Raw genomic sequence first — 200,598 nt, 5'->3', positions numbered from 1 at the left:
GCGGCGGCGAAGGCGGCGCGCGGGGACAGTCCGTGGCCGGAGGTGCGGTGGTGCACGGCCGCGCGCACCTGTTCCCACGGTTTCATGGCGGTCACGGGTGCGTCGGAACCGATGGCGAGGGAGATGCCCGCCGCCGCCATCGCCGAGAAGGGGTTGAGGCCCGCAGCGCGCTCGGCGCCGAGGCGCGTCGCGTACATCCCGTCGGGTCCGCCCCAGGCGGCGTCGAAGCCGGGCTGCACGGAGGCGATCACGCCGAGCGCGGCGAGCTGTTCGATCGCGGCGGCGTCGGTCATCTCCGCGTGCTCCACCCGGTGCCCGCGTGCGGCGATCGCCGGACCTCCGAGTTCGGCTGCGACACGGGCGAATCCGGCGACGACGGTATCCATGGCGGCGTCGCCGATGGCGTGGAAGCCTGCCTGGATGCCCGCCTCGGTGCACGCGTGGAGATGCGCGGTGACGGTGTCTTCGTCGAGGAAGCTCTTGCCGCAGCCCGCCGCGTCGGCGTAGGGCGCGCGCAGCAGTGCCGTGTGCGAGCCGAGTGAACCGTCGACGAACAGGTCGCCGCCGAGCGCGTGCACCCCGAGCTCGGCGATCAGGGCGCGCGCTTCGTCCGCGGTCCGCACGGCCTGACCCCAGTAGGCGCGCACGGCCACGCCGTGTTCGAACGCGAGCAGTTCGCGGATGTCGTCGCTGCCGGAGATATCGGGCCCCGCGCATTCGTGGACAGCGACGATGCCGTGTGCGGCCGCCGCGTCCAGAGCGGCCTTGCGCGCCGAATCTCGCTGGGCGCGAGTGAGTTCGGCGAGGGCGATCGTGCGAACCCGGTGGTGGGCGTCGGCACGCAGCAGTTCGCCGCGCTGATATCCGTCGCCGAGCTCGCCCGCCGCGTCGAGCAGCGCCGAGGACGCCACGGCCGAATGCGCGTCGACGCGCGCCAGGTAGACGAGCCTGCCCGCACCGGCGGCCTCGTCGAGTTCGGCGACCGTCGGCGGACGCTGTTCGGGCCAGGTGGTGTCGTCCCAACCCTCGCCGATGATCACCCCGTCCGGCTGATTCGCGGCGTGCGTACGGACCGTCTCGAGCAGTTCGGTCAGGGATCCGGCGCCACTCACGTCGAGCCCGGTCAGTTGCAGTCCCAGCGCGGTGACGTGCACATGCGGGTCGACGAACGCGGGCGCGACGAACGCACCGTCGAGGTCGACGATCTCCGCATCGGGATGCATCGCGCGTCCAGGCGCTTCAGCGCCCAGCCACACCACGGTGCCGTCGGTGACCGCCATCGCGGTCGCGTCCGGGGAACTGGAACTGTAGAAACGACCACCGATCAGCAACTGGGTACTCACGATGTCCCAGTCTGCCGTATCGGTGGATCGTCACCTCGGCAGGGACAGTCTCAGCCGGGCGGCGAGTGGGTCAGGTCGGCAGCGACAGCGCGGCGCGCACTTCGGCGTCGCCGAACCCGGCGGGACAGTGCCCACTCGCCTCTACGGCGATCAGTTCCAACCGCCACGCGGCGGTGGTGAAGTCCGACATCGACTGTCCGGCAGCGGCGCTCGCTCTACGCACCGCGTCGGCCAGTTCCTCGCTCACCGTAACGGTGATCTGCTCGGGGGCCATGTCGGTACTGTAGACCCTTCGCCGCCGAGCACGGGCATGTCGCTCAGAGCCTGGTCGAATTCAGGCGGGGCCGAGCGCGCGCGGGCCCGCGGTGTGACCGTCGTCGTACCACTGACCGACCACGGTGCCGTCCACCACATCGCCGTCGGCGTCGACCACCATCCCGCGATACGGCGAGGGCGCGAACGAGGGCAACGGACCGAAGCGCCGGGTACCGAGCTTCTCCAGCGCCGGTCGCAGCAGTGCCCTGGTCGGCGGGAACAGCGCGAGCAGGCCGACGAGTCCGGTGACCAGGCCGGGCACGAACAGCAGCACCGATCCGGTGGCGACGATCACGCCGTCGGCGACCGCGCTCTCGGCGGTCACCTCGCCGCGTGAGGCCCGCCGGAACCGGTCGAACACCCGCCTGCCCTGCCGTCCGAGCAGCACCAACCCCACGCCCGACACCGCGACCAGCGCGACCAGCGCCCAGCCGATGCCGATCAGCTGGGCGAGACCGACGAGGGCGGCGATCTCGACGACGAGGTAGAGGACGAACAGCAGGGCGGTCATGGCGATCCTTTCGGACGATCTATCCCGTCAACGCACGAGCACCCGATTTTTCTCCCGAGCGGGGGCGCGTGTTCAGCCACCGGGCCGGACGAGCCCGGTTTCGTAGGCCAGCACCACCGCCTGCACCCGGTCGCGCAAGCCGAGTTTGGTGAGCACCCGGCCGACATGTGTCTTCACCGTCGCCTCCGACAGGAACAGCGCCGCGGCGATCTCGGCATTCGAGCGGCCGACCGCGATCTGTTCGAGCACTTCACGTTCGCGGGCGGTGAGGACGTCGAGAATCTTCGGGTCGCGCAGACTCGTGGGGTCCTCGGCGACTAGCCGGTCCAGCAATCGCTTGGTGACCTTGGGCGACACCACCGCGTCACCGCCTGCGACGCTGCGGATGGCCGAGATGAGGTCCTCGGGCGGGGTGTCCTTGAGCAGGAATCCGCTCGCGCCGGCGCGCAGGGCACCGAGAGCGTGTTCGTCGAGGTCGAAGGTGGTCATCACGAGTACCCGCACACCCTCGCCCGCGGCCACGATCCGCGCGGTGGCGGTCACGCCGTCGACGACGGGCATCCGCACATCCATCAGCACCACATCGGGGCGCAGTTCGCTGGCCCGCCGCACGGCCTCGTCGCCGTTGCCCGCTTCGCCGATCACCTCGATGTCGGGGTGTGCGCCCAGTACCATTTTCAGGCCCATCCGCATGAGTTCCTGATCGTCCACCACGAGCACGCTGATCGGCATTGCCTCACCCTAATGCGCACGGCAGCGCAGCGTCCTTCGGTTATTTCGCGTAAGTCAGTCCGTTTCGGAGCGCAGCGGGAGGTCGGCCCGTACCCGCCAGCGGCCGTCGTCGAGTCTGCCCGCGCTCAGGGTGCCGCCGAGCACCGCGACTCGCTCGCGCATCCCGACCAGCCCCATCCCGGCACCGGGAATCTCGGCGCCGGGGCTCACCTGCGCGGGAACGCCGCCGCTGTCGGTGACCTCGACAAGGATGTCCTCGTCGCGCCGATGCACCCGGACCACGGCCTTCGGCTCTGTTCCCGCGTGGCGCAGGGTGTTGGTGAGCGATTCCTGCACGATGCGGTGCAGCCCGAGGCTCACCTCGGGGGCGATGTCGTCGAGTTCACCGGTCAGTTCGAGGTCGACGGCCAGACCCGCCTCGCGCATCATCTGGGCCAGCTTCGCGATACCCGCGCTGCCGTGTTGGGGCAGCAGTTCCGGGGCGTGCTCGGTGCGCAGCAGCGCGACGGTGCGGCGAAGCTCGCGCAGGGCCTCGCGCCCGGTTCCCGCGATGGTGGCAAGCGCGCGTTCGGCGGTTTCGGGGTCCTCGCGCAGGGCGTATTTGGCGCCGTCGGCCTGCACGATGATGACGCTCACCGCGTGCGCGACCACATCGTGGAGTTCGCGGGCGATGCGGGTGCGTTCGGCGGCGACCGCGTCGTGCGCGCGACGTTCCTTGTCGTAGTCGGCGACCGCGAGTCGGGCCGCGACCTCGGAGTCGTAGGCGTGCCGGGCGCCGTTGAACTCGGCCAGCGTCCAGCACAGCGCGTAGATGAGCCCGGCCATCGCCAGATCTCCACCCCGTGGCTGGTCGAGCAGCAGGACCGACAACGCCATGTCGAGCGCGAGGAAGGCGAGGAAGATGAGGCCCTCACGTCGGCCCACGTAGGCGACGAGCGTGTAGAGCATCACCCCGAGGCCGATCAAGGCGACGTGGTCGGCGGAGTGTTCATCGGTCAGGTAGCCGATCAGGGTGTTCAGCAGCGACAGCACCAGCAGCGCCGCCGAGACCGCCCGCGGGTACACCCGGCGCAGGATCAGCGGCAACGGCAGAATCACCGAGAAGAACAGATAGACGACCTTGTTGCGTTCGTCGCCCACCCCGAGGGCGTCGAGCAGCAGGAGCAATCCCGCGAGAATCGAGTCGGCGACGATGGGTCGTCCGCGTAGCCACAGGCTGAACCGGCGCACGGGGCCAGCGTAGCCCCGGCTGGCTTTCCGGCCGTGATCTTGATTGCCTGGACGCGTGCAACTCGGAGACTGGACGGTCCTACTGGTGGCCGCCGCGGCGGCGGGCTGGGTCGACGCCGTGGTCGGCGGCGGTGGGCTGATCATTCTGCCGACGCTGTTCCTCGTCGTCCCCGGCATCGCACCGCAGACCGCGCTCGGCACCAACAAGCTCGCCGCCCTGGCGGGTACCGCGACCGCGGTGGCGACCTTCGCGCGCAGGGTGCCGATGCAGTGGAAGGTCCTGCTGCCCGGTGCGGTGATCGCCGCGATCACCGCCGCGTGCGGCGCGGCGGCGGTCTCGCTGATCGACCGCGAGCTGTTCATCCCCCTGGTGATGGTGGTGCTCGTGGGCGTGGCGGTGTTCGTGACCTTGCGTCCCTCGGTCGGCCTGACGATGGCCACCCATCCGCCGACGCGGCGCAGGGTGATCCTGGTCGTCGGCCTCGCATCAGGCCTGATCGGCCTCTACGACGGACTGCTCGGACCGGGCACCGGCACCTTCTTGATCATCACCTTCGCGACGCTGCTCGGCACCGAGTTCGTGCGGGCGGCGGCGATGGCGAAAGTGATCAACTGTGGGTCGAACGTGGGTGCGCTGCTGTTCCTCGGCGCGACCGGCCACATCCTGTGGGGCCTGGGCGCGGGCATGGCGGTGGCCAATGTCATCGGTGCGCTGATCGGTTCGCGGATGGCATTGGCCAAGGGCGCCGAGTTCGTTCGGATCGTGTTGCTCGTCGTCGTGGTGGTGATGGTGATCCGCTTGGGGTGGCAGCAGTTCGGTTAGCGCACCGGCTCCGACGGCGCGGAGGCGGCCAGCCAGGGCTGCAGGACCCGCGAGGTGGTCTCGTGGATCTTGCGGTGCAGGCGTTCGCCGTCGTCGACGCCGTGCTGGGGCTGTTGGAACAGCACGGTCAGCGCCCCCGATACCGCGCCGACCACGGCGCCGACCAGCGCCGCGGCGCCGACCTCGTCGAGTTCGTGCGGGAACGCGAGGTGCAACTGATGGGCGATCTCGCGCTGCGCGACCAATTGCGCGTGCGCGGCACGACCACTCACCGAGGGGACAGTGCGCGAGACCCGCGCCCGCAGCGCGGCCACCCGCGAGCTGATGTCGTCGACGAGGCGTTCGCCGGGATTGTCGCCCGCGGCGCGCAGGGCCCGCAGCAACACCTCCACCGGTCGCTCACCGGGCCGACGCGTGGCGATGGCGGCGACCGCCGCGCGCACCCGTTCATCGCTCTCGGGGAAGAGCAGATCTTCTTTGCTCGCGAAGTAGTTGAAGAAGGTTCGGGTGCCGACCTCGGCCTCGGCCGCGATCTCGGCGACGGTCGTTTCCTCATACCCTCTGGCCTCGAACAATTCGACGGCGGCCACGAGGATCGCACGACGGGTTCGTTCCCTTTTTCGATCACGCAGGGCAGATGGCGGCACGGCGGGGACCCTACGGCATTTTCGGCGTCGCTCGCGGGATGACCGGAGTCCGCGCGTCACGACGACAACCGACATGACGGTGCGCCGGAAGCGGTTGCGGCGCACATGTGTCGGTGGCACCGGTTAGCGTAGGGGCGGTGAGGGATACCACGACTTCCAGAGATGTGGATGCGGAGTTCCGCGCGCTCGGGCTCACTACCCTGGCCGAAGCCGCGCTGTCGGCGGCCCGCGCGGCAGGGGCCGAGCATGCCGATCTACGCGTGCAACGCTTGGTGTCACAGTCGATCCGGTTGCGCGACGGTCGCGTCGAAGCCGTCACCGACGCCACCGAGCTGGGGCTGGCGGTGCGCGTGATCGTCGACGGCACCTGGGGTTTCGCTTCCCACGCCGCGCTCACGCCCGAGATCGCCGCCGAGGTCGCGCGCCGCGCGGTGACCGTGGCGAGGGCGCTGCGTTCGCTGAATCGGGAGCGCGTCGAACTGGCCGACGAGCCGCGCTATGACGACGTCTCATGGGTCTCGGCCTACGACCTCGACCCGTTCGCGGTGCCGACGGCCGACAAAGTGGCGCTGCTGCAGGACTATTCGGAACGCCTGTCGGCCGCCGATGGCGTCGACCATGTCACCGCCTCGGTCTTGCAGGTCAAGGAGCAGACGTTCTACGCCGACACCGCGGGTTCGTCGATCACCCAGCAGCGGGTGCGCCTGCACCCCCAGTTGGCCGCGGTCACCGTCGATTCCGCGTCCGGGGTGTTCGAGACGATGCGCACCCTGGCCGCGCCCGCGGGCCGCGGCTGGGAGTACGTCACCGGCGCCGACGGAACCTGGGACTGGACGAGCGAACTCGCCCAGATCCCCGGCTGGCTGGCCGAGAAGGTGAAGGCGCCCAGCGTTGTCGCGGGCCCCACCGATCTGGTGATCGACCCGACGAACCTGTGGCTGACGATCCACGAATCCATCGGCCATGCCACCGAATACGACCGCGCGATCGGCTACGAATCCGCGTACGCGGGGACCTCGTTCGCGACTCCCGATCAGCTCGGCACGCTGCGGTACGGCACGCCGATCATGCACGTCACCGGTGACCGCATCCAGGTCAACGGCTTGAGCACCGTCGGTTACGACGACGAGGGCGTGGCGGGCCAGCAGTGGGATCTGGTGCGTGACGGCATCCTGGTCGGCTACCAGCTCGACCGCGTGTTCGCCCCACGTCTCGGTCTCGACCGCTCCAACGGTTGCTCGTATGCCGATTCGCCGCACCATGTTCCGATCCAGCGGATGGCGAACGTGTCGTTGCAGCCCGATCCCGAACGTGACACCAGCACCGCCGAGTTGATCTCGCGGGTGCAGGACGGCATCTACATCATGGGCGACAAGTCGTGGTCGATCGATATGCAGCGCTACAACTTCCAGTTCACCGGTCAGCGATTCTTCCGCATTCGCAACGGCGAACTGGACGGGCAACTGCGCGATGTCGCCTACCAGGCGACGACCACCGATTTCTGGGGGTCGATGGAAGCGATCGGCGGACCGAGCACCTGGCAGCTCGGTGGCGCGTTCAACTGCGGTAAGGCACAGCCCGGTCAGGTGGCGGCGGTGAGCCACGGCTGCCCGTCGGTGCTGGTGCGCGGGGTCAACATTCTCAATACCCGGACGGAGGGCGGTCAGTGAACGAGGGTCTGTTCCCGGCGGGCGCGGTGGTCGAGCGTGCGCTGGCGGCATCGAAAGCCGACGAGGCGATCGTGATCGTCACCGACGCGCACGATGCGTCACTGCGGTGGGCCGGCAACTCGATGACCACTAATGGTTCGTCGATCTCGCGGGATTGGGCGGTGATCTCGGTGTTCCGTGACGGCCCGAACACCGCGCGGGTCGGCTCCATCAGCTCCACCAGTGTCGACCCCACCGAGATCGAGGCCGTGGTACGCGCCAGCGAGCAGGCCGCTCGCACGGCGGCCCCCGCCCGCGACGCGATGCCGCTGCTCGAACCCACCGACGACGACACCGCCACCTGGGATCAGGCGCCCGGCGCCACCGAGATCGCGGTGTTCACCGGGTTGGCGCGCGAGCTGTCCACCGGATTCGACGGCACCGATCGCCTCTACGGTTTCGCCCACCACCAGGTGCACACCACCTGGCTGGGCACCTCGACCGGTATCCGCCGACGGTTCAGTCAACCCACCGGTTCGGTGGAGATCAACGGCAAGCGGGGCGAGGGCAAGGAGCTGGCGAGCGCGTGGGTGGGTGTCGGCACCGCCGACTTCACCGACGTCGACACCCCGGGTCTGCTGGCCGAGCTGTCGCGGCGCCTCGACTGGTCCAAGCGCCGCATCGAGCTGCCCGCGGGCCGCTACGAGACCCTGTTGCCGCCGTCGTCGGTCGCCGATCTGATGATCTATCTGGCGTGGAGCATGGAGGGCCGTGGTGCGCACGAAGGCCACACCGCGTTCTCCCGCGCCGGTGGCACGCGTGTCGGTGAGCGGCTCAGCGACATCGCGCTGACCCTGTTCTCGGACCCGAATGCGAGCGGTCTCGAGTACCGGCCGTTCGTGGCGACGCCGTCGTCGTCGGAGTCGCTGTCGGTGTTCGACAACGGACTGTCCGCGCAGCGGGTGGACTGGATCAGTGACGGCGTCATCGAATCGCTGGTCTATCCGCGTGCGACGGCTGCCGAATTCTCCGCCCCCGCAACAGTTCCCGGGGAGAACCTGCTGCTCACCGGCGGCGGCGACGCGTCGCTGGACGACATGATCGCGCGCACCGAACGCGGTCTGCTGCTCACCTGCCTCTGGTACATCCGCGAGGTCGACCCCGCCACGCTGCTGCTCACGGGATTGACCCGTGACGGCGTCTACCTCGTCGAGGACGGCCAGGTGACCGGCGCGGTCAACAACTTCCGCTTCAACGAGAGTCCGCTCGACCTGCTGCGGCGGGTGTCGGAAGCGGGCGCCACCGAGATCACCCTCCCCCGGGAGTGGAAGGACTGGTTCACCCGCACCGCCATGCCCCCGCTGCGTATCCCCGATTTCCACATGTCGTCGGTGAGCCAGGCCACCTAGCGGGTGCGGGCGCGCATCGGGTCGACCGACTTCGCCGTGGTCGGCGCGTGAAAGCATGATCGGGTGACTGGTATCCGGATGTTCGCCACCGACCTCGACGGCACCTTGCTGCGCTCCGATCGCACCGTCTCGCCGCGTACCGCCGAGGCCATGGCCGGTGCGCAGGCAGCGGGCATCGAGGTGGTGTGGGCGACGGCGCGTGCCCGCCATTCGGTGCACGAGTTGGCGCAGTCGTGCGGTTTCCGCGGTAAAGCGGTGTGTGCCAACGGCGCTGTGCTGCTCGACCTCGCCGACGGCACACCGGAGATCCTCGACACCGTCTCGATCGACACCGGCGCGGCGGGTGCGGTGATGGCGCAGATCCGCGCGCTGATTCCCGGTGTCGTCTTCGCCAATGTGGCCGCCACCCGGTTCGTCGCCGAGCCCGCCTATGCCGCCCTGTGCAAGTTCACCGATCATCACCGGAATCCGCACGAGATGGAATTGTCGGACACCTTGCCGACGGGCGTCGACGCGATGGTGAAGATCGTCGCCCGTCATCCCGAGCTACCGGGCGCGCAGCTGTACCGCGAGGCGGTGGCGGCCGGGATCACCGGAGTGGAGTTGACCCACTCCGGTGCCGCCTATATGGAGATGGCCGCGGAGGGTGTGTCGAAGGCCAGCGCGCTGGCCCGATTGTGCGCGCTCGACGGCATCCACCTCTCGGAGGTCGCGGCCGCGGGGGACGCGCTCAACGATGTCGCCATGCTGACCTGGGCGGGTACCGCGCTGGTTCCGGCCAACGCGGTACCCGAGGTCATCGCGCTGGCCGACCGAGTGCTCCCGACCAACGACGAGGACGGTGTCGCCACCTATCTGGAGGAATTGGTGGGTTCGTCATCGCGCCACTCGGCTAGCTGACAGGTGTCGGCGCCCGACCCACGCTGAGGTGCAGGATCGTATCCGTCGCGTCCACGGTGTCGGTATCCAGCGGGAAGTATCCCTGCTCCTGGGTGACGTCGGTGCGGGTTCGTCCGGGTCCGATTTCGGCCGCCGGGACCAGACCCCACGTGTCGATGCGGTTCTGCAGCGTGTGTTCGAAAGTACCCGGCGCGGGTTCGGCGAGTTCGAGGCCGTCACTGCGTCCCAGGCTGCCGAGAATCACCCCGTAGTGCTCCCCCAGTAGCGATCCGACGATCGCCCCCGCACCGGACCAGACGAGCTCCATCGACCCCATCTGCATGACGCTGGTGTTGCGCCGCAGGTGCAGGTTGTGCGAGTACACCAGGGTCGGCCCACGGCGCGCTTCGATGGACCGGATGTCGAGCAGGTTCTGGGCCATGAGTGCGTCGCGGGAGGCGGCCAGGCTGTTCCATCGCACGCCGTCCTCGGTCGGCTGAGCCGCCTGCCGGTGATAGCGGAGCAAGCCGAGTCCGGCGGTGAGATGGACTTCCGCCCTTCGCCACTCGGCGAGCGACGTGGCGGCGATCCGCTCCGGCGCGCGCGTGTAGAGAAGGGTGAGCAGGTCGTCGGCGATCACCCGCAACCGCTCGGCCTCGGGGGTGGTACCGGGCGAGACGTTCGCGTCCAGGACCGCTTCGGCGCGGCTCCATCGCTCGTCGCTGCCGGCAGGTCCGCTGATGTCGAAGTCGAGCTCCAGGTAGTCGCGGGCGAATTCGAGATAGGTCCGTGGGCTGGGCGCACTCATCGTTTCCATCGCGGCGTCGAATCCGTAGAAGCCGACCTGCTCTTCGGCCGGGAGGCCCGCGTTGTGGTCGCGCAGCCAAGCGACCAGTTCCCGGTTGCCTGCGAGTTCGCCGAATTCGTGCGAAAAGCCTGTTCGCATCACCTCGTCGAAGGCACCGTGGCCGCCTCGAACGAACTCGTCCACGGCGAGCGCGGCAACCCGATCAGTTTCCAGAGCGATCGATCGGAACCCACTGGCCACCAACTCGACGAACAGTTCGTTGCGGACCGACGCGAAGCCGGGTTCCTTGTGCGTCGGTTCCCCGAGCGCCAGCAGTTCACAGGACGAGCGGACGAAGTCGCTGATTTTCTGACTCATATCTGTCAATCGTATCGTTGAAAGAACGGTTGAGACTTGATCAGGCACTCTTCGCACGCTATGTCGTAAAGTCTCAAAACAGTGAGAACCCTACGACCGTCCGACCTAGCCCGCGAGCACGCGATTTCGACCCAGGCAGTCCGCAACTACGAACAGGACGGCTGCCTCCCACCGGCCGAGCGCACCCCCACCGGCTATCGGATCTACACCGAACTGCACGCGACAGCGCTGCGCACCTACCTGACCCTGATCCCCGCCTACGGCCACGCGACCGCGGGCGACATCATGCGCGCCCTGCACGAGGCCGACCTCGACAAAGCCCTCACGATCATCGATCGCGGGCACAGCAGCCTCCTGAGAGACCGCGAGACCCTCACCTCGGTGCACCGAGCCGTCGATCACCTGATCGCCGAATCGAGCTCTGACACAACACATTCAGCGGGCACGAGAACCATCGGCGAACTCGCCCATCACCTCCGGGTCACCCCGGCCACCCTCCGAGCCTGGGAAGCGGCGGGCATCCTGTCCCCCGACCGCGATCCGGCCACCGGGTATCGCCGCTACGGCCCCACCGACCTCCGCGATGCCGAACTGGCGCACATCCTGCGCCGCGGCCACTACCGCCTCGACCACATCGCCACCGTCATCGGGCAGATCCGCGCCGCGGGCAGCACCGAAGCGTTGGCGAAAGCCCTCGCCGACTGGCGAGCCGGACTCACCGCCCAGGGCATCGCCATGCTCGACGCCGCCGCCGCGCTGAGCCGATATTCGGCCGTGCCGCGCCACTAGTACCGCGCCGCGCACCGATCGCGATCCACTCGGCGGGCGCACCGTCCCCGCCCCGGCGCGCCCGACTGACCTGTTCAGACCCGCTCGAGCACCGCCGACGCGCCGATGCCGCCTGCCGCGCAGATCCCCAGCAGTGCGGTCTCTTTCCCCGTGCGGGCCAGTTCGTTGGCCATGGTGGTGACCATGCGGGCACCGGTGGCGCCGAAGGGATGACCCAGCGAGATCGAGCCGCCGTGCACGTTCAGCTTGTCGATGTCGACGGAGCCGACGGGCTCGTCACGATCGAGACGGGCTTTGGCCCAGTCGGTGCTCTCGAGCATGCGCAGCACCGAAATAGTCTGCGCGGCAAAGGCTTCGTGGATATCGACGAGGTCGATGTCGGCCAGGGTCATGCCCGCTTTGTCGAGGGCGCGCGGCATCGAGATCGCGGGACCGATGAGGACCTGATCGGCGGGGTCGACGCTGACGAAACTCCAGGAGCGGAAGGCGGCCTGCGGGGTTAACCCGAGGGCGCGCGCCTTCTCCTCGCTCATCAGCAACACCGCCGACGCACCGTCGGTGAGCGGGCTGGCATTGCCCGCGGTGACCGTACCGTTCTTCTCGAACACCGGCTTCAGGGTGGCGAGCTTCTCGATACTGGTGTTCGCGCGGACGAGTCCGTCGACGTCGATCAGCGTGCCCGACGGGGTGGTGACCGGCACGACCTCGTCGTCGAAACGCCCCGAGGCGATCGCGGCCGCGGCACGCTGGTGCGATCGGGCGGCGAAAGCGTCCTGATCAGCGCGCGAGATCCCGTTGATGCGGGCCATCTTCTCCGCGGACTCGCCCATCACCTCGCCGGTGGTGCGCTCGGAGATCTTCGGCTGACGCGGCAGGATGTCGGTGAACGGCGCGAGCTGACGGACCACGTCGAGGTAGTCCATCGCCCTGGGCTTGCCCAGCGCCACCGGCGCGACCGCGTGCACGACCTTCTGCGGCAGCTTGATCTCGGCATTGCTGGTGGAGTCGCTACCGCCGGCGATCATGATGTCGTACTCGCCGCGCTCGATCGCCGCGGCCGCCGAGGTCACCGCCTGCAGACCGGACGCGCACGCGCGGGTGACCGTGTACCCCTCGCAACCGAAGTCCAGGTTCAGGTCCAGGGCGATCTCGCGCGCGATATTCGGCGCGTGACTGGGCAGGACCACCCCGCCCCAGACGATCGACTGGATCTCGCCGGGCGCGATCCCGGTCCGCTCGATCAACCCCTGGACGGCCGCACCGGCCAGGGCGATGCTGTCGAGGCGGGTGAAGTCGGTGAACGCGCGCACGAAGGGGGTGCGAGCACCCGCGACGACAACGGCGCGGCGGCGCTTCTCGGCCATGGGGATCCTCTCGAAGAGCGAGTGAACCCCCACGGTATCCGATACCGGCAGTACTAGGTACTGATTCCGGGAACGGGATCAGGCCGGAGTGATCTCGATGCCGATCGTGCCCGCTTTCCCGCGGCGCAGATTGCTGGCAAGGATCACCAGCGGGCCGGTCAGCCAGTACTTACGGCGCACCCCCGACCGCACCTGCTCGGTTTCGGCGGCGTCGAGCAGTCGGGCGGTCCCGGTGACGACGGCGCCGTGTGCGGCTCCGCGCGCGTTGCACGGTTGCAGCGTCACCTCCGGATTGCGCCGGATGCGCTTCACTTTCCAGCTGTCGGTGACCGTCCAGACATACAGCTTGTCCTCGCGGGCGACAGCCCACAGCGGCGTCCCGACCGGTGTGCCGTCTTTGCGGAAGGTGGTGAGGAGTACGTAATTCGCGGTCGCCAGTTCGCCGAGGCGGTTAGTCATGCCCGCAGCCTAATGGGCGCGGGGCCGGTCGAAAGATTATGGGCGCTCGCGCGAAAGTCTTCGTAGCCTCGCAAGCGAATCGACTCTCTGGCGAAAGGCCGACGATGACCGATACCGCGGTACCCCTGCTGTGGAGCGGAGACCTGCCGAGCACCCTCGAGTTCTACCGGGCGCTCGGCTACACCGTGACCTATGAGCAAACCCGCCCCTATGTCTACGGCGCGATCGAACACCATGGCTGTGCCCTGCATTTCGCGCCCGCGCCGAAGGGCATCGAGCTGCCGGTGGAGCACGCGGGCGCGCTGGTGATGGTCGACGACGTGGCCGCACGCCATGCCGAGTACACCGCCGCACTGCGCGCCCACTACGGCAGGATTCCGAGCAAGGGTCGCCCGCGGATCACCCGATTCCGTCCGGGTCAGTCCCGGTTCTCCCTGGTCGACCCGGTCGGCAACACCGTCCTCGTGATCCAGCGCGACAAGCCCATGGAACTCGAGTACGGCGGCTCGCGCGAGCTCGAAGGCCTGACCCGGGTTCTCGACAATGCCCGCATCCTGCGCGATTTCAAGAACGACGACCGCGCGGCCACCCGCGTTCTGGAGACCGGCTTGCGCCGGTTCCGCACCACCGCGACAGCGCTCGACCGTGCTCGCGCCTACACCGCCCTCGCCGAACTCGCCGTCGTCGCCGGGGACACCGAACGGCTCGCGCACTGGAAAGCCGAACTCGACACCGTCGAATTGACCGACGAGGAGCGCGCGGCGATCGCTGACTATCTGCTCACGGCCGCGCCTACCCCGACCGACTGAACCGGCCTGGTGTCCGGTCGGCCAGTAGGCTTCGACCATGCGCGGTCGATCGAAGGAACTCACCACCCGTCGGCGGCGGAACCGTTGTCTGGCAACAGCAGTCACGGTTGCCGCCGCCCTCGGGGTCGGCCCGGTGGGTACCGCACAGGCCGGTGCGCCGTCGTGCGCCGACGGCTGGCACGCCGAGGTGCTGGCGGCCGATCTCGGCGGCTTGGAGAATCTCGAAGACGACGGCCGCGGCGGCTTCTACCTCAGTGGCATCGTTCGCGGCGAGCTCCTGCACGTGGCCGCCGACGGGCAGGTCACCACCATCCGCACCGGCCTTGACAACCCCGCCGGGCTGCGGCTGATCGGCGAGGACCTCTATTTCGTCACCGGTGACGGCACCACACCGAACGGCGGCGGCACCCTGAGCCGACTCCACCTCGGCACCGGCGAAGTCACCGTCCTGCTTCCGAATCTGGTGCAGCCCAACGGATTGCTCCTGCTCCCCGATGGCGACCTGCTCATCTCCCAGCTCTCCGTCCCCTGGCCCCCGGTCGGCATCAGCCGCTACCGCCCCGCCACCGGCGAATTCACCCTCGCCTGGTCCCCCGTGCCCCGCCCCAACGGCCTCGCACTCGCACCCGACCACCAGGCAGTGATCACCGAGGACGTCGCGACCTCCCAACTCCTGCGAGTCCCCCTCGACGCCCCCGACCGCCCCACCCCCATCGCCACCGTGAACGACGGCCTGCTGCCCGCACTCGACGACCTCGATGTCACCGCCGCCGGTCTCGCCTTCGTCACCGGCGACTATTCCGGCAGCGTCTACCAGGTCGACCCGACGACAGGCACCTGGTGCACCCTCGCCACCGGCTGGACCACCCCGCGCGGCCCCCTCCCCACTCCGCCGCCCATCGGCCCCACCTCTGCCCGCCTCGCCCCCGACCCCACCACCGGAGCTTGGTCCCTCTACGTCACCAGCATCGACGGCACACTCCGCCGTCTCCGCCCGCCTGCCGCACTGGACCTCACTCCCTCCTCCCTCCACTGAACACCTCGACCGATGGCCGGTCAGCGGGGCCGCTCGGCCCGGAAACGGAACATGGCACGGCCGGATTCGACGTCGATACCCGTGAAGCCTGCCGATGCCAGTCGGTCGGCGAGGGTATCCGGCGGGACCGGCACACACATGTCACCCAGGTGCTGGAGCCGAAACAGCCGATTGTCGAGGCCGTCCGAGCCTGCGAAGACACCGCCCGGTCGCAATGCCCGCAGCGCTTCGGCGAATCGGGTGCGTAGACGCGCGGCCAGCACCGGGTCGATCTCCAGACCGGCGAGGGAGACCGTCCGGTCCGGCGGGCCGGTCGACGTCATCCCGATCGGCGCACCGCTGCCGACCGACCCACGAGCTCGCGTGGTCGCCGAGGCCCTGCTCGACAACCCCGGCGACGACGACCGCACCCTCGTAGATCGGGGTCCGCACGCCGCGGCCGGCTCCCGCACCCTGGCCCGCGCGTTCCGTGCCGAGACACCGGCATGACCTCCGCGCAGTGGCGGGCCCAGATCCGCCTGGCCGCCTCGCTGACGCCCCTGGCCGACGGTGTACCGGTGACCCGCATCGCCGCCCGGGTCGGCTACCGCAGTGCCAGCGCCTACGTAGCCGCGTTCCGCCGAGCGGTCGGCACCTCGCCGGGCCAGTACTTCGCCCGTTAGCCACTCGCTCGACAGGCTACCGAGAACCCGGATCGATCGGGGTTTCGCGCAGCGTGCGGCGAGCAGTGGCGTAATGCCGATCTTCGTGGTGCACTGGCGGATTCGGCTATCGGGAGGTCAGCGTGCGATCGGCACCGCAGTGGGCACAGCAGGACGGGTTCGGGATTCGGGTCGATTGGGGGCGGACCGGGGCGGCGGTGCTCGGACCGGGGGCCGGATGTCTGGTGGTGATCGATGTGTTGTCGTTCACGACGTCGGTGTCGGTGGCTACCGCGGCGGGTACCGCGGTGTTCCCGTATCGGTGGCGTGATGACTCGGCGCGGGTCTTCGCCGAGGAGAACGCCGCCGAACTGGCCGTCGGACGGCGGGAGGCCGGTCCGTGGTCGTTGTCGCCGGCGGCGATCCGGCGGGCACCGTTCACTTCCCGACTGGTATTGCCCTCGCCCAACGGCTCCACCATCGCCGCCGCGGTCGAGGGGACGCCGGTCGTCGCGGCGTGCCTGCGCAATGTCAGTGCGGTCGCCGACTGGCTCGTCGCCCACCATTGGGGCACTCCCGATCAACCGATCGCGATCATCGCCTCGGGCGAGCACTGGCCGGGCACCGATACCGTGCGACCGGCGCTCGAGGACTGGCTCGGCGCCGGTGCGCTCGCTGCCGCGCTGATCGATCGCGGCCTCACCACACCCTCACCCGAAGCACACACGGCGGCAAACGCATTCCAGGCGACAGCGGACGTCGGCGCCTCGATCGTCGACTGCGCGTCCGGCCGCGAACTCGCCGCGATCGGCTTCGCCGACGATGTGGCCATCGCGATCGAACGGGATGCCGACTCCACGGTTCCGGTGCTCACCGACAACGCCTTCGTCGACACCCGACGCGGATAGCCGGCCTGGAACCGCAGGTCAGTCCTGTGCGGTGAGGATCCGCGGGCCGTCGGCGGTGACGGCGATGGTGTGCTCGCTGTGCGCACAGCGAGAGCCGTCGGCGGAGCGGATGGTCCATCCGTCGGCGTCGGTGTAGACCTTCGCGGTGCTCGCCGCGAACCACGGCTCGATCGCCACGGTGAGGCCGGGCCGCAACCGGAACCCCCGGCCCGCCCTGCCGTCGTTGGCGATATGCGGATCCTCGTGCATGGTCCGCCCGAGTCCGTGCCCACCGAACTCGGTGTTGACCGGATATCCGTACCCGCGTGCGACATGCGCGATCGCGGCGGAGATGTCACCGATCCGGTTGTCCGGCTGCGCGGCCGCGATCCCGGCGGCCAGAGCTTCCTCGGTGGCCCGTACCAGGCGCTCGTCCGCGGGCGCCGGGGCCCCGACGATGAACGAGATCGCCGAGTCGGCGACCCACCCGTCGATCGACACGGCCAGATCAGCCGTCAGCAGGTCTCCGTCGCGCAGCACGTAGTCGTGCGGAAGTCCGTGCAGCACAGCATCGTTCACCGCCAGGCACACCGTATTGCGGAACGGCCCGCGCCCGAACGACGGCGAGTAGTCCCAGTAGCACGACACCGCGCCGCGCTCGCGAATCCGCTCCCGCACATACGCTTCCAGCTCGAGCAGGTTCACCCCGACCGCCGCACGGTCGCGCACTCCGGCCAGCACGTCGGCGACGAACCGGCCGGTCACCCGCATGCGCTCGATCTCCGCGGGCGATTTCAACTCCACCATCACGCCTCCAATTGGTATTTTCATACCGACACTAGCGGCGCCGGTATAAAAATACCAATCTCAGCGGTTCAGATTGCCCATGTCCACGGGGATCTGCGCCCCGGTGATCTGACTCGCCTCGTGCGAGCACAACCACGCCACGGTCGCCGCGATCTCCTCGGGCTGACAGATGTGGCTGGGGAGCGCGTTCATGAAGATAGGCGCGAGGGTGGCGCCGTACTCCTCGAACAGTGGCCCCATCTCGTTGATCTGCATGCCGGTCGCCACCCCCGCCGGGTGGATGGTGTTCACCCGGATCCGGTGTGCGCCGAGCTCGTTCGCCATCGTCTTGGCCAGCCCCGTGATCGCGTGCTTGGTCGCGACGTAGTGGCCGGTGAACGGAATGCCCTTGATGCCCGCCACCGAACTGGTGAACACCATCGCGCCGCCCTCGCCCTGCGCGATCAGGTGTGGCACAGCGGCTTTCGCGGTGTGAAACACGCCCGTGAGGTTGACGTCGATGGTCTCGCGCCACTGCTCGGCGGTGATCTCCCACGACATCGCCGCCGAACAGATCCCCGCGTTGGCCACCACCACATCGAGCCTGCCCAACTGCTCGATGCCCGCCGTCAGCGCCGCCGAGAGCGCGTCGAAATCGCGCACGTCGACCTTGCTCGCGACGATCTTGCCGCCTGCCGCTTCGACCAGCTTCACGGTCTCGGCCAGATCCGCCTCCGTCGCGCCCGCGTAGCTGGTGCTGGCGAACTCCGCGCACGCGTCGATCGCGATCACGTCGGCGCCTTCCTCGGCGAAACGCACCGCCTCCGCCCTGCCCTGCCCGCGTGCCGCTCCCGTGACGAAAGCGACCTTGCCCTCGAACCGTCGTGTCATTCCCATGCCTTTCGAGCCTCGATGTCCTCCCTTGACACCTACCACCGCCACCGCCCCGGGCGAGGCGAAACGGAGATCCCTACTCAACTTGGCCAACCTGTTCGCGAGGACATACCATCGGTCGCATGGTCCGTCTCCCGCTCAGCCCCGCGCAGGTCGAAGCGGGCCGCCGTCTCGGCCGCCGCCTTCGCACCGCACGCGGCGATCGCGACCTCGCCGAGGTTGCCCTGCGAGCTGGTATCTCCCCGGAGACGCTGCGCAAGATCGAGTCGGGCCGACTGCCCTCCCCGGCCTTCGGCACTGTCGTCGGCCTCGCCGAGGCCCTCTCGATCCCCCTGGCCGAACTGGCCGAGTCCTACCGCGACGAGCAGGTCGCCGAGTCCGCCTGACCGTCCCGCGTCGACCTCGACCGCCTACCGGCGGTTCATCGACTCCTCGTTGTCGTATCCCAGCGTCACATCGTGGGTGATCTCGCCGCGCGTCACCGAGACCTGGCTCGCGACGGGTGGGTATCCGCGCGCGACCACGGTGTACTCCCCTTCGGGCAGGTCAGGGACCAGATACCGGCCCTTCTCATCGGTGCGCGCCGTCGCCGCCGGATCGCCACCAGAGTCCAGCACGGTGATCTGTACGTCGGGGACGGGGCGCTCGCCGTCCACCCAGGCCGAGCCGAGCAGAATCGCCATCGGTTCGAGGTCGATATCGCGCTGTAGCGAACCCGTCTCCGGCACGGTCAGCGCGACCGCCGAGGGACGCATGTGGTCGGCCACCGCGACCAGGGTGTAGGTGCCGCTCACGACGTCGCGGCACACGTAGTTACCGTCTTCGCCGGTGATCGCCGCGCCCACCACCTCGCCCTCGGGGTCGGTGAGCGTGACCGTGGCGCCCCAGAGCGGTTCGCCGCGGCGCGCCGACCGCACGATCCCGGTGAGTTCGCCCGCGCCGGTCAGCATCAGGTCGACGTGCTGGGCGCGCTCGCCGATCGACACGCTCACCGCCTCGGGCTGATGGCCGGCCGCGGCGGCGATGAGCACATAGTTGCCCGGTCGCGGCGCCTCGATCACGTACGCGCCGTCGGCATCGCCGTTGCCGCGGGCCACCTGGCGCCCGTGCTGGTCGATCAGGGTGAGCGTGGCGGCGGGCACCGGACGCGCGTCGTCGCGGCGCAACAGTCCCGCGATCACCCGACCGCTCGAGACGGGGTGCAGTTTCCCGGCCATCTCGTGCGCGTCGTGCAGGCTCACATCGCGCAGCAGGGTGGCATCGTCGTGCTCTTCCGGTGCCGGATCCTCCTGCAGTGGAATCTCTTTCATGAACACCAGCACCAGGCAGGCCACCACCGCGAGGTCGGCGGCGAGCAGGAACACACTGTGCATCGAGTCGGTGAATCCCTCGAGGATCGGGATCCGCAACTCGTCGGGCAGGGTGGCGATGCCGCTGGTATTGCTCAACAGCCCCTCGAGCTGCGCCCCGTCGAATCCGGCGGGCAGGCTTCCACCGAAGGCTTCCAGGATCGAACCGGGCAGCCGGTCGAACAGCACCGTCAGGAACACCGCGACGCCCAGCGTCCCGCCGAGCTGACGGAAGAACGTGGCTGCCGCGGTCGACACGCCCATCTCGGTGCGCCCGACCGCGTTCTGCGCGGCGATGATCAGCGTCTGCATGCAGCAGCCGAGCCCGAAACCCATGATCGCGCTGAAGGCGAGCGGCTGCCACAGCGGACCGTTGTAGGTGACCCGCGCGAACAGCGCGCACCCGATCGCCAGGATCAGCGCGCCGAGCACCGGCAGTACTTTGTAGCGCCCGGTGGCTTTCGTGATCAGCCCGGATATCTGCGCGCCCACCATGATCCCGAGCACCAGCGGCAACATCAGCAGACCCGCCTCGGTCGGTGAGAAACCACGCACGACCTGGAGATACTGCGGCACCATCGTGATCGCGCCGAACATCGCGACACCGACGAGGAACCCACCGAGAATCGCGATGCTGAACGTGGAGCTGCGGAACAGCCGCAGCGGGATCAGCGCCGAGTCCTTCATCAGGAATTCGACCAGGACGAACAGCAGCAGACCGGCCACGCAGATGCCGTAGCAGAGTAGCGATTTCGGCTCGGTCCAGCCCCACACCCGACCCTGCTCGGCCACGATCAGCAGCGGCACCACACCCACGATGAGCGTGATCGCACCGAACCAGTCGATCCGGCTCTGCTGGCGCGTGTGCCCCACGTTGAGCACCTTCGCGACCACGAGGAACGCCAGCACCCCGACCGGCACGTTCACCAGGAACACCCAGCGCCAGCCCTCGATGCCGCCGAGACTCTCGTAATCGGACAGGAATCCGCCGACCACCGGGCCGAGCACCGTCGCGATGCCGAACACCATGAGGAAATACCCCTGGTAGCGGACCCGTTCACGCGGGGGCACGATGTCACCGACGATGGTGAACGCCAGCGACATCAACCCGCCCGCGCCCAAACCCTGGAAGGCGCGGCACCCGGCCAGCTGGTACATGGTGGTCGCGAAGCAGCAGGCCGCCGAACCGATCACGAACAGCGCTATCGCCAGCAGATAGAACGGTTTGCGCCCGTAGATGTCGGCGAGTTTGCCGTAGAGCGGCGTGGTGACGGTGGCGGTGATCAGGTATGCCGTTGTCGCCCATGCCTGTTCATCGAACCCGTCGAGACTGTTCGCGATGCGGACGATCGCGACGCTGACGATGTTCTGATCGAGCGCGGCGAGGAACACCCCCAATAGCAGGCCCGACAGAATGGTGAGTGTCTGGCGGTGCGTGAGGCGTGATTCGGCAACGACGGTATCGGTCATGGAAGAAGCCCTGGTTCTGATCGGCTGGCAAGTGGGGGTCGATCATTCGGCCCACACGAGGGCCGACAACCCCGCTGCGAGGAAAACATTGCGCCGCGGGTGGAACTCTTCATGCACTGGTGCGCCGAGCTTACCCACGTCTGATTTCCCGCCGTCACCGAGGGATCAAGTTATCGATCATTTCACCGGGAAACGAGAGCCCCCGGCGCTGGGAACTGTCAGTTCGGCGGACGCGAATTCAGCAGCCGAGTTCGGCGAGCGCGCACAGAGTTTCCGAACACCCCGCGTCGATTCGGAGGGTGGCCAGTTCGTCGCCGCGAGTGCGCCCGCGATTCACGATCACCACTGGCACACCGTTTTTCGCGGCTCTCCGCACGAACCGAAGACCCGACATCACCGTCAGCGAGGAACCGGCCACCAGTATCGCCCGCGCCTGTTCGACCATGTCGAAAGCGGCTTCCACCCGATCGGGCGGAACGTTCTCGCCGAAATACACGATGTCGGGTTTCAGCATTCCGCCACACGCCATGCAGTCGACCATCCGGAATCGGTCGGTATCGGTCACCACGGCGTCCGCGTCGGGCGCCACTTCGATACCTGTCGCCCCCGCCGAAACATTTTCCGCGAAACCAGGATTGGCGGCTTCGAGGTGCTGCGCGAGCGTCATTCGCGAGATCAGATTCGAACAATTCAGGCACCGCACTCGCGCGTAGGTTCCGTGCAGATCGATCACCCGCCGCGCCCCCGCCTTCGTGTGGAGCAGGTCCACGTTCTGGGTGATCACCCCCGACACCGCACCCGCCCGTTCCAGCCGCGCGAGGGCGCGATGACCGGGGTTGGGCCGAGCGGCGTCCATGCGCCGCCAGCCGATGTGGTTGCGTGCCCAATACCGTTGCCGGAAGACCGGGTCACCGACGAACTGCTGATAGGTCATCGGCGTGCGCGCCGGTGAGTCGGGGCCGCGGTAGTCGGGAATACCGCTGTCGGTGCTCAGGCCCGCTCCGGAGATCACTACGGTGCGGCGACCGCTCAGCAGCTCGGCCGCGCGTTCCACCGCGTCGGTGGTGTCGTCGTCCACCATGGGATCCACTCTACGAGCGGGGCGGCACCGTCTCGCGCGGGGGACGAACACGCCGGGCCGAGTTGCGTGCGGTGGGCGCGCGGCGACATGATTGTTCCTCCGCCCGGCATCGACCGCTGCAGAGGAAAACCTATGTCCGACACCGATGAGTACGACCGCACCGCGCTCAATGCCGCGGTCGACGGGACCATCGTCACCGTCCGCCGGATGTTCTATGTCCTGGGTGACGAGGTCGACCGCACCGAGGGTCCGATCGAATTCACCTTCCACAACGGTTCGACTCTGCTCTTCGACGCCGGTACCGACGGCGCGGAACTCCGCATCGGTGGCGCACCGTGGCGGGACCCGTTCGAGCCGCTGGTCGACCCGGTCAATATCGAATACGTCGCCAACTCCGGCAAGTACACCGCGTTCGACGTCACCGACGAGGCACCCTACGACGAGCTCACGGGCCGTCGCGTCGACGCGGTCTCGGTGGTGCCACTGGCCGACGGCCGCCCCCGCGCGGCAACCCTGTACCTGGGCACGGGCATGGTGAAGGCGGAGTCGATCGCCGACGAACTCATCGTGACCTTGATTTCCGCCTGAGCCTCCAGCCGGCGCCGGTGCTCCCGGCCGCCCGCTCGATCGTGCTGGGTTACCACCACGACGACCGGCGCCCTGTGCTCGAGGCCATCGTGACGGCGTTCACCGGACTTGTGGCTGCCTGACCGCCTCCGCGACGAACGACTCCGACAGCTCGTCGATGACATCGCCGCGGATCTGCCTGCGCTCGTTGGCGAGCGCGGTGGTCGTGCAGATGCCGAACGCGCCCTGCTCGTCGTAGAGCACCGCGGCACCCGCCGCGATCCCGTCGTCGCTGAGGTGGCTCTCCGCTTCGATACCCATCTCGCCGCCGACGGGCATGCGCGAGAACGTGATCGACACATCGGTGTTGATGAAACCGATTCCCTCGGTGCCCCAGTTGGTGACCAGGCTGGTCTGCTCGCCGGTCATCGCGGCATAGCAGAACGGGGACGACTCCTCCCCCGCGATCACGGGGATATTGCGTACCCACTTGCGTTTGCGGGTGTCGTTCTGATGTTCGGTCATATTCGCCGACCAGCCCTGCCCGTCACTGCCGAACAGGTGCATCACCTCGTCGATGGTGGCGAGCACGTTCGGCGGCGGCACCGGGCGAGCGCGGTCGTGGCGCCAGACCTCGCCCGGCGGCTGGGTCGAACGCTTCAGCAGCAGCGCGCTGCCGCGAGCGACGATCTCGCCGTCGGCGCGCGCGACGATCGTCGCCGAACGGACCCGGTTCCCGTCGCGCACCAGTTCGCTGGCGACTGTCAACGGCACGGCGGGCACCGCACGGTGCAGATCGATGGTCAGTCGCGCCGGGGCGAACCCCTCGGAGCAGTAGCGCGCTTCCACTTCGCGCGCCATCAACCCGCACACCGGTGGCCCGGACAGCGTGCTGGGCGACCACAGGCTCAGCGAGTACCGCATCGGCGTGTAGACGCCGTCCGCGTGCGTGAAATAGCCAGGGGAGGTACTCATCGTGCCCCTTTCCTCCGCGGGCGCCGGGCGGGATCGCGGCGGCACACCATGCCTCAGACTAGAACGTGTTGCAGTTTTGCGGCAAGTCCGGTCACTCCAGCTCACCCTCGGTTTCCAGGTAGACCTGGCGCAGCTTGTCCAGCGTTTCCTGTTCCGGGTGCTCCCACAGCTTGCGCTCGGCCGCTTCCAGGAGCCGTTCGGCGATGCCGTGCAGGGCCCAGGGGTTGGACTGCTCCATGAACTTGCGGTTCACATCGTCGAAAACGTAACTCTCGGAGAGCTTTTCGTACATCCAGTCGGCGACCACATTGGTGGTGGCGTCGTAGCCGAACAGGTAGTCGACCGTGGCGGCCATCTCGAAGGCGCCCTTGTAGCCGTGCCGACGCATCGCCTCGAGCCAGCGCGGGTTCACCACGCGGGCGCGGAAGACGCGGGCGGTCTCCTCCGAGAGCGTACGGGTGCGCACGGCGTCGGGGCGGGTGGAGTCGCCGATGTAGGCCTCGGGGTTCTTACCGGTCAACGCGCGGACGGTGGCGACCATGCCGCCGTGGTACTGGAAGTAGTCGTCGGAATCGGCGATGTCGTGTTCGCGGGTGTCGGTGTTCTTGGCGGCGACCGCGATGCGCTTGTAGGCGGTGCGCATATCGTCGGCAGCGGGGGCGCCGTCGAGGTCGCGGCCGTAGGCGTAGCCACCCCAGGTGGTGTAGACCTGCGCGAGGTCGTCGTCGGTGCGCCAGCTCTTGGAATCGATGAGCTGCAGCAGGCCCGCGCCGTAGGTGCCGGGCTTGGAACCGAAGATCCGGGTGGTGGCGCGGCGGGTGTCGCCGTGTTCGGCCAGATCCGACTGGGCGTGCGCGCGAATGTAATTCGACTCGGCGGGCTCGTCGAGGTCGGCGACGAGGCGGACCGCGTCGTCGAGCAGGGCCAGCACGTGCGGGAACGCGTCACGGAAGAAGCCGGAGATGCGGACGGTGACGTCGATGCGCGGGCGGGCGAGTTCGTCGAGCGAGATCACCTCGAGGGACGTGACGCGGCGGCTCGCCTCGTCCCACACCGGCCGAACACCGAGCAGAGCGAAGACTTCGGCGATGTCGTCGCCGGAGGTGCGCATCGCCGAGGTGCCCCACACCGACAGACCGACCGACTTCGGGTACTCGCCGTGGTCGGCCAGATACCGGGCGAGCAGCGATTCCGCCATCGCCTGACCGGTCTCCCAGGCCAGCCGCGAGGGCACGGCCTTGGGGTCGACGGAGTAGAAGTTACGGCCGGTGGGCAGCACATTGATCAGACCGCGCAGCGGCGACCCGCTGGGGCCCGCGGGAATGAAACCGCCGTTGAGGGCGTGCAGGACGCGGGCGATCTCGATGCGGGTTTCGCGCAGGCGCGGCACGACTTCGGTGGCCGCGAACCGCAGGACGGTCGTCACCGCGTCGAGGCGGGCGGCTTCGTCGGCCGCGTCGCTCACTCCCCCGGCGAGAATCGCGGTGGCGAAGTCCTTCACCAGGGTCTCGACCGCGTCCGCCGACCAGTCCGTCGCCTGCAGTGCGCCGAGGAGTTCGCGCGCGCGGGCTTCCACCACGTCGACGCGTTCACGCGATTCGTCCCCGGCTTCGCTCAGGCCCAGGGCTTCTCGCAGGCCGGGCACGTTCTGTTCCCCGCCCCACAGCTGGCGGGCACGCAGCATGGCCAGCACCAGGTCGAGTTCCATGTCGCCCTCGGGGGCCTGGCCGAGGATGTGCAGACCGTCGCGGATCTGGACATCCTTGATCTCGCACAGCCAGCCGTCGACATGCAGGAGCATGTCGTCGAAGACGTCTTCCTCGGGGCGTTCGGCGAGGCCGAGGTCGTGGTCCATCTTGGCCGCGCGCATCAGGGTCCAGATCTGCTGGCGGATGGCGGGCAGTTTGGCCGGGTCGAGGGCGGAGATGTTGGCGTGCTCGTCGAGCAACTGTTCCAGCCGGGAGATGTCGCCGTAGGTCTCGGCGCGCGCCATCGGCGGGATCAGGTGATCGACGAGGGTGGCGTGGGCACGGCGCTTGGCCTGGGTGCCCTCGCCGGGGTCGTTGACCAGGAAGGGGTAGATCAGCGGCAGATCGCCCAGCGCCGCGTCGGTGCCACAGGAGGCGGACATGCCGAGAGTCTTGCCGGGCAACCACTCCAGGTTGCCGTGCTTGCCCAGGTGCACCATCGCGTCGGCGCCGAAACCGTCGGGCGCGGACAACCAGCGGTAGGCGGCGAGATAGTGGTGGCTGGGCGGCAGGTCGGGGTCGTGGTAGATGGCCACGGGGTTCTCGCCGAACCCGCGAGGCGGCTGCACCATCAGCACCACATTGCCGAAACGCAGTGCGGCGATGACGATCTCGCCCTTGGGGTCGGCCGACCGATCGACATAGAGTTCGCCCGGCGGCGGCCCCCACGCCTCGACCACGGCCTCGCGCAGGTCCTCGGGCAGCGACTCGAACCAGCGGGTGTAGGTGGCGGCGCCGATGCGAATCGGATTGCCTTCCAGCTGTTCCGCGCTCAGCCACTCCGGATCCTGGCCGCCCGCGGCGATGAGCGCGTGGATCAGCGCGTCGCCGTCGCGTGCCACCAGGCCGGGGATCTCGTCGACATCGCCGAGATCGTAACCGGCGGTGCGCAATTCGGTGAGCAGGCGGATCGCGCTCGCGGGGGTGTCCAGGCCGACGGCATTGCCGATGCGGGCGTGCTTGGTGGGATAGGCCGAGAGCATGATCACGATCCGCTTGTCGGCGGCGGGAATGTGGCGCAGGCGGGCGTGGCGCACGGCGATCCCGGCCACGCGCGCGCAGCGTTCGGGATCGGGGACATAGGCGGACAGTCCGTCGGCGTCGAATTCCTTGAAGGAGAACGGCACCGTGATGATGCGCCCGTCGAATTCGGGCACCGCGACCTGCGTGGCCACATCGAGCGGCGACAGGCCGTCGTCGTTGGCCTCCCACTGCGCGCGGCCGCTGGTCAGGCACAGGCCCTGCAGGATCGGCACGTCGAGGGCGGCGAGCGCGGCGACGTCCCAGGCTTCGTCGTCACCACCGGCCGAGGCGGTCGCGGGCTTGCTGCCGCCCGCCGCGAGAACGGTCACCACGAGGGCGTCGGCACGGCCGAGCAGGGCGAGGAGTTCGGGTTCGGCGGTGCGCAGCGAGGCCGCGTACACCGGCAGCGGGCGTGCGCCTTTGGACTCGATCGCCTTGCACAGCGCCTCGATGTAGGCGGTGTTGCCCGCGAGGTGCTGGGCGCGGTAATAGACGACGGCCACCGTCGGGGCGTGTGGTTCGAGGATCCGCGGGGACCGGTCGAGTTCGCCCCAGGTGGGCAGTTGTGCGGGAGGTTCGAAGCCGTGGCCGGTCAGCAACACCGTGTCGGACAGGAAGTTGTGCAGCTGGAGCAGGTTCTCGGCCCCGCCCGCGGCGAGGTAGTTGTGCGCGTCGGCCGCGACGCCGACCGGCACGGTCGAGCATTCCATCAGCTCGGCGTCGGGCGCGATCTCGCCGCCGAGCGCCACCATCGGCACCCCGCTCGCCCTAATCGCGTCGAGGCCCTCTTCCCACGCGCGCTTGCCGCCGAGGATTCGCACGATCACCAGGTCCGCGCCGTCGAGCAGTTCCGGCAGATCCTCGACCAGCAGCCGGGCGGGATTGCCCCAGCGGTACTCGGCGCCGCTCGCGCGGGCACTCAGCAGGTCGGTGTCGGAGGTGGACAGCAGCAGGATCACAGGGTGAGACCTTCCTCGGGTTACGCGCCCATCGGGGTTGCGGTGCTCGCCGGAGAGGGTCTGGCTGTTCACAGTGGCGCGACCGCACCGGATTTCCACCGGTTTCCTCGACGCCCGCCGAGCAAGACGATGCTACTGGGCCCACCCCACCCACAACTTTCCAGGCCGCCCCCTGACGCTGGACGATTGATCAGCAGACGGTGGCGCGCGCATCGCCCGAGAGCGTTGCAGCGGCGTGATGGAGGCCGGTGTCAGTGAGTGGGTCGGCGGGTGGTGTCCTCGGCGGCGATCGCCGCCGCGACCCCCGTGCAGGCGCCTCGGATCAGGGCGCCGTAGTCGTCGTCCGGGAGGATGTCGAGGCGTTCGCGGGCCGCTTCGATGTGGCGGGTGGCGGCGGGGAACGCGCCGAGGCGGCGGAAGTTGTCGGCGAGGTTCAGGTGCAGCGAGGGGTAGAAGCCGGCGACCTGGAGGCCCGCGTGGTGGTCGTTCAGGCGGGTGTCGGTGAGGGTGTCGGCGGCATCGAGGGCGCGGACATCCCAGACGAGGGCTTCGGCCGGGTCGTCGTAGGTGTCGGCCAGGTAGTGGGCGAGGGTGCAACGGTGCAGGGGGTCACCGGCGGGGCCGATGTCGGCCCAGACCTCGAGCAGGCCGACACGGGCGCGATCGGGGTCGCCGGTGCGGAAGTCGCTGACGCCCTGGGTGATTCGGGTCATGATCGGGTCGGCGGTGGTCATCGGAACGTCTCCTCGGTGGGTTCGGGTTTGCGCGGCATGGCCAACGTCGACAGGTCTCCGTCGTCGGCGGAGCGGATCAGAACAGGCTGGTCGGGGGCGATGAGGTCGAGCATCACGTCGGGTCCGACGGCGGTGGCGACGGCCGGGTAGAGGGTGGTGACGGCGAAATGGATCGTCATGGCAGGGCCGGTGGCTGTCGCGTGCGGAATGGGCGGCACCGCGCCCGGTTCCGATGCCTCGCACGCAGCGGCCGCCGCGCTCGAACTCTCTTGCTCAACAAGGTCGCCCGCCGTGGCGGTGCCAGTCGGTAGGGTGTGCTCTTTCCGCAAGCTCGAGGACGTCACGGAGGCAGTGCCCGTGGCGGTCGTGTGCAGGACCACGGTGGGCGAGTCGAGGTCTTCCATGGCGTCGAGCAGTGCCGCACGAGCGAGCACGACTCGAGTTCGCACCGGGGCGAGCGCGGCCAGCATCGCGTGGTAGTCGGGGAAGTCGTGGGTCGATCGGCGGCAGTAGCGTCGGGTGTCGTCCGGCTGGGCGGCGTGGCCCGTCGTCGGCTCGCCGCCCCCTTCGGCGCGGTCTCGGTCGACTGAATCTGTTGTGGCCACGCGGAACTCGACACGATCGTGATGGGGGCAGATCGCGACAGCGTGCCGGCGACGCAACCAGGACGCGGTTGCACGGAGGTCGTCGGCGTCCACCGTCGCCTTCCAGACCGCAGGCCCGACCCGGGTGGGGCGGACGGTGCGGGTGGCCAGGCGGTAGCGGTCCGTCGCGGTGAGGATCAGCTGCTGACCGTCGGTCTCGAACAGAATCGTGTCGAGGACCGCCGACTCCGGATCGGCGACCGTGGCCGTCGCTACCTGGTCGATCGCCGACGCCAGCACCGGTCCGCTCACCCACACGTCGTCGCGCGTCCCGGGCGAACCTCTCCCGGGTCCTTGTGCGGTGCCGAGCGGCGATCGGGCACTGCCCCGGTCGTCGGTCGGCACCGAAACCTGGTCGCGATGCCCGTCCCCGCCCCCGGACGTCGATCCGTGGATGGCCAGGAGGGCGCCGAGGGCGGCCGCGGCGGCGGCGCGGACCTCGCCTTGATGCCGGTCCAGGTCGGCGAGATGCTCGTCGAGGAGGACCAGCGCACGGGCGGGGTCGGGTTCGGCCAGCAGGGCGGTCACGGCGGGCAGCGGCATGTCGATAGCGCGCAGGTGACGCAGCAGGCGGGCAGGAGGGGACTGCTCCGGGGCGTAGTAGCGGTAGCCGGTGACCTCGTCGACGACGACGGGGGCGAGGACGCCCGCGTCCGCGTAGAAGCGCAGGGCGCTGGTGCTCAGGCCGCAGGCGCGGGCGAAGGCTCCGATGGTGATCAGTTCGGTGTCGGGCACCGATTCATGATCGGGGTTCGAGTGACTCGAAGGTCAAGTCGTGTATCGGTCGGTGCCCGCGGCGACCATTTCCGGGGAGCCGGTGCCGAGATGGCGGTACACGTTCGCGATCACCAGTTGACCGAGCGCGTTGTTGCCGACGCCACCGATCACCGCACCGATACCCGCGGGGACGAGGGTGCCGAACAGCAGCAAGGTGCGTTTGACCAGGTAGTTGACGATGAATCGTTTGGCCGGGGAATCGGGCATGCGCGCCAGCACGGGAATGTGATCGGTGACTACCGAGAGCCACTGACCCTTCTTGTGGCCCGCGGTCTCGTCGAGCACCTTCGTGCCCGCCTCGCCGAGCACGACCTTCGACATCAGATGCGCCTGCCGTGAGTCGTCGGGATCCAGGCCGTACGCCGCGGCGGCGCCGACGGACAGCACCGACGACGCCTCGAGGAACACGACGGTGTCCACCCCGGTCGCCGCCAGACCGAGCACGGTGCCGACGCCGGGCACCGCGGCGGTGAGCCCCACGGCGACGCCGCTTGCCGTGACGACCAGCAGGTACTGACGCGACAGCCGCTGCACGATCTCGACCGGCGCTTCCTCCGGGTGGCGACTGCCCAGCCATCCGACATACCGATGCACCACGGGCGCCTGTGCCTGCGCGACTCTGTCGAGTGCGGGAACGACACGCTTGTCCACGAATTCACGCAGCATGTGGCGGCTCTCCTGTCAGTGCTCGGCTGGCGAAGGATCCGCCACTCACCCTAGGCGAATACCCCCGAACCGCCCCGTCACGCGAGTCGGCCTCGTCACATCGACGAAGCCCTGCCACGGCCGATCGACAGCGACGCTCAGCGGAGGGAACGTGGTTCGACCACGGTTGAGGTTCAAGGCATAGTCGGCGCGTCGTAGGCTGGCAACATCATGACCAGGAGTGCGCCCGATTCTTGTCCAGGGGTTCTGCGGTTGCATCAGGCTGCCGACGGGCCACTGGCGCGAATTCGTGTGCCGGGCGGACGATTGGAATCGGCGCAGTTGCAGGCGCTGGCCGATGCGGCACGCGATCTCGCCAACGGGAACCTCGAGCTGACCTCGCGGGGAAACATCCAGCTGCGCCAGGTCCGTGACGCCTCCGAACTCGCGCTGCGATTGGGTGCGGCGGGACTGCTGCCCAGCGAGACCCATGAACGGGTACGCAATATCGTGGCCTCGCCGCTGTCCGGCCGAGTCGGCGGGTTCGCCGACGTCCACGGGCTCGCGGTCGACCTCGACACGGGATTGCGCGGCGACCCGCTGCTGGCGGAGCTGCCGGGGCGAGTGCTGTTCACCCTCGACGACGGACGCGGCGATGTGAGCACGCTGCACGGCGACATCGGTATCCACGCGGTGGGCGAGAACGAATTCGCCCTGCTGCTGGCGGGCGCCGACACCGGACTTCGGATCACCGCGGGCGAGGCGGTCGAGGTGATGCTCGACGCGGCGCGCGGCTTCCTCGATCTGCGGGGAACCACCGATTCGGGACAGTGGCGACTGCACGAGATTCCGGGCGGGGTCGAATCGGTGGTCGAGACGCTGGACCGCTCCCCCGTCGGCGAACCTCTCGAACTCGGTGCGAGACACGACATTCCGATCGGCTGGCTCGACCAGGAGGACGGCCTCGTCACGCTCGGCGCCGGGGTACCGCTTGGCACCTTGTCGGCCAGAACCGCCGAATTCCTGGCCGCCGTCGAACGGCCCGTCTTCGTCACCCCGTGGCGCAGCCTGGTGATCACCGACCTCGACGAGGGACCCGCCGAAACCGTGGTGCGGGTGCTCGCGCCGATGGGGCTGATCTTCGACGCGAATTCCCCGTGGCTGCGGGTCAGCGCCTGCGCCGGACGCCCCGGCTGCGCGAAATCACGCACCGACGTCCGCGCCGACCTGGCCGCCGCCATCGAATCCGATCGCGTCCTGCCCGCCGCCGAGGCTTCCGAGCATCGGCCGCCCGCGCGGAACGAACTCGTCGCGGCCGAAGCCGTCACCGTGGCGGGTCGCCAGCACTGGTCCGGATGCGACCGTTGCTGCGGTCGCCCGCGCGGACCCGTGACCGATGTCGTCGCCACCGACCACGGGTATCGCATCGAGGTCGACGACGCGGCAACCGCTCCCTGAGCCGCTTCGGCGGCCGAGCGAAACTCGATCGACGATCCCGAAACCTCTCGTACCCTTGCCTTCTCGCTATGAGGGCTTCCCATGTCCAGCCTGCAGATAACGGCCGAGCGGCTCGCCGGCACCGAGTACGAGTGAGCCCACCGCGCTACGCGTGCGTATTCACCTCCACGAACGGATTTGCCACCGATGTGCGGCGCCGACCAGCCGAGCGCGTCCGCTCGGCTAACCCACGGTCGTGTCGCGGCGGGTGTGCAGCTCGAGCACGCAGCACTTCACGCCGCCGCCGCCCTTGCGCAGTTCGGACATGTCGACCGGGACCGGAACGAACCCGCGCTCGCGCAGCTGCGCGATGAGCCCGGTGGCGCCGGGGTCGAGGAAGACGTGTTCACCGTCGCTGAGTCCGTTCAAACCGAAGCAGAGCGCGTCGTTGTCGTCGGCGAGGATCGCGGCCGGGTAGAGCGCGGTGAGCACGTCGCGAGCGGCGGGGCTGAACGCGGCCGGGTAGTAGGCGACGGTGGTGTCGTCGAGAACCATCAGCGCGGTGTCGAGGTGATAGAAGCGCGGGTCGACCAGTTCGAGCGAGACCACCGGCATGTCGAAATACCGCTCCACCTCCGCGTGGGCGGACAACGAACAGCGGAACCCGACGCCGGCCAGAATCCGCTGCCCGGCGAACGCGAAGTCGCCCTCTCCCTCGTTGGTTTCGGCCGCGGCGGCCAGTGCGCGCAGTTCGCGGGCGGCGAACCACTGATGGAAGGCGGGGCCCTCGGCGGCGCGTTCGGGGTGGGCGAATCGTGCCGAGAGCGCGTGTCCACCGATCACGATGCCGCTGTTGGCGGCGAAGACCATATCCGGCAGGCCGGGTTCGCCGGGCACCGTTTCCACCGTGTGCCCGTGTGCTTCCAGCCTCGCGCGCAGGATCTCCCACTGGGCGAGTGCGCGGGCCCGGTCGACCGGGGCGGCCGGGTCCATCCACGGGTTGATCGCGTAGGTGACCTCGAAATGGTCGGGGCGGCACAGCACGTAGCGGCGCGGCGAGGCGATCCGCGCCGGCGCAGATACACGAAGGGGGCTAGCGGCGGTCATCAGGACTCCTGGTGGCTGCGCGGATGGTTTCTCCGACCGTAATCGCCGTTCCATTGCACGGGGAACACCGTTTTGTTGCGCATATCAGTGCGAGAATGGGGAATCATTGCGTGAGAAAGTGAAGGAGCGACGTGGACGATATCGATCGGCGGATTCTCGCGGAGCTGCTCGTCCACGCCCGCGCCTCGTTCCAGGAGATCGGTTCGGTGGTCGGCCTCTCGGCGCCCGCGGTGAAGCGACGGGTGGACAAGATGGTCGCGAGCGGGCAGATCACCGGATTCACCGCCCAGGTCAACCCGGCCGCGCTCGGCTGGAAGACCGAGGCGTATGTCGAGGTCTACTACCGCGACAACATCTCCCCGGCCGAGCTGCGCCGCACCCTCGAACCGATTCCACAGGTCGTCGGAGTGTGGACGATCGCGGGCGAGGCCGACGCGCTCGTGCACGTGATGGCCACCGATATGGCCGAGATCGAGGTGACGGTCGAACGGATCAGGGAGAACGCGCGCGTCGGGCGCACCCGCAGCTCGCTGGTGATGTCACGCATTCTCGAACGCCCCCGCACCTGAGCCGCCGGACACCACGTCAGACCTAGGTTCTAGGGTTACCGGCATGTCCGATGTGCGTGCCAGCTACCTCACCGACGGGGCCGAGATCTATCGGCGCTCGTTCGCGACGATCCGCGCCGAGGCCGATCTCGCCGGGTTCCCCGCCGATGTCGAGCGGGTAGCGGTGCGAATGATCCACGGCTGCGGGCAGGTCGACTTGGCCCCCGATATCGCCTACTCCCCCGGCGTGGTCGCCACCGCACGCGCCGCGCTGCACGCCGGTAAGCCGATCATCTGCGATGCCAATATGGTCGCCTCGGGGGTGACCCGCAAGCGCCTACCCGCCGACAACGCGGTGCTGTGCAACCTCACCGATCCTCGGGTGCCCGCCCTCGCCGCGCGACTGGACAACACCCGCTCGGTGGCGGCCCTGGAACTCCTGCGCGACCAGCTCGACGGTGCGGTGGTGGCCATCGGCAACGCACCGACCGCCCTGTTCCACCTGCTCGACATGCTCGACGCCGGTGCGCCGCGACCCGCCGCGATCATCGGCATTCCGGTCGGGTTCATCGGGGCCGCCGAATCCAAGCAGGCGCTGATCGACTTCGGCGGGATCGAATATCTGACCGTGCGCGGTAGGCGGGGCGGCAGCGCGATCACCGCATCGGCACTGAATGCGATTGCGAGCGAACAGGAGTGAGTGAGATCAGCACCGGCAAATTGTGGGGTATCGGCCTCGGACCCGGCGATCCCGAACTGGTGACGGTGAAGGCCGCCCGGCTCATCGCCGAAGCCGATGTGGTCGCGTTCCACAGCGCCAAGCACGGGCGCAGCATCTCCCGCGCCATCGCGGCGCCGTACCTGCGCGCGGGACAGATCGAGGAGCACCTCGTCTACCCGGTGACGGTGGAGACCACCGATCATCCCGGTGGGTATCAGGGCGCGATCGACGAGTTCTACGAGCAGGCGGCCGCGCGGCTGGCCGCCCACCTGGACGCGGGGCGCACCGTCGCGCTGCTCGCCGCCGGTGATCCGCTGTTCTACTCCTCCTATATGCACATGCACCGGCGGCTGGCCGACCGGTTCGATGCCGAGATCGTTCCCGGCATCACCTCGGTCAGCGCGGCGTCGGCGGCGCTGGGCACTCCCCTCGTGGAGGGCGAGCAGGTGCTCACGGTGCTGCCCGGCACCATGCCCGTCGACGAGCTGACCCAGCGCCTGCGCGAGACCGACGCCGCCGCGATCATGAAGCTGGGGCGCACGTTTCCCGGTGTGCGCCAGGCGCTGTCGGAGTCCGGTCGGCTGAAGGACGCGTACTACGTAGAACGCGCGAGCAGCACCCGTCAGCGGGTACTCGCCGCGGCCGACGTCGACGAGGCGGACGTGCCGTACTTCTCGATCACCCTCGTCCCCGGTCCCACACCCACCACGCCGATTCCCGCTCGCGGCGCGAATTCCCACGAGCGGCCCGCCGCCCACGATGCGGCCGTGGCGTCCAGTGGCGCGACGACCGCGCCCGATGTCGAACCCGGCGAAGTGGTGGTGGTCGGTCTCGGTCCTGGTGCCGCGGACTGGACGACGCCGCAGGTCAGCGCCGCGTTGGCCGCGGCGACAGACCTCGTCGGGTACACCACCTACATCAATCGGGTGCCCGAGCGGACCGGTCAGCGCAGGCACGCCAGCGACAACAAGGTCGAATCCGAGCGGGCCGCGATGGCGCTCGACCTCGCCAAGCGCGGCGCTCGCGTCGCTGTCGTCTCCTCCGGCGACCCCGGCGTGTTCGCCATGGCGGCGGCCGTGCTCGAGGTGTCGGCCGAGCCGCAGTTCAAGAACGTCCCCGTGCGGGTGCTGCCCGGACTGACAGCCGCCAACGCGGTGGCGAGCCGCGTCGGCGCCCCGCTCGGGCACGACTACGCGATGATCTCGCTGTCGGACCGGCTCAAGCCGTGGGATGTTGTCGCACAACGCCTTTCGGCGGTGGCCGCGGCCGACATGGCCATCGCGATCTACAACCCGGCCTCCTCGCAACGGCGCTGGCAGGTCGCCGCCATGCGTGAGGTGCTGCTCGAACATCGCCCACCGCAGACGCCGGTGGTCCTCGGCCGCGATGTCGGCGGGCCCACCGAATCGGTCCGGGTGACCACCCTGGGCGAACTCGAGCCGGACGAGGTGGACATGCGCACCTTGCTGATCATCGGATCGTCGACCACCACCACCTTCGACACGCCGGAGGGCACCCGCGTTTTCACCTCGCGCAGATACGGGTCGGTGGAGAGCCGATAGTCCGCAGCGGACATTCAGCAAACCGCACGGTCGGTACCTGCACCGAGCGGCCGTCGAATCCACACGGCGGTCGCTCCGGCGACCCCACGACCGACCGCAACCACCGCGATCCCCGGCGACCCGCGTGGTCCGCGCGGCCAGACGAGACGCACGTGCGATGGCACACTGGTTCCGCGGGCTTGCCCGCGTGCACAACAGTGTGACTGCTCGTTTCCTGGTTCGATTCCCCAACGCGTCCCCCGTGGACGATGAAAGGATTCACCACGATGAGAGTTCAGCACCACGCACAGAACGCCCTCGGTACCCGATTACGGCGCGGCGTGACGGTCGGCCTGATCGCCGCCGCCATGGCGGTTCCCGTCGCCGGGATCGCGTCGGCCCAGCCGGCCCCACCGGCCCCGCCCGCGGCACCCGCGGCACCCGCCGCTCCCGAAGCGCCGGCGGCACCCGCCGCTCCCGCGGCACCCGGCTTGCCCGGCCTGCCGAGTCTGCCCGGGCTTCCCCTCGCCGAGAACGCGACCAGCATCACTTTGACGGTCAACGGCTTGGACGGCGAGCCCATCGCGGTCGATGTCGACACCACGGCGACCGTCAAGGATCTGAAGGCCCTCATCCAGGAACAGACCGGCGTTCCGGCGGCCGAGCAGCAGCTCGTCACCGAGAGCGAGGTCAAGCTCGAGGACTCCAATACCCTGGCGTCCTACGAACTGGCCGACGGTGACGTCGTGAACCTCGCGTTGGCCTGAGCCTGACGGGTCGATCACCGCGGCGGTGGTGCTCAGCGCGCGAACACCACCGCCGCACCCCGGTCCGGCGAACACACCGCAACACCGGCACTATTGGTGGACCGCCGACTCAGGCGTAACATTCCACTTAGGAATGTAGTTCGAAGGGAGTTGACCGTTGACCGATATCGCGACACGACGCCGCCCGCTGAACTCCACCGCGGCCTCGCTACTCGGGTTCCTGCACGAGGGCCCGAAGTCGGGCTGGGATCTCGCCACACAGGCCCAGCAACGCATCGGCGACTTCTGGACTATCACGCAGAGCCAGGTCTACCGCGAACTGTCCACGATGGACGCCGCGGGCTTGGTGACCAAGGGCGAACGCGGCGCCAGGGAGCGCACGCCGTACCGGATCACCGATATCGGGCGCGACGCGTTCGCCGAGTGGATCGGGCGCGACCCGGGCGCCGAGACCATCCGGGTGCCGCTGCTGCTCACGCTGTCCTTCGGCGAGCACCTGGATCCGGCTCATCGCGATCGAATCATCGCCGCCAACAAGAACATTCATCAAGATCGCCTCGACCGCTACCTCGACGAGGACGAAACCGCCCTGGCGCCGCACCAGCGAGCGACCCTAGAGTTCGGCATCGCCTACGAGCGAGCGGTTCTGCACTGGTTCGACCAGTTGCCGACGATCTTCACACCGCCACAGCCCCACTGACCGAGTTCAGCGCACCCGGTGCGAGGCGGACTCGCGCAACCACTCGACAGCGTCGCCGACCTCGGCCACGGTGACCGCGCCCGTGGGCAGCGGCGGCCGGTCGACCATGATCACCGGTAGACCCGCGGTACGGGCGGCGAAGATCTTCGCCTCGGTCTGCTCACCGCCACTGTTCTTGGTGACCAGCACATCGATGCGATGGCGCGACATCAGCACGAGTTCTTCGTCGAAAGTGAACGGCCCACGCGCCAGCAGCAGTTTGGAGCGCGGCGGCAGCGGGACTTCGGGGGCGTCGATGGAGCGGATGACGAAGCCGTGCCCCGTGCACCCGACGAACGCGCCGACCCCCTGGCGGCCGATGGTCAGCAGCACCTGTTCGTCGCGGGCGGTCAGAGCCGCGGCCGCCGACGCGAGATCGGGCACTCTGGTCCACAGGTCGCCGCGCCGCTGCACCCACTCCGGGCGGCGCAGATGCAGCGCGGGGATGTCCAGGTCGGCCGCGGCCGTGGCCGCGTGCGCGCTCACCTTCGCGGCGAAGGGATGAGTGGCGTCCACGACAGCGTCGATCGCGTTCTCGCGTAGCCACATTCGGAGGCCCTCGACACCACCGAACCCACCCACGCGGACCGCTCCGACCGGCAGCCGCGGGTTGGCGACCCGACCCGCGAGGGAGGACACTATGTCGAGTCCACGCTCGCCGGACGCTCTGCGCGCCAACTCCCTGGCTTCACCGGTGCCGCCGAGGATCAGAACTCTCAGGACAACCCTCCGAAATCATCGGCACCAGCATCGCCATCGAACTTCGAGTACTTCATGTAACTCTCCATCGTGGAAAAACGAACCGGGGGGATTACCCGGAACGGCAACGACCCTACCCCCGAGCCCTCGGTTCTACACGTTCGGTCCGAAACTTTTCCGGCGCGCGGACCCTGCGACAACGGATTCATCGTGATCTGCGCGTGATCTGATCGTGATCGTAATTACGTGTCCACACTCCGGCGACCAGCGGGTTTTCGGACAATCCACTGGGCGACCGGCAGGTGCGGTCGCCAGGCCGTGAACCCGCCGAGCGGTTCGCCTCGATAGATCTGGAATTTGCGCAGGGTCCCGCCGAACCTGGCAGACCAGTCGAGCAGCAGCGCTTCCGATTCCGCGGTGACCGCGTTGGCGACGAGGCGGCCACCGGGGCGCAGGCGTTGCCAGCACCGCTCGAACATGCCGTCCTGGGTGAGGCCGCCACCGAGAAAGATGGCGTCGGGCGCCGTGATCGTTTCTTCGGCTAACTCTGAGCGCACTTCGCCGCGGATCGTTATTCCCGGCACCCCGAGCGCGTGGATATTGGTCGCGATTTGTTCGCGACGGGCGGGCAGTCGTTCGAACGTGACGGCGCGGCACAGCGGATGGGTGCGACACCATTCGATGGCGATGCTGCCCGAGCCACCGCCGATATCCCACAGCATTTCCCCCGGTGCCGGGGCGAGAGCGGTGACGGTGAGCGCGCGGACCTCGGCTTTGGTGAGCTGGCCGTCACCGGCGAAGGCGGTGTCGGCCAAGCCGGGCAGGCGCGTGTCGCGGCGTGTGTCGGGATCGGCACGGCAGTCGATGGCGACGATGTTGAGTGGGTCGCCACTGGGGTGCGGCCACGCGGCCGCGGGACCGGCGCGCAGGTGTTCGGCGGGGCCGCCGAGTTGTTCGAGGACGGTCACGGTCGAGGCGCCGAACCCGTTGTCGCGCAGCAATTCCGCGATTCTTCTCGGCGTGGTCTCGTCCTCGCTGAGAACGAGAATCCTCCGACCTTCGGATAATTCGGGCAGAACGGTGGGCAATGGCCGGGCAACCACGCTCACCACCGGAGTTTCGGCCAGTGGCCACCCGAGCCGGGCGCATGCCAGCGATGCCGAGGAGGGCTGCGGGAACACCCGCAGTGCCGCCGGGCCGAACCGGCGGGCCAGGGTGACGCCGATGCCGTAGAACATGGGATCACCGCTGGCCAGGACGCTGATGCGCCGATCGGCGTTGCGCGCGAACAACTCCGGCAGCGCGGGCAACAGGGGCGTCGGCCACGGCACGCGTTCGATATCGCTCGCCGGGAGCAGCGCCAGTTGACGCGGGGATCCGAACACCACGTCGCAGTCGCTGACCGCCTGTCGGGCCGTCTGCCCCAGCCCGGACCAGCCATCGGCGCCGATGCCTGCCACGATGATCGGCTCGCCGGTCCAGCCGGCGGCTTCCGTCTCGGTCACCGTGGCATCCGGCGCCAGACGGATTGCGGGATCAGGCCCATCACGAAGAATGCCAGCGACAGCCGACCGGGCACCACCACTCGGGTCGCGCCCTTGCCGAGGCCGCGGACGACGGCGTCGGCGACCTGGCCGGGGGTACTGGACATGGGGGCCGGGTCCATACCGGTGGTCATTCGGCCGATCACGAAGCCCGAGCGCACCAGCAGCAGCTGCACGCCGGTGCCGTGCAGGGCGTCGCCGAGGCCGCTGGCGAAGCCGTGCAGGCCCGCTTTGGCCGAACCGTAGACATAGTTCGCCCGGCGCACGCGGACGCCCGCGATGGAGCCGAAGACGACGATCTGCCCGGAGCCCTGCGTGCGCATCAGGTTAGCCAGGGTGGTCAGGACGCTGACCTGGGCGACGTAGTCGGTGTGCACGACGGCCACCGCGTGCGCCGGGTCGTGTTCGGCACGGTCCTGATCGCCGAGGACTCCGAACGCGAGCACCGCGGTCGCGATGCCACCGTGCTCGGCCGCGAGCTTGTCGAGCAGCGGCGCGTGGGTGGCCGTCTCGTCGGCGTCGAATTCCACGGTGTGTACGGCGGTCGCGCCCGCCGCGCGCACCTGCTCGGACTCGGCGTCCAACGCGTCGGCGCGACGGGCCGCCAGGATCACCACCCGTCCGGGTGCCAGCCTGGTCGCCACCTCGAGGCCGATCTCACTGCGCCCGCCCAGGACCAGGACCGGCCCGTCGTTCTGCTGCATTCCCATGGCGCCAGTCTGTCATCCGGCCGAGGTGGTCGGATTCGGCCCGCCCCGAAACCCGAGGGGGTCATCGCTGGTCGGCCCGGCTACCGTTTCCGGTATGCCGACCACCACCGCACAGCTGTCCCCCGCCGCACTCGAGTTCGTCACCGAGCGGCACCTGGCCACGCTCACCACGCTGCGCGCCAACGGCACCCCCCACGTGGTCGCGGTGGGATTCACCTGGGATCCCGAGAGCGGGATCGCCCGCGTGATCACCGACGGCGCGTCGGTGAAGGCGCGCAATGCCGCGCGCGGCGGCTACGCGGCGGTGAGCCAGGTCGAGGGGCCGCGCTGGCTCACCCTCGAAGGACCGGCGACGGTGCTCGACGACAGCGCCGACGTCGCCGAGGCCGTCCGCCGCTACACCGAGCGCTACCGGGTGCCGCGCGAGAATCCGACACGGGTCGTCGTCGCGATCCAGGTGCGCCGAGTGCTGTCGTCGAGCACGCTGAAATAGCCTGTGCCGCTTACAACACCGTCAGACCGTGCGGCCGGTTGTTCATCGACTCCCCACCGTTGTCGGTGACGACCACGATATCCTCGATCCGCGCGCCCCATTCGCCGCGGAAATAGATGCCGGGTTCGATGCTGAACGCCATGCCCGGTTCGAGCACCAGGTCGTTGCCCGCCACGATGTAGGGCTCCTCGTGCACCGACAGGCCGATGCCGTGGCCGGTGCGATGGATGAAAGCCTCGCCGAGGCCCGCGTCGGTGAGCACGGCGCGGGCGGCGGCGTCGATGGACTCCGCGCTCACCCCTGGCCGCACCGCCGCCACCGCGGCGGCCTGGGCGGCCTCGAGGACCGCCACCTGTTCGACGATCTGCGGGCTCGGGGTTCCGAGCACGTAGGTGCGGGTCGAGTCGGAGTAGTAGCCGGGCTCGACCGGGCCGCCGATATCGATGACGACCACGTCGCCCTGTTCGATGACGCGATCGGATACCTCGTGGTGCGGATCGGCGCCGTGCGGGCCACTGCCGACGATGACGAACGCCGCCTCGGTATGGCCTTCCTCGACGATCGCGGCGGTGATGTCGGCGCTCACCTCGGCCTCGGTGCGACCCGCCCGCAGGAATTCGCCCATCCGCGCGTGCACGCGGTCGATGGCAGCACCCGCTCGGCGCAGCGCGTCGATCTCGGCGTCGTCCTTGATCATTCGCGACTCACGCAGCACCGGTGTGGCCGAGGCGGGCAGCCCGGTGGTCGATTCGGCGAGCGGGATCAGGTGCAGGGCGGGCATGGCGTCGGCGACCGCGATACGGGAACCTGCATGCAGAATCGAGCGAACCAGTTGGTACGGATCGACGCCGTCGACCCAGTCCAGTACCCGCAAGCCGAGTTCGCCCGCCGCGGAATCACTGAGGGAGGCCAACTCGAGTTTCGGGATCACTACCGCCGGCGTCGAGCCGTCGGCCGGGATCACCAGGCAGGTGAGCCGCTCGTAGGAGTCCGCGGCCGAACCGATCAGGTAGCGCAGGTCGGGGCCCGGAGTGATCAGCAGGGCGTCCAGATGCGCCGCCCGCATCAACTCGACCGCCCGCTCCAGACGCTGACCGTAGACCTTCGCCGCGAACCTGGCATCCGTGTGCGCGCTCATAGGATCCGACGTTACCCGCCCCGAGCCGACGCCAGCCACCGAAGCCCGTCGGCACGGCCACGGGCACGGTGTCGGTGGCTCGGGGCACAATCAGCGGGTGACCGCTGACGAGAGCACCCGTGGACCCCTGTTGATCCTCGACGGCGCCAGCCTCTGGTTCCGCGCCTATTACGCCATCCCCGACAAGCTCAGGGGCGCGGACGGCCGCTCGGTGAACGCGTTGCGCGGATTCACCGACATGGTGGCCTCGCTGGTCACCAAGCATCGCCCGAGCAGGCTCGTCGTCGGTCTCGATCTCGATTGGCGCCCTCCGTTCCGGGTGGCCCTCGTGCCCTCGTACAAGGCGCATCGGCTCGACACGAGCACCAGTGCGGCACCCGGCGCCGAGGAGGTGCCCGACACCCTCACCCCGCAGGTCGAGATGATCCTCGAGGTGCTGGCCGCGGCGGGCATCGCCACCGGCGGCGCGGAAAGCCTGGAGGCCGACGATGTGCTCGGCACCCTCGCGAGCAGGGAGCGCACCGATCCGGTTGTCGTCGTCAGCGGTGACCGCGACCTGCTGCAGTTGGTGCGCGACGAGCCCGCCCCACCGGTCCGGGTGCTCTACGTCGGCCGTGGCCTGGCCAAGGCCGAACTGTTCGGCCCCGCGGAACTGTCAGCGAAATACGGTGTGCCCGAACAGAATGCGGGCCCGGCCTACGCCGACATGGCGACGCTGCGCGGCGATGCCTCCGACGGCCTGCCCGGCGTGGCGGGCATCGGCGACAAGTCCGCCGCCCAGCTGATCACGAAGTTCGGCTCGCTCGACGCGCTCATGGACGCCGTCGCCGATCCGGGTTCCGATATCGCCAAGGGTGTGCGCGCGAAACTCGTTGCCGCGCAGGACTATCTGAAGGTCGCCGCACCGGTGGTGCGGGTGGTCCGCGACGCCGATGTCATCCTGTCGCGTCCGGATGTGTTGCCCGCCACCCCCGTCGACCCCGACCGGCTGCTCGCGTTGGCTACCGAGTACAACGCCGAGAGCCCGATCACCCGGCTGGTCACCGCCTTGACCGCGGCACACGCCGACTGACCCGGCCGAGGCGAGCCGACGCTGCCCCGGTGAACGACACCGGGCCGCCCGCGTAGTCGCGGACGGCCCGGAAAACGTAGTGCGAGCGCCTAGTTGGGGCGGCCGACCTCGTAGGTGCCATCGTCCTTGGTGATCTTGACGGTGACCTTCTTCGCCTCACCGCTGACCTTCAGGTCGCAGGTGAAGGTCGCATCGACCTCGACGGCCTGACCGGACGGGCAGCTGACATCGGAGACGTCGGCGATGCCGTAGGAGTCCTTCAGCACGCGCGAGACACCGTCCTGCACGGCCACGTTGTCGAGTTCGTCGGAGGAGAACACGACCAGGAGCAGGCCGATGACCGCGGCGACCACGAGCACGCCCGCGATGATGAGCCCGATGATCAGACCTTTGCTCTTGCCGCCGGAGGACTGCTGCGGCTGCTGGCCCCACTGCTGCTGCGGTGCGGGCTGCTGGCCCCACTGCTGCTGCGGCGGGGGCTGCTGGCCCCACTGCTGCTGCGGGTTGGCGGCCTGGTTGTTCCAGTCCTGCGGAGGCGGCTGGGTCTGACCCCACTGCTGCTGCGGTCCGGTCGGTTGCTGCGGCGGCACGCCACCCTGCTGCGGCTGCTGACCCCACGGCTGCTGCGGCTGCTGGGGCTGCTGTCCCCAGTGCTGCTGCGGCTGCTGGTTCGGATCGCCCCACTGCTGGGTTGGCTGGGCGCCCTGTTGCGGCGGCTGCTGCGCGCCGCCCCAGTGCTGGGTGGGACCGGCGCCACCGGCCCCCTGCTGACCCCCCCAGTGCTGGGTGGGATCGTTATTCCCCTCCCCGGGGTTGTTCGGTCCGTAAGGGCCGCTCATCCACTCGCCTCCACTCGCATTATTAGTCCATACGGTAGCCCCCCGCGCCGGGCCTGCCGCATTCGCACGACATCCGCCTCACGGTCGGTACGCGAAGAAATCAAATCACAGACGTCCCGACTACGCGGCGTCCACCGCGACGACACCCCGCCGCACGGCGCGCACCGCCTTGGCCGCGGTGGACGCGACCTCGGGGTCGTCGGCGGTGTTGTGGATCTGATCGAGCAGGTCGATCACCTGCCTGCACCACCGCACGAAATCGCCCGCCGACATCGTGGTGCCCTGGTCGCCGCTGGCCAGCAACGCCTCGGCCAACGCGTCACCGCGCGCCCATTTGTACACCCCGGTGACGAACCCCAGATCGGGTTCGCGGGTGGGTGGAAGTTTGTGCCGCGCCTCGTCGGAGCGCAGGTCCGACCACACTTCGATGGTGGCCGCGATCGCCCGGCGGATCGGATCGGTCGGGCCCGCAGGCGTCAGCAGGCCGGTCTCCTGGCGCGATTCGTAGACCAGCGTCGATACCACCGCGGCGAGCTCGGCGGGCCCGAGTCCGCGCCACAGACCCTGACGCAAGGCCTCGGCGACCACGAGATCGCTTTCGGCATAGATCCGGGCCAGTCGTCTGCCGTCGGCGGTCACCTCACCGTGGGCGACGAACCCGCGTTCCTCGAGCAGTCCGACGATCCGGTCGAAGGTGCGCGCCAGCGAGTTCGTGGTCGCGGCAACCTTCTGGCGCATCGTCTCGGTCTCGCGGGCGAGCCGCGAATACCGCTCGCCGGTGCGGCTCAGTTGCTCGCGATCGGGACGATCGTGCGCGGGATGGGATCGCAGGCTGCGCCGCAGCGTCGAGAGTTGACGATCTTCGCCGCCGCGAACACGGTCGTTGCGCTTGCCCCTGCGCGGAGCCGAGATCCCGGTGCCGCGCAACGCCGAGGCCAGATCGCGGCGAATGCGCGCGGTGCGGTGGTCGACCCGGCGCGGCAGATCCATCCGCCCGAGCGCTTCGGCGGGCTCCGGGAAATCGGCCGCGGACACACGCCCGGCCCAGTGGTCCTCGGTCAGCACCAGCGGACGCGGGTCGCCGGGGGTCTGGTCGGGTTCGAGGATCACCGCGAGCCCGGAACGTTTGCCGACCGGGATCGACACCACGTCGCCGCGACGCAAGCCGATCAGCGCTTTCACCGCCGCGCCGCGTCGATCTGCTCGGCCCTGCTGCTGGATATCGCGCTCACGCTGCTTGATCCGGTCGCGCAGCGACAGGTACTCCATGAAATCGCCGCCGACGCCGCCGAGCTGACTCTCCAGCTTGCGCAGTGCGCCCTCGTTGCGTTCGATGCCACGGACGAGCCCCACCACCGACCGGTCGGCCTGGAACTGGGCGAACGACCGTTCGAGCAGGGTTCGAGCCTCCTGGGCGCCCATGCGGTCGATCAGGTTGATCGACATGTTGTAGCCGGGCCGGAACGAGCTGCGCAGCGGATAGGTGCGGGTGGAGGCGAGACCCGCGACCGCGCTGGTGTCGACCTCGGGCTGCCACAGCACCACCGCGTGACCCTCGACGTCGATGCCGCGCCTGCCCGCGCGACCGGTGAGCTGGGTGTATTCGCCGGGAGTGAGCTCGGCGTGGGTTTCACCGTTGAACTTCACCAGGCGCTCGAGGACCACGGTGCGGGCGGGCATATTGATGCCGAGCGCCAGGGTTTCGGTGGCGAACACCGCGCGCACCAGCCCCTTGACGAACAGTTCCTCGACGGTGTGCCGGAACGCGGGCAGCATGCCCGCGTGATGGGCGGCGAGGCCGCGGTGCAGCGCCTCGCGCCACTCCCAGAAGCCGAGTACCTCCAGATCGCCCTTGGGCAGATCGCCGGTGTGCTTCTCGATGATCTCGTCGATCTGCTCGGTCTCACCGCGCCGACTCAGATCGAGCCGGGCGCGCAGGCACTGGGCCAGCGCGCCGTCACAGCCCGCGCGGCTGAAGATGAACGTGATCGCGGGCAGCAGGTTTTCCTCGTCGAGGCGAGCGAGGACGTCCGGCCGGGGCAGCGGACGGAAGTTGCCACCGCGACCGCCACGACCGCGCGGCCCGCCGTAGCCGTGCATCCGGTCGGCGCTCTCGCGCTGACGGATGAACCGTACGAGGTCTTCGTCGACGACGACCTTGCGATCGCTGGACTTGGTGTCGAACAGGTCGAACATCCGCCGACCGACCATCACGTGCTGCCACAGCGGCACCGGCCTGGTCTCGTCGACCACCACCGCGGTGTCACCGCGCACGGTTTCCATCCACGCGCCGAATTCCTCGGCGTTGGACACCGTCGCCGACAGGCTCACCAGTCGCACATCCGGCGGCAGGTGCAGGATCACTTCCTCCCACACCGCGCCACGGAATCGGTCGGCCAGGTAGTGCACCTCGTCCATCACCACATAGGACAGTCCGTGCAGCGAGTCCGAGGACGCGTAGAGCATGTTGCGCAGCACCTCGGTGGTCATCACGACCACGGGCGCGCCGGGGTTGATCGACTGGTCACCGGTGAGCAGGCCGACACTGTCGCGGCCGTAGCGGGCGGTGAGATCGGCGAACTTCTGATTCGACAGCGCCTTGATCGGCGTGGTGTAGAAGCACTTTCCGCCCGAGGCGAGGGCCATGTGCACGGCGAACTCACCGACGATCGTCTTGCCCGCACCGGTGGGGGCGCACACGAGCACACTGTGCCCGTCTTCCAACGCCGCGCACGCGGTGCTCTGGAAGGGGTCCAGATCGAACGAGATTTCACCGGCGAATTTCGCCAGTTCGCTGGGCAGCCCCGGAGTGTCGGTCACCCCTCAGAGCGTATCGGAGTAGTCCGACACCGGGCGCGTGGTTTTCTCCGGCTCGCCCACCGGATCGGTGGCCGCCACCGGTTCGGGGTTCTCCAGCGGTGAGGCTTGTTCGTCGTCGAGCGGGCCCCAGCCCTCCTTCGCCTCCCGGCGGGCCTTGCGGGCGTCGCTGAACCGTGCGAACTGCACCGCGAACTCGAACAGCACGGTCAGCGCGATCGCCAGCGCGAGCATGGAGAACGGGTCCTGCGGGGTGACGATCGCGGCGAAGACGAACAGGCCGAAGATCATCCCGCGCCGCCAGGCCTTGAGCTTGGTGTAGGGCAGCACCCCGACCAGGTTCAGCCCGATGATGATCAACGGCGTCTCGAAACTGACGCCGAAGATGATCAGCAACTGGATGATGAACCCGAAGTATTGATTACCGCTGAGCGCGGTGATCTGGACGTTGTCGCCGATGGTCATCAGGAACGACAACGCGTGCGAGACAACCAGATAGGCCAGCACAGCGCCGGTCACGAACAGCACCGAACCCGTGACCACGAACCCGACCGCGTACCTGCGTTCCTTGGCATACAGCCCCGGGGTGATGAACGCCCACAGCTGATACAGCCAGAACGGCGTCGCGATCACCACACCGGCGGTGAACCCGACCTTCAACCGGAGCATGAACTGGTCGAAGGGTCCGGTAGCGAGCAATCGACAGGCGCCGTCGGGGGTCAGGCTCGCCCGCGCCGATGCGGGCAGCGCGCAGTAGGGGCCACGCAAGATTTCGCCCAGGCTCTCCATCCCGAAGAGCGTGTGCGCGTACCAGAAGAAGCCGATCAGGGTGGTCACCGCGATCGCGGCCAGCGCGAGCAGCAGCCGTGTACGCAGTTCCTGCAGGTGCTCGACCAACGACATGGTGCCGTCGGGATTCGTCCTGCGCTTGGTGCGCCGGGGATCGAACGGGATGCGCATGGTGGGTGGTGGCCTCTAACCCTCGGTTCGGCGGATGCTCGGCGGCAACTTGTGACCAGACAGCACTTCGCCCCGGGGCGGTGGCATCCGTCCCGGGGTGATGGCCGAGGTCAGAGGGTTTTGTGGCCCTGCTGCGGTTCGACGATCGGAGTCTGCGCCTGCGGGGCGGACGCGGACAACTGCTGCGGCGGTGCGGGGGTGGACGTGGTGGTCTGCGGTGCGTCGGACGTCGCCGACTCCGCCTGCATCTGTCCGACCTCGCTCTTGAAGATGCGCAGCGAGCGGCCCAGACCGCGTGCCGCGTCGGGAAGCCGCTTCGCGCCGAAGAGCAGAACGAACAGCAACGCGATGATCAGCAGGTGCGTCCAGCTGAACGTGCCCATTATCAGATACCTCCAAAGACTGTGGTGATTACCGATGCTACCTGTGTTCGGACCGTGGCGGACGCCCAGCTGCATCGGTGTTCGCCACGCGTTCAATCCGCGACAGCGACCGCCGCCCCGGTCAGCTCGGCGAGCAACCGGCTTCCGGTGAACCGTGCGGTATCGCCGGACTCGGCGATCCTGATCAGTTCCGTCAACTTCCGGTTGACCGGCGTGGGGTGTCCCACCATCTCGCCGAGGCGCACGATTTCCCCACACAGCCACGCGATTTCGGTGCGCCGGCCGAGTGCCAGGTCATCGGCCATCGACGAGCGCGCGAGCGGGTCGATGGCGAGCACCCGGCCGAACACCCGCCGGAAGACAGCGTCGGGAACACGCAGTAGATGCACCATCAACTCGGGCGGAACGGGAGTGAGCTGCGCGGGTCGAATTCGCGCAGTGTTCATCACGGCGAGGGCTTCGGACTGAGTGAGGGCGAGGCAGCGGCGGTAGTCGCGTTCGGCGAGCTCCTCGCGCAATGGCCTGCCCGACAGCGCGTTTATCGGGTTGTTCAGATTGAGCAGCAGTTTCGCCCATTGCACCGGACGCAGGTCGCGGTGGCGGCGCAGCGGCAGTCCCGCCGCCCGGAAACCGTCGGCGAAGCGGTCGACGACCTTGTCGTCCTGGATCGCGAGGTCGCCATCGCTGGCGCGGTGGAAGCACCCGCGACCGCTGTGCACCACGTTGAACATCACCATCCCGGCCAGGGCGGTGCTGGTCGGCAGGATCTCTCTGATCACGCCGGCGTTGCCGATGCCGTTCTGCAGGCTCACCACCGGCGTGCCGGGGCGTAATCGGCCCGCGACGGCACGGACGGCGGCGGCGGTGTCGGCCGATTTCACAGTCACCAGGACCAGGTCGGCCAACTCGGGTTCGTCCGGTTCGAGCGCGAGGCCGAACCGGTCGGGCGCGACCTCGGTCGATCCGCCGTCCAGATCGGTCAGGCGCAGGCCGTGCTCGGCGATGTCGTCGAGGATCCGCTGACGGCCGACGAAGATCACTTCCATGCCCGCGGCGGCCAGATGACCGCCGATGAACACCCCGACGCTGCCCGCACCGAGGACAAGTACTCGCTGACTCACGCGGGTTCGGTCTCCCCCACCAGTCCGGCGGCCGCGTAGGCGGCCAGGGCGGCGTCGGCGCGCGAGCGCACCGCCGTCACCAGTTCCGGTGGCCCGAGCACGGTGACGCCGGTACCGAAGCCGAGCAGCAGCCGGGCCATCCAGTCCGGCGAGGCGAAGCGCATACCCGCCTCGATGCTGCCGTCGGCGCGTGATTCGATGCGGTGCATCGGGTACTGGTCGAGCACCCACGCGTAATCGGCGCGGATCCGCAGCCGGGCCAGCGGCACGTCGGGGTCGTCCTGGAACAGGTCGAGTGCGGCCGCGTCGGTGGCGGCGTGGCTCGGCGGGTGGGCCGGTTCGTCGAGTTCGGTGGCGTCCTCGATCCGATCGAACCGGAACAGGCGAACGCCTTCGGCCTGCCTGCACCAGGCCTGCAGGTAGCTGTTGTTGTCGACCAGCACCACCCGAATCGGGTCGACGACGCGTTCGGACACCTCGTCGCGGCTGGCGGAGTAATAGACCAGGCGCAGGGCCCGCGCGTCGGCCAGCGCGGCGCGCACGGTCGCGACCACCGGCTTCTCGACGGGGACCTCGACCGGTTTGCCCGCGACCACCGCATCGGTGCTGGCGATCGCCGATTCGATCTTGGCGATGGCGGCGTGCGCGGCGGTCGGGTCGACCATGCCCGGCATCTCCACGATCGAGCGAAGGGCGACCAGCAGCGCGGTGGCCTCGGTGGAGGTCAACCGCAACGGCCGTTCGATCCCGGCCGAGAAGGTGACCTCGATGCTCTCCTCGGAGAACGACAGGTCGATCAGATCGCCGGGGCCGTAGCCCGGCAGACCGCACATCCACAGCTGGTTGAGGTCGCTCATCAGCTGTTTGGTGGTGACACCCAGTTCCGCGGCGGCCTCGGCCGCGCTGATACCCGGGTGCGCGAGCAAGTACGGCACCATGTTCAGCAGGCGCGAAAGTCGTAGGGAAAGGCGCGAACTCACGACGTGACCTCCGTGTGGTCGAGTACCGACCGTAGCCGGTCCATCACATCGGCGCGCAGTTCCGGTGGTTCGAGAACGAGGACGTCGGGACCGAGGCCGGTGATCAACCGGGCCACCCAGTCCCTGGATCGGACCGGTACCTCGAGCACCGAGCCGGGGCGACCGCCCAGATCGCGGGTCTCGACTTCGGTGCCGATGCGGCGCAATTCGCGCCCACGGCCCTTGGCGACCCACACGGTGGCCGACCCGGTGACGGGAGCGTCGCCGGTGACCCGGTCGACGATCGCGCGCAGATCGGTGTGCGCGGGCTTGTGCACCGCGTCGACCGGACCGTACGGCCGCACCTGGCCGCCGATCCGCGACAGCCGGAACGTGCGAACGGCGTCACGTTCGCGGTCGTGCCCGACGAGGTACCAGCGCCCGTGCCGAGTCACCACACCCCACGGTTCGACATCGCGGGTCACGAACGGATCGGTGACGGCACTGTGGTGGCCGAAACGCACCGCCTGTCCCGCATCGATCGCAGCGAGCAGTTCTCGCAGCACCGGCTCCGACCCGCGGGTGCGCGCGGGCACCGCGGGAACCGACACCCCGACGTTGTCGGTCTCGACGGTGACCCCGGCCGCGCGCAACTTCAACAGCGCGCCCTCGGCCGCCCCCGCCAGTTCCGGCGAGGCCCACATCTGCACCGCGACGGCGACCGCTGCGGCTTCCTCGCTGGACAGGTCGATATCGGGCAGCTCGTAGGCGTCCCGGTTGATCCGATACCCCTCGAGTGTCGAGAACCTTCCCACCGGACCGACTTCCAAGGGGATGCCCAGATCACGCAGTTCGTTCTTGTCGCGCTCGAACATCCGGCTGAACGCCTCGTCGGTCGCGGAGTCCTCGTAACCGGCCACACTGGCGCGAATACGTTCCGCGCTCAGGAACTGCCTGGTCGACAGCAGCGCGATGACCAGATTCATCAGCCGCTCGACCTTGGATATCGCCACCCGATAGAGGGTAATGGTCGCGCCCCCTCCCCCGCGCGTCGGCGCACAGTTGTGCCGCGGCCGGGGACCATGGACAGCGCCCCCATCGAAAGGACCCACGATGCTCGTCGCCTTCTCCGTAGCCCCCAGCGGTTCCGCCCACACCGACGGCTCGGTCGGCGAAGCTGTCGCCGCGGCCGTGCGCGTGGTCCGCGATTCCGGCCTCCCGAACCGCACCGACGCGATGTTCACCACCATCGAAGGCGAGTGGGACGAGGTGATGGCGGTGATCAAGGCCGCCACCGACGCCATCCTCGCCACCGCCCCGCGCTGCAGTCTGGTTCTCAAGGCCGACCTCCGCCCCGGCGTCACCGACGCTCTGAACACCAAGGTCGAAACCCTCGAGCGCCTACTCGCGGAGGGCTAGTTCCGGTTGGTGGATGCGAGAATGTGACGGTGGACCTACGTCTGACATGCCGTGCCGCGGGCATCGGCGTGGTGGCGCTCAGCGAGCACGTCGGTCGCGCTCGTCCTCATCGCGCCGTTCCCACGCTGTCCGCGCGGTTGGTCGTCAGCCTCGGCGCCCCGATCGAGGTCGACTACGACGGACGGACCCTCACCGCCCAGGCGGTGGTGGCCGGATTGATGCGGCCCGGGATCGCGACGCCGGTCACGACCCTGCTACCGCGACAACCGACGGCCTATGTCGAGTTGTCGGCCGCGGCCTTGCGCAGGCTGATCGGCATGCCGCTGAGCGAGGTGGACGCGGGCGGGGTGATCGCCGATGCTGTTGTGCCGTGGGTGAACTCGCTGTGCGAGGAGTTGGCGGACCGTCCGGTCGGTCACCGCGAGACACTGCTGCGAATCCGGCTCCTCGACCAGCTGTACCGGGCCGATCCCGACACCCGAGCCGACGACGCCTGCCGAGCGCTGGACCTGATCCGAGCCGGTAGCGGGACGGCTTCGATCGACGATCTCGCGCACGAGGTGCACCTGAGCCCCCGGCGATTGCGCCACGTGATGCGACGCTCCCTGGGGGTCACCCCGAAGTTCGCCTCGCGCGTCGCCCGTATGGAGTCCGCGGTGGGCCGTGCGGGTACAGGCGCTGCCACCTGGGCGCAAGTGGCAGCCGATTCGGGCTACCACGACCAGAGCCACCTCGTGCACGACTTCCGCGACCTCATGAACACCACGCCCACCGAGTGGCTCGACGAAGAGGGCCGAAATCTACAAGGCCGACAACGCCCCACTCGGTGAGCATGGAGGGATGAACAACCACCTGGTCCCCAAGCTGCTGGTCTCCGATGCGCAGGCAGCGATCACCTTCTACACCGAAGCCCTCGGAGCCGAGATGCGTCTTCGAGTCGCCGATGACCACGGCGTGGTGAACCATGCCGAACTCACGCTCGGCGCTGTCGTCTTCGCCTTGGCGCAGAGTGTCGAGGAGTGGCGGTGGTCCGATCCCCGATCGCTGGGCGGCTCGCCCGTCCTGCTCGAGCTCACCGTTGCCGACCCGGACGCCGTAGCGCACCGGATGGTGCGCTACGGCGCCGAGTTGGTGATCCCCGTCGAGAACCGCCCTTACGGCAAGCGCCAAGGCCGGGTGGAGGACCCGTTCGGCCATCTCTGGGTCATCAGCGGAGTACTCCGCTAGATCAGAGGAGGAAGCGGGCGATGGAATCAGCCACACACGCCGGGCGGGGGGCATTCTCGAGTTCGACGGTGACGTGGCGATGGATTTGGACGCCGCCGGGAACTTCGGTGACCTCGGTGAGGGTGAGGTGGGCGCGGATGCGGCTGTCGACGGGGACAGGCGTGAGGAAACGAACTCGGTCGAAGCCGTAGTTGATGCCGACCTTCGCAGCGCTGACGCTCATGATCTGTTGGGTCATCGGCACGATCAGCGACAGGGTTAGCAGCCCGTGGGCGATGGTGGTGCCATACGTGCCCGCGGCGGCGCGTTCGGCGTCGACATGGATCCACTGGTGGTCGCCGGTGGCCTCGGCGAACAGGTCGATGCGACGCTGGTCGACGGTGACCCACTCGCTGGGGCCCAGTTCGGTTCCGACCGCGGCGCGCACGGCGTCGAAATCGGCGAAATCCGTTGTCATGCCGCTCCTCCGAAACGTTGGCGCAGTTCGCGCTTGAGAACCTTGTGGGTGGGACCGAGCGGTAGCTCGGTCACGAATTCGACGCGGCGCGGGTACTTGTACTTCGCGACCTGCGCCTTGGCGAAGTCGATCACATCCTGCTCGGTCAGCGCGCCGTCCGGCACGACGACCGCCACGACCTCCTCACCGTAGTGCGGGTCGGGCACGCCGATCACCGCGACCTGCGCGATGTGCGGGTGCCGCATGAGGGCTGCTTCCACCTCGGTCGGATAGACGTTGAAGCCACCGCGCAGGATCATCTCCTTGATCCGGTCGACGATGCGCACCCGGCCGGTTTCGTCGCGGGTACCGAGATCGCCGGTCCGGAACCAGCCGTCGATCACGGCCGCCGCGGTCGCCTCCGGCCTGCCGGTGTAGCCGCTGAACACGTTGTGCCCGCGCACCACCACCTCCCCCACGGCGCCGATGGGCAGCAATTCGATGCGATCGGCGATCGCGGGATCGGCGATCTCCACGTCGACTCCCCACACCGGATGTCCCACAGTGCCCGCTTCGGTACCGAAGCACGGCTGGTTCACCGCGGCGGTCGGCGAGGTCTCCGACAGGCCGTATCCCTCGAGCACCGGCGCGTGGAAAACGCTCTCGAATTCCTCCAGCACGGCCACCGGCAGTGCGGCGCCACCGCTGATGCACAGTTTCAGCTCCGGCAATCGCGGTGCCGATGCCGCCGCCTCGATCAGCGACAGATACATGGTGGGCACACCGTGGAACAGGTTGACCCGCTCGGCCGCCATCAGCGAAATAGCCGCGACCGCATCGAATCTCGGCATCAGCACCAGGGTGCCGCCGACCCGCCAGTGCGAGTTCATCGACACCGTCTGCCCGAACACGTGGAACAGCGGCAGCGCGCCGAGTGCGATGTCGTCGCGGTGGATCTCATTGGCGTCGAACGTGTTCACCGTCGCGCACATCACCATATTGAGATGGCTGAGTTCGGCTCCCTTGGGCGTTCCGGTGGTGCCGCTGGTGTAGAAGACGACCGCGGTATCGAGGGGACCACGGGAGACGAAGTTCGGAATCGCCTCGCCGACCAGGTCTTCGGGCGCCACCACATCGATGCCCGCGTTGCGAGCGGCTTCGGTACCCGTGGCCGCGACCATCGGATGACAGATCAGCGACGAGGCGCCGCTGTCGCGCAGCACATACTCCATCTCCAGCGCGGTGAGCAGCAGATGCACGGGCACCACCGTCGCGCCCGCGGCCAGGATGGCGAAGTAGGCGCGCGGGAAGTCGGCGGTGTTCGGACACAACAGCCCGACCCGGTCACCGGGCTTCACTCCACGCGCGATCAGGGCGCCTGCTTGTTCGCGAGCCTGGCGCCACAGATCGGCGAAGGTGATGCGGGTGTCGCCTTCGATCAGGGCGAGGTGGTTCGGTCGACGACGGGCTGGTTCGGCGAGGATGCTCGCCAGCGACAGAGTGGCGTTCATGGTGTTCCTAGTGTTCGAAGCGATGGAGGTGGACAGCGAGGCCTTGTCCCACGCCGACGCACAGGGTGGCGATCGCGTGGCGCGCGTCGCGTTCGACGAGTTCGAGCGCCGCGGTGAGCGCCAGCCGCGCACCGCTGGCACCGAGCGGATGTCCGAGCGCGATCGCACCCCCGTTGGGATTGACGTGCTCGGCGTCGTCGGGCAGGCCGAGCCCGCGCAACACCGCGAGGGCCTGCGCGGCGAAGGCTTCGTTGAGCTCGATGACGTCGATCTCACCGATTCCCAAACCTGTTCGGGCGAGCAGCTTTTCGACGGCGGGTACCGGCCCGATACCCATGGTTCGCGGCGCGACACCGGCTGCGGCCACCGCCCCGACCCGTGCCAGCGGGGTGAGACCGTACCGACGAACAGCGTCCTCGGAGGCCAGGAGCAGAGCGGCGGCGCCGTCATTGATCCCTGAGGAATTGCCCGCGGTGATCGATCCGCCGGTCACCACCGCCCGCAACGCCGCCAGCGACTCCGCGCTGGTCTCGCGCGGATGTTCGTCCCGATCGACGAGCACCGGCTCACCGCGCCGCCGCGGCACCGGCACCCCGGCGATCTCGCGCGCCAGCCTGCCCCGGTCGATCGCCCGCGCCGCCCGCTGCTGCGAGCGCAACCCGAACGCGTCCTGATCGGCACGCGCGATGCCGTACTCGTCGGCGATGTTCTGGGCGGTTTCGGGCATCGTGTCCGTGCCGTGCGCCTCGCGCATCCGCGGATTCACGAACCGCCAGCCGATCGTGGTGTCGGCTATTTGCGCCGAACGGTCCCATGGCGCAAGACTTTTCGGTAGCACATACGGCGACCGGGTCATCGATTCCACCCCACCGGCGATCACCAGGTCCGCGTCACCGGACCGGATCGCCCTGGCCGCGGAGCCCACGGCGTCCAGACCCGACGAGCACAGCCGGTTGACGGTGATACCGGGCACGGTCACCGACAACCCGGCCAGCAGGGCCGCCATCCGCGCGACATTGCGATTGTCCTCGCCCGCCTGGTTCACACAGCCGAACACCACATCGTCGACGGCGCCGAAATCCACCCTCGGCAGGCGCGCTACCAGCGCCGCGATCGCGTGCGCGGCAAGGTCGTCGGGGCGCACGTCGGCCAACGCGCCCCCGTACCGGCCGAACGGCGTCCGCACGCCGTCGACCAGATACGCGGCGCCCGTCACAAGCCCATGTCCTTGGCGATGATCATCTTCATCACCTCGCTGGTGCCGCCGTAGATCCGGTTGACCCGGTTGTCGGCGTACAGGCGGGCCACCGGGTACTCGTTGATGTAGCCGTAGCCACCGTGCAACTGCAGGCAGCGGTCGATGACCCGCGAGGCCACCTCGGAGCAGAACAGTTTGGCCGAGGCCGCGTCGGCGGCGGTGAGCTCATCGCGGTCGAGCGCCTCCAGCGCCCGGTCGACGACCGCCTCGGCCGCGTCGACCTCGGCCTGACAGGCGGCCAGTTCGAACTTGGTGTTCTGGAACTGCGCGACCGGCTGACCGAAAACGTTGCGGCCCCTGGTGTATTCGAAGGTGAACCGGATCGCCGCCTTGGCCTGGGCGTAGGCGCCGAGCGCGATCGAGAGCCGTTCCTGGGGCAGGTTCTGACCCAGGTAGCTGAAACCCCGGTTCGCCTCGCCCAGCAGGTCCGAGACCGGGACCCGCACGTCGGTGAACGACAGCTCGGCCGTGTCGGACACCTTCAGACCCAGCTTGTCCAGCTTGCGGCCCACCGCGTATCCCGGCGAGTTCGTATCGACGACGAGCAGCGAGATCCCTTGCCGCCGATCGGTTTCCGAGACCGGGGCCGTCCGGGCGCACACGATCACCCGATCGGCGTGCACACCACCGGTGATGAACGTCTTGGAACCGTTGAGCACGTAATGCGTGCCGTCCTCGGAAAGCTGCGCGGTGGTCCGCATTCCGGCGAGGTCGGAGCCGGTGCCGGGCTCGGTCATCGCGATCGCGAACATGATCTCGCCCGAGACGAACCCCGGCAGCCAGCGCTGCTTCTGTTCTTCGGTCGCGAGATTCTTCAGATACGGCAGGCACAGGCCCACGTGCACGCCCGAACCACCGAAAGACACACCGGCGCGGGTGGTTTCCTCCAGCAGGATCGCCTGGAACTTGAACGACTCGATGCCGGCGCCACCGTATTCCTCCGGCACCTCGATCCCGAACACCCCGAGATCGGCCAGCTTGCCGTAGAACTCACGCGGCACGATGCCCGCCTCGTACCACTGGTCGTAGACCGGTGCGACCTGCGATTCGATGAACGCGCGCACGGTCTTGCGGAATGCCTCGTGCTCGTAGTTGAAAACTGTTCTCTGCATGATGGTTCTCCGAAATCTAGAGACGACGTCCGCCGTCGACATACACGGTCTGTCCGGTGACGAACCCGGCATTGTCGGAGGCGAGGAAGGCGACCACATTCGCGATGTCGGCAGGCAGGCCGACCCGGCGCAGCGGGGTGATCTCGGCGGTCTTCGCCTGCAACTCCTCGGCGCTCATGCCCCTGCGCGCCGCGGTGGCCGCGGTCATCTCGGTGGCGATGAAGCCGGGCGCCACGGCGTTGGCGCGAATCCCGAACGGGCCGAGTTCCATGGCCAGCGTGCGGGTCAGGCCCTGGATGCCGGCTTTCGCCGCCGCGTAGTTGGCCTGACCACGGGTGCCGAGCGCCGAGACGCTCGAGGTGTTGACGATGGCGCCGCCGCCGTTGTCCACCATGTGTTTCTGCGCGGCCTTGCAGCACAGGAACGCGCCGCGCAGGTGCACCGCCATGACGGTGTCCCAGTCCTCGACCGACATCTTGAACAGCAGGTTGTCGCGCAGTACTCCCGCGTTGTTCACGAGGACGTCGAGCGAGCCGAAGTCCGCCACGGTGCGCGCGACGGCGGCGGCTACCTGCGCCTCGTCGGCGACGTCGCAGCCGATGCCGATCGCGGTGCCGCCCGCCGCGTTGATCTGCCCGGCGGCCAGTACCGCGGCGTCGGCGTCGAGATCGACGACGGCCACGGCGAATCCGTCGTCGGCCAGGCGGGCAGCGGTCGCCGCGCCGATGCCGCGGGCCGCCCCGGTGACGAGGGCTGTTCGGTGGATCATGGGTCGTACTCCTGTGTCAGACAATGGCATTCACGCCGGTGAGGGCGCGCCCGATGAGCAGTTTCTGGATCTGGGTGGTGCCCTCGTAGAGGGTCAGCACGCGGGCGTCGCGCAGGTACTTGGCGACGGGGTATTCATCGATGTAGCCGTAGCCGCCGAACACCTGGATCGCGTTGTTGGCGGCCGAGACCGCCGCCTCGGAGGCGAACAACTTCGCCATCGACGCGGCGGTGCCGAAAGGTTCGCCGCGGTCGGCGAGATCGGCAGCACGCCAGGCGAGTAGCCGTGCGGCGTCGGTGTCGACGGCGATATCGGACAGAAGTTCCTGCACCAACTGGTAGCCGGCGATCGGCTTGCCGAACTGTTCACGCTCACCGGCGTAACGCACCGCGGCTTCGAGGCAGGCACGCGCCAACCCGACACACCCGGACGCGACCCCGATGCGGCCCTTGTCGAGCGCGGACATCGCGATCCGGAAGCCCTGCCCCTCCTCGCCGAGGCGCAGCGCGTCGGGCACCCGAACCCCGTCGAGGACGAGTTCGGCGGTGGCCTGGCCGCGCAGACCGAGCTTGCCCTTGATCTCGGTCCGGCCGAAACCCGGTGCGTCCGTGGGCACCACGAACGCCGTGACGCCCTTGGGCCCCGAACCGCCGGTCCGCGCGAAGACCAGCGCGTGATCGGCCCAGGTGCCGTTGGTGATGAAGATCTTGGTGCCGGACAGGACCCAGTCCGAACCGTCACGTGTCGCACGGGTGTCGAGGTTCGCCGCATCCGAACCGGTGCCGGGTTCGGTCAGCGCGAAACACCCGAGCTGCGCACCCGCGCAGATTCCCGGCAGGAACCGCTGCTTCTGCTCCTCGGTGCCGTACGCGGCGATCGACTTGCCGAACAGGCCGAGCGAGACCGACACGATGCCGCGCACCGCGCTGTCACCGCGCCCGAGCTCCTCGAGCAGCAGGCAGTAGTCGAAGGTGTCGCCGCCGGAGCCGCCGTATTCCTCGGCGATCCCGATCCCGAGGAAGCCCAGCGCACCGAGCTTGCCGACGATCGCCGGATCCACCGATTCGTCGCGATCCCACTGGGCGGCGTACGGCACGACTTCCTTGTCCACCCACGTACGGGCGAGTTCGCGCAGGTCGGACTGCGCGGGGGTGAGCTGGAAATCCACGGGACCACTCCTGAACCAAACGGCGTTAGGTTTACTCGGGCACCGTATCCTAACGCCGTTCGGTTAATCAAGGGTCGTTTTCGGCATCGGTGATACCGTTCGATTTCCCGACGAGAGATGGAGGAGCGCATGGCGAGGCCGCGCGTACCGCTGTTGAGCCGCGAGCGGATTCGCGACGCCGCGCTGGTCCTGATCGACCGCGACGGGCTCGCCGAGGTCTCCATGCGCAAGCTGGGCGCCGAACTCGGCGTGCAGGCCGCCTCGCTCTACGGCCACTACCCGAACAAGGACGAGCTGTTCGACGACATCGCCACCGGCATCATGAGCCTGGTCGACACCTCGACCTTCGACACGGTGAGCTGGGATCGAGCACTCGCTGACTGGGCACGCAGCTATCGCGCGGCACTGGCCACCCACCCGAATTTCGTGCCGTACCTGGCAACGGGCCCGGGGCGCCGCGCCGAGAATCTCCGCGCGGCCGACGCCGTGCACGGCGGTCTGGTCGGTGCGGGCTGGCCACCGCGCTACGCCACCATGATCGGCGCGGCCACCCGCTACCTGGTCATGGGTTCGACGGTCGGCTCGTTCGCCGGCGGGTTCGCCGACGACGTGCAGGTCTACCGCGACCGGTACCCGCACCTGAACCAGGCCCATCTGCTGCGCGCGATCGCCGACGAAATCGATGACGACAGTTTCGAATTGGCGCTCACCGCGTTCATCGCCGGGCTCAACGCCACGTACGCGACGGTCGTCACCGCGGACTGAGCCGCCCTACACACGAGGGAACCGGTGGCGCCTACGCAATCGCTCCCATGCGCCACCGGTTCCGTCGTGGTCCCCCCGTCTGAGGGGTTCGCCTACATCGAGGCGATCAGCCGGTCGACGCGCTCGTCGACCGATCGGAACGGATCCTTGCACAGCACCGTGCGCTGCGCCTGATCGTTCAGCTTGAGGTGCACCCAGTCGACGGTGAAATCGCGGCCCGCCTCCTGCGCGGCGGTGATGAAGTCACCGCGCAGCTTGGCCCGCGTGGTCTGCGGCGGGGTGTCCACCGCGGCGTCGACGGCGTCGTCCTCGGTGATCCGCTTGGCCAGACCCTTGCGCTGGAGCAGGTCGAACACACCGCGACCACGCTTGATGTCGTGATAGGCCAGATCCAGCTGGGCGATCTTGGGATCCGACATCTCCATGCTGTAGCGGTCCTGGTAGCGCTGGAACAGCTTGCGCTTGATCACCCAGTCGATCTCGGTGTCGACCTTGGCGAAGTCCTGCGCCTCGACCGCATCGAGGGTGCGACCCCACAGATCCACCACCGCGTCGACCTGCGGATCGCGGTCGCGGTTGCGCAGGTGCTCGACCGCGCGGGCGTAGTACTCGCGCTGGATCTCGAGGGCGCTGGCCTGACGCCCGCCGGCCAGGCGCACGGGACGACGGCCGGTGAGATCGTGGCTGACCTCGCGAATGGCGCGTATCGGGTTGTCGAGGGCGAAATCGCGGAACGACACCCCCGCCTCGATCATCTCCAGCACCAGCGAGGCCGTACCCACCTTGAGCATGGTGGTCGGTTCGGCCATGTTGGAGTCGCCGACGATCACATGCAGACGCCGGTACTTCTCGGCGTCGGCATGCGGCTCGTCGCGGGTATTGATGATCGGGCGCGAGCGAGTGGTCGCCGAGGAGACGCCCTCCCAGATGTGCTCGGCACGCTGCGACAGGCAGAACGTGGCCGCCTTGGGCGTCTGCAGTACCTTGCCCGCCCCGCAGATGAGCTGGCGGGTGACCAGGAACGGGAGCAACACATCGGAGATCCGGGAGAACTCGCCCGCGCGGACCACGAGGAAGTTCTCGTGGCAGCCGTAGGAGTTGCCCGCGGAGTCGGTGTTGTTCTTGAACAGGTAGATGTCGCCGCCGATGCCTTCCTCGGCGAGGCGCTGTTCGGCGTCTATGAGCAGGTCTTCCAATACCCGCTCGCCTGCCCGGTCGTGGGTGACCAACTGCACCAGGCTGTCGCATTCGGCGGTGGCGTACTCGGGATGCGATCCGACGTCGAGGTACAACCTGGCACCGTTGCGAAGGAAGACATTGGAGCTACGGCCCCAGGACACCACCCGGCGGAACAAGTACCGGGCTACCTCGTCGGGGGACAGCCGACGGTGACCGTGGAAGGTGCATGTCACACCGAACTCGGTCTCGATCCCCATGATTCGTCGCTGCACACTATCGACACTACAGCCATGACCAGTGCCCGCGCGGCGCTCCTGACATCCCATTCGCATACGTGTTCACAACGATTCGGACAGCGAACGACCGCCGCGCACACGACGAGATCGGGCCTGCGAACCGGAGTGATTCGCAGGCCCGATCATGATCGTGACGTGGGTTATTTCCCCGCGTCGTCGTCGGGTTCTGGCAGCTTCGCCTCTTTCACCGGCTTGGGCTTGGACTTGGACGCGGCGAGCGCCGCCTCCAAGGCCGGGCCCTGCAGCCTACGGAACGCCCGCCGCGGCCGCTGCTGCTCGAGCGTGGCCACCTCGAGGGAGGCCTCACCGAGCGGACGCTTGTCCTTGTCGGCTTCGGGCTGACCGGCCAGCAGTGCGCCGATCGCCACCTTCAACGCGTCGTCCAGGGACAGACCCGGCTTGTAGGTGGCTTTGAGCTGGGTCAGGATCGGCTCGGTGGTGCCGCCCATGACGACGTACTCGCGCTCGTCGACGATGGACCCGTCGAAGGTGATCCGGTACAGCACCGAGGTCGGCGACTGTTCGGGATACCCGACCTCGGCGACGCAGATCTCCACCTCGTAGGGCTTGAGCTGATCGGTGAAGATCGACCCGAGGGTCTGCGCGTACAGGTTGGCCAGCCCACGCCCGGTGACATCGCGCCGGTCGTACTGGTAACCCTTGAGGTCGGCCTGCAGGATGCCGCCGCGGCGCAGGGCCTCGAACTCGTTGTACTTTCCGACCGCGGAGAATCCGATGCGGTCGTAGAGCTCGCTGACCTTGTGCAACGTCGCCGAGGGGTTCTCGGCGACGAACAGCACGCCGTCGGCGTAGACCAGCACGATCACGCTGCGACCGCGACCGATGCCCTTACGGGCGAGCTCGGTCTTGTCGCGCATGATCTGCTCGGCCGAGGCGTAATACGGCAGCGTCATCGGACGGCGCCCCCTTCTTCCGCGGCTTCCCGGTCGGCGATCACACCGCGGGCGATCTCGGCGAGACGATCCTCACCGATCTCGTCCGCACCGTCGGCGTCGATCACCACCGCTGTCGGGAAGATCCCGCGCAGCATGTCGGGACCACCGGTGGCGGTGTCGTCGTCGGCGGCGTCGAACAGCGATTCCACCGCGATCCGCAGGGCCCGATCCTGATCGATGCCGCGCTGGTAGAGCTTCTTCAGCGACGACTTCGCGAACATCGAACCCGAGCCGACGGCGGTGTAGCCGAATCGCTCCTCGCTGCGCCCGCCGACCACGTCGTAGGACACGATGCGACCGGACCGGTCCGGGTCGAGGATCTGGTCGTCGAAACCGACCAGCAGCGGTATCGCGGCCAAACCCTGCATCGCGGCAGGCAGATTGTCGCGAACCATCTTCGACAGCTTGTTGGCTTTACCGTCGAAGGTGAGCGGCACGCCTTCGATCTTCTCGTAGTACTCCAGCTCCACCGCGAACAGCCGAACCATCTCGATCGCGATACCCGCGGTGCCCGCGATGCCCGCCGCCGAGAAGGTGTCGGTGATGTACACCTTCTCGGTGTCGCGGCTGGCGAGCAGGTTGCCCATGGTCGCCCTGCGGTCGCCCGCGATCAGCACGCCGCCACGGTAGGTGACCGCGACGATGGTGGTGCCGTGCGGCGCCAGGTCCTTCGTCGCGGTCAGATCCGAGGCCGGAAACCTGTTGGCGGGCAACAGGTCCGGAGCGTGCATGCGGAGATGTTCGGTGAACGAGGAGAGAGCCCGCCCCGCGTGGAGGCGCAAGGGGTCACCTGGGGTCACTGGCCGCCCTTCTGCACATATGCCCGCACGAAGTCTTCGGCGTTCTCTTCGAGCACGTCATCGATTTCATCGAGCAAGTCGTCGGTTTCCTCCGCGAGCTTTTCGCGGCGTTCCTGCCCTGCCGCGTCGACGCCCTCGGGGCCCTCGTCCTCGTCGCCACCCCCGGCGCGCTTGGTCTGCTCTTGTGCCATGGCAGCCGACCTCCTCTTCCTCATCACGATGATCGTGTGTGTCCCACAACCCTACCGAGCCGATCCGACAAGGTGGTCGATAGCGATCGTATTGTCGCGCGGTCGTGCCCCGCAACGCGTCAGTGGGTAAGCTGCTCGACCAGTTCCGCGGCGGTGCGCGAGGCGTCGAGCAGCTTTCCTACGTGCGCTTTCGTGCCCCGGCGGGGTTCCAGCGTCGGAATCCGCACCAGCGAATCACCGCCGAGATCGAAGATCACCGAATCCCAACTGGCGGCGGCGATATCGGCGCCGAATCGGCGTAGACACTCACCGCGGAAGTAGGCGCGGGTGTCGGTGGGCGGATTGGTCATCGCGTCGAGCACCTGCTGCTCGCTGACGAGCCGCTTCATCGACCCGCGCGCGACCAGCCGGTTGTAGAGCCCCTTGTCCAGGCGCACATCGGAGTACTGCAGATCCATCAGGTGCAGCTTCGGCGCGGCCCAGCCCAGCCCTTCCCTGGTGCGCATGCCCTCGAGCAGGCGAAGTTTGGCCGGCCAGTCGAGCAGGTGCGCGGCCTCCATCGGATCGCGCTCGAGCAGGTCGAGGACCATCGCCCAGTTGTCGAGGATGTCGAGCACGCGCGGGTCGTCGTTGCCTTCGCGGTGGACGAACTTGGCGGCCCGCTCGTGGTAGAGCCGTTGCAGCGCAAGGCCGGTCAGATCACGGCCGTCGGCGAGGGCGACGGTGGCGCGCAGCGTCGGGTCGTGACTGATCTGGTGCACGGCGGTGACCGGGCGGGCCAGCTGGAACTCCGAGAGGTCCTCGCCGCCCTCGATCATGTCGAGCACCAGCGCGGTGGTGCCGACCTTGAGGTAGGTCGACATCTCGGCGAGGTTGGCGTCGCCGATGATCACGTGCAGTCGCCGGTACTTGTCGGCGTCGGCGTGCGGCTCGTCGCGGGTGTTGATGATGCCGCGCTTGAGCGTGGTCTCGAGGCCGACCTCGACCTCGATGTAATCGGCGCGCTGGGACAGCTGGAAACCGGCGTGGTCGCCGGACTGGCCGATGCCGACCCGGCCCGCGCCACAGATCACCTGGCGGGAGACGAAGAACGGCGTCAGGCCCGCGATGATGTGGCTGAACGGGGTGTCGCGGCTCATCAGGTAGTTCTCGTGGGTGCCGTAGGAAGCGCCCTTGCCGTCGACGTTGTTCTTGTACAGCTGCAGCCGGGGCGCGCCTGGCACGCTCGAGGCATGCCGGGCGGCCGCCTCCATCACCCGCTCGCCCGCTTTGTCCCAGATGACCGCGTCGAGCGGATCCACGACCTCGGGTGCGGAGTACTCCGGGTGGGCGTGGTCGACGTAGAGCCGGGCGCCGTTGGTGAGGATCATGTTCGCCGCGCCGACCTCGTCGGCGTCGATGATCGGGGCGGGCCCGCTCATCCGGCTCAGATCGAATCCACGCGCGTCACGCAGCGGGGATTCCACCTCGTAGTCCCACCGGGTTCGCTTGGCTCGCGGCAATCCCGCGGCGGCGGCGTAGGCGAGAACGGCCTGCGTGGAGGTGAGGATCGGGTTGGCCGTCGGCTCCGTGGGGGTCGAGATGCCGTATTCGACCTCGATTCCGATGATGCGCTGCATGCAGACGAGCCTAGGCGACGGGCCCGACCCGCACCCGCATCTCCGCCCAGCGGGGCCGTGGGAGGCCGGGAACGTCCCCCAAGAGGGGGACCATGGAATCGTCCTCGTGAGCGATCCGCAGGGCCGGTGGTCGCGCTGATACTCGGTGCATGACCGACGCCGTCGCACCCGCCACCGAAGCGCCCGCCGCCCCCGGGCCCGCTCGCATGATCGCGCTGGATGTGCTGCGCGGCATCGCGATCCTGGGCACTCTCGGTACCAATATCTGGATCTTCACCGATTCGGCGGGCATGGTCGGCTACCTCGACGAGCTCGGCGCGACCCCCGAAAACGCCTGGATGTGGTCCGAACGGGTGCTCCAGCAGCTCGCGCAGGGCAAATTCCTCGGCCTGCTCACGGTGATGTTCGGGATCGGGCTCGCCATCCAGCAGGGGTCGGCGCAACGCGGCGGGCGACCGTGGCCCGGCAAATACCCTTACCGCGCGGGACTGCTGTTCCTCGACGGCCTGCTGAACTTTCTGTTCGTGGCAGAGTTCGACGTACTGATGGGCTACGCGCTGACCGGCCTGGTGGTCGCGTACATCCTCGCGACAAGCGAACGAGCACAACGCCGTTGGCTGATCATCGCCGCCTCGGTCCACGTGACGATGTTGACGTTGTTCGCAGCCGCCTTGACCTTCGCGTCACAACAGGAGAGCGCCGACTCCGCACCACTCGACCCGAATCCCTATGCGGACGGCTCCTTCTGGGATCTGGTGCTGTTCCGTATCGACCACGTCCTGATCTTCCGGCTCGAGACGATCTTCGTGTTCCCGATGTCGATCGCGCTGTTCCTGGTCGGCGCGCGGCTGTTCCGCGCGGGCGTCTTCCGGCCGGAGGGTGCGCGAATTCGCCGCGGGCTCATGGTGATCGGGTTCGGGATCGCCGCGCCGCTGGACCTGGGGGTCGGCATCCTGGGCGGTGGCGACTTCATCTTCTTCACGCGGTACGGGACGGCGCCGTTCGTCGCCCTCGCGATCTTGGCGGCGGTAGCCGAGTTCTACCTGCGCAGGCCCCGCGTCGGATTCGCGGGCACCCGCTTGAGCGAGGTCGGCCGCACCGCCCTCAGCTGCTACATCCTGCAGAACCTGATCGCCGGAATGCTGTGCTACGGCTGGGGTTTCGGCCTGGCGGCGCGGGTATCCGACTCGGCGAGAGTGCCGTTCACCGTGGCGATCTACCTGTTCGTCGCCACCGCGATCATCACCTTCGCCCACCTGTGGTTGCGCCGATTCGAGCGCGGACCCGTGGAGTGGCTGTGGAATCGAACCTATCGCGCGCTGACCGGTTGAGTCAGCGCAGGCGCTCGCCGGGCGGCGGGGCCGCGTCCGGCGCGATGAGCAGGTCGGCGATGAGCGAATCCCGTTGCAGCGGAACACCGAGACTGCGCGCATTGCCCTCGAACAGCGACAGCACCGACTCGGTCAGAATGCCCTGCACCTGCTCGGTGGTGAGGACCGGCTCCGATTCCGCGCGCCAACTCGCCACCACGCCGTCGACGAGCCCGACCATGCCGAATGCCATCGGCCGACCGCGCGCCGGGTCGATGCCGAACCGGGCCAGAGTGGCCGCGAAGATGTCGGCGAGCTGTCCGCCCACCGCGCGGCCCGCGCCGCTCAGACTCGGCGCGCCCTGCGGTGCCGCGTCGCCGAGGAAGCGGTGCAGATTCGGGTGGCGTTCGATCCAGCCGAGATAGGTGCCGATGGCGCCGCGAACGGCTTCTTTGAGCGTGCCCTCGGACTGCAGGGCGGGCAGCAGCTCCGCGAGCAGCAGTTCCAGGATCCGCTGCCGCGACAGCGCGTCGAGTTCGGCCCGGCCACCGACATGGCGGTAGACCACCGGTCGAGGCAGTGCGAGATGTTCGGCGATCAACTGCACCGAGATCTCGAGACCGTGTTCCTCGATCACCTCGATGGCGGCGTCGATCATCTCCGCGCGGCGGCGCTCTTTGTGGCCGTGCCAGCGGGTGGCGCGACCGTCGGCGGCGGTCTGCTCGGCGTGCGCGGATGGTGCAGTCACAGTGCCAACGATACCCGTGCGGATATTGACCGTGACATGGCGTTCCACTAACCTTGGTGATACACGCTGTAACACCTAGCGTGGCACGTTCCGCCGAGAGTGAGCCCCGCGATGCCCCACGCTACCGCCTCCCCGCGCGATTCCTTCGCCCAGCGCCTGCTGATCGGCTCGGTGCGAAAATCCTATGACCCGGTGGTCGATATCGACTGGGCCGAACCTCTCGACCCGGCGAAGCTGTTCCTGCCCCCGCGCGTCATCTCGCTCTACGGCACCGATCTGTGGGACGCGATGACACCTGACCAGCAGCGCGAGCTCTCCCGCCAGGAACTGGCCAATGTGCTCTCGGTCGGCATCTGGTTCGAGAACCTGCTCAATCGACTGCTGCTGCGCGAACTGCTCCGCGGCGACCCCACCTCCGCGACCTCGCACTACACGCTCACCGAGATGGCCGACGAGTGCAGGCACATGATGATGTTCGGCAAGCTCATCGAGCGCATCGAAGCCCGCCCGTACTGGCCGCGTCCGGCGGCGCGGCTCGCGATCACCGCACTGCCCGCCGTGCTGCACGGCCCGATGGTGTGGGTGGCGGCGCTGGTCGGTGAGGAGATCTTCGACGCGCTGCAGCGGCGGATGCTCGACGATCCGCAGTTGCAGCCGATCGTCGCGCGAGCCATGCGCGTCCACGTCACCGAGGAAGCCCGCCACATCGGCTTCGCCAGGGACGCGCTGGCTCGGCGAGTGCCCGCGATGTCGGCGGGAGAGCGGGCCTATATCCGCTTGTGCGTGGCGGTGGCCGGACCGCTGTTCGTCTCGCTGGTCACCAACCGGCATCTGTACATTCGCGCCGGACTCGACGGTCGACAGGCACGCAGAGCCGCACTGGGTAATCCGAGAGCGCGGGAATCCAGGGCGGCCGGGGCGGCGGAACTGGTGACGTTCCTGGGACAGCACGGGCTGATCGGATCGGTCGGACGTAGGCGGTGGCGGGCGGTGGGTCTGCTGTGAGCGTCGCTGTCATCGGCACCGAATCCGCGGCGATCGTGCGCGCGCTGCGGGCGGCAGGTATCGCCGAAGTGAGTGTCTACGAACCTGTTTCAGCGGGTGGTCCGTCGCGACCTCCGGTCGGCGGACAGCGCCGGACGCCGTGGACGTCACGGCACAGGTGGCCGTCTCGCGAGGATCGGCCGGTCCCCCGGCGCCTGGTCGATGTCAACGAACTCGTTTTCGACGAGAACGAGGACCACTGGCTGATCCACCTGGTCGGGGACGAGCCCGCCCACGCGAGGGTGGTGATCCTGACCGCCGACGCCACCGGACGACTCCGCACCGACTCCGCCCCTGAGACCGCAGACCGTCCCGTCGGCGCCCAGTCCGAGGGGGTCCGACTGCCGGTCACGGGACGCGAGGCCCGCACACTCGACGCGGCGTGGTCGCCCGCTCCGGTCACCTTTCGCGACATCGCGACCCATGGCTTTCCGAACCTGTTCTTCGCCGGCGGTACCGAACCCGCCGTCCAGGAACCGCTGGCCGCCCAGTCGGATCGAGTCGATCTCATCGCCACCTGGGTCCGCGCTCTTCAGCGGCAATCGGGCACCCGGATCGAAGTGCGGGCCAGCACCCAGCACGAATACCACCGTCGGCTCGACCCGACACCGAGCATGCGTCGCCATGGCCGCCCGAAACCCCACCATTTCGACATCACCGTCGCCGCCGACCGGCATCCGGATCACGACTACGCCGGACCGGCCGTCCTCGATCTGCCCGGAGCCGAATACTCCGTCCTCGCCACCCTCACCGGTCACCTCGACCCGATCGACGGCCGCTACCACTGGTACGGCCGCCTGGATCCCACCGAGACCGCCACCCTGCCCGAACCGACGCGCGCATCCGCCTTCCTCGTCCTGCCCGGCCGCGAACCCGCGGCGGCGCACCTCACCGAACGCGACCCGTGGGGCAATCTCCGCGTCACCGGCATCGGCACCCCGCCCTTCGCGCTCGAGGCATAGCAGCGACCCTCGCGCCATCCGTCGGTATGCTCGGTGACATGCAGGCACGGGCGATGGTGATGGCGTACGCGGTTCTCGCGTGCGTGCTGCCCGCCTTCGTGCTCATCTCCACGCCCGGCGGTGAGGCCACGCGCATGCTCGCGTTCGGCGCTGTCGCCGCCGCGATGGTGTGCGCGCTGGTCGCGGTCACCGGCCGCAGTCGGCTACCTGTTCGGGTCGCGTGCGCGGGCCCGCCGCGGTCGGCACAGCGCCGGTTGCGCGGTTCCTTTCTGCGCCAGAGCAATCCGGATGCCGCCGGTCGTCCACGTCTACGAGCACCGGGGATCGATCACCACTGACAGGTGCCGCGCCGTCGGCGCCGCCTGTCGGATTTCGTGATCCCACTCCCCTTTTCGTGCGTTCGCGCACGCTTCACGGACAGGTCGTCCCGTCATGCTCGATGTCGTCTATTTTCCCGTGTCCGCGGTCCTGTGGTGCTGGCACCAGCTCTTCGCGATTCCGCTCGGCCCGGCCAGTGGTCTCGCGTGGTTACTCGCCGTGGTCGCGCTGGTCGTCACCGTCCGCGCGCTACTCGTGCGCACCGCGCTCCGGCAAGCCCGGTCCCAGCAAGTCCTGCGTTCCGTCCAACCGCAGATGGACGCCATCCGCCGCACCCATCGCGACGACCCGCGCGCCCAAGCCGAGAAGATCCGGTTGCTCCATCGCGAACACGGCGTCAGCATGTTCGCCGGATTCGTCCCGCTGATCGCCCAGGGACTGGTCTTCCTCGGCCTGTTCCACGTGTTGCGCTCGTTCGATCGGACCGGCACCTACGCGGTCGGCCCGTTCAGTTCGACGGACAGCCCGCTTCCGGTCGAGGTCAACAGAGCCACCGCGAACTACCTGTTCGGCGCACCCGAGGTCCGCGCGTTCCTCGATGCCAGGCTGTTCGGCGCACCACTGTCGGCGACCCTCAGCGGTGCGGGTGAGGTTTTCGTCGCGGTGGCCGTCCTCGCCGTCCCGCTGGTGCTGATCGCCGCCCTCGCCACGCACTTCACGGCCCGGCTCACCCCGGCGGTCGGGGACAACAGCACGGCCGCGATCATGCGCAACCTGTCGCTGTGGGTGTTCCCGGCGGGTGCGCTGATCGGCGGTGCCATCCTGCCGGTCGTCGTGCTCACCTATTTCGCCACCAACGCCCTGTGGACCTGCGGCCAGCAGTATCTGATCCGGCGCACCCTCGCCGCCGAGGAATCCGCGAACAAGGCGCTGGTCACCGCGGCGGCCCGCGCCGCCGCGCCGCGACCGGGGGTGAAGCCACAGCGCCGGAAACGGTGAATCGCGGGATGGACACTCGCGGCGGTTACCCTCGGGCGGGTGTCAGCGAATCCGGAGGCCGAACTGCTCGCCGTCTACGATGCCGAGGGGCTGGTGATCGGCGAGGCCGATCGAGGCACCGTCTACCGCGAGGGACTCTGGCACGCCAGCGCGGGCGTGCTGGTCCGGTCTGCCGACGGCGACCGGGTGTATGTCCATCGGCGGACCGACACCAAACTCGTCTTCGCCGGCATGCACGACTGCCTCGCGGGCGGCGTGGTCGACGCGGGCGAGCACCCGTCCGACACCGCGATCCGCGAACTGCGCGAGGAACTGGGCATCGTTGTCCCCGCGGGCACGGTACTTCCGTTGCGCGCCACCGCGTCCTGGGACGGCGAGTGGGCGGGCCGCGCACTGCGCTGCCACCTGTTCGCGTACGAGTACCGCTACGACGGTCCGATCGTCCACCAGCCGTCCGAGATCGTGGACGGCTGGTGGTGGACCGATGCCGAACTGCGTGCGCACCTGCGTGATCCGGCGTGGCCCTTCGTTCCCGACACGCGAGTCGTCCTGGACGGCCTGCTCACCGGAGGCGACGGCCCCCGCCACTGACTCGGTAGACGACCACAGACCGAGCCCGCCGAACGGCAGGCCACCGGTCGCCGAGATCAGTCCAGCGTGCGCAGGGATTCCTCGTCGCGAGCCACCACCGCGCCACCGTCGGCGGTGAGCACGATCGGGCGCTGGATCAGCTTCGGATGCTGGGCCAGTGCGGTCAGCCACTGCTCCCGATCCGCCTCGGCGCGACCCCATTGCGCCATCCCGAGATCCTTGGCGATCTGCTCGCCGGTGCGCGTGATGTCCCACGGCTCGGCGCCGAGGCGCGCCAGCACCGCCCGCAACTCCTCGACCGTCGGCGGATCGTCGAGATAGCGGCGCACGGTGTACTCCACCCCGGCCGCGTCGAGGTGCGCGGTGGCATTGCGGCTCTTCGTGCAGCGCGGGTTGTGCCAGATCTCGGTCTGCCCAGATGTCATATCGGCAGCGTAGTCACGTGCCGTGCGGGCGCGGCCGCACGTGGCGATACTGGAAACCATGAGCGACACCGCATCCCCCGAGAACCCTTACGGCACACCGACGACCACCGGTCCTGAACCTCTCCGCTCCTATCAGAACAAGCTCAATACCCTCATCCGCAGCCTGCTGAAGGTGCCGGTACTGTCCGGCGTCGTCGGCAAGCGGCTGGCCACCCTGCACGTGGTCGGCCGCAAATCCGGGGCCGTCTACGACGTCCCGATCGCCTACACCGTGCACGACGGCGCCTTGCTGATCGGCACCGCGCTGCGCCCCTGGGTGAAGAATCTGCGGGGCGGCATACAAGTGCGGCTGTCGCGTGGCGGCGCGCCCGAAACCTTCACCGCCACTGTCTACACCGACGAGAGCGACGTCATCGAACTGTTCGCGGTGATCGCGCGCGACAACAAGCAGAACGCGAAATTCAACGGCATCGGCTATCTCGCCGACGGCGAACCGTCCAAGGCCGACATCTACCAGACCTGGCAGCAGGGTGGCGTGGTCATCGGACTGACCCCGCAGTGAGCGCGCAGCGCGGCTACTTACCGCCCTCGGTCGGGGTGACCTGAGCAGGCTGGTAACTCGCGCCGGTGACGTCGACGCCCGCGGCTTTCAACTGGTCGAGAGCCTTGGTGACGTACTCGGTGGAATAGGCGTCGGCGTCGGGGTCCTTGGTGAGAACCGTTGCGCCCTCGGCATTCTTGGTGTTCTTCGCGATCGAGACCGTGCGATCCCACGCGGTCTTGTCGATGGCGCCGATGCCCGCGGGTGCGGGCCAGATCAGCTTGTTCACCTCGTTGATCTGCCACTGCTGGTGTCCCGCGCCGAGCGTGGCGCCCGCGGCGACGGTGATGTCGCGACACTTGTCGAGGTTGTCACGGCAGAACGCCCAACCCTTCAGCGAGGCGACCAGGAACTTGACCGTCTGATCCTGGTACTCGCTGTCCCTCAGCTTCTCGGTGTTGGCCCACAGGGCGTCCTGCAGCATGGCTACACCCTCGTCGTTCCAGTCGATGGTGGTGAAATCGTCTGCGGTGTAGAGCTTTCCGGTGGCCGGGTTCTCGGTTTCGAGCAGCTGGGCGTACTCGTTGTAGGACATGGCCTGGGCGGCGGCGATGTCCTTGGCGAGGAAGGCGTTCATGTCGAACTGCTGCTGGACCAGTTTCACATCCTCGGCCGGATCGATGCCTGCCTTGGTCATCCCGGCGAAGAGCTCGAATTCGTTGCCGTAGCCCCAGTTTCCGACGGTCTTGCCGCGCAGCGCGGCGGGCCCGGCGATATTCTCGGACTTGAACGAGACCTGTTTGGTGCCCGATTTCTGGAAGACCTGCGCGATCTGGGTGATCCCGGCGCCCGCTTCCCGCGAGGCGAGGGCTTTGGGCACCCAGGCGACCGCGTAGTCGGCCTGACCCTGGGCCAGCACCGTCTGCGGGACGATGTCGGTGCCGCCGTCGAGGATCTCGACCGACAGGCCCTGTTCCTTGTAGAACCCCTGGTCGACGGCGGCCAGGTAGCCGGCGAACTGCCCCTGCTTGAACCATTGCAGCTGCAAGGTCACCTTGGTGAGGCCGTCGGCGGTGGTTTCGGAACCACTGTCGGTGGTACTGCAGCCGGTCAGCGCGGCGGCGGCCACGGCGGCCAGCGCCACCGCGGTACGCAACCGGAGTGCGGTCTTGCTCATGGACGGATCTCCCTCATCGGATCGTGGACAGCAGTGGGGTTCGGGGTCGGCGGGTGAGGTGTTCGAGCAGCAGGACGGCGGCCAGGAACACGAGGCCGACGCACATCGCACCGACGACGTAGGCCCACGCCCGCGGATAGGCGGTGTTGGCGGCGGCGGAGGTGATCCGGCTACCGAGCCCGTTCTGCAGGCCGCCGAAGTATTCGGCGATGATGGCCGCGATGACCGCGCCGGGCGCGGCGATCCGCAAACCCGTGAACAGGTGCGGCAGCGCGGCGGGCACCCGCACGGTGCGGGTGATCTGCCAGCCCGACGCGGCGTAGGAGCTCATCAGGTCGGCCTGCACCTTCGGCACCTGACGCAGCCCGCGCGCGGTGCTGACGAAGACCGGGAAGAACACCACGATGGTGACGACGAGCCGTCGCGGTGTCTCGGTGGTCGTGGAGTACATCGAGTTCAGCAGGGGTGCCAGCGCCACGATCGGCACCGCGGCGGCGGCTGCGGCCAACGGCGTGAGCAGCCCGTCGATCAGCTGGAAGCGCACCGCGAGGACGGCGGCGGCCAGGCCGAGGATCGTGCCCGCGACGAACCCGATCAGCGCGTTCGTGCCGGTGGCCAGAGAGGCATCCAGGATGCGGCCCGCGTTCTCGGCGAACTGTGCGGCGATCGCGCTGGGCGCGGGCAACAGGAACGACGGCACGCCCGCCACCACGGTGAGCACCTGCCACAGAGCCAGGACGACAACACCGACTACTAGTGGTGGCAGCCAGGTCTTCATCGCAGATCCTGTCCAACGACGGTCGTGTCGCCGCGCAGTGCCGCGCGCACCGCGGCGACAGCGGCGAAGAACTCACCGGACGCGCGAACATCGTTGCCCGCCTGTCGATCCCAGCCACCGGTGGACACGATGTCGCTGATCCGGCCTGGTCGTGCGGACAGCACAACCACCCGGTCCGACAGGTACACCGCCTCGGGAATCGAGTGGGTGACGAACACGACGGCGGCGCCGGTCTCCCCCGCGATGCGCAGCAGCTCGCCCTGCATGTGCTCTCTGGTCATCTCGTCGAGCGCGCCGAACGGTTCGTCCATCAGCAGCAGCGACGGTTTGCGGGCCAGCGCGCGGGCGATGGCGACGCGCTGCTGCATGCCGCCGGACAGTTCGGCCGGGTACCGGTCGGCGAATTCGCTGAGCCCGGCCATGGCGAGCAGTTCGGCACTGCGTGCCTTGCGTTGCGCTTTGACTACCCGGTGCAGTTCGAGGGGAAGTTCGACATTGGCTGCGACAGTGCGCCATTCCAGCAGGCCGGCCTGTTGGAACGCGATGCCGTAGTCCTGGTCGATCCGGGCCTGCCGCGCGGACTTGCCGTGCACGGTGACAGCGCCGCTGCTCGGCGTCTCGAGGTCGGCGATGATCCGCAGCAGGGTGGACTTACCGCAGCCCGAAGGCCCGATGAGCGAGACGAATTCGCCCGCCGTGACAGTGAGCGAGACATCGGACAGTGCTGTCACGGCACCCGCCGCGAAGGTCTTGCCGAGATCTGTCAGTTCGACCGCGGCAGCGACCGGCGACACCGGAGAGCCGGGATCGGAGCCCGAGGTAGTCATGGGTGCTTCACTCATCAGTCCTCGCTCGATGTGCTGGTGCCGGGCGGGTGGCTGTAGCGGCGCAGCGCCAGCTCCACCAGTCCGACCAGGGCGGTGAGGACGACGCCGAGCAGCGCGGCGGCCAGGACAGCGGCGTAGAGCCGGGCCGCATCGCCGGTGGCCTGCTGGGAGAACACGATGATCTGGCGCCCGATCCCGCCCGCGGTACCGGTCGAGATCTCGGCGACGACCGCGCCGATCACCGCCGCCGCGGCGGCCAGCCGTAGCGCCGGAATCAACGAGGGAACCGAGGCGGGAAACCGCAAGCGCGTCAACGTCGCCCACCAACCGGCCGAGCAGCTGCGCATCAATTCGACCGAAGCCGCCGACGGCGTCTGCAGCCCGCGCAGCATCCCGATAACGATCGGGAAGAAGGCGAGGTAGGCCGCGATCACCACGATGCTCATCCACGGCCGCCACGGCTCACCGCCGATGGACAGTTTGCCGCCCCATGCCACCACCAACGGCGCGAGCGCGATCAGCGGAACCGTCTGCGAGAGCACCACATACGGCAGCAGGCCGCGCTCGAGCCAGCCGAACCGCTGCATCGCGACCGCCAGTGCCACACCTACCACAGCACCGAGCAACAGCGCCAGCAACGACAGACCCAGCGTGAAAATCGCTGTGCGCAACAGTGTTTCGCCGACGGTGCCCTTGCCGTCCGGGTCGCCGAGCACGGTGAACACCGCCCAGACGTGGGGGAGCGCGCCGTCGCTGGTGCGAGGGAGTACGCGGGTGCCCGCGATGCTCACGCCGTCGGCGGGCACCAGCATCTTCACCAGCTCCCAGATCACCGCCACGAGGACGAACGCGCTCACCGCGTAGACCGCGCGCAGCAACCGGGTCCGACCAGGTGTGGATGCTCGGATCTTTTGTGGGACAACAGCTTTCGCCGGATCGATGGTCGCCGCGCTCACCGACGCACTCCCCCCGGCCATCGTCCGGCGATACCGTGCGCGCCGGTGTTCGACGCCCACACCGGCGTGCGATCGGCGATCACGACAGACCGGCCGCTTCTATCGCGGTGACCTGCTGATTCAGCCGCGGCAGCACCTGCTCGCCATAGGCCTCGAGCGTCGACGTTTTGGCGTCGTGCTGCAGATACACCGCGAATTGGCCGACGCCGAGCTTCTCGAGCTCCCACAACCGGGCGAGCTGCTCGTCGGGGGTCCCGATCAGGCAGAACCGGTCCACGATCTCGTCGGGTACGAATGCGGCCTGGGTATTGCCCGCGCGCCCGTGCTGGTTGTAGTCGTAGCCCTGCCTGCCCGCGATGTAGTCGGTCAGCGCCGCCGGAACATCGCCGCCCGTACCGTATTTCGCGACGATGTCGGCGACGTGGTTGCCGACCATGCCGCCGAACCAGCGACACTGGTCGCGGGCGTGTTCCAGTCCGGCCTGCGATCCATCGGTGACATAGGCGGGCGCGGCGACACAGATCTTCACCGACAGTGGATCTCGGCCTGCCGCCGCCGCCGCGGCACGCACCTTGCCGATGGTCCATGCGGTGATGTCGGGGTCGGCGAGTTGCAGGATGAACCCGTCGGCGACCTGACCGGTGAGCGCGAGGGCCTTCGGTCCGTATCCGGCCACCCACACCTCGAGCCGCGAATCGGCGGCCCACGGGAACCGCACCTCGAGGTCACCGACGCGGGCGCTGCGGCCGTTGCCGAGTTCCCTGATCACCTCGACCGATTCACGCAGGGTGGCCAACGTCGTCGGCTTGTCGCCGAGCGTGCGGACCGCCGAGTCGCCGCGCCCGATGCCGCAGATCGTGCGGTTGCCGTACATCTCGTTGAGCGTGGCGAAGACGGACGCGGTCACCGTCTGGTCCCGGGTGGCCGGATTGGTGACCATGGGACCGACGATCACCTTGCGGGTGGCGGCCAGGATCTGGCTGTAGATCACGTAGGGCTCCTGCCAGAGCAGGTGCGAGTCGAAGGTCCACACATGCGAGAACCCGTGAGTCTCGGCCACTCTGGCCAGTTCGATCACCCGCGACGAGGGTGGTGTGCACTGCAGGACGACTCCGATGTCCATCGGCACTCTCCGTTTCGGCAGTTGGTTTCTACAGAAGGTTCTGCGACAGGCCGCGACGGACGAACCGGCCGTGCCCGGCGCGACCGTGATAGGCGCCGTCGTCGACGATCACCCGGCCGCGGGACAGGACCGTGTCGACGTGTCCGTCGATCTCGAAGCCCTCCCACGCGGAGTGATCCATGTTCATGTGGTGGGTCTTGCCGAGCCCGATGCTGGTGTGACCGTGGGGGTCGTAGATCACCACATCGGCGTCGGCACCCGGGCTGATCACGCCCTTGCGGGGATACATGCCGAACATCCGGGCCGGGTTGGTGCAGCAGACCTCCACCCACCGTTCGAGCGAGATCCGCCCGTCCTTGACGCCCTGGAACAGCAGATCCATCCGGTGCTCGACCCCGCCGATCCCGTTCGGGATCTTGCTGAAATCGCCCACGCCGAGCTCTTTCTGGTCCTTCATGCAGAACGGGCAGTGGTCGGTGCTCACCGCGGTGACGTCACCGGTGCGGATGAACCGCCACAGCTCGTCCTGATGCCCCTCGGCGCGCGAGCGCAACGGCGTGGAGCAGACCCATTTGGCGCCCTCGAAACCCGGTGCGCCCAACTGTTCTTCGAGCGAGAGGTACAGGTACTGCGGACAGGTCTCGGCGAAGACGTTCTGGCCCTTGTCGCGCGCCGTCACGATCTGTTCCATCGCCTGCTTGGCCGATACGTGCACCACATACAGCGGGGCGCCGGTCAACTGCGCCAGCATGATCGCGCGATGGGTGGCTTCCTCTTCCATCTGCCACGGGCGGCTGGTGCCGTGGAAGTAGGGCGAGGTGTTCCCGCGGGCGAGAGCCTGTTCGACGAGAACGTCGATGGCGATGCCGTTCTCCGCGTGCATCATCATCAGCGCACCGAGGTCACCCGCGGTCTGCATGGCGCGCAGGATCTGGCCGTCGTCGGAGTAGAAGACGCCCGGGTAGGCCATGAACAGTTTGAAGCTGGTGACGCCTTCGTCGACGAGTTCGCTCATCCCTTTGAGGGATTCGTCGTTGACATCGCCGATGATCTGATGGAACCCGTAGTCGATCGCGCACTGTCCGGCGGCCTTGCCGTGCCATTCGGCGAGGGTGTCCTGCACCCGCTGGCCCGGTTTCTGCACGGCGAAGTCGACGATCGTGGTGGTGCCGCCCCAGGCCGCGGCCCTCGTCCCGGTTTCGAAGGTGTCGCTGGCCTCGGTGCCGCCGAACGGCAGCTGCATGTGCGTGTGCCCGTCGACGCCACCGGGGATCACGTACTTGCCGGTCGCGTCGATCACCGTCTCGGCGTCGGCCGCCGGATCGACGCCGAGCGCGGTCGAACCCGGTTGCAGGACAGCGACAATCGTCTCGTCTTCGATCAGCACGTCGAGCAGCTGGGACCCGGTGGCGCTCACCACCGTCCCGCCGTGGATGAAAGTGCGCATCAGGGGTTCACCAATGGTCCGTAGGCATCGGGGCGACGATCGCGATAGAACGCCCATCTCTCGCGAACGATCTTGATCAGATCCATATCGAGATCACGAACAACCAATTCCGGCGAAGTATCGGAGGCGACCTCGCCGACGAACTTCCCCTCGGGGTCGACGAAATAGCTCGTCCCGTAGAAGTCGTTGTCGCCGTATTCGCTCTCGATACCGACACGGTTGATCGCGCCGACGTAATACTCGTTGGCCACCGCCGACGCGGGCTGCTCGAGTTTCCACAGATAACTGGAAAGCCCTCGCGACGTCGCCGACGGATTGAACACGATTTCCGCGCCCGCGAGGCCGAGCGCCCGCCAGCCCTCCGGGAAATGGCGGTCGTAACAGATATAGACGCCGACCTTGCCGACCGCGGTGTCGAACACCGGCCACCCGAGGTTGCCCGGGCGGAAGTAGAACTTCTCCCAGAAGCCGGTCACCTGCGGTATGTGGTGTTTGCGGTATTTGCCCAGATAGGAACCATCGGCGTCGATCACCACCGCGGTGTTGTAGAGCAGCCCGTCCATCTCGCGCTCGTACACCGGCGCCACGATCACCAAGTTCAATTCGGCGGCCAGGGCGGCGATTCGATCGGTGGTCGGGCCCGGTACCGATTCGGCGTATTCGTAGAATTTGGCGTCCTGTAGCTGGCAGAAATACGGGCCGTAGAACAACTCCTGGAAGCAGATCACCTGCGCCCCCTGTGCCGCCGCCTCCCTGGCGTAGTCCTCGTGAACTTTGACCATTGATTCTTTGTCACCAGTCCAGCTGGTCTGGACGAGCGCCGCTCTGACGATTCCCATGCTTTGTTATACTGCACCTTCAACTGATTCTGTTGTGTTACAAGTCCGCGGAAACAGTTTCGGTGCCGTAAACGTTGGCGGTGCGCCCCGGATCGGCCGCGCGCGACCCGCAGAATGAGTCGATGACCGAAGCCTCGCCGACCGCACTGCCCGCGGACTTCGCCGGGGACCTCGACGAGCGAACGGCCGCCGGAATCGCCGCCGCCCTCGGCCGCCGCATCCGCTCCGGCGCGCTCGCACCGGGCACCCGCCTGCCCACCGTGCGTGCGGTGGCGCGCGAACTCCGGGTCTCCCCCGCCACCGTCAGTCAGGCGTGGCGGGCGCTGGCCGCGACCGGCGCGATCACCGCGCGCGGTCGGGCGGGCACCTTCGTCGGGGAGAAGCGGGAGACGCCGATCGGCCGGTATCAGCGCCTGCACTCGCCCTCCGACAGGGCCTTTCGTATCGACCTGTCGCGTGGCACCCCTGATCCGGCGCTGCTGCCCGACCTCGCCGCCGCGTTGCGCGCGCTCTCGCGCGATACCGCGCCGGGCGACCTGTCGGCCCACTATCTCGGCGAGGCGGTGCTGCCTGTGCTCGCCGACACGCTGCGCGCGGACTGGCCGTGGCCGTGCGAACGGCTGACCGTCTTCGACGGCGCCCTCGATGCCGTGGACCGACTGCTCGCCGCCCACGTGCGTTTCGGCGATCCGGTAATCGTCGAGGACCCGTGTTTCCCGCCGTTCCTCGATCTGCTCGCCCGCCTCGGCGCGCGCCCGGTCGCGGTCCGTCTCGACGAATCCGGTTTCCGGCCAGAGGAATTCGCCCGCGCCTTCGACGGCCCCGCACCGCGCGCGGTGATCCTGCAGCCGCGCGCCAACAACCCGACCGGCGCCTCCCTCGGCGCCGCCAGAGTGCGCGAGCTGACCGCTCTACTCGGCCCGCAGCAGGCGCTGATCATCGAGGACGACCACTCGGCGGGCATCGCCACCACCACGCTGCGTTCGCTCGCCGCGCACTTCCCCGATCGCGGTGTCTACATCCGCTCCTACTCCAAGTCCCACGGCGCCGATCTGCGGCTGGCCGTCGCGGGCGGGCCCGCGGCACTGCTCGATCCGGTGGTCGAACGCCGGATGCTCGGACCGGGGTGGTCCAGCCGATTACTCCAGCGCGTGCTGTCGACGATGCTCCAGGATCCCGATGCCCGCGCCACCGTCGAGAGTGCGCGACTCGAATACCGCAGGCGCGCTACCGATTTGCGTCGCGCGCTGGCCCGGCACGAGGTGATCGTGGCGGCGGGCGACGGCATCAATGTCTGGCTCCCGGTCTCCGACGAGAACGCCGCCATGATCAGCCTCGCCGCGGCGGGCATCAAGGCCGCGCCCGGCGGACCGTTCGAAGCGGGCGCGCGGCCCGCCACCGACCATCTGCGGCTGACGCTGGGCGGCCTCGACGACACCGACATCGCGTGGCTGGCCGCCGAACTCGCCGCCGCGGCCGCCGCCACCCCGACCTATCGGCGCATTCGCCGATCCTGACCCGTCATCGCGCACTACATCGTGCGGAGGTCGAGCCACAGCTGCGACCAGGGTCGAACCGGTTGTTCGCACCGCCAGATCGTCACGTCACGGGTGGCGCCCTCGTAGCCGAGCCGGGCGTCGGATCGCCCGATCGGCGTCACCGTCCCGAAGCTCTCGCGCAGTTCCTCGAGCTCGCCGCCGACGTAGAGAATCGTCGTCGCCGAGTCCGGCGGTGTGCCCAGGTAGCCGTATCCGCGACTCGGGCTGTACACCGCCGGCCAGCCGTACTGCGGCCGATAGGTGTCGAGAGCCCCTGCCTGCCAATAGGATTCGGCGACGATCACCACACGTGCCCGCTCATCCTCGGGCAGCGACCGGTAGGCGAGATCGGTCGACACGGCCAGGTCGGACCAACCGAACTTGCCGTGCAGCAGTAGATCCACCCCACCGGTACTCGGCGGGATCGAGGATTCCGGCTGCCACGGCAGCGACAACGCCGCGAGGACCACCGACAGCCCGATCACCGGAACCGCGGCGATCCGCTGCCAGGTAGCCCTGGCCTCGACCAGCCCGACAGCCCCGGCCGCCATCGCGACCGGATAGATGCCGACGGCGTAGTACGAGCGCCCGCCGGTCGCCACGAACGCGACCACGAGCAACACGACAACCAGACCGAAGAACCGGTAGGGCCGCAGCGATTCGGCGCGGAACAACCGCACCGTGCCGTAGACCAGCAGGATCGCGCCGAGCAGCCCGGCCGCGAGCAGGGCAAGGGGCACGAAGGCCAACCGGCCACCGATCGCCTCCTGCTCCGCACTCACCACCGCTCCCATCTCGAGCTGCGGCCACCCGTTCGCCGCCTGCCACAGCAGGCTGGGCACCGTCGCGACCGTGGTGATCGCGGCGCCGATCCACAGTGCGGGCCTGCGCAGCAGATCGCGGGGTCCACAGACGAGCACGCTGATCCCGACACAGATCCAGAAGAAGGGAATCAGCCATTTGACCTGCATGTCGATCGCGGTGACGACGCCGGCCATGATCAGCAGCACATCGGCGCGCGTCCGGACCCAGCGCACGAGCAGCCAGGTAATGAGCACCCACAGCGGCCCGTCGATCGCATTGGTGGAGAGCTGGCTGCCCTGCACGAACAGAAACGGTGACGTCGCGTAGGCGGCCGCGCTGATCAGCTGCGCGCCGCGGCCGCCGCCGAACTCCCGCGCGATCGCCGCGGCGAGCACGATGCCCGCCACCGTGACCAGCAGGGCCGGAACGCGCAGCGCCACCAGCGAACCGGGTGCGATCGAATCCATCAGCGCAGCTATCAGCGGCAGTAGCGGACCCTGGTCGGCGTAGCTGACGGCCAGGTGGTGCCCACCCGCCGCGAGAAAGTACAGCTCGTCACCGAAGAAGCCGTACTGCCCGAGCACGGCGAACAACCCGATCGCGGCCACCACCGCGATCGCGCCGACACCGAGCACCGCGAACGGCGGAACCTCGCGTGTCGCATCGGGTTCGGTCGATTCCGCCGTCGTTGTCATCGGTCGTCGTCCTTCCTCGTCACCGCGTCGTACATCCGGATGAGATGCGAGCGGTACCGGCGCACATCGAAATCGGGTTGCCGCACCGCCCGGTTCGCGATGCCGTCGATCGAGTCCCGGATCAGACGCGCGAGCACGGTTGGGTCGAAGTCGCCGAATTCGCCGGCGCGCTGCCCTTCTGCCAGTGCCGAGACCAGCGGCGCGATCATCTCCCGGTCGCCGTCGGGGGTGTCGAAGCGCAGCGAACCGTCCGGGCCGCGCAGGTTGACCACGATGTCGCCGACAGCGGCGACGTAGCTCTTGTTGTCGTCGATGAATTGCAGATTCGACGACAGGTAGGCGTGCAGGGCGGCGCGGTAGCCGTCGGCGATCGCCGCGGTGACGAACGGCGACATGAACTCGGCGCCGGAGACGAACAGCTGCGTCACGACCTGTGACATCAGCTCGTCCTTGCCGTCGAAATGGTAGGAGATCACGCCCTTGGAGATCCCCGCGTGCTCGGCGATCCGGGCCAGGGACGCGTTGTTGTACCCGACCTCGGAGATCACTTCGACGGTGGAGGCGATGATCTGCCGCCGTCGCGCCTCCTCGATGAACGAGCGCTGCTGTCCATCCGGCTTATTTTCTGGCCGCATGGTCAGAATTTAGCACGCACGGCCTGGAGCCGCGCCCTAGATGACGCCAGCCTGGGCCGATACGGCAGAATGAGGGGCTCCTCCCCCGGAAAGGCAGCAGTGGTGACGCTCGACATGGCACTCGGCGACGCAGTCGCGCGCAGTTCGACGCCGTAGCGACCGCCCGAGAATCGGCGTCGCGTCCGACGTCGGCGTAGTCGAGTCACCAGTACCGTCGATCACCGGGAGCAGCCCGTGTCCACCATCGCATGGACCGAAGACCACAGTCAGTACGCCGCCGTCTGGCATTCGGAGAACGGCGCGCCCGCACCGCGCCTCGTCACCACCGCCGACGACCGGCTCTCGGCCGATCACGCTTATCGCCGGATCAAGGCGGGTGAGGCGCTGTTGTGGCAGGGCGATTACAACAATGGTCGTCAACTGTTACAGGCGCTGGGCCGACGCGCCGATCGCAAGCCGGCGAAGAAGCCCGCTACCGGCGATCTCGGCGCGCTCTACGAGCACGAACGGATCAGAAGGCGGACGCGGGCGGGCATTCTCGGCAGTCTCCTGATCCGCCTCGGCCCGGGCTACGACCTCGATCTGCGCCGGGCTCCCGATGTGGCGGCGGCGTGTGCGGCGGCATACGGCCCGGCAGACGCCGAACGCGTGGTCACCTTCACCGAACTACTCGGCGTGGTGAGCGCGTATCGCTGGCAACAGCAGGGTGTCGACGTGCCCGCGCTCGGCGCGCGCGTGTACCCCGGCTACGGCGTATTCTCGCCCACCCGAAGCGAATACGTCGATCTCGTCGCCGACGCCCCACTCGATCCCGAGATCCGCACCGCGTTCGATCTCGGCACCGGCACCGGTGTACTGGCCGCGCTGCTCGCTTCCCGCGGCGTCCCCGAGATCGTGGCCACCGATGTCAACCCGCGGGCGTTGCGGTGCGCGAAGGACAACGCCGAACGGCTCGGCTTCGGCCGGATGATCGCCGTGACCGGGCCCGCCCTGTACCCGCCCGGCCGCGCCGATCTCGTGGTGTGCAATCCGCCCTGGCTGCCCGGCGTGCCGACCTCGGACCTGGAACGTGGTGTCTACGACCAGGATCAGTCGATGCTCACCGAGTTCGCCCGCGACCTGCGCGCGCACCTCACCCCCCACGGCGAGGGCTGGCTGGTGCTGTCCGACCTCGCCGTACTACTCGGCCTGCGCCCGGCCGACCACATTCCGCGCCTGCTCGACGACTCGGGTCTCTATGTGCTCGGAAAACTCACCACGCGTCCGCGTCATCCCCGCGCGACCGATCGCGACGACCCCCTCGCCGCGGCTCGCACCGCCGAGACGACCACGCTGTGGCGATTGCGGGCCCGCTAGCGAACTCCCGGTCGCCCGCCGATCGGCCCGGAAGCACAGAATCCTGTGACGATCACACGACGAGCGGACCGGATCCGGTGGTCTCTCCCCACGCGGGGCGGTGCGGCTGGCAGGATGCGCGGTACATCGTCCGGTAGCACCCGCTCTCGAGGAGATCCCGCCAAGGTGACCAGCATTTCGCAGGACCGACCCTTCATTCGCGCGCTCTTCGGTATCGGCATCGCCGCGGCCGCTCTGGTGGCACTGGCCCCCGCCGCGCAGACCGTACCGAATCATCAGGCCGTGATCCCCGGCTGCGCACCTGCCGCGGCGGGTCAGCCCAACGGCAAACAGTGGCCCACCGAACCGGCGCTCACCATCGACACCGCCGCGAGCCACACCGCCACCCTCGAGACCACCTGCGGCACCGTCACGATCGCGCTCGACGCCGCCGCCGCTCCGCGCACGGTGAACTCGTTCGCCTTCCTCGCGAGCGAGGGCTACTTCGACCACACCCGCTGCCACCGGCTCACCACCCAGGGCATCTTCGTGCTCCAGTGCGGCGACCCCACCGCCACCGGCATGGGCGGGCCCGGCTACAAGTTCAGCGACGAGAACCTCGCGGGCGCGGTCTACCCGGCGGGGACCGTCGCGATGGCCAACGCGGGCCCCGCCACCAACGGCAGCCAGTTCTTCCTGGTCTACCGCGACACCCAGTTGCCTCCGAACTACACGCCCTTCGGCACGATCACCGAGGGCCTGGACGCGCTGACCACTGTCGCGAACGCGGGCGTCGCGGGTGGCGGCGCGGACGGCACCCCCGTGGCCGACGTGGTCTTCAACGCCGTGACCACCACACAGGGCTGATCAACGACCGAGGGCCGCGTCTCCGGGTTCGGGAGACGCGGCCCTCGTCGTGGGGCTGGTCGATCAGCCGGCGCTGATCGAACTGAACAGGTTCTGGATGGTCTGCAGGATGATCTCGGTCAGCAATTCAGCGGCGGAACCGGCCATGTCAACGCTCCTCGTATGTCCTCATCAGGTGAAACGAACAAGTGAAGCGTGCCCTATTCACTTGTTGTCGCGCAGCGTTTCGGCGAAAAAAGTGAACAGAAACGCGAAAACCGCGCCCCACTGGGACGCGGCCTTCGCAGATCGTGACTACAGGTACTGACCCGTGTTGGACTCGGTGTCGATCGCCCGGCTGGCCGAGGCGTTCTTGCCCGTGACGAGCGTGCGGATGTAGACGATCCGCTCGCCCTTCTTGCCCGAGATCCGTGCCCAGTCGTCGGGATTGGTGGTGTTGGGCAGGTCCTCGTTCTCGGCGAACTCGTCGACGATCGAGTCGAACAGGTGCTGGATCCGCAGACCCGGGTTACCCGTGTCGAGCACCGACTTGATCGCGTACTTCTTCGCCCGGTCCACGATGTTCTGGATCATCGCGCCGGAGTTGAAGTCCTTGAAGTACAGGACCTCCTTGTCACCGTTGGCGTAGGTGACCTCCAGGAACCGGTTGTCGTCGCTCTCGGCGTACATCCGCTCGACGACCTTCTCGATCATCGCCTCGACGCACGCCTGCTTGTCGCCGTCGAACTCGCGCAGATCGCTCTCGTGCAGCGGCAGCGTCTCGGTGAGGTACTTCGAGAAGATGTCCTGCGCCGATTCCGCGTCGGGACGCTCGATCTTGATCTTCACATCGAGACGGCCCGGCCGCAGGATCGCGGGGTCGATCATGTCCTCGCGGTTGGACGCGCCGATCACGATGACGTTCTCGAGCCCCTCCACACCGTCGATCTCCGAAAGCAGCTGCGGCACAACGGTGGTCTCCACATCGGAGGAGACACCGGAACCGCGGGTGCGGAAGATCGAGTCCATCTCGTCGAAGAACACGATCACCGGGGTGCCCTCGGAGGCCTTCTCGCGCGCCCGCTGGAAGATGATGCGAATGTGGCGCTCGGTCTCGCCGACGAACTTGTTGAGCAGCTCGGGGCCCTTGATGTTGAGGAAGAACGACTTGGCTTCCTTGGCATCCTGACCACGCGATTCGGCGATCTTCTTGGCGAGGGAGTTGGCCACCGCCTTGGCGATCAGCGTCTTACCGCACCCGGGCGGACCGTAGAGCAGCACACCCTTGGGCGGGCGGAGCGCGTACTCGCGGAACAGATCCTTGTGCAGGAACGGCAGTTCCACCGCGTCGCGGATCTGCTCGATCTGACGGCCGAGACCACCGATGTCGGTGTAGTCGACGTCGGGAACCTCTTCCAGCACAAGGTCTTCGACCTCGGCCTTGGGAACCCGCTCGAACGCGAAGCCCGCTTTGGTATCGACCAGCAGCGAATCACCTGGCCGCAGTTTGCGAATCGGCGAATCGGGGTCGGCCATGTCGTCGTATTCGGCGATCTTGGACAGCGGACCCGACAGCCACACCACCCGCTCTTCGTCGGCGTGGCCGACCACGAGGGCGCGCCTGCCGTCGTCGAGAATCTCACGCAGCGTGCCGATTTCGCCGATGGCGTCGAAATTCCCGGCCTCGACGACGGTGAGCGCCTCGTTGAGGCGCACGGTCTGGCCGTATTCCAGTGCGTCAGCGTCGATGTTGGGCGAGCAGGTCAACCGCATCTTGCGTCCGGAGGTGAAGACGTCGACCGTCTGGTCCTCGTAAGCGTGGATGACGATGCCGTAGCCGCTCGGCGGCTGGCCGAGGCGATCGACTTCTTCCCGCAACGCGATCAGTTGCTGGCGCGCTTCTTTGAGCGTGTCCATCAACTTGCCGTTGCGGATGGTCAGCGAATCGATCCTGGCTTCCAATTCGCGTGCGCGATCCGGCGAATCGGCGAGTTGCCTGCGAAGAGCAGCCGACTCGGCGCGTACCGCCTCGAGCTCTCGCCAGGCCGCCGAATCCGAATTCTCGTTGGGGCTCATGATGCTGCTCCTCCCAGTCCCGGTCTATCAACGCTACCGGGCGCGGTCCGTTCTCGCTTTCCGACATGGTTTCGTCGTGATCACATCTTGTACGGTCGGTACGACATCAACCACACATTTGCACCTGTTAGGCTCCCCTAACACCCCGTACGGGGCACTCGCCATCGAGTCGAAAGGTTGCTGAACATGCTCCTTCCTCCCCGCACGATCCGTGTCGCCGTCGCCACCGCCGCAGCGGCGCTCGCCGTCACCGTCGGACTGACCGGTTGCGGCGACTCCGACGACTCCTCGACGAATGCCACCACGAGCAGTACCAGTATCGCCGCCGCTCCGTCCAGCGTTTCGGCAACTCCGGCACCTTCGGGTGACAACGCCGCCGCACCCACCGCCGATTCCCTGAAGGCGACGCTGCTCGAGTTCGCCGACCCCGCGGTATCCACCGACGACAAGGCGAAACTGATCGTCAACGGCGATTCGCACAAGTCCAACATCGATCAGATGAACGGCATGCTGGCCGGCTACACCCTGACTTTCGCCGTCGACAACGTCGCGACCAGTGGTGACACCGCCACCGCCGATGTGACGATCACCTCTCCCCACGGCACGGCCCCCGCGTTCCCGGTCACCTGGCAGAAGGAAGGCGGCACCTGGAAGCTGTCCGACGCCAGCGGCTGCTTGCTGCTCGGCTTCGCGCAGGCTCCCTGCACGCCCGCCTGATCGATCGGCACGACCGGATGACGGCGAAGCACCTCCGCGACAGAGCGGACGCCCTGCGAGCCGCGTAGGCCACCGAGATCACTCACGGTGAACGTCCCGTGGGTACGACTTCCGAGCGGAGCGACGTGCGGGCGCACGCTCGAGTAGTTCCACCCGGCGAACGGGTAGTTCCGCGCTGTGCCCGCGGGTGGTTTCCTGCGATCGTCTTGCCATGAGTGTTGTCCCCAGCGTCGCGGTGGTCGCCGCGAACACCCCGGCCGATCGTGATCGGTTCCTGGACCTGCTGCGCATTTCGTCGCTGGTGGTGGTCGTCGCGGGCCATTGCCTGATGCTGACCGTGACGGTGTCGGGCACCGAGGTGCATTTCGGCAACGTGCTCGCCGACCTGCCGATGCTGCAGCCGCTCACCTGGGTTCTGCAGGTACTTCCGCTGTTCTTCTTCGCGGGGGTCGCCGCGGGTGCGCGCGGCCTCGGGCCCGGGACATCGTGGGGCGCTTGGCTTTTCCGGCGCACCCAGCGGCTGGTGCGACCGCTCGGCTACTTCGTCGGCGCCTCGGCGATGCTGCTGGTGGTGGCCGATCTGGTGCTCGCGCCGGGATGGCAGCGTCCGCTCGCGGTGACGAGCGTGCAGCTGCTGTGGTTTCTCGGGATGTATCTGGCGGTACTGGCGTGTGTGCCGTTGCTCGCGGCGCGGGTCACCAGTGGTCGCCGGGTGTTCGCTGTGGTCGCGGTGATCGTGGTGCTCACGGCGGCCGTCGACGCGGTGCGGCTCACCGGTGGGCCGATGGAGCTCGGCTACCTGAATCTGATCGTCTGGCTGGTGCCCGCGGTGCTCGGGATCGGCTATCTGCGCGATCTCCTGTCCCGGCGGACCGCGGCGGTGCTGGCCTGCGCGGTGCTGGCAGCCGATGTGCTGCTGGTGGTGCTCGGACCGTACGAGACGAGCATGGTCACCGTGCCGGGCCAGCGACTGTCGAATCTGGCGCCGCCGTCACTGCTGCTGGCCGGGCACGCGGTGGTGCTGTGCTGCGCCGCCGTCGCGGTAGCGCCCTGGTTGCGCCGTCTCGCCGCACGCCCACGGGTCTGGTGGGCGACGGTCATCGGCAACACCGGGGCTATGACGCTCTATCTGTGGCACATGCCCGCCCTGCTCACCGTGCTCGTGCTCAGCCATCTCGCGGGCGTACACCGCACCGCGCCGACCGAGTCCGGGTTCTGGCTGCTCACGACGGTGCAGCTCGCCGCGACGGCCGCGCTCACCGGCGCCTTGTTCCTCGCCTTGCGCGGCCTGGAGAACACTCCCCTGCGCTGGTGGGACGGGCCGGTTGCCGTCGTGCGTGGTGTCCGCTCGGCCGCCACCGTGTTCGCCGTGATCGCGGCCGGGCTCGCGATCCTGCAGGCCACCCGATGGGGCCTCACCGTGGACGGTGGGATCTGGTTCGCAGGCGCGGCGGCGGCGTTGCTGGCCGCGCGCCTGCTCACCCGTGCGTGATCAGCCCTTGGACGGGCGCCGCTGCGGCTTGGGCGTGACAGTGCCCTCGGCCAGGCGGCGCGCGCTCACCAGGAACGCGGTATGGCCCTGCATGCGATGCTCAGGCCGCACGGCCAGACCGACGACGTGCCAGCCACGCACCATCGACTCCCACGAGCGCGGTTCGGTCCAGCATTCCTGCTCGCGCAGCGCCTCGACGACCTTGGACAGCTGGGTGACGGTGGCGACGTAGACCACGAGCACACCGCCGGGAACCAGCGCCTTCGACACCGCGGGCAGCGCGTCCCACGGCGCGAGCATGTCGAGCACCACACGGTCGACCTGCGGGCCCTCGTACTCGGCCACGTCGGCGATGGTGATCGACCAGTTCGACGGGCGCTCACCGAAGAAGGTCTCCACATTGCGCACGGCGTGTTCGGCGTGGTCGTCGCGGATCTCGTAAGAGATCACCTCGCCCTCTGGCCCGACCGCGCGCAACAGCGAGCAGGTCAGCGCACCCGAACCGGCGCCGGCTTCCAGCACTCGCGCACCCGGGAACACATCACCCTCGTGCACGATCTGAGCGGCGTCCTTGGGATAGATGACAGCGGCGCCGCGCGGCATCGACAGGACGTAGTCGGTGAGCAGCGGGCGAAGGGCCAGATAAGGGGTGCCGTTGACCGACTTCACGACGGTGCCCTCGTCGTTGCCGATGAGGTCGTCGTGCTTGATGCCGCCGCGATGGGTATGGAATTCCTTACCCTCTTCGAGCACCACCGTGAAGAGGCGGCCCTTGCCGTCGGTCAGCTGCACGCGGTCCCCGATAGCGAATGGGCCCGTTCGTCTGGCCGTCAATGTATCTCCGTTCTCCGTTGGAGTAACCAGCCTGCCAGGTCCGACGACCCCGACCCGAACAGGGTGACGGCTCCGAGCTACTTCGCGGCAGCCAGAACCCGCTGCTGCTCGCGTGCCGCCGCGTGAGTCTCGTCCTGGGTCTTGCCCCAGACCTCCGCGACGTAGCGTCCACCGGTCACCACGCAGACCCAGGCATTGGCATTGCTGTTGCCGTCGGTCAGGCAGGTAGCACCCGGGACGTCCGTGGGCGCGGGCGCGACGGACTCGGTCCACGCCGCGGCGATCGCGGCCGAGGTAGCGGCGGCTAGCCTCGCCGCACCGGCGTCGTCCCGCGTGCGGTAGACGGTGGTTGCCTTGTTCGCCATCGCGTCGACCCCGACCTCGCGGTACAGCGACACCGCCGCCTGCTGATCCTCGGCGAACAACAGGGCTCCGTGCTGTCGGTAGGCGCCCCGGCCGGAACTGTTGTCACCGACCGACAGCTCGAAGATCGCGTCCGGGTCGTAGGGCAGTGTCGCCAGCTCGCGCTCCGGGGTCGGGGTGAACGAATCCAGCAGTGGCCGTTGCTGTTCCAGCGCCTTGACGATCGTGCGTTCCATATCGGTCTCCGGATTGCAGCAGTCCGCGTTCCTCGGTGGCGGCGACCGCGAAATCGGCCGCCGCCGCCGTCGCGGTCGCCGCATCGCGAAACCGCATCACACCATGGGTGAGCCAGTCGGTGTCGGCGGTCCCGCTGCCACCGTTGGACGCTCGGAGACGAACCCGGTGATCAGACCGTGCCGGTCGGCAACGGCGGCGATCGCGTTGTGGTGCCCGGCCGAGACCTTCAATCGCGCGGAGTGGAGCACACTCGAGTTGCCGTGGCGGCGGTAGGCGGGGTCGATGTCGGTGGGCAGCGCCAACACCTCCGCGATCCGCAGGCCTTCGGCGAGTTTGCCCATGGCCAGCCGCTGCTCGTCGGTCGGCGCGGACGTCGACGTGGTCGGTGTTGCCGTTGTCGTCGACGCGGCCGCGGTGGCGCTGACCGGAACCCGGACCACCTTCCCCGGATCCTCGCACGCGCTCACCATGATCACCGCGGCCAGAACCGCCCCCACCCGGAACACCAGTTGCATGCCGCGATCCTGGCAGAACCAGCCCACCACCGCCGAATCCCGAGTCCGCCACCGCGCCTGCGCCGAATCGGGCAATCCTGTCAGTGGCTGCCGTTAACCTGCGAAATATGTCAGCGCCCTTGTCCGTGCCCCTCACCGATGACACCGCCGCCGCGCCGGTACATCGGTCGCGTCCGGCGTTGTCGCCCTCGCGGGCAAGCGATTTCAAGCAGTGCCCGCTGAAGTACCGGTTGCGGGCGATCGATCGGGTACCGGAACCGCCGTCGCGCGCGGCGGTGCGCGGGACCGTGGTGCACGCGGTTCTCGAGGATCTGTTCGGGTTGCCCGCGGCCGAGCGTCAGCCGGAGCGGGCCGCGGAGTTGGTTCCCGACGCGTGGGACCGGGTGCGCGCGGAGCGGGACGGGGTGGACGAGCTCGTCGCAGAAGGTGGGCCGCAGGCGCTGTTCGACGAGGTCCGCAAGCTGGTCGCGAGCTACTACGAGCTCGAGGACCCGCGGCGATTCGAACCACACGCGCTGGAGGAGCGGGTGGAGGTCGACCTCGACGGCGAGATTCCGCTGCGCGGTTTCGTCGACCGGATCGATGTGGCGCCCAACGGCCTGCTGCGGGTGGTCGACTACAAGACCGGTCGCTCGCCCGGACCGATGCACGAAGCGCGCGCGCTGTTCCAGCTCAAGTTCTACGCACTGATGATCCTGCGCACCCGCGACATCGTCCCGGCCCAACTGCGCCTGATCTACCTGGCCGACAAGAACATCCTCACCTACACGCCCGAGCGCGAGGAATTGGATCGCTTCCAGCGCATTCTCACCGCTCTCTGGCAAGCCATCATCGACGCGGGCAAGACCGGGGACTTCCCGCCCACGCGCAATTCGATGTGCAAGTTCTGCGACTTCAAACCCCTGTGCCCCGAGTACGGCGGCACCCCGCCGCCGTATCCGGGTTGGCCGGTCCAGACCCCGATCCCCGCCGACCTGGTGACTGAACGCCTCGCCTCCCCGAAGACGTGTGACCGCGATCGGCCGCATCGGCTCGGCCGTCCGGGTTAAGCTGCGAACACCCTATGCAACTCGTTGAATATGAGGTGAGCTGAAAGATGCATCCTTTCCGCGCGGCGGTCGAAGCACGAGACGTTGCTGCCATCGAGGCACTGCTGGCCGAGAATGTGGTCTTCACCAGCCCCGTCGCCTTCCAGCCGTATCCCGGCAAGGCCATCACCTCGGCTATCTTGCGCGCGGTGATCCGCGTGTTCGAGGACTTCCGCTACGTGCGTGAGATCGGCGAGGGGCGCGACCACGCCCTGGTATTCGAGGCGACCGTGGACGGCAAGCAACTCACCGGGTGCGATTTCGTCCACCTCGACGAGGACGGCAAGATCGACGAATTGATGGTGATGGTCCGGCCGCTGTCGGCCGCGAACGCCCTGGCCGCGCGAATGGGCGCGCAGTTCGAACAGATCAAGGTCGAGGCGACCGCGAGCAGCCGGGCCGATTCCTGAGGCTGCCCGAGGCCGGCACTCAGACCGCGAAGTCGCGGAACAGCAGCACCGAAAGACCCAGTCCGACGGCGAGATTCACGATCGCCGCCGAACCGAAGACCACGATCGGCCGCCAGCCGGCTTCGCGCAGCCCACGCAGCGAGAACTCCAGGCCGATGGAGACGAAGGCCAGGATCAGGAACCAGGTGCGCAGGTCGTTGATGATGGCCATGTGCGCGGCGCCGGTCAACTTGTCGACCGATTGCAGATACAGCGTGCCGATGATCGAGGCAGCGATGAACCCGAGCACGAATTTCGGGAACCTGGCCCAGAATTCGCCGACGCTCGGACGAGCGGCGCCCTCGGTGCGATCCACGCGGAACGCGAACCAGGCGGTGAGCGCGATCGCCACGAGACCGATGAGTGCGTTCTGAGTGGTCTTGACGATAGTCGCGATCTGCAACGACTGCTCACCCGCCAGCGCACCCGCGGCAGCCACCGCGGCCGTGGTGTCGATATTGCCACCGATCCACGCGCCTGCCACCGCATCGGAGAGCCCGAAAATATCAGCGAGCCAAGGCAACAGGAAGATCGACGGCAGCGCGAAGATGATCACCAGCGACGCCGCGTAGGCGATCTGCTCGCGCCGCGCCTGCACCGCCCCCGCCGCCGCGATGGCCGCGCTCACCCCACAGATCGACACCGCCGACGACAGCAACGCCCGCAGCTTGTCGTCGAGCCCGAGCACCCCGCCGAACCACCAGGTGAACCCGAAGACGATGGTGATCAACGCCAACGCCTGCACGATCGACGGAGCGGCGGCGGTCACCAGGATCTTCAGATTGATCGACGCGCCGAGCAGCACCACGCCGGTCTTGATGAAGAACTCGGTACGGAACCCGGCCGAAAGCCGTTCTCGCAGCCCCAGTTCGTTCAAGACCACATTGCCGAGCAAGCCGATCACGATCGCGTAGACCGGGTACTCGACCGTCTTCGCGACCCGCTTGAACGGCGTATCCGCCGCCCACTGCGGAACATGGGTGTCGAAGAACCGCGTCAACGCGCCCAGCACGAGCACGAGCGCGATCCCCGCCACGATATCGGCTACCGCGGGCCGCGAATTCCCCTGCAACGCCGCGGTTTCCGACGTCGTTCGTGTCTCCCCCATCACGGCACCAGCCGATCCGGGATCGCACCGACCAGCACAAGGCCGATCAGAACGAGCCCGACGACGGTAGCCAACCAGTCTTCGTTCCAGCTGAATGCGCTGCCCGGCCGCGGCTCGGGCTCTGTCTGCGACACGGTGACTCCTTGCGTTCCTGTCGAGAAACGCAAGGTAGCAACGGGATAGCGCGAATACACCGATTGCACTCGCGCTGAATCAATCGTCGAGATCGCGACGGAGGCGCCGCACGGAAGCTACCGCAGGCGGCGTTCCTCTTCGGCCTCCAGCCGGCGTCGCTCCTCTTCGCGCTCGACCTGCTCCTTCTCGATCTTTTCCTCGTGCTCGTCCTTGTTCGACATGTTCGCCCCGATCATGGATTGCCCGGACAAATCTGCCGTCCAGCCTACTCGCGGCGGAGTGCCCGGCCACGACGTCGACCCGGCACCGACGGCGGCCACCTGCCCCGATATTCCGGGTCTCGCGACAGCACCTCGCCACCCGTAAAATGCAGGTCGCGGGCCTACAGCGAATCCCGCACGGCGAGGAGAACTGATGAACCGCAGCCTGTCCCGGACCGTCGCAGCAGCCGGAATCGCACTGGCGATGGCAACCCTTCCAGCTGTCGCCTCCGCGAGCCCAGCCACCGCGCCGACCGTCGCTCAGCCCATCATCAACGGCGCACCGACACCACCGTTCGACCCGATCTGCCCGTTGTGTTTCGTGCGTGAGGCGCTCGAGAGTCTCTCGGCGCAGTAGGTTCAGGCACCGACAATACGAAACCCCTCACCGGAGTGAACACAGGTGAGGGGTTTCGGCGGTAACGGCTCAGAAGGCTCGGCAGGAGCGGATGTCGGTGGCGAGGATGGCCTTGGCGCCGAGATCCGCGAGGCGGTCCATCAGTTCGTTGCCCTGCTTGCGGGGAACGAGGGCGCGGACGGCGACCCAGTCGGGGTCGGTCAGCGGGGAGACGGTCGGTGACTCGAGACCCGGGGTGATGGCGACGGCCTGGTCGAACAGCGACTTGGGGCAGTCGTAGTCGAGCATCAGGTACTGCTGAGCGAAGACGACGCCCTGGATGCGATTGATGAGCTGGTTGCGGGCGCGGTCGTCGCGGTCGGAACCGGTGCGTTCGATCAAGACACCCTCGGAGTCGCACAAGGACTCGCCGAACGCGATCAGGTTGTGCTGACGCAGGGTGCGGCCGGAGCCGACCACGTCGGCGATGGCGTCGGCGACGCCGAGCTGGATCGAGATCTCGACCGCGCCGTCGAGGCGGATCACCTCGGCCTCGATGCCGAAGCGGGCGAGGTCGGCGCGCACCAGGTTCGGGTAGGAGGTGGCGATGCGCTTGCCCGCCAGATCCTCGACCTTCCAGTCCTCGCCGGCCGGGGCCGCGTAGCGGAAGCTGGAGCGGCCGAAACCGAGCGAGAGCCGCTCGCTGACCGGGGAGCCGGAGTCCAGGGCCAGGTCGCGACCGGTGATGCCGAGGTCGAGCTCGCCGGAGCCGACGTAGATGGCGATGTCCTTGGGACGCAGGAAGAAGAATTCGACCTGATTCGTGAGGTCGAGGACGGTGAGATCACGGGAATCGGTCCGCTTGCGGTATCCGGCCTCGCTCAGGATGGAGGTGGCGGATTCCGAGAGCGAGCCTTTGTTGGGAACGGCGACGCGCAACATGGGATGGGGTCCTTTCGGGGGGGAAGTGGAGGAAGTGTCGATCAGGACGGATCAAGCCGTCACAGATGTCGGTACACGTCCTCGAGCTTCAGCCCACGACCCAGCATCATCACCTGGACCCAGTACAGCAGCTGGGAGATCTCCTCGGCGAGCGCCTCATCACTCTCGTGCTCGGCGGCCAGCCAGATCTCGCCTGCCTCCTCCAGGACCTTCTTGCCCTGGAAATGAACGCCTGCGTCCAGCGCGGCCACGGTGCCGGACCCCTCGGGACGGGTCTGGGCACGCTCGGTCAGCTCGGCGAACAGGGATTCGAAGTTCTTCACGAGTAGAGATTGTTTCATACCCGACCCAGCGGTTTTCCCGGCGCACCGCGAGGTGCGGCACGCCGGGAAACGATCACACCGGTTCGGCGAGCAGTTGGCGCAGGTCGGCTACTGCCGTGCGGAGGTGGTCGGCGAAGGCGTACATCTGGTCGGCCACCGACTTCGGCGTGGCCAGGTAGATGTTCCACCGATCCGGCAGCAGCACGTAGGCGATGCCGATGCAACGCGGACTGGTCGAGCCGAAACCGAAGTAGCGGATGTACTTCGACGGCGCCGAGCTGGTCGAGAGGTAGTCGTCGCGCATGGTCGTCCAGCCGGGGCTGTCGAACAGCGCGATCCGCTCATCGGCGACCCCGAGCTGCTCGCCGCGACGACGCTGGATCCACTCCAGTTCCCAGAGGTGCTGCTCGGGCGCCTGCCCGGCCTGGCATTCCTTCGCCCGCGCGACGTGGGCGGACGCGGCGGTGCGCGCCGCGGCCAGCTTGGTCGCGGTGTCGGCCTCCGCGGACACCATCGCGTCGACGAACGACACCATCTCCGGGGTCACCACGCGCATGGCCTCGGTGCGACCGTTGCGGAACTGCCGGGTGGCGATGGATTCGTAGGTCGCGCCGGTCAGGCCCTTGCTGCGCCGGTGGGCGAGCTGGTAGCTGAGCTGAGCGAAGGCATCGGGTGAGATGCCCAGCTTCTTGGCCTCGCCGGTGCCGAAGTCGTCGAACGACACCAGCGAGGTGGCGGTGTCGGCGGCGAAGCGGGCGAAGTCGGCGCCCGCCGCGGCGATGTCGGCGCGGGCGGCCGAGTCGAGCACGAACTCGATCGGCTCCACCGAGGGCAGCCCCTGCGATTGCGCCCCGCTGGTCGCCGCGTGGTCCTGGGTGGTCCGCTCGAGCAGCGCGTCGACGAACGACAGCACGGTGGTGCCGTCGAGCCCACAGTGCTCGACGTTGATGCCGGCCTGGCCGTCGGCGAAGACGATGAACGACACCGACTTGTCGAAGTAGCGGTTGCCGCTGTCGCCGTGCAGGAGCTGATCGCTGGCGTGCAGTTCGTCGCGGGGCGCGAAGTCCTCCAGGCACACCGAGAACAGCGCCGTCTCCACCGCGTCGAACGCCACGACGTTGGCGGGCTCGGTGCGCAGCACTTCCCGGCTGCGCGCCCATGCCGCACGGGCTTTCGTGGTGAGATGCCCGACCGAGGTGTCGGTCGCGGCGGGCTTGGTGCCGCCCTTGATCACCGCGCGCAGCCCGTCGACCACGTCGTCGAACGCGTACGGCGCACCGTCGGGTCCGACGACATCCATCCGGAAGATGTTGCCGCGGTAGAAGACCGCGATATGGCGCGCGTCCGAGGGACCCGGCCATTCCGGGCTGTAGGGCTTGCGGACGCTGTCCTGGATCTCGCCCGGAATCCGGGTCTCGGAGAACAGGTACTTGTTCTGCCACATCGACAGCGCCTGGCCGCGCTGGGTCACCGGCGGGATCTTCTCCGCGTCCAGCGCCAGCTTGTAATCGACAGCCGCGCCGATGATCGCGGCTGCCCGCTCGGCCTGCCCGGCGACGGTCGACGCCGCGAGGGGGGTGTCGTCACGGAACAGGAACACGAAGTTGGCGTTGATCGCGATCCGGTCCCGACGGCCCAGATACCGTGACGGCCAGAATTCGTCGAGCCAGCTGCCGACGCCGGGGGTGGCGTCGTATTCGGCCAGTGCGGCATGCAGGGCGCGCCCCGCCCCACCGGGGCGCAGCAGCTCGGCTACCGCGCCCTCGGTGGTGGCGTATTCCTCGGCGCCGAGCAGTGGCTGACACCACTGCAGGAACCGCGCGCAACTGTCATCCAGTGTCGGCAGCGGTACCCGGGGCAGCGTGTCTTCGGCGGCGAACGTGGGTTGGTTCAATCCAAGTCCTCAGGTCTCGATGGGATGCGGGCGGGACAGGAACAGGTTGGCGTATAGCCAGCCTTCGGCTTCGTGGTCGGTGGTGTCGATTCCCTTGGCCGCCAACGCATCCAGCACCTGTTCGCGTTCCTGTGCCGAGGCGAACCTCCGCTGCTGGAACATACCGGGACGCTGCTCGCTGCGATACCCGAGCGCGGCCAGTTCCTCGGCGATGGGACCGAAATCGAACATCCGCAACACGAAATGTGCCATCCACGGTCGCTTGCGCGGATCGGCTTGGGCGACCCTGGACAGGGTTTTCTCGGTGATGTAGCCGACGCATCCGGTGGAGATCACCAGATCTGCGGAGGCCAGCACACGCCGCTGCGCCTCGGTGGGCTCGGCGGCCTCGAGGTCGGCGTGCACGTAGTCGTGCAGGAGTCCGGCGGCGTGGGCGTAGGTCAGCGCCGGGCGTGCGGCGTCCATCCCGATGAAGCGTACGTCGGGCATGAGATCGCCGCGCAACCGCTCCCGGTCCGCCGCGATCAGCCCGATCTTGTCGGTGTCGGCGTGATCGCGGTAGTGCCCGGCCAATTCGTCGACGGTGGTGTCGGCGCGCAGCAGTGCCGCGTTCACCCCGTAGGAGCACCCGAGGTCGAGCACGGTCGGAATCCGGTCCGGTCGTGCGGCCCGCAGCTGACGCAGCTGTTCGGCGAAGTGCGGCTTTGCCAGTTCCGGGATCCGGTAGTCCAGATCGTTCATCCGCTCGAAATATGCTCGCGGATCTGGACTTTCGTAGATGTCGTCGAAGGATGCTTTGCCGGTGGTGTGCAACGGAACGGACATGGGCGGTTCCTCTCAGTCGAGCAGTCGGTCACCTCGGACGGCGTCGGCCGCGGCGGCCACATGGTCGGGCAGGACACGGCCGAACAACTGTCTGGTGCGTTCGACCGTGCCGATCACCCCTGGTCGGTCCGTGTAGGCGAAAATCGCCGAATGTCGTTGTCCAGCACCGGCTACCTCGGTGACTCGATGCAGGGAGAAGCGGCCCTTGAACAGCTGCAGGTCGCCGGGGCGCAGTTCCAGCGAGCGGATGAGCCGAGCGCCGTCACCGGTGAGCACGGCGCGTACGTCGTCGAGATGCTCGGCGTATGGGTCACGGATATTGGGGCAGTACTCGAACACGCCGCCGGCTTCGGGCTTGCGCGTGAGCATGCTGACGGTGAATTCGTTGGTGTCGAAATGCCACGGATGCGACATCCCCGGCTCGACGACGTTCAGGCACAAACCGGCCAGCGGGTCGGCGAATTCGTGCAGATCGTCGAGTTCGAAGCAGTCGGCGACGAACCGCTGGAACACCGGATCGGTGTAGAGACGCTGGATCAGCGCCTCGGCGGGGATGCGGTCGCGAGCCACGAAGGCATTGCCGCGGTCGAGCACGATACGCGCCGGATGGTCGGCGGGCAGGTCGGCGTCGAGGGGAATGTTGTAGGCGTTGACCCGCTCCACTTTGTAGTGAGCGTGCGGTGCGATCGCCTCCCCCTCGGTGCGCAGCGTCTCCAGCAGCTGCGGCCGGATGAACTCACGCAGGACCGTGCAGCCGTCCTCGGCCAGCTCGGCACGAGCCGCCTCGATGGCCGCCTGCCTGCCCGAACCACCGAGATCGGTGAGTGGATACCGTGCGATGTCGACGATTTCGTCAAGCCCCCGCGTGCCCGTCATGTACTCAGTTTGCGGGAATATTCGGGCGCGCGCTCGCGGTTTCGACAAATCGGGCATATCCCGGGAAGATCACAATCGTGCGAATTCAACTGTGCGGCAACAGTTTTCGCAGATTCCACCCAGGTTTCGGTCTTATCACGGTAGGCTATTACGCCCTATCACGGTGAGCCCTCATCTTTTTCAGACGCAGGCGTCGAGTGCGGCGCGCAGATCCGCTACCGACAGGCCCACCAGCGACTCCCGAAATACCCGCCCCGGCGCCTCGGGAACCGCGATCTCGCACGGAATCACGATCAGACCGCAGCCCGCGCCCTGCGCGGCGAGCGAACCGGTCGGCGAATCCTCGATCGCGACACAGTCACTCGGGTCGACCCCCAGCAGTTGCGCGGCGCGGCGGTAGATGGCCGGATCGGGCTTGCCGTGCGCCACCTCGTCGCCGCAGACGGAGGTGTCGAAGTAGTCGCGGCCGAGAGTGTCGAGGCCGTATTCGGTGAGCGAGCGCTTGGTGTTGGTCACCAGCGCGCACCGCAAACCCGCCTCGCGCACCATCGCCAGCGCGTCCTTGGCGCCGGGACGCCACGGGATCGGGCCGAGCATCAACTCGGTCACCCGGCGCTCGAGGAACTCCCCCGCCTCGACGATCGTCTCCGGCGTCGGCACCACGCCGATACCGTCGAAGAGCATGCGCAGCGCGTTCGGACCGGAGGCGCCGATCAGGGCGTGGCGAACCTCGTCGGTCAGCTCACGGCCGTGCTCGCGGGCCAGTTCACGAACCCCTATGTCCCACAGCTTCTCCGAATCGAGCAGCGTGCCGTCCATGTCCCACAGCACCGCGGCCGGTCGCGCGCTCACCTGTTCACTCGCCTCGTTCTCATCACATGTCACCCGGTGACCGGCAGTCGCCGAGCCCCGTTCAGCGTAACGGGTTCGCCTCAGACGCCCGATCCGGCGATCTGCAGGTTGCCCGCGTCGCCCGCGACCTGGATCCAGCGGTTCTCCGAGGTCACGGTGCCATTGGCGAGCTGGTAGGTGAGGGTGACCACCGCGCGGTTGGGCCCGCTGGGGGTGATCGAGCCGACAGTCACCGACCGCACCGACGACCAGAACGCCGAGTACTGCCCGAACCCGCCGGTCTGCGCCTGGTACCCGGGAGCGAGCTGCGCCCACGCCCCGCCGATATTGCCGGGCAGCATGCCGTAGTACCCGGCGATGAACTGGTTGATCCGGTCCGGGGTGGGCGGGCCGAACGGTGTGGTGGTGATGGTCGTGCTGGTCGGTTTCGGCGTGGTTGGAGTGGGCTTTGCCGAGGTGCTGGTCGGGGTCGCACCGGTGGTCGTCGCGCCGCCGGGCACGGCGGCGGGCGGAGCCGACACGGTGATCGTTTCCTGCTCCGGCACGATGACGACGGTGCTCACCTTGCCGTCGACCATCGTCGTGACGGTGACCGGCGATGCCGGGGCCTGTGCCTGCTGATCGGGCTCGCCGCCCCGGTCTCGGGTGACCACCAGCACGACGAGCATGACCGTGAAGGCAGCGACAGCCGCGGCCAAGAGCAGCACGGCGCGACTGTTGTTCGCGCGGTCGGTGCGCGATGGTGGGACGGGGAACGCCGGATGCAGACCGGAACCGTCCGTCGGCCCGGCTGCCGCCTTGGCGCGCAACTGGGCCTGGGCACCGGCACGTTCGACACCGTCCGCGGCCGAGAACGCGGCGTCGCGCGGCCGAACGAGGCCGGGATCGCCTGCCGCTGCCTGCCGCACCGCGCCTGCCTGCCCGACCCCGCCTGCCGCCGCTCGGCCGATTGCTCCGTCCGGTCGGCCCGCCACGTCGGCGACCGCGCCCGATGCCGGGGTTCCGCTCACGTCCGATGCCTGCGGCGCACTCGAGGACGCACCGGTCGAATTTCGGCCCGAGATGGCCGAGCGGGCAGCCTTGGCCCTTGCGAGACCGCTGCCGAACAGCGCTGCCGCACCCGACTTCGCCGCCGCTCCCCCGTTCGCGGGGGCGCCGGGCTGCGGAATCAGGGTCGTCGCCGCCTCACCCACCGGCAGGATCTTCGTCGCGGAGGCAGGCAGTGCCGGAACCCGGCCCGCGGCAACGTCTTCCAGCGCGATGCGGGCCTGCGCCATCGTCGGCCGGTCATCAGCCGACGCGGTCAGCAGCCACATCAGGACCGGGGCCAGCGGGCCCGCGTTCTTCGGCTCGGGCACCACGCCGCGCGCGACGGCGTGCAGCACAGCCAGGGGGTTGTCGCCCTCACCGAACGGCGGAGCGCCTTCGGAGGCCGCGTACAGCGTCGAGCCGAGGGCGAACACATCGGCGGCGGGCTTCGGGCTGTCGCCGCGGGCGATCTCGGGCGCCAGGTAGGCAGGGGTGCCCGCGAGGAACCCCGTGGCGGTGACGGTGACGTCCCCGGTCGCGTGCGAGATCCCGAAGTCGGTGAGCTTGACCGTGCCGTCGTCGCCGACGAGCAGGTTGGCCGGTTTCACGTCGCGGTGCATGATCCCGGCGTCGTGGGCCGCCGACAGCGCCGCGGCGGCCTGGGCGCCGATCCCCGCCACCTCGATCGGGGGCAGCGTCACTCCGCCTGACAGCTTCGCCGCGAGGCTCGGCGCGTTCATGTACTCCATGACCAGCCACGGCTGGCCGTCCTCTTCGGCGACATCGAAGACGGTGATGGCGTTCGGGTGGTGCAGGCGGGCAGCGATCCGGCCCTCGCGCATCGCGCGCAGTTTGCCTTCCAGCGCTTGCGTACCGGTGAGACCGGGCGCGAGCAGAACCTGCTTCACCGCGACGGTGCGCCGCAGCCGGACGTCGGTGGCGCGCCACACGACCCCCATCGCGCCCGTGCCGATCGGGTCGGTGAGTCGATAGCGTCCCGCGATCAACCGATCCGATGTCATATCTGTGCCCCTCCTGCTTACCGCTGAGTCGTCTCGCCCTCCGCGCCACAGCGGGATGAAACTTTTCGAGAATTCTACGTGCTGAACTGCTTCGATCCTGTTGCGAGACAGCCCGGCCCGTGGACCCGGCGCCCCATCGTGACCATACTCACAAGCGCCACAACGACAAACGGACCGGCCCGCGGGACCGATCCGATCTGCCGACGCCTCTATCTCGTGCCTGCAGTGTGTCAGGCGTTGAAGTATTTCGCCTCCGGATGCAGCAGCACGAACGCGTCCGTCGACTGCTCGGGATGCAACTGCAGCTCTTCCGAGAGCGTCACCCCGACCCGGCCCGCGTCGAGCAGGTCGACCAGCTTGGCACGATCCTCCAGGTCAGGGCAGGCGCCGTAACCGAAGGAGTAGCGCGCCCCCCGGTAGCCGAGCTTGAAGTAGTCCTGCACGTCGGCGGGATCCTCGGCCGCCACGGACTTGCCGTCGACGGTCAGCTCTTCGCGCACCCGGCGATGCCAGTACTCGGCCAGCGCCTCGGTGAGCTGCACACCGACACCGTGCACCTCGAGGTAGTCGCGGTAGTTGTCGGCGGCGAACAGCGCGTTCGCGAAGTCGGCGATCGGCTGACCCATGGTGACCAGCTGGAACGGCAGCACATCGACCTGTCCGGTCTCACGGGCCTTCTCCCGCGAGCGGATGAAGTCCGAGATGCACAGGAACCGGTCGCGCTGCTGACGCGGGAACGTGAACCGATACCGTTGCGGCGCATCAGGATTCGGCTCGGTCAACACGATGACCTCGTCGCCCTCGGACACCGCGGGGAAGTACCCGTAGACCAGGGCCGCGTGCTGGAGCACTCCCTCGGTGGCGAGTCGCTCCAGCCAGGCACGCAACCGCGGACGACCCTCGGTCTCCACCAGGTCCTCATAGGTCGGCCCTTCGCCGGCCTTCTGACCACGCAGACCCCACTGGCCGAGGAACAGCGCCCGCTCGTCGAGCAGACCCGAATACTCCGCCAGCGGCAGACCCTTCACCACCCGTGTGCCCCAGAACGGCGGCGTCGGCACCGGCAGGTCCGCGGCGACGTCGGAACGCTCGGGCACCACGATCGGCACCTCGGCGGCCTTGCGCTCGGCCGCGATCCGCTTGGACCGTTCGTGGCGGGCCTTGCGCTCGGCGGCCTTCTCCTTGGCCGCGATCGCCGCGGGGCTGTCGGGATCGAGGCCACCGCCGCGCTTGACGGTCATGATCTCGTCCATCAACCGCAGGCCCTCGAACGCGTCGCGGGCGTAGTACACGTCGCCGTCGTAGACCTCGGTCAGGTCGTTCTCCACGTAGGAACGGGTCAGCGCGGCGCCACCGAGCAGCACCGGGAACTGTTCGGCGACACCCTTGGTGTTGAGTTCGCCGAGGTTCTCCTTCATCACCACCGTCGACTTCACCAACAGCCCGGACATGCCGATCACGTCGGCCTTCTTGTCCTGGGCGGCGTCGAGGATGGTCGCGATCGGCTGCTTGATGCCCAGGTTCACGACCTCGTAGCCGTTGTTGGACAAGATGATGTCGACCAGGTTCTTGCCGATGTCGTGGACATCGCCCTTCACCGTCGCCAGCACGATGCGGCCCTTGCCCGCGTCGTCGGTGGCTTCCATGTGCGGTTCCAGGTGCGCGACAGCGGTTTTCATCACCTCGGCCGACTGCAGCACGAACGGCAGCTGCATCTGCCCCGAACCGAACAGCTCACCGACGGTCTTCATGCCCGACAGCAGCGTCTCGTTGATGATCTGCAGCGGCGGCACCGTCTGCATCGCTTCGTCCAAATCATCGCCCAGACCGTTGCGCTCACCGTCGACGATGCGCCGCTCGAGACGCTCGAACAACGGCAGCAGGGCCATCTCCTCCGCACGCGAGGCCCGCGACGATGCCGTCGAAACACCCTCGAACAGCGCCATCAGCTTCTGCAGCGGGTCGTAGTCCTCGCCGCGGCGGTCATAGATCAGGTCGAGGGCGACCTGCTGGTGCTCCTCGGGGATCCGGCTCATCGGCAGGATCTTCGAGGCGTGCACGATCGCCGAGTCGAGACCCGCCTGCACACATTCGTGCATGAACACCGAGTTCAGCACCTGCCGGGCGGCCGGGTTCAGACCGAAGGAGATATTCGACAGACCAAGGGTGGTCTGCACCTGCGGGCGGCGGCGCTTGAGCTCGCGGATGGCCTTGATCGTCTCCTCACCATCCTTGCGCGACTCCTCCTGTCCGGTGCCGAGGGTGAAGGTCAGGGTGTCGATGATGATGTCGGACTCGGCCAGGCCCCAGTTGCCGGTGATGTCGTCGATGAGCCGCTCGGCGATCGCGACCTTGTGATCGGCGGTGCGCGCCTGACCCTCTTCGTCGATGGTCAACGCGACGACAGCGGCGCCGTGCTCGGAGACCAGGCGCATGATCTGCTGGAACCGCGAATCCGGGCCGGCGCCGTCCTCGTAGTTCACCGAGTTCACCGCGCACCGACCGCCCAGATGCTGCAGACCGGCCTGCAACACCGGCACTTCGGTGGAGTCGAGCATGATCGGCAACGTAGAGGCGGTCGCCAGCCGCGAGGCCAGCTCGTTCATGTCCTCGGCACCGTCACGGCCCACGTAGTCGACGCACAGGTCGAGCATGTGCGCGCCGTCGCGGGTCTGGTCCTTGGCGATCTCTAGGCAGCGCTGCCAGTCGGCGGCCAGCATCGCGTCACGGAAAGCCTTGGAGCCGTTGGCATTCGTGCGCTCACCGATCATCATGATCGACGCGTCCTGCTCGAACGGGACAGCGGTGTACATGCTCGACACGGCAGGCTCGTGCTCGGGGTGGCGACGATCGGCGATCGGCGGCAGCGTCTTCTCGACCTCGCGCACCGCCTCGGCGACCTGCCGGATGTGCTCGGGGGTGGTGCCACAGCAACCACCGACCAGCGACAACCCGAACTCGGAGACGAACCCGCTCAGCGCGACGGCGAGCTCTTCGGGGTCGAGCGGGTACTCCGCGCCGTTGGCCCCGAGCACCGGCAGACCGGCGTTCGGCATCACCGACACCGGGATGTTCGCGTGCCGCGACAGGTGCCGCAGGTGCTCGCTCATCTCCGCGGGCCCGGTCGCGCAGTTCAGACCGATCATGTCGATACCGAGGGGTTCCAGCGCGGTCAGCGCCGCGCCGATCTCACTGCCGACCAGCATCGTGCCGGTGGTCTCCACGGTGACGTGGGTGATGATCGGGATCCGGCGACCGGCGGCGATCATCGCCCGGCGGCTGCCGGTGATCGCGGCCTTGACCTGCAGCAGGTCCTGGCAGGTCTCGATGAGGATGGCGTCGGCGCCGCCGTCGAGCATGCCGAGCGCGGCCTCGGTGTAGGCATCACGCAGCGACACGAACGGCGCGTGACCCAGGGTCGGCAGCTTGGTTCCCGGGCCCATCGAGCCCAGGACATAACGCGCAGTACCGTCGGCCGAGGGACCCATCTCGTCGGCGACATCGCGGGCGATACGGGTGCCGCGCTCGGCCAGATCCCGAATCCGGTCCTGGATGTCGTAGTCGGCGAGGTTGGGCAGGTTGCAGCCGAAGGTGTTGGTCTCCACCGCGTCCGCGCCTGCGGCGAAGTAGGCGCGGTGGATCTCGGCGAGCACATCAGGGCGGGTGTCGTTGAGGATCTCGTTGCAACCCTCTAGGCCACGGAAGTCGTCGAGCGACAGATCCGCGGCCTGCAACATCGTGCCCATCGCGCCGTCGCCGATGACGACACGCCGCCGCAGCGTGTCGAGGAGCGTGGTATCGAACCCGGTGGGCAAGGACGCAGACATGATTCAAGACTAGAGGGCGCCCCCGACGAACAAGACCACTGTGGGTGAATCAAGTGGCCTGCGCCACTGTCCGCGGCGGAAACACGCAACACCGTCGGTCACCGCAAAACAATTCGCACGAGACACTAGGCTGACCGGGTGGATGCCAGTGAGACCCCCGAGACGGAACTGCCGACGTTGCGCAATCCCGTCATGGTTGCCGCCTTCGAGGGCTGGAACGACGCCGGCGATGCCGCCAGTGGCGCCATCGAGCATCTGGAGTTGATCTGGGATGCCGAGCCGCTGGCCGAGCTCGATTCCGAGGACTACTACGACTACCAGGTGAACCGGCCCACGGTCCGCCAGGTCGACGGCGTGACCAGGGAGATCCAGTGGCCCTCGACGATGCTGTCGGTGTGTTCCCCGCCCGGCAGCGACCGTGACGTGGTGCTGCTGCGCGGCATCGAACCGAATATGAAATGGCGCAGTTTCTGCGACGACCTGCTCGAGTTCATCGAGCAACTGGGTGTGGAGACCGTGGTCATCCTCGGCGCGCTGCTGGCCGATACCCCGCATACCCGGCCGGTGCCGGTGACCGGTTCGGCCTACAGTCCCGAGGCCGCCGAGCGGTTCAGTCTGGAACAGACCAGGTACGAGGGCCCGACCGGGATCACCGGTGTGTTGCAGGACCAGTGTGTGAAGGCCGGTGTGCCCGCGGTGTCGTTCTGGGCCGCGGTCCCGCACTACGTGTCGCAACCGCCGAACCCGAAGGCGACCATCGCGCTGCTGCATCGGGTCGAAGACGTCCTCGATATCGAGGTCCCGCTCGGCGAACTGCCGAAACAGGCCGAGGAGTGGGAAGCCGCGGTCAACGAGATGACCCTCGGCGACGAGGAGATCAGCGAGTACGTGCGCTCGCTCGAGGAGCGCGGCGACGCGGCGATCGACCTCAACGAGACCATGTCCAAGATCGACGGCGACGCCATCGCGGCGGAATTCGAGAAATACCTGCGCAGGCGCGGTCCGGGTAGCTTCGGCCTCTAGTCCCCGTACACCGGGATTTCGCCGGGCCCGCTGTTGTTCGTGATGGTCGGCCGTACCGAGGCCGCTGCCCGAATGGCCTACCTACCAGTGGAATCGGTGGTCGAGTATCCCCACGGCATCGAAATCCTCATTCCGGGCGGGCATTTCACCCTGACACCGCCTCGATAACGGCACCCGGCTCATAGCGGCGACACTCCCCGATCGACATCGACTGCGATATCGATCGGGTGCATGCCGCGACGGCAGCGCGGCGGATCGCCGAGGTGTCGGTTCTGCTTGCCGGGCATCTCGGCAGGCCTGCCCGGCCGCTACCGAGATGGCGGATCGGCGCATGCGTCGGATCCCATGGCTAACGCTCCAGGGTCAGTACCTGAGCGGCCGCCTCGTGCGCCAGCTTCGCGATCAGCAGGTCACGCGGAATCGTCTGGCCCGCAAGGTGATCGAGTGACGGCACCACCACGTGGTGGGCGTCGGCCCGCTTCAGTTCCTGGGTGAGTTCGGCGAACGCCGCACCGTCACCCGCGGGTGCTTCGTGGAACGTCGCGGCGAAACACATGCCCGCGGTGCGCGCGAGGCTGCGTAGCGCATCCTCCAATTGGTCGCTCTGGCCATCGGCCAAATCGTCCCGCAAGTATCCATAGATCAACGCTTCCACCCGAACCTCCGTTGGATTGGGATCGCTGTTCTGTTGTCGGACCTGTTGTTTACCGGTCCCCCCGCGTCGCGCGGTGCGCCACGCGGGGGTACTGCGTTGCCCTGCAAGCTCTCCTGCAAAGCGGGAACCCGGTTGTCATGCCGAGCACCTGCTTACATCATGAACACTCGCGGCCCCCGGCAGCAGATGTCAATCCGATGACATCTACATGCCCTATCCGGGACGCCGAACGTTAACTGGTGGAATACTACCGCCGTGACCGCAACTGATGATCGACCCGTATGGGCTGTTCGGATGCGCTCGGAACGTGACGCGAGGGGGTGGTCGCAAGGCGATGCCGTTCGCGCGATGCGTGCCAAGTCCTCCCACAACCTGCCGACGGACAGTACCTTGCTGCGCAACTGGCGCCGCTGGGAATCCGGGGAATCGCGACCTGACGAGTTCTACGCGCCGATCATCGCGGCCGCGTTCGACACCGTCCCCGCCGCGTTCTTCCCGAAGTCCCGTCCCAACCGCGATGACGAGCTGTTATCGGCAACCGGTATGGACACTTTGGAGTTCATCGGACGACTCAGGATGTCCGACGTCAACAGCGCCACACTGGACGCGGTGCGGATCACCGCCGAACGGTTGTGCTGTGAATACGCCTATGCCGACCCACATGCGCTGCACACCGAGGGGACCGCGTGGCTGCGCCGGATCACCTCGCTGCTCGACGGCAGACTGACGCTGAGCCAGCATCGAGAGATCCTCGTGCTGGCGGGCTGGGTGGCGTTGCTGGTCGGTTGCGTCGACTACGACCTCGGCCGCAGAGGCGGCGCCGAAGCCACCCGCCGGGCCGCCGATTCCCTCGGTCGGGAAGCGGGCAATCCGGAGATCGTCGGGTGGGCCGCGGAGATGTCAGCGTGGTTCGCGTTGACACAGGGCAACTTTCGTGGCGCGATCGATGTCTCGGAGAAGGCGATGGCCGGTACCACGTCGTCGAGTGTCGGGGTGCAGTTGGCCGCGCAGCGCGCCAAGGGCTGGGCTCGACTCGGTGACCGTCGCGCGATGCAGACCGCGCTCGACGAGGGCAAGGCGATTCTGTCGCGGATGGGTCACCCGGCCGATCTCGACAACCACTTCGTCGTCGACGCCACCAAATTCGACTTCTACGCGATGGACTGCTGCCGAGTGGCCGGCCAGGATCGACTGGCCGAACGCTACGCCCGGCAGGTGATCAGCGATTCGACCCGACCGGACGGTTCGGTCCGCAATCCCATGCGGGTCTCCGAGGCTCGGCTGACCCTGGCTGTCGTCGCGGTGCGCGACCGCGATCTCGAGCGCGCGGTCGAGGAGGGCGTCGCGGCGTTCTCCGCGGGTCGCAAGTCGCTGCCGTCGCTGGCGTGGATCGCGGGCGAGGCGGCCAGGGAGATCATCGAACGCTACCCAGGAGATCAGCGCACCCAATCGTTCCTCGAGCAGCTGCGATCGCTCAATGTCGGATGAGCTCGCCGGGCGATGCCACGCCGATCGGAGACGGGTCCGGCGGAGCACGGGAAGGCCACCACTAACCTGTCTACGGTGACCGACTCCGCCGACGGCCTGCCCAGCGCCGTACCCGCCCTGTGGGACGAACGTCTGCGGTTGTTCTCGTTCGCGACCGCCGAGAAGCGCGCCGACTACCTGCGGGTGCTGCGTGCCTTCGACAGCGCTCGTGCCGCCTACGTGGTGTTGTTGCACGCCGACGACGTCGCGGAGTGGATTTCCCGGGTCGAGGCGGGCGGCCGGGTCGAGGCGGCCGCGGGTGTCCCACTGCCCGCGGTCGAGATCGGCCCCCTGCTCGAGCAGTTGCATCGCTGGGGTGTGCTCGAACGCAGCTACGACGGCACCCGGGCGGCGACGCTGGCCGAGTACCGCAACCGGCACTACGTCTACCAGTTCGCGCAGGCCGGTTTCCAGGCCTACCGAGCGGTGGCCGGGGTGCTCGCGGCCCGCATGGAGGACGCGTCGCTGTCGCGGCTCGTGCTCCCCGAGTTGCTCGCCGACCTGCGCACGCTCGCCGCCGCCAACCGCGACGGCGATGCCGAGCGGGTCTACACCACCCTGCGCAGGCTCGACGCCGCGCTCACCGACATGGCCGCGCGGGCCGCGCATTTCTACCTGTCACTGGGCGATCTGGTACGCACGACCGAGATCACCCCGGAATCCTTTCTCGCGCACAAGGACGCGTTGCTGGCGCACATGCGGGAGTTCAGCATGGATCTGGCCCGGTTCGCGCCGCGGCTGGCCGCGGCGATCGGCGAGGTCGAGGAGACCGGAGTCGAGCAGTTGATCGGTCGCGCGGCCGGGTGTGACGAGCGGGTGTTGCTGAGCCTGGCCGAGCGCGAAGCGGATTGGCGTTCGCGGTGGGACGGGTTGCGCACCTGGTTCGTCGCCGCGGGCACCGAGTCGTCGGAAACGTGTGAGGCCGACCGGCTGCGCGAGGCGACGATGAGCGCGATCGCGGCGGTGCTGTCGCTGTTGCGCCGGGTCACCGAGACCCGCCGCGGCGGCATCAGTCGGGAATCGGCGTTGCGGCACCTGGCCGAATGGTTCGTCGCCACTCCCACCGCGGGCGGCGCGCACGCGCTCTACGATGCGGTGTTCGGGCTCGGCAAACCGCGCCATCTGTCGCTGGAACATCCCGATGCGGAGCTGATCCCGACCAGCCGTTCCTGGTGGGAAGCACCGCCGTTGGAGATCTCGCGAACCCTCGCCGAGACCGGGCGCGCACCCACCGCGGGCGCCCCCGCCCGGATCGCGCGCAACGACGCGGGCGTGCGGCGGCTGCGCGAGGCCCAACTGGCGGCGCAGCGGGACCGGGCCGCGGCCGCCGCCTCGCTGTCGAAGGGCAATGTGCACGAGCGGGTGCTCGATCAGCGTGAGACGGAGGTGCTCTTGCGCCTGCTCGACGCGGCTTCCACCGCCTGGGTGCCGGTGAGCGGAAACGTCGACGGCACCACAGGTTCCGACAACGGTGTGACGTTGACGGTGCGGCCGTGCGACGGGTCGACGGTGATCCGCACCGCGGTGGGGCTGCTGCATCTGAACAATCGCCGCCTCGAGGTGCGCAGCGGTTCGGCGCGACGGGGGGTCGCGCGATGAAGCGGCAACGGATCGACGCGCTGGCACTGGACAGCTATCAGCGGGCGGCGCGGGTGATGCTGGCCAATCACCTGGTCACCCGTGTATACCCGGATCGGATCGCGTTGCCGTTGATCCGCCGCTGGGCGACCGAACTCCGCGAGGACCTGGCCGAATTGTTCGGCTACCGGCTGGAAGTCACCGAGACCACGGCCCGGCTCTACCCGGTCCACGATCGGCTCGACGACGCCCGGCCCGCTCGCAGCGTCAACGACCGCGTCTTCGACCGCCGCCGCTATGCCTACCTGTCGTTGGCGCTGGCCGCCCTCGGCCGGGCGGGCGACCAGATCACCCTCTCGGAATTGGCCGAGCACGTCGCCGATTACGCGAGCCGGATCGAAGGCCTCGACCTGTCGACCGAGCGGGCCGCCGATCGCGATGCCTTCGTCGACGCCGTCGGCTGGCTCGGCGCACGTGGCGCGCTGACGTTGGCCGACGGCGACGCGGGGGGCTGGGCCAGCGACCCGGAGGCGGGCGAGGCGCTCTACGACATCGACCGACCGGTGGTGTTCGCCCTGTTCCGGCCGCCGCGAGCACTCCAACACCTGCACAGCGTGCGCGGTTTGCTGGCCGATGACGCCGACCAGGCATCGCCCGATCAGGCCCGCCGGGTTCGCCGGGCACTGGTCGAGCGCCCGGTCGTCTATCTCGACGAACTGTCGGACGCCGAGCGGGCGCTGCTGGGCCAGGACCGGCTGGTCGGCGAGGTCGAATACTGCACCGGCCTGCGGGCCGAACGCCGGGCCGAGGGTGTGGCGTTGATCGACACCTCGGGTCGACTGTCCGATACCCGCTTCCCCGGCACCGGCACCCTGGCACAGGTGGCGCTGCTGCTGATCGGTGAGATCGCCGACGCGGTTCTCGACATCGACAACCCGGTCGCCCGCCGTCCCGGCGCGCTCACCCCTGATGACGCGTTGCTCGAGCAACTCGATGCGTCCATCCCCACCGCGGGCGTGTTCGCTCCGCTCGCCGACGATATCGATATAACAACTGCCGCAACAGATTTCGACGACGAGGTGACCGATTCCCCCGAACCGGTCACCTATCCCTTCCTGGACGACGCCTGGGTGCGCGCCACGATCATCGCGCTCACCGATCGCTACGGCGCGACCTTCGCCGCGCAATGGCAGGCCGATGTCGGCGGGCTCACCACCGAGGTGCTCGCGCTGCTCGCCAAGCTGCGGCTGATCCGGCCGGTCGACGACGGGCTGCTGGTGTTGCCCGCACTGGCCAGATATCGGGGTGCGGTGGTCACCGTACGAGTGCGCAAGGCCGAGGAATTGTTCGTCACCGCCGCCGATACCGACGGCAGCACCGGAGAGGCAGGGGTCTGAGCATGTCACTCATTCACGGCGGAGTGCGGTTCGTCCCGACCCGGGCGGGCATCGTCAATCTGTGGGACTACCGCGACCAGGAGTTCAGTTTCGCCGACGGCCGTCTGGTGCTGCGCGGACCCAACGGTTCCGGTAAGACCAAGGCGCTGGAGGTGCTGTTCCCGTTCGTGCTGGACGGGCGGATCGAACCGCGCAGGCTGAACCCGTTCGCCGGTGAAGAACGCACGATGAAGTCGAATCTGCTGTACCGCAAGCAGGAATCGGCCTACTCGTATGTGTGGATGGAGTTCGCGCGCGGCAGCTGGGACGATCCCGAAACCGTCACCGTCGGCATCGGCATGCGTGCCACCCGCTCCTCGGACAAGGTGACCCGCTGGTACTTCGTCGCCGACGGCCGCGCCGGGGTGGACTTCTCCCTCATCGGCCCCGACGACCGTCCGCTCACCCGTAAACAACTGGCCGAGCAGATCGGCAGCGACGCCATCGTCGACCGTCCCGTCGAGTACCGCGCGGCGATCGACGCGCGAATGTTCGGGCTCGGCGTGCAGCGCTACGACCAGCTGATCAACCTGATCCTCACCCTACGAAGGCCCCAGCTCGCCAAGAACCTCGACCCGCGTGGGCTCTCCCAGGCCCTCACCGACGGCCTTCGCCCCCTCGACGAGCAGTTGATCCTCGACGCCGCTCGCTCGTTCAGCGATATGGAAGAGGTCGGCCGGACCCTCGACGGCCTCGTCCAGGCCGACACTGCCACCCGCCGTTTCGTCGACGTGTACCGCAAATACCTCGCGGTGCAGGCGAAAACCGATGTCGACCAGCTCCGTACCCGCCTCGATGCCGTCACCAACGCCTCCACCGCGCTCTTCGCCGCGACGGCCCTGCGCACCCGTCGCGAAACCGACCGCACCGAAGCCGAGACCAGAGCCGAAAACGCCGATCACGCCTACGAGCAGGCCATCGCCGACCGCGAGAACCTCCAACGCTCCAGCGCCTACGAGGGCAAACAGCAACTCGACGACTTGGCCGACGCCGTCCGCCGCCTCGAAACCTCCGCCGCGGCCCACCGCGACAAGTCCGCCGAGGCCGCGCATACCCTGCAACGCCGCGCCGAAGAAGCCTCCCGGGCCACCGAAGCGGTGCGCACCGCGGCAGCCGCCCTCGTCCGCGGCGAAGACGCGGTCCGCGCCGCCGCCGAAGAGGCAGGAATCGAATGGACTCCGCCCAGCGCCGAAGGCCGCGGCGACCAGTTCACCGCGGCTGTCCGCGGCCACGCCGAAGAGCGCGACGCCGATGTCCGCGCCGTTCGAAAGGCACTGGGCAAGTGGGAAACCGCTGCCGCGGACCGCACCCGTTCCGAACGCCTCGCCGAACGCGCGATCGAACTGCGTGACTCCGCCGCCGCGGAAGTAGCCCACGCCGAAGCGGCAGTTACGCTGGCTCGCAGCGAATCCGCGACTGCCCTGCGCACCTGGTGGAACACCAACACCGAGATTTTCGCACCGGTCGCCGAACTCGAAGGTGTGCCCTCGGAAAGCGCTGGTAGCGGGCCGGTCGACGCCGTGGCCGACCGAGGTCGTGCCGCGGGCTTGTTCGAGGCGCTCGACACCGCCTTGGCCGGTGCGGGAGTGGCCGATATTCGCTCGGCATCAGAGGTTTTGGCCGAGCGATGCGAGCCGTTGCAGGAACAGATTCGCACCCGCCGCCAGGAGGCTCGGTCCCGCACGAGCGCTGCGGCCGCCCGCCGCGACGCACTGGCTGCCGAACGAACACAGATCGCCGCCCAGCGCGACGACGCTCCCCCACCGCACCCCACCAGAACCGTTGTCCGAGAAGGACTTCCGGGTGCTCCACTCTGGCAGCTGGTGCGCTTCGCTGACTCGGTGTCCCCGCAGGATGCGGCTGCTATCGAAGCGGCGCTGCAGTCCGGCGGTCTGCTCGACAGCTGGATTTGCGGCCCCACCCTGCCCGCCGACATCTACTCCGACCACTTCCTGCTCCCCTTGCCGGTCGACCAGCGTCCACTCGGCCGTACGCTCGCCGATGTCCTTGTCGTCGAAGAGGATTCCGCCGCGCTCACGGTTCCCACCGAGACTGTCGCCGCCGTGCTGGCCTCCATCGCTGTCCACGACGCCGACCCGGACCCGACGACGCGCGCCACGGCGACCCCCGGCGCAGCGTGCACCGGGGCCACGCTCACCGCGCTGACCACGGCCGACACCCCGCACGTCGTGGTCGGCCTCACCGGATCCTTCCGACAGGGCGTTCTCGTCGGCCACCACCACAAGCCCGAGGCCGAGTTCATCGGGACGACCGCGCGAGCCCGCAGGCGTGAGTCCCGGCTCGCCGAGATCGAGGCGGCGATCGAAGCCGCCGCAGCCGAGCACGACGCCGCGCGAGCCGAAGATGCTTCGGCCACTGCGCAATTGGCCGCGTTGTCGGCGGCTGCCAAGGCTCTGCCGCGCCCGTCGGCGGTGACCTCCGCCTTGCGTGCCGTAGCCGAAACCGCCGGTCTGATGCGTTCGCGGGTGGAGGCCGCGACGCAGGCCGAGCGCGAACTCGACCAGGCCGTCGCCGAAGTCGCGGCCCTGGACAAGAAGGTTCGCGCCGCCGCCGCGGCACACCGAACCCCCCGCGAGGCGCGCGAACTCGACGCACTGGCCGCCGCTATCCGGCATTTCGAGAACACCGGCACCGGACTGCTCCGCCTTCGCGCCGAACACGAGCGGGAACGTGAACGCGAACGCGAGGGCGCCGACCGGCACGACGAAGCGCGGGCACTGGCCGAGGCGTTCGCCGAAGAGGCCGAGGCGGCCCGGCTCGGCTATACCGAACAGCAACGCAAACTCGAAACGCTGCGAGAGGCGTTGGGCGCCGGCGCCGCCGACATCGACCGCGACCTCGAGCTGGCCCGTGGCGCCATCGAGGCCGCCAAGGCCGAACAGCGGGCCGCGCGCAAGGCCGCCAATGCCGCCATCGAGGCGGTCGGCGACGCCGAGGCCGCCTATCGCACCGCCAACGAAGCGCTCGCCACCGCGCTCACCGAGGTACTCGGCGAGGTGCGTTCGCTGGCCCCCTATGCCCGCCCCGACCTGCTGAGCCTGCTCGGCGCCTCGGTCGAACACCGTTGGCCCAGCAGCGATGCCGCCTGGTCCACCCCGGAACAGCTGCAGTACCGCATCGTCGCCGCGGGCCCGGAAACCGACCCGGTGGTGCTGCCCGATGAGGTGGCGGGCCTGTTCGCCGACCTCGACACCGCCACCAGCCAGGTGCGCGCCACCGAGGCCGGTCGCAAGTCCACGCGGTCCGCGGTGACCAGCGCACTCCAGGAATTCGACGCCGCGCTCACCGCATCCGGTCGCGACTACCGTCTGAACTGGGACGCCGCCGACGGGCTCACCGTCGTCGCCGTCCACGACGAGAACGGTCAGGCCGCCCTCGCCGACTTCGCCGCCCGCATCGACGCCGCCCGCCGTGACCAGGAACTACTGCTCACCGACGCCGAACGCCGCATCCTCGAAGACGCGCTGCTCACGGGCCTGGCCCAGCAGATTCACGAACGCACCACCGACGCTCGCGAACTCATCTCCCGCATGGGCGCGGAGATGAAGCAGCGGCGGATGTCGTCGGGCAACACCATCGGCGTGCACTGGATCCTCGCCGACGGCCTGTCGGAGTCCGCGCGCTCGATATGCAAACTCCTCGACCGCGACACCACCGCCCTCAGTTCGGAAGACCTCGGCTCGGTCCGCGCCCATTTCGCGGCCGAGATCCGCGCCGCCCGCACCGCGCACCCGGAACGCTCGTACCCCGAAATCCTCGCCGCCACCCTCGATTACCGCACCTGGCGAGTCTTCTCCTTCACCCTCATCTCCGGCGACGGCACCGAGGACAAACTCACCGTCGCCCGCCACAGCGCCCTCTCCGGCGGCGAACAGTCGGTCTCGCTGCACCTTCCCCTCTTCGCCGCCGCCCACGTGATGCTCGACTCGGCCGATCCGCAGGCTCCCCGCCTGCTGGCCCTCGACGAAGCCTTCGCCGGCGTCGACGACAACGGTCGCAGCGAATTGCTCAGCCTCAGCGTGCAATTCGACCTCGACCTGTTCATGACCGGTTACGACCTGTGGATCACCTACGCCCACGTCCCCGGCTGCGCGCATTACGACCTGGCTCATTCCACCGCCGAAAATACTGTCAGCGCGACACTTCTCGTCTGGGACAGCGGTGAGCTCCTCGCCGAACACGACGGCGGCGACCTCACCACGGCACTGGGCTCTCCCAACCGCCGTCGCGTTCCCAACACCATCGAGGGCGGGTTGACGCTGGAGGGCATGCCCGGCGAACCGGCACCAGTGGGCTGAACTCGCGGGTCTCTGCGGCCCATCAACTGCCGGATGACGTTTCGTAGCACGTGGCGAGTGCGGCGGCACGCTTGCGCAGGGAGTCGCGCAACCACGGTGGAGCCAGCACCTCCGCGTCCGCGGCGAGCTGCCACATCGCCCATTCGGCATGTCTGGAATCCTGGAAGGTGACCTCCAGCCGCAGCACGCCGTCGTCGTCCGTCTCCTCGCTGTGGACAGCCAGCGCGGTGCCGACCAGTTCCTCGCGCCGGACCGGGTTCACCCGAACCTGCACGGTGACCAGGTCGCCACCGGCACGAAATTGCGCGCTGCGTTGCTGCCAGGCCTGATCCAGATCGACCCGGTCCGATCGCTGTGCGGGTTCGTCGAGCTCCTCGGCGGCCACGATCCGCGACAGTCGGTAAGTACGGTCGGCGCCGGATCTCGTCGCGAGCAAATAGCCTTGGCCTCGGACGGTGACCAGGCCGATCGGGTCGACCGTGCGCCATGCGGCGGCATTGCCGACGGCCGCGTAGTCGATGCGCAGCTTGTGTCCGGCGAGCACCGCGCGCCTGACCTCGGTCACGATGGTGTCGGACAGGTCCTCGGTGTCCAGCCGCCGCGACAGAAGATCGGTCTCCGGGTCGATGAGCAATCGCTCGGCCGCGTCGCTCGCGATCTCCCGATAGTTCTCGGGCAGCGCGTCGACCACCTTGAGCATGGCCGACGCGAGCGCCGAGCCGAGCCCGAATGCCTGTGCGCCACGCCGTGATCCAGCGATCAGCAACGCCAGCGCCTCGTCGTGATTCAGCCCGGTGAGCTCGGTCCGGAACCCGGGCAACAACGCGAAACCACCGTGCCTGCCGCGTTCGGCGTAGACAGGCACGCCGGCGGTGGACAGCGCCTCGATGTCGCGCAGCACGGTGCGGGTGGACACCTCCAGCTCGCGCGCGAGGGTTTCGGCCGACAGCCGACCGTGGCGACGCAGCAGGAGCACCAGGGAGACCAACCGGTCAGCTCGCATGGGAAAAACTATGCCAGGAATACACGACACAGGATGTCGTGTATTCCTGGCAGGTTCATCGGCATGACGAACACCGAGCACGCACCCCGCCCGACCCACACCGTCGTCAACCCCGACGGCCTGCACGATCCGATTCCCTTCGGCTACAGCCATACCGCCGTCGTCCCCGCGGGAACGGAGCTGATTCTCGTCTCGGGTCAGTACGGCTCCCGACCCGACGGCGCGGTCGTCTCCCCGGACTTCACCGACCAGGTCGACCAGACCTTCCGCAACATCGCCACCGCCCTGGCCGCCCACGGCCTCGACCTCGGCCACGTCGTCCAGCTTCGGACCTATGTCGTGAATCACGACGTCAGCAAACTCGGCCCCATCGCCGCCGCTGTCCAGGCGAACTGGGGCACGACCCCACCCACTCAGACCCTCATCGGCGTCGCGAGCCTCGCCACTCCCGATGTGCTGTTCGAGGTCGAAGCCCTCGCCGCCCGCCCCTGATCCGGCGCGGGTGCCGTAGCGCAGTGAGCGCGTGACACCTGCGGTCAGGAGCCGCCTCGTAGGCACGCGACCGCCTACGAGGCGCGGGTGACCGGTCGAGCCCGCTCGAGGACATCGTGGGTCTGGGCGAGCAAGTCGAGCAGGTCGAGATCCTCGGTCCGGTCGAAGGCCGCGGCCACCGCTTCCATGGCGGGCCCGTTGCCGAGCCACCCGACCAGTTCGTCGTACGCGACTCCAGTAGGAGTTGGCCAGAATCACCCTTGCCGAGTGTGCGGCAGACGACTTCCATATCAGGCATCCCCGGATCCACCGGTGCTGATTTCGGCAGGGCAAGAGCTCACGGCAGCAGCCGCAACGACTCAGGCGAGAGTGTCCTCGATGGTCGACGCGGTAAGAATCTGGTCGGCCCAGCGATGCAGTTCGCCGGGGCTCGCCGCCCTGACCTGACGAATGGTCGATTCGGACAGTTCACCGAACTTACGCCCGAGCAGTCGGATCAGAAGGTTGGCTTCACCCTTGGCTTCGCCTTCAGCGCGAAGCATCTCCCCGGTAGTCACAATGACCTCCTTCGCCCGCGGTTCGAGCCGCTCGATCAGCGGGTCGAAGTCCGACGGATCTGTTTCGCCGACAGTCATAATGTACGTCACCACAGCTTGCAGGTCACGGTCACCGTCCGGGCTTTCCGCCATGGCTGACAGGTCCGGAACCAGTGGCATCATCGTGATCCCCAGGTCTGTTCTGCCGGAGGCGTGGCGCTGAAGGAACAACATCACCCGGACCGCGGGCGTCAGTGGCCGCTTCTGTAGCTCGGCCAGGTCGACGCTCGCCATGTCGTCGAGAATGAACCGCATCCGCGGGACCACATCACCCAGTGAATCCAGCAGCGGCACGGAGGCGGCGAACAGTTGCGAAAGCTCCGTCGGTGCCGCCCATCGATGCCCGCGCGGACTCGCATGGATCACCACCGGAACGACGATCGGCAGTGTTCGCGTCTTGGGGTATGCGTCGACATAGCGGGTCCAGATGTTGACCATGTACTCCATCAGTCGCAGCGGCATCAGATGGTCGCTACTGCTCTGGTGTTCGATCAGCACGTAGATGATGGCGTCGTCGCCGTCGAGTTCGACCGAGAACGGCAGGTCGCTGTAACGCGACCGCAGTTGCGGTGAGACGTAACTACCCGGGAGCAAACGAAGGGTATTCCAGTTCGCCCGCTGCACAATGTGTTCGGGCAGGACAGCGCGTAATTCCGAGGCCGCGTTGACCGTTCGGCCGAGAATGTGGCGCGCGAAGGCGTCGTGCGGGTTCGAGGGTTGCTCGGCCATAGCCATAACCTACTCTGCGGGTGCGCGATGGTGGCCGGGTTACCCGGTCGGCAGGGCGGCGGTCAGGCGGTGCACGAGGGTGCGCATACTCGCGGCCAGTTCGGGCGAATTGTGTACGTGGAAGGGGACACCGAGAGTGGTCAGCTGGGTGGCGAGCCATGCGGGGTCGTCGTCTCGGGTGGCGGTGAGGCGGCACGTGGTGTCGCCGACGGCGTGCAGGGTGTTCGGTTCTTCGCCGAGGCGGCCCGCAATGCGGCCGTGTGGTGCTTCGATGGTGACGTCGACGTGGTATTCGGTTGTGGCCCAGTCGGTTCGGCGGCCTGCGACGTAGTCGGCCGGGTCGGCGGCGGGGAGGTCGCGGGGGGTGGTGCGGGCGCCGGTGGGGTGGGGGGTTTCGATGCGGTCGGCGCGGTAGCCGCGCCAGGCGTCGCGGTCGAGGTCGTAGGCGACGAGGTACCAGCGGCGGCCCGCTGCGACGACACCGGCGGGCTCGGTGTGGCGGCGGGATTCGGCGCCGGTGGCGTCACGGTAGGTGAAGCGCAGGCGTTCTCGGTTGGTGACAGCGGCGGCGAGGGTGGTGAGGACCTCGGGGTCGACGGTCGGGCCCTCGCCCGCGCGGACCGCGACCGCCGAACCGACCACGCGCACCCGTCTGCGCAGTTTCGTCGGCAGGACTTGCTCGAGCTTGGTCAAGGCCCGCACCGAGGCGTCCTCGATGCCCGCGACCGCTTGTCCCGCAGCGACTCTCAGCCCGACAGCCACCGCGACCGCCTCGTCCGCGTCGAGGATCAACGGCGGCAGCGCCGAACCCGCGGTGAGCCGGTACCCACCGGCGGCACCCATCGCCGCGACCACCGGGTACCCCAGCTCGCGCAGCCGGTCGACGTCGCGTCGCACGGTCCGGTCGGTGACGCCGAGCCGATCGGCCAGTTCGCTGCCCGGCCACTCCCGTGGCATCTGCAGCAGGGAGAGCAGGCGGGCGGCGGTGTCGGTCATGTTCTCGATTCTGCCGGATATCTAGGACCGAACCTGTCCTAGATGATTCGTAGCGTCGGAATCACACCGACAACGAGGAGTTCCGATGAGCACCATTCGCCCGTTCCGCATCGACATCCTTCAGTCCGAGATCGACGACCTGTACGACCGGCTGAGCAGGGCGCGCTGGGCGGCTCAACTGCCGGGCGAAGGCTGGGAGCGCGGCATCCCAGCCGAGTACCTGCGCGAGCTCGCCCAGTACTGGGTGCACGAATTCGATTGGCGGGCACAAGAAGCCGCGCTGAATGCGTTTCCCCAGTTCATCACCGAGATCGACGGCCTCGATGTCCATTTCGTGCACGTTCGCTCCCCCGAGCCCGACGCGGTGCCGCTGCTGCTGACCCACGGCTGGCCCAACTCCTTCGTCGAGTTCACCCGCACCATCGGCCCACTCACCGATCCGCGCGCCCATGGCCTCGACCCCGCGCTCGCCTTCGACGTGGTGATCCCGTCCGTCCCCGGCTTCGCCTTCTCGGCGGCGCCGCGCGAACCCGGAATGACCACCGCACGGGTCGCCGCGATGTGGGCCACTCTGATGGACCGCCTCGGCTATGACCGCTACGGCACGCAGGGCGGTGACCTCGGCGCCTACATCGCGCCGGAGATGGCGCTCGCCGCCCCGGAACACGTGATCGGCGTGCATCTCGACGGCGGGATCGGCATGCCGACCGAGGCCGACGTGCCCGCGATGTCGGCCGAGGATCGCGCGCAGTGGGCGGAAATGCAGCAGTGGATGACCGGCGGCGTCGACCACCACGCCCTGTTGCGGGCGGCGCCGCAAACCTTCGCCCTCGGCTGGAACGATTCGCCGGTCGCACTGCTGGCATGGATGATGCAGAAGTTCCAGGAGTTCGCCTACATGGCCGACCGCGCCGAAGACGTGATCGAACGCGACCACCTGCTGACCAACATCGCCCTGTACTGGTTCACCCAGACCACCGGCACCTCGTCCTGGCCGATGTACGACGGACTGCGCGACGGTGGCGGATTCAGTTGGCCCACCGACCAGAACCTGGTGCCGACCGGCGTCTACGGCGGCGGTTCACCGCTCATGCGCACACTCGCCGACCGGGGCAACAAGATCACCCACTGGCCGACGGGAAATCCGGGCAACCATTTCGTCGCGATGGAGGAACCCGTCGCCCACGTCGCCGACATCCGGACATTCTTCGGCGCGCTGCGCTGAACTGTTCCGCTCTAGCGTTGGCTCGCGTCCGGTACCCGAGGCGGACACGGTGTGCCGGGCGCGGTGACCAACTCGAAATGCCACCACTCGTTGTCGAAGGTGCGGCACAGCCCCCACCGATTGCCGTTGTTCTCGAGCCACTGCGCCCCCACCTGCGGGCCGACATCGACGGCGCGACCGGAGACATGGGTGGATTCCTCCGGCGGCAGCACCCAGCGGCGCGCTTCCTCGGGGCTGCCGTAAGTGGCGAGGCCGTCCTGCCAGAGCCATTGCTGCTGCTCGTAGGTGCGATGGCCGGAGGTGATCGACAGCGGCACATCCTCGGCATGGGCCTGCTTCTCGGCGAGGGTGTAGGCGGCGGCGAGCGGTGGGTCGAGGCCTTCGGTGCCCGCTGCCGATTGGAACTGTTCGCGCGGCTCGGGCTGGGCGCCGACGGTGCCGATGCCGACGGCGGTCACTGCGGCGGCGGCCGTCATCGTCACCAGGATCCGGTCGGCCGCGCGGCCGAGCACAGTCTTCATAGGCGGATTCTATCGACCCGACCGGTCGCCGAGACCGAGGCGCCACTGCTCGATCACCCGGCCGGTTTCGGTCTGCGGAGGTTCGTCGTAGAGCCATTCGCGGGCGAGCTGATGCCAGTTGGCGGTGGCGCGCAGCTGACCGAGGGTGGCGAAGGTGAACAGGTCGGCGCGGCGGGAGAACACGTGCTCGGGCGGCAACAGCTGTTTGTGCATGCCCTGGAAGTCCGACGAGCGCGGATCGATGGCGAGAAGCAGTGCGCCGGTCGCCAATTCGGGGGTGATCGTGACGGCCTCGTCGAGCAGGTGCCAGCCCGTGGCGGCCCAGACGTAGGCCAGACTCTCCTCCGCGGTGACCGCGGAATCGGGGTCGATGATCCCCCTACCCACCCACGCCGCGAACAGATCCTCGCCCCGGCCTTCCGCGGCTGCCCGCAGGACATCACGTTCGAATTCGACGTGGTCGGGGTCCATCTCCTTGTAGAGACCGAAGTCGACGAAGGCGAGCTTGCCGTCAGCGGCCAGCAGCACATTGCCCGGATGCGGATCGCCACAGAACTCGTTGTCGGCGAACAGGCCGGCGATATAGAAGCGATAGATCAGTTCACCGAGCCGGTCACGTTCGGCGGCGGGCAGGGTCTGGATATGCGAAAAGGGATGTCCCTCGACGAATTCGGTGACCAGCACATTGTGCGTACAGAATTCCTCGATGCTGTCGGGCACGGTGATGAAGGGATGGCCACGATAGCGCTGCGCGACCCGATGCTGAGTTCGAGCTTCGCGCTCGTAATCGAGCTCGCTGCGCAGATTGTTGGCGACCTCCTCCAGCACGCCCGTATCGGCCATGCTCGGCAGCGCCGTTCTCGCCATCTTGGCGAGGAACTCGAGATTGCTGATATCGGCGTGGACGGCGCGCTCCACCCCGGGATACTTCACCTTGACCGCGACGACGCGCCCGTCGTGCAGTCGCGCCCGGTGCACCTGGCCGATCGAGGCCGCCGCGATCGCTGTCTCACCGAACTCGGCGAAGGTCCGCGACAAGGGACCGAGGTCGTCCTCGATCACCTGCCGCATCGTCGAGAACGGCATCGCGGGCGCCCGGTCCTGCAGGGCCGCGAGCTGGGCACGGAACTGCTCTCGATGGGCTTCGGGCACGAAGTCGAGATCGAGCACCGACCCCATCTGCCCGAGCTTCATCGCCGAGCCCTTCATGCTCCCCAACACCGCGACGATCTGCTGCGCCTTCATCATCGCCGACCGCTCGGCCAGCACCTCCCGCGCCTCGTCGGTGCGGCCTATCATCGACAGCCGCCGCCCGACTTCCCGCATGGCCTGACCGGCGGCGAACTGCCCCAACTTCGCGCTGCGCGTCACCCGCCCCCTCGGCACTGAACCGCTCGCCAATCCGCACCCCTGTCCGCCGTATGTCGGGCGTCACATTACACCGGGTGACAGGCGCCGCCGGGCCCGCGAAACAGACGAAACCCCGGCACCCGCCGCAGCGGATACCGGGGTATCGGAGCCGGATGACTACACGCGTTCCTTGGAACGGGTGCGCACGCGCAGGGCGATGGGCTTGGAGGTCTCGGCGAAGAAGTCGTTGCCCTTGTCGTCGACGACGATGAACGCGGGGAAGTCTTCGACGTCGATCTTCCAGACGGCTTCCATGCCGAGTTCGGCGTATTCCAGGACCTCGACGTTCTTGATGCAGTCGAGGGCGAGGCGGGCGGCGGGGCCGCCGATGGAACCGAGGTAGAAGCCGCCGTGTTCGTGGCACGCCTTGGTGACCTGGGCCGAACGGTTGCCCTTGGCGAGCATGACCATGGAGCCGCCCGCGGCCTGGAACTGGTCGACGTAGAAGTCCATCCGACCGGCGGTGGTGGGGCCGAAGGAGCCCGAGGCATAGCCCTCGGGGGTCTTGGCCGGGCCCGCGTAGTAGACGGCCATGTCGCGCAGGTACTGCGGCATGGGTTCGCCCGCGTCGAGGCGTTCCTTGATCTTGGCGTGGGCGATGTCACGGGCCACGACCAAGGGACCGGTCAGCGAAAGACGGGTCTTCACCGGGTATTTCGACAACTCGGCGCGGATCTCGTCCATCGGGCGATTGAGATCGATCTTCACCACGTCGCCACCGAGGATGTCGGCGGTCTGCTCCGGAAGATACTGGGCCGGTTCGGTTTCCAGCTGCTCCAGGAAGATGCCGTCCTTGGTGATCTTGGCCAGCGCCTGGCGATCGGCCGAGCAGGACACGGCGATCGCGACGGGGCAGGACGCGCCGTGGCGGGGCAGGCGGACCACGCGCACGTCGTGGCAGAAGTACTTGCCGCCGAACTGCGCGCCGATGCCGAACTCCCGGGTGAGCTGGAAGACCTCTTCTTCGAGCTCGACGTCACGGAACGCGTGACCGGTGATCGAGCCCTCGGTGGGCAGGTTGTCCAGGTAGTGCGCCGAGGCGTATTTCGCTGTCTTCAAGGCGAATTCGGCGCTGGTACCGCCGATGACCACCGCGAGGTGGTACGGCGGGCAGGCCGCGGTGCCCAGCGAGCGGATCTTCTCGTCGAGGAACTCGAGCATGCGCTCGGGGTTCAGGACGGCCTTGGTCTCCTGGTACAGGAACGACTTGTTGGCCGAGCCGCCGCCCTTGGCCATGAACAGGAACTTGTACACCGGGTTGTCGGCGTCGCCCTCGGTCGAATACAGCTCGATCTGGGCGGGCAGGTTGGTGCCGGTGTTCTTCTCGTCCCACATGGTGATCGGGGCGAGCTGGGAGTAGCGCAGGTTCAGCTTGGTGTAGGCGTCGAAGATGCCGCGGCTGAGCCATTCGGCGTCATCGACACCGGTGAGCACGCCCTCGCTCTTCTTGCCCATCACGATCGCGGTGCCGGTGTCCTGGCACATCGGCAGCACGCCGCCTGCGGAGATGTTGAGGTTCTTGAGCAGGTCGAGCGCGACGAAACGGTCGTTGCCCGAGGACTCGGGGTCGTCGATGATCTTGCGCAGCTGGCGCAGGTGCGCGGGCCGCAGGTAGTGGCTGATGTCGTGGATCGCCGTCTCGGTCAGCAGCCGCAACGCCTCGGGCTCGACCTGCAAGAAGGTGCGCCCGTTGTGCTCGAAGGTACTGACCCCCTCGCTGGTGAGCAGGCGGTAGGGCGTCTCGTCGGCGCCGATCGGAAGCAGATCGGAATAGCGGAACTCCGGCGCGGTCACGGATCGCACTCCTTCGGGCAGGGCGGGCACCGCAACACTGCGGAGCACCAGGCAGGGCTGGTCACAAAGCAATCCGCAGCCTAACGACCACCCACACCCGCACGGCGGTTAGGCAACCCTATGTGAGGTTCCTAACTGACCCTAACTAATATCGAGGTTGCACGTTCAACCCAAACGGTGCTACCCATTCTCCCGGGCGGTGGCGGGAGTGCACCGTTCAATCCGAAGCCTGCACCTTCAGAATCTGGAGCTCGATCGTGACCGATCCACAGTGGCTCGATGATGTCGAAATGCGTGCCTGGCTGGGCTATGTCCGGACCCGCGACCTGATCGCCGCGGCGATCGGACGTGACGCAGGCAGGGCCGCCAACCTGAGCTATGTCGAGTATTCCGTCATGGTCTACCTAGCCGACGCACCGGGCCAGCGACTCACCTTCGCCGATCTGGCCTGCGCGCTCGAATGGTCGCAGAGCAGGCTCTCGCACCAGATCACCCGCATGCAGAAGCGCGGACTGGTCTCACGCGAGACGATGCCGCACGACCAGCGCCGCACCGTGGCCAAGCTGACCCCGACCGGCGGACAACTGCTCACCACGGCCGCGCCCGCGCACGTGCGCAGCGTGCGCAAACACATGATCGACGTGTTGGATCGCGACCAGCTCGCCACCCTCGCGGAGATCTACGACGTGCTCGTCGACCATCACCGCGGCGCGAAGGCCGACGACCCGGTCGGTCGCCTGCAAACCGCCGCGCCCGGCGAGGACTAGGACCCGGCGCTGCCGCCGCCCCCTCCGGAGGAATCGGGGCGGGTCTTGCCCAGACCACCGCGCGCGACAGTGCCGCCTTTGGTCGGTGCGCCGCGATCGAAGATCTCACCGCTGGTCGGGCGTAGGAAGCTGCCCGCCGCCAGCGCGACCGCGACGCCGATCGCCGGGTACACGAAGGTATCGGTGTGCTGGTACCAGAAGCGCGAGTACCTGGTGCCCGCGGTGTCGCACTGATCGTCGGCCACCCGGACGTTGGTCGTCGTGTCCACGCAGACCCCGACGGACGCCGGTTCGGCGGCGGCCGCGGTCGTGGTGGTCGTCCGGGAAGTCGTCGTCGGGGGCTTCGAGGTGGTCGTGAGCGTGGTCGACGCCGCGCGCGGTGCCGGTTTCGGGGTGGCGGTGCCACATCCGGCCGAGACCAGTGCCACCGCCACCACGGCGGGCAGCGTGTAGGACACGCTGCGCGACATCATGATTCGCCGACGCGAACCCTCGATATCCGAAACCACACTCACGAAATCCCCCTCCGGCGGTGCTGCCCAACCGCCGATACTAACGAGACGCGGCGCCGCTGACGACCGTTGCGTTAGTCGTGAAATCCCGGTTGCCGGAATCGTTTTGCCCCGAACCCACCCCCAACGCGCGCTCGAAACCGGCCGGGATCACGATGTCGTCGCGCGTCAGGTCGGTGATCGAGGTCTTGCGCAGACCCAACAGCGCGGAATCGATGCCGCCGCGCAGGACGTCGAGAACGTTCTCGACACCGGCCTGACCGTTGGCCGCCAGACCCCAGAGGTACGCGCGCCCGATCAGTACGGCACGCGCACCGAGCGCCACCGCCTTCACGACATCGCTGCCGCGCCGGATGCCGCCGTCGAGGAGCACCTCGATCTGGTCGCCCACCGCGTCGGCGAGCACCGGCAGCGCGCGGATGGCGGCGGGGGTGCCGTCGAGGTTGTTGCCGCCGTGGTTGGACACCGAGATGCCCGCGACGCCCGCGTCGACGGCGCGCAAGGCGTCGTCTACCCGCATCACGCCCTTGAGCAGCACCGGACCGTCCCATTGCGCGCAGATCCAGGCGACATCGTCCCAGTCGGGCGCCGGTGTCTGCATCCATTCGCCGTAGGCGCCGAAGAACCCGGGCGCCGCGCCGCCGCCGACCGCCATATTGGGTGCGGTGAGGTCGGGGATGCTGCCCGAGCGCAGGTAGGTCGCGAGCCAGCGCGGGCGCGCGAGGGTCTGCGGCGCGAATTTCATCATCGTGCGCAGGTTCAACGATTCCGGGATCACCGGGCTGCCCCAGTCGCGGCCGTGCGAGAACGACCAGTCCAGGGTGAGGATCAGGCCCACCGCGCCCGCCTTCTTCGCCCTGGCCATCCGCTCGAGGATCTGGTCTCTGTTGCCACACCAGTACAGCTGGAACAGGGTCGACGGGTTGGCGGCGATGACCTCCTCGACGGGCTTGCTCGCGAAAGAGCTGAGCCCCATGGCGATTCCGCGTGCCGCCGCGGCGCGCGCGACGGCGACCTCACCGTCGGGATGCACCGCCTGCACGCCGGTCGGCGAGATCAGCACCGGCATGGAGACCTGCTGGCCCAGCACCGTGGTCGATTGGTCGCGTTCGCCGATCGGGCCCGCGCAGTGCGGGGCGAAACCGAGTTCGGTGAACGCGGTCTGATTGTCTTCGATGGTCTGTCCGCGTTCCGAACCCGCGATCAGCGCGCCGTACACCGACTTCGGCAGGCGCTTGCGGGCGCGCCGTTGCGCCTCGGCAACGGTCTCGAACCAGGGATTCATCGGGGTCCTTCCTCATGATCCTGCGGCCACCATCGGCGCAGGTCTTCCAGCAATGCGGTCGTGGCGACCCGCAACAGATCGGCGCCTTCGTCGGCACTCGATCCGGTGGGGTCGCCGAGGATTCCATTGGGGCTGGCTGCCCGCACTCCGCCCGCGCGCAGCAGCGGCAGCAGTTCGGCCAGCGGGCGGCAGTCCCCCGGCTCGGCCAGTTCGGTGCGCACCAGCTCGGGACTCAGCGCGAGCTGGATCGAGGTTTCGGTGCGCCCGGCGTGCGGGTCGCCGCCGTAGCCGGGCGAGAACACCCGCACGTCGCGCGACTCCGACCGCAGCAAGGCGACGGCTCGGCGCAGCGTTTCCACATTGCCGCCATGCCCGTTGACCAGCACGATTCGTGAGAACGTGTCCGTCGCGGAGCGACACAGTTCGACGACGAGCAGTTCCAGCGCCGCCTGCCCGATCGACAAGGTGCCGGCGAACCCCGCGTGCTCGCCGCTTGCCCCGTAGGTCACGGCAGGCGCGATGAGCACGTCGGGACGCTCGGCGGCGGCTCGCAGGCACACCGCCGAGGCGATATCGCTGTCGGTCGACAGGGGCAGATGCGGGCCGTGCTGCTCGGTCGCACCGAGCGGAATGACCAGGATCACTCCCTCGGCGGCGCGCACACCTGCCTCGGGCGATGTGAGGTGCGCCACGAACATGGCGCCAACATTAACGTCAGTCACTGACATAATCAATAGCTCGTGCAGGTCGAAAGCTCGCCGAGTCCCTATCCTGTATCCATGTCCGCCCCGCCGCCGCGCGCACCGATGCCGATTCCGAAGCCGTCGGGGCACCGCGGGCGTCCGCCGCGCACCACCCGTCGCGAGCTGGAGGTGATCGCGATGAAGCTGTTCGCCGAACACGGGTTCGACGACGTCACCGTCGAACGCATCGCCGCCGAGGCCGGGGTGAGCGAGCGCACCTTCTTCCGCTACTTCCCCACCAAGGCCGAGGTGCTGTGGCACCAGTTCGACAACGAGGTCGACGACCTTCGCGCCGCGTTCGCCGCCGTCCCGGCCGACGAGCCGATGATGGCGGCGGTACGCCGAATCGTGGTGGCGGCCAACAGATATCGCGCCGAGGACATCCCCGAGTTGCGTACCAGGATGCGCCTGGTCTCCGGGGTCCCCGCACTCTCGGCGGGCGCGGGGGCGCACTACGACGCGTGGGAGCACGCCGTCGGCGAGTTCGCCGCGAGCCGCCTCGGGGCGGGCGCGGGCGACCTGATCCCCCTCGCCATCGGGCGCACTACCCTGGCCGCCGCGCGTGCCGCGTTCGACGCGTGGCTCGAGCGCGGTGATACCGATCTCACCGTGTATCTGGATCAGGCGCTGCGCGCACTGGAACGCGGGTTCGCCCCGGATTAGCCGGGCGCGCCACGTTTGGGCAGCACCAGGAAGGGGGTATGAGTAGGCTCAGGCTCAACGCGCACTGTGCGCACCGAAAACGTCCGTCGTCGAAAGGGGCAGGGGTTTCCATGTCCGAGGTGTCCACGAGTCTTTCGGCGGATTCGCTGCCGGCGCAACCGCTCGACAACCTGCTGCCGCAGTTGGTCGAGCATCTGCGGCAGAACCGCACCGGGCTGCGGGAAGAGTGGGCACGGCGTATCACCGAGGCCGAACTGCTGACCGCGATGACCCCGGAGGAGATCTTCTCCGAGGCGACGTCGATGTACGACAACTACGTCGAGGTGCTCGTCACCGGTAGCGTCGAGGCACTGCAGGCCTATGCCCGCGACCTGTCCGAGCGCATCATTCCGCGAGGCGTCGAGACCGACGAGGTCATCGGCATCGTGCTGCTGCTGCGCGATGTGCTGGCGCGCAGCCTCTTCGAGAAGTACCAGTCCAACTTCGAGCTGCTCAACCGCGTGCTCGACGCCTACGAACCAGCCGCCAACCGCATCGCCAACACCGTGGCCGTGTCGTTCGTGCAGGAGCGCGAGCGCGTCATCAGCCGCCAGCAAGAGGCCATCCGCGAGCTGTCCACCCCGGTGCTGCAGGTGCGCGAGCAGCTGCTCATCCTGCCGATCATCGGTGTGCTCGACTCCCAGCGTGCCCGCCAGCTCACCGAACAGCTGCTGCGCGCCATCCGCGCCAATCGCGCCAAGGTGGTCGTCATCGACATCACCGGTGTGCCCGCGATCGACTCCGTGGTGGCCAACCACCTCGTGCAGACCGTCGACGCGTCCGGCCTGATGGGCGCCAGCGTGATCATCACCGGCCTGTCCTCGGAGATCGCGCTGACCCTGGTCACCATCGGCCTCGATCTGTCCAAGATGAATGCCGTCGGCGACCTGCAGGGCGGTATCGAAGAGGCCGAGCGTCTACTCGGGTACGAGGTCTCCCGGGTCACCGAACGCTTGAGCGAGCGGGACGGGCGCTGACCAAGCCACCATGCCGGTACCTATTCTCAAGCAGGGCACGTACCTGATCGCGTCCGTGCAGTCGGCGTTGACCGATGCCGACACCGAGCGGTTACAGGACGACCTGATGAAGCAGGTCAGTCGCTACCGCGCGACCGGCATCATCGTCGACGTCACCGCCATCGACGTGATGGATTCCTTCGCCGCGCGCTCGTTGCGCACCATCGCGCACATGACCCAGTTGCGCGGCGCGGAAACCGTCATCGTCGGGTTGCAGCCCGAGGTGGCCTTCGCCATGGTGCAACTGGGCCTTACATTCGAAGACATGCACACCGCGCTGGATCTCGAGGAAGGCCTCTCCTGGCTGAATCGGCACCCGCGGCGACGAGACGGTCGCGACAGTGGCCGCTGAGCAGGTGGCGATCGCGGTCAAGGTGTCCGAGGACATCGTCACCGCCCGGCAGGCCGGGAGCGAGTTGGCCGGTGACCTCGGTTTCACCCTCACCGACCGCACGATGATCTCCACCGCCATCTCCGAGATCGCCCGCAACATCACCAGTTACGCGGGCAGCGGCGAGATCAGGTTGCTCATCGACTTGCGCGAGGGTCGCCGCGCGCTCGTCATCCAAGCCGAGGACCAGGGCCCCGGCATCCGTGACATTCCCCGCGCGCTGGAAGACGGCTATTCCACCGGCCGCGGACTCGGACTCGGGCTGCCCGGCGCGCGCAGACTGATGGACCGCCTCACCATCGATTCCGCCCCGGGCCGCGGGACGTTGATCGAGATGTGGAAGTGGGTACCCGACGTTGCATGAGGACGGGATCATCGGGCGCATGGAGTGGTCGACGGCCGGCCGGGCTCTGCCCGGCCAGGACGTCTCCGGCGACCGCGCGCTCGTGCTCGACACCGGCGCCGGCGTGCTGTTCGCGGTGCTCGACGGGCTCGGTCACGGTGCTCCCGCGGCCGAGGCCGCCGATCGCGCGATGGCCATCCTCACCGAGAACTGCGGCGAACCGCTGGACGTGCTGATGGTGCTCTGCCATCGCGCGATGGTCGAAACCCGTGGCGCCGCAGTGTCATTGGCGCTGATCGAGCCGGGCGAGACGTTGCAATGGCTCGGCGTGGGCAACGTCGATTCGCGATTGCTCACTCTCGGCCCGGCCGGTCCGGAGCTGCGGGCGACGATGCTGCTCACCGGCGGCATCGTCGGGTACCGGTTGCCCTCGCACCTGCAGCCGCAGACCCTGCCGATCCGCCCCGGCGATCTATTGCTGATGGCGACCGACGGGATCGTCGCGGTCGGCCCGGAATCGCTCGACCTGGCCAAAACCGCCACCGCCATCGCGGGCGATCTGCTCGCTCGCGATGCGAAGGACACCGACGACGCACTGGTGCTCGCGGCACGTTTCCGCGGGCCGTGCCCGTGAGGCCCCGACGTCGCACCACTGCGTGCGCCCCTGTTCCGTGGACCTCTTTCCCGAGGCCACGACACCGCGGCCTGTTCCCCCGAACCGGGCCGATGAGAGGTTGCCGATGAGCGCGGTCCTGGTCGCATTTCTCGACGACTATTCGGCGGCGATGCGCCGCCACGTCGCCGCGCCAGGCCAGGCCGGCCTCTCGGAGGGATACGACCTCGGCAGACGGGCCCTCGTCGAAGGCATCAGCCTGCTCGATCTCACCGAGCATCACTTCCGCGCTGTTGCCCAGGACAGCGAAACGCAGGCCGATCCGCGCCGCGCCGAGGTAGCACTGGAATTCCTGCTGCAGACCATGGCGGCACTGGACATCGCCACCCGCGGTTACCTCGACGGCACCCGCCGCTACGAGCAACAGCGTTCCCGCGCCGAGGATCTCGAAGGCCGCGACGCCTTTCGCACCGCACTGGTCGAATCGTTGCAGGACGGGTTCTTCGTCGCCGACGACGACGGCACCATCGTCGAGGTGAACTCCGCGTTCGGGGTGCTCACCGGATACGGCGCCACCGAGGTGCCGTTCCGGCTGCCCCATCCGTGGGCACTGACCGATCGCGCCGGATACCCCCAGATCGGCACGGAGGCTTCACGATTCGTGATGCCGGTGCGTCATCGCGACGGCCGCGAACGCTGGCTGGCGGTGAGCGCCAGCTCGCTGGTGAAGCAGGAGAACGACGAACGGATCTTCGTCGGCACCGTGCGCGATGTGACCGCCGAACACGACGCGCAGGCCCGCGACCAGGCCGCCTCCCGCCTGGCCACCGCCGTCGGCGCGGCGACGAGCATGGTGGAGGTCCTCGCGGTCGGACTCGACGAACTGCGCCGGACCATGGGCGCCGAGACCGCGCTGGTCGCGATCTGGCCGAGCCGGACCGGACGCCCCGATGTCTACTCCTGTGGCGTGACACCGTCGAGCAAAGAAGCGGAGCCGACACCCGAAACCATCGGTATCGCATCACAATTCACCGTGGCGCCGATGCGGCAGAGCGGCCCGCGCGCCGACGGCCCCGTCGTGCTCGACGACGACACCCAGGCCCTGCTCGACCGCTCACGCAGGCAGTCCGCCCGTGGGCTCTCGGCCATCACCGGTGACGAGGGCGGGGTCGACGCGGTCGTCGCACCGCTCGGCGAGACCGGGGACGCGGCGCTGTGGGTGCGCTTCGGTGCGCCACGCGCGGTCAGCGCCGCCGACTGGGCTCTGTACTCACTGCTCGTGGGTCATCTCAGCGTCGCGCTCCAGCGCGCCCGCAACTTCGACCAGGCTCGCGCCACCTCGCTCACCCTGCAGCGGGCGATGCTCGGGCCGATCGAACTGCCGCCCCGGTTCTCGGTGCACTACGAACCCGCCTTGCCGCCGCTCGAGATCGGCGGCGACTGGTACGACGTGGTGCCGTTGCGCGACGGCACCATCGGCGTCGTCGTCGGTGACTGCGTCGGTCGTGGTCTGTCGGCCGCCGTGGTGATGGGCCAATTGCGTACCGCGGCAAGGGCTCTGCTGCTGCGTGGCGCCGGACCGGCACAGTTGCTCGCCGAACTCGACGCCGTGGCCTCCCGGATCCCCGGCGCCATGTGTACGACGGTGTGCGCGGCCGTGCTCGACCCCGAGCGCGGGATGGTGCGCTACTCGAACGCGGGCCACATGCCGCCCGTCCTCGCACCGCCCGGCGGACCGGGCCGCATCCTCGAAGGCGGACGCGCGGTCCCCCTGGCCACCTTCGATACCCCACGCAGGCCGGAAGCCACCACGGCGCTCCCACCGGGCGCCACCCTGGTGCTGTTCACCGACGGCCTCGTCGAACAGCGCGGGTACGACATCGCCGAGGGCTTCGTCAAGATCGCCGACGTGCTCAGCGAAACCGGTGCCGCACTCCCCCGTGATGTCGCCGACGCGGTGCTGTCGCGGCTGTGCCCGCCCGCGGGCTACGACGACGACGTCGCCATGGTCGTCTACCGGCAGCCCCCGGAGCCGCTGAGCCTCGACTTTCCCGCTGCCGCAACCGAACTGGCCGGTGTGCGCCGTGGTCTCTACCGCTGGTTCGCCACCGCCGCGGTCCCGCACGATCTGGCCGCCGACCTCGTCGCCGCGGCCAACGAGGCCTGCAGCAACAGCGTCGAACACGCCTACCGCGACACCGAACCCGGCCGCGTCGGTCTCACGGCCCGCTGCGACGGCGACCGGGTGGTCCTGGAGATCGCCGACCACGGCAGCTGGATCCCCACTCCCACCGACCCCGGCTACCGCGGTCGCGGCGTGGAGATGATGCGGGTACTCACCGAGGATCTCACCTTCGACCACGATGAGACCGGCACCCGGGTGCGCATGTGGGTGACCCTGCCCTCGATCACCTTCCCCACCGCGAACCCACTGCGGGCCTCCTCGCGGCCGCCGACCGTCAGCTCGCGGCAGAATTCATTCTGACCGGGTCGTCTCGTAGGCCTCGACATCGAAGGTCTTCAGCATCCGATGGAACCGGTAGCTGAAATCCGGCCACAGGGTGGCGTTATGGCCGTTCTCGTCGACGAACCAGCTGGTGCATTCGCCCGTGTTCCAGACGGTGCCGTCGAATTTCTTCTGCAGGTCCCGGTTGTAGGCGGCCTGCACGTCCTCGCGGACCTCGACGCTGCGCAGGCCACCGGTCGTCATCGTCGTGACGGCGTCGATGATGTAGTTGATCTGGGATTCGATGGTGAACACCGCCGAGGTGTAGCTCAACGCGGAGTTCGGGCCGATCATCACGAACAGATTCGGGAAGTTCGCGATGGTCGTGCCCTTGTACCCGCTGATGCCCTCGGCGCCGAATACCTCAGACAGGGTGCGCCCGTCACGCCCGCTGATCAGGTCGTAGGTCGGCGAGTCGGTGATCCGGAAGCCCGTGGCCAGCACGACGGCGTCGACTTCGCGTTCGGTGCCGTCGTCGGCGACGATCGAGTGTTCGCGGATCTCGGCGATGCCGTCGACGACGACCTCGACATTGTCGCGGGCCAGCGCGGGGTAGTAGACGTTCGAGATCAGCATGCGCTTGCACCCGAGACGGTAGCCGGGGGTGAGCTTGCGGCGCAGCTCCCGATCCCGGATCACCGACCACATCTTGATCCGCGCACCGAACGAGAAGAAGTCGGCGAGCGGTGGGTACTTGGACTGCCAGAGCACGAAAGACTCACGCACCCAGTACACCCCGAGCCGGGCCAGCCGCTGCGCACCCGGAACTCGCCGGTAGTACAGCCGCTCCAGCCAGGTGTACTTGCGGCCCATCCGCGGCAGCACCCACGGCGCGCTGCGCTGATAGAGGTCGAGCCGGGCGACCTCGCCCGCGATCGACGGCACGATCTGGATCGCGGACGCGCCGGTACCGATGACCGCGACGCGCTTTTCCGCGAGCTCGAACTCGTGATCCCAGCGCGCGGAGTGGAAGATCGGACCACGAAAAGTGTTGATGCCCTTGATATCGGGCAGATTCGGGGCACTCAGCGGGCCGGCCGCCGACACCATGATCTCGGCGGTGTAGGCGCCGTCGCCGGTCTGGATCTCCCACCGCGCGGTGGCGTCGTTCCACCGCGCGTCGGTGACCTCGCACTCGAGGACGACCGCATCGCGGACCCCGTGCCGGTCGACCGCGTCCTGGATGTACCGCTGGATCTGCGGCTGTGTCGAGAACGAGTGCGTCCAGTCCGGATTGGGGGCGAACGAATACGAATACAGCTGCGAGGGCACATCGCACCCGGCGCCGGGATAGGTGTTGTCACGCCACGTACCGCCGACATCACTGCCGCGTTCGAAGACGACGAAGTCGGTGATACCCAACTGGCGCAAGCGAATAGCCACACCCAACCCGGCGAACCCGGCACCGATGATCGCGACGCGGGTGTGGCGCCCCTGCGATGCGGTCACAGTGTCTTCGTGGTGGTGTCGTAGGCGTCGATGTCGAACTTCCGCACCATGCGCCGATATTTGAAGCTGAAGTCCGGCCACAGCGCGGAGTTGTTGCCATGGTTGTCGAGGAACCAGCTGGTGCAGCCGCCGTTGACCCACACGGTGCGGGCCATCTTCGGCTGGAGCTTGTCGTTGTATTCGACCTGCGCGTCCAGGCGGACCTCGAAGGACTGCAGGTTGCGCTGCTCCATCGTGGTGATCGCGTCGACGATGTAGTTGATCTGGGATTCGATGATGTAGATCAGCGAGGTGTAGTTCAACCCGGAGTTGGCGCCGAGCATGAAGAAGATGTTCGGGAAATTCGAGACGGTCGTGCCCTTGTACATCTGGTAGCCCTCGGCATCGGCCGCCTCGGACACGGTCCGGCCGTCGCGACCGGTGTACAGGTTGAACGTCGGCGAATCGGCAACGTGGAAACCGGTGGCGAGCACGATGGCGTCCACCTCCCGCTCCGTGCCGTCCTCGGACACGATCGACCCGCTGCGAACCTCGGCGATGCCGTCGGTGACGACGTCGACGTTGTCGCGATCGAGCGCGCCGTAGAACTTGTTCGACACGAGCATGCGCTTACAGCCGATCCGGTGCTGGGGCAGCACTTTTCGCCGCAACTCCGGGTCCCGGATCTCGAAGCGCATCTTGAATCGCCCGACCGTTTCCAGCACGATGCCGGTCCACGGGTACTTCACCTGCGTGATCACGAACAGCTCACGCGTGATGTAGATCAGCGCCCGGATCAACCGTTGCAGACCCGGAATCCGCTTGAAGGCGAATCGTTCCAGCCCCAGGTACGGCCGCGAGATCTGCGGCATCACCCAGGTGGCGGTGCGCTGGTACACGTCCAGGTGCTCCACCTCGGGCGCGATCGATGGGACGATCTGCACCGCCGAGGATCCGGTGCCGATGACGGCGACCTTCTTGCCGGCCAGAGTAGCGTCGTGGTTCCAGCGCGCGGAGTGGAAGACCTCGCCCTCGAAGCTCGAGATGCCCTTGATATCCGGAAGCTTCGGCTCGGCGAGCACGCCCGCCGCCGAGACGATGAAGTCGGCGGTGAAGGTGCCCTTGCTGGTCTCGATATCCCACCGGCGGTCGGCATCGTTCCAGCGGGCCGCGGTCAGCGCGCAGTCGAAGATGTGCTTGTCGCGAACGCCGTAGCGTTCGGACACGGTGCGCAGGTACTGCTCGATCTCCGGCTGGGGCGAGAACGACCGGGACCAATCAGGATTGAGCGCGAACGAATACGAGTACAGGTGCGAGGGCACATCGCAGCCCGCACCCGGATAGGTGTTGTCGCGCCAGGTCCCGCCGACATCGGGGCCGCGTTCGATGACCACGAAGTCGGACAGGCCACGCTGGCTCAGCCGGATGGCGGTGCCGAGGCCGGACAGCCCACTGCCCACGATCATGACCTGGACGTGGCGTGTGTCGTTACTGCTCATGGGGCGACCTCAGCGGGATTCGTAGATGCGTTTGTGACCGGAGACGGCGGCGAGCCGGTATGGGCGGCGAGTCTCCTCGACCATGGCGTGGTAGGCGCCGTCGCTGGGCGAGGTGGCCTCGTGCAGGTCCCGGTAGCGCTCGTACCCGAGCAGCTCACGCGAGCTGATCGTCGCCAGGTTCGCCTCTGTCCGCAGGTGCGCGCGGTAGCCGGGCTGCACGGTGCCACTGAAGAATTCGGCGACGCTGCCCGACCCGTAGCTGATCATGGCCAGCGCCTTGTCGGTGAGGTCGTCGGCGTGGTCGAGCAGCGAGGCCAAGCCCAGATAGAGCGAGGCGGTGTAGCTGTTGCCGACCGTGCGGTTGTAGGTGGTCGTGGCGCCGATCGCGGCCTCGATGGCCTCGGCATCGGCGGTGTGGCCCTGGCTCTCGAGCAGGTGCCGGTGTGCCTTGTAGGCCATCTTGGTGAAGGGCTGGTGGTAGCAGAACGCGGCGAACTCACCGAGTTCACGACCGCCCTGGCGGCGGTAGTCGGTCCACGCCTCCTGGGCGGCCTTCTGGTAGGCGTTGACCGAGGTCTTGCCGTCCACGATGGCTTCGGTGCGGTAGTTCGGGCGCCAGAAGTCCATGATGTCGGCGCTGTAGAGCCCCGAGATCGGGTCGAGTGCCAGGATCGCCGGGTCCGCGGTGACCAGCATCGCGACGGCGGCGGCGCCCTGGGTCGGCTCACCCGGGGTGTCGAGTTCGTACTTGGCGATGTCGGCGGCGATGACCAGCACCCGCTGCGACGGGTCGCGGGCGATCAGGCCCGCCGCGAACTGCAGCCCGGCGGTGCCGCCGTAGCAGGCCTGCTTGAGCTCGACGACACGGGCGGCGTTGGGCAGCCCGATCAGCGAATGCAGGTACAGCGCGGCGGCTTTGGACTGGTCGACACCGGTCTCGGTAGCCAGCAGCACGGTGCGGATGTTGTCGGTGCCGTGCCGCTCCAGAATCGGCTTGGCGGCAGCCGCGGCGATGGTGACGATGTCCTCGTCGGCGGCGGCGACGCTCATCTTCTCCTGGCCGATGCCGAGGTAGAACTTGTCGCGATCCACGCCGAGTCGCTCGGCGAGGACGGCGTGATCGAGAGCGTAATGGGTGGTGGCGAACGAAAGGTCGTGGATACCGACCGGCGTAGTTGTCATCGTGAGATTCCGTTGCTCGTGGTGGACCGCTCGAATTGGGTATGGGCACGCATCAATTCACCGCGATTGGTCTGTGCCGCCATCAGCGACAGCTCCCCGCACAGCACGGTGGCCGCTCCGATCACCGCGAGGCGTCGGGCGTTCTCGCCGGGCTGCCGGTCTTCGCGGCAGCCGAGGCGTTCCAGGTTCTCGTCGACGAAACTCGCGTGCTTGCCGTTGCCGACCGTGCCCACGATCAGGTTGGGCAGGGTGCACGAGAAGTAGAGGTCGCCGTCGCGATCCTCGGCATGGGTGATGCCCTGGGATCCTTCGACGATATTGGCGGCGTCCTGACCGGTGGCCAGATAGAACGCGAGCAGCATGTTGGCGTAATGCGCGTTGGCGGAACGGATTCCACCCGCCAGCAGGGTGCCGATCAGGTTCTTGCGGATATTGAGCTGCACCACCTGCGCCGCGGTGGTGTGCAGCCGCTGCTCGACCACCTCGCGTGGGATGAGCAGTTCGGTGATCACGTTCTTACCGCGACCCAGGATGCCGTTGACCGCGGTGGCCTTCTTGTCGGTGCAATAGTTGCCCGAGATCGAGCCGTAGCGCACACCGGGCATGGTCGACAGGATGTGATCCATCAGGTGATCGCTGGCCAGGGTCGCCATGTTGTGGCCCGACGCGTCACCGGTGGTGAATTCGAAGCGCAGAAACAGTAGGTTGCCGGTGATCTGATGGTGCAGGTCGATGAGCCGGGCGAAACGACTACTGCCCGAGACCACCTCCTGGAGCTCGGCCATGCGGCCTTCTAACTGCTGGACCGTGGTGTAGGCGGTGTACGCGTCGTCGGCCTCCAACAGGATCGAGCGCGTCATCCGCTCGTCGATCAGCGTCGCGACGATGCCCTTCTCCGCCAGGGTGCTGATCCGCGCGCCGCGTCCGACCGAAGGCCACAGCGGGGTCTCGTAGGTGGCGAGAGGAACGTCGACGGCATCGTCGACGACGTTTCCGGTAATGCGCACAGGTCCCACCCACTGCATCGGCACCGCCGCGTACGACATGTCATTCATGGGTGACTCCTTCTCGATGTTCGGATTCACGCCACCAGGGGCTCCGGTGGGCGAGTGCCGCGGCGTCGATACCGCGAAGTTGGCAGAAGCTCGCGACCTCGCCGGTGACGAGCAGGTCGGCACCGACCAGATCCGCCGGCGTGCGGGCGCCGAGCACGGTGAGGATGGTGCGCAGTTGGTCGAGCCAGGTCCCGATCTTGTCGACCAGGGCGGCGGTGTCGTGGCTGACCAGGGTTTCCAGGAACGCGCCGGCGACACCGGTCGCGTCGGCGCCCAACGCGAGTGCGCGCGCGATGTCCAGTGGCGAGCGGATGCCGCCGGACGCGGCGATATCGATGCCGGGGAGGTCGGCGCAGTCGAGCAGGCAGTTCGGGGTGGACTGGCCCCAGCTCTCGATGAACCCGAAGTCGCCGCCTACCCGCCGATCGTTCTCGATGCGCGCGAAATTGGTACCGCCGCGCCCACCCACGTCGGCCACGGCCACGCCCGCGTCGCGCAACCAGCTGACGGTCTGTCTGCTCAGTCCGAACCCGACTTCTTTGACGAAGACCGGCACGGCGGTAGCGGCGACGATTTCCTCGATCCGACGCGGCCACGACCCGAACGAGCGGTCACCCTCGGGCATGACCACTTCCTGCACGGCGTTGAGATGGATCTGCAACGCATCGGCTTCGAGGAGATCGACGGCGCTGCGCACCTGGTCGACGGTCGCGTTCGCATTCACATTGGCCATCACGAATCCGTGCGGATTCTCCTGCCGCAGCACGCGATAGGTGCCCGCGACCGACGGATCACGGAAGTAGGCGCTCATCGATCCGGAGGCGATCGGGATGCCGGTCTCGCGGGCGGCGATGGCGAGCTGGCGATTGATCTCGCCGGTCTTGGTACTGCCACCGGTCATCGCGTTGACGAACAGTGGTGTGGCCCACTGCTTTCCAGCGACGTCTACCGCGAGGGAGACCTCGTCGGCGTCGATGCCCGCGAGTGCGTGGTGAACGAAAGTGACGGAGTCGAAGTCACTGCTACCGGTGGCCTGGCGTTGGTGGTTCACCGCGTGGCGGACGTGGTCGTCCTTGCGATCGGCGATCATCGATGGTCCCCTTCGACTGGGTGGGTCCGCAGGGGCAGCGGACGAATTCCGGCGGTGATCCAACGGCCCGTGAGTTCGGCGATCGCGGCGGGACGGGTGCGTTCGATGAGCGCGATTCCACAGTCCCCGCCACCGGCACCCGAGGGCTTCGCCGCAGCGCCGACCGCGGCGCCCGCGTCACACAGCGCGTGCAGACGCGGGGTCATGATGCCCAGACCCGACATCGCGTCGAGGTCGACGAGCAGTGTTCGGGCGCTGTCGATTTCGAGACGAACAGCGTGGGAGTCGTCGGCCTCGATGGCGACGACGAGTCGTTCGACACACTCGTTGCTGTGCGCCCGGAAGGTGGTGCGGTCACCGTCGAGTCCGGCGACCAGGGCAGGCGTGGAGGCCGGGTTTCCGGTCCAGCCGACCTGCAGGGTGAGCTCGGTGGGGGTGGGCAGCGGGCGAACCGACAGGCCTGGCCACGGTGCGCGCAGGGTGGCCTCGACGCCGTCGCGGGCCAGTGACGCCGCCACCTGCGCGCGGTCCGGGGACCGGTAGGCGAGCCAGCCGCCCCAGGTGCTCACGGCGATGTCGCCGCCCGAAGCGCGGGGATTGACCGCGATGGTGGCGAGCATGGCCAACCGGTAGCGATCCATCGCATCGAGGCCGAGAGCGAAGTGTTGCCCGAGGGCGGCGACGGTGGCCACCGTGACAGCCGCGCTGGAACCCAAGCCGAACTTGCGACCGTCGGCGTCGCCGAGGTCGGCGGTGACGCTCAGGTGGAAAGACGATACGGGGATCGCACGCTCCACGAGCAGACGGTGCACTACCGAAGCCGCTGCGAAAACGTAGGAGAATTCCTCTGGCACCACAGCATCGGGAGTGGGTATCAACTCGTCACCGTGACGACGGCAGGACAGGGCGATCCCGCCGTCCAGATCCGAATACAGGGTGATGTCCTGGTCGGAATCCACTCCGGTCACCGTGGCGGTGGCATAACGATCGACCGCCGTGAGCACCGCGAGGTGTCCCGGCTCGACCACGGCGTATTCACCGGCGATGAAGAGCTTGCCGGGAGCGCGACAACTGGTCATCGATCACCACCCGTACCGGGCACCGTCAGGGACGCGCCGGGACCGATGTGCGCGGTCCGGGTGGTGACGAAGTCGCCGAGGCCGTCCAATACGGCGTCGACCCGTGGCGCGTCGGCACGGGTGCACAGCACTTTGACGTTCGGGCCCGCATCGATCGTGGCGTACGCCATGATCCCGTCGGCACGCAGTGCGAGCACCGCGTCGAGGATGGCGATCGAATGCGGTGACAGGTACCGGATTCCGGGCCGGGCGGTGAGCATGGTGGCGTGCATGCCGAGGGCATTGCGCTCGGCGATCTCCCCGATCGCGGGAAGATCCTGCCGCGCGACGGCCTTGCGCATCTCCGCCAGATCCAGCACCGACGATTCCGCCCATGGGCGATAGAACGGTGACGTGGCGGTGGTCTGCCGCATCGCGACACGGCTCGAGACCGCCTTCGCGCCCTGATTCACCACGGCGACCACCAGGGCCGGATCCAGCTCGTCGCCGCCGATGGGCTCCGCGTACGAACTCAGGTCCCCCGCTTCGCCCTCCCCCTCGCCGGCATGCCAGACGACGAATCCACCGAAGATCGAGCGCGAGGCGGAACCGGAACCGCGTCGGGCCAGTCGCGACAGGGCGCGCGGGTCGGCGTCGAGCGCGTAGGCGGCCGCCGCGGCGGTGGCCAGCGCCGCGAACCCGCTCGCCGAGGAGGCCAGACCGGCGCCGGTCGGCCCGGCGTTGGCGGTGACCACCATCGCACGGTCGTCACGATTTGCCTTGGCCCGCACCAGATCCAGGAACGATTCGATGCGGGCGCGTGCGGCGCCGGTCGCCGTGACACCGTTGAACTCGACGACATCGGCCGGTCCGTCGATCAGCCGCACCGAGGTGGTGGTCGGGAAGATGTCGAGGGTCATCGACAGGCTGCCCGTGACGGGCAGGAACAGCTCTTCGTCCCGCTTACCCCAGTACTTCACCAGGGCGATATTCGGATACGCGACCGCGACAGCCTCGGCGGACGGCCCGGTCACGGCGCCACGTTCGGTAGCCGCGGGTGATGCGGGAGTGAAAGTCATGGGTTGGCACCGTGTTCCGATGTCGAGGCGGATAGGGACTGCGCGCCGGACCGCAGGCTGCGGGTGGGGACCGTCCAGGTCTGTACCGCGCCCGCGCGGCGCAATGCGGCGCTGACGGTGCGGGCGTCACCGGTCTCGGTGAGCGCGAGGACACAGCCGCCGAGGCCGGCGCCGGTGAGTTTGGCGCCGTACGCGCCCGCGTCGAGCGCCGCGGCGACGAGGGTATCGATGTGCGGAGTGCTGACGCCGAGTTCGGCGAGCAGGTCCTGGAAGTCGAGCATCACTCGCCCCAGCGAGTCGGCGTGCCCGGCCGAGAGGTCTGCCGCGGCACCGCTGATCAGCTCGTCCGCCCTCGCCAGGAGTCGGCGTGCGGAGCACGGATCGCGCTCGAGCGTGCGGCGTACTCCCCCGACCGCGTGCTGAGTGGACCCGGGCACCCCGGTATCGGCGATCACCAGGGCGGCGTCGAGACCGATGTCGAGCGCGGTAGCGGTTCCTTCGTGGAACCGGATCGGGCCGTCGGCCAGCACCGCGCTCGCGTCGATACCGCTGGCCCTGCCGTGCGCGACCTGTTCACCGCACTGCACGAGTTCGTAGAGCGTGACGGAATCGACGGTCCGGCCGTGCAGGTCGGCGACCGCGCGCACCGCCGCACCCGCGCAGGCCGCACTCGATCCGAGCCCACGAGCGAGTGGAATATCGCACTCCATCACCACATGGGCGATGTGACCGGTCAGGCCCCAGCGCCGCAACGCCTCCTCGACCGCGACGCGCGGACCGGACAGCGAGTTCTCCACGGCGTTCGGGTTGCCTGCGACGAACCCGAAATGTCCTTCGGGAACCTCGATGACAGAACCCGGCGTGCCGGGACGCGCGATCGCCCGCACCGACAGGGTCGGCAGCGGGAACGCGATGGCGGGCGTGCCGTGTACCACGGTGTGCTCGCCCAGCAGGATCGCCTTGGCGTGGGCCCGACCCACGCCACGGACCGGGCCGGTCGCTGTGGAGCTGTGTTCAGTACGTTCTCGAACGGGACTGTTCACGACGATTCCTCTCCAGACTCGGCCCGGCCGTGCCGGTTACCGAGACGATCGGCCGAAAATGGCGCGCACGGACGGGAAGAACGCGGGTACCTGCGCGGCGTAGGCACGATAGGACGCACCGAACCGAGCAATGAGATCGCGCTCCTCGAGGTAGGTTCCGAGCAGGATGTACCCGGTCAGCCCGAGGGCCCACACCAGATGCCCGACGGTGAACTCACTGGCGAACCAGAACGACACCAGCAATCCGGTCATCAGCGGATGACGAACCAGTTTGTAGACGCCGTTCACCTGCAGGCGGTCGACCGTCGCGTCCGGTACCTGGATCACGTACTGGCGGTAGGCCTGGCTGATGCCGAGCAGGTGAAAGTGGTTCAGCAACAGGGTAGCCGCGTAGACCAGCACGAAACCGATCCAGAATCCGGTGTCGAGTGCCACCCCGACCGCACCGTCGGCCGACCACAGCACCTGCGGCACCGGCTGCCACGCCAGCATGATCACCCACATCACCAGGCACACGCCGATGATGTAGACGGTCCGCTCGAGCGCCTCGGGCACCCAGCGGGTGATGAAGGCCTTGAACGAGGGCCGAGCCATCCCCGAATGCTGCAGCGCGAACAGCGCGAGCAGCACGAGGTCGATCGCGATCGCCGGAACCGTGGACAGGTGCTGTCCCTTGTCCACCGTCTTCGGCAACCACCAGCCGCCGGCGAACAGCAGCATCAACGGCACCGTGATTCCGGCGACACCGTAGACGGCGAAGGAGAACAGGAACGGGACGAGCCGCGAGGGGGTTTTCACCACGCCCCGAACCTGTTGCGGTGTCATCAGATCCATGCGAACCACGGCAGGAAACGCGAACGAACGGTGCCCGCCTCCAAACGCGTCTCCAGACGCGCCTTCCACTTGTTGCCGTAGCCCTCGTTGAGGAAGCCGCCGGGCACGACCAGACGCCAACCCGACTGCGCCACCATCCAATACGGCACGATGACGCCGGGGTTCACGTCGCGCATGTAGTCGAGCTTGTCGGGGATCTGGCTCCAGTGGATGCCGGGGTAGCGGTGGTGCACGCTGTGGTAGCCCTGGTTGAAGATCAGGAAGTTGAGGATGTTGCCCGCGTTGTTCAGCGAGGTGCTCGGCTCATCGGTGAATCCACGCGCGGGAGCGTGGCTCAGCCAGGCGAAGTAGCCTGCGTTGACCTGGGTGATGAGGAACGGCACCCAGTAGAAGAGCACGAACTTCTCGAAGCCCGCGACGTACCAGACCGAACCGATCACGACCGCGTACACGGCCAGGTCGAAGATGAACTGGTGGCGCGTCTTCCGGCGACGCGGCGCCGGGTTCGCGGCGAAAACCGTACGCACCGTGTGGATCTTGACGACCATGCCGTAGCGGACCCAGTACCAGAGGGCACCGATGCCCTTGTCCAGACCGGTGGTCGCGGTGACATCACCCGGGCCGTCGTTGAACCGGTGATGGTTGAGGACATGCACCTCGCGCATCTCGGCCGCGGTCAGGTTGCCGGGCAGGCAGCACAGGATGTCGACCACCCGATTGGGGAACTTGGACACGAACAGCGGGCGATGGGTGTGCATGTGCATCACGCCGATGGTCAGCGAGAGGTTCAGCAGCGAGAGCACGATGATCAGTGGCACCGCGAGGTACCAGGCCGAGGTGCCTGGAATGAACAGCGCGGCCGAGGTCATGCCCATCCACAACGCGATGTGGAGCAGCGGGCCGACGTTGGATGCGTGCTCGAGTTTGAACACGCGCCGGCTGAACGGCGGTTTCTCTGTGGGCGCGACGGGCGTTCCGGTGCTCATAGGAGAGCTCCTTCGCTAGTAGTGACGATCATCGAGGAGGTGTTCCTCGATTACTGGTGGCTGCTGTTGTCGAGAGCGGCGAGCTGCAGCCGTGTGGCCAGCGCCCGGATCGCGTCGGGTTCGTGGTTCGGTACCCGCTCCATGGCACCGAAGGCGAGGTGATCGGCGATCATCATGGTGCGGATCGCCGAATCGGAGAGTTCGCCGGTCAAGCGACCTTCGGGCAGCGTGTGTACCAGCGCGAAGGTGGTGTCGACGATCAGCGGCATCAACGAGGTTTCCGTCGAGGCGAGGTCGCCCGCACCGAGCACCTGCGACGCCGAAGCCGAGCCGGTGGTGAAATCCGGTGAGGCATCCAGCATTTGATGGATCGCGGCGTCGCCGCTGCGGCGTACCCGCTCGAGCATCTTCGTCCAGTACACCGGTGAGGCGGCGGCCAGCGCGGCCGCGGCGACCGGGCGCCGGAAGGCAGGCGGCGCGTCGACGGCACGGCACAGGAATGCCGAGGTCGTGATCGTCATGTACGCCATCGCCGCTCGCGCGCCCACACTCGGCGTGCCGGGACCGAGCTTGGCCAGTAGCGCGAAGCCGCCGAGGGCGGGGGTGAGCTGGCGCAGCATCACCATCCGCGTGAGTTCGTCGCGGTCGGCGGCGCCGTAGATCGCGAGCTCGTTGTCGCGCAGGTCGTTGGCCGACTGGGCGATCACTGCCACGCAGCCGGTGAGCTCGCGCAGATCCGCTTCGGGCAGCACATCTTCGGCGACCAGGGCGCACGCGTAGTGGGTGATCCGGCCGAGCACGCCCTCGCTGTAGGCGACGCGGGTCAGCGGTGCGTCGATATTGCGGGCCATCACCCGGCCGACATCGGTGAGCACGTGGCCGACACGCTCACGGCCACGCTCGGACAATGCCGTGAGCAGTGCCCTGATGTCGGCGATGCGCTCGGCGAGTACCCGATCGACGGCTTCGCTGTCGCGGATCTCGCCCTCGAGCGCGGGTAGCGGCGTCGGGAGGGTGTCGCTGACACCGTTGAGGTAATCCGCCGCCGCCAGCACGGCACCGCTGGCCACCGCACGGTCGCTGAGGTCTTCGAAAGCGTCGAGCACGCGACAGGCGAGCAGCGCGGCGGTGGCTTCGTCGCGCAACGTCGCGGGCAGCAGGGTGACGGCGATACCGAGGTTGCGCCCCGCCGGGATCAGGGCGAGCGCGGCCAGCTCCCGCGGTGTCCGCGCGGCTCGCAGTGCGGCCAGATCCGGTGCGCGACGCAGGTGCCGCAGGCCGCGGATCAGGAGGGGAAGGCGTGGTGTGTTCATCGGGATATCACCTGCTCGAGGAGCTCGCGCAGGTCGTCGCGCGCGAGGGAAGGCGGGAAGACGTCGAGGGCGCGGGTGGCCTTCTCGGTGGCGTCCATCGCGACCAGGCGGGCGGCTTTGGTCGCACCGCTCTCGACCAGGTCTTCTTGCAGGGTCGCGCTGGAAATCTCCGCGTCCAGCCACATTTCACGGGCTCCGGGTCGCGTGCCGAGCCATTCGATGACCGGCCAGGTCGGCACGCGGCGTTCGAGGTCACCGCCCGCGTCCTTGCCCAGGCCTGGTCCGCCCTCGATGTCGCGGACGTCGTCCATGATCTGGAAGGCGAGCGCGAGCTGGTCGGCGTACTCCATCAGGGCGTGCAGCCGATCGAGATCGACTCCGCCCGCGGTGCCGCCGTAGGCGCAGGACAGCCGGAACAGGGTGCCGGTCTTGGCCCCGGCCACGAGTTCGTAGTGACGGCGCAGCGCGAGCTCGTCGATCGAGGGCGGCAGGGTCTCGATGAGCTGGCCGTAGGACAGGTCGGAGAGCCGATCCGCGTAGGTGATGCCGGGTGCCTCACCGACCCGCGCGAAGGCCTCCGGATTGTCGGTGAGCACCCGCGCGACCACCTGCATCGCGGCGCCTGCCAGGTGAAACCCGGCCCGCGCGCTGGTGCGGACACCGAACGCGGCGGGCACCGACGGCGCGTCACGGCGCAGCAGCGAGCCGTCGCAGATGTCGTCGTGGACCAGCGAGGATTCGTGCAGCATCTCCATCGCGCAGGCGAGGTCGACGGCGTCGCGCAGCGGGGCCGCGGTATCGATGGCATCGGGCAGCAAGCCGGCGCAGGCCAGGACGAGCCGTGCCCGCACGCGTTTGCCGGGCGCGGCCAGGATGTGGGTGTAGATCGCGTCGAAGTCTTCACCGGTGATGAGCAGTTCCCGCAGCCGTTCGGTGACGAGCGCCAGTTGCTCGGCCGGTCCGGCCGGCCTTGGCATGACCACCACTCGGTCGCCTGAGTGCTGGTCACCGGAGTGTTGTGCTGCGGGTAGCGCGGGATTATCCATAGCGCTGAGCTCCTTTGGTGTGATCACGATGCGGAGAGGTTCCCCGGCGACTGCCGGACACGGGTTTACGGACATTTCCGGTGGGGCAGTCGTAGGGAGTCACCTCTCGCAGCCGACGGGGTCGAGCGTCCCGTTCGCTGGCTACCGACGGGTAGTTTTGTGGAGGAAGCTCGAGATGTCAAGCATTCCAACATGTTCCAGGTTTGGATTCGACAATTGTCCTGTACCACAATGGTTTACAAGATTTATGGGTGGGCAACACAGCAGTTGTGGACTGCCGACGTTTACCCCTGTGCGGCGTAATCGCCTGCACGACAAAGGCTTCCGCGTCGTCGCGGGGCATCCTGGCACGAACTCATGGCTCTCCGGGCACCCGAAGGCGAGACACCTCGGGATCGACCGGCTCGCGGTCGCTTCGGAGCCACAACGTCAATGTTGTTGATACACAGCAGATTCAGACCAGATTGACACGAACTGTCAGGTCGTCAACAGCTCCGGCGACGGGGGCAGCTCTGCCTGAACCATACAATCCGAAGTGCCTTCCCGCGAGCCGAGAAGCGATCGGGATGCGACTCGCCGCACGCACGACGATCCGAACTCACGGCGGCTGTCACATTGAAATACACTGCAGCACTGTTAGTTTCGCTAGCAACGCACCAGGACGCGGAGGCATCGAAGCGAAAAGGCGCGAAAGCCGGCAGTCCGTCACCGACCACACGTAGGATCAGACACCGCGTGTCGCTCGGTCACGCAACGGGAACGGGTCAGCGGGCGGCGGTACTGCCGAGGTTGCCGAGGACCAGTTGGTCCGGCATCGGGTGGTCCACGAGCGGAGCCGTGGAACGAGCCGGGGGGCGCATGATCGTGCAGCGACGAGCCAGCAGAGTGCCGCAGGTTTTGACGGCGGTGGTGATCATGTCTTCGGCCAGGGGAAGGTCGTCTTCGCGGTAGGCGAACACCGAGAAGCGCACCGTGTGCTGATCGTTGAGCGGGTCGGCCTGCTGAACCGCTTCGGCGGGGCAGCTCGACAGGAGCATGACCGCGGCGGCGAGGTCGGCGCAGGGATCACCGCCGACCAGCGAACCCGAGGCGAAGGCGGCGAACAGCGTGCGCAGGCACGGCTGTTCCGGCCGTTGCTGGGAGTCCTGGATCTGCGACCAACGGCGCAGGGCCGGGTGATCGGCGATATCGGGTCTGCCCTGCCAGCGCCGACGGGCGCAGCCGAGCAGGCGGGCGGCGGTCGAGTCCCACAGGTCGGGCGACTCGATCCGGGCGACGATGCGCAGGCGGCGGCATTCGTTCGCAGCGGTGGCTGCGGGCGGTTCGATGAGCGGCGTCGCCGCTTGTCGTTGCGTCTGCATGTGTCGACCTCCTACCGCGCGAGAGAAGAACCGAACGAGTGCTGCCGCGCGGCGGCGGAACCGCGCTGCCACGCGAGGCGGAATGCCCACACCGAGGCCAGTGCCGACATGACGACGACGGTCGCGATGGCCCCGAAGAGCACCCCGCCGGACCAGCCGACACCGTTACTTCGCGCGATCAACGCCAACGCGAGAATCGGCCCCGCCGTGATGAATACGGGAATCAGCAAGATCAACCCGAGAGTCACCAGACCCGACGGCGTCATCGCTGTTTTCGCTGCGGAGAAATCACGTCGGGAGATCATGGTGTGCGGCCCCGACGGCTGCGTGACTGTAGCCATTTCCGCCCTCTCCGTTACCTGAATGGAACCCAGCGAAACTCTCGAGCCCCAAACGTACAGCCCCTATCCGGCATTGCGCGTACATCGTCATGAAACAGTGATAACTCAAAACTGAACCCGATCGAACCATCCGACATATGCCCAGTTCAGACACCAAATTTTGGATAGCTTTCGATTTGCTACAGTCAGATTTCATTCAGATCGGGTAACAATTTCGGAGAACGATTGCGCACCCTCACCGCCTCATCGAGCAGGTCGAATCCCATCGAGAATGAACTCGACAAACGCACGGCTGCTCGACGAGGCCGTTGCCGCCGATAAGTAGCCGGTAATACAACTGCGCAGAGAACAGTTCGACTATCTCCCTGATCGAAATATCATTGCGCAATTACCCAGAGAATCCGGGTATTTCGAGTCTTGAGAATGGAATACCTTGCCGCCCATCATATTCGCGAGTCCTGATCACCGGACGCCTCCGACCACACGAACACCACCTCGGTGCGATGACGCAGTTGGGGCAGACGATGTACGGGCAGATGTGCAGGAAGGCTGACAAGCCCGGACAAGACGAGAGCCCCGGCATCGCCGGGGCTCTTTCCACTTTCACTGTATAGCGCATGTGGGGACTTGCGGCAAGGCCCCGTGGGTGCTGCACAATCATCCGGTCGCAGCCGAAAAGTACAGTTAGGGGCCTATGTCAGCGCACGGGTACGAAGAGGAACGCCGGTCCGAGCGGAGCTATGTCGCCGGGTTGTACTCGCGCCTCGATGCCGAGCGGGCACGGGTGAAGGGCCGCTACGGCGCGGCCCTGCGCTCCAAGGGCGACTCCCCCATGGAGCGCGACAACGAGGTGCGGGCACTGGGCAAAGAAGTACAGCGCCTCGACGTGGCCGACAACGGACTGTGTTTCGGCCGACTCGACGCGGCATCGGGTGAGCGGTCCTATATCGGCCGGATCGGGCTGTTCGACGAGTCGAACGAGCTCGAACAGCTGCTGCTGGACTGGCGGGCCCCGGCGGCGCGCGCGTTCTACGTCGCTACCGCGGCCACTCCGGAGGGCATGCGCAGGCGTCGCCAGTTCCATACTCGCGGCCGTCAGGTGGTCGATTTCACCGACGAGGTGCTCGGCCGACCGGACGGGAGCGAGGGCGGAGCGGACGCCGCTCTGCTCGCCGCCGTCGACGCGCCCCGCGGGGACGGGATGCGCGATATCGTCGCGACGATCCAGGCCGAACAGGACGAGATCATCCGCCTCGAGCACCCCGGCGTGACCGTGATCGAGGGCGGTCCCGGCACCGGCAAGACCGTGGTGGCCCTGCACCGCGTCGCGTATCTGCTCTACACCCAGCGCAGGCGGATGGAGCGCCAGGGTGTGCTGGTGGTCGGCCCGAACCCGGCCTTCCTGAACCACATCGCCCATGTACTGCCCTCGCTGGGCGAGACGAATGTCGTGTTCGCGACCACCGCCGACCTCGTGCCCGGGTTGCACGCGAGCGCGGAGGACACCCCCGAAGCCGCCCGCCTCAAGGGCTCGCTGCCGATCCTGGACATCCTGGCGGCGACGATCGCGGATCGCCAGCGCCTGCCCGAGGCGCCGCTGACGATCGCGCTCACCGACGTGACGGTGCGGATCGACGCCGCGACCGCGGAGTGGGCCAGGCAGGAAGCGCGAGAGAGCGGCCGTCCGCACAACGAGGCGCGCGCGGTGTTCACCGAGATCATCACCTACGTCCTCACCGAACGCGCGATCGCTCGGATCGGGGAGGGGTGGCTGACTCGTGACGACACCGAGGCGTGGGAACAGCTGCGGGCCGACCTGCTCCGCGAGCTCGCCGAGACCGACGAGTTCACCGCGGCGATCGATCGGTGCTGGCCGGTCCTGCGCCCGGAAACCGTGCTGTCCGAGCTGTATTCGTCGCACGATCGTTTGCGCGCGGCGGGTGCGGACGAGGTGCTGTGGCGGGCCGACGGTGGCGCGTGGACGGTGTCGGACGTGCCGCTGCTCGACGAACTGGTGGACCTGCTCGGCCGCGACAAGGCCGCCGACGACTCCGCCGAGCGCGAACGCAAAGCCGAGGCCGAGTACGCGGCGGGCGTGTTGGACACCCTCATCAGCCGCGAAGACCTGATGGACGACGAAGACCATCTGCTCGCCCAGGACATGCTCTTCGGCGAAGACCTCGCCGAACGCTTCCTCGAGCGCGACACCCGCGAACTCGCCGACCGTGCCGCGGCGGACCGTGATTGGACCTACGGGCACGTGGTGGTCGACGAGGCCCAGGAACTGTCGGCGATGGATTGGCGGGTGCTGATGCGGCGCTGCCCGAGCCGGTCGTTCACGATCGTGGGCGATCTCGCGCAACGCCGGTCGGCGGCGGGCGCGACCTCATGGGCCACGATGATGGAGCCCTACGTCCCCGGCCGGTGGATCTATCGCTCCCTCACGGTGAACTACCGCACCCCGGCGGAGATCATGGCGGTGGCCGCCGATGTGCTCGCCGAGTTCGCACCCGACGTCCGACCGCCGGATTCGGTGCGATCCTGCGGGGTCGCACCCTGGTCCCGCCGGATCACCGCCGACGAATTGCCCGCGGCGATCGAGGAATTCGCGCGAAGCGAGGCGGGCCGCGAGGGGACGAGCATCGTGATCGGCCCGCCGGGGGTTCCCGGCACGGTGCCCGCGTCGGAGACGAAAGGCCTCGAGTTCGACGCCGTGCTCGTCGTGGATCCGCAGCGAATCCTCGCCGACGGACCCCGGGGCGCCGCCGAACTCTATGTCGCGCTCACTCGTGCCACCCAGCGTCTCGGTGTCGTGCACCAGAGTCCGTTGCCCGAGTCGCTGCGCGGACTCACCGAGGTCCAACCGGCACAACAGCTGCGGGCGTAGCGATTTCAGCATGTGCGCCTCGTGTGAGAACCGTTGCGGGACAACGGCTCAGAAGTAGCGGATCCAGACGTAGATCCAGGCGATGAAGCTACTGAGCATCGTGACCGACATGCCGTACTTCGTGAACTGCCAGAAGGTGATCCGCTGCCCCGCGCGAGCGGCGATCCCGAGTGCGACCACATTGGCGCTGGCCGCCACCGCCGTGCCGTTCCCACCGAAGTCGGCGCCCAAAGCGAAGGCCCACCACAGCGATCGGCCGGTAGCCGGATCCGGCGCACCCGCGACGATGTCTTCGACCACCGGCGCCATGGTCGCGGTGTAGGGGATGTTGTCGACGAACGCGCCCAGGATCGCCGAACCGAAGACCAGGGCGGTCGCGGCCAGGAAGTAGTCGTCACCCACCCACCCGATCGCGGCGTCGCCGATCGTGGCGATCACCCCGGTGTGCACCAGGCCGGCGACCATCACGAACAGGCCCATGAAGAACACCAGCGTGGACCACTCCACCTCCTGCAGGATGTCGCCGATGTCGAGGCCGGAGACGAGCACCATGATGCCCGCGCCGACCAGCGCGATCACCGACGGCGCGACATGCAGCACGCTGTGCAGGCAGAAGCCGACGACCACGCCGGTGAGCACGATCATCGAGCGCACCAGCAGTTTCGGATCACGGATCGCGCGTCGTTCCTGCAACGCCATCACCGTGTCGACCGAGGTGGGATCGGTGCGCAGCGCCGAGCGGAACAGCACCCGGGTCAGCACGACGAACAGCACGAAGGTGATCACCACGATCGGCGCCATGTGCACGAGGAAGTCGTTGAACGTGAGCCCGGCCCGGCTGGCGATGATGATGTTGGGCGGGTCGCCGATCAGCGTCGCCGCGCCGCCGATGTTGGACGCGAGCACCTCGGCGATCAGGAACGGTTGCGCGGCGAGGCCGAGGCGTCGGCACACCACCAGCGTCACCGGGGCGACGAGCATGATGATGGTGACGTTGTCGAGAAACGGTGACGCGACCGCGGTGATCAACATCAGCATCACCATCAGGCGATACGGGTTGCCCCGCGAGCGTTTGGCCGACCAGATCGCCAGGTAGTCGAACAGGCCGGTCTGCTTGATGACACCGACGATGATCATCATCCCGAGCAGCAGGAAGATGACATTCCAGTCGATGCCCTCGTGGGCGGAATAGAAGACTTCGTCGCCGGGGATCAGGCCGAGCAGGGCCATCGCGCCCGCGGCGATCAGTACGGTCTTGACCTTGTCGGCCTTCTCCGTGGCGATGAAGAAGAAGGCGACCACGAAGATGATGACGGCAAGCACTGCGGCCATGCGCGGCGTGGCGTTCAGTCGCCGGGGCCGACGACAGCGAGGCTGGTCAGCAACCGTTCCAGGGTGATCGCGCCGCACAACGTGCGCGAGCGGTCGACCACGGCGATGAGCGGACTGTGCTTGCGCGCCATCAGGATCGCGATTTCCAGCAGGGTCGCGTCCGGGGTAACGGTGACCGGTTTGCTCGCGCCGTCGGGCAGACAGTCGCCGACAGTGAGGCTGCCCGGTTCCTGCCAGAACAGGTCGGCGTGCACCTCGTCGATCGTGCGCACCAGCGTCGGGTCGTCGTGGTAGGAGGCGGGAATCGCCAGGCGCAGCACCTGGGTTCCGGGCAGGACCGCCACCGGCCGGTCCAGCTCGTCGACGACGATCAGACCCGGCAACCGGTTGACCACCATCAGCCGGACCGCGCGGGCGACGGGGTCGCTGATACGGACGGTCGGCAGGTTCATCGCGATATCGCGTGCACGCATGGCATGGCTCCGGGGGGATTCGACTGTGCTCACGGGTGTGCCTTCCGTCCGGTCAGGAGGTCGAGCCGTTGTTCGAGGCGAGTGAGCCGGTCACCGAACGGCCGCGAATGCATGAGCTCGGCGACCTGATCGGCTTCGTCGGGCTCCAGTTCGATGTCGACCGTGGGTTCGTCGCTGCCACTGGCGTAGGCGAGCAGGCGTCGCGCTCCCGACGAGTGCGTCAGCAGGGCGAAGCGGGCGCCGTGGCGAGTGTGGAAGCTGTGCAGCACACCTGCTCCCGGGATCGTCGTCCGGTCGATATCCATGGCCGGCGGTCCTTCCTCGGCTCGTCGAAAGCGTCTGATCCGAGTCTGGTTCGCCCAGTTCACGGGCACTATCGGCCGTGACACCCATTTCGTCGACCGGTCCGGCGGGGTAAGCGGGTGCGGGATGGGTGCTGGGCACCATGGACAGAACGTGAGGGCGCCAGCATGCTGGTGTCATGAACCGTCCCGCAGCGCTGCGAGCAGGACGCTCGCGGCGAATCCGAACGCCGGTGACGGCGTTGTTCTGGCGGATCTGCTTGCTCAACGGCGTGATCTTCACCCTCGGCACGCTGATCCTGGCCCTCTCCCCGGCCACGGTGTCGGCCCGGCTGCGCCTGACCGAGGTGCCGGTGCTGGTGATCGGACTCGCGGTGATCCTCACGGCGAACGCCGTGGCCCTGCGCACCTCGCTGGCTCCGCTCGACGAGCTGGTCGCCTCCATGCGCCGCGTCGACCCGCCCCGGCGGGCGGTCCGCCTCGAGCGCGGTGCGAGCGGGGACTTCCATCAGCTGATCGAGACCTTCAACGCGATGCTCGACCGCTTGGAAGCCGAACGGTCGGTGGCCGGTGGTGCCGCGCTGGCCGCGCAGGAGGGTGAGCGTCGGCGCATCGCCCGCGAACTGCACGACGAGATCGGCCAGAGCCTGACCGTGGCGCTGTTGCGGCTCAAACGCGTCGTGGACCGGGCGCCCGCCGAGTTGCGTGCGGAGGTCGAGGCGGCGCAGGAGACGGTGCGTGGGTGCCTGGACGAGGTCCGCGGGATCGCCTCGCGGCTGCGGCCCGATGTGCTCGAAGACCTCGGTCTGCACAGCGCGATCACCGCGCTGTGTCACGAATTCAGCCGCACGGCAGGCATTTCCGTGCGTCGAGAGGTCGACCCGGCGATCAGCCGCCTCGACCCCGATATCGAACTCGTCTGCTACCGGGTCGCGCAGGAGAGCCTGACGAACGTGTTGCGCCACGCGGGAGCCGACGAGGTGAGCCTGCTGATCGCGGCACGCGAGGACACCGTGATCCTCGAGGTCACCGACAACGGTCGCGGCGGCGCGGTCGAGGACGGAGCGGGCATCCGTGGAATGCGCGAGCGCGCCATGCTGATCGACGCGACCCTGACCATCACCTCCCCGGTGTCGGGCGGCACGGCGGTCGAGTTGGTCATCCCGGTCCCGGCTCGTGACGAGGTACCGGCATGAGCGCGCCAACTCGGATCCTGCTGGCCGACGACCACGCGCTGGTGCGCAGCGGTCTGCGGATGATCCTGGACAACGAGCCGGATCTGCTCGTCGTCGCGGAGGCCGCCAACGGACTCGACGCGGTCACCGCGATCGCCGACGACAGCATCGACCTGGTGATCCTCGATATCGCCATGCCGCGGATGACCGGTATCCAGGCCGCCCGCGAGATCACCAGGAACAACCATCCGGTACGCATCCTGATGCTGTCGATGTACGACAACGAGCAGTACTTCTTCGAGTCGCTCAAGGCCGGCGCCTCCGGCTACGTGCTGAAGTCGGTGGCCGATCGCGACCTCATCGAGGCGTGCCGGGCGACGATGCGTGGTGAATCGTTCCTCTACCCCGGCGCGGTCACCGCCCTCGTGCGCGACTACCTCCAACTCGCCCGGCAGGGCTCGGCGCTGCCGGAAACGATCCTCACCCCCCGCGAGGAAGAAGTGCTCAAGCTGATCGCCGAGGGGTACTCCGCGCGTGAGATCGCCGCCGAGCTGGTGATCAGCGCGAAGACCGTCGACCGGCATCGCGCCAATATCCTGCAGAAACTGGGCCTGCGCGACCGGCTCGACCTGACCAGGTACGCGATTCGGGCCGGACTGATCGAGCCATGAGAACGCCGAAGGCCCCGCGAACGATCGCGAGGGCCTCGTCGAGATCGTTCATTCCGCGAGCGGATCGACCTGCACACGCTGCTTGCGACCGACCACCAGACGCATCACCGGTTCCACGATGCGGGCACCGATCGGGCCGATGATGGCCATCAGGAGCACGTACGTGGTGGCCAGGGCGGCGAATTCGGCGGGTACCGCGCCCGCGGCGACCGCGAGGCCCGCGATGACGATCGAGAATTCACCGCGCGCCACCAAGGCGGTACCGGCCCGAGCCCGGCCCAGTTGCGAGGCCCCCGCGCGCTTGGCCGCCCACCACCCGGTGGCGATCTTGGTGATCGTGGTGACCACCGCCAGCAGCACCGCCCAGCCGAGCACCGGCGGAATACTCGCCGGATCGGTGCTCAACCCGAACAGCACGAAGAACATCGCCGCGAACAGGTCGCGCAGCGGTTCGAGGATCTTGGTGGCGTCGTGCGCGGTCGAATCCGAGATCGCGATACCGAGCAGGAACGCGCCGACCGCCGCCGACACCTGCACCGCCGAGGCGATACCCGCCACCAGCAGCGCCGAACCGAGCAGCTTGAGCAGGAAGATCTCACGATCCTCACTGGCCACGATCGCCGAGACATATCTGCCGTAGCGCAGCGCGACGACGAGCACCACGGTCACCGCGACCAGCGCGATTCCCACGGTGGTCATCCCGGCCACGAACCCGACACCGGCCAGCACCGCGGTGAGCACCGGCAGATACACCGCCATCGCCAGGTCCTCGAACACCAGGATCGACAGCACGGTCGGCGTCTCGCGGTTACCCAGTCGACCCAGGTCGTTGAGCACCTTGGCGACGATGCCCGACGAGGAGATGTAGGTGACGCCGGCCATCGCGATCGCCCCGGTGGGACCGAGGCCGAGCATCAGCGCCACGATCACACCGGGGGTCGCGTTGAGCACCAGGTCGAGCAGACCCGCGGGCCACGATTTGCGCATGCCGGTGACCAATTCACCGGCGGTGTATTCCAATCCGAGCAGCAACAGCAGCAGCACGACGCCGATCTCACTGGCGATGTGGATGAAGTCCTCCACCTCGTGCAGCTCGATCAGCCCGCCGGTACCGAAGACCAAACCCCCGAGCAGGTAGAGCGGGATCGGCGAGAGGCCGATGCGCGCCGCGATGCGCCCCAGTACGCCCAACCCGAAGAACACAGCCCCCAGCTGGATCAGTGCCAGCGCGGTTCCACTGATCTCCACCGGCTCAGCCGTCGGTCAGGATCGAAGCGGCGGCGTCCAACCCGGCATTCGTGCCGACCACGACGACCATATCGCCACTGGCGAACACGAATTCCGGTCCCGGTGAGGCCAGGACCTGCCCCGCGCGCAGGACCGCCACGATCGAGGCGCGCGTCTTGGTCCGCAGCTCGGTATCGCCCAACCGCCGCGACGCGTACGGCGAATTCGGCGGAACCAACATCGATCGCGTGCTCACTCCGTCGAGTTCGCGATGTTCTTCGCGCAGCTGCGCGACCAACTGGGGTGCGCCGAGCAGGCTCGCCAGCGTGCGGGCCTCGACCGCGGACAGTGGAATCTGTACGGTCGAATCGGGGTCGCCGACCTTGGTGAAAATCAGGTCGGTACCACCGTCGCGGTGGTCGACGATGCCGATGCGGCGGTCCACCTTCGACAGTGAAAACTCTTTGCGGACACCGATTCCCGGCAGGGACGTCACTTCTACATTCATGGGATCACCTAACCTCAGCTAGGGATACCTTACCTGCCCTTTACTATCCGTATGGATTCTCAGCCCGCGCCGAGCAGCCTTCCGGCGGCGTCGAGGCCCTCGTCGGTGCCGATCACGACGACCAGGTCACCGGAGACGAAGGTGAAATCGGTCCCCGGTGAAGGAGTTACCTCACCCGCGCGCACCACCGCGACGACCGAGGCCTTGGTACGAGTGCGCATCTCGGTGTCACGCAGGGGGCGACCGTCGAAGGGGCTGCCGCGGTCGATCGCGAACTGCCTGGTCGACAGCTCGCCCGCGCTGTGGGTCTCCCGCGTCTTCTGCACCACCTGCGGCGCGCCGAGTAACCCGGCGAGCACGCCGATCTCGGTGTCCGACAGAGGAATCGACGTCGTCGAGTCGTAGTCACCGGCGCGCGAGACAACCAGGTCGACGGAGCCGTCACGATGCTCGATCACGCCGATCCGGCGACGCGCCTCCGCCAGCGGAAAGTCCTTGCATACGCCGATTCCCGGTAAAGGCGTCACATCGATGTTCACGCCCTCACAGTACGACGACATCGGAATAACACCAGCCCCTACCCTGCACACCCTCGTACACCAGCCACGTCCCCGACCTGACGCATAGTTAAGGTTAGCGATTGCCGGATCACCCGGCACCTGTCAGGGAACGGAGTTCGGGATGGCCGCGACGGCACCTCGATCACATCGAGACGACATCTCGGTGCTCGCGGCGCTACGCAGCCCGAGACGACTACGGACCGAAGTGCTGGGCGGACTGATCGTCGCGCTGGCCCTGATACCCGAGGCGATCTCGTTCTCGATCATCGCCGGGGTGGATCCGCGAGTGGGGCTGTTCGCCTCGTTCACCATGGCGGTGACGATCGCGTTCACCGGCGGCAGGCCCGCGATGATCTCGGCGGCGACGGGCGCGGTGGCGCTGGTGATCGCGCCGGTGGTGCGCGAGTACGGGATCGACTATCTGATCGCGACGGTGCTGCTGGCGGGGGTGTTCCAGATCGTGCTGAGCGTGGTCGGGGTGGCCAGGTTGATGCGCTTCATTCCGCGCAGCGTGATGGTCGGGTTCGTGAACGCGCTGGCCATCTCGGTCTTTCTCACCCAGCTCCCGTACCTGATCGGGGTGCCCTGGCTGGTGTATCCGATGCTGGCGGCGAGCCTGGCGATTCTGGTGTTGCTGCCCAAACTGACCACCGCGGTGCCGGCGCCGCTCGTCGCGATCGTGGCGCTCACCGCGGTGACGATGGCGTTGTCCCTGGATGTCCCGAATGTGGGTGACGAGGGCGCGCTGCCGAAGAGTCTGCCCTCGCCCGGGATACCGGACGTGCCGTGGAATCTGGACACACTGCGGATCATCGCGCCGTTCGCGCTCGCGATGGCGCTGGTCGGTCTGCTCGAATCGCTGATGACGGCCAAGCTCGTCGACGACATCACCGATTCGCATTCGGACAAGACCCGCGAGGGCTGGGGTCAGGGCGTGGCCAATCTCGTCACCGGGTTCTTCGGCGGGATGGGCGGGTGCGCGATGATCGGCCAGACCATGATCAACGTCAAGGTCTCCGGAGCGCGGACCCGGATCTCGACGTTCCTGGCCGGTGTCTTCCTGCTGGGGTTGGTCGTCGGACTCGGTGGACTGGTGGCGCAGATCCCGATGGCGGTGCTGGTCGCGGTGATGATCATGGTGTCGGTCGGGACCTTCGATTGGCATTCCATCGCACCGAAGACATTGCGGCGCATGCCCGTCGCGGAGACCACGGTGATGCTGGTGACCGTGCTCGTCACCGTCGTCACGCACAATCTGGCCTACGGCGTGATCGTCGGGGTGCTGGCCGCGATGGTGGCGTTCGCGCATCGGGTCGCGCACTTCACCGAGGTCGTGCCGGTGCCCACCGCCGACGACATCCGCGTCTACAAGGTGCGCGGCGAGCTGTTCTTCGCCTCCAGCAACGATCTCGTCTACCAGTTCGACTACGTCGACGATCCGGCGAACATCGTGATCGACCTGTCCGAGAGCCACATCTGGGACGCCTCCACCGTCGCCGCGCTCGATGCCATCACCACCAAGTACGCGAACAAGGGCAAGCAGGTGGAGATCATCGGGCTCAACGCCGCGTCCGAAGCTCGCCATGTTCGCCTGTCCGGCCTCGGCGGCGGCGAGGCCTGAGAACCCGATGCCGACCAGGGCGATCTAGCGGCGAGCACCCCTGCGGCTTGCGTATTCGGGCGAAGTTGTGTGTTGTTGAACAGTGACCAACTCTTCCGGAGACGCGTATCCACTCACGGACACGATGACCACCACGACGGCGGTACACGACGGCGTCACGGTGCTGACGGTGACCGGCGAGGTCGACCTGGCGACCGCACCTGCCCTCGACGCCACCATCGAGGCCATCCTGGCCGATAAACCGGCGGCGCTGGTGATCGACCTGACCGCGGTCGGGTTCCTGGCGTCGGCAGGCATGGCGACGCTGGTCGCCGCGCATCAGCGGGCAGGCGAGACCACCTCGATCGCGGTCGTGGCCGACGGACCTGCCACCAGTCGTCAGCTGAAGATGACGAGCCTGGACCAGGTGTTCGCCATGCACACCACCCTGGACGCCGCGTTGGCGTCGTTCACGTCCTGACACAACACAACGCGCCGCCGCCCGGGAATGTCCGGACGGCGGCGCGTTTGTCGTCGGTGGGTGTCAGCAGAGCGAGCGCAGCTGCTCGATCAGCTTCACCCGTCCTGCCGCGTTCTCGGCGATCGGCGTGACGTTGAGCGTGGTGACGCCCGCCTCGGCCATCGCCGCGATGCGCTCCTTCACGAAGCTCTCCGGACCGATCAGCGACACGTCGCGCACCAGCTCGTCGGGCACAGCCTGGGTGGCGGCCTGCTTGTCGCCTGCCAGGTACAGCTCCTGGATGCGGTCGGCGGCTTCGCCGTAGCCGTACTTGGTGGCGAGGGTGTGATAGAAGTTCTTGCCCTTGGCGCCCATGCCGCCGATGTAGAGCGCCAGGTGCGGCTTCACGAACTCGAGCAGCCCGGTGACGTTCTCACCGATCGCCAGTGCGGGACCGGCGAAGATGTCGAGCTCGCCCAGCGCCGGATCACGCTTGGTCTTGCCCGCGGCGAGCGCGTCGCCCCATACGTCGTTCGCCTTCTCCGGCAGGAAGAAGATCGGCTGCCAGCCGTTGGCGACCTCGGCGGCCAGCTCCACGTTCTTCGGGCCGAGCGCGGCCAGCAGCACCGGAATGTCCGCGCGCACCGGGTGATTGATCAGCTTGAGCTCTTTGCCGAGGCCGGTGCCACGCTCGGCGGGCAGCGGAATCTGGTAGTACTTGCCCTGGTAGTTGAGCTTCTCGCGGCGCCACACCGTGCGGCAGATTTCGAGCAGTTCGCGGGTGCGGCCGATCGGGGCGTCGTAGGGAACGCCGTGGAAGCCCTCGATGACCTGCGGGCCCGAGGCGCCGATGCCGAGGATGAACCGGCCGTCGGAGACGTAGTCCAGGCCCGCCGCGGTCATCGCGGTGAGGCTGGGGGTCCGGGTGTAGAGCTGCAGGATGCCCGAGGCCAGCTGCACTCGCTCGGTGCGGGCGGCCAGGAAGCCCAGCGCGCTCACCGCGTCGAACGAGTACGCCTCCGGCACGAAGACGATGTCGAGGCCGGCGCGTTCCAGGTCGGCGACCTCGGCCGCCGTTTCCTTGAAACCGTCCGTGTAGTTGATGCTCAATCCGATCCGCATGCACCCAACATAGCCCCGGACGACGCGCCGACCCCGACCGGTCGGTCTGTCGGCGCAGGTGCTGGTCGAGCGGGGTGCGTGGGCGGGCACGCGGTAGCGTTGGGAGAAGATTCCACGCAATTCTCGCCGCATCGAAAGGCCACCCCGTCGTGTCGCAGCCCACCGTGTCGCCGCAGCAGATCGCCCCCTCCTTCGGTTCGGTGACCTTGGAGCACTACCTGTCGGAGCTGGCCGCGAAGGTTCCCGCCCCCGGTGGCGGGGCCGTGGCCGCGCTGCATGCCGCGCAGGCCGCCGCGCTGGTGGCGATGGTGGCGCGCTACACGACTCGGGCCAAGGACGCGGACAACCGGCCGGTGATCGACCAGATCATCGTGGCCGCCGATGCCGCGGTGGCCAGGTCGCTCGCCCTCGCCGATGCCGACGCGGCCGCGTTCACCGCCGTCGGCGCCGCCTACAAACTGCCGAAGGACACCGACGCCGAGATCGGCGCCCGCACCGCGGCGATCAACGCCGCCCTCGTCGAAGCCGCGCGCGTACCCGCCGCCGTGGTCGACGAGGCCGACGAGATCCTCTCCCTGGCGGCCGAACTGCTGCCGATCGGCAATCCGAACGTGGTCACCGACATCGGTGCCGCCGCCGACGCCGCCCGCGCCGCGGCGATGAGCTCGCAGCTCAATATCGAGATCAACGTCGGGTCCCTGCCCGCCGACCTCGGCGACCCGTTCGCCGCTGCACTGCTGCACGTCGAGACCATCGCGGCCCGCGCCGACGCCCTGCACGGCGACGTGCTGCACGCCGTACGCGGCTGAGTCAGCGGTCCGCGGTGAGCACGATCTTGCCGCGGACCCGGCCGGATTCGCTGCGCCGATGCGCGGCGGCGAGTTCGGTGATCGGCAGGATCTCAGCGATGTCGACGGTCAGCTCGCCGCGGTCGACCGCCGCCGCGAGCTCGTCGAGCGCGGCGGTCGTCGGTTCGACATAGAGCCGATGCACTCGCGAATCGGGATGTGTCGGCGGACCTTCGGCGGCCACCACCCGGCCGGTATCGCTCAGCACGGTCAACGACCGATCCGTGTAGTCGCCGCCGATCAGATCCAGCACCAGGTCGACCTCGCGCACCGCGGTGGTGAAATCGGTGGTCGGGTAATCGATCGGTTCGGTGACGCCGAGTCCACGGAGATAGGCATGGTTGCCGCTGCGCGCGGTGGCCGCGATCCACGTGCCGCGCCGGGCGGCGATCTGTACTGCCAGATGCCCGACCCCACCGGCGGCCGCGTGCACGAGAACCCGCTCCCCCGACCGCACCGAGGCCAGTGCCTGCCAGGCGGTGACCCCGGCCACCGGAAGCGCGGCCGCGTGGACCGGGTCGATCGAGACGGGGACGCGCGCCAGCCGACTCTCCTGCGCCAGCACGTATTCCGCGTTGGCGCCGCCGAACACCATGCCGTACACCGCTTCTCCCGGCGCGAACAGCGTCGCGCCGTCGCCCACCGCCGCGACCACTCCGGACACATCGAGTCCGAGCACGAGCGGCGGCTCACCCAGGCTCCGGATCAGGCCGCTTCGCACCTTCCAGTCCGCGGCGTTGACGCTGGTCGCCACGACCCGCACCAACACCTCCCCCGGACCCGGCGTCGGGCGCGGCGCCTGCACGCGCTCGAAGACGTCGGGTCCGCCGAATGATCTCTGCACGATCTGCCACATACCGTCGAGTCTGCTCCGACCGGTGTCCCAGCGGAAGTAGGCACCTTTCGGATACCGTGGTACCTCATGGATACCGTCGGTGAGCAGAGTTCGGTCGAGGCGTTCCTTCGTGACTGCCCCGCGCGGCAATTGCTGTCGGTACTCGCCGACAAATGGGTCCTGCTGGTGCTCGGCAGCCTACGTGAGGCGGGCGGGCCGGTGCGTTTCAACGAACTGCGCAGACGCCTGGACGGCATCACCCAGAAGGTGCTCACCCGCACACTGCGCGACCTGGAACGTGACGGCCTGGTCCGACGCGAGGTGTTCCCCACCATGCCGCCCCGAGTGGAATACGGCATCACCGCGCTCGGGGCCGATCTGGGGCGGATCAGCCAGGCGATGGGCGCCTGGGTGGTCGAACACCACACAGAGATCACCGCCGCCAGAGCCCAATTCGATGCCGCGCGCAGCGCCGAACCGGCCCCGGTACCGCAACCGGGGCGCTCGGCACCACCGATCTCGAAGTGAGAACGTTTTATCGGGGCCCCGACCTGCACGAACGCAAGACGACACACCGATGGACCCGACGGCCGTTACCACTTCGATAGGTCGAGTTGATCATGGCGGCCTAGACTTGGAATCCGCCTACGAGTGAGTGAAGGGGTGGCGTTTATGAGGAGCGCATTTCGTTTCCTGTTCGTCGCGATCATGGCGGCAGTATTAGCCGCGTCCTGGTCGGGAGCCGCGTCCGCGGACCTGATCGGAGGCCAGCGCACCCAGTACGGCGGTGGCACGTACGCAGAGGCGAATCTCTCGACGCACACCTTCACCGTCAGCCAGGGTGGACAGGTTGTGCGGGTGATGCCCGCGTCGATGGGCAAGCCCGGTTTCGAGACGCCCACCGGCACCTTCAGCGTGCTCGAGAAGGATCGGGCGGTGGTGTTCGACTCGCGCACGATCGGCATTCCGCTCGACGACCCGGAGGGCTACATCGTCGACGGTGAGTACGCCGTTCGCCTCACCTGGGGTGGCGTGATGGTGCACTCGGCGCCGTGGTCGGTGGACTCGCAGGGCAACGCCAATGTGAGCCACGGCTGCATCAACCTCGCACCCGACGACGCCGCCTGGTACTTCGAGAATGTCGGCATCGGCGACGAGGTCTATATCCACTGGTAAACATTTTCCCTCGTGGCATTCGGCGAACGCGCCGTCAGGGCAGTATCGTGCCCGTAACGAAATCGTTGCGGGACATACCCTGACGGCGACGAGCCTGATGAAGGTGGGGCGATGGATCGACCGGATGCGCACAGACCGATCGGGGCTCGACAGCACGACCCGGGATCGGCAGGTGCTCCGCTCGCTGCTGTCACCCCGATTCGGCGCTCACGCGACCTCGGCGCGCCACGGCCTCGTCGGCTGAGCGAGCAGCCGACGAGCGGTGCACGTCATCGCATCGAAGGTGGACCCACGACACCGGCCGGTATTCCGGTCATCTCGGCCGCCGCCATTCGAGAGGCCGAGACCAGCGGGGTCGTTCCGGCGGACGCTACCGTCACCGATCGGCTGCCCGTTGTCGGCGGAAAATTCGATCCCGGTGCGCGTCACCGTCTCCCGGACACCCCGTTCTCGATGAGCGACAACGGACCCGACACCGATCAACTGCCGATCATCACCTCGCCGACCCCGGGGTGGGCGACCCTCGAACATCCCACACCCAGCTACGGCGCTGCGGTGACGCAGCATTCGCGTTCCACACCCGAGGACCGCGGTGCGGACACCTTTCCGCCGCGACCGGCGTCCGATTACCGCGGTGCGGACACCTTCCCACCGCGCCCGGCCTCCCCTTACCGTGGCACGGACACCTTCCCACCACGCCCCGCACCCGATTACCCCGACACGGACGCCTTTTCGGCACACGCCCCTTCCGAGGACCACGGTGGCGAGGATGAGCCTTCGCGTACCGCACCCGACTACAACGGTGACGACGAAGTCTTCGCGCGGATGATCGATCGCTCCAAGCGACGGCGCGTGCCCCGATGGGTCGCACCGCTGGTGGCCTCGGTGGCAGGCGCCGTCCTTCTCGGCGGCACCTACGTCCAACTACGCGGGCCCGCACCGGCATCCACGGCGGCGAGCACTCCCCTGGCCCCGAGTTCGGTGAGCCCGGTGACGGCCGAGTGCCCCACCGAACAGATCGGCGCCATGTCCCGGGGCAACGGCGCGGGCGGCACCGAGTCCGGCATCGCGGCGATCCTGGCCTTCCAATACGCCTATTACGTGGCACGGTCCGGTGATCAGGCGCGGACTCTCGTGGCTTCCGATGCCGTCGCGCCCTCCGCGGCTGCCATCCAGGCCGGGATCGACTCGACCCCGGTGGGCACCACGCACTGCGTGGAGATCACCCCGGGCGCCTTCGCCGATCAATACCTCGTCAAGATCACCGCGTTCCGACCGGATTCGGCGCCGAGCACCTACACACCACAGCTGGTGGGGACCGCCGAGATCGGCAACAAAACGTTGATCACCTCGTTCGGAGCGGCACCGCGCTAGACCCGGACGAGGGCCCGCCTCACGACGCGGCCACGGCAGCCGAACCGTCAGCGGTGGGGCGGTACCACAGCCCTCTCGTGAAAAGTGTTCAGGCGCGGGCTTTTTCGGCGGCGACGACCACATGGCGCATGAGCAGCGCGGTGGTCACCGGGCCGACACCACCGGGAACGGGGCTCAGCGCCGCCGCCTTGCCGATGACCGACGCCGCGTCGACATCGCCCACGATGCCGCCGTCTTCGGCTTCGTTGGTGCCCACGTCGATCACCACCGCACCCTCGCCGATGTGCTTGCCGGTGACCAGGCCGATCCGGCCCGCCGCGGCGACCACGATGTCCGCGGGGGTGGTGACCGCGGTCAGGTCGGCGGTGCGTGAGTGCGCGACCGTGACGGTCGCGTTCTCGGCGAGCAGCAGCTGAGCCAGCGGCTTGCCGACGATATTGGAGCGACCGACCACGGTGACGAGACGCCCCTGCAGCGCGATGCCGTGATGCTTCAGCAGCTCGACGACGGCTTCGGAGGTGGCGGGAACGAAACCGTCGAGGCCGGAGGCGAGCAGGCCGAGCGACAGCGGGCTGACGCCGTCGACGTCCTTGGTCGCGGCGATCGCGGAACTCACGTCGTCGAGGTTCACGCCGGCCGGCAGCGGGGTCTGCAGCATGATCGCGTCGGTGGCCGGGTCGGCGCTGCGCGCGCTCAGTTCGGCGCGAATCGTCTCGGCGCTCGCGTCGGCGCCGAGATCGATGCGCTCGCAGGCGATTCCGAGTCGTTCGGCGGCCTTGCGCAGGGAGTTCACATACCAGGCGCTCGCCGGGTCGTCATTGGCGACGATCAGCGCCAGCGTCGGCGCGGTGCCGGCGGCGGTGAGCGCGGCCGCGCGCTCCTTCGAGTCGGCGTTGATGGCGGCGGCGAGTTCCTTGCCGGTCAGCGAAGCGGTATCCACGGTGAGTCACCTTATCCGCCGCCGGGCCGACGGCCTGCCGCCGGGCCGCGACGCGCGCAAGCTGGTCGAGATCCACCGGGCGCCGGACGGACGGCCGTAGGGTGTCGGCAGCTCTGCTCTGCCAGCACGTACCGAACCGTTCGCGGGAAGGGTTGCGACTGACTTGAAGATCTCGAGGAACTGGAAACAACTGGCCGCCGCTGTCCTGGCGACCGCCGCATTGACGGGCGTCACGGTGGGCCCAGCCGCCGCGGAAGCCGATGTGACAGCGCTCTACAACTCGGCGCAACGGCATTTCACCGACGGTGACGACGCCGCCGGACGTGCCGACCTCCGCGCCCTCATCGCCGCCGATCCCCATGATGCCGACGCGCTCGCCCTCCAGGCGATCTGGTCGCACTACGCGGGCGATCCGGCCGCGGTCGGTGACGCACTGACCAGGCTCGGCGGAATCGACGCGGGCATGGCGGCGCGCACCAACCACGTGCTGCACGCGGTGACCGCTGCCGCCGCCACCCTGCCCAACCCGCTGCCCGCGCTGGTCGGTCCGCAGACCGGCATCGTGGTCCTGGGCTACGGCCTGCTGCCCGACGGCGCGCTGCGACCGGAGCTGGAGAACCGGCTCACCGCGGCGTGGATGCAGGCGATCGCCGCGCCGTTCTCCCCGGTGATCGTGACCGGCGGCAATCCGCAGAACGGCATCTCCGAGGCCGAGGCGATGCGGCGCTGGCTGACCGCGCGCGGGCTGCCCGGCGATCGGATCCATGTGGAGGATCGGGCCGGGTCGACGGTGCAGAACGCGCTGTTCAGTACCCGGCTGTTGCGTGATCTCGGAGCGACCAGCGCGGTGGTGGTGACCTCCCCGAACCACATTCGCCGCGCGGTCGCCGACTTCATCGTGGCGGGAACGCAGGTGGTCGGGGCGATGACCTCGCTCGAACAGCTGGTTTCCCAGTTGCCCCCGCCCGCGCGCAGCGCCCAGCGCGGGATCTACCTCGACGCGACCCGCACCTTCGAACTGGACACTTCGCGCTGAGCCGTTGCGTCGCGACCACCGCCTGCGGTGAAAATTCGTTTGCCAGGTCAGGAACAATCGGCGCATGAGCGGTTCCGGTTTTCCCGAGGTGGTCGTGACGTTGCGGCGTGCGGGATGCGTGTTCGCCGAGGACGAGGCCACGCTGTTGATCGAGGCGGCGGCAGGCGATCCTCGGCGACTGGACGCGTTGGTGGGACAACGGGTCTCGGGGACTCCGCTCGAATATCTGCTCGGCTGGGTGGAATTCCGGGGACTGCGGGTCGGCGTGCGACCGGGGGTCTTCGTGCCGCGTCAGCGCACCGCGTTCCTGGTGGAGCAGGCGGTCGACGGTGTCGCGCCCGGCACGAAGCGAGCCTGTGTGGTCGACCTGTGTTGTGGCTGTGGGGCGCTCGGGCTGAGCGCGGCGACCGAGCTCACGGCGCGGGGCTGCGACGTCGAGCTCGTCGCCGCTGATATCGACCCCGTGGCCGTCGCCTGCGCCCGCGAGAATCTCGCGCCGATGAGCGCACCGGTGTTCGGCGGCGATCTGTTCGACGCGCTGCCGGGTGACCTGCGCGGGCGCATCGACATCCTGCTCGCGAACACACCGTATGTGCCCAGTGCCCGGGTCGCGGACCTGCCGCCGGAGGCACGCGAGCACGAGCCGCTGGCCGCGCTCGACGGTGGCGAGGACGGGCTCGACGTATTCCGGCGGGTCGCCGAGGGCGCGGCCGCATGGCTGGCGCCGGGCGGCACCGTGCTGGTGGAAACCGGTGCGGGACAGGTCGATATCGCGTGCTCGGTGCTCACCGCGCACGGTCTCGTGCCCCACGTGTCGGAGTCCGAGGAGTATTACGCCACCGTGGTCATCGGTACCCGGGATCCTCGCTGATCACGACCCCACCACCGCCGCCCGACAAACGACGATGCCCCCGTCGAACGATCGCCTTCGCGACCGGTCGACGGGGGCACCCGCACCGAATGCCTACTTGCGCCCGGTGAACTGATCCATCGAGTGGTACACGCCCACCGCGTTCAGGTAGAAGTCGCGAATCTTGATCGGCAGCAGACCGGTCAGTGCCCGGTTCATCCTCGAGGTCCACGGGAGCACCACCAGGGCGCCGCCCTTCTTCATCTCCGACCACGAGGTGTCGACGACCTCGTGCTGCTCGAGCATCGGCGTGAACAGAATGCCCTTCGCGCCGTCGAACATGCCGGTGTTGATGTAGGTCGGACAGACCGTGGTGACCTTCACGTGGTCGTGGCCCGCCTGCTCGAGCTCGAGACGCACCGAATCCGACCAACCCAGCGCCGCCCACTTCGACCCCGCGTAGACGGCCATGCGCGGGTTGGCGACCAGACCGGCCGACGACGCGATATTGAGCACGCGCGCCTGGCCCGCACCGGCGACCATGCCGGCCAGGAACTCCAGGGTGACGTACATCGGGGCCAACGAGTTGATCGCCATCGTCTTGTCGATGTCGGCGCGGTTCTCGGTTTCCCAGAAGTAGGTGTTGCCACGCACGATGCCCGCGTTGTTGACGAGGATGTCGATGCCGCCGACTTCCTTGCGCACCGCCTCGCCCGCCTCGCGGATCGAGTCCGGCGAGGACACATCCACCACATAGTGGTGCACCTTGCCGCCCGCGGCGGTCAGCTGCGCCGCCGTCTCGCGCAGCGCCAGCTCATTGATATCCCACAGCACGACCGCGTCGGCGCCTTCGGCAACGGCCTTCTCGGCGAACAACTTCCCGAGCCCCATCGCCGCGCCGGTGATGAGAACCCGCTTGCCTGCGACCGTTTCCAACTTCATCTCTCGCTACCTACCCCTGCTCGTGTTCGGCTACTTCTGGCGCAGTGTCTTCATGACACCGAAAACCACCGTCATCGTCTTGGCCCACATCTGCTCGGACATGCCGGGCAGCGGCGCGATCGGCAGCAGCCGCTGGACCGCGATGGTCTGGGTGTCGATGTACTTCAGCAGGCCTTCCGGACCGTGGCGACGCCCCTGACCGGAGATGCCGAGACCACCCGAGGGCGCGTCGACGCTGCCCCAGGCGGCGCTGAAGCCCTCGTTCACGTTCACCGAACCGGCGTTGATCCGGGCGGCGACTTCCTTGCCACGGTTCACGTCCCGGCTCCACACGCTGGCGTTGAGGCCGTAGGCGGTGTCGTTGGCTGCCTCGACGGCGGCCTCGTCGGAGTCGACCTTGTACACCGAGACGACCGGGCCGAAGGTCTCCTCGCGGAAGACCGTCATGCCGGGCGCCACGTCCGCGAGGACGGTGGGCTCGTAGAAGTACGGACCGAGATCCGGGCGGGCACGGCCACCGGCGAGCACCTTGGCGCCCTTGGCGACCGCGTCGTCCACGTGGCCGCTGACGGTGTCGAGCTGACGCTGGAAGGTCAGCGAACCCATGTCCCGGCTGTAGTCGAGTTCGCCGCCGAGCGACATGTTCTTGACGTTGCCGACGAATTCCGCCACGAACTGGTCGTAGACCGAGGCGTCGACGTAGATGCGTTCCATCGACTCGCAGAGCTGACCGGCCGACGAGAAGCACGCGCGCACAGCCAGTTTCGCCGCCTTGGAGACATCGGCGTCGGCCAGCACGAGCAGCGGGTTCTTGCCGCCGAGTTCGAGGGAGTAGCCGATCAGGCGTTCACCGGCCTGCTGGGCGATGGTCCGGCCGGTCGCGCTGGAACCGGTGTAGTCGACGTAGTCGGCGCGCGCGATCACGTCGCCGCCGATCTCGCGGCCACGGCCGAGCACCGCCTGCCACAGACCGCGCGGCAGCCCGGCCCGCTCGGCGGCGTCGATGGCCCACAGTGCGGTGAGCGCGGTCTGGTTGTCGGGGCGCGCGATGACCGCGTTGCCCGCGAGCAGGGCGGGCAGCGCGTCGGAGGCCGCCAGCGCGAGGGGGTAGTTCCACGGCGAGATGACCGCGACGACGCCCTTGGGCCGGTTGTGCACCTCGACCGAGGTGAGCACCGGCAGCACGCCGCGCGGCTTGCGCTCGGCGAGCAGTTTGGGGGCGACCGTGGCGTAGTAGCGCGCGTTCAGCGCCACGTCGGCGATCTCGTCGAAGGCGTGCGGACGGGACTTGCCGGTCTCGGTCTGCACGATGTCGAGGATCGTGTCCTGCTCGGCGAGCACGATGTCGTGGAAGCGGCGCACGATCTCGGCGCGCTGCTTGACGCCCACCTTGGCCCAGTCGCGCTGCGCGTGCCTGGCGACGGCGAAGGCGCGCTCGATATCGGCGACCGAGGACTGCGGCAGGTCGCCGATCTTGTGGCCGGTAGCCGGGGCGAAGACCGGAACCGACGGGGCGCCGCCGGCGACTCCGCGTTCGAACAGGGGCTTGACCAGCGCGGTGGGCAGCGCGGTGGGTTCGGCGGTCAGCTCTGGGGCTGTCGTCATTGTCGGCCCTTCTCCTCAACAGATGGATCGCGCGGAACAGGTCGCGCACGTTCAGGTTATTTACTGAACACTAGTGTTAGATTAATGCCAGCGCCAGGGTTCGTGTCAAGCTTTCAAGGTGTGTTCACCAGCGGTGAGGGAGGTGCGATGACCGAGGAATCGACGGCGGTACGTCGCGGGCGCCCGCCGCAGACCCAGGAGCAGGCCGAGGAAGTGCGCGCCAGGATCGTCGAGGCGACCGCCGCGGTGTTCGCGCGCACCGGCTCGCGCGGGTTGAGCGTGGCCCAGATCATCGAAGAGGCCGGGCTGGCCAGACCCACTTTCTACCGCTATTTCGGCAACGTGTCCGAGCCGCTGCACGCGGTGCTCGACGCGTCCAACGACGGCCTCGTCGGCGGCATCCGCGAGGCACTCGCCGGAACCGACGAACCGGTTCAGCTGGGCATCCGGCTCATCGACGCGTATGTGGACTGGGCCCGTGGGCACGGCCCGATGCTGCGCCCCTTGTTCGCCGAGCTGCACGATCCCGCTTCGGTCGTCTCGGGCTACCGCGAACGCGCGCTCGACGATATCCGCGATCTGGTGCGCAAGACCTTCGGCGACCTCGGCCGCCCGGTGCCCGCACCGCTCGATCTGGACGCGGCGCTGCACGTGTGTGAATACATCGTCTACCGGCTCACCGCGGGCAGCGAGCCGGGCAGCGATCCCGATCCGGCGCTGGCGTCCGAGGCCAGGGTGACCATGATCCGTGTCCTGCTGGTCACCCTCGGCACCCGCGACGATCTCGCCTACGCGATGGAACTGCCCGGTCTCTTCCCGGATCCGTAGCGCCTCGGGTTCCGCGGCAGCGGGTGCACTCCACACAGAATCTCCACATTTGGCGACGCAACCCTCCACACCCGCTCGCTAGGGTCGCACCATGGAGAACAGTGGGGGCGGGACAGGACAGGCGGTACGCCGGATCCTGGTGGTCGATGACGAGGTGACGATCGCCGAGTCCGTGGCTGCCAGGTTGCGGGCCGAAGGGTTCACCGTCGACCTGGCACACGACGGGCCCGCCGCGGTGGCGGCGGCCCTCGCGGGGGAACCGGATCTGGTGGTCCTCGACGTGATGTTGCCGGGGTTCGACGGGCTGGAGGTGTGCCGTCGGATTCAAGCCGAGCGCCCTGTGCCCGTCCTCATGCTCACCGCGCGCACCGACGAGACCGACCAGCTCATCGGGCTCGGAGTCGGCGCCGACGACTATCTCACCAAGCCGTTCTCGATGCGGGTACTCGCCGCCCGCGTGCACGCGCTGTTGCGGCGCGTGGACCGCGCCGCCGAGCGTGGCGACCACAGCATCGTCGTCGGCGATCTGCGCATAGATCTCGCCGAGCGCCGGGTGTGGCGCGGCGACACCGAGGCACGGCTCACCCCACTGGAATTCGACCTGTTGACGCGACTCGCGCAACGTCCGCGAGCAGTACTCGCCAGGGAACGGCTGCTCGAAGACATCTGGGACTGGTCCGACGCGGCGGGCACCCGGGCGGTGGATTCGCATGTGAAAGCGTTGCGACGCAAGCTCGGCGCCGATCTCATCCGGACCGTGCACGGTGTCGGGTATGCCCTGGACGCCCGATGACGGCGCCGGAACGCACCGCCGCGTTGATGGACCGGATCGCCGACGTGCTGCCGCGGCCACTGGACCGACTGCGATCGATCAAACTCAAACTGGCCGTGTTGATGTTGTGTTCGGGCGGTGTGGCATTCGGGTACTTCCGGCTGAAGATCGGCTGGCTGCCGCCGCGCACCACCGTGGCCGCGATCGGGATCGCGCTGCTCACCTCACAGTTCCTCGCGCACGGGATCACCCGCCCGCTGCGCGAGATGACCTCGGCCGCTCGGCGGATGGCTCAGGGCGACTACAGCTTTCGTGTGCGGGCAACCTCGCAGGACGAAGTGGGTCAGCTGGCGACGGCGTTCAACCAGATGGCCGCCGACCTGGCCGCCGCCGACCGGCAACGTCGTGACCTCATCGCCAATGTGTCCCATGAGCTGCGCACCCCGGTGACCGCACTGCACGCCGTCCTGGAGAACTTGGTCGACGGGGTGAGCGAACCCGAACCGGCGACGCTGCGCACCGCGCTGGCCCAGACCGAACGCCTCGGTCTACTCGTCTCCGAACTCCTCGACCTGTCCAGCATCGAGGCGGGGGCGTTCACGCTGGATCGCGAAATCCTGCCGCTGACACCACTGTTGGCGGAGGTGATCGCCGAAGCCGAGGTGATGACCGCCGCGCTCGGCCGCGGCGTCCGGTTCACCACCTCGATCGAACCCGCCTGCGCGACCGTGTTCGCCGACCGGGCGCGCCTGCACCAGGTGCTGTTCAACCTGCTCGACAACGCGGCCAGGCACGGTCCGTCCGGCGGTGAGGTCCGCGTCTCGGCGTCGACCGGACCCGAGGGGACCGTCCTCGAGATCCAGGACGACGGCCCCGGCATTCCGGAAGCCGAGCGCGCCACCGTCTTCGACCGTTTCACCCGTGGCGGGCGCACCGACGGCGGCGGCACCGGCCTCGGCCTGGCCATCGCCCGCTGGGTGATCGACCTGCACGGCGGCTCCATCGCCGTCGCCGACCCCGGCTCGCGCATGCGCGTCGTCCTCCCCACGGACTGACCCCTACATCCACATCACCCTCCCGGCACCTCGGTGCCGGGACGAATCCGCACACCTCCAGGAGGGGAAATCCATGTCCGACAAGCCGATAGCCGAGGGACCGATCCCGGCCGACAGCCGAAATGCCGCTACACAGGCCGTTGCCGGTGAGCACGGCACCGAGACGACCGCGACTGCTTCGCCCCCCGACGCTGTCGCCAGCAATGCCGTGACAGTAACCGGCACAACGGGATCCAGGAAGTCGGCAGACGCCCCAGCGAACAAGCCGATCGTGCCCGACTCCGGTGTTTCATCCGAGGCAGGGAGCGATCCGCAGGTGGATGGCGGTGCGACAAGCCCCGGTACCCAGTCGACAGCTGTGCTCACCAAGACCACGGCACCGGAGCCGGACGCAGCATCGCCTGCGACACAGAGCCCCGCCGACTCGGTGCCGTTCGCGACCCTGCTCGCCGCGAGTCGCACCACCGTTCATCCCGGGCCCGACGCCGCACGAGCCGCCGCTTGGCCGACGATGTCGCCAACCGTCATGCCACCGCCCATTCCGCCTGTCCCCCCACGCTGGCAGCGCGTAGCGCGCCCACCCGGCGTCCTCCCCGCCGCGGCCATCGCCGGAATCGTCGGCGCCACCGTGATCCCGCTCGACCGTCCCGGCATCGGCTGGCTGATCACGGGTGTCGCCATCACCGGAGCCCTCTGCGCGGTCGACTATCGCGCCCGGTCGCGCGGAACGCCGGAGGAGAGCGCATCGGATTCGGCTCCGACTGCCGGAGGACCACCTGCGACCGCTCCGCGTGCGGCGGTGCCGACCACGGGCCAAGTTCCTGGCGCGAAACCTGCTGAGCCACTGACACCTTCAGCATCTGACGGTCTCGCAGCGCCGAACACCGAGGGAGCGGCAGTCACTGAAGAGACCGCATCGGGCCGCACCGCGGAGACGGGCACGGGCGACAACACCGCGCCCGCGAACGCCGCGACGAGCGACGGACGCACGCCCACCGATCGATCGGCCGATCCCACGAGCGACCGACCCACGGTTGGCGAGGCCGACGACGGCGTGAAGTCCGCGAAAAACGAGGTCGCTTCCCACTCCGTTTCGATCGGTGATCGGGCTTGGTGGGCGACGGCGGCGATTGTGCTGCTCGGTGTGGGGACGGTCCGGGCGGCGGGATGGCTGTTCGTACTGTGTGTGATCGCGGCGTGTGTCGCCGGGTCGTTGGCGGTGTTGGGACGACGCAGTGTGCGCGGCATCGTGCACGACATGTTCGCGGTGCCGTTGGCGTCGTTCGGCGCTGTGCCGTGGGCGTTCTCGGGGTTGCGGGAGTCGCGGTCGACGGGGACCTCCACTGTCCGTCGGTACGGGGTGTCGGTAGCCGCGACCGCGGCGTTGCTGGTGGTGTTCGTGCCCCTGCTCGGCGGGGCGGACGCGACCTTCGCGAAGCTGTTGAACGGGGTCGTTCCGACCGTGGACGCTCCGGCGGCGTGGCAGTGGATCCTCCTGTTCGCGGTCGTCATGGTGGGCGTGCTGGCGGCGCTGTATCTGCTGGCGGGGCCGCCTGCGCACGCGGCGGATTCGGTGCGGCCGGTGCGGCTGTGGTCGCGCAGTGAGTGGATGCTGCCCGTCGGGGCGTTGACCGTGCTGTTCGCGGTGTTCGTCGGCGCGCAGTTCGTCGCGCTGTTCGGCGGCGACGACTACGTGCAGCGCACCGCGGGTCTGACCTACGCCGAGTACGCGCGCAGCGGTTTCTGGCAGTTGTCAGCGGTGAGCATTCTGACGCTGGCCGTGATTCTGGCCGTCTTGCACTGGTCGGTGCAGGAAACCGCCGCCGACCGCCGGTCGCTGCGCATCCTGCTGAGCGCGGTGAGCGTGCTGGCGCTGGTGATCGTGTGCTCCGCGCTCGGCCGGATGTGGACCTATCAGCAGGCCTACGGGTTCACTGTGCTGCGACTGCTGGTGACCACGTGCGAGCTCTGGGTCGGCCTCGTCTACGTCCTCGTGTTGATCGCCATCGCGCGACTGCGCTGGAGCTGGGTGCCGCGCGCCGCGATCGGCACCGCACTCGGCACCCTCATCGCCTTGGCGCTGCTGAACCCGGAACACCTTGTCGCCGAACGCAATATCGACCGTTGGCAGACCAGCGGCCGCTTGGACGCGGACTACCTGAGCAACCTCTCCCCCGATATCCTCCCCGCCCTCGACCCGCTGCCCGACAACCTCCGCACCCGGATCGAAACCCCCGTCCTCGACGACCTCGACGACGACCAGTGGTGGTCCTGGAACTGGTCGCGCAGCTCAGCTCGCTGACGCATCGGGATCCGGTCGCTCACCACGAGCGACCGCGCACCGCGACTTCGAACAACACGTCCGAGACCCGGAAAGCCAGCGACTATTCCTGTGGCGCAACAGTTCTGGACAGGCCGCTCGCTCGCAGGACGCGGCGCCCGATCGCGGCGCGGATGGAGTCCTCGGTACCGATGATCCGGACATGGGTGCGGGCCCTGGTGATGGCTGTGTAGAGGAGTTCCCTGGTGAGCAACGTGGATTCGGGTTCGGGGAGGACGACCGAGACGGTGTCGTACTGGCTGCCCTGGCTGCGGTGGATGGTCATGGCGAAAACCGTGACCACGGCGGGGAATTGAGTCGGGTGGACCAGATAGGGCTCGCTGCCGCGTTGCAGGGCCGCGCGCAGAGAGCCGTCGGGGCGGCGGATGATGACGCCGGTGTCGCCGTTGTAGATCCGGGCCTCGTGGTCGTTGGCGGTGACCAGCAGCGGCTGGCCGGGGTACCAGACCGATTGCGGCCCTTCGGGTCCCGCGCCACCGGCCGCGGCCCACTCGGCCGCCATCCGGTCCCAGCGTTCCACGCCGAAGGGGCCCTGGCGATGGGCGCAGAGCAATCGGTGCGACTCCAGTGCGGTCAGCGCCCCGCTCGCGTCGCCCGCCTCGGCGGCGGCGGTGACGGCAAGGGCGGCGGTTGTCACATCCGCCCGGACAGCGCGGGTGTCGTCGGGGGCGCACAGCGACACATCATCTCCGCCCGCCCGCAGAATGGCCAACGCCGTGTCCGCGTCGCCCGCGCGAACGGCCACGGCCAGGTCGGCGATGCGCCCGCCGAACCTTCTACCCCTGGTCAATCGAACGATCCCGCCTTGCAGACGCCGCTGTTCGAGGTCGGTGAGCGAGGGTGCCTGCGCACCGGGCAGGTCCACCTCGCCCAGCACCGCACGCAGCGCCTCGTTCGGCGCACCGCTGACCGGTCCGGCCACGAGGTCGGCCAGCACCGCACCCGCGTCGACCGAGGCGAGCTGGTCGGGATCGCCGACGAGCACCAGGCGGGTATCGGGGCGCAGGGCCGAGAACAGGTGACTCATCATCGTCAGCGACACCATCGAGGTCTCGTCGACCACCACGACGTCGTAGGGCAGGCGGTTGTGTTCGTGGTGGCGGAATCGGGTGGTGCGGCCACGTTGCCAGCCCAGCAGACGGTGCAGGGTCGAGGCGGTGAGTTCGGGCAGGCCGAGGACGGCGGCTTGTTCGCGCACCGCTTCCTGCAGCCGGGCCGCCGCTTTGCCCGTGGGCGCGGCGAGGGCGATACGCAGGGCGGGCAACTTCGGCGAGGCCCCGCGGTGGGCGGTGAGCAGGGCCAGGATGCGGGCGATGGTGTGGGTTTTGCCGGTGCCGGGACCACCGGCGACGACGGTGGTCCAGTGGGTCGCGGCGAGGGCCGCGGCCAAGCGTTGCCGGTCGGGACCGTCGCCGAGGGGGTCGGCGAAGAGCCGATCCAGTTGTGCGCGCACGAGTTCGGTATCGATCGCGGGGTGATCGGCACTGCGTTCGGTGAGCACTCGTCGCAGGGTCTGTTCCTGCTGGTAGTACCGGTCGAGGTAGAGCAGCGCGCCGCCCTCGGCGTCGGCTTCGACGATCCGCAACGGGCGCAGCGGACCGGACTGCCCGCCGCGGATCAGCGGACTGCGACGCAGGGCGGTGAGCACCCGATCGATGTCCGGCCACGGCAGGGTCGTCGGGTCGATTCCCGTGGCGCCGTCGCGAGTTTCGTCGGCGTCGATGCCGATCTCACGCATCCGAGCCAGCTCGAGACACACCGATCCCGAGCGCACCGCGCGCACAGCCAGGGCCGCCACGAACAGCACGTCCTCGCTGTCCTCGCGCCCCATCCGACCCAACCGCACCGCCACGTGCACGTCGGCGGCGGACAGGACGCCCGCTTCGTTGAACACCCGCAGCAATCCGGTCCCCCGCTGCGCCACCTGAATAGAGGTCATCGCTGCCCCGCGAGCAGATCCGACAGCGCGACAACGAGTCGCGCGGACGGGTACCAATCGAAAACGCCGTGGCCCGGCGGCGTCGACGTGCCGATCATGCCGCGCACGAACAGATACCTCGCCCCACCCAGATGGTGGGCGGGATCGTAGTCCGGCAGCCGCCAGCGCAGATAACGGTGCAGCGCGACGGCATACAGCAGCGCCTGCAGCGGATAGTGCGAACGGATCATCTCCGCGACCATGTGGTCGCGACGGTAGTGCTCGACGGTGAGGTCGCCGGTGCCGAGCCGGTTGGTCTTGTAGTCGACGATGAGATAGCGGAGCCCACCCGTTCCGTCGGGCACCCGCAGGACGGCGTCGATACTGCCGGTGAGATAGCCGCGCAGCACCGTATCAGGCAGTGCGGCAACATGATCGGCGTACCCGGCCAGATCGTCGTCGGCGGGGAGGTGGGTGCGCAGCAGCGCGGCGATGGCGTGCATCCCCGCCGAGCGCGCACCGGGGGCATCGCCGCCGCCGAGCGGCAGTTCGAATTCCAGTTCGTTGAGCCGGTCCCGGGTCGCGACGGCGGCCAGGGAACCGAAATCGGCCGGGGTGCGCAGGACTTCGAGCAACGCTGACGACAGGACCTCGACGTCGAGCTCGGCCATCGTGTGCTCGACCGCCTCGACACACCGTCGGTGGACCTCGGCGGCGAGATCGGGCACCGAGGTATCGACCGTTTCGAGAACGCCGTGGACCAGCGTGCCGAACTCGGCGCCATAGGGCAGATCGTTCATCAACGACGGAGCGGCCGTGCTGCCGGTGAGGGCGTCGACCGGCGCCTCGGTCGGCTCGTCGTCCGGACCCGGGCCGTCCTCGGGTTCCTCGTCGTTCACCCCTGGCGCGTCGTGCGCACCGGCGGTGAGCGCCGAGTACGAGGTGCGCCGCCACTGCTGGTCGAGCGCGCGGGTGAACCCCGCGGCCGCCAGCTCACCGGTCGGCAGCTCGGTGCGCACCCGCCGGGGCGCGACATCCTCGGGGCGATCGACCATCGTCACCGAGATCACGTCCGTAGCCGACGCCGCCCACTCGGAAATCCTCTGCGCCGCAGCGGTATCGGCGGGGATCTCCGCCCGGCGCGGTACCTGCGCCGAACCCGGCCGCCGGCCCAGCATCATTCGGTGCAGCGGGGCGGCGCCGGTGGTCACCGCGGGCGCCCACCACGCGACGACCTGACACATCGCCCGGGTCAGCGCCACATACAGCAGCCGCAGCTCCTCCCCCGATTCCTCGGCCTCGCACCGCAATTGGCGCTCGCCGTAACCGGGAGCCTCCTTGCCGCCGATATCGAGGACCCTGGTGCCGTTGTCGTCGTGGAACAGCAGCGTCGCGGGATAGGGATTCTTGGCGCTGTCCCAGGTGAAAGGCAGGTAGACGATGGGGAATTCGAGGCCCTTGCTGGCGTGCACGGTGGCGATCTGCACTGCCGCCGCGTCCCGATCGAGCCTGCGGCTGCGACCGCTGATGCTGCCGGCCTCCGGGTCGCGCACGCGGTCGGCGAGCCAGCGGGTGAGCGCGGTCAGGCCCAGTCCCTCGGCCAGCGCGACCTCGTCGAGCAACTGCGCGAGGTGACGCAGGTCGGTGAGTTCTCGTTCGCCGTTGTCCACCGCGAGCAGGCGCGGCGCGAGATCGGTTTCGGTGGCGAGCTTGTCGAACACGGCGGCGAATCCGGCGCGCGCGAACAACCGGGCGGCGTCGCGCAATTGAGTCGAGACCCGGCCGACGAGATCGGCACCGCCCGAGTCGATCTCGGCAGCGGTCACGCCGAGGATCGGTGTGCACGCGGCCAGGCGCACCCGGTCACCGCGATGCGGCTGTTCCAGGGCCCGCAGCACCCACAGCCAGTCGGTCGCGGCGACGGTCGCGAAGACACTGGTGCCCCCGGCGAGGACGGAGGCGACCCCGACCCGGTCCAACGCCGCACGCACCACGTCGATCTGGGATCGGGTGCGGACCAGCACCGCGATATCGCCGGGTCCGATCGGCCTGCGCACCCGGCCGTCGCCGACCTCGCTGAGCGAATGATCCCCGCCGCGTGTGGGTTTGGCATCGATGGCGGTGCCGGATTCGAGCAGGGTGACGATGTCGGCGGCCAGGTCGTCGGCGACCTTGGCGCGCTGTCTGCCCACCGACGGGAACCCCGACCGATTGCGCGGACCGGCCCCGGTCCGAGGCAGCACCCGCAGTCGCAGCGGACTGATCGTCTCGGGTTCACCGTGCAGGCGGGTCGTCGGGCGGGTCGGGGTGACCGGATACACGCTGATCTCGGGGTGACCCAATTCCGCACCGCCACACAGGTGGTCGATGGCGCGCAGCAGTCCGGCGTCGCTGCGCCAGTTGCGGGTGAGCTCGCTGCGGCGGTCCGCCAACGCCACGGCGTCGAGATAGCTGAGCACCTCGGCGCCGCGGAAGGCGTAGATGGCCTGCTTCGGGTCGCCGACCAGCACGAGGGTGGCGTGCTGGTGGAAGGCCAGGCGCAGGATGTCCCACTGCAGGGGATCGGTGTCCTGGAATTCGTCGACCAGCGCCACCCGGTACCGCTGCCTGATCCTGGCGCAGGCGCGTGGCCCGTGGTCCGGGTCGGCCAGCACATCGTGCAGCAGCACGAGCAGATCGTCGAAATCACGCAGTCCCGCACGGCGTTTGCGGCGTTCGGTTTCGGCGCGCACGGCGCTCGCGAAGGCGACACGCTCCCCCGCCGCACCGTCGGTGCGCGGCGCGAGGTCGGCGTGGCGGTCGTGCACCGCCGCCAGCGCCAGGGTATGGGCATCGCGCACCGTGAAGGGGGCGCGGTCGCGGGCGTAGCGGGCCAGATACAGGTCGTCGGCCACGGTGGCGACGAGTTCGTCCACCGATTCGACCAGCCGGGCGCCCGGATCGTGTTCACCGGCCAGACCGAGTTCGTCGAGCATCCGCTGACAGAACGAGTGGGTGGTGGCGATGGTGCCCGCGTCGAAATCGGCGAGGGCGGTGAGCAAGCGGTGCCTGCGCAGCCGCACGGTCGCGGGGTCGGCATCGGCCATCGCCCGAACGAGTTCGTCCTGGTGGTGGCGTGCCGTGTCGGGCTCGGCCAGTGCGGTCGCCACCGTGACGAAACGATCCCTGGTGCGTTCACGCAGTTCCTGGGTGGCCGCCCGGCTGAAGGTGACCAGGAGCAATTCGGTGATCGCGATACCCGCCTCGGCGACGTATCGCACCGCGAGCCCGACAATGGCGTGCGTTTTGCCGGTGCCCGCGCTGGCCTCGAGCACGGTGGTGCCCTGGGGCAGCGGACCCGTGGCGTCGAACGCGGTCGGTGCCGATACGGTGCCCGTCACGGCTGTCCCTGACTCTCGGCGGCGAGTAGCGGCGCCCACCAGCGGCGCGCGAGAGCTCCGAAGTGGGTGCTCTCCGGCTCGCCCGGTCGGCTGGGTTCGGTGGCGAGACCGGCGAATCGGGGTGCGCGGCCCCATACATAGCGCAGGTAGCGATCGGTGTGGTCACCGAACTTGTCGGGCCCGTTGGGGCCACCGTCGAAGGAGTGTTCGGCCGCGAGCAGGGCGTCGGCCACGCTGTCACCGCGGAATCGGCGCTCGGCATAGGCGGCGGTGGCGGCGGGCGCGCAGGGCAGCGGTTCGCACAGCCCTTCGTCGCGCAACCGGACCAGGTCACGCAGGATCGCCAGTGCGGCAGGCGCTTCGGGTGCGGTGATCACCGATCTGGCCACCGGCCTGCTACGGAATTGACCTCGCCCCGTACTGATCGCCTGCCACGATCGGTCTTCGATGGCGGCGAGGGCCAGCAGCGAAACCCAGGACGCGAGGCGGTGTTTCGGCGCCAGACGTGAGTAGGTGGTGCGCACCAGGGTTTCCCCACGGACCTCGGGCACGGTGCCCGCGAGGGTCCGGCCGTTGCCGAGGTCGATGGCGATGTCGACGGCGCGCGGTGGCGCTTCGTAGTCGGGCAGTGCGGTGCGGACGAGAGTGTCGACGGTGCCCTCCACTTCGTCGAGCACCTTGGCCCCGAAACCGAAGGGGGGCAACGTTCCCCGACGCCATTCGGCGGCGCGCAGCCCTGCCGGGTCGGCGCCGGTGAGGCGGGCGGTCAGCATTCGTTCGCCCAGGTCCCACTTCGCCAGGCCGTCGAGTTCGATCGGGAGCTGATCGGCGATGTCCTCGGATTCCTCGGGCACCCGCAGGCCGAGCCGCTGCCACAGGAACGCGCGCACCGGATGCTCGGCGAACGAGATCAGTTCCGCCAGTGCGACATCCGTGGCGGGAGCGGGCGGCAACGGCGCGGTGAGCAGCGGTGGCCGCGGCCGTGACGGGCGGGCGGCGGCGCGCGCACCGGCCAGGGCGACGGTGTCGAAGCTGCGCGGATTCTCGGGGGCGAAATTGCGGCGGTCGAAGGCCTGCAGGGGGTGACGGATGTGCACGGCGTCCATGGCCGCCGGTCCCACGTGGCAGGCGAGCACGTCGAGAAATTCGGCGACCGGGACGGCGGGCGGACGCGCGGCGCCGGTGACCGGGTCCGCGCCGGTGTGCAGGACCAGCAGGGTGTCGCCTGCCGCCATGACGGCGTCGAGGAGGAGTTGGCGGTCCTCGCTGCGCGCGTCGCGTTCGCCGACCAGCGGGTCGCGGGCCAGCAGGTCGTCGCCGTCGACACTGCCGGGCCGCGGGAAGACGTCGTCGTCGAGGCCGAGCAGCACCACCACGCGGTGCGGCACCGACCGCATCGGCACGAGGGTGCACACGGTGAGTTCACCGGTGCGGAAGTTCGCGCGGCCGGGGCCGCCTGCCAGTCGACTGGTCAGCAGGACCGCCACGTCGGCCAGGCGCAGCGGGGTGTCGCCCGCGTGTTCGGTGGCGGCGACGATCTCGCGGCGCGCTTCGGTGCGGATCCACGAATGCGCGTCGGGCACATCGGTGAGCAGTTCGACGGCGCGCAGCAGCACGGCGGTCCATTCGACGGCCGGGCGGGGGCCGCGCAGGTCGCGCAGACAGACCGCGAGTCGGTCGATGAACTCCGCGAAGCGGCCCGCGAGGTCGACGTCGTTGGAGTCGACATCGTCGAGTGGCAGCGCCAGATCGAGCCAGTCGTCACCGGATTCGTCGGCGGTGACGCCGAGCAGGATGCGGTCCACCGCGGCGTTGAGGGTGTTCTGGGCGAAATCGGCGAGGCCGAACGCCTCGCGCTGACGCTGCCCGATCCCCCACCGCGCGCCCGACTCGGCCGCCCACTCGCGCAGCCGTTCGATGTCGTCGTCGTCGAACCCGCAACGGCGGCGCACGGTTTCGCTCGCCGCCAGGTCGAGCACCTGCGTCACCGTGACGCGACCGTCGGCCAGGTCGAGTAGCTCGATCACCACGGCCAGGATCGGGTTGGTCACCGCCCGCCCGCGATCGGCCAGCCGCACCCGCAACTGGTGCGCCGGATGTTCGCCCTCGACCGGAAGGTCCACCCCGGTGCCGCGCTGCCCGAACGCCGCCCGCACCAGCGGCGCGAACGCCTCCACGTCCGGGCACATGATCAGCACGTCGCGCGGCTCGAGCGTCGGATCCGCGGCGAACGTCGTGAGCAGCAGATCCCGCAGCACCTCCACCTGCCGCGCCGGGCCGTGACACGCGTGTACCTCGACACTGCCGTCCGGCTCCGCGCCCGGTTCGGGGGCTCGGTCGGCACGCACGGCAGTCTGTACCGCACCGAGCAGGGAGTGCGTGGCCGTCTCACCGGGAAGGTGAGTGTCGCTGTCCAACAACGGATTCAGGCGCTGCTCCAGCTCCCGGACATCGCGGGCCAGTCCCGACAGCAAGGGGTGGGAGACCAGATCGGCGGTGCGGTCGTCGGCGCGTGGACGAACTCCACTTCCGACCGTCCCCTCGTTGTTCGCCTCGACGCCGGCGACCGCGCGAGCATCACTGAGGGCGGTCCACATGGCCGGGCTCGGGTGTGCCATCCAGAGGTGAACGTCGCGGTGGGCGGCGAGGGCGGTGATGACAGCCAGTTGGTCGGCGGGGAGTCTGGTCAGGCCGAAAAGGGAGAGTCGCTCGGGCAGGTCGATCGAGTCCGGCGCGGCGCGGAGCCGGGCGCAGGCGTCAGCGAGTCGTTCGGCCGGGCTCGGGGCATCGACCGCTGTACGCAGCGCGCGCCACAGTTGCGGCTGCCACGCGAGATCGTCGGGCACCGGCCCGCCCGCACCGTCGGTGTCCGCGCCCTCGGTCCAGTCGAGCAGCACCCCCGGGCGTTGGGCGGCGTAGGAGTCGAACAACGCGGCGAGGTGGGCGGCAGTGGCGTAGCGCCTGCCGACTCGGTGATCGGTCCCCGGAAGGCCGAGATGACGAGCCAGCACCGCGGCCCACGGCTGGTCGGCGACCTCGTCGATCACCCGCAGCAGGGTCCACACCAGTCGCTGACCGGCCCACGGATCGTCGGCGGGCGCGATCCCGCTCGCACCGGCCAGCACCTCGGCCACCAGCGCGGTAGGCGCGGGAAAGGCGATATTCGCGGCTATCCCGTCACCGACCGGGCCACGCCCGCCATCCACCACACCGAGCACACCCGACAACCGTTGCGCCAACCAGCGCTCGACCCCTTTGGCAGGCACCGCGACCACATCCGCGACGAACGGATCGGCGGGCACCGCCCCCAGCAAACGCCCCAGTCCGTCGGCCAGCGCGTCGGCGCGTTCGGCGCGATGGAGGTGCAACGGCATCCGTTGTTTATACGCCCAGCGACCGACCCGCAATCGCGCGACCCCGCCACCACCACTGGACCGGGCTAGTGAAATACGCCACACCCCAAGGCGTCCCGGCCACGCCTGCGGCACCCTCGACGCCGACCGTGGGATCGTTGCCGTTCGGGTGGGACAGTACGGCCGCGGGCGAAAGGCTGGTTTCGTTTCATGATCGCGCAGGTGTTTCCCCTGGTTCCCGGCGGCGGCTTCGTCGTCCGCCGAGTGGGCGCGCGCTGGGAGTTGGTCAATTCCCGGCGCTACGGGCCTGATCAGGTACTGCATTCGTGGCCACTGGACCGGCACGGCGAAGCGTTCGAGCACTGCCATCGCCTCAACGGCTGCACCATCGCCACACCGCACGCCGCGCATCACTGACACGCAATTCCCGTGCGCCGCAACAGCGCTGTCGCCGGGGGCCGGATTTGGGGTGAAGTAGTGCGCTCGGGCGTTCGGTGTGCGAGTGTGGTCCATCGTGCGTGACCGTTCTCCTTCCCCTCGTGCCGTTTCCCGAGTAGCAGCAACAGCCTGTCTCCTCGCCGCCGCCGCCGTCCTCACTCCGGGCGTCCCCGTACTCGTGGCTCCGGCCTATGCCGCGCCACCCGCGTTGACCCAGGTGTCGGTGCCCGGGTTCGACGCCGACATGAGCTCCCGGATCGCGCGGGCCGACGCCTATCTAGCCGGTCGCCCCGGTGCCGTCGGCTATGTGCTGCGCGACCGCAAGACCGGCGGCATCTACGCCAACGAACACGCCGAGAACCAGGTCTGGACCGCCTCCACGATCAAGCTGGCCATCGCCGCCGATCTGCTCAACCGGGCCCGCGTCGGCGCCATCGGCCTGTCCCCCGACGACCGCTTCAACATCGAAGCGATGCTGGCCACCTCCAACGACCACGCCACCGACGTGCTGTGGCAGAAGTACATCGGCTTCGACCGGATGGCCTACAACAACGCGTTCCGCGCCTACGGCATGGTCAGCCTGATCCCGCAGCCGACCACGACCGCGGTGTTCCCGGACTGGTCGTTCCAGAAGTGCACGGCCGCCGACCTGGATCGGCTGATGAACACCATCCTCGACACCATGCACCCCGACGATCTCGCCTACCTGCTCGACCGGATGCGCTCGGTCGACTCCAATCAGCACTGGGGCGTGTGGGGCGCGGGTCCGTCGATGCGGCCCGGCCTGAAGAACGGCTGGTCGGCCGAAGCCGATGGTTGGGTGGTCAACTCGGTCGGCGTCGCCGGGGCGGGCGAGCGGTACACGCTCTCGATCATGAACGCGCTCGGCGCAGCGGGCGGCTACACCGACGGCGCCGAGACCGACACCCGGGTGGCCGAACTCCTTCTCGCAGGTCGCTGACTCGGCGCGTCCCGTATCGTCGATCTTGTCTGTGATGAGACGCCGCATCACACGCCGCGATCGAGTTCTTGTTGCGACGTCACAACCGGAGCCGACTACGGTTGACCCTGTCACCACCACCGCGGGGCCCACCCCAGTCTGTCGAGGAGCGCGACGATGAGCACTGAGTCTGTCGAGAAGCGGCACCACGTTGTGGTGATCGGTTCCGGGTTCGGCGGTTTGTTCGGTACCCGGCATCTGCGCCGGGCCGATGTCGACATCACGCTCATCTCCAAGACGTCGACCCACCTGTTCCAGCCGCTGCTCTACCAGGTGGCCACCGGCATCCTCTCGACCGGCGAGATCGCCCCGGCCACGCGCCTGGTGCTGCGCAAGCAGAAGAACGCGCAGGTGCTGCTGGGCGACGTCGTCGACGTGGACCTGGCGAACAAGAAGGTCACCTCGCGACTACTCAACCGCGACACCGTGACCGGCTACGACAGCCTGATCGTCGCCACCGGCGCCCAGCAGTCGTACTTCGGCAACGACCACTTCGCCACCTACGCGCCCGGCATGAAGACCATCGACGACGCGCTCGAATTGCGCGCGCGCATCCTCGGCTCCTTCGAACAGGCGGAGCTGGCGACCACCCAGGAAGAGCGCGACCGGCTGATGACCTTCATCGTCGTCGGCGCGGGTCCCACCGGCGTGGAACTGGCCGGGCAGATCGCCGAACTCGCCGACCGCACCCTCGACGGGACCTTCCGCACCATCGATCCCCGCGACGCGCGCGTCATCCTGCTCGAGGGCGCGGGCGCGGTGCTCGGCCCGATGGGGCCCAAGCTGGGCGCCAAGGCGGCCAAGCGGCTCGAGAAGATGGGCGTGGAGATCCAGCTCAACGCCATGGTGACCGATGTCGACGCGCACGGCGTCATCGTCAAGGATGCCGACGGCAGCACCCGCCGGATCGAGGCCGTGTGCAAGGTGTGGTCGGCCGGCGTGCAGGCCAGCCCGCTGGGCAAGATGATCGCCGGGCGGTCCGAGGGCACCGAGGTCGACCGGGCGGGGCGCGTCATCGTGGAGCCCGACCTCACCGTCAAGGGTCATCCGAACGTGTTCGTGGTCGGCGACCTGATGTCGGTGCCCGGCGTGCCGGGGCAGGCACAGGGCGCCATCCAGGGTTCGGTGTATGCGGCCAAGGCGATCAAGGCCGGGCTGGGTGGTCAGACTCCGGAGGAACGCAAGCCGTTCAAGTACTTCAACAAGGGCTCGATGGCCACGATCTCGCGGTTCGACGCCGTCTGCCAGATCGGCAAGCTCGAGTTCAGCGGTTTCCTGGCCTGGCTCGCCTGGCTGGCCCTGCACCTGTACTACCTGGTCGGCTACCGCAGCCGAATCGTCACGGTGATCGGTTGGTTCGTGTCGTTCCTGGGCCGCAACCGCGGTCAGATGGCGGCGACCGAACAGTGGATCTTCGCGCGGCTCGCGATCGAGGAGGTCAACGCCGATCAGGCCGAGGCCAGGGAACTCGCGGCCGAGGTGGGTGCGCCGCCCGCCACCGCCGAACCGCTCACCGCCGAACAGCGCAAGATCGGCTGATACAAGCTCGACGTAGGCCGGGTGGTTCCGTCGAACCACCCGGCCTTCGTCGTGCCGGTCACCTTTCCGCGTACCGATATTGCGGTTTGTCGACGTTTCGGACCCATCCGACTCGAGCACCGGTCCGAATGTCGGAGGTCATATGTGTGACCAAATCCCCAGGATGAAAGGTGATCTATGGCGACGGGGAAACACAGGGCGCCGAATTTGCAGCGACAGAAGGTAGGTTCGGTCGTCGCAGCCGGAGCGGTCCCCCTGGTCATGGCCCTGATCGGCACGGGCACCGCGAATGCCGATCCCGCGCAAGCGGCGGTGACACAGCCCGAGCATCAGGCCGGACCGGAATTCGACGCGGTGGCACCCAACGCCACCCCCTACGTGGGCCAGCCGATGCCCGCGAACACCCGCAGCGCGCTGCAGTGGTCGCGGACGGGGCCGGAAATGGACTACCTGTCCCCGGTGGGACCGCTGCACGCACCGACCGCGGTCGCGCCGGTGCCGCCGATCCTGCCGCCGCCGGGCCAGTTCCGCTTCGGTGACCAGCAGATTCCGGTACCGGACTTCGTGCCGGTGGACACCTCGATACACATCAACGACGCAGCGGCCAATACCGAGGCCAACCTGGCGACGTTCCTCGACTCGGTCGGCCTCGAGCGCAGCCGCTCGGACCGGATCGCTGCCGAGACCCTGGGTTCGGCTGCCAGGGGCGCGGCGGTCGGTTCCACCGTGGCGATGCCGTTCGCGATGATGGCCAGCACGGGTGGTGCGCTGGCCGGGCTCGTCGCCGGACTCCCGCTGTTTCCGGTCGGCTTGGTCGCGGGCCCGATCTTGGGTGGCATGGCCGCGTACATGGCCGTGTCGATCCCCATCACCGTGGTCGGCGCCGGTATCGGTGCGGCGGTAGGCGCGGCAAGCGGTTTCCTCGCACCGCCGCGTGCGGCGGCCCCCCAGTCCGTCGATACCGAAGCCGAGCTCGTCTCCGCTTGATCGAATTCCCAGTGGTGGGAGTCGGGCCATCTGCTCGGCTCCCACCGCCATTTGTGCGGCTAGGCGTCGGTGATCGCGAGTGCGCGCAGTCGGCTGGTCGTCCGGGTGGCGAGTGAACCACCCGCGGCCAGCGGGAGCCGAACCTCGTCCACACTGCCCGACCAGACCGGACGGTCATCCGGATAGACCAGCTCGCTGTCGAGCGCACGCGGTGCGGTGAGCCGATCATCGGTCGACGCACCCGCGCCGAGTTCGAGCCGGTGCCGCAGCAACGGCACATCGCCGACGTCGGCCAGCAGGTCACCGCGCCACCCGCCGCCGTCCTCGCCACTGCGGCCCACTTGCACCCGCTCCCGCAGCCGCAGCCGCGCGTCGGGTGCCACCTGCACCGTGGTCACCGTGTGATGGCGTGCGCCTCCGGCCACGATCGTCGGTTCCGGATCGAAGTCGAGTTCGGCGCCTTCGCCGATCTCGAAGCGCCAGTGCGCGTTCGACAACATGGTGGCCGCCCCCGGCAGGGCGATCGTGGCCGCCACCGAACGAACCACCAGCCGCGCACCGGGGCGCACGACGATGGTGATGTCGAGTTCGTCGCCGCCGAGCGGGGTGGCCGCGGTACCGATCAGGTGCACGGTGTCGACGCCGGTGTGCCGCCCGGCCAGGCCGCCGACCGCGTCGATGCGGGGCAGTCTGCCCGGTGCGGCGACAATACTGAGTTCAGTGCGCAACGCCGGCGGCCGTGTCCTGTTCGGCGGCGACCCGCAGTTGCTCGCGCACCCAGGCCAGGACCGGGGTGGCGGCCGGGTCGTCGGTCAGCGAGACCAGCGCGGTGGGGCGGCCGTCGCGGACCTTGGCGGCGTCGCGCTCCATCACGCCCAGGTCGGCGCCGACCAGCGGGGCGAGGTCGGTCTTGTTCACCACGAGCAGGTCGGAGAAGGTGACGCCGGGGCCGCCCTTGCGCGGCACCTTGTCGCCGCCGGCCACGTCGACGACGAAGATCTGCACGTCGATCAGGCCGGAAGAGAAAGTGGCCGTGAGGTTGTCGCCGCCGGACTCCACCAGGATCAGATCCAGCGGCGGGTTGGCCGCGACGAGGTCGTCGATGGCGTCGAGGTTGGCGGTGATGTCGTCGCGGATGGCGGTGTGCGGGCACCCGCCGGTCTGCACGGCGGTGATCCGCTCGTCGGGCAGCACGGCGTGGCGGCGCAGGAAGTCCGCGTCCTCGGTGGTGTAGATGTCGTTGGTCAGCACCGCGAGGGACAGTTCGTCGCGCAGTTGCCTGCACAGGGCGGCGACCAGCGCGGTCTTGCCGGAGCCGACCGGACCACCGATGCCGATGCGCAGTGCCTCACCCGCGGCGCGGTCGCGCTTGGGTCGGTCGTGGCTGTGATCGTGCGGTTCGCCATCGATCAGATGGGGAGGCATGGGGGCTCCTTCTCGGGTTCGGGGTCAGGATGCGAACAACGGCATGTCGCGGTGGAGGTGACGTTCGGCGAGCGCGTCCTGCAGTGGATCCGACAGTGCGGCGAGCCCGGCGGCGGCCTCGGCGGCGATCCGGTCGCACAGCGGCGCCAGGCGCAGGGTGCTCTCGGCGATGGCGGCGGGATCGAGGGCGAGCAGTCGTTGCGCGGCGGTGGCGGCGCCGGTGAGCGTCGTGTAGACCACGACGCCGGCCAGCTGGTCGGTGCTCGCTCCGCTCGCCGCGCCGACCATGCCGAATACCGTCGACAGATGGGGGCGCGGTCCTACCGTGGCCCAATCATGGTGCGGCCACAGCTGTTTGGCCAGGCGGAGCAGCCCACGGCCCTGCGCCCGCGATGCCGTGCGCGCGGCGGGCGACGGGGTGCGAGCATCCGCCTCGAGCTCGCCGCGTTCGGGCGTGAGCGACCAGCCACACACCGCGGCGGCCAGTGATGCCGTGACGAGTCCCGACGTCGAGATCCGGCGCCGCAGATACAGCTCCACGCTCGCCTTGTCGCGCAGCAACCCCGACGACACAGCTTCCTCGACGCCGCCGGAGTGCACGTGTCCACCGATGGGCAGGCGCGAATCGGCCAGGGCGAGCAATATCGCCAGTCCCGCCGCACCCTCGTTTCGCATCCGACGATCCTATGCAACGAACCTGGACGTCCGCCCGGTGAGGCCGACCAGCACGGCCCACCGTGGCGGCGATCACCCCGACCGGCGGTCGTACTCGACCCGCCGATCGGCCGCCGGACGATTCAGTGTGCCTCGACGGTCGCCGTCTCGGTGCGGGTCGAGCGCCAGGCCAGCACCGCCATCGCGATCAGCAACAGCGCGCCGCAGGTGGTCGCGATGTGCATTCCGCTGACGAAGGATTCGCGGGCGGCGTGGATCAGCCCGTCGTCACCGGATGACTGCAGGAGGGTGTCGCCCAGGGTCTCGCCGAAGTCCCCGCCGGAGCGGAACACCAACGCGGCCACCGAGCCGAGCAGGGCCAGACCGAGCGCGTTGCCGAGTTCGAAACTCGTTTCGGAGATCCCGACCGCCGAACCCGCCCGCTCGACGGGCACCGCCGACACCGCGACATCCGAGACCAGCGTGAACGAGAAACCGTAACCGATACCGGCGATCACCGAGCCCGCGATATACCAGCCGAGGCCGCCGTCGACTCCGACGCCGAGCAGCATCAGGTTGCCGATCGCCGACAGCATCAGCGCGAGGGTGAAGGTGGCCCGCACGCCCAGCCGCATCCCGAGGCGCGCGCCGCTCATCGAGCACACGAACACCGCGATCGCCATCGGAACGCCGAGCAGCGCGGCGGCCAACGGATCGCGACCGGTGACCGACTGCAGGTAGATGCTGGTCAGGTAGCTCAGCGCGGCCAGCGACATCATGCCCGCCATGCTCGCCCCGATCGCCACCCGGAACAGCGGCCGCGTGAACAACGACAGGTCGAGCAGCGGTTCGGCGAGATGACGCTGCCTGCGCACGAACAGCACGAGCAGTCCGACGCCGATCACGGCGATCACCAACGACACCGCGTCCAGCCCTTCGGCGGCGATGTGTTTGATCCCGTAGATCAACGGCAGGATGCCGCCGATGGACAGCGCGACGCTGGGCAGATCGATCGGCCCCAGCGCGGCGGAGCGATGTTCGGGCAGCAGGATCGGCCCGAAGATCAGCAGAATCGCCAGCACCGGAATGTTGATCAGGAACACCGAGCCCCACCAGAAGTGGTGCAGCAGTACGCCGCCGATGATCGGCCCGACCGCCGAACCACCGGCGAAGAACGCGGTCCAGATGCCGATCGCGGTGGCCCGTTGCCGGGTGTCGGGGAACAGGGTGGAGATCAGCGCCAGGCTCGACGGCAGCAGCGTCGCGCCGCCGATGCCCATCAGGACTCGGGCCGCGATGAGGACCGGCGCGGTGGGCGCGAACGCGGCGAGCACCGACGCGACGCCGAAGATGGCGGCGCCGACGAGCAGGATATTGCGTCGGCCGATCCGGTCGCCGAGGTTGCCCATCGTGATGAGCAGACCCGCCAGCATGAACCCGTAGATGTCGAGGATCCAGAGCTGCTGGGAGGCAGTGGGGTCCAGGTCGGCCGTGAGGGTCGGCATGGCAAGGAAGAGAACCGAGATGTCCATCGACACCAGCAGCACCGGCAGCAGCAGCACGCCCAATCCGAGCCATGCGCGGCGTCCACCGGCGACTACGGTGGGCACCGCCGGTTCCAGCTTCGTCATTTTCCGACATCCTTCCACGGTGTGCGTACGCCGTACGCGGGAGCTGGGTACAGTGTACGCATGAAGGTTGTATTACGAAAGCGAGTCATGGGATGACCGAGGCGAAGCTCACCCGCACCGCGATCGTCGACGCCGCGATCACCCTCGCCGACGCCGACGGACTCGACGCGGTGTCGATGCGCCGCATCGCCGACCGCCTCGAGGTGGGCACCATGTCGCTGTACCGGCACGTGGCGAACAAGGACGAACTCATCGCGGCCATGACCGACGAGATCGCCGCCCGCCACCCCTATCCCGATCCGGTCGGTCGAGGGTGGACGTGGCGCGACCGGGTGCGCATCGCCGCCGAGGTCGATTGGCAGCTCTACCAGCAGCACCCCTGGGTACTGCTCACCTTCGCGGTCCCCCGCTACAGCTTCGGCCCACAGGGCCTGACGAGCCTGGCCTGGCTGGTCGAGGGCCTGCGCGAACTCGACGTGACCGCCCGCGAGGCCACCACGATGGGGTTCTCCGTCTGGAACTACATCTCCGGCGCCAGCTTGCCCGTGGTCGGCGGTGCGCTACTCGCCGAGAAGCGCACCGCCACCGACGACACCAATGGACTGCGCGACCTCCTCGAGGGCACGCCCTCCTTCCCCGTACCGCCTGCGCTGGCCGAACTGGAAGGCGCGGGGGTGAGCGATCTCACCTCCGAGGACCTGCTGTTCCTCGGCCTCGAGGCGCTCTGCGACGGCTTCGCCGCGCGCGCGGCCCGTCGAGCCCCGGAGTCGCCGAACCGGTCTTGACCTCGAGCACCATTCAGGTTGAAGACTGATTTTCATGCATGCGATCCAGCTCCACGAATTCGGTGCCGCCGAGAACCTCCGCCACGAGTCGATCCCCGATCCGGAACCGGGCCCAGGCCAGGTGCGCATCGCGGTAGCCGCCGCGGGCGTCCATCTGGTCGACACCGCGTTGCGCCGCGGTGAGCCCGGCCCGTTCCCGGTGCCCGAGCTGCCGACCGTCCCCGGCCGCGAGGTCGCCGGGGTGGTGGACCGGGTCGGCGACGGTGTCGACAACAGTCTGCTCGGCGCGCGGGTGGTCGCTCATCTGGGCGCCGCCCCGGGCGGCTACGCCGAGCTCGCCGTCACCGAAGCCGAACGGCTGCTCGATATTCCGGAGGGCGTGAGCTTCGCCGCGGCGGTCGCGATGGTCGGCACCGGGCGCACCACGCTCGGCATCCTCCAATTCACCGAACTCGATGCCGACAGCGTCGCGGTGGTGACCGCGGCGGCCGGGGGAATCGGCACGCTGCTGGTCCAGTACGCCGCTGCCGTAAGGGCGACGGTGGTCGGGCTGGCCGGTGGGCCGGACAAGGTGGCGATGGTGCGCGACAACGGCGCCGATATCGCGGTCGACTACACGCTGGCGGATTGGCCGGAGAAGGTGCGGGCCCAGCTGGGCGGACGGACCGCGACCGTGGTCTTCGACGGCGTCGGCGGCCCGGTCGCCGACGCAGCCGTCGACCTACTCGGCCCCGGCGGCACCCACCTGGTCTTCGGCTGGTCCGCCGGCGCCCCGACGCAGGTGGACACCGCCGCTCGCGGCATCACCTCCCCCAGCGTGCTCGGCCCGCCGATGATCGAGCGTGCGGGTGGTGACCTGCGCATCCTGTCCGAACGCGCCCTCGCCGCCGCGGGCACCGGCCTGTTCCGCCCCGCACTGACCGAATTCCCCCTCGCCGAGGCCGCCGCCGCCCACCACGCCCTCGAATCCCGTGCCACCACAGGCAAAGTCGTATTGGTCCCTTGAAGGCTTCGGACTCTGGTGATGCTGACTCGGCCGGAGTTTCCACCACCAGGGCCTAGTGATCAATCGACCAGATCGCTCACCGTCGGGCGAGTCGGGCGAATGTCGGACGACACGGTGGTCATCGGTGGTGAAGACTGGACCTATGACCGACGCGCAGCCGTCCGCCGATCGTCGCCTCGCCGCTCAGGCACTGGCCGCGAACGATCCGACCGGATGGTTCGAACCGCTCTACGCCGAGGCCGCGGCGGGGACCTCGGTCGTCCCGTGGGACCGTGCCGAGCCCAATCCGCTGCTGGTCGACTGGCTGCGCAGCGCCTCCCTGCCCCAGTGCGCGAGGGCCCTGGTGATCGGCTGCGGCTACGGTACCGACGCGGAATTCGTTGCCGCCCAAGGCATCCGAACCACCGCCTTCGACGTCTCCCCCAGCGCGATCCGCGGCGCCCGCGTCCGCTTCCCGCAGTCGCCCGTCACCTACAAGGTCGCCGATCTACTGAACCCACCGGCGTCTTGGCGCCACGCCTTCGACCTGGTCATCGAGTCGATCACCGTCCAATCCCTGCCTCCGGACGTGCGGGCCCTCTCCATCACCGGCATCCGGGACCTCTTGGCCCCCGGTGCGACCCTGCTCGTCATCGCCGACATCAGCAAGACCCCCGCCACCGTCGGCCCACCATGGCCACTCACCCGCGCCGACATCGACTCGTTCACCGCCCCCGACCTGACTCAGATCCGCGTGGAAACAATCCCTCGCGCCGACACATCGGGCCTCAACCGCTGGCGGGCCGAATTCCATCGCCCGGCGCAGGCTGCCGACTGACACTCGCCGACGACTTCCGCCAAGTCGGGACGGTCCAGTACGTCGCCGCCCGCAGCACCCATTCCACCGGCCCGTACGGATGGCGACTCAGCCACCAGGCGCTGAGCCAGAGCTGGGCGACAAAGGTGACCACGCCGACCGCGATCACCACTGCGGGCGGCACGTCGTCGGCGAGGGCGAGGCCATAGCCGGTGTAGACGAGCATCAGCACGATCGACTGGCCGATGTAGTTGGTGGCGGCCATGCGCCCGGCCGGGGCGAGTAGGGCGGTGTAGCGGCCGAGGCGGGCGGACTGTGCTGCCAGCAGGATCACGGCGACGTAGGCGAACGTCATGGCCGGGTTCACCAGGATCTGGAGGCCGTGGATCACAGCGGGGGCATGCCACCAGGTCATCGTCTCGGCGAAGGTCATCGCCGAGATCGGCAATCCGAGGCCGAGGCCGATCACGAGTGCGCGACGAGACCAGCGGCGCAGTGTGTCCGGGTCCGCGAACAGGTTTCGTTTGCCCGCCGCCATGCCGATCAGGAACATCGCCAGGCTCGGCACGCCCTGACTGAACCAGATCAGCAGCAGGAAAACCGGCGCGAGGGCGGTCTGCGCGGAGAACGTCGAGGCGAAGGTGTCGGTGTAGTCGGCGGAGATCGCGGGCAGGTCGACGAAGTCGCCGAACGCGAGAAGACTGTTTTCTCCCGGCAGGAAGCTCCATGCCGACCAGGTCACATACAGCACCACCCCCACGATCACCGCCGTTCGCGGTCGCAATTCACGCAGCGCGATGAGGACCAGGCACAGGAACGCGTACAGGGTGAGGATGTCGCCGATCCACAGCAGGTAAACGTGTACGAGACCGATCACCATCAGCGCGGCGCACCGTCGGAGCAACCGCCCTACCGGCGAAGCCCCCGCGCGGTGGGCGGCCGCGATCTGCAGCGTGAACGAGTATCCGAACAAAAAGGCGAACAGCAGATAGAACCGCCCGGTGAACAGTGCGTCGACGGTGGCACGCACCAGCAGATCGACGGTGCCCCCGAAGCGCAGCACCGGGTCCTCGCGAGTACCGACCACCGACCACAGCGAGGTCGCCACGATCACATTGGTGATCAGAATCCCGAACAGGGCGAACCCGCGCAGGATGTCGACCTCGGCGATACGCGATCCGGATCGCACTGTGGGCGAGCGTGTTCCGAGTGCGTCTGCCATGAACCGAGCGTACGCACGCCGACCGGTCACATTCGTCCACCGTACGAGCTATTTTCGCCCCCGTACCGGAGTGATCCGCTGTCAGCCCTGCGGCGTATTGACAGCCGGGCCCGAACGACCACCTGAGCAGCCCACGACCGCCACGGTGCCACAATGGAGCACGATCACGCTCGGCAGGGACTCGCAACCACCACGGAGGCGGACATGCAGGCAGTTGTCATCGATGAATTCGGCGAACCGAAGGACGTGCTCACCGCACAGCAGGTGCCGACCCCCGAACCAGGGGAGGGTGAGGTGCGGATCGCGATGTCGCTGTCGCCGATCCACAACCACGATCTGGCGATCATCCGCGGCGTGTACGGCTACCGGCCGCCGCTGCCCGCGATCCCGGGGACCGAGGCCGCCGGTGTCGTCGAGGCGATCGGCCCCGGCGTCGACACCCTCCAGGTCGGGCAGCGGGTAGCGATCGCGGGCGTGCGTGGGGCGTGGGCGGATTCCTTCGTCGCCCGCGCCGCCCAGGCGGTGCCGATGCCGGATTCCGTGCCCGACGAGACCGCCTGCCAACTGCTGGCCATGCCGCTGAGCGCGCTGATGCTGCTCGACGACCTGCGGGTGACGTCCGGTCAGTGGATCGTGGTGAACGCCGCCAACGGCGCGGTCGGTCGACTGCTCAACCTGTTCGCGAAGGAGCGCGGCGTGCGGGTGCTGAGCCTGGTCCGCGGCCAGTCCTCGGCGCAGGCGCTCGAACAGCTCGGCTACGGTCCCGTGCTCGATACCGAGTCGGTGGGCTGGCTCGCCACGGGCGCCGACATCACCGGTGGCGAACCGATCGTGCGCGCCGTCGACCAGGTCAGCGGCCCCGCCGCGGGCGACCTGATGGCCCTGCTCGCCCCGCGCGGTGAGCTGATCTCCTTCGGTGCGCTGTCGGGCAAGCCGCTGATCATCGACACCGGCGCCGTCATCTTCAAACAGGCTGTGGTGAAAGGGTTCTGGGGCCAGCAGCGCAGCTCCGACATCGACCGCGCCGATTACGCCCGGTTGATCACCGAACTCGTCACCCTCGCCGCCGACGGCACCCTGCGCCTCGATGTCCAGGCCGATTTCGCGCTCGACCAGGCCGCCCAGGCCGCCGTGGTCTCCGAAACCCCCGGTCGCAACGGCAAAGTGGTCCTGCACGCCGGAACTCGTTGAGCTCTCGGCCGGGCGATGCGACGAGGCCGCTCTCGCTCGCTCGCCCGGCCGGACTCTTTCCAGTCCCCCAACAGCAGGCGAAATCTCCGCGATCGGCTGTTCCCGCGCGGCGTCAGCGGGCAGGATTCGCCACATGAGGAGCAGCGACGGTCCACCGCCCAACCCCGACTTCGCACAGCTGGTTCCCAGCGTGGTGCTGTCCATGCCCGCCGCCGCCCATTTGGGTTTCCACTTCGGCAAGGTCGAGCTCGGCGATGTCGAGATCGTGCAACCGCGCCGCCGCGAACTGACCCAGCACGACGGCTTCTTCCAGGGCGGAGTCCTCGGCTCGCTCGCCGATTTCGCCGCCGGTTCGGCTGCGGGCACGCTGTTGCCTGTCGGCTGGGTGAACATGACCATCGACTACACCGTGAAGATCCTCGCGCCCGCGAAAGGCCCGACTGTGGTCGCTCGCGGGCGGGTGATCAAGCCCGGCGCGCTGCTCACGATCGCCGCCGCCGATGTGTTCTCAGTGGAGGAATCCGGCGAAGTCCTGTGTGCCACAGCGCTGGTGACGATGCGCAACGTGCGTCTCGCGGCGGCCTGAGCACCGGGAGCGAGTGATCTCATGCCGATCGTCCCCGTCGACGGTGTTCCGATCGCCGTCACCGATACCGGCGCTCCCTCGGGTCGACCCGATGCCGCCACCGTGGTCTTCGGCCACGGATTGTTGTTCGGCGGCTGGATGTTTCGCGCCCAACTCGAGGCACTGCGACGCGACTGTCGGTGTGTCACCCTCGACTGGCGCGGTCAGGGCGATACCCCACCCACCGCCGACGGCTACGACATGGACACCCTCACCGCCGACGCGGTGGGTGTGATCCGCGCTCTCGACGTGGGACCCGTGCACTGGGTGGGACTGTCCATGGGCGGCTTCGTCGGTCAGCGACTCGCCGCCAGGCACGGTGACCTGCTGCGGTCGCTGACCCTGCTCGATACCAGCGCGCGAGCCGAGGATCCCACCAAGATCGGCGAATACCACCGCCTCGCGTGGGCGCTGCGCTGGTTCGGCATCCGCCCCATCGCGGGCCGGGTGGCCCCTCACATGTTCGGCCCCTCCTTCCGGGCTTCCGACACCGGCAAGGAAGTAGTCCGCGAGTGGTCGCGTCGCCTGGCCGGGGTCGACCGCGTCGGTCTGCGCCACGCCGTCCACGGTGTCACCGAACGTGGGGCCGTCGACGACGAACTCGCGGCGATCACCGTCCCCACCCAGATCATCGTCGGCGCCGATGACGCGGCCACCCCCGTTCCGCATGCCCGCCAGATCGCCTCGCTCATCCCGCACGCCCAGCTCCACACGATCCCGGAGTGTGGGCATTCGAGTTCCCTCGAACAACCACAGGCCGTCACCGACCTGCTCCAGAGCTTTCTGGCGTCGATCGAGTCGAGCACGCCGCCGCACACCACCTGACACGCGGTCCGCACCACGAATTCTCGCTTGCCACAAGGCTTTCCGTGCTTTCGTCGGCCGACGTCGATGCGCATCCCGCCCGGCGCGGGTACCGTCGATTCGATGGCCGACCTCACCGCCTCCGCCCCTGTCGAGTCCATCGACGCCGACTTCTTCGACGATCCGCACGCGCAGTACCGCCGGTGGCGCGCCGAGGGTCCCGTGCATCGGGTCCGCTTCCCCGACAACGTCGTCCGCTGGGTGGTCATCGGCTATGCCGAAGCCAAGATCGCGCTCGCCGACCCGCGGTTCCGCAAGGATGTCGTCCGAATCGACGCGATCCTGCACAGCAAGCGCGACACCACGGCGACGGACCCGAACATCGTCGCGCTGCTGAGCCATATGCTCGCCACCGACCCACCCGAGCACACCCGCCTGCGCAAGCTCGTGAACAAGGCTTTCACCAGCCGCCAGGTCGCGTTGCTGCGCCCACGCATCGAACAGATCACCGAGTCGCTGCTGGACGCGATGAGCGAGCGAGACGAGGTCGATCTGATGAGCGAGTTCGCCAATCCCCTTCCGGTGACGGTGATCTGCGAGCTGCTCGGCGTCCCGTTCGAGGATCGCGAGGACTTCCAGGCCTGGACGAAGGCTCTGGTCACCGTGGTCGGTGAGGGCGAGGAGGACGAGCGTCCGGCCGCGTCGGCCGCGATGGTCGGCTATCTCGCGAAACTGGTGCGCACCAAGCAGTCCGAGCCCGCCGAGGATCTGCTGTCCCAGCTGGTGCTCGCCGATGACGAGGGCGATCGGCTCACCGATCATGAACTGGTGTCGATGGCGTTCCTGCTGCTGGTCGCGGGCCACGAGACCACCGTGAACCTCATCGGCAACGGGGTGCTCGCCCTGCTCCGCAATCCCGAGCAGTGGCAGGCCCTGCGCGCCGACCGCACGGGGGTGCCCGCCGCCGTCGAGGAATTCCTGCGTTTCGACGGCCCCGTCGACATGTCCACCGCCCGCTTCACCGCGGAACCGGTCACCCTGGGCGGAGTCGAGATCCCCGAAGGCGAAATCGTCTACGTCGCCCTCTCGGCGGCCAACCGCGACCCCGCCCGCTTCCCCGCCCCCGACACCCTCGCCACCGACACCCCCACCGCGGGCCACCTCGCCTTCGGCCACGGCATCCACTTCTGCGTCGGCGCCCCCTTGGCCCGCGTAGAAGCCGAAATAGCCTTCACCGCCCTGCTCCACCGCTTCCCCCACCTGACCCTGTCCCCCACCGACGACCTCCACTGGCAGACCAGCACCCTCATCCGCGGCCTCCTCGAACTACCGGTCCGCCTGCGCTGACGCGGTCCGCACTGCTGGACAACAATCACAGCCGACACTGACAGTGCCGTTCGCGTCTCGGTAGTGCGTAGACGACTGGACCGATCGACGTTCACTATCGCACCGGCGCGCGCGCCGTAGCGGGCTCGACACTGGGCGCATGGCACGACTGCAGATCGAAGCGGTGTCGAAGAAGTTCGATGCCGAGTACGCGGTGCGCGAGGTGAGTCTCGACATCGCCGATGGTGAATTCATGGTGTTGCTCGGCCCCAGTGGCTGCGGCAAGTCCACGCTGTTGCGGATGATCGCGGGGCTGGAGGAG

Annotated in this window: 189 protein-coding genes and 1 pseudogene (1 of these 190 only partly in view); 80 read left to right on the top strand and 110 right to left on the bottom strand. The window is 68.4% G+C overall.

All coding sequences use genetic code 11. From position 1 onward, the window contains the following. The 5 genes from NS1_RS09835 to NS1_RS09815 form a co-directional block, all read right to left on the bottom strand. A partial coding sequence (locus tag NS1_RS09835) for an amidohydrolase (RefSeq protein WP_062983471.1) occupies nt 1-1,343 on the bottom strand: 1,343 nt, incomplete at its 3' end. 70 nt (nt 1,344-1,413) lie between these two features. Beyond that, nucleotides 1,414-1,617: a hypothetical protein gene (locus NS1_RS09830; RefSeq protein ID WP_062983470.1), complete on the bottom strand. Its 204-nt coding sequence runs from the start codon at nt 1,615-1,617 to the stop codon at nt 1,414-1,416. Between the two features lie 60 nt (nt 1,618-1,677). Continuing rightward, the gene (locus NS1_RS09825) at nt 1,678-2,169 is read right to left on the bottom strand and encodes an FxsA family protein (RefSeq protein ID WP_056809781.1); all 492 of its coding nucleotides are present in this window, start codon (nt 2,167-2,169) and stop codon (nt 1,678-1,680) included. 72 nt (nt 2,170-2,241) lie between these two features. Further along, nucleotides 2,242-2,901 (bottom strand): response regulator, encoded by a 660-nt coding sequence (locus NS1_RS09820; protein ID WP_056809783.1) that lies wholly within the window; start codon nt 2,899-2,901, stop codon nt 2,242-2,244. Between the two features lie 54 nt (nt 2,902-2,955). Further along, nucleotides 2,956-4,131, bottom strand: a complete 1,176-nt coding sequence (locus tag NS1_RS09815) for a sensor histidine kinase (protein WP_062983469.1) — start codon at nt 4,129-4,131, stop codon at nt 2,956-2,958. 55 nt (nt 4,132-4,186) lie between these two features. Between NS1_RS09815 and NS1_RS09810 the strand changes: the two genes are divergently transcribed. Further along, nucleotides 4,187-4,954 (top strand): TSUP family transporter, encoded by a 768-nt coding sequence (locus tag NS1_RS09810; protein ID WP_062983468.1) that lies wholly within the window; start codon nt 4,187-4,189, stop codon nt 4,952-4,954. On the opposite strand, the gene NS1_RS09805 is transcribed toward NS1_RS09810, so the two are convergent. Further along, nucleotides 4,951-5,601: a TetR/AcrR family transcriptional regulator gene (locus tag NS1_RS09805; RefSeq protein WP_371852058.1), complete on the bottom strand. Its 651-nt coding sequence runs from the start codon at nt 5,599-5,601 to the stop codon at nt 4,951-4,953. The genes NS1_RS09810 and NS1_RS09805 overlap by 4 nt on opposite strands. 137 nt (nt 5,602-5,738) lie before the next feature. Between NS1_RS09805 and NS1_RS09800 the strand changes: the two genes are divergently transcribed. The 3 genes from NS1_RS09800 to NS1_RS09790 all read left to right on the top strand — a co-directional run bounded on the left by NS1_RS09800 (nt 5,739) and on the right by NS1_RS09790 (nt 9,559). Then, complete coding sequence (locus NS1_RS09800) at nt 5,739-7,271, top strand: TldD/PmbA family protein (protein ID WP_062983467.1); 1,533 nt, start codon at nt 5,739-5,741, stop codon at nt 7,269-7,271. An 8-nt stretch (nt 7,272-7,279) separates the two neighbouring features. Beyond that, on the top strand, nt 7,280-8,659 hold the full coding sequence (locus NS1_RS09795; RefSeq protein WP_062983577.1) for a TldD/PmbA family protein: 1,380 nt from the start codon (nt 7,280-7,282) through the stop codon (nt 8,657-8,659). 63 nt (nt 8,660-8,722) lie between these two features. Then, nucleotides 8,723-9,559, top strand: a complete 837-nt coding sequence (locus tag NS1_RS09790) for an HAD family hydrolase (RefSeq protein WP_062983466.1) — start codon at nt 8,723-8,725, stop codon at nt 9,557-9,559. Here NS1_RS09790 and NS1_RS09785 read toward each other — a convergent pair. Further along, the gene (locus tag NS1_RS09785; RefSeq protein ID WP_062983465.1) at nt 9,552-10,703 is read right to left on the bottom strand and encodes an erythromycin esterase family protein; all 1,152 of its coding nucleotides are present in this window, start codon (nt 10,701-10,703) and stop codon (nt 9,552-9,554) included. The two genes, NS1_RS09790 and NS1_RS09785, sit on opposite strands and share 8 nt — an antisense overlap. 81 nt (nt 10,704-10,784) lie before the next feature. Between NS1_RS09785 and NS1_RS09780 the strand changes: the two genes are divergently transcribed. Continuing rightward, entirely contained in the window at nt 10,785-11,492 is a 708-nt protein-coding gene (locus NS1_RS09780; RefSeq protein WP_062983464.1) for a TioE family transcriptional regulator, read from the top strand. Between the two features lie 74 nt (nt 11,493-11,566). Here the strand turns inward: NS1_RS09780 and NS1_RS09775 are convergent, their stop codons facing one another. Together NS1_RS09775 and NS1_RS09770 are read right to left on the bottom strand one after the other, a co-directional pair. Then, entirely contained in the window at nt 11,567-12,856 is a 1,290-nt protein-coding gene (locus NS1_RS09775; protein WP_062983461.1) for an acetyl-CoA C-acyltransferase, read from the bottom strand. 78 nt (nt 12,857-12,934) lie between these two features. Continuing rightward, the gene (locus tag NS1_RS09770; RefSeq protein WP_056809801.1) at nt 12,935-13,315 is read right to left on the bottom strand and encodes a PPOX class F420-dependent oxidoreductase; all 381 of its coding nucleotides are present in this window, start codon (nt 13,313-13,315) and stop codon (nt 12,935-12,937) included. Between the two features lie 104 nt (nt 13,316-13,419). Here NS1_RS09770 and NS1_RS09765 point away from each other — a divergent pair, with 104 nt between their 5' ends. Together NS1_RS09765 and NS1_RS09760 are read left to right on the top strand one after the other, a co-directional pair. Continuing rightward, on the top strand, nt 13,420-14,124 hold the full coding sequence (locus NS1_RS09765) for a DUF8817 family protein (protein ID WP_062983459.1): 705 nt from the start codon (nt 13,420-13,422) through the stop codon (nt 14,122-14,124). A 37-nt stretch (nt 14,125-14,161) separates the two neighbouring features. After that, nucleotides 14,162-15,160 (top strand): SMP-30/gluconolactonase/LRE family protein, encoded by a 999-nt coding sequence (locus NS1_RS09760; protein ID WP_062983457.1) that lies wholly within the window; start codon nt 14,162-14,164, stop codon nt 15,158-15,160. Nucleotides 15,161-15,180: 20 nt separating this feature from the next. On the opposite strand, the gene NS1_RS09755 is transcribed toward NS1_RS09760, so the two are convergent. Then, complete coding sequence (locus NS1_RS09755; protein WP_062983455.1) at nt 15,181-15,483, bottom strand: hypothetical protein; 303 nt, start codon at nt 15,481-15,483, stop codon at nt 15,181-15,183. Nucleotides 15,484-15,523: 40 nt separating this feature from the next. Here NS1_RS09755 and NS1_RS41570 point away from each other — a divergent pair, with 40 nt between their 5' ends. From NS1_RS41570 to NS1_RS09750, 3 genes are all read left to right on the top strand, one after another. Next, nucleotides 15,524-15,649: a hypothetical protein gene (locus tag NS1_RS41570; protein ID WP_255284480.1), complete on the top strand. Its 126-nt coding sequence runs from the start codon at nt 15,524-15,526 to the stop codon at nt 15,647-15,649. After that, complete coding sequence (locus NS1_RS41565; protein WP_255284479.1) at nt 15,646-15,822, top strand: helix-turn-helix domain-containing protein; 177 nt, start codon at nt 15,646-15,648, stop codon at nt 15,820-15,822. The genes NS1_RS41570 and NS1_RS41565 overlap by 4 nt, the downstream gene beginning before the upstream one ends. Before the next feature lie 122 nt (nt 15,823-15,944). Beyond that, nucleotides 15,945-16,709 (top strand): 2-phosphosulfolactate phosphatase, encoded by a 765-nt coding sequence (locus tag NS1_RS09750; protein ID WP_084503616.1) that lies wholly within the window; start codon nt 15,945-15,947, stop codon nt 16,707-16,709. Nucleotides 16,710-16,727: 18 nt separating this feature from the next. Here NS1_RS09750 and map read toward each other — a convergent pair whose 3' ends face one another. Next, complete coding sequence (gene map / locus NS1_RS09745; RefSeq protein ID WP_062983454.1) at nt 16,728-17,495, bottom strand: type I methionyl aminopeptidase; 768 nt, start codon at nt 17,493-17,495, stop codon at nt 16,728-16,730. 60 nt (nt 17,496-17,555) lie between these two features. Continuing rightward, entirely contained in the window at nt 17,556-18,371 is an 816-nt protein-coding gene (locus NS1_RS09740) for a mycofactocin-coupled SDR family oxidoreductase (protein WP_056809813.1), read from the bottom strand. A gap of 119 nt (nt 18,372-18,490) precedes the next feature. On the opposite strand from NS1_RS09740, the gene NS1_RS09735 reads away from it, so the two are divergent. Continuing rightward, nucleotides 18,491-18,754 carry a helix-turn-helix domain-containing protein gene (locus NS1_RS09735; RefSeq protein ID WP_056809815.1) on the top strand — a complete coding sequence of 88 codons (264 nt, stop codon included), beginning with the start codon at nt 18,491-18,493 and terminating at the stop codon, nt 18,752-18,754. 24 nt (nt 18,755-18,778) lie between these two features. Here NS1_RS09735 and NS1_RS09730 read toward each other — a convergent pair whose 3' ends face one another. Further along, nucleotides 18,779-21,187: an MFS transporter gene (locus NS1_RS09730; protein ID WP_062983451.1), complete on the bottom strand. Its 2,409-nt coding sequence runs from the start codon at nt 21,185-21,187 to the stop codon at nt 18,779-18,781. A 238-nt stretch (nt 21,188-21,425) separates the two neighbouring features. Then, nucleotides 21,426-22,268 carry an NAD-dependent protein deacetylase gene (locus NS1_RS09725; RefSeq protein ID WP_062983572.1) on the bottom strand — a complete coding sequence of 281 codons (843 nt, stop codon included), beginning with the start codon at nt 22,266-22,268 and terminating at the stop codon, nt 21,426-21,428. 132 nt (nt 22,269-22,400) lie between these two features. Here NS1_RS09725 and NS1_RS09720 point away from each other — a divergent pair, with 132 nt between their 5' ends. After that, nucleotides 22,401-22,856 (top strand): hypothetical protein, encoded by a 456-nt coding sequence (locus NS1_RS09720; RefSeq protein WP_056809820.1) that lies wholly within the window; start codon nt 22,401-22,403, stop codon nt 22,854-22,856. 99 nt (nt 22,857-22,955) lie between these two features. On the opposite strand, the gene NS1_RS09715 is transcribed toward NS1_RS09720, so the two are convergent. From NS1_RS09715 to NS1_RS09695, 5 genes are all read right to left on the bottom strand, one after another. Then, nucleotides 22,956-23,810 (bottom strand): acyl-CoA thioesterase domain-containing protein, encoded by an 855-nt coding sequence (locus tag NS1_RS09715; RefSeq protein WP_062983449.1) that lies wholly within the window; start codon nt 23,808-23,810, stop codon nt 22,956-22,958. A 91-nt stretch (nt 23,811-23,901) separates the two neighbouring features. Then, a complete protein-coding gene (gene cobN / locus NS1_RS09710; protein ID WP_062983447.1) occupies nt 23,902-27,540 on the bottom strand; it encodes a cobaltochelatase subunit CobN in 3,639 nt (1,212 codons plus the stop codon). A gap of 251 nt (nt 27,541-27,791) precedes the next feature. Next, complete coding sequence (locus NS1_RS09705) at nt 27,792-28,274, bottom strand: hypothetical protein (protein ID WP_062983446.1); 483 nt, start codon at nt 28,272-28,274, stop codon at nt 27,792-27,794. Next, nucleotides 28,271-29,653, bottom strand: a complete 1,383-nt coding sequence (locus tag NS1_RS09700; protein WP_062983445.1) for a DNA polymerase III subunit beta family protein — start codon at nt 29,651-29,653, stop codon at nt 28,271-28,273. The genes NS1_RS09705 and NS1_RS09700 overlap by 4 nt, the downstream gene beginning before the upstream one ends. 33 nt (nt 29,654-29,686) lie before the next feature. After that, entirely contained in the window at nt 29,687-30,361 is a 675-nt protein-coding gene (locus tag NS1_RS09695; RefSeq protein WP_062983444.1) for a hypothetical protein, read from the bottom strand. A gap of 210 nt (nt 30,362-30,571) precedes the next feature. Here NS1_RS09695 and cobG point away from each other — a divergent pair, with 210 nt between their 5' ends. Beyond that, nucleotides 30,572-31,798, top strand: a complete 1,227-nt coding sequence (gene cobG, locus NS1_RS09690; protein WP_062983443.1) for a precorrin-3B synthase — start codon at nt 30,572-30,574, stop codon at nt 31,796-31,798. Nucleotides 31,799-32,020: 222 nt separating this feature from the next. On the opposite strand, the gene ddaH is transcribed toward cobG, so the two are convergent. Beyond that, complete coding sequence (gene ddaH / locus NS1_RS09685) at nt 32,021-32,884, bottom strand: dimethylargininase (protein ID WP_062983442.1); 864 nt, start codon at nt 32,882-32,884, stop codon at nt 32,021-32,023. 131 nt (nt 32,885-33,015) lie between these two features. On the opposite strand from ddaH, the gene NS1_RS09680 reads away from it, so the two are divergent. The 5 genes from NS1_RS09680 (at nt 33,016) to NS1_RS09660 (ending at nt 37,161) form a co-directional block, all read left to right on the top strand. After that, a complete protein-coding gene (locus tag NS1_RS09680; RefSeq protein ID WP_056809834.1) occupies nt 33,016-33,453 on the top strand; it encodes an Lrp/AsnC family transcriptional regulator in 438 nt (145 codons plus the stop codon). Between the two features lie 43 nt (nt 33,454-33,496). Then, nucleotides 33,497-34,132, top strand: a complete 636-nt coding sequence (locus NS1_RS09675; protein WP_062983439.1) for a precorrin-8X methylmutase — start codon at nt 33,497-33,499, stop codon at nt 34,130-34,132. Between the two features lie 5 nt (nt 34,133-34,137). Further along, on the top strand, nt 34,138-35,715 hold the full coding sequence (cobJ, locus tag NS1_RS09670) for a precorrin-3B C(17)-methyltransferase (protein WP_062983570.1): 1,578 nt from the start codon (nt 34,138-34,140) through the stop codon (nt 35,713-35,715). 266 nt (nt 35,716-35,981) lie between these two features. Further along, nucleotides 35,982-36,461, top strand: coding sequence for a ubiquitin-like domain-containing protein (locus NS1_RS09665; protein ID WP_169812761.1), 480 nt, complete (start codon nt 35,982-35,984; stop codon nt 36,459-36,461). Between the two features lie 157 nt (nt 36,462-36,618). Then, nucleotides 36,619-37,161 (top strand): PadR family transcriptional regulator, encoded by a 543-nt coding sequence (locus tag NS1_RS09660; protein WP_056809840.1) that lies wholly within the window; start codon nt 36,619-36,621, stop codon nt 37,159-37,161. Nucleotides 37,162-37,167: 6 nt separating this feature from the next. On the opposite strand, the gene NS1_RS09655 is transcribed toward NS1_RS09660, so the two are convergent. From NS1_RS09655 to dprE2, 3 genes are all read right to left on the bottom strand, one after another. Then, entirely contained in the window at nt 37,168-37,920 is a 753-nt protein-coding gene (locus tag NS1_RS09655; protein ID WP_062983436.1) for a cobalt-precorrin-6A reductase, read from the bottom strand. A gap of 221 nt (nt 37,921-38,141) precedes the next feature. Then, nucleotides 38,142-39,422, bottom strand: a complete 1,281-nt coding sequence (locus NS1_RS09650; RefSeq protein ID WP_062983433.1) for a bifunctional cobalt-precorrin-7 (C(5))-methyltransferase/cobalt-precorrin-6B (C(15))-methyltransferase — start codon at nt 39,420-39,422, stop codon at nt 38,142-38,144. Beyond that, nucleotides 39,401-40,153 (bottom strand): decaprenylphospho-beta-D-erythro-pentofuranosid-2-ulose 2-reductase, encoded by a 753-nt coding sequence (dprE2, locus tag NS1_RS09645; protein WP_157125142.1) that lies wholly within the window; start codon nt 40,151-40,153, stop codon nt 39,401-39,403. Before dprE2 ends, NS1_RS09650 begins: the two co-directional genes overlap by 22 nt. A 94-nt stretch (nt 40,154-40,247) precedes the next feature. Here dprE2 and NS1_RS09640 point away from each other — a divergent pair, with 94 nt between their 5' ends. Further along, nucleotides 40,248-40,646 (top strand): TIGR03618 family F420-dependent PPOX class oxidoreductase, encoded by a 399-nt coding sequence (locus NS1_RS09640; RefSeq protein ID WP_056809846.1) that lies wholly within the window; start codon nt 40,248-40,250, stop codon nt 40,644-40,646. Between the two features lie 10 nt (nt 40,647-40,656). Here NS1_RS09640 and NS1_RS09635 read toward each other — a convergent pair whose 3' ends face one another. Next, the gene (locus NS1_RS09635) at nt 40,657-41,784 is read right to left on the bottom strand and encodes a M24 family metallopeptidase (protein ID WP_062983431.1); all 1,128 of its coding nucleotides are present in this window, start codon (nt 41,782-41,784) and stop codon (nt 40,657-40,659) included. A 97-nt stretch (nt 41,785-41,881) separates the two neighbouring features. Between NS1_RS09635 and NS1_RS09630 the strand changes: the two genes are divergently transcribed. Next, a complete protein-coding gene (locus tag NS1_RS09630) occupies nt 41,882-42,856 on the top strand; it encodes a 5'-3' exonuclease (protein ID WP_062983429.1) in 975 nt (324 codons plus the stop codon). An 89-nt stretch (nt 42,857-42,945) separates the two neighbouring features. Here the strand turns inward: NS1_RS09630 and NS1_RS09625 are convergent, their stop codons facing one another. The 7 genes from NS1_RS09625 to NS1_RS09595 all read right to left on the bottom strand — a co-directional run bounded on the left by NS1_RS09625 (nt 42,946) and on the right by NS1_RS09595 (nt 50,948). Continuing rightward, nucleotides 42,946-43,695: a DUF4333 domain-containing protein gene (locus tag NS1_RS09625; RefSeq protein ID WP_062983428.1), complete on the bottom strand. Its 750-nt coding sequence runs from the start codon at nt 43,693-43,695 to the stop codon at nt 42,946-42,948. 120 nt (nt 43,696-43,815) lie between these two features. Beyond that, nucleotides 43,816-46,515 (bottom strand): DEAD/DEAH box helicase, encoded by a 2,700-nt coding sequence (locus tag NS1_RS09620; protein ID WP_056809855.1) that lies wholly within the window; start codon nt 46,513-46,515, stop codon nt 43,816-43,818. Nucleotides 46,516-46,518: 3 nt separating this feature from the next. Beyond that, nucleotides 46,519-47,472, bottom strand: coding sequence for a twin-arginine translocase subunit TatC (gene tatC / locus NS1_RS09615; protein ID WP_062983427.1), 954 nt, complete (start codon nt 47,470-47,472; stop codon nt 46,519-46,521). 110 nt (nt 47,473-47,582) lie between these two features. Then, the gene (gene tatA / locus NS1_RS09610; RefSeq protein ID WP_062983426.1) at nt 47,583-47,855 is read right to left on the bottom strand and encodes a Sec-independent protein translocase subunit TatA; all 273 of its coding nucleotides are present in this window, start codon (nt 47,853-47,855) and stop codon (nt 47,583-47,585) included. Between the two features lie 92 nt (nt 47,856-47,947). Continuing rightward, nucleotides 47,948-48,976 (bottom strand): 2-dehydropantoate 2-reductase, encoded by a 1,029-nt coding sequence (locus NS1_RS09605; RefSeq protein ID WP_062983425.1) that lies wholly within the window; start codon nt 48,974-48,976, stop codon nt 47,948-47,950. Next, on the bottom strand, nt 48,973-49,956 hold the full coding sequence (locus tag NS1_RS09600) for a helix-turn-helix transcriptional regulator (protein ID WP_062983423.1): 984 nt from the start codon (nt 49,954-49,956) through the stop codon (nt 48,973-48,975). The genes NS1_RS09605 and NS1_RS09600 overlap by 4 nt, the downstream gene beginning before the upstream one ends. Continuing rightward, complete coding sequence (locus NS1_RS09595) at nt 49,953-50,948, bottom strand: helix-turn-helix transcriptional regulator (protein ID WP_082843757.1); 996 nt, start codon at nt 50,946-50,948, stop codon at nt 49,953-49,955. Before NS1_RS09595 ends, NS1_RS09600 begins: the two co-directional genes overlap by 4 nt. A gap of 100 nt (nt 50,949-51,048) precedes the next feature. Between NS1_RS09595 and NS1_RS09590 the strand changes: the two genes are divergently transcribed. The 3 genes from NS1_RS09590 to NS1_RS09580 are packed head-to-tail and all read left to right on the top strand — an operon-like array spanning nt 51,049 to nt 52,581. Next, nucleotides 51,049-51,354, top strand: coding sequence for a thiamine-binding protein (locus tag NS1_RS09590; RefSeq protein ID WP_062983420.1), 306 nt, complete (start codon nt 51,049-51,051; stop codon nt 51,352-51,354). Nucleotides 51,355-51,383: 29 nt separating this feature from the next. Then, complete coding sequence (locus NS1_RS09585; protein WP_062983566.1) at nt 51,384-52,184, top strand: helix-turn-helix domain-containing protein; 801 nt, start codon at nt 51,384-51,386, stop codon at nt 52,182-52,184. 10 nt (nt 52,185-52,194) lie between these two features. Further along, nucleotides 52,195-52,581, top strand: a complete 387-nt coding sequence (locus tag NS1_RS09580; protein WP_062983418.1) for a VOC family protein — start codon at nt 52,195-52,197, stop codon at nt 52,579-52,581. A 1-nt stretch (nt 52,582) separates the two neighbouring features. Here the strand turns inward: NS1_RS09580 and NS1_RS09575 are convergent, their stop codons facing one another. Genes NS1_RS09575 through NS1_RS09550 form a run of 6 tightly spaced genes read right to left on the bottom strand, consistent with a single transcriptional unit; the run spans nt 52,583 to nt 58,835 of the window. Then, nucleotides 52,583-53,038 (bottom strand): MaoC family dehydratase, encoded by a 456-nt coding sequence (locus tag NS1_RS09575; protein ID WP_062983416.1) that lies wholly within the window; start codon nt 53,036-53,038, stop codon nt 52,583-52,585. Continuing rightward, nucleotides 53,035-54,528 carry a long-chain-fatty-acid--CoA ligase gene (locus NS1_RS09570; protein ID WP_062983413.1) on the bottom strand — a complete coding sequence of 498 codons (1,494 nt, stop codon included), beginning with the start codon at nt 54,526-54,528 and terminating at the stop codon, nt 53,035-53,037. The genes NS1_RS09575 and NS1_RS09570 overlap by 4 nt, the downstream gene beginning before the upstream one ends. Before the next feature lie 7 nt (nt 54,529-54,535). Continuing rightward, nucleotides 54,536-55,744 (bottom strand): 3-oxoadipyl-CoA thiolase, encoded by a 1,209-nt coding sequence (pcaF, locus tag NS1_RS09565; RefSeq protein ID WP_062983411.1) that lies wholly within the window; start codon nt 55,742-55,744, stop codon nt 54,536-54,538. Next, entirely contained in the window at nt 55,741-56,898 is a 1,158-nt protein-coding gene (locus NS1_RS09560; RefSeq protein ID WP_062983409.1) for an acyl-CoA dehydrogenase family protein, read from the bottom strand. Before NS1_RS09560 ends, pcaF begins: the two co-directional genes overlap by 4 nt. Nucleotides 56,899-56,914: 16 nt before the next feature. Then, entirely contained in the window at nt 56,915-57,667 is a 753-nt protein-coding gene (gene fabG, locus NS1_RS09555; protein WP_062983407.1) for a 3-oxoacyl-ACP reductase FabG, read from the bottom strand. Nucleotides 57,668-57,683: 16 nt separating this feature from the next. After that, nucleotides 57,684-58,835, bottom strand: coding sequence for an acyl-CoA dehydrogenase family protein (locus NS1_RS09550; RefSeq protein ID WP_062983405.1), 1,152 nt, complete (start codon nt 58,833-58,835; stop codon nt 57,684-57,686). A gap of 129 nt (nt 58,836-58,964) precedes the next feature. Between NS1_RS09550 and NS1_RS09545 the strand changes: the two genes are divergently transcribed. Further along, nucleotides 58,965-59,600: a TetR/AcrR family transcriptional regulator gene (locus tag NS1_RS09545; protein ID WP_056815272.1), complete on the top strand. Its 636-nt coding sequence runs from the start codon at nt 58,965-58,967 to the stop codon at nt 59,598-59,600. Nucleotides 59,601-59,692: 92 nt separating this feature from the next. Here the strand turns inward: NS1_RS09545 and pafA are convergent, their stop codons facing one another. The 5 genes from pafA to dop all read right to left on the bottom strand — a co-directional run bounded on the left by pafA (nt 59,693) and on the right by dop (nt 64,641). Continuing rightward, on the bottom strand, nt 59,693-61,051 hold the full coding sequence (gene pafA / locus NS1_RS09540; protein WP_194824832.1) for a Pup--protein ligase: 1,359 nt from the start codon (nt 61,049-61,051) through the stop codon (nt 59,693-59,695). A gap of 164 nt (nt 61,052-61,215) precedes the next feature. Continuing rightward, complete coding sequence (prcA, locus tag NS1_RS09535; protein WP_062983403.1) at nt 61,216-61,989, bottom strand: proteasome subunit alpha; 774 nt, start codon at nt 61,987-61,989, stop codon at nt 61,216-61,218. Further along, complete coding sequence (prcB, locus tag NS1_RS09530) at nt 61,986-62,831, bottom strand: proteasome subunit beta (protein WP_062983401.1); 846 nt, start codon at nt 62,829-62,831, stop codon at nt 61,986-61,988. Before prcB ends, prcA begins: the two co-directional genes overlap by 4 nt. Further along, nucleotides 62,828-63,022: a ubiquitin-like protein Pup gene (locus NS1_RS09525; RefSeq protein WP_019047503.1), complete on the bottom strand. Its 195-nt coding sequence runs from the start codon at nt 63,020-63,022 to the stop codon at nt 62,828-62,830. Before NS1_RS09525 ends, prcB begins: the two co-directional genes overlap by 4 nt. A 119-nt stretch (nt 63,023-63,141) precedes the next feature. Further along, entirely contained in the window at nt 63,142-64,641 is a 1,500-nt protein-coding gene (gene dop / locus NS1_RS09520; protein WP_062983399.1) for a depupylase/deamidase Dop, read from the bottom strand. A 149-nt stretch (nt 64,642-64,790) separates the two neighbouring features. Here dop and NS1_RS09515 point away from each other — a divergent pair, with 149 nt between their 5' ends. Beyond that, nucleotides 64,791-65,972: a DUF418 domain-containing protein gene (locus NS1_RS09515; protein WP_084503615.1), complete on the top strand. Its 1,182-nt coding sequence runs from the start codon at nt 64,791-64,793 to the stop codon at nt 65,970-65,972. Nucleotide 65,973: 1 nt separating this feature from the next. Here NS1_RS09515 and NS1_RS09510 read toward each other — a convergent pair whose 3' ends face one another. After that, nucleotides 65,974-66,699 (bottom strand): TetR/AcrR family transcriptional regulator, encoded by a 726-nt coding sequence (locus NS1_RS09510; protein ID WP_062983397.1) that lies wholly within the window; start codon nt 66,697-66,699, stop codon nt 65,974-65,976. A 111-nt stretch (nt 66,700-66,810) separates the two neighbouring features. Between NS1_RS09510 and NS1_RS09505 the strand changes: the two genes are divergently transcribed. From NS1_RS09505 to NS1_RS09485, 5 genes are all read left to right on the top strand, one after another. Continuing rightward, entirely contained in the window at nt 66,811-67,704 is an 894-nt protein-coding gene (locus NS1_RS09505) for an AurF N-oxygenase family protein (protein WP_062983395.1), read from the top strand. After that, on the top strand, nt 67,701-68,705 hold the full coding sequence (locus tag NS1_RS41560; RefSeq protein WP_255284476.1) for a DUF4873 domain-containing protein: 1,005 nt from the start codon (nt 67,701-67,703) through the stop codon (nt 68,703-68,705). Before NS1_RS09505 ends, NS1_RS41560 begins: the two co-directional genes overlap by 4 nt. A 38-nt stretch (nt 68,706-68,743) precedes the next feature. After that, complete coding sequence (locus tag NS1_RS09495) at nt 68,744-69,043, top strand: DUF6412 domain-containing protein (protein WP_062983563.1); 300 nt, start codon at nt 68,744-68,746, stop codon at nt 69,041-69,043. Between the two features lie 94 nt (nt 69,044-69,137). Further along, nucleotides 69,138-70,022: a membrane protein insertase YidC gene (gene yidC / locus NS1_RS09490; RefSeq protein WP_062983393.1), complete on the top strand. Its 885-nt coding sequence runs from the start codon at nt 69,138-69,140 to the stop codon at nt 70,020-70,022. A 39-nt stretch (nt 70,023-70,061) separates the two neighbouring features. After that, entirely contained in the window at nt 70,062-70,613 is a 552-nt protein-coding gene (locus NS1_RS09485) for an NUDIX hydrolase (RefSeq protein ID WP_062983391.1), read from the top strand. A gap of 56 nt (nt 70,614-70,669) precedes the next feature. Here NS1_RS09485 and NS1_RS09480 read toward each other — a convergent pair whose 3' ends face one another. Continuing rightward, nucleotides 70,670-71,038, bottom strand: a complete 369-nt coding sequence (locus tag NS1_RS09480; protein WP_056809900.1) for an arsenate reductase family protein — start codon at nt 71,036-71,038, stop codon at nt 70,670-70,672. 58 nt (nt 71,039-71,096) lie between these two features. Here NS1_RS09480 and NS1_RS09475 point away from each other — a divergent pair, with 58 nt between their 5' ends. Further along, nucleotides 71,097-71,600 carry a PNPOx family protein gene (locus NS1_RS09475; RefSeq protein WP_157125141.1) on the top strand — a complete coding sequence of 168 codons (504 nt, stop codon included), beginning with the start codon at nt 71,097-71,099 and terminating at the stop codon, nt 71,598-71,600. Nucleotides 71,601-71,613: 13 nt separating this feature from the next. Here NS1_RS09475 and NS1_RS09470 read toward each other — a convergent pair whose 3' ends face one another. The 7 genes from NS1_RS09470 to NS1_RS09440 form a co-directional block, all read right to left on the bottom strand. Then, nucleotides 71,614-72,756, bottom strand: a complete 1,143-nt coding sequence (locus NS1_RS09470) for an ABC transporter substrate-binding protein (RefSeq protein WP_062983389.1) — start codon at nt 72,754-72,756, stop codon at nt 71,614-71,616. 13 nt (nt 72,757-72,769) lie between these two features. Next, nucleotides 72,770-73,534 carry an ABC transporter permease gene (locus NS1_RS09465; protein ID WP_062983387.1) on the bottom strand — a complete coding sequence of 255 codons (765 nt, stop codon included), beginning with the start codon at nt 73,532-73,534 and terminating at the stop codon, nt 72,770-72,772. Continuing rightward, nucleotides 73,531-74,376 carry an ABC transporter ATP-binding protein gene (locus tag NS1_RS09460; protein WP_084503612.1) on the bottom strand — a complete coding sequence of 282 codons (846 nt, stop codon included), beginning with the start codon at nt 74,374-74,376 and terminating at the stop codon, nt 73,531-73,533. Before NS1_RS09460 ends, NS1_RS09465 begins: the two co-directional genes overlap by 4 nt. Continuing rightward, a complete protein-coding gene (locus NS1_RS09455; protein ID WP_255284475.1) occupies nt 74,376-75,317 on the bottom strand; it encodes an ABC transporter permease in 942 nt (313 codons plus the stop codon). Before NS1_RS09455 ends, NS1_RS09460 begins: the two co-directional genes overlap by 1 nt. 79 nt (nt 75,318-75,396) lie before the next feature. Next, the gene (locus tag NS1_RS09450; protein WP_056809910.1) at nt 75,397-76,440 is read right to left on the bottom strand and encodes a TIGR03842 family LLM class F420-dependent oxidoreductase; all 1,044 of its coding nucleotides are present in this window, start codon (nt 76,438-76,440) and stop codon (nt 75,397-75,399) included. Between the two features lie 28 nt (nt 76,441-76,468). Continuing rightward, the gene (hydA, locus tag NS1_RS09445; protein ID WP_062983383.1) at nt 76,469-77,887 is read right to left on the bottom strand and encodes a dihydropyrimidinase; all 1,419 of its coding nucleotides are present in this window, start codon (nt 77,885-77,887) and stop codon (nt 76,469-76,471) included. Then, nucleotides 77,887-78,726 carry a nitrilase-related carbon-nitrogen hydrolase gene (locus tag NS1_RS09440; protein WP_062983381.1) on the bottom strand — a complete coding sequence of 280 codons (840 nt, stop codon included), beginning with the start codon at nt 78,724-78,726 and terminating at the stop codon, nt 77,887-77,889. Before NS1_RS09440 ends, hydA begins: the two co-directional genes overlap by 1 nt. Nucleotides 78,727-78,848: 122 nt before the next feature. On the opposite strand from NS1_RS09440, the gene NS1_RS09435 reads away from it, so the two are divergent. Then, on the top strand, nt 78,849-80,243 hold the full coding sequence (locus NS1_RS09435; RefSeq protein ID WP_062983558.1) for an aminotransferase-like domain-containing protein: 1,395 nt from the start codon (nt 78,849-78,851) through the stop codon (nt 80,241-80,243). Between the two features lie 14 nt (nt 80,244-80,257). On the opposite strand, the gene NS1_RS09430 is transcribed toward NS1_RS09435, so the two are convergent. Next, the gene (locus tag NS1_RS09430; protein WP_062983380.1) at nt 80,258-81,763 is read right to left on the bottom strand and encodes an ArnT family glycosyltransferase; all 1,506 of its coding nucleotides are present in this window, start codon (nt 81,761-81,763) and stop codon (nt 80,258-80,260) included. After that, the gene (locus NS1_RS09425; protein ID WP_062983379.1) at nt 81,760-82,398 is read right to left on the bottom strand and encodes a TetR/AcrR family transcriptional regulator; all 639 of its coding nucleotides are present in this window, start codon (nt 82,396-82,398) and stop codon (nt 81,760-81,762) included. The genes NS1_RS09430 and NS1_RS09425 overlap by 4 nt, the downstream gene beginning before the upstream one ends. Before the next feature lie 234 nt (nt 82,399-82,632). On the opposite strand from NS1_RS09425, the gene NS1_RS09420 reads away from it, so the two are divergent. Next, a complete protein-coding gene (locus tag NS1_RS09420) occupies nt 82,633-83,754 on the top strand; it encodes a methyltransferase (RefSeq protein ID WP_062983378.1) in 1,122 nt (373 codons plus the stop codon). A gap of 165 nt (nt 83,755-83,919) precedes the next feature. Beyond that, a complete protein-coding gene (locus tag NS1_RS09415) occupies nt 83,920-84,600 on the top strand; it encodes a peptidylprolyl isomerase (RefSeq protein WP_062983377.1) in 681 nt (226 codons plus the stop codon). Between the two features lie 294 nt (nt 84,601-84,894). On the opposite strand, the gene arc is transcribed toward NS1_RS09415, so the two are convergent. Beyond that, nucleotides 84,895-86,655, bottom strand: a complete 1,761-nt coding sequence (arc, locus tag NS1_RS09410; RefSeq protein ID WP_056809924.1) for a proteasome ATPase — start codon at nt 86,653-86,655, stop codon at nt 84,895-84,897. 186 nt (nt 86,656-86,841) lie between these two features. On the opposite strand from arc, the gene NS1_RS09405 reads away from it, so the two are divergent. Together NS1_RS09405 and NS1_RS09400 are read left to right on the top strand one after the other, a co-directional pair. Beyond that, nucleotides 86,842-87,372 (top strand): WKL family lipoprotein, encoded by a 531-nt coding sequence (locus tag NS1_RS09405; protein ID WP_062983375.1) that lies wholly within the window; start codon nt 86,842-86,844, stop codon nt 87,370-87,372. Nucleotides 87,373-87,583: 211 nt separating this feature from the next. Then, on the top strand, nt 87,584-88,864 hold the full coding sequence (locus NS1_RS09400) for an acyltransferase family protein (protein ID WP_062983374.1): 1,281 nt from the start codon (nt 87,584-87,586) through the stop codon (nt 88,862-88,864). On the opposite strand, the gene NS1_RS09395 is transcribed toward NS1_RS09400, so the two are convergent. The 3 genes from NS1_RS09395 to NS1_RS39920 all read right to left on the bottom strand — a co-directional run bounded on the left by NS1_RS09395 (nt 88,865) and on the right by NS1_RS39920 (nt 90,813). Beyond that, nucleotides 88,865-89,698, bottom strand: a complete 834-nt coding sequence (locus tag NS1_RS09395; protein ID WP_062983372.1) for a tRNA (adenine-N1)-methyltransferase — start codon at nt 89,696-89,698, stop codon at nt 88,865-88,867. Between the two features lie 77 nt (nt 89,699-89,775). Beyond that, a complete protein-coding gene (locus NS1_RS09390; protein WP_062983370.1) occupies nt 89,776-90,297 on the bottom strand; it encodes a DUF7373 family lipoprotein in 522 nt (173 codons plus the stop codon). Nucleotides 90,298-90,393: 96 nt separating this feature from the next. Next, the gene (locus NS1_RS39920) at nt 90,394-90,813 is read right to left on the bottom strand and encodes a DUF7373 family lipoprotein (protein WP_157125139.1); all 420 of its coding nucleotides are present in this window, start codon (nt 90,811-90,813) and stop codon (nt 90,394-90,396) included. A 107-nt stretch (nt 90,814-90,920) separates the two neighbouring features. On the opposite strand from NS1_RS39920, the gene NS1_RS09375 reads away from it, so the two are divergent. Both NS1_RS09375 and NS1_RS09370 read left to right on the top strand, forming a co-directional pair. Beyond that, on the top strand, nt 90,921-91,862 hold the full coding sequence (locus NS1_RS09375; RefSeq protein WP_062983364.1) for a RecB family exonuclease: 942 nt from the start codon (nt 90,921-90,923) through the stop codon (nt 91,860-91,862). Nucleotides 91,863-91,909: 47 nt separating this feature from the next. After that, entirely contained in the window at nt 91,910-92,311 is a 402-nt protein-coding gene (locus NS1_RS09370; RefSeq protein ID WP_062983362.1) for a nuclear transport factor 2 family protein, read from the top strand. Nucleotides 92,312-92,330: 19 nt separating this feature from the next. Here NS1_RS09370 and NS1_RS09365 read toward each other — a convergent pair whose 3' ends face one another. Next, on the bottom strand, nt 92,331-93,458 hold the full coding sequence (locus tag NS1_RS09365) for a YeiH family protein (RefSeq protein WP_062983360.1): 1,128 nt from the start codon (nt 93,456-93,458) through the stop codon (nt 92,331-92,333). Then, nucleotides 93,458-93,592, bottom strand: coding sequence for a hypothetical protein (locus NS1_RS41555; RefSeq protein WP_255284474.1), 135 nt, complete (start codon nt 93,590-93,592; stop codon nt 93,458-93,460). Before NS1_RS41555 ends, NS1_RS09365 begins: the two co-directional genes overlap by 1 nt. Before the next feature lie 415 nt (nt 93,593-94,007). Here NS1_RS41555 and NS1_RS09360 point away from each other — a divergent pair, with 415 nt between their 5' ends. Beyond that, nucleotides 94,008-94,211, top strand: a complete 204-nt coding sequence (locus NS1_RS09360) for a hypothetical protein (protein WP_062983358.1) — start codon at nt 94,008-94,010, stop codon at nt 94,209-94,211. A 69-nt stretch (nt 94,212-94,280) separates the two neighbouring features. Here NS1_RS09360 and hisG read toward each other — a convergent pair whose 3' ends face one another. The 8 genes from hisG to metH all read right to left on the bottom strand — a co-directional run bounded on the left by hisG (nt 94,281) and on the right by metH (nt 105,780). After that, nucleotides 94,281-95,132 carry an ATP phosphoribosyltransferase gene (gene hisG, locus NS1_RS09355; RefSeq protein ID WP_062983356.1) on the bottom strand — a complete coding sequence of 284 codons (852 nt, stop codon included), beginning with the start codon at nt 95,130-95,132 and terminating at the stop codon, nt 94,281-94,283. 59 nt (nt 95,133-95,191) lie between these two features. Beyond that, complete coding sequence (locus tag NS1_RS09350; protein ID WP_174562637.1) at nt 95,192-95,473, bottom strand: phosphoribosyl-ATP diphosphatase; 282 nt, start codon at nt 95,471-95,473, stop codon at nt 95,192-95,194. Nucleotides 95,474-95,528: 55 nt separating this feature from the next. Continuing rightward, a complete protein-coding gene (locus NS1_RS09345; protein ID WP_062983354.1) occupies nt 95,529-97,349 on the bottom strand; it encodes a choline/carnitine O-acyltransferase in 1,821 nt (606 codons plus the stop codon). 9 nt (nt 97,350-97,358) lie between these two features. Next, nucleotides 97,359-98,174, bottom strand: a complete 816-nt coding sequence (locus NS1_RS09340) for a class I SAM-dependent methyltransferase (RefSeq protein WP_062983352.1) — start codon at nt 98,172-98,174, stop codon at nt 97,359-97,361. A 12-nt stretch (nt 98,175-98,186) separates the two neighbouring features. After that, the gene (locus NS1_RS09335; protein ID WP_056809952.1) at nt 98,187-99,050 is read right to left on the bottom strand and encodes a HalD/BesD family halogenase; all 864 of its coding nucleotides are present in this window, start codon (nt 99,048-99,050) and stop codon (nt 98,187-98,189) included. Between the two features lie 180 nt (nt 99,051-99,230). Further along, nucleotides 99,231-99,902, bottom strand: coding sequence for an HAD family hydrolase (locus NS1_RS09330; protein ID WP_255284473.1), 672 nt, complete (start codon nt 99,900-99,902; stop codon nt 99,231-99,233). A gap of 80 nt (nt 99,903-99,982) precedes the next feature. Then, nucleotides 99,983-101,953 (bottom strand): serine/threonine-protein kinase, encoded by a 1,971-nt coding sequence (locus NS1_RS38920; RefSeq protein ID WP_062983350.1) that lies wholly within the window; start codon nt 101,951-101,953, stop codon nt 99,983-99,985. A gap of 230 nt (nt 101,954-102,183) precedes the next feature. Then, complete coding sequence (metH, locus tag NS1_RS09320) at nt 102,184-105,780, bottom strand: methionine synthase (RefSeq protein ID WP_062983348.1); 3,597 nt, start codon at nt 105,778-105,780, stop codon at nt 102,184-102,186. Between the two features lie 192 nt (nt 105,781-105,972). Between metH and NS1_RS09315 the strand changes: the two genes are divergently transcribed. After that, a complete protein-coding gene (locus NS1_RS09315; RefSeq protein ID WP_235569430.1) occupies nt 105,973-106,803 on the top strand; it encodes a PAC2 family protein in 831 nt (276 codons plus the stop codon). A gap of 349 nt (nt 106,804-107,152) precedes the next feature. Here NS1_RS09315 and NS1_RS09310 read toward each other — a convergent pair whose 3' ends face one another. Further along, a complete protein-coding gene (locus NS1_RS09310; RefSeq protein ID WP_056809962.1) occupies nt 107,153-107,458 on the bottom strand; it encodes a hypothetical protein in 306 nt (101 codons plus the stop codon). 348 nt (nt 107,459-107,806) lie between these two features. Between NS1_RS09310 and NS1_RS09305 the strand changes: the two genes are divergently transcribed. The 4 genes from NS1_RS09305 to NS1_RS09290 all read left to right on the top strand — a co-directional run bounded on the left by NS1_RS09305 (nt 107,807) and on the right by NS1_RS09290 (nt 116,318). Continuing rightward, a complete protein-coding gene (locus tag NS1_RS09305) occupies nt 107,807-108,946 on the top strand; it encodes an NsdA family TPR-like regulatory protein (protein ID WP_062983552.1) in 1,140 nt (379 codons plus the stop codon). Between the two features lie 132 nt (nt 108,947-109,078). Then, nucleotides 109,079-110,584 carry a TIGR02677 family protein gene (locus tag NS1_RS09300; protein ID WP_056815298.1) on the top strand — a complete coding sequence of 502 codons (1,506 nt, stop codon included), beginning with the start codon at nt 109,079-109,081 and terminating at the stop codon, nt 110,582-110,584. Continuing rightward, the gene (locus NS1_RS09295) at nt 110,581-111,960 is read left to right on the top strand and encodes a TIGR02678 family protein (protein ID WP_062983346.1); all 1,380 of its coding nucleotides are present in this window, start codon (nt 110,581-110,583) and stop codon (nt 111,958-111,960) included. The genes NS1_RS09300 and NS1_RS09295 overlap by 4 nt, the downstream gene beginning before the upstream one ends. A 2-nt stretch (nt 111,961-111,962) precedes the next feature. Next, a complete protein-coding gene (locus NS1_RS09290; RefSeq protein WP_062983344.1) occupies nt 111,963-116,318 on the top strand; it encodes an SbcC/MukB-like Walker B domain-containing protein in 4,356 nt (1,451 codons plus the stop codon). Nucleotides 116,319-116,340: 22 nt separating this feature from the next. On the opposite strand, the gene NS1_RS09285 is transcribed toward NS1_RS09290, so the two are convergent. Further along, the gene (locus NS1_RS09285) at nt 116,341-117,321 is read right to left on the bottom strand and encodes a helix-turn-helix transcriptional regulator (protein WP_062983341.1); all 981 of its coding nucleotides are present in this window, start codon (nt 117,319-117,321) and stop codon (nt 116,341-116,343) included. A gap of 63 nt (nt 117,322-117,384) precedes the next feature. Between NS1_RS09285 and NS1_RS09280 the strand changes: the two genes are divergently transcribed. After that, nucleotides 117,385-117,813: a RidA family protein gene (locus NS1_RS09280; protein WP_062983339.1), complete on the top strand. Its 429-nt coding sequence runs from the start codon at nt 117,385-117,387 to the stop codon at nt 117,811-117,813. 359 nt (nt 117,814-118,172) lie between these two features. On the opposite strand, the gene NS1_RS09275 is transcribed toward NS1_RS09280, so the two are convergent. Both NS1_RS09275 and NS1_RS09270 read right to left on the bottom strand, forming a co-directional pair. Next, the gene (locus tag NS1_RS09275; RefSeq protein ID WP_056809972.1) at nt 118,173-119,138 is read right to left on the bottom strand and encodes an Rpn family recombination-promoting nuclease/putative transposase; all 966 of its coding nucleotides are present in this window, start codon (nt 119,136-119,138) and stop codon (nt 118,173-118,175) included. Between the two features lie 39 nt (nt 119,139-119,177). Then, nucleotides 119,178-120,134 carry a helix-turn-helix transcriptional regulator gene (locus tag NS1_RS09270; RefSeq protein ID WP_062983337.1) on the bottom strand — a complete coding sequence of 319 codons (957 nt, stop codon included), beginning with the start codon at nt 120,132-120,134 and terminating at the stop codon, nt 119,178-119,180. 85 nt (nt 120,135-120,219) lie between these two features. On the opposite strand from NS1_RS09270, the gene NS1_RS09265 reads away from it, so the two are divergent. After that, nucleotides 120,220-121,359 (top strand): epoxide hydrolase family protein, encoded by a 1,140-nt coding sequence (locus NS1_RS09265; RefSeq protein ID WP_062983335.1) that lies wholly within the window; start codon nt 120,220-120,222, stop codon nt 121,357-121,359. 11 nt (nt 121,360-121,370) lie between these two features. Here NS1_RS09265 and NS1_RS09260 read toward each other — a convergent pair whose 3' ends face one another. From NS1_RS09260 to NS1_RS09250, 3 genes are all read right to left on the bottom strand, one after another. Then, the gene (locus NS1_RS09260) at nt 121,371-121,880 is read right to left on the bottom strand and encodes a M15 family metallopeptidase (protein ID WP_255284472.1); all 510 of its coding nucleotides are present in this window, start codon (nt 121,878-121,880) and stop codon (nt 121,371-121,373) included. A gap of 9 nt (nt 121,881-121,889) precedes the next feature. After that, complete coding sequence (locus NS1_RS09255; protein WP_373864331.1) at nt 121,890-123,251, bottom strand: ABC1 kinase family protein; 1,362 nt, start codon at nt 123,249-123,251, stop codon at nt 121,890-121,892. 156 nt (nt 123,252-123,407) lie between these two features. Beyond that, entirely contained in the window at nt 123,408-125,084 is a 1,677-nt protein-coding gene (locus tag NS1_RS09250; protein WP_174562636.1) for a fumarate hydratase, read from the bottom strand. 257 nt (nt 125,085-125,341) lie between these two features. On the opposite strand from NS1_RS09250, the gene NS1_RS09245 reads away from it, so the two are divergent. Continuing rightward, nucleotides 125,342-125,851: a MarR family winged helix-turn-helix transcriptional regulator gene (locus tag NS1_RS09245; protein WP_056809980.1), complete on the top strand. Its 510-nt coding sequence runs from the start codon at nt 125,342-125,344 to the stop codon at nt 125,849-125,851. Here NS1_RS09245 and NS1_RS39915 read toward each other — a convergent pair. Genes NS1_RS39915 through mftE form a run of 3 tightly spaced genes read right to left on the bottom strand, consistent with a single transcriptional unit; the run spans nt 125,848 to nt 128,346 of the window. After that, a complete protein-coding gene (locus NS1_RS39915; protein ID WP_157125138.1) occupies nt 125,848-126,366 on the bottom strand; it encodes a hypothetical protein in 519 nt (172 codons plus the stop codon). The genes NS1_RS09245 and NS1_RS39915 overlap by 4 nt on opposite strands. Nucleotides 126,367-126,403: 37 nt before the next feature. Next, nucleotides 126,404-127,648, bottom strand: a complete 1,245-nt coding sequence (gene mftD, locus NS1_RS09230) for a pre-mycofactocin synthase MftD (RefSeq protein ID WP_255284471.1) — start codon at nt 127,646-127,648, stop codon at nt 126,404-126,406. After that, nucleotides 127,645-128,346 (bottom strand): mycofactocin biosynthesis peptidyl-dipeptidase MftE, encoded by a 702-nt coding sequence (gene mftE, locus NS1_RS09225; RefSeq protein WP_062983327.1) that lies wholly within the window; start codon nt 128,344-128,346, stop codon nt 127,645-127,647. The genes mftD and mftE overlap by 4 nt, the downstream gene beginning before the upstream one ends. Before the next feature lie 81 nt (nt 128,347-128,427). On the opposite strand from mftE, the gene mftR reads away from it, so the two are divergent. From mftR to NS1_RS09195, 6 genes are all read left to right on the top strand, one after another. Then, nucleotides 128,428-129,054 carry a mycofactocin system transcriptional regulator MftR gene (gene mftR, locus NS1_RS09220; protein ID WP_255284470.1) on the top strand — a complete coding sequence of 209 codons (627 nt, stop codon included), beginning with the start codon at nt 128,428-128,430 and terminating at the stop codon, nt 129,052-129,054. 110 nt (nt 129,055-129,164) lie between these two features. Beyond that, nucleotides 129,165-130,070 (top strand): STAS domain-containing protein, encoded by a 906-nt coding sequence (locus NS1_RS09215; protein ID WP_056809988.1) that lies wholly within the window; start codon nt 129,165-129,167, stop codon nt 130,068-130,070. Nucleotides 130,071-130,080: 10 nt separating this feature from the next. Next, nucleotides 130,081-130,461, top strand: coding sequence for an STAS domain-containing protein (locus NS1_RS09210; protein ID WP_056809990.1), 381 nt, complete (start codon nt 130,081-130,083; stop codon nt 130,459-130,461). Next, nucleotides 130,451-130,864 (top strand): ATP-binding protein, encoded by a 414-nt coding sequence (locus tag NS1_RS09205; RefSeq protein WP_056809992.1) that lies wholly within the window; start codon nt 130,451-130,453, stop codon nt 130,862-130,864. Before NS1_RS09210 ends, NS1_RS09205 begins: the two co-directional genes overlap by 11 nt. Before the next feature lie 19 nt (nt 130,865-130,883). Then, nucleotides 130,884-131,477, top strand: coding sequence for a SpoIIE family protein phosphatase (locus tag NS1_RS09200; RefSeq protein WP_165610319.1), 594 nt, complete (start codon nt 130,884-130,886; stop codon nt 131,475-131,477). Between the two features lie 106 nt (nt 131,478-131,583). After that, nucleotides 131,584-133,941: a SpoIIE family protein phosphatase gene (locus tag NS1_RS09195; protein WP_056809994.1), complete on the top strand. Its 2,358-nt coding sequence runs from the start codon at nt 131,584-131,586 to the stop codon at nt 133,939-133,941. Here the strand turns inward: NS1_RS09195 and NS1_RS09190 are convergent. The 14 genes from NS1_RS09190 to NS1_RS09125 form a co-directional block, all read right to left on the bottom strand. Next, complete coding sequence (locus NS1_RS09190) at nt 133,933-135,411, bottom strand: flavin-containing monooxygenase (RefSeq protein ID WP_062983325.1); 1,479 nt, start codon at nt 135,409-135,411, stop codon at nt 133,933-133,935. The genes NS1_RS09195 and NS1_RS09190 overlap by 9 nt on opposite strands. Further along, nucleotides 135,408-136,889 (bottom strand): flavin-containing monooxygenase, encoded by a 1,482-nt coding sequence (locus tag NS1_RS09185; protein WP_062983323.1) that lies wholly within the window; start codon nt 136,887-136,889, stop codon nt 135,408-135,410. Before NS1_RS09185 ends, NS1_RS09190 begins: the two co-directional genes overlap by 4 nt. Before the next feature lie 9 nt (nt 136,890-136,898). Continuing rightward, nucleotides 136,899-138,071, bottom strand: a complete 1,173-nt coding sequence (locus tag NS1_RS09180) for a hydroxymethylglutaryl-CoA synthase (RefSeq protein ID WP_062983321.1) — start codon at nt 138,069-138,071, stop codon at nt 136,899-136,901. Continuing rightward, nucleotides 138,068-139,126 carry a hydroxymethylglutaryl-coenzyme A reductase family protein gene (locus NS1_RS09175; protein ID WP_218019143.1) on the bottom strand — a complete coding sequence of 353 codons (1,059 nt, stop codon included), beginning with the start codon at nt 139,124-139,126 and terminating at the stop codon, nt 138,068-138,070. Before NS1_RS09175 ends, NS1_RS09180 begins: the two co-directional genes overlap by 4 nt. Then, nucleotides 139,119-140,216 carry a type 2 isopentenyl-diphosphate Delta-isomerase gene (fni, locus tag NS1_RS09170; RefSeq protein WP_062983319.1) on the bottom strand — a complete coding sequence of 366 codons (1,098 nt, stop codon included), beginning with the start codon at nt 140,214-140,216 and terminating at the stop codon, nt 139,119-139,121. The genes NS1_RS09175 and fni overlap by 8 nt, the downstream gene beginning before the upstream one ends. Beyond that, nucleotides 140,213-141,295, bottom strand: a complete 1,083-nt coding sequence (locus NS1_RS09165) for a phosphomevalonate kinase (RefSeq protein WP_062983317.1) — start codon at nt 141,293-141,295, stop codon at nt 140,213-140,215. The genes fni and NS1_RS09165 overlap by 4 nt, the downstream gene beginning before the upstream one ends. After that, nucleotides 141,292-142,353, bottom strand: a complete 1,062-nt coding sequence (gene mvaD / locus NS1_RS09160; protein WP_062983309.1) for a diphosphomevalonate decarboxylase — start codon at nt 142,351-142,353, stop codon at nt 141,292-141,294. The genes NS1_RS09165 and mvaD overlap by 4 nt, the downstream gene beginning before the upstream one ends. Continuing rightward, nucleotides 142,350-143,396, bottom strand: a complete 1,047-nt coding sequence (gene mvk / locus NS1_RS09155) for a mevalonate kinase (protein ID WP_062983307.1) — start codon at nt 143,394-143,396, stop codon at nt 142,350-142,352. The genes mvaD and mvk overlap by 4 nt, the downstream gene beginning before the upstream one ends. Nucleotides 143,397-143,432: 36 nt before the next feature. Beyond that, nucleotides 143,433-144,221: a methyltransferase family protein gene (locus tag NS1_RS09150; RefSeq protein ID WP_255284469.1), complete on the bottom strand. Its 789-nt coding sequence runs from the start codon at nt 144,219-144,221 to the stop codon at nt 143,433-143,435. Beyond that, nucleotides 144,221-145,216: a fatty acid desaturase gene (locus NS1_RS09145; RefSeq protein ID WP_062983302.1), complete on the bottom strand. Its 996-nt coding sequence runs from the start codon at nt 145,214-145,216 to the stop codon at nt 144,221-144,223. The genes NS1_RS09150 and NS1_RS09145 overlap by 1 nt, the downstream gene beginning before the upstream one ends. Nucleotides 145,217-145,266: 50 nt before the next feature. Beyond that, nucleotides 145,267-146,529, bottom strand: a complete 1,263-nt coding sequence (locus NS1_RS09140) for a hypothetical protein (RefSeq protein ID WP_062983300.1) — start codon at nt 146,527-146,529, stop codon at nt 145,267-145,269. Further along, entirely contained in the window at nt 146,526-147,575 is a 1,050-nt protein-coding gene (locus tag NS1_RS09135) for a polyprenyl synthetase family protein (RefSeq protein ID WP_255284468.1), read from the bottom strand. The genes NS1_RS09140 and NS1_RS09135 overlap by 4 nt, the downstream gene beginning before the upstream one ends. A 764-nt stretch (nt 147,576-148,339) precedes the next feature. After that, the gene (locus NS1_RS09130) at nt 148,340-148,936 is read right to left on the bottom strand and encodes a hypothetical protein (protein ID WP_062983297.1); all 597 of its coding nucleotides are present in this window, start codon (nt 148,934-148,936) and stop codon (nt 148,340-148,342) included. A gap of 11 nt (nt 148,937-148,947) precedes the next feature. Beyond that, on the bottom strand, nt 148,948-149,277 hold the full coding sequence (locus NS1_RS09125; RefSeq protein ID WP_157125137.1) for a hypothetical protein: 330 nt from the start codon (nt 149,275-149,277) through the stop codon (nt 148,948-148,950). A 694-nt stretch (nt 149,278-149,971) separates the two neighbouring features. On the opposite strand from NS1_RS09125, the gene helR reads away from it, so the two are divergent. Next, nucleotides 149,972-152,164, top strand: coding sequence for an RNA polymerase recycling motor ATPase HelR (gene helR, locus NS1_RS09120; protein ID WP_062983293.1), 2,193 nt, complete (start codon nt 149,972-149,974; stop codon nt 152,162-152,164). 48 nt (nt 152,165-152,212) lie between these two features. On the opposite strand, the gene NS1_RS09115 is transcribed toward helR, so the two are convergent. The 3 genes from NS1_RS09115 to NS1_RS09105 are packed head-to-tail and all read right to left on the bottom strand — an operon-like array spanning nt 152,213 to nt 154,274. Continuing rightward, nucleotides 152,213-153,496, bottom strand: coding sequence for an ArsB/NhaD family transporter (locus NS1_RS09115; RefSeq protein ID WP_084503608.1), 1,284 nt, complete (start codon nt 153,494-153,496; stop codon nt 152,213-152,215). 14 nt (nt 153,497-153,510) lie between these two features. Continuing rightward, nucleotides 153,511-153,969 carry a CBS domain-containing protein gene (locus tag NS1_RS09110; protein WP_062983291.1) on the bottom strand — a complete coding sequence of 153 codons (459 nt, stop codon included), beginning with the start codon at nt 153,967-153,969 and terminating at the stop codon, nt 153,511-153,513. Between the two features lie 29 nt (nt 153,970-153,998). Then, complete coding sequence (locus tag NS1_RS09105) at nt 153,999-154,274, bottom strand: cation:proton antiporter regulatory subunit (RefSeq protein WP_062983289.1); 276 nt, start codon at nt 154,272-154,274, stop codon at nt 153,999-154,001. Between the two features lie 176 nt (nt 154,275-154,450). On the opposite strand from NS1_RS09105, the gene NS1_RS09100 reads away from it, so the two are divergent. Both NS1_RS09100 and NS1_RS09095 read left to right on the top strand, forming a co-directional pair. Next, a complete protein-coding gene (locus tag NS1_RS09100) occupies nt 154,451-155,467 on the top strand; it encodes a sensor histidine kinase (protein ID WP_062983287.1) in 1,017 nt (338 codons plus the stop codon). Then, complete coding sequence (locus tag NS1_RS09095; protein ID WP_062983285.1) at nt 155,464-156,117, top strand: response regulator; 654 nt, start codon at nt 155,464-155,466, stop codon at nt 156,115-156,117. The genes NS1_RS09100 and NS1_RS09095 overlap by 4 nt, the downstream gene beginning before the upstream one ends. Before the next feature lie 48 nt (nt 156,118-156,165). Here the strand turns inward: NS1_RS09095 and NS1_RS09090 are convergent, their stop codons facing one another. Genes NS1_RS09090 through NS1_RS09080 form a run of 3 tightly spaced genes read right to left on the bottom strand, consistent with a single transcriptional unit; the run spans nt 156,166 to nt 158,391 of the window. Next, nucleotides 156,166-157,359 (bottom strand): cation:proton antiporter, encoded by a 1,194-nt coding sequence (locus tag NS1_RS09090; protein WP_157125150.1) that lies wholly within the window; start codon nt 157,357-157,359, stop codon nt 156,166-156,168. Nucleotides 157,360-157,369: 10 nt separating this feature from the next. After that, complete coding sequence (locus tag NS1_RS09085; protein WP_062983281.1) at nt 157,370-157,852, bottom strand: cation:proton antiporter regulatory subunit; 483 nt, start codon at nt 157,850-157,852, stop codon at nt 157,370-157,372. 59 nt (nt 157,853-157,911) lie between these two features. After that, nucleotides 157,912-158,391 carry a cation:proton antiporter regulatory subunit gene (locus tag NS1_RS09080; RefSeq protein ID WP_056810056.1) on the bottom strand — a complete coding sequence of 160 codons (480 nt, stop codon included), beginning with the start codon at nt 158,389-158,391 and terminating at the stop codon, nt 157,912-157,914. 142 nt (nt 158,392-158,533) lie between these two features. Between NS1_RS09080 and NS1_RS09075 the strand changes: the two genes are divergently transcribed. Continuing rightward, entirely contained in the window at nt 158,534-160,033 is a 1,500-nt protein-coding gene (locus NS1_RS09075; protein WP_062983279.1) for a SulP family inorganic anion transporter, read from the top strand. Nucleotides 160,034-160,157: 124 nt separating this feature from the next. After that, nucleotides 160,158-160,493, top strand: coding sequence for an STAS domain-containing protein (locus tag NS1_RS09070; protein WP_062983277.1), 336 nt, complete (start codon nt 160,158-160,160; stop codon nt 160,491-160,493). A 63-nt stretch (nt 160,494-160,556) separates the two neighbouring features. Here NS1_RS09070 and NS1_RS09065 read toward each other — a convergent pair whose 3' ends face one another. After that, the gene (locus NS1_RS09065; protein WP_062983275.1) at nt 160,557-161,594 is read right to left on the bottom strand and encodes an LLM class F420-dependent oxidoreductase; all 1,038 of its coding nucleotides are present in this window, start codon (nt 161,592-161,594) and stop codon (nt 160,557-160,559) included. Between the two features lie 149 nt (nt 161,595-161,743). Between NS1_RS09065 and NS1_RS09060 the strand changes: the two genes are divergently transcribed. Then, a complete protein-coding gene (locus NS1_RS09060; RefSeq protein ID WP_084503607.1) occupies nt 161,744-162,403 on the top strand; it encodes a cyclodeaminase/cyclohydrolase family protein in 660 nt (219 codons plus the stop codon). A 1-nt stretch (nt 162,404) separates the two neighbouring features. Here the strand turns inward: NS1_RS09060 and NS1_RS09055 are convergent, their stop codons facing one another. Beyond that, nucleotides 162,405-163,286 (bottom strand): NADP-dependent oxidoreductase, encoded by an 882-nt coding sequence (locus tag NS1_RS09055; RefSeq protein ID WP_255284467.1) that lies wholly within the window; start codon nt 163,284-163,286, stop codon nt 162,405-162,407. Nucleotides 163,287-163,364: 78 nt separating this feature from the next. Here NS1_RS09055 and NS1_RS09050 point away from each other — a divergent pair, with 78 nt between their 5' ends. The 3 genes and pseudogenes from NS1_RS09050 to NS1_RS09040 all read left to right on the top strand — a co-directional run bounded on the left by NS1_RS09050 (nt 163,365) and on the right by NS1_RS09040 (nt 165,827). After that, a complete protein-coding gene (locus NS1_RS09050; protein ID WP_062983271.1) occupies nt 163,365-163,805 on the top strand; it encodes a winged helix-turn-helix transcriptional regulator in 441 nt (146 codons plus the stop codon). 276 nt (nt 163,806-164,081) lie between these two features. Then, nucleotides 164,082-164,453 (top strand): annotated as a pseudogene (locus tag NS1_RS09045) (L,D-transpeptidase); the annotation flags it as partial. A gap of 111 nt (nt 164,454-164,564) precedes the next feature. Then, nucleotides 164,565-165,827, top strand: a complete 1,263-nt coding sequence (locus NS1_RS09040) for a DUF8176 domain-containing protein (RefSeq protein ID WP_062983269.1) — start codon at nt 164,565-164,567, stop codon at nt 165,825-165,827. Nucleotides 165,828-165,915: 88 nt separating this feature from the next. Here NS1_RS09040 and NS1_RS09035 read toward each other — a convergent pair whose 3' ends face one another. After that, complete coding sequence (locus tag NS1_RS09035) at nt 165,916-166,767, bottom strand: bifunctional 5,10-methylenetetrahydrofolate dehydrogenase/5,10-methenyltetrahydrofolate cyclohydrolase (RefSeq protein WP_062983261.1); 852 nt, start codon at nt 166,765-166,767, stop codon at nt 165,916-165,918. 163 nt (nt 166,768-166,930) lie between these two features. Between NS1_RS09035 and NS1_RS09030 the strand changes: the two genes are divergently transcribed. Continuing rightward, nucleotides 166,931-167,803: a YdcF family protein gene (locus tag NS1_RS09030; RefSeq protein WP_062983258.1), complete on the top strand. Its 873-nt coding sequence runs from the start codon at nt 166,931-166,933 to the stop codon at nt 167,801-167,803. Nucleotides 167,804-167,867: 64 nt separating this feature from the next. Continuing rightward, on the top strand, nt 167,868-168,674 hold the full coding sequence (locus NS1_RS09025; RefSeq protein ID WP_062983256.1) for a putative protein N(5)-glutamine methyltransferase: 807 nt from the start codon (nt 167,868-167,870) through the stop codon (nt 168,672-168,674). Nucleotides 168,675-168,767: 93 nt separating this feature from the next. On the opposite strand, the gene NS1_RS09020 is transcribed toward NS1_RS09025, so the two are convergent. Both NS1_RS09020 and NS1_RS09015 read right to left on the bottom strand, forming a co-directional pair. Beyond that, the gene (locus tag NS1_RS09020; RefSeq protein WP_062983255.1) at nt 168,768-169,595 is read right to left on the bottom strand and encodes an SDR family NAD(P)-dependent oxidoreductase; all 828 of its coding nucleotides are present in this window, start codon (nt 169,593-169,595) and stop codon (nt 168,768-168,770) included. A gap of 30 nt (nt 169,596-169,625) precedes the next feature. Further along, the gene (locus tag NS1_RS09015; protein WP_056810091.1) at nt 169,626-171,200 is read right to left on the bottom strand and encodes a succinic semialdehyde dehydrogenase; all 1,575 of its coding nucleotides are present in this window, start codon (nt 171,198-171,200) and stop codon (nt 169,626-169,628) included. A gap of 147 nt (nt 171,201-171,347) precedes the next feature. Here NS1_RS09015 and NS1_RS09010 point away from each other — a divergent pair, with 147 nt between their 5' ends. The 4 genes from NS1_RS09010 (at nt 171,348) to NS1_RS08995 (ending at nt 176,157) form a co-directional block, all read left to right on the top strand. Then, the gene (locus NS1_RS09010) at nt 171,348-172,028 is read left to right on the top strand and encodes a TetR/AcrR family transcriptional regulator (protein ID WP_062983542.1); all 681 of its coding nucleotides are present in this window, start codon (nt 171,348-171,350) and stop codon (nt 172,026-172,028) included. Nucleotides 172,029-172,119: 91 nt separating this feature from the next. Beyond that, nucleotides 172,120-172,821, top strand: coding sequence for a response regulator (locus NS1_RS09005; RefSeq protein WP_157125136.1), 702 nt, complete (start codon nt 172,120-172,122; stop codon nt 172,819-172,821). After that, entirely contained in the window at nt 172,818-173,855 is a 1,038-nt protein-coding gene (locus NS1_RS09000; protein WP_062983253.1) for a HAMP domain-containing sensor histidine kinase, read from the top strand. The genes NS1_RS09005 and NS1_RS09000 overlap by 4 nt, the downstream gene beginning before the upstream one ends. A gap of 73 nt (nt 173,856-173,928) precedes the next feature. Next, complete coding sequence (locus tag NS1_RS08995) at nt 173,929-176,157, top strand: DUF4153 domain-containing protein (protein ID WP_255284466.1); 2,229 nt, start codon at nt 173,929-173,931, stop codon at nt 176,155-176,157. Nucleotides 176,158-176,239: 82 nt separating this feature from the next. On the opposite strand, the gene recD is transcribed toward NS1_RS08995, so the two are convergent. Genes recD through recC form a run of 3 tightly spaced genes read right to left on the bottom strand, consistent with a single transcriptional unit; the run spans nt 176,240 to nt 184,868 of the window. Further along, nucleotides 176,240-178,135, bottom strand: coding sequence for an exodeoxyribonuclease V subunit alpha (gene recD, locus NS1_RS08990; RefSeq protein ID WP_062983251.1), 1,896 nt, complete (start codon nt 178,133-178,135; stop codon nt 176,240-176,242). Next, nucleotides 178,132-181,494, bottom strand: coding sequence for a UvrD-helicase domain-containing protein (locus NS1_RS08985; protein WP_062983249.1), 3,363 nt, complete (start codon nt 181,492-181,494; stop codon nt 178,132-178,134). Before NS1_RS08985 ends, recD begins: the two co-directional genes overlap by 4 nt. Further along, nucleotides 181,491-184,868, bottom strand: a complete 3,378-nt coding sequence (recC, locus tag NS1_RS41550) for an exodeoxyribonuclease V subunit gamma (RefSeq protein ID WP_062983247.1) — start codon at nt 184,866-184,868, stop codon at nt 181,491-181,493. Before recC ends, NS1_RS08985 begins: the two co-directional genes overlap by 4 nt. 189 nt (nt 184,869-185,057) lie before the next feature. On the opposite strand from recC, the gene NS1_RS08975 reads away from it, so the two are divergent. The 4 genes from NS1_RS08975 (at nt 185,058) to NS1_RS08960 (ending at nt 188,811) form a co-directional block, all read left to right on the top strand. Then, nucleotides 185,058-185,264: a hypothetical protein gene (locus NS1_RS08975; protein WP_056810106.1), complete on the top strand. Its 207-nt coding sequence runs from the start codon at nt 185,058-185,060 to the stop codon at nt 185,262-185,264. A gap of 265 nt (nt 185,265-185,529) precedes the next feature. Next, a complete protein-coding gene (locus NS1_RS08970; protein ID WP_062983535.1) occupies nt 185,530-186,246 on the top strand; it encodes a serine hydrolase in 717 nt (238 codons plus the stop codon). 156 nt (nt 186,247-186,402) lie between these two features. Then, complete coding sequence (locus tag NS1_RS08965; RefSeq protein ID WP_062983245.1) at nt 186,403-187,824, top strand: NAD(P)/FAD-dependent oxidoreductase; 1,422 nt, start codon at nt 186,403-186,405, stop codon at nt 187,822-187,824. Between the two features lie 207 nt (nt 187,825-188,031). After that, complete coding sequence (locus NS1_RS08960) at nt 188,032-188,811, top strand: hypothetical protein (protein ID WP_255284464.1); 780 nt, start codon at nt 188,032-188,034, stop codon at nt 188,809-188,811. A 59-nt stretch (nt 188,812-188,870) separates the two neighbouring features. On the opposite strand, the gene NS1_RS08955 is transcribed toward NS1_RS08960, so the two are convergent. The 4 genes from NS1_RS08955 to NS1_RS08940 all read right to left on the bottom strand — a co-directional run bounded on the left by NS1_RS08955 (nt 188,871) and on the right by NS1_RS08940 (nt 192,521). Continuing rightward, a complete protein-coding gene (locus NS1_RS08955; RefSeq protein ID WP_062983241.1) occupies nt 188,871-189,539 on the bottom strand; it encodes an urease accessory protein UreD in 669 nt (222 codons plus the stop codon). Next, nucleotides 189,529-190,236 carry an urease accessory protein UreG gene (gene ureG, locus NS1_RS08950; RefSeq protein ID WP_056810116.1) on the bottom strand — a complete coding sequence of 236 codons (708 nt, stop codon included), beginning with the start codon at nt 190,234-190,236 and terminating at the stop codon, nt 189,529-189,531. The genes NS1_RS08955 and ureG overlap by 11 nt, the downstream gene beginning before the upstream one ends. Before the next feature lie 24 nt (nt 190,237-190,260). Further along, nucleotides 190,261-190,911: an urease accessory protein UreF gene (locus NS1_RS08945; RefSeq protein WP_062983239.1), complete on the bottom strand. Its 651-nt coding sequence runs from the start codon at nt 190,909-190,911 to the stop codon at nt 190,261-190,263. A 122-nt stretch (nt 190,912-191,033) separates the two neighbouring features. After that, nucleotides 191,034-192,521: an MFS transporter gene (locus NS1_RS08940; RefSeq protein ID WP_062983237.1), complete on the bottom strand. Its 1,488-nt coding sequence runs from the start codon at nt 192,519-192,521 to the stop codon at nt 191,034-191,036. A 92-nt stretch (nt 192,522-192,613) separates the two neighbouring features. Here NS1_RS08940 and NS1_RS08935 point away from each other — a divergent pair, with 92 nt between their 5' ends. From NS1_RS08935 to NS1_RS08925, 3 genes are all read left to right on the top strand, one after another. Beyond that, nucleotides 192,614-193,306: a TetR/AcrR family transcriptional regulator gene (locus NS1_RS08935; protein WP_062983235.1), complete on the top strand. Its 693-nt coding sequence runs from the start codon at nt 192,614-192,616 to the stop codon at nt 193,304-193,306. 34 nt (nt 193,307-193,340) lie between these two features. Then, the gene (locus tag NS1_RS08930) at nt 193,341-194,312 is read left to right on the top strand and encodes a zinc-binding dehydrogenase (protein ID WP_062983233.1); all 972 of its coding nucleotides are present in this window, start codon (nt 193,341-193,343) and stop codon (nt 194,310-194,312) included. Nucleotides 194,313-194,454: 142 nt separating this feature from the next. Next, a complete protein-coding gene (locus NS1_RS08925) occupies nt 194,455-195,129 on the top strand; it encodes a class I SAM-dependent methyltransferase (protein ID WP_062983232.1) in 675 nt (224 codons plus the stop codon). Here the strand turns inward: NS1_RS08925 and NS1_RS08920 are convergent. Beyond that, nucleotides 195,080-196,330 (bottom strand): DUF418 domain-containing protein, encoded by a 1,251-nt coding sequence (locus NS1_RS08920; protein WP_062983229.1) that lies wholly within the window; start codon nt 196,328-196,330, stop codon nt 195,080-195,082. The genes NS1_RS08925 and NS1_RS08920 overlap by 50 nt on opposite strands. A 204-nt stretch (nt 196,331-196,534) precedes the next feature. On the opposite strand from NS1_RS08920, the gene NS1_RS08915 reads away from it, so the two are divergent. From NS1_RS08915 to NS1_RS08895, 5 genes are all read left to right on the top strand, one after another. Continuing rightward, the gene (locus tag NS1_RS08915; protein WP_062983534.1) at nt 196,535-197,521 is read left to right on the top strand and encodes a zinc-binding dehydrogenase; all 987 of its coding nucleotides are present in this window, start codon (nt 196,535-196,537) and stop codon (nt 197,519-197,521) included. A 133-nt stretch (nt 197,522-197,654) separates the two neighbouring features. Next, nucleotides 197,655-198,107: a PaaI family thioesterase gene (locus tag NS1_RS08910; protein ID WP_062983227.1), complete on the top strand. Its 453-nt coding sequence runs from the start codon at nt 197,655-197,657 to the stop codon at nt 198,105-198,107. Nucleotides 198,108-198,128: 21 nt separating this feature from the next. Beyond that, entirely contained in the window at nt 198,129-198,971 is an 843-nt protein-coding gene (locus NS1_RS08905; RefSeq protein WP_062983225.1) for an alpha/beta fold hydrolase, read from the top strand. A gap of 102 nt (nt 198,972-199,073) precedes the next feature. After that, nucleotides 199,074-200,297, top strand: a complete 1,224-nt coding sequence (locus tag NS1_RS08900; protein ID WP_062983533.1) for a cytochrome P450 family protein — start codon at nt 199,074-199,076, stop codon at nt 200,295-200,297. A gap of 139 nt (nt 200,298-200,436) precedes the next feature. Further along, nucleotides 200,437-200,598 carry the start of an ABC transporter ATP-binding protein gene (locus NS1_RS08895; RefSeq protein WP_062983223.1) on the top strand. Its footprint extends 960 nt past the window's final position, so only the first 162 of its 1,122 coding nucleotides appear in the window; its start codon is at nt 200,437-200,439; the stop codon falls past the right edge of the window.

Origin of the sequence: Nocardia salmonicida NBRC 13393 (assembly GCF_001613085.1) — a bacterium.
Lineage (GTDB): Bacteria > Actinomycetota > Actinomycetes > Mycobacteriales > Mycobacteriaceae > Nocardia > Nocardia salmonicida.
The sequence above is the reverse complement of the archived record's forward strand: the minus strand, read 5'-3'. Positions and strand labels throughout refer to the sequence as shown.

What these genes read in the sequence shown, in the direction of transcription:
- NS1_RS09830 (WP_062983470.1), bottom strand. Translation starts at nt 1,617, where the DNA reads ATGGCCCCCGAGCAGATCACCGTTACGGTGAGCGAGGAACTGGCCGAC.
- NS1_RS09825 (WP_056809781.1), bottom strand. Translation starts at nt 2,169, where the DNA reads ATGACCGCCCTGCTGTTCGTCCTCTACCTCGTCGTCGAGATCGCCGCC.
- NS1_RS09820 (WP_056809783.1), bottom strand. Translation starts at nt 2,901, where the DNA reads ATGCCGATCAGCGTGCTCGTGGTGGACGATCAGGAACTCATGCGGATG.
- NS1_RS09785 (WP_062983465.1), bottom strand. Translation starts at nt 10,703, where the DNA reads ATGAGTCAGAAAATCAGCGACTTCGTCCGCTCGTCCTGTGAACTGCTG.
- NS1_RS09775 (WP_062983461.1), bottom strand. Translation starts at nt 12,856, where the DNA reads ATGGCCGAGAAGCGCCGCCGCGCCGTTGTCGTCGCGGGTGCTCGCACC.
- NS1_RS09770 (WP_056809801.1), bottom strand. Translation starts at nt 13,315, where the DNA reads ATGACTAACCGCCTCGGCGAACTGGCGACCGCGAATTACGTACTCCTC.
- NS1_RS09765 (WP_062983459.1), top strand. Translation starts at nt 13,420, where the DNA reads ATGACCGATACCGCGGTACCCCTGCTGTGGAGCGGAGACCTGCCGAGC.
- NS1_RS09760 (WP_062983457.1), top strand. Translation starts at nt 14,162, where the DNA reads ATGCGCGGTCGATCGAAGGAACTCACCACCCGTCGGCGGCGGAACCGT.
- NS1_RS09755 (WP_062983455.1), bottom strand. Translation starts at nt 15,483, where the DNA reads ATGACGTCGACCGGCCCGCCGGACCGGACGGTCTCCCTCGCCGGTCTG.
- NS1_RS41565 (WP_255284479.1), top strand. Translation starts at nt 15,646, where the DNA reads ATGACCTCCGCGCAGTGGCGGGCCCAGATCCGCCTGGCCGCCTCGCTG.
- map (WP_062983454.1), bottom strand. Translation starts at nt 17,495, where the DNA reads ATGGTGGAGTTGAAATCGCCCGCGGAGATCGAGCGCATGCGGGTGACC.
- NS1_RS09740 (WP_056809813.1), bottom strand. Translation starts at nt 18,371, where the DNA reads ATGGGAATGACACGACGGTTCGAGGGCAAGGTCGCTTTCGTCACGGGA.
- NS1_RS09735 (WP_056809815.1), top strand. Translation starts at nt 18,491, where the DNA reads ATGGTCCGTCTCCCGCTCAGCCCCGCGCAGGTCGAAGCGGGCCGCCGT.
- NS1_RS09730 (WP_062983451.1), bottom strand. Translation starts at nt 21,187, where the DNA reads ATGACCGATACCGTCGTTGCCGAATCACGCCTCACGCACCGCCAGACA.
- NS1_RS09725 (WP_062983572.1), bottom strand. Translation starts at nt 22,268, where the DNA reads ATGGTGGACGACGACACCACCGACGCGGTGGAACGCGCGGCCGAGCTG.
- NS1_RS09720 (WP_056809820.1), top strand. Translation starts at nt 22,401, where the DNA reads ATGTCCGACACCGATGAGTACGACCGCACCGCGCTCAATGCCGCGGTC.
- NS1_RS09715 (WP_062983449.1), bottom strand. Translation starts at nt 23,810, where the DNA reads ATGAGTACCTCCCCTGGCTATTTCACGCACGCGGACGGCGTCTACACG.
- NS1_RS09705 (WP_062983446.1), bottom strand. Translation starts at nt 28,274, where the DNA reads ATGACCACCGCCGACCCGATCATGACCCGAATCACCCAGGGCGTCAGC.
- NS1_RS09695 (WP_062983444.1), bottom strand. Translation starts at nt 30,361, where the DNA reads ATGCTGCGTGAATTCGTGGACAAGCGTGTCGTTCCCGCACTCGACAGA.
- cobG (WP_062983443.1), top strand. Translation starts at nt 30,572, where the DNA reads ATGACCAGGAGTGCGCCCGATTCTTGTCCAGGGGTTCTGCGGTTGCAT.
- ddaH (WP_062983442.1), bottom strand. Translation starts at nt 32,884, where the DNA reads ATGACCGCCGCTAGCCCCCTTCGTGTATCTGCGCCGGCGCGGATCGCC.
- NS1_RS09675 (WP_062983439.1), top strand. Translation starts at nt 33,497, where the DNA reads ATGTCCGATGTGCGTGCCAGCTACCTCACCGACGGGGCCGAGATCTAT.
- NS1_RS09665 (WP_169812761.1), top strand. Translation starts at nt 35,982, where the DNA reads ATGAGAGTTCAGCACCACGCACAGAACGCCCTCGGTACCCGATTACGG.
- dprE2 (WP_157125142.1), bottom strand. Translation starts at nt 40,153, where the DNA reads ATGGGAATGCAGCAGAACGACGGGCCGGTCCTGGTCCTGGGCGGGCGC.
- NS1_RS09640 (WP_056809846.1), top strand. Translation starts at nt 40,248, where the DNA reads ATGCCGACCACCACCGCACAGCTGTCCCCCGCCGCACTCGAGTTCGTC.
- NS1_RS09635 (WP_062983431.1), bottom strand. Translation starts at nt 41,784, where the DNA reads ATGAGCGCGCACACGGATGCCAGGTTCGCGGCGAAGGTCTACGGTCAG.
- NS1_RS09625 (WP_062983428.1), bottom strand. Translation starts at nt 43,695, where the DNA reads ATGAGCGGCCCTTACGGACCGAACAACCCCGGGGAGGGGAATAACGAT.
- tatC (WP_062983427.1), bottom strand. Translation starts at nt 47,472, where the DNA reads ATGCGCATCCCGTTCGATCCCCGGCGCACCAAGCGCAGGACGAATCCC.
- tatA (WP_062983426.1), bottom strand. Translation starts at nt 47,855, where the DNA reads ATGGGCACGTTCAGCTGGACGCACCTGCTGATCATCGCGTTGCTGTTC.
- NS1_RS09590 (WP_062983420.1), top strand. Translation starts at nt 51,049, where the DNA reads ATGCTCGTCGCCTTCTCCGTAGCCCCCAGCGGTTCCGCCCACACCGAC.
- NS1_RS09580 (WP_062983418.1), top strand. Translation starts at nt 52,195, where the DNA reads ATGAACAACCACCTGGTCCCCAAGCTGCTGGTCTCCGATGCGCAGGCA.
- NS1_RS09575 (WP_062983416.1), bottom strand. Translation starts at nt 53,038, where the DNA reads ATGACAACGGATTTCGCCGATTTCGACGCCGTGCGCGCCGCGGTCGGA.
- NS1_RS09570 (WP_062983413.1), bottom strand. Translation starts at nt 54,528, where the DNA reads ATGAACGCCACTCTGTCGCTGGCGAGCATCCTCGCCGAACCAGCCCGT.
- NS1_RS09560 (WP_062983409.1), bottom strand. Translation starts at nt 56,898, where the DNA reads ATGCAGAGAACAGTTTTCAACTACGAGCACGAGGCATTCCGCAAGACC.
- fabG (WP_062983407.1), bottom strand. Translation starts at nt 57,667, where the DNA reads ATGATCCACCGAACAGCCCTCGTCACCGGGGCGGCCCGCGGCATCGGC.
- NS1_RS09545 (WP_056815272.1), top strand. Translation starts at nt 58,965, where the DNA reads ATGGCGAGGCCGCGCGTACCGCTGTTGAGCCGCGAGCGGATTCGCGAC.
- prcA (WP_062983403.1), bottom strand. Translation starts at nt 61,989, where the DNA reads ATGACGCTGCCGTATTACGCCTCGGCCGAGCAGATCATGCGCGACAAG.
- NS1_RS09525 (WP_019047503.1), bottom strand. Translation starts at nt 63,022, where the DNA reads ATGGCACAAGAGCAGACCAAGCGCGCCGGGGGTGGCGACGAGGACGAG.
- dop (WP_062983399.1), bottom strand. Translation starts at nt 64,641, where the DNA reads ATGCAGCGCATCATCGGAATCGAGGTCGAATACGGCATCTCGACCCCC.
- NS1_RS09515 (WP_084503615.1), top strand. Translation starts at nt 64,791, where the DNA reads ATGACCGACGCCGTCGCACCCGCCACCGAAGCGCCCGCCGCCCCCGGG.
- NS1_RS09505 (WP_062983395.1), top strand. Translation starts at nt 66,811, where the DNA reads ATGCCCCACGCTACCGCCTCCCCGCGCGATTCCTTCGCCCAGCGCCTG.
- NS1_RS09495 (WP_062983563.1), top strand. Translation starts at nt 68,744, where the DNA reads ATGCAGGCACGGGCGATGGTGATGGCGTACGCGGTTCTCGCGTGCGTG.
- yidC (WP_062983393.1), top strand. Translation starts at nt 69,138, where the DNA reads ATGCTCGATGTCGTCTATTTTCCCGTGTCCGCGGTCCTGTGGTGCTGG.
- NS1_RS09480 (WP_056809900.1), bottom strand. Translation starts at nt 71,038, where the DNA reads ATGACATCTGGGCAGACCGAGATCTGGCACAACCCGCGCTGCACGAAG.
- NS1_RS09475 (WP_157125141.1), top strand. Translation starts at nt 71,097, where the DNA reads ATGAGCGACACCGCATCCCCCGAGAACCCTTACGGCACACCGACGACC.
- NS1_RS09470 (WP_062983389.1), bottom strand. Translation starts at nt 72,756, where the DNA reads ATGAGCAAGACCGCACTCCGGTTGCGTACCGCGGTGGCGCTGGCCGCC.
- NS1_RS09465 (WP_062983387.1), bottom strand. Translation starts at nt 73,534, where the DNA reads ATGAAGACCTGGCTGCCACCACTAGTAGTCGGTGTTGTCGTCCTGGCT.
- NS1_RS09460 (WP_084503612.1), bottom strand. Translation starts at nt 74,376, where the DNA reads ATGAGTGAAGCACCCATGACTACCTCGGGCTCCGATCCCGGCTCTCCG.
- NS1_RS09450 (WP_056809910.1), bottom strand. Translation starts at nt 76,440, where the DNA reads ATGGACATCGGAGTCGTCCTGCAGTGCACACCACCCTCGTCGCGGGTG.
- hydA (WP_062983383.1), bottom strand. Translation starts at nt 77,887, where the DNA reads ATGCGCACTTTCATCCACGGCGGGACGGTGGTGAGCGCCACCGGGTCC.
- NS1_RS09440 (WP_062983381.1), bottom strand. Translation starts at nt 78,726, where the DNA reads ATGGGAATCGTCAGAGCGGCGCTCGTCCAGACCAGCTGGACTGGTGAC.
- NS1_RS09435 (WP_062983558.1), top strand. Translation starts at nt 78,849, where the DNA reads ATGACCGAAGCCTCGCCGACCGCACTGCCCGCGGACTTCGCCGGGGAC.
- NS1_RS09430 (WP_062983380.1), bottom strand. Translation starts at nt 81,763, where the DNA reads ATGACAACGACGGCGGAATCGACCGAACCCGATGCGACACGCGAGGTT.
- NS1_RS09425 (WP_062983379.1), bottom strand. Translation starts at nt 82,398, where the DNA reads ATGCGGCCAGAAAATAAGCCGGATGGACAGCAGCGCTCGTTCATCGAG.
- arc (WP_056809924.1), bottom strand. Translation starts at nt 86,655, where the DNA reads ATGAGCCCCAACGAGAATTCGGATTCGGCGGCCTGGCGAGAGCTCGAG.
- NS1_RS09405 (WP_062983375.1), top strand. Translation starts at nt 86,842, where the DNA reads ATGCTCCTTCCTCCCCGCACGATCCGTGTCGCCGTCGCCACCGCCGCA.
- NS1_RS09400 (WP_062983374.1), top strand. Translation starts at nt 87,584, where the DNA reads ATGAGTGTTGTCCCCAGCGTCGCGGTGGTCGCCGCGAACACCCCGGCC.
- NS1_RS09390 (WP_062983370.1), bottom strand. Translation starts at nt 90,297, where the DNA reads ATGGAACGCACGATCGTCAAGGCGCTGGAACAGCAACGGCCACTGCTG.
- NS1_RS39920 (WP_157125139.1), bottom strand. Translation starts at nt 90,813, where the DNA reads ATGCAACTGGTGTTCCGGGTGGGGGCGGTTCTGGCCGCGGTGATCATG.
- NS1_RS09375 (WP_062983364.1), top strand. Translation starts at nt 90,921, where the DNA reads ATGTCAGCGCCCTTGTCCGTGCCCCTCACCGATGACACCGCCGCCGCG.
- NS1_RS09370 (WP_062983362.1), top strand. Translation starts at nt 91,910, where the DNA reads ATGCATCCTTTCCGCGCGGCGGTCGAAGCACGAGACGTTGCTGCCATC.
- NS1_RS09365 (WP_062983360.1), bottom strand. Translation starts at nt 93,458, where the DNA reads ATGGGGGAGACACGAACGACGTCGGAAACCGCGGCGTTGCAGGGGAAT.
- NS1_RS09360 (WP_062983358.1), top strand. Translation starts at nt 94,008, where the DNA reads ATGAACCGCAGCCTGTCCCGGACCGTCGCAGCAGCCGGAATCGCACTG.
- hisG (WP_062983356.1), bottom strand. Translation starts at nt 95,132, where the DNA reads ATGTTGCGCGTCGCCGTTCCCAACAAAGGCTCGCTCTCGGAATCCGCC.
- NS1_RS09350 (WP_174562637.1), bottom strand. Translation starts at nt 95,473, where the DNA reads ATGAAACAATCTCTACTCGTGAAGAACTTCGAATCCCTGTTCGCCGAG.
- NS1_RS09340 (WP_062983352.1), bottom strand. Translation starts at nt 98,174, where the DNA reads ATGTCCGTTCCGTTGCACACCACCGGCAAAGCATCCTTCGACGACATC.
- NS1_RS09335 (WP_056809952.1), bottom strand. Translation starts at nt 99,050, where the DNA reads ATGACGGGCACGCGGGGGCTTGACGAAATCGTCGACATCGCACGGTAT.
- NS1_RS38920 (WP_062983350.1), bottom strand. Translation starts at nt 101,953, where the DNA reads ATGACATCGGATCGGTTGATCGCGGGACGCTATCGACTCACCGACCCG.
- metH (WP_062983348.1), bottom strand. Translation starts at nt 105,780, where the DNA reads ATGTCTGCGTCCTTGCCCACCGGGTTCGATACCACGCTCCTCGACACG.
- NS1_RS09315 (WP_235569430.1), top strand. Translation starts at nt 105,973, where the DNA reads ATGGTTGCCGCCTTCGAGGGCTGGAACGACGCCGGCGATGCCGCCAGT.
- NS1_RS09305 (WP_062983552.1), top strand. Translation starts at nt 107,807, where the DNA reads ATGCGTGCCAAGTCCTCCCACAACCTGCCGACGGACAGTACCTTGCTG.
- NS1_RS09295 (WP_062983346.1), top strand. Translation starts at nt 110,581, where the DNA reads ATGAAGCGGCAACGGATCGACGCGCTGGCACTGGACAGCTATCAGCGG.
- NS1_RS09290 (WP_062983344.1), top strand. Translation starts at nt 111,963, where the DNA reads ATGTCACTCATTCACGGCGGAGTGCGGTTCGTCCCGACCCGGGCGGGC.
- NS1_RS09285 (WP_062983341.1), bottom strand. Translation starts at nt 117,321, where the DNA reads ATGCGAGCTGACCGGTTGGTCTCCCTGGTGCTCCTGCTGCGTCGCCAC.
- NS1_RS09280 (WP_062983339.1), top strand. Translation starts at nt 117,385, where the DNA reads ATGACGAACACCGAGCACGCACCCCGCCCGACCCACACCGTCGTCAAC.
- NS1_RS09275 (WP_056809972.1), bottom strand. Translation starts at nt 119,138, where the DNA reads ATGGCCGAGCAACCCTCGAACCCGCACGACGCCTTCGCGCGCCACATT.
- NS1_RS09270 (WP_062983337.1), bottom strand. Translation starts at nt 120,134, where the DNA reads ATGACCGACACCGCCGCCCGCCTGCTCTCCCTGCTGCAGATGCCACGG.
- NS1_RS09265 (WP_062983335.1), top strand. Translation starts at nt 120,220, where the DNA reads ATGAGCACCATTCGCCCGTTCCGCATCGACATCCTTCAGTCCGAGATC.
- NS1_RS09260 (WP_255284472.1), bottom strand. Translation starts at nt 121,880, where the DNA reads ATGAAGACTGTGCTCGGCCGCGCGGCCGACCGGATCCTGGTGACGATG.
- mftD (WP_255284471.1), bottom strand. Translation starts at nt 127,648, where the DNA reads ATGAATCCCTGGTTCGAGACCGTTGCCGAGGCGCAACGGCGCGCCCGC.
- mftE (WP_062983327.1), bottom strand. Translation starts at nt 128,346, where the DNA reads ATGTTCGTGGCGCACCTCACATCGCCCGAGGCAGGTGTGCGCGCCGCC.
- mftR (WP_255284470.1), top strand. Translation starts at nt 128,428, where the DNA reads ATGTCCGCCCCGCCGCCGCGCGCACCGATGCCGATTCCGAAGCCGTCG.
- NS1_RS09215 (WP_056809988.1), top strand. Translation starts at nt 129,165, where the DNA reads ATGTCCGAGGTGTCCACGAGTCTTTCGGCGGATTCGCTGCCGGCGCAA.
- NS1_RS09210 (WP_056809990.1), top strand. Translation starts at nt 130,081, where the DNA reads ATGCCGGTACCTATTCTCAAGCAGGGCACGTACCTGATCGCGTCCGTG.
- NS1_RS09200 (WP_165610319.1), top strand. Translation starts at nt 130,884, where the DNA reads ATGGAGTGGTCGACGGCCGGCCGGGCTCTGCCCGGCCAGGACGTCTCC.
- NS1_RS09195 (WP_056809994.1), top strand. Translation starts at nt 131,584, where the DNA reads ATGAGCGCGGTCCTGGTCGCATTTCTCGACGACTATTCGGCGGCGATG.
- NS1_RS09185 (WP_062983323.1), bottom strand. Translation starts at nt 136,889, where the DNA reads ATGAGCAGTAACGACACACGCCACGTCCAGGTCATGATCGTGGGCAGT.
- NS1_RS09180 (WP_062983321.1), bottom strand. Translation starts at nt 138,071, where the DNA reads ATGACAACTACGCCGGTCGGTATCCACGACCTTTCGTTCGCCACCACC.
- NS1_RS09175 (WP_218019143.1), bottom strand. Translation starts at nt 139,126, where the DNA reads ATGAATGACATGTCGTACGCGGCGGTGCCGATGCAGTGGGTGGGACCT.
- fni (WP_062983319.1), bottom strand. Translation starts at nt 140,216, where the DNA reads ATGATCGCCGATCGCAAGGACGACCACGTCCGCCACGCGGTGAACCAC.
- NS1_RS09165 (WP_062983317.1), bottom strand. Translation starts at nt 141,295, where the DNA reads ATGACCAGTTGTCGCGCTCCCGGCAAGCTCTTCATCGCCGGTGAATAC.
- mvaD (WP_062983309.1), bottom strand. Translation starts at nt 142,353, where the DNA reads ATGACTTTCACTCCCGCATCACCCGCGGCTACCGAACGTGGCGCCGTG.
- NS1_RS09150 (WP_255284469.1), bottom strand. Translation starts at nt 144,221, where the DNA reads ATGACACCGCAACAGGTTCGGGGCGTGGTGAAAACCCCCTCGCGGCTC.
- NS1_RS09145 (WP_062983302.1), bottom strand. Translation starts at nt 145,216, where the DNA reads ATGAGCACCGGAACGCCCGTCGCGCCCACAGAGAAACCGCCGTTCAGC.
- NS1_RS09140 (WP_062983300.1), bottom strand. Translation starts at nt 146,529, where the DNA reads ATGAACACACCACGCCTTCCCCTCCTGATCCGCGGCCTGCGGCACCTG.
- NS1_RS09135 (WP_255284468.1), bottom strand. Translation starts at nt 147,575, where the DNA reads ATGGATAATCCCGCGCTACCCGCAGCACAACACTCCGGTGACCAGCAC.
- NS1_RS09130 (WP_062983297.1), bottom strand. Translation starts at nt 148,936, where the DNA reads ATGCAGACGCAACGACAAGCGGCGACGCCGCTCATCGAACCGCCCGCA.
- NS1_RS09125 (WP_157125137.1), bottom strand. Translation starts at nt 149,277, where the DNA reads ATGGCTACAGTCACGCAGCCGTCGGGGCCGCACACCATGATCTCCCGA.
- helR (WP_062983293.1), top strand. Translation starts at nt 149,972, where the DNA reads ATGTCAGCGCACGGGTACGAAGAGGAACGCCGGTCCGAGCGGAGCTAT.
- NS1_RS09115 (WP_084503608.1), bottom strand. Translation starts at nt 153,496, where the DNA reads ATGGCCGCAGTGCTTGCCGTCATCATCTTCGTGGTCGCCTTCTTCTTC.
- NS1_RS09110 (WP_062983291.1), bottom strand. Translation starts at nt 153,969, where the DNA reads ATGCGTGCACGCGATATCGCGATGAACCTGCCGACCGTCCGTATCAGC.
- NS1_RS09105 (WP_062983289.1), bottom strand. Translation starts at nt 154,274, where the DNA reads ATGGATATCGACCGGACGACGATCCCGGGAGCAGGTGTGCTGCACAGC.
- NS1_RS09100 (WP_062983287.1), top strand. Translation starts at nt 154,451, where the DNA reads ATGAACCGTCCCGCAGCGCTGCGAGCAGGACGCTCGCGGCGAATCCGA.
- NS1_RS09095 (WP_062983285.1), top strand. Translation starts at nt 155,464, where the DNA reads ATGAGCGCGCCAACTCGGATCCTGCTGGCCGACGACCACGCGCTGGTG.
- NS1_RS09085 (WP_062983281.1), bottom strand. Translation starts at nt 157,852, where the DNA reads ATGAATGTAGAAGTGACGTCCCTGCCGGGAATCGGTGTCCGCAAAGAG.
- NS1_RS09075 (WP_062983279.1), top strand. Translation starts at nt 158,534, where the DNA reads ATGGCCGCGACGGCACCTCGATCACATCGAGACGACATCTCGGTGCTC.
- NS1_RS09070 (WP_062983277.1), top strand. Translation starts at nt 160,158, where the DNA reads ATGACCACCACGACGGCGGTACACGACGGCGTCACGGTGCTGACGGTG.
- NS1_RS09065 (WP_062983275.1), bottom strand. Translation starts at nt 161,594, where the DNA reads ATGCGGATCGGATTGAGCATCAACTACACGGACGGTTTCAAGGAAACG.
- NS1_RS09050 (WP_062983271.1), top strand. Translation starts at nt 163,365, where the DNA reads ATGGATACCGTCGGTGAGCAGAGTTCGGTCGAGGCGTTCCTTCGTGAC.
- NS1_RS09040 (WP_062983269.1), top strand. Translation starts at nt 164,565, where the DNA reads ATGGATCGACCGGATGCGCACAGACCGATCGGGGCTCGACAGCACGAC.
- NS1_RS09025 (WP_062983256.1), top strand. Translation starts at nt 167,868, where the DNA reads ATGAGCGGTTCCGGTTTTCCCGAGGTGGTCGTGACGTTGCGGCGTGCG.
- NS1_RS09020 (WP_062983255.1), bottom strand. Translation starts at nt 169,595, where the DNA reads ATGAAGTTGGAAACGGTCGCAGGCAAGCGGGTTCTCATCACCGGCGCG.
- NS1_RS09015 (WP_056810091.1), bottom strand. Translation starts at nt 171,200, where the DNA reads ATGACGACAGCCCCAGAGCTGACCGCCGAACCCACCGCGCTGCCCACC.
- NS1_RS09010 (WP_062983542.1), top strand. Translation starts at nt 171,348, where the DNA reads ATGACCGAGGAATCGACGGCGGTACGTCGCGGGCGCCCGCCGCAGACC.
- NS1_RS09005 (WP_157125136.1), top strand. Translation starts at nt 172,120, where the DNA reads ATGGAGAACAGTGGGGGCGGGACAGGACAGGCGGTACGCCGGATCCTG.
- NS1_RS09000 (WP_062983253.1), top strand. Translation starts at nt 172,818, where the DNA reads ATGACGGCGCCGGAACGCACCGCCGCGTTGATGGACCGGATCGCCGAC.
- NS1_RS08995 (WP_255284466.1), top strand. Translation starts at nt 173,929, where the DNA reads ATGTCCGACAAGCCGATAGCCGAGGGACCGATCCCGGCCGACAGCCGA.
- recD (WP_062983251.1), bottom strand. Translation starts at nt 178,135, where the DNA reads ATGACCTCTATTCAGGTGGCGCAGCGGGGGACCGGATTGCTGCGGGTG.
- recC (WP_062983247.1), bottom strand. Translation starts at nt 184,868, where the DNA reads ATGCCGTTGCACCTCCATCGCGCCGAACGCGCCGACGCGCTGGCCGAC.
- NS1_RS08975 (WP_056810106.1), top strand. Translation starts at nt 185,058, where the DNA reads ATGATCGCGCAGGTGTTTCCCCTGGTTCCCGGCGGCGGCTTCGTCGTC.
- NS1_RS08970 (WP_062983535.1), top strand. Translation starts at nt 185,530, where the DNA reads ATGAGCTCCCGGATCGCGCGGGCCGACGCCTATCTAGCCGGTCGCCCC.
- NS1_RS08965 (WP_062983245.1), top strand. Translation starts at nt 186,403, where the DNA reads ATGAGCACTGAGTCTGTCGAGAAGCGGCACCACGTTGTGGTGATCGGT.
- ureG (WP_056810116.1), bottom strand. Translation starts at nt 190,236, where the DNA reads ATGCCTCCCCATCTGATCGATGGCGAACCGCACGATCACAGCCACGAC.
- NS1_RS08945 (WP_062983239.1), bottom strand. Translation starts at nt 190,911, where the DNA reads ATGCGAAACGAGGGTGCGGCGGGACTGGCGATATTGCTCGCCCTGGCC.
- NS1_RS08940 (WP_062983237.1), bottom strand. Translation starts at nt 192,521, where the DNA reads ATGACGAAGCTGGAACCGGCGGTGCCCACCGTAGTCGCCGGTGGACGC.
- NS1_RS08935 (WP_062983235.1), top strand. Translation starts at nt 192,614, where the DNA reads ATGACCGAGGCGAAGCTCACCCGCACCGCGATCGTCGACGCCGCGATC.
- NS1_RS08930 (WP_062983233.1), top strand. Translation starts at nt 193,341, where the DNA reads ATGCATGCGATCCAGCTCCACGAATTCGGTGCCGCCGAGAACCTCCGC.
- NS1_RS08925 (WP_062983232.1), top strand. Translation starts at nt 194,455, where the DNA reads ATGACCGACGCGCAGCCGTCCGCCGATCGTCGCCTCGCCGCTCAGGCA.
- NS1_RS08920 (WP_062983229.1), bottom strand. Translation starts at nt 196,330, where the DNA reads ATGGCAGACGCACTCGGAACACGCTCGCCCACAGTGCGATCCGGATCG.
- NS1_RS08915 (WP_062983534.1), top strand. Translation starts at nt 196,535, where the DNA reads ATGCAGGCAGTTGTCATCGATGAATTCGGCGAACCGAAGGACGTGCTC.
- NS1_RS08910 (WP_062983227.1), top strand. Translation starts at nt 197,655, where the DNA reads ATGAGGAGCAGCGACGGTCCACCGCCCAACCCCGACTTCGCACAGCTG.
- NS1_RS08905 (WP_062983225.1), top strand. Translation starts at nt 198,129, where the DNA reads ATGCCGATCGTCCCCGTCGACGGTGTTCCGATCGCCGTCACCGATACC.
- NS1_RS08900 (WP_062983533.1), top strand. Translation starts at nt 199,074, where the DNA reads ATGGCCGACCTCACCGCCTCCGCCCCTGTCGAGTCCATCGACGCCGAC.